This window comes from Paludibaculum fermentans, assembly GCF_051172195.1.
GTDB lineage: Bacteria > Acidobacteriota > Terriglobia > Bryobacterales > Bryobacteraceae > Paludibaculum > Paludibaculum fermentans_A.
In genome coordinates, this window is sequence record NZ_JBPJAQ010000001.1 from 4,195,767 (window position 1) to 4,426,452 (window position 230,686).

Annotated in this window: 165 protein-coding genes and 1 pseudogene (1 of these 166 running past the window's edge); 92 read left to right on the top strand and 74 right to left on the bottom strand. The window is 62.7% G+C overall.

Translation table 11 applies throughout. The features are described from left to right. Nucleotides 1-112 precede the first annotated feature (112 nt). Both ACR9Y2_RS16990 and ACR9Y2_RS16995 read left to right on the top strand, forming a co-directional pair. Nucleotides 113-676, top strand: a complete 564-nt coding sequence (locus ACR9Y2_RS16990) for a hypothetical protein (protein WP_435042649.1) — start codon at nt 113-115, stop codon at nt 674-676. Nucleotides 677-922: 246 nt separating this feature from the next. Beyond that, on the top strand, nt 923-2,428 hold the full coding sequence (locus ACR9Y2_RS16995; protein ID WP_435042650.1) for a hypothetical protein: 1,506 nt from the start codon (nt 923-925) through the stop codon (nt 2,426-2,428). Nucleotides 2,429-3,328: 900 nt separating this feature from the next. On the opposite strand, the gene ACR9Y2_RS17000 is transcribed toward ACR9Y2_RS16995, so the two are convergent. Beyond that, a complete protein-coding gene (locus ACR9Y2_RS17000) occupies nt 3,329-4,093 on the bottom strand; it encodes an RHS repeat-associated core domain-containing protein (protein WP_435042651.1) in 765 nt (254 codons plus the stop codon). 636 nt (nt 4,094-4,729) lie between these two features. Between ACR9Y2_RS17000 and ACR9Y2_RS17005 the strand changes: the two genes are divergently transcribed. The 4 genes from ACR9Y2_RS17005 to ACR9Y2_RS17020 all read left to right on the top strand — a co-directional run bounded on the left by ACR9Y2_RS17005 (nt 4,730) and on the right by ACR9Y2_RS17020 (nt 11,121). Continuing rightward, a complete protein-coding gene (locus tag ACR9Y2_RS17005; protein WP_435042652.1) occupies nt 4,730-5,365 on the top strand; it encodes a hypothetical protein in 636 nt (211 codons plus the stop codon). Nucleotides 5,366-5,438: 73 nt separating this feature from the next. Further along, complete coding sequence (locus ACR9Y2_RS17010) at nt 5,439-6,557, top strand: RNA ligase RtcB family protein (RefSeq protein ID WP_435042653.1); 1,119 nt, start codon at nt 5,439-5,441, stop codon at nt 6,555-6,557. Next, nucleotides 6,554-7,183 (top strand): peptide chain release factor H, encoded by a 630-nt coding sequence (gene prfH / locus ACR9Y2_RS17015; RefSeq protein ID WP_435042655.1) that lies wholly within the window; start codon nt 6,554-6,556, stop codon nt 7,181-7,183. The genes ACR9Y2_RS17010 and prfH overlap by 4 nt, the downstream gene beginning before the upstream one ends. Nucleotides 7,184-7,305: 122 nt before the next feature. Further along, nucleotides 7,306-11,121, top strand: coding sequence for a VWA domain-containing protein (locus tag ACR9Y2_RS17020; protein ID WP_435042656.1), 3,816 nt, complete (start codon nt 7,306-7,308; stop codon nt 11,119-11,121). Between the two features lie 54 nt (nt 11,122-11,175). Here ACR9Y2_RS17020 and ACR9Y2_RS17025 read toward each other — a convergent pair whose 3' ends face one another. After that, the gene (locus ACR9Y2_RS17025; RefSeq protein WP_435042657.1) at nt 11,176-11,676 is read right to left on the bottom strand and encodes a DUF1772 domain-containing protein; all 501 of its coding nucleotides are present in this window, start codon (nt 11,674-11,676) and stop codon (nt 11,176-11,178) included. Nucleotides 11,677-12,049: 373 nt separating this feature from the next. On the opposite strand from ACR9Y2_RS17025, the gene ACR9Y2_RS17030 reads away from it, so the two are divergent. Then, a complete protein-coding gene (locus ACR9Y2_RS17030; RefSeq protein WP_435042658.1) occupies nt 12,050-13,411 on the top strand; it encodes a histidine-type phosphatase in 1,362 nt (453 codons plus the stop codon). 80 nt (nt 13,412-13,491) lie between these two features. Here the strand turns inward: ACR9Y2_RS17030 and ACR9Y2_RS17035 are convergent, their stop codons facing one another. Continuing rightward, complete coding sequence (locus ACR9Y2_RS17035; RefSeq protein ID WP_435042660.1) at nt 13,492-14,463, bottom strand: sugar phosphate isomerase/epimerase family protein; 972 nt, start codon at nt 14,461-14,463, stop codon at nt 13,492-13,494. A 303-nt stretch (nt 14,464-14,766) separates the two neighbouring features. Between ACR9Y2_RS17035 and ACR9Y2_RS17040 the strand changes: the two genes are divergently transcribed. Further along, nucleotides 14,767-15,204 carry a hypothetical protein gene (locus ACR9Y2_RS17040; protein ID WP_435042661.1) on the top strand — a complete coding sequence of 146 codons (438 nt, stop codon included), beginning with the start codon at nt 14,767-14,769 and terminating at the stop codon, nt 15,202-15,204. Nucleotides 15,205-15,345: 141 nt separating this feature from the next. Here the strand turns inward: ACR9Y2_RS17040 and ACR9Y2_RS17045 are convergent, their stop codons facing one another. Next, nucleotides 15,346-15,900 carry a cytochrome P460 family protein gene (locus ACR9Y2_RS17045; RefSeq protein WP_435042662.1) on the bottom strand — a complete coding sequence of 185 codons (555 nt, stop codon included), beginning with the start codon at nt 15,898-15,900 and terminating at the stop codon, nt 15,346-15,348. Between the two features lie 251 nt (nt 15,901-16,151). On the opposite strand from ACR9Y2_RS17045, the gene ACR9Y2_RS17050 reads away from it, so the two are divergent. The 3 genes from ACR9Y2_RS17050 to ACR9Y2_RS17060 all read left to right on the top strand — a co-directional run bounded on the left by ACR9Y2_RS17050 (nt 16,152) and on the right by ACR9Y2_RS17060 (nt 18,697). Next, complete coding sequence (locus ACR9Y2_RS17050) at nt 16,152-17,705, top strand: alkaline phosphatase family protein (RefSeq protein WP_435042663.1); 1,554 nt, start codon at nt 16,152-16,154, stop codon at nt 17,703-17,705. 147 nt (nt 17,706-17,852) lie between these two features. After that, nucleotides 17,853-18,194: an ArsR/SmtB family transcription factor gene (locus tag ACR9Y2_RS17055; protein ID WP_435042665.1), complete on the top strand. Its 342-nt coding sequence runs from the start codon at nt 17,853-17,855 to the stop codon at nt 18,192-18,194. Next, nucleotides 18,152-18,697, top strand: a complete 546-nt coding sequence (locus tag ACR9Y2_RS17060; RefSeq protein WP_435044876.1) for an SRPBCC family protein — start codon at nt 18,152-18,154, stop codon at nt 18,695-18,697. Before ACR9Y2_RS17055 ends, ACR9Y2_RS17060 begins: the two co-directional genes overlap by 43 nt. 249 nt (nt 18,698-18,946) lie before the next feature. Here the strand turns inward: ACR9Y2_RS17060 and ACR9Y2_RS17065 are convergent, their stop codons facing one another. The 10 genes from ACR9Y2_RS17065 to ACR9Y2_RS17110 form a co-directional block, all read right to left on the bottom strand. Beyond that, the gene (locus tag ACR9Y2_RS17065; protein ID WP_435042667.1) at nt 18,947-21,319 is read right to left on the bottom strand and encodes a pyrroloquinoline quinone-dependent dehydrogenase; all 2,373 of its coding nucleotides are present in this window, start codon (nt 21,317-21,319) and stop codon (nt 18,947-18,949) included. A 127-nt stretch (nt 21,320-21,446) separates the two neighbouring features. Then, complete coding sequence (locus ACR9Y2_RS17070) at nt 21,447-23,594, bottom strand: sigma 54-interacting transcriptional regulator (RefSeq protein WP_435042668.1); 2,148 nt, start codon at nt 23,592-23,594, stop codon at nt 21,447-21,449. 855 nt (nt 23,595-24,449) lie between these two features. Continuing rightward, nucleotides 24,450-26,069, bottom strand: a complete 1,620-nt coding sequence (locus ACR9Y2_RS17075; RefSeq protein ID WP_435042669.1) for a methyl-accepting chemotaxis protein — start codon at nt 26,067-26,069, stop codon at nt 24,450-24,452. 42 nt (nt 26,070-26,111) lie between these two features. Further along, entirely contained in the window at nt 26,112-26,591 is a 480-nt protein-coding gene (locus ACR9Y2_RS17080; RefSeq protein ID WP_435042670.1) for a chemotaxis protein CheW, read from the bottom strand. 465 nt (nt 26,592-27,056) lie between these two features. Beyond that, a complete protein-coding gene (locus tag ACR9Y2_RS17085) occupies nt 27,057-29,690 on the bottom strand; it encodes an ADOP family duplicated permease (RefSeq protein WP_435042671.1) in 2,634 nt (877 codons plus the stop codon). Then, on the bottom strand, nt 29,687-30,058 hold the full coding sequence (locus ACR9Y2_RS17090; RefSeq protein WP_435042672.1) for a PadR family transcriptional regulator: 372 nt from the start codon (nt 30,056-30,058) through the stop codon (nt 29,687-29,689). Before ACR9Y2_RS17090 ends, ACR9Y2_RS17085 begins: the two co-directional genes overlap by 4 nt. A gap of 364 nt (nt 30,059-30,422) precedes the next feature. Beyond that, complete coding sequence (locus ACR9Y2_RS17095) at nt 30,423-31,013, bottom strand: hypothetical protein (RefSeq protein WP_435042674.1); 591 nt, start codon at nt 31,011-31,013, stop codon at nt 30,423-30,425. Between the two features lie 694 nt (nt 31,014-31,707). Next, nucleotides 31,708-32,322 carry a hypothetical protein gene (locus tag ACR9Y2_RS17100; protein ID WP_435042675.1) on the bottom strand — a complete coding sequence of 205 codons (615 nt, stop codon included), beginning with the start codon at nt 32,320-32,322 and terminating at the stop codon, nt 31,708-31,710. A 357-nt stretch (nt 32,323-32,679) separates the two neighbouring features. After that, a complete protein-coding gene (locus tag ACR9Y2_RS17105) occupies nt 32,680-33,846 on the bottom strand; it encodes an IS4 family transposase (protein ID WP_435042676.1) in 1,167 nt (388 codons plus the stop codon). A gap of 109 nt (nt 33,847-33,955) precedes the next feature. Next, nucleotides 33,956-36,652 carry an SIR2 family protein gene (locus tag ACR9Y2_RS17110; RefSeq protein WP_435042678.1) on the bottom strand — a complete coding sequence of 899 codons (2,697 nt, stop codon included), beginning with the start codon at nt 36,650-36,652 and terminating at the stop codon, nt 33,956-33,958. Nucleotides 36,653-37,380: 728 nt separating this feature from the next. Here ACR9Y2_RS17110 and ACR9Y2_RS17115 point away from each other — a divergent pair. After that, the gene (locus ACR9Y2_RS17115) at nt 37,381-37,542 is read left to right on the top strand and encodes a helix-turn-helix domain-containing protein (RefSeq protein WP_435044877.1); all 162 of its coding nucleotides are present in this window, start codon (nt 37,381-37,383) and stop codon (nt 37,540-37,542) included. Nucleotides 37,543-38,286: 744 nt separating this feature from the next. Here ACR9Y2_RS17115 and ACR9Y2_RS17120 read toward each other — a convergent pair. Continuing rightward, complete coding sequence (locus ACR9Y2_RS17120) at nt 38,287-39,780, bottom strand: nuclear transport factor 2 family protein (protein WP_435042679.1); 1,494 nt, start codon at nt 39,778-39,780, stop codon at nt 38,287-38,289. A 601-nt stretch (nt 39,781-40,381) separates the two neighbouring features. Here ACR9Y2_RS17120 and ACR9Y2_RS17125 point away from each other — a divergent pair. From ACR9Y2_RS17125 to ACR9Y2_RS17150, 6 genes are all read left to right on the top strand, one after another. Then, nucleotides 40,382-40,873, top strand: a complete 492-nt coding sequence (locus ACR9Y2_RS17125; protein WP_435042681.1) for a hypothetical protein — start codon at nt 40,382-40,384, stop codon at nt 40,871-40,873. Between the two features lie 19 nt (nt 40,874-40,892). After that, entirely contained in the window at nt 40,893-42,746 is a 1,854-nt protein-coding gene (locus ACR9Y2_RS17130; protein ID WP_435042682.1) for an IclR family transcriptional regulator domain-containing protein, read from the top strand. Nucleotides 42,747-42,786: 40 nt separating this feature from the next. Continuing rightward, nucleotides 42,787-43,782 (top strand): NAD-dependent epimerase/dehydratase family protein, encoded by a 996-nt coding sequence (locus ACR9Y2_RS17135; RefSeq protein WP_435042683.1) that lies wholly within the window; start codon nt 42,787-42,789, stop codon nt 43,780-43,782. Then, on the top strand, nt 43,782-44,807 hold the full coding sequence (locus tag ACR9Y2_RS17140) for a dihydrodipicolinate synthase family protein (protein WP_435042684.1): 1,026 nt from the start codon (nt 43,782-43,784) through the stop codon (nt 44,805-44,807). The genes ACR9Y2_RS17135 and ACR9Y2_RS17140 overlap by 1 nt, the downstream gene beginning before the upstream one ends. Before the next feature lie 121 nt (nt 44,808-44,928). Then, complete coding sequence (locus ACR9Y2_RS17145; protein WP_435042685.1) at nt 44,929-45,951, top strand: hypothetical protein; 1,023 nt, start codon at nt 44,929-44,931, stop codon at nt 45,949-45,951. A 13-nt stretch (nt 45,952-45,964) separates the two neighbouring features. Continuing rightward, nucleotides 45,965-47,356: an ROK family protein gene (locus tag ACR9Y2_RS17150; protein ID WP_435042686.1), complete on the top strand. Its 1,392-nt coding sequence runs from the start codon at nt 45,965-45,967 to the stop codon at nt 47,354-47,356. Between the two features lie 42 nt (nt 47,357-47,398). Here ACR9Y2_RS17150 and ACR9Y2_RS17155 read toward each other — a convergent pair whose 3' ends face one another. Together ACR9Y2_RS17155 and ACR9Y2_RS17160 are read right to left on the bottom strand one after the other, a co-directional pair. After that, a complete protein-coding gene (locus ACR9Y2_RS17155; RefSeq protein ID WP_435042688.1) occupies nt 47,399-48,085 on the bottom strand; it encodes a helix-turn-helix transcriptional regulator in 687 nt (228 codons plus the stop codon). A gap of 2 nt (nt 48,086-48,087) precedes the next feature. Further along, the gene (locus tag ACR9Y2_RS17160; protein WP_435042690.1) at nt 48,088-48,462 is read right to left on the bottom strand and encodes a VOC family protein; all 375 of its coding nucleotides are present in this window, start codon (nt 48,460-48,462) and stop codon (nt 48,088-48,090) included. Between the two features lie 97 nt (nt 48,463-48,559). Between ACR9Y2_RS17160 and ACR9Y2_RS17165 the strand changes: the two genes are divergently transcribed. After that, nucleotides 48,560-49,219, top strand: coding sequence for a class I SAM-dependent methyltransferase (locus tag ACR9Y2_RS17165; RefSeq protein WP_435042692.1), 660 nt, complete (start codon nt 48,560-48,562; stop codon nt 49,217-49,219). Nucleotides 49,220-49,225: 6 nt separating this feature from the next. On the opposite strand, the gene ACR9Y2_RS17170 is transcribed toward ACR9Y2_RS17165, so the two are convergent. The 7 genes from ACR9Y2_RS17170 to ACR9Y2_RS17200 all read right to left on the bottom strand — a co-directional run bounded on the left by ACR9Y2_RS17170 (nt 49,226) and on the right by ACR9Y2_RS17200 (nt 59,340). After that, nucleotides 49,226-49,669 carry a DUF5990 family protein gene (locus tag ACR9Y2_RS17170; protein ID WP_435042693.1) on the bottom strand — a complete coding sequence of 148 codons (444 nt, stop codon included), beginning with the start codon at nt 49,667-49,669 and terminating at the stop codon, nt 49,226-49,228. Between the two features lie 41 nt (nt 49,670-49,710). Then, entirely contained in the window at nt 49,711-55,659 is a 5,949-nt protein-coding gene (locus ACR9Y2_RS17175) for an Ig-like domain-containing protein (RefSeq protein WP_435042694.1), read from the bottom strand. 157 nt (nt 55,660-55,816) lie between these two features. Further along, a complete protein-coding gene (locus tag ACR9Y2_RS17180) occupies nt 55,817-56,638 on the bottom strand; it encodes an SRPBCC family protein (RefSeq protein WP_435042696.1) in 822 nt (273 codons plus the stop codon). A 64-nt stretch (nt 56,639-56,702) separates the two neighbouring features. Next, a complete protein-coding gene (locus ACR9Y2_RS17185; protein WP_435042698.1) occupies nt 56,703-57,305 on the bottom strand; it encodes an ArsR/SmtB family transcription factor in 603 nt (200 codons plus the stop codon). 24 nt (nt 57,306-57,329) lie between these two features. Continuing rightward, the gene (locus tag ACR9Y2_RS17190; protein ID WP_435042699.1) at nt 57,330-57,971 is read right to left on the bottom strand and encodes a hypothetical protein; all 642 of its coding nucleotides are present in this window, start codon (nt 57,969-57,971) and stop codon (nt 57,330-57,332) included. 50 nt (nt 57,972-58,021) lie between these two features. Further along, on the bottom strand, nt 58,022-58,624 hold the full coding sequence (locus ACR9Y2_RS17195) for an NADPH-dependent FMN reductase (RefSeq protein WP_435042701.1): 603 nt from the start codon (nt 58,622-58,624) through the stop codon (nt 58,022-58,024). Between the two features lie 5 nt (nt 58,625-58,629). Next, nucleotides 58,630-59,340, bottom strand: a complete 711-nt coding sequence (locus tag ACR9Y2_RS17200) for an antibiotic biosynthesis monooxygenase family protein (protein ID WP_435042702.1) — start codon at nt 59,338-59,340, stop codon at nt 58,630-58,632. 54 nt (nt 59,341-59,394) lie between these two features. Here ACR9Y2_RS17200 and soxR point away from each other — a divergent pair, with 54 nt between their 5' ends. Both soxR and ACR9Y2_RS17210 read left to right on the top strand, forming a co-directional pair. Continuing rightward, nucleotides 59,395-59,835, top strand: a complete 441-nt coding sequence (gene soxR / locus ACR9Y2_RS17205) for a redox-sensitive transcriptional activator SoxR (RefSeq protein WP_435042703.1) — start codon at nt 59,395-59,397, stop codon at nt 59,833-59,835. Between the two features lie 71 nt (nt 59,836-59,906). Continuing rightward, nucleotides 59,907-60,473, top strand: a complete 567-nt coding sequence (locus ACR9Y2_RS17210; protein WP_435042705.1) for a DnaJ domain-containing protein — start codon at nt 59,907-59,909, stop codon at nt 60,471-60,473. Nucleotides 60,474-60,477: 4 nt separating this feature from the next. Here ACR9Y2_RS17210 and ACR9Y2_RS17215 read toward each other — a convergent pair whose 3' ends face one another. After that, complete coding sequence (locus ACR9Y2_RS17215) at nt 60,478-61,362, bottom strand: formylglycine-generating enzyme family protein (protein ID WP_435042707.1); 885 nt, start codon at nt 61,360-61,362, stop codon at nt 60,478-60,480. 2 nt (nt 61,363-61,364) lie between these two features. Beyond that, entirely contained in the window at nt 61,365-62,201 is an 837-nt protein-coding gene (locus ACR9Y2_RS17220) for an alpha/beta hydrolase (RefSeq protein WP_435042709.1), read from the bottom strand. 187 nt (nt 62,202-62,388) lie between these two features. Between ACR9Y2_RS17220 and ACR9Y2_RS17225 the strand changes: the two genes are divergently transcribed. From ACR9Y2_RS17225 to ACR9Y2_RS17240, 4 genes are read left to right on the top strand one after another with little or no spacing between them, the layout of a single operon-like run. Further along, nucleotides 62,389-63,435, top strand: coding sequence for an HlyD family secretion protein (locus tag ACR9Y2_RS17225; RefSeq protein WP_435042711.1), 1,047 nt, complete (start codon nt 62,389-62,391; stop codon nt 63,433-63,435). After that, nucleotides 63,432-64,697, top strand: coding sequence for an efflux RND transporter periplasmic adaptor subunit (locus ACR9Y2_RS17230; protein WP_435042712.1), 1,266 nt, complete (start codon nt 63,432-63,434; stop codon nt 64,695-64,697). Before ACR9Y2_RS17225 ends, ACR9Y2_RS17230 begins: the two co-directional genes overlap by 4 nt. Beyond that, entirely contained in the window at nt 64,694-66,019 is a 1,326-nt protein-coding gene (locus ACR9Y2_RS17235; RefSeq protein ID WP_435042714.1) for an efflux RND transporter periplasmic adaptor subunit, read from the top strand. The genes ACR9Y2_RS17230 and ACR9Y2_RS17235 overlap by 4 nt, the downstream gene beginning before the upstream one ends. Beyond that, nucleotides 66,016-67,266 (top strand): ABC transporter permease, encoded by a 1,251-nt coding sequence (locus ACR9Y2_RS17240; protein ID WP_435042716.1) that lies wholly within the window; start codon nt 66,016-66,018, stop codon nt 67,264-67,266. The genes ACR9Y2_RS17235 and ACR9Y2_RS17240 overlap by 4 nt, the downstream gene beginning before the upstream one ends. 8 nt (nt 67,267-67,274) lie before the next feature. Here the strand turns inward: ACR9Y2_RS17240 and ACR9Y2_RS17245 are convergent, their stop codons facing one another. Both ACR9Y2_RS17245 and ACR9Y2_RS17250 read right to left on the bottom strand, forming a co-directional pair. Then, nucleotides 67,275-68,204, bottom strand: a complete 930-nt coding sequence (locus ACR9Y2_RS17245; RefSeq protein WP_435042717.1) for a hypothetical protein — start codon at nt 68,202-68,204, stop codon at nt 67,275-67,277. A gap of 66 nt (nt 68,205-68,270) precedes the next feature. Further along, a complete protein-coding gene (locus ACR9Y2_RS17250) occupies nt 68,271-69,293 on the bottom strand; it encodes an alpha/beta hydrolase (RefSeq protein WP_435042719.1) in 1,023 nt (340 codons plus the stop codon). Nucleotides 69,294-69,403: 110 nt separating this feature from the next. Here ACR9Y2_RS17250 and ACR9Y2_RS17255 point away from each other — a divergent pair, with 110 nt between their 5' ends. From ACR9Y2_RS17255 to ACR9Y2_RS17265, 3 genes are read left to right on the top strand one after another with little or no spacing between them, the layout of a single operon-like run. Beyond that, a complete protein-coding gene (locus ACR9Y2_RS17255) occupies nt 69,404-71,764 on the top strand; it encodes a DUF1592 domain-containing protein (protein ID WP_435042720.1) in 2,361 nt (786 codons plus the stop codon). Further along, the gene (locus ACR9Y2_RS17260; RefSeq protein WP_435042722.1) at nt 71,761-73,113 is read left to right on the top strand and encodes a DUF1552 domain-containing protein; all 1,353 of its coding nucleotides are present in this window, start codon (nt 71,761-71,763) and stop codon (nt 73,111-73,113) included. Before ACR9Y2_RS17255 ends, ACR9Y2_RS17260 begins: the two co-directional genes overlap by 4 nt. 7 nt (nt 73,114-73,120) lie before the next feature. Next, complete coding sequence (locus ACR9Y2_RS17265; protein WP_435042724.1) at nt 73,121-74,185, top strand: hypothetical protein; 1,065 nt, start codon at nt 73,121-73,123, stop codon at nt 74,183-74,185. A gap of 12 nt (nt 74,186-74,197) precedes the next feature. Here the strand turns inward: ACR9Y2_RS17265 and ACR9Y2_RS17270 are convergent, their stop codons facing one another. Both ACR9Y2_RS17270 and ACR9Y2_RS17275 read right to left on the bottom strand, forming a co-directional pair. Beyond that, a complete protein-coding gene (locus ACR9Y2_RS17270) occupies nt 74,198-77,293 on the bottom strand; it encodes a ligand-binding sensor domain-containing protein (protein WP_435042725.1) in 3,096 nt (1,031 codons plus the stop codon). Between the two features lie 5 nt (nt 77,294-77,298). Next, a complete protein-coding gene (locus ACR9Y2_RS17275) occupies nt 77,299-77,934 on the bottom strand; it encodes a response regulator transcription factor (RefSeq protein ID WP_435042726.1) in 636 nt (211 codons plus the stop codon). A gap of 555 nt (nt 77,935-78,489) precedes the next feature. Here ACR9Y2_RS17275 and ACR9Y2_RS17280 point away from each other — a divergent pair. Further along, on the top strand, nt 78,490-81,336 hold the full coding sequence (locus ACR9Y2_RS17280) for a vitamin B12-dependent ribonucleotide reductase (protein WP_435042728.1): 2,847 nt from the start codon (nt 78,490-78,492) through the stop codon (nt 81,334-81,336). 234 nt (nt 81,337-81,570) lie between these two features. After that, nucleotides 81,571-82,587, top strand: a complete 1,017-nt coding sequence (locus ACR9Y2_RS17285; RefSeq protein ID WP_435042729.1) for an alcohol dehydrogenase — start codon at nt 81,571-81,573, stop codon at nt 82,585-82,587. Between the two features lie 42 nt (nt 82,588-82,629). On the opposite strand, the gene ACR9Y2_RS17290 is transcribed toward ACR9Y2_RS17285, so the two are convergent. From ACR9Y2_RS17290 to ACR9Y2_RS17320, 7 genes are all read right to left on the bottom strand, one after another. Then, nucleotides 82,630-84,204 carry a glycoside hydrolase family 27 protein gene (locus ACR9Y2_RS17290; protein ID WP_435042730.1) on the bottom strand — a complete coding sequence of 525 codons (1,575 nt, stop codon included), beginning with the start codon at nt 84,202-84,204 and terminating at the stop codon, nt 82,630-82,632. A 13-nt stretch (nt 84,205-84,217) separates the two neighbouring features. Continuing rightward, nucleotides 84,218-84,562 carry a hypothetical protein gene (locus ACR9Y2_RS17295; protein ID WP_435042731.1) on the bottom strand — a complete coding sequence of 115 codons (345 nt, stop codon included), beginning with the start codon at nt 84,560-84,562 and terminating at the stop codon, nt 84,218-84,220. Nucleotides 84,563-84,706: 144 nt separating this feature from the next. Then, nucleotides 84,707-86,185 carry an efflux transporter outer membrane subunit gene (locus ACR9Y2_RS17300; RefSeq protein WP_435042732.1) on the bottom strand — a complete coding sequence of 493 codons (1,479 nt, stop codon included), beginning with the start codon at nt 86,183-86,185 and terminating at the stop codon, nt 84,707-84,709. Beyond that, on the bottom strand, nt 86,182-87,297 hold the full coding sequence (locus ACR9Y2_RS17305; protein ID WP_435042733.1) for an HlyD family secretion protein: 1,116 nt from the start codon (nt 87,295-87,297) through the stop codon (nt 86,182-86,184). Before ACR9Y2_RS17305 ends, ACR9Y2_RS17300 begins: the two co-directional genes overlap by 4 nt. Then, nucleotides 87,294-88,025 (bottom strand): ABC transporter ATP-binding protein, encoded by a 732-nt coding sequence (locus ACR9Y2_RS17310; protein WP_435042734.1) that lies wholly within the window; start codon nt 88,023-88,025, stop codon nt 87,294-87,296. The genes ACR9Y2_RS17305 and ACR9Y2_RS17310 overlap by 4 nt, the downstream gene beginning before the upstream one ends. A gap of 2 nt (nt 88,026-88,027) precedes the next feature. After that, nucleotides 88,028-89,179, bottom strand: a complete 1,152-nt coding sequence (locus tag ACR9Y2_RS17315; protein ID WP_435042735.1) for an ABC transporter permease — start codon at nt 89,177-89,179, stop codon at nt 88,028-88,030. 102 nt (nt 89,180-89,281) lie between these two features. Continuing rightward, the gene (locus ACR9Y2_RS17320) at nt 89,282-89,704 is read right to left on the bottom strand and encodes a MarR family winged helix-turn-helix transcriptional regulator (protein ID WP_435042737.1); all 423 of its coding nucleotides are present in this window, start codon (nt 89,702-89,704) and stop codon (nt 89,282-89,284) included. A gap of 366 nt (nt 89,705-90,070) precedes the next feature. On the opposite strand from ACR9Y2_RS17320, the gene ACR9Y2_RS17325 reads away from it, so the two are divergent. Then, the gene (locus ACR9Y2_RS17325; RefSeq protein WP_435042738.1) at nt 90,071-91,678 is read left to right on the top strand and encodes a tetratricopeptide repeat protein; all 1,608 of its coding nucleotides are present in this window, start codon (nt 90,071-90,073) and stop codon (nt 91,676-91,678) included. 123 nt (nt 91,679-91,801) lie between these two features. On the opposite strand, the gene ACR9Y2_RS17330 is transcribed toward ACR9Y2_RS17325, so the two are convergent. The 4 genes from ACR9Y2_RS17330 to ACR9Y2_RS17345 form a co-directional block, all read right to left on the bottom strand. Continuing rightward, nucleotides 91,802-92,626: a family 1 encapsulin nanocompartment shell protein gene (locus ACR9Y2_RS17330; protein WP_435042739.1), complete on the bottom strand. Its 825-nt coding sequence runs from the start codon at nt 92,624-92,626 to the stop codon at nt 91,802-91,804. Next, on the bottom strand, nt 92,619-93,707 hold the full coding sequence (locus ACR9Y2_RS17335; RefSeq protein ID WP_435044878.1) for a Dyp-type peroxidase: 1,089 nt from the start codon (nt 93,705-93,707) through the stop codon (nt 92,619-92,621). Before ACR9Y2_RS17335 ends, ACR9Y2_RS17330 begins: the two co-directional genes overlap by 8 nt. 99 nt (nt 93,708-93,806) lie before the next feature. Then, nucleotides 93,807-95,303 carry a carboxypeptidase regulatory-like domain-containing protein gene (locus tag ACR9Y2_RS17340; RefSeq protein WP_435042741.1) on the bottom strand — a complete coding sequence of 499 codons (1,497 nt, stop codon included), beginning with the start codon at nt 95,301-95,303 and terminating at the stop codon, nt 93,807-93,809. Between the two features lie 340 nt (nt 95,304-95,643). Next, complete coding sequence (locus tag ACR9Y2_RS17345) at nt 95,644-96,267, bottom strand: M15 family metallopeptidase (protein WP_435042743.1); 624 nt, start codon at nt 96,265-96,267, stop codon at nt 95,644-95,646. A gap of 87 nt (nt 96,268-96,354) precedes the next feature. Here ACR9Y2_RS17345 and ACR9Y2_RS17350 point away from each other — a divergent pair, with 87 nt between their 5' ends. The 3 genes from ACR9Y2_RS17350 (at nt 96,355) to ACR9Y2_RS17360 (ending at nt 98,731) form a co-directional block, all read left to right on the top strand. Continuing rightward, the gene (locus tag ACR9Y2_RS17350; RefSeq protein ID WP_435042744.1) at nt 96,355-97,050 is read left to right on the top strand and encodes a response regulator transcription factor; all 696 of its coding nucleotides are present in this window, start codon (nt 96,355-96,357) and stop codon (nt 97,048-97,050) included. Beyond that, a complete protein-coding gene (locus ACR9Y2_RS17355; protein WP_435042746.1) occupies nt 97,043-98,116 on the top strand; it encodes a sensor histidine kinase in 1,074 nt (357 codons plus the stop codon). The genes ACR9Y2_RS17350 and ACR9Y2_RS17355 overlap by 8 nt, the downstream gene beginning before the upstream one ends. A 138-nt stretch (nt 98,117-98,254) precedes the next feature. Beyond that, complete coding sequence (locus tag ACR9Y2_RS17360) at nt 98,255-98,731, top strand: DinB family protein (protein WP_435042747.1); 477 nt, start codon at nt 98,255-98,257, stop codon at nt 98,729-98,731. A gap of 132 nt (nt 98,732-98,863) precedes the next feature. Here the strand turns inward: ACR9Y2_RS17360 and ACR9Y2_RS17365 are convergent, their stop codons facing one another. The 3 genes from ACR9Y2_RS17365 to ACR9Y2_RS17375 form a co-directional block, all read right to left on the bottom strand. Then, complete coding sequence (locus tag ACR9Y2_RS17365; RefSeq protein WP_435042749.1) at nt 98,864-100,204, bottom strand: sigma-54-dependent transcriptional regulator; 1,341 nt, start codon at nt 100,202-100,204, stop codon at nt 98,864-98,866. After that, the gene (locus ACR9Y2_RS17370) at nt 100,201-101,271 is read right to left on the bottom strand and encodes a sensor histidine kinase (RefSeq protein ID WP_435042750.1); all 1,071 of its coding nucleotides are present in this window, start codon (nt 101,269-101,271) and stop codon (nt 100,201-100,203) included. The genes ACR9Y2_RS17365 and ACR9Y2_RS17370 overlap by 4 nt, the downstream gene beginning before the upstream one ends. Nucleotides 101,272-101,366: 95 nt before the next feature. Next, nucleotides 101,367-101,762, bottom strand: coding sequence for a hypothetical protein (locus ACR9Y2_RS17375; protein WP_435042752.1), 396 nt, complete (start codon nt 101,760-101,762; stop codon nt 101,367-101,369). 559 nt (nt 101,763-102,321) lie between these two features. Between ACR9Y2_RS17375 and ACR9Y2_RS17380 the strand changes: the two genes are divergently transcribed. From ACR9Y2_RS17380 to ACR9Y2_RS17425, 10 genes are all read left to right on the top strand, one after another. Then, nucleotides 102,322-103,062, top strand: a complete 741-nt coding sequence (locus ACR9Y2_RS17380; RefSeq protein ID WP_435042754.1) for a hypothetical protein — start codon at nt 102,322-102,324, stop codon at nt 103,060-103,062. A gap of 82 nt (nt 103,063-103,144) precedes the next feature. Next, complete coding sequence (locus ACR9Y2_RS17385; protein WP_435042755.1) at nt 103,145-103,759, top strand: RNA polymerase sigma factor; 615 nt, start codon at nt 103,145-103,147, stop codon at nt 103,757-103,759. Then, nucleotides 103,756-105,183 carry a hypothetical protein gene (locus tag ACR9Y2_RS17390; protein WP_435042756.1) on the top strand — a complete coding sequence of 476 codons (1,428 nt, stop codon included), beginning with the start codon at nt 103,756-103,758 and terminating at the stop codon, nt 105,181-105,183. The genes ACR9Y2_RS17385 and ACR9Y2_RS17390 overlap by 4 nt, the downstream gene beginning before the upstream one ends. 153 nt (nt 105,184-105,336) lie before the next feature. Then, a complete protein-coding gene (locus ACR9Y2_RS17395; protein ID WP_435042758.1) occupies nt 105,337-105,597 on the top strand; it encodes a hypothetical protein in 261 nt (86 codons plus the stop codon). Nucleotides 105,598-105,639: 42 nt separating this feature from the next. After that, complete coding sequence (locus ACR9Y2_RS17400; protein ID WP_435042760.1) at nt 105,640-107,052, top strand: 4Fe-4S binding protein; 1,413 nt, start codon at nt 105,640-105,642, stop codon at nt 107,050-107,052. 89 nt (nt 107,053-107,141) lie between these two features. Continuing rightward, on the top strand, nt 107,142-107,279 hold the full coding sequence (locus ACR9Y2_RS17405; protein WP_435042762.1) for a hypothetical protein: 138 nt from the start codon (nt 107,142-107,144) through the stop codon (nt 107,277-107,279). A 595-nt stretch (nt 107,280-107,874) separates the two neighbouring features. Beyond that, a complete protein-coding gene (gene rmuC / locus ACR9Y2_RS17410; protein WP_435042763.1) occupies nt 107,875-109,407 on the top strand; it encodes a DNA recombination protein RmuC in 1,533 nt (510 codons plus the stop codon). 162 nt (nt 109,408-109,569) lie between these two features. Further along, complete coding sequence (locus ACR9Y2_RS17415; RefSeq protein ID WP_435042764.1) at nt 109,570-110,094, top strand: type 1 glutamine amidotransferase domain-containing protein; 525 nt, start codon at nt 109,570-109,572, stop codon at nt 110,092-110,094. A 2-nt stretch (nt 110,095-110,096) separates the two neighbouring features. Then, a complete protein-coding gene (locus ACR9Y2_RS17420) occupies nt 110,097-111,026 on the top strand; it encodes an ATP-binding cassette domain-containing protein (RefSeq protein WP_435042765.1) in 930 nt (309 codons plus the stop codon). A gap of 10 nt (nt 111,027-111,036) precedes the next feature. Next, a complete protein-coding gene (locus ACR9Y2_RS17425) occupies nt 111,037-112,797 on the top strand; it encodes an ABC transporter permease (RefSeq protein WP_435042766.1) in 1,761 nt (586 codons plus the stop codon). 3 nt (nt 112,798-112,800) lie between these two features. Here ACR9Y2_RS17425 and ACR9Y2_RS17430 read toward each other — a convergent pair whose 3' ends face one another. Continuing rightward, a complete protein-coding gene (locus ACR9Y2_RS17430; protein ID WP_435042768.1) occupies nt 112,801-113,613 on the bottom strand; it encodes a M28 family metallopeptidase in 813 nt (270 codons plus the stop codon). A 181-nt stretch (nt 113,614-113,794) separates the two neighbouring features. Between ACR9Y2_RS17430 and ACR9Y2_RS17435 the strand changes: the two genes are divergently transcribed. The 4 genes from ACR9Y2_RS17435 to ACR9Y2_RS17450 all read left to right on the top strand — a co-directional run bounded on the left by ACR9Y2_RS17435 (nt 113,795) and on the right by ACR9Y2_RS17450 (nt 124,762). Further along, nucleotides 113,795-116,467, top strand: coding sequence for a C45 family autoproteolytic acyltransferase/hydolase (locus tag ACR9Y2_RS17435; RefSeq protein WP_435042770.1), 2,673 nt, complete (start codon nt 113,795-113,797; stop codon nt 116,465-116,467). Nucleotides 116,468-116,643: 176 nt separating this feature from the next. Then, the gene (locus ACR9Y2_RS17440) at nt 116,644-120,225 is read left to right on the top strand and encodes a carboxypeptidase regulatory-like domain-containing protein (protein WP_435042771.1); all 3,582 of its coding nucleotides are present in this window, start codon (nt 116,644-116,646) and stop codon (nt 120,223-120,225) included. A 141-nt stretch (nt 120,226-120,366) separates the two neighbouring features. Continuing rightward, nucleotides 120,367-123,627, top strand: coding sequence for a carboxypeptidase regulatory-like domain-containing protein (locus ACR9Y2_RS17445; RefSeq protein WP_435042773.1), 3,261 nt, complete (start codon nt 120,367-120,369; stop codon nt 123,625-123,627). A gap of 34 nt (nt 123,628-123,661) precedes the next feature. After that, nucleotides 123,662-124,762 carry a winged helix DNA-binding domain-containing protein gene (locus ACR9Y2_RS17450; protein ID WP_435042774.1) on the top strand — a complete coding sequence of 367 codons (1,101 nt, stop codon included), beginning with the start codon at nt 123,662-123,664 and terminating at the stop codon, nt 124,760-124,762. Nucleotides 124,763-124,766: 4 nt separating this feature from the next. Here ACR9Y2_RS17450 and ACR9Y2_RS17455 read toward each other — a convergent pair whose 3' ends face one another. From ACR9Y2_RS17455 to ACR9Y2_RS17480, 6 genes are all read right to left on the bottom strand, one after another. After that, nucleotides 124,767-125,900: an amidohydrolase family protein gene (locus tag ACR9Y2_RS17455; protein ID WP_435042775.1), complete on the bottom strand. Its 1,134-nt coding sequence runs from the start codon at nt 125,898-125,900 to the stop codon at nt 124,767-124,769. Continuing rightward, nucleotides 125,897-126,349: a secondary thiamine-phosphate synthase enzyme YjbQ gene (locus ACR9Y2_RS17460; protein ID WP_435042776.1), complete on the bottom strand. Its 453-nt coding sequence runs from the start codon at nt 126,347-126,349 to the stop codon at nt 125,897-125,899. The genes ACR9Y2_RS17455 and ACR9Y2_RS17460 overlap by 4 nt, the downstream gene beginning before the upstream one ends. After that, complete coding sequence (locus ACR9Y2_RS17465) at nt 126,346-127,254, bottom strand: amidohydrolase family protein (RefSeq protein WP_435042778.1); 909 nt, start codon at nt 127,252-127,254, stop codon at nt 126,346-126,348. The genes ACR9Y2_RS17460 and ACR9Y2_RS17465 overlap by 4 nt, the downstream gene beginning before the upstream one ends. After that, on the bottom strand, nt 127,235-128,158 hold the full coding sequence (locus ACR9Y2_RS17470) for a carbohydrate kinase family protein (RefSeq protein ID WP_435042779.1): 924 nt from the start codon (nt 128,156-128,158) through the stop codon (nt 127,235-127,237). The genes ACR9Y2_RS17465 and ACR9Y2_RS17470 overlap by 20 nt, the downstream gene beginning before the upstream one ends. Continuing rightward, complete coding sequence (locus ACR9Y2_RS17475; protein ID WP_435042781.1) at nt 128,152-129,291, bottom strand: SIS domain-containing protein; 1,140 nt, start codon at nt 129,289-129,291, stop codon at nt 128,152-128,154. The genes ACR9Y2_RS17470 and ACR9Y2_RS17475 overlap by 7 nt, the downstream gene beginning before the upstream one ends. Before the next feature lie 71 nt (nt 129,292-129,362). After that, a complete protein-coding gene (locus ACR9Y2_RS17480) occupies nt 129,363-130,865 on the bottom strand; it encodes a hypothetical protein (RefSeq protein ID WP_435042783.1) in 1,503 nt (500 codons plus the stop codon). Nucleotides 130,866-131,088: 223 nt separating this feature from the next. Between ACR9Y2_RS17480 and ACR9Y2_RS17485 the strand changes: the two genes are divergently transcribed. The 4 genes from ACR9Y2_RS17485 to ACR9Y2_RS17500 all read left to right on the top strand — a co-directional run bounded on the left by ACR9Y2_RS17485 (nt 131,089) and on the right by ACR9Y2_RS17500 (nt 134,994). Next, the gene (locus ACR9Y2_RS17485) at nt 131,089-131,949 is read left to right on the top strand and encodes an EamA family transporter (RefSeq protein ID WP_435042784.1); all 861 of its coding nucleotides are present in this window, start codon (nt 131,089-131,091) and stop codon (nt 131,947-131,949) included. A gap of 180 nt (nt 131,950-132,129) precedes the next feature. Further along, nucleotides 132,130-133,029: a DMT family transporter gene (locus ACR9Y2_RS17490; protein WP_435042785.1), complete on the top strand. Its 900-nt coding sequence runs from the start codon at nt 132,130-132,132 to the stop codon at nt 133,027-133,029. Nucleotides 133,030-133,139: 110 nt separating this feature from the next. Continuing rightward, nucleotides 133,140-134,153, top strand: a complete 1,014-nt coding sequence (locus tag ACR9Y2_RS17495; protein ID WP_435042786.1) for a diguanylate cyclase domain-containing protein — start codon at nt 133,140-133,142, stop codon at nt 134,151-134,153. Nucleotides 134,154-134,157: 4 nt separating this feature from the next. Continuing rightward, the gene (locus tag ACR9Y2_RS17500; protein ID WP_435042787.1) at nt 134,158-134,994 is read left to right on the top strand and encodes a PAS domain-containing protein; all 837 of its coding nucleotides are present in this window, start codon (nt 134,158-134,160) and stop codon (nt 134,992-134,994) included. Here the strand turns inward: ACR9Y2_RS17500 and ACR9Y2_RS17505 are convergent. Further along, nucleotides 134,991-137,075, bottom strand: coding sequence for a WD40/YVTN/BNR-like repeat-containing protein (locus tag ACR9Y2_RS17505; RefSeq protein ID WP_435042788.1), 2,085 nt, complete (start codon nt 137,073-137,075; stop codon nt 134,991-134,993). The genes ACR9Y2_RS17500 and ACR9Y2_RS17505 overlap by 4 nt on opposite strands. A 108-nt stretch (nt 137,076-137,183) precedes the next feature. Here ACR9Y2_RS17505 and ACR9Y2_RS17510 point away from each other — a divergent pair, with 108 nt between their 5' ends. From ACR9Y2_RS17510 to ACR9Y2_RS17520, 3 genes are all read left to right on the top strand, one after another. Next, nucleotides 137,184-140,363: a DUF5107 domain-containing protein gene (locus tag ACR9Y2_RS17510; protein WP_435042789.1), complete on the top strand. Its 3,180-nt coding sequence runs from the start codon at nt 137,184-137,186 to the stop codon at nt 140,361-140,363. A gap of 176 nt (nt 140,364-140,539) precedes the next feature. After that, a complete protein-coding gene (locus ACR9Y2_RS17515) occupies nt 140,540-141,355 on the top strand; it encodes a DeoR/GlpR family DNA-binding transcription regulator (RefSeq protein WP_435042790.1) in 816 nt (271 codons plus the stop codon). A 138-nt stretch (nt 141,356-141,493) separates the two neighbouring features. Continuing rightward, nucleotides 141,494-145,366 carry a response regulator gene (locus ACR9Y2_RS17520; RefSeq protein ID WP_435042791.1) on the top strand — a complete coding sequence of 1,291 codons (3,873 nt, stop codon included), beginning with the start codon at nt 141,494-141,496 and terminating at the stop codon, nt 145,364-145,366. Between the two features lie 70 nt (nt 145,367-145,436). Here the strand turns inward: ACR9Y2_RS17520 and ACR9Y2_RS17525 are convergent, their stop codons facing one another. After that, nucleotides 145,437-147,911, bottom strand: coding sequence for an ABC transporter permease (locus ACR9Y2_RS17525; protein ID WP_435042792.1), 2,475 nt, complete (start codon nt 147,909-147,911; stop codon nt 145,437-145,439). Nucleotides 147,912-148,290: 379 nt separating this feature from the next. Here ACR9Y2_RS17525 and ACR9Y2_RS17530 point away from each other — a divergent pair, with 379 nt between their 5' ends. Beyond that, complete coding sequence (locus tag ACR9Y2_RS17530) at nt 148,291-150,381, top strand: winged helix-turn-helix domain-containing protein (RefSeq protein WP_435042793.1); 2,091 nt, start codon at nt 148,291-148,293, stop codon at nt 150,379-150,381. Nucleotides 150,382-150,604: 223 nt separating this feature from the next. On the opposite strand, the gene ACR9Y2_RS17535 is transcribed toward ACR9Y2_RS17530, so the two are convergent. Both ACR9Y2_RS17535 and ACR9Y2_RS17540 read right to left on the bottom strand, forming a co-directional pair. Further along, entirely contained in the window at nt 150,605-150,940 is a 336-nt protein-coding gene (locus tag ACR9Y2_RS17535; protein ID WP_435042795.1) for a hypothetical protein, read from the bottom strand. Nucleotides 150,941-151,185: 245 nt separating this feature from the next. Further along, nucleotides 151,186-151,776, bottom strand: coding sequence for a class I SAM-dependent methyltransferase (locus ACR9Y2_RS17540; RefSeq protein ID WP_435042797.1), 591 nt, complete (start codon nt 151,774-151,776; stop codon nt 151,186-151,188). A 185-nt stretch (nt 151,777-151,961) separates the two neighbouring features. Here ACR9Y2_RS17540 and ACR9Y2_RS17545 point away from each other — a divergent pair, with 185 nt between their 5' ends. The 5 genes from ACR9Y2_RS17545 (at nt 151,962) to ACR9Y2_RS17565 (ending at nt 157,432) form a co-directional block, all read left to right on the top strand. After that, entirely contained in the window at nt 151,962-152,363 is a 402-nt protein-coding gene (locus tag ACR9Y2_RS17545) for a methyltransferase domain-containing protein (RefSeq protein ID WP_435042798.1), read from the top strand. A gap of 200 nt (nt 152,364-152,563) precedes the next feature. Beyond that, a complete protein-coding gene (locus tag ACR9Y2_RS17550; protein WP_435042799.1) occupies nt 152,564-154,102 on the top strand; it encodes an alpha-N-arabinofuranosidase in 1,539 nt (512 codons plus the stop codon). Nucleotides 154,103-154,292: 190 nt separating this feature from the next. Beyond that, on the top strand, nt 154,293-154,664 hold the full coding sequence (locus ACR9Y2_RS17555; protein WP_435042800.1) for a hypothetical protein: 372 nt from the start codon (nt 154,293-154,295) through the stop codon (nt 154,662-154,664). 87 nt (nt 154,665-154,751) lie between these two features. Next, on the top strand, nt 154,752-155,690 hold the full coding sequence (locus tag ACR9Y2_RS17560) for an NAD-dependent epimerase/dehydratase family protein (RefSeq protein ID WP_435042802.1): 939 nt from the start codon (nt 154,752-154,754) through the stop codon (nt 155,688-155,690). A gap of 140 nt (nt 155,691-155,830) precedes the next feature. Beyond that, nucleotides 155,831-157,432: a carboxylesterase/lipase family protein gene (locus ACR9Y2_RS17565; protein ID WP_435042803.1), complete on the top strand. Its 1,602-nt coding sequence runs from the start codon at nt 155,831-155,833 to the stop codon at nt 157,430-157,432. 100 nt (nt 157,433-157,532) lie between these two features. Here ACR9Y2_RS17565 and ACR9Y2_RS17570 read toward each other — a convergent pair whose 3' ends face one another. Together ACR9Y2_RS17570 and ACR9Y2_RS17575 are read right to left on the bottom strand one after the other, a co-directional pair. Then, nucleotides 157,533-158,672 (bottom strand): RtcB family protein, encoded by a 1,140-nt coding sequence (locus ACR9Y2_RS17570; RefSeq protein ID WP_435042804.1) that lies wholly within the window; start codon nt 158,670-158,672, stop codon nt 157,533-157,535. Next, nucleotides 158,665-159,075, bottom strand: a complete 411-nt coding sequence (locus tag ACR9Y2_RS17575) for a ribosome-binding factor A (protein ID WP_435042805.1) — start codon at nt 159,073-159,075, stop codon at nt 158,665-158,667. The genes ACR9Y2_RS17570 and ACR9Y2_RS17575 overlap by 8 nt, the downstream gene beginning before the upstream one ends. 419 nt (nt 159,076-159,494) lie before the next feature. Here ACR9Y2_RS17575 and ACR9Y2_RS17580 point away from each other — a divergent pair, with 419 nt between their 5' ends. From ACR9Y2_RS17580 to ACR9Y2_RS17590, 3 genes are all read left to right on the top strand, one after another. Continuing rightward, complete coding sequence (locus ACR9Y2_RS17580; protein ID WP_435042806.1) at nt 159,495-161,105, top strand: right-handed parallel beta-helix repeat-containing protein; 1,611 nt, start codon at nt 159,495-159,497, stop codon at nt 161,103-161,105. A 164-nt stretch (nt 161,106-161,269) separates the two neighbouring features. Continuing rightward, nucleotides 161,270-163,825 carry an AMP-binding protein gene (locus ACR9Y2_RS17585; RefSeq protein ID WP_435042807.1) on the top strand — a complete coding sequence of 852 codons (2,556 nt, stop codon included), beginning with the start codon at nt 161,270-161,272 and terminating at the stop codon, nt 163,823-163,825. A gap of 93 nt (nt 163,826-163,918) precedes the next feature. After that, on the top strand, nt 163,919-165,484 hold the full coding sequence (locus tag ACR9Y2_RS17590) for a tannase/feruloyl esterase family alpha/beta hydrolase (protein ID WP_435042808.1): 1,566 nt from the start codon (nt 163,919-163,921) through the stop codon (nt 165,482-165,484). A gap of 24 nt (nt 165,485-165,508) precedes the next feature. Here the strand turns inward: ACR9Y2_RS17590 and ACR9Y2_RS17595 are convergent, their stop codons facing one another. Further along, nucleotides 165,509-166,417: a 3-keto-disaccharide hydrolase gene (locus ACR9Y2_RS17595; RefSeq protein WP_435042810.1), complete on the bottom strand. Its 909-nt coding sequence runs from the start codon at nt 166,415-166,417 to the stop codon at nt 165,509-165,511. Between the two features lie 498 nt (nt 166,418-166,915). Between ACR9Y2_RS17595 and ACR9Y2_RS17600 the strand changes: the two genes are divergently transcribed. Together ACR9Y2_RS17600 and ACR9Y2_RS17605 are read left to right on the top strand one after the other, a co-directional pair. Beyond that, nucleotides 166,916-170,233 carry a carboxypeptidase regulatory-like domain-containing protein gene (locus ACR9Y2_RS17600; RefSeq protein WP_435042811.1) on the top strand — a complete coding sequence of 1,106 codons (3,318 nt, stop codon included), beginning with the start codon at nt 166,916-166,918 and terminating at the stop codon, nt 170,231-170,233. Between the two features lie 180 nt (nt 170,234-170,413). Then, nucleotides 170,414-172,069: a carboxylesterase/lipase family protein gene (locus tag ACR9Y2_RS17605; RefSeq protein WP_435042812.1), complete on the top strand. Its 1,656-nt coding sequence runs from the start codon at nt 170,414-170,416 to the stop codon at nt 172,067-172,069. Between the two features lie 83 nt (nt 172,070-172,152). Here the strand turns inward: ACR9Y2_RS17605 and ACR9Y2_RS17610 are convergent, their stop codons facing one another. Both ACR9Y2_RS17610 and ACR9Y2_RS17615 read right to left on the bottom strand, forming a co-directional pair. Continuing rightward, nucleotides 172,153-173,244 carry an alkene reductase gene (locus ACR9Y2_RS17610; RefSeq protein WP_435042814.1) on the bottom strand — a complete coding sequence of 364 codons (1,092 nt, stop codon included), beginning with the start codon at nt 173,242-173,244 and terminating at the stop codon, nt 172,153-172,155. A gap of 168 nt (nt 173,245-173,412) precedes the next feature. Then, nucleotides 173,413-174,681, bottom strand: a complete 1,269-nt coding sequence (locus tag ACR9Y2_RS17615) for a DUF1593 domain-containing protein (protein WP_435042816.1) — start codon at nt 174,679-174,681, stop codon at nt 173,413-173,415. Nucleotides 174,682-174,883: 202 nt separating this feature from the next. Between ACR9Y2_RS17615 and ACR9Y2_RS17620 the strand changes: the two genes are divergently transcribed. The 3 genes from ACR9Y2_RS17620 (at nt 174,884) to ACR9Y2_RS17630 (ending at nt 176,213) form a co-directional block, all read left to right on the top strand. Continuing rightward, entirely contained in the window at nt 174,884-175,369 is a 486-nt protein-coding gene (locus tag ACR9Y2_RS17620) for an RNA polymerase sigma factor (protein WP_435042818.1), read from the top strand. Beyond that, on the top strand, nt 175,366-175,959 hold the full coding sequence (locus tag ACR9Y2_RS17625; RefSeq protein ID WP_435042819.1) for a hypothetical protein: 594 nt from the start codon (nt 175,366-175,368) through the stop codon (nt 175,957-175,959). The genes ACR9Y2_RS17620 and ACR9Y2_RS17625 overlap by 4 nt, the downstream gene beginning before the upstream one ends. A 77-nt stretch (nt 175,960-176,036) precedes the next feature. Further along, nucleotides 176,037-176,213 carry a hypothetical protein gene (locus tag ACR9Y2_RS17630; protein WP_435042820.1) on the top strand — a complete coding sequence of 59 codons (177 nt, stop codon included), beginning with the start codon at nt 176,037-176,039 and terminating at the stop codon, nt 176,211-176,213. A gap of 68 nt (nt 176,214-176,281) precedes the next feature. Here ACR9Y2_RS17630 and ACR9Y2_RS17635 read toward each other — a convergent pair whose 3' ends face one another. Then, the gene (locus tag ACR9Y2_RS17635; protein WP_435042822.1) at nt 176,282-177,157 is read right to left on the bottom strand and encodes a DMT family transporter; all 876 of its coding nucleotides are present in this window, start codon (nt 177,155-177,157) and stop codon (nt 176,282-176,284) included. A 270-nt stretch (nt 177,158-177,427) separates the two neighbouring features. On the opposite strand from ACR9Y2_RS17635, the gene ACR9Y2_RS17640 reads away from it, so the two are divergent. Then, entirely contained in the window at nt 177,428-178,357 is a 930-nt protein-coding gene (locus ACR9Y2_RS17640; RefSeq protein ID WP_435044879.1) for an SMP-30/gluconolactonase/LRE family protein, read from the top strand. A gap of 43 nt (nt 178,358-178,400) precedes the next feature. Here the strand turns inward: ACR9Y2_RS17640 and ACR9Y2_RS17645 are convergent, their stop codons facing one another. Then, a complete protein-coding gene (locus tag ACR9Y2_RS17645; RefSeq protein WP_435042823.1) occupies nt 178,401-179,339 on the bottom strand; it encodes a DUF2971 domain-containing protein in 939 nt (312 codons plus the stop codon). 675 nt (nt 179,340-180,014) lie between these two features. Here ACR9Y2_RS17645 and ACR9Y2_RS17650 point away from each other — a divergent pair. The 4 genes from ACR9Y2_RS17650 (at nt 180,015) to ACR9Y2_RS17665 (ending at nt 183,848) form a co-directional block, all read left to right on the top strand. After that, entirely contained in the window at nt 180,015-181,358 is a 1,344-nt protein-coding gene (locus ACR9Y2_RS17650) for a sensor histidine kinase (protein ID WP_435042824.1), read from the top strand. Next, a complete protein-coding gene (locus ACR9Y2_RS17655; protein ID WP_435042825.1) occupies nt 181,355-181,969 on the top strand; it encodes a response regulator in 615 nt (204 codons plus the stop codon). Before ACR9Y2_RS17650 ends, ACR9Y2_RS17655 begins: the two co-directional genes overlap by 4 nt. Before the next feature lie 320 nt (nt 181,970-182,289). Beyond that, complete coding sequence (locus ACR9Y2_RS17660; RefSeq protein ID WP_435042826.1) at nt 182,290-183,336, top strand: sigma-54 interaction domain-containing protein; 1,047 nt, start codon at nt 182,290-182,292, stop codon at nt 183,334-183,336. A gap of 107 nt (nt 183,337-183,443) precedes the next feature. Beyond that, the gene (locus tag ACR9Y2_RS17665) at nt 183,444-183,848 is read left to right on the top strand and encodes a hypothetical protein (protein ID WP_435042828.1); all 405 of its coding nucleotides are present in this window, start codon (nt 183,444-183,446) and stop codon (nt 183,846-183,848) included. Between the two features lie 212 nt (nt 183,849-184,060). On the opposite strand, the gene ACR9Y2_RS17670 is transcribed toward ACR9Y2_RS17665, so the two are convergent. Beyond that, nucleotides 184,061-186,367, bottom strand: coding sequence for a GH92 family glycosyl hydrolase (locus tag ACR9Y2_RS17670; RefSeq protein WP_435042829.1), 2,307 nt, complete (start codon nt 186,365-186,367; stop codon nt 184,061-184,063). 1,450 nt (nt 186,368-187,817) lie between these two features. On the opposite strand from ACR9Y2_RS17670, the gene ACR9Y2_RS17675 reads away from it, so the two are divergent. The 3 genes from ACR9Y2_RS17675 (at nt 187,818) to ACR9Y2_RS17685 (ending at nt 192,195) form a co-directional block, all read left to right on the top strand. Further along, a complete protein-coding gene (locus ACR9Y2_RS17675) occupies nt 187,818-188,600 on the top strand; it encodes a hypothetical protein (protein ID WP_435042830.1) in 783 nt (260 codons plus the stop codon). A gap of 137 nt (nt 188,601-188,737) precedes the next feature. Beyond that, complete coding sequence (locus tag ACR9Y2_RS17680; protein ID WP_435042832.1) at nt 188,738-189,520, top strand: hypothetical protein; 783 nt, start codon at nt 188,738-188,740, stop codon at nt 189,518-189,520. A 50-nt stretch (nt 189,521-189,570) separates the two neighbouring features. Next, complete coding sequence (locus tag ACR9Y2_RS17685; RefSeq protein ID WP_435042833.1) at nt 189,571-192,195, top strand: COG1470 family protein; 2,625 nt, start codon at nt 189,571-189,573, stop codon at nt 192,193-192,195. A 289-nt stretch (nt 192,196-192,484) separates the two neighbouring features. Here ACR9Y2_RS17685 and ACR9Y2_RS17690 read toward each other — a convergent pair whose 3' ends face one another. Beyond that, nucleotides 192,485-193,033, bottom strand: a complete 549-nt coding sequence (locus tag ACR9Y2_RS17690) for a hypothetical protein (protein WP_435042835.1) — start codon at nt 193,031-193,033, stop codon at nt 192,485-192,487. A gap of 400 nt (nt 193,034-193,433) precedes the next feature. Here ACR9Y2_RS17690 and ACR9Y2_RS17695 point away from each other — a divergent pair, with 400 nt between their 5' ends. Continuing rightward, nucleotides 193,434-197,774, top strand: a complete 4,341-nt coding sequence (locus tag ACR9Y2_RS17695; protein WP_435042836.1) for a tetratricopeptide repeat protein — start codon at nt 193,434-193,436, stop codon at nt 197,772-197,774. A 411-nt stretch (nt 197,775-198,185) separates the two neighbouring features. Here the strand turns inward: ACR9Y2_RS17695 and ACR9Y2_RS17700 are convergent, their stop codons facing one another. After that, the gene (locus ACR9Y2_RS17700) at nt 198,186-199,289 is read right to left on the bottom strand and encodes a hypothetical protein (RefSeq protein ID WP_435042837.1); all 1,104 of its coding nucleotides are present in this window, start codon (nt 199,287-199,289) and stop codon (nt 198,186-198,188) included. Nucleotides 199,290-200,134: 845 nt separating this feature from the next. Between ACR9Y2_RS17700 and ACR9Y2_RS17705 the strand changes: the two genes are divergently transcribed. The 3 genes from ACR9Y2_RS17705 (at nt 200,135) to ACR9Y2_RS17715 (ending at nt 203,130) form a co-directional block, all read left to right on the top strand. Further along, on the top strand, nt 200,135-201,100 hold the full coding sequence (locus ACR9Y2_RS17705; protein ID WP_435042838.1) for an MBL fold metallo-hydrolase: 966 nt from the start codon (nt 200,135-200,137) through the stop codon (nt 201,098-201,100). A 282-nt stretch (nt 201,101-201,382) separates the two neighbouring features. Then, on the top strand, nt 201,383-202,141 hold the full coding sequence (locus ACR9Y2_RS17710; RefSeq protein WP_435042839.1) for an ABC transporter ATP-binding protein: 759 nt from the start codon (nt 201,383-201,385) through the stop codon (nt 202,139-202,141). Then, nucleotides 202,120-203,130: a hypothetical protein gene (locus ACR9Y2_RS17715; RefSeq protein WP_435042841.1), complete on the top strand. Its 1,011-nt coding sequence runs from the start codon at nt 202,120-202,122 to the stop codon at nt 203,128-203,130. The genes ACR9Y2_RS17710 and ACR9Y2_RS17715 overlap by 22 nt, the downstream gene beginning before the upstream one ends. Nucleotides 203,131-203,217: 87 nt before the next feature. Here the strand turns inward: ACR9Y2_RS17715 and ACR9Y2_RS17720 are convergent, their stop codons facing one another. From ACR9Y2_RS17720 to ACR9Y2_RS17735, 4 genes and pseudogenes are all read right to left on the bottom strand, one after another. Beyond that, nucleotides 203,218-203,586, bottom strand: a complete 369-nt coding sequence (locus ACR9Y2_RS17720; protein ID WP_435042842.1) for a VOC family protein — start codon at nt 203,584-203,586, stop codon at nt 203,218-203,220. Nucleotides 203,587-203,671: 85 nt separating this feature from the next. After that, nucleotides 203,672-205,204: an ArnT family glycosyltransferase gene (locus tag ACR9Y2_RS17725; protein WP_435042844.1), complete on the bottom strand. Its 1,533-nt coding sequence runs from the start codon at nt 205,202-205,204 to the stop codon at nt 203,672-203,674. A gap of 40 nt (nt 205,205-205,244) precedes the next feature. Further along, nucleotides 205,245-205,430: pseudogene (locus ACR9Y2_RS17730) on the bottom strand (glutamine cyclotransferase); the annotation flags it as partial. A gap of 132 nt (nt 205,431-205,562) precedes the next feature. Next, complete coding sequence (locus tag ACR9Y2_RS17735) at nt 205,563-206,645, bottom strand: SIR2 family protein (RefSeq protein WP_435042846.1); 1,083 nt, start codon at nt 206,643-206,645, stop codon at nt 205,563-205,565. 196 nt (nt 206,646-206,841) lie between these two features. Between ACR9Y2_RS17735 and ACR9Y2_RS17740 the strand changes: the two genes are divergently transcribed. Both ACR9Y2_RS17740 and ACR9Y2_RS17745 read left to right on the top strand, forming a co-directional pair. Beyond that, complete coding sequence (locus ACR9Y2_RS17740) at nt 206,842-207,309, top strand: MarR family winged helix-turn-helix transcriptional regulator (protein ID WP_435042847.1); 468 nt, start codon at nt 206,842-206,844, stop codon at nt 207,307-207,309. A gap of 57 nt (nt 207,310-207,366) precedes the next feature. Then, nucleotides 207,367-207,789, top strand: a complete 423-nt coding sequence (locus ACR9Y2_RS17745; RefSeq protein ID WP_435042848.1) for a DUF1398 domain-containing protein — start codon at nt 207,367-207,369, stop codon at nt 207,787-207,789. An 85-nt stretch (nt 207,790-207,874) separates the two neighbouring features. Here the strand turns inward: ACR9Y2_RS17745 and ACR9Y2_RS17750 are convergent, their stop codons facing one another. Both ACR9Y2_RS17750 and ACR9Y2_RS17755 read right to left on the bottom strand, forming a co-directional pair. Next, nucleotides 207,875-208,735, bottom strand: coding sequence for a dienelactone hydrolase family protein (locus ACR9Y2_RS17750; RefSeq protein WP_435042849.1), 861 nt, complete (start codon nt 208,733-208,735; stop codon nt 207,875-207,877). Between the two features lie 206 nt (nt 208,736-208,941). Further along, on the bottom strand, nt 208,942-209,316 hold the full coding sequence (locus ACR9Y2_RS17755) for a hypothetical protein (RefSeq protein WP_435042851.1): 375 nt from the start codon (nt 209,314-209,316) through the stop codon (nt 208,942-208,944). A gap of 289 nt (nt 209,317-209,605) precedes the next feature. Here ACR9Y2_RS17755 and ACR9Y2_RS17760 point away from each other — a divergent pair, with 289 nt between their 5' ends. After that, nucleotides 209,606-210,526, top strand: a complete 921-nt coding sequence (locus ACR9Y2_RS17760) for an AraC family transcriptional regulator (RefSeq protein ID WP_435042852.1) — start codon at nt 209,606-209,608, stop codon at nt 210,524-210,526. 757 nt (nt 210,527-211,283) lie between these two features. Then, on the top strand, nt 211,284-213,236 hold the full coding sequence (locus ACR9Y2_RS17765; RefSeq protein WP_435042854.1) for a glycoside hydrolase family 127 protein: 1,953 nt from the start codon (nt 211,284-211,286) through the stop codon (nt 213,234-213,236). A 16-nt stretch (nt 213,237-213,252) separates the two neighbouring features. Here ACR9Y2_RS17765 and ACR9Y2_RS17770 read toward each other — a convergent pair whose 3' ends face one another. After that, nucleotides 213,253-216,030 (bottom strand): kelch repeat-containing protein, encoded by a 2,778-nt coding sequence (locus ACR9Y2_RS17770; protein ID WP_435042855.1) that lies wholly within the window; start codon nt 216,028-216,030, stop codon nt 213,253-213,255. A gap of 1,139 nt (nt 216,031-217,169) precedes the next feature. On the opposite strand from ACR9Y2_RS17770, the gene ACR9Y2_RS17775 reads away from it, so the two are divergent. From ACR9Y2_RS17775 to ACR9Y2_RS17805, 7 genes are all read left to right on the top strand, one after another. Continuing rightward, nucleotides 217,170-219,545, top strand: a complete 2,376-nt coding sequence (locus ACR9Y2_RS17775) for a dynamin family protein (RefSeq protein WP_435042856.1) — start codon at nt 217,170-217,172, stop codon at nt 219,543-219,545. Nucleotides 219,546-219,548: 3 nt separating this feature from the next. Then, nucleotides 219,549-222,302, top strand: coding sequence for a helicase-related protein (locus ACR9Y2_RS17780; protein ID WP_435042857.1), 2,754 nt, complete (start codon nt 219,549-219,551; stop codon nt 222,300-222,302). 616 nt (nt 222,303-222,918) lie between these two features. Then, nucleotides 222,919-223,797 carry a hypothetical protein gene (locus tag ACR9Y2_RS17785; protein WP_435042858.1) on the top strand — a complete coding sequence of 293 codons (879 nt, stop codon included), beginning with the start codon at nt 222,919-222,921 and terminating at the stop codon, nt 223,795-223,797. A gap of 300 nt (nt 223,798-224,097) precedes the next feature. Beyond that, on the top strand, nt 224,098-225,810 hold the full coding sequence (locus tag ACR9Y2_RS17790) for a sodium:solute symporter family protein (RefSeq protein ID WP_435042859.1): 1,713 nt from the start codon (nt 224,098-224,100) through the stop codon (nt 225,808-225,810). Nucleotides 225,811-225,815: 5 nt separating this feature from the next. Further along, nucleotides 225,816-226,028: a hypothetical protein gene (locus ACR9Y2_RS17795; RefSeq protein ID WP_435042860.1), complete on the top strand. Its 213-nt coding sequence runs from the start codon at nt 225,816-225,818 to the stop codon at nt 226,026-226,028. A gap of 3 nt (nt 226,029-226,031) precedes the next feature. Continuing rightward, nucleotides 226,032-227,441 (top strand): L-fucose/L-arabinose isomerase family protein, encoded by a 1,410-nt coding sequence (locus tag ACR9Y2_RS17800; protein WP_435042861.1) that lies wholly within the window; start codon nt 226,032-226,034, stop codon nt 227,439-227,441. Nucleotides 227,442-227,524: 83 nt separating this feature from the next. Next, a complete protein-coding gene (locus tag ACR9Y2_RS17805) occupies nt 227,525-228,529 on the top strand; it encodes a VOC family protein (protein ID WP_435042862.1) in 1,005 nt (334 codons plus the stop codon). Here ACR9Y2_RS17805 and ACR9Y2_RS17810 read toward each other — a convergent pair. Together ACR9Y2_RS17810 and ACR9Y2_RS17815 are read right to left on the bottom strand one after the other, a co-directional pair. After that, entirely contained in the window at nt 228,496-229,488 is a 993-nt protein-coding gene (locus ACR9Y2_RS17810; RefSeq protein ID WP_435042863.1) for a hypothetical protein, read from the bottom strand. The two genes, ACR9Y2_RS17805 and ACR9Y2_RS17810, sit on opposite strands and share 34 nt — an antisense overlap. A gap of 15 nt (nt 229,489-229,503) precedes the next feature. Continuing rightward, nucleotides 229,504-230,686, bottom strand: partial view of a right-handed parallel beta-helix repeat-containing protein gene (locus ACR9Y2_RS17815; RefSeq protein ID WP_435042864.1) — the 3' portion only. It continues 68 nt past the right edge of the window; the window shows 1,183 of its 1,251 coding nt (coding positions 69-1,251); its start codon lies off the right edge, out of view; its stop codon occupies nt 229,504-229,506.

A 230,686-nucleotide genomic window follows, 5' to 3' on the forward strand; every position in this document is an offset into this window, starting at 1 on the left:
GGTTTCTCGCGTCGAGCAGGCTCTACGCGGCCGCTGCCCGGGGACGTCCGTCCCCAGGACGTTCCATACCCGTCCGTTAACATGCTTCAGGAGTGACCACCGCCGATCGTAGATGCCTTCACTATACTTGCTGGTTATGGCCTACTCCCCGCTTACTGTTTGGCAGCGTATTAGCGACGGGATCGAAGTAAGGGCACTCTGGGCGCAGTTCAGCCGCGAGGCCCGCGCCAGCTATACCTTCTATACAAAGGAAGCCGATTCGAAGCTGCCGGAAGGGCACTCCCGCCGGGCACGATTCCTGGAGGTTGTCCGCATTCTTTTCTGGGCCTTGATTTTGACACTCTCCCCGGCTCGCCGCGTTTTGCTTCTCCTGTCGCTCCTGGTCCTGGCGGTCCCGCTGTTCACATTCCGATATCAGGGTCTGACCTTCTGGGGCGGGGGCGGCTTGCTGATCCTCCTTGCGATGGAACTCGCTGACCGCGTGATGATGAAGCGCGATCTTGAGATCGCTCGCGAGATTCAGAATTGGATGATGCCGGCGGCACCGCCCGCGGTGCCAGGCGTGGACATCGCCTTTGAATATCGCGCCGCCAACATAGTCGGCGGCGATTACTACGACGTTGTTTTTCGTTCAGTGGATTCGGAAACGGGACAGCCTGGCGTGCACCTTTTGTAAGCCACAGTAACAGAAGGAGTTACTGTGGCAATCTACTCACCGAACGACGCCAGAACGCCCGAAGTCCAGTAGCCTCCAACCTCCTTCTTGTCGAGCAACTTACATCGATGTAATAACATACAGGAGCTCATCACGCTCTCCCTCCGCACGCGGCGTACTCCGAAGTACATATTCAATCCTTCCAAATTGCCGCTGGGACGGGTCGCGCTCTCATCGGCAGACGAGTTCAGAGAGCGGAAGTCGCACATGCCGGAACTGAACCCTCGGCGCGTCTCGACCAAGGTAGACGCCAAGAACCAAAAAGTCGAGAATGTCTATGACGTGTATGGACGCGTGACGATGGTGAAACGCTATCCGGCATCGCCTGGGGCCGAAGACGTGAACCAGCGGACGACGAACACTTACGACTACGATGGCTCGAACTCCTCTACCCGCAATTTGCGAGGGCGGCTAGCGGCGGTGACGGTGCCCAATTCGGTCGCCGAGCACTACAGCTACACCTCGGCCGGACTGTTGACCAGCAAGGTCTCCGACTTTGGCGGGGGCATTTACATGCTGCCCACCGTGGATTACTCCTACGACAACGAGGGCAAGCTGACGCAGATGGTGTACCCGCAATACGGGCACCTGGTGCCGCCGTCTTCCTACGCGATGTATTCGCAACGGCTGACCTTGAACTACAGCTATGACTCGCTGGGGCAGTTGCAGGGGATGACGGCAAGCAGCGGCTCGGGTACCAATCTGGTGACTTCGGCCACCTACAACGCCGCCGGCCAATTGCTTACGCTCAACCGGCCGAACTCCGTGACCGTGGACCCGGCGACGGAGTTGCCCTCGGGCAGCGGCGGACTCTCGGCGGAGACGTTCCAGTACAACGGTCGGAACCAGCTCACGAGGCAGACCTTCCTGTACTCGGACATCAATTACCGGTATTCGTCGACAGCGAACGACGGGCGGCTGACGCAGAAGAAGAACTGGATCAGCACCGAGGAAGAAAACTACACCTACGACTCGCTCGGCCGGTTGGCGACGGCCTACACGACGGGTCCGGAGTGGGGCTTGTCCTGGGTGTATGACGGATTCGGCAATAGGCTGCAGCAGAATGTGACGTGCCCATATTACGACGATCCTGAAGCGTGGCTAACTTGCTACTTTGTGGATCCGATCCCTGGAGGAGGACCCGGAGCGGAGCCTAGCCCTGCGCCTCCGCCAGAGTCTCCGGATCCTGTGCAGCCAGTCTATTCCGATGTTACGGGACTGCAAAGTGCGGGAGCTACCGCAGTAGAAGCACTCCAAAAAGAACCATGCAAGGCTCTCTTTTCCGGCGTGCACAACCCTGCTGACGTTTTGCAGGGCCTACTTGTTGGGAACAGTGCATTTGGGAAGATTGACTGGCGGGATCTCGATGGACCGAGCAATGGATCAGTGAGTGCGGCAGTCACGGTACCCATACTAGGCCGCTCAGAAAGCGGCACCAGCATATTCACCGGTGCTGTGATTTCTATCAATCAGAATCTTCAGGCTCTTTGGGCCAATGGGTATCCAGATCTGTTCGACATCGAGCATGGAGACAGCCCTTCAACCCAAAATATATACAGGGCGATTACGCTCATTCATGAGCTAGGGCATCTATTTAATTATACGTTTGGAGCCGGTTCGTCTCAGATAGTCATGGACGGCGTTGACCAGGACCCGACTTCCACCCTGAGCCGGAACAACACACGACTGGTCTACGAGACATGCTTCAAATGAAGTAGGAAACAACGGAGTTTCACATTATGCATCTTCTACTATGGCTCCTCATGCTTCCTTTTGGCGAGCCGCTAGAATCGCCAAAGGCGCTTAGCGTGTGCGAAGTGCTGGCAGACCTCCAGTCGTATCGAGGCAAGATAATATTGGTCCAGGGGCAACTGCTTCGTAGTGAAGAAGGCACGTACCTAACAGGTGACAAATGCGCCAAGCCGCTGGAGACAAACGGATACACCTGGAGAAATCCGATTCCGATTTCTCTTCTCCCAAGCAGCGCACAAATCATCATAAGTGCTCAGTCACGGGAGAGGTTGATTCAGGCGAGCACAGATACAGACGCGCCCGTCTGGGTTACCTATGTTGGCAGGCTAGAAACACGAAGATCCTTTGAGTTGGTTCATCTAGGCGGCGGAAAGATAGTACCGTATGGTTACGGACACCTGAGCGCATGCCCAGCGGAGCTAGTTTTTACGGAGATACGAGATGTAGTTTTCCCGATACCCACGATCAAAAATAAGAAATGAGGCTCGAAGGGCAAGGGCAATGTGGACGTCCACTTTGCCAGTCATCGAGCTCGGGATGCGGTATTGGGGGCGGCGTGAACTCACGATCACCAAGCCATTATGGCTTTTCATCGCTGGAGGACTTACCTCGGCCTTCACGACTCCCCCATTTCGCCACTGAATTGATCAGCACAACTAGAATCACCCAACCTTGCACCGACCCGAGCACTTGAAACACAAAAAAGGCACGACGGCTTATGGGATCTGGCGGCTCTGGGATCCCAGTCAGCAAGCTGATGACATTACATGCAATCATTGCGCCCAACATAATGAGCATGTGAATTCGTTTCAGCGGCCGTTTCCAAAGCATGATCAACTCCCCTTCGATTGTTATCGCCGGCTATTTTGGGCACTCTTTTCCGATCTTCTTGCTGGCTTCCACTTCGAGAGCCACATAGGCAGATGCTTTGGCGATTTCGCCCCATCCGCCGTACGGCGTAATGAAGCCAACCACTGCGCCGGCGGCACCACCCGCGACAGCACCCCAAAGCCCCCCACTCAAGCCACCTCCGAGACCACCGGCGACTCCCACCACAATGGCGAGCGTCTTTGAAAGTGAAAGCACGGCTTTGTCAATCACGACTTCATACTTTTCGAACGTTTCGGACTGTTCCTTCCGTATCCGCTTCTCACATTCCTCGTGGGTTTCCTCTTTGCTGCTGGGAGGTCCCTCCACTCCGACTGTGCTGCTTCCGCCGCCACCTCCCCACTCATGTTGGCCGCCACCGCCTCCTCCGACTCCTCCGCCGCCGTCGCCGTCTCCAAAGAACGAATAGGTGTCAAACTGATTGCAGGCAAGGGTATTGCTTATGCCGTACCAGGCACAAGCGGTCCAATGATACGTGATCATCCATCGCTGGAGCCCGACCGGATCATTGAAGTTCACCGGATCATTCTCCACATACGCATACCGGTTCCAGCTCTGCGGGTCCGCCGCCCCTCCACTAGCCCGGTACGGATCCGCCGTAGTAAACCTGCCCCAAGCCGACGCGTAGTACCGATTCTCAGCATAATCCAAACCCGTATAAACATTCCGCTTGTACGTCGTGAACGTCTCGTCTTGATCCACCGACGGCGCCGCGGAAACCTCACCGTACGGATACACCCGGCCATGCGTCCCATCCGGGCTCCCCAGTTGGTCCGCGATTTAGGCTCCTCACCCATAGAACGGCAGCCCCGCTCCCGTCATCCATCCCTCTCCGGACGATCTCGGGCCGCCGCGCCCGAATTGATCTCATCGGACGGCTCAGATCGCCCAATTCTTCGCCAAATCCCACACAAAATACAAAATAGTCGGCATTCAGCACGAACAAAATGCCACTGGGACGGTTGCGTGCGTCCCATCCTTGTCTAGGCGGACGCCCCCGTGCGCAGCCGACCCCCAGGTCGGCTCTTCTTCAATAACACCCAATCTCCAAGCAAATTCCATCAAATCCCTCGCAATCCCGCACCACCTCATTGACAGCACCACCGCCAAGTGGTACTCTGCTTCAGGAAAGGAGCCATCGTGCGACAATTCAACTCGAATTTATCCGCATACCCACGCCTTGGAACCGGCGCGGTGCCTGATGGCTCGTCTACTTTCCGTCTCGCCCGCGCCTGACCCGTCAACCCCACATACAAACTGATTGAGGAGCTTATGACGGTCACAGACTCTCTGTGTCGGCATTTCTCCCGTATGGGCGCACGGCTCAAACTGCAAGAGCCTCACGCGCGTCAGGGAGAGAAGATTCGCATCGACGTGGGCAGGGATCGCAGCGGCGAGTTCTTTGATATTCGCTGTCACGCCGGGATCACCCCGGAAGTCCTGGACGTCCGGCCCGGCATCCATCACCTCGTTTTGATGGTCCGGGACGGCCGCGCCAAGTACAAATTCCTGCTCGGCCGCGATGAACGTCACTGGTTCGCCGCCGCGGTGCCCGGTGATGGTGTTCGCGATGTACGTTCCGCTATAGCTAGCCTTCTGCCCACTGAGGTGGAAGGTCGCAGCTACACCCGGCAGGGTGAGTGGTTCTTTGTTCGGGTACGGGATGTCCCTCCAGATGCCCTGTACTTTCGCCATGAACCGCTCAGCCGTGGCGCCGGCAGCAAGCCTCACCTCTGCGAAGAGCTCATGAGGCGCGGCGGCACCACCGTGATGGTCTCCCCGGCTCATCCCAATGGGATCGATGCCGTCGAATACCAGACGCTGATCGCCTCCGACCCCGACGCCTGGCGCTTGAACTGGCGGCAGATGGTGCGGGATGCCCAGGTGTTCGCCCGCGGGGATGTCCGCCATCGCGACCACAGAACCATCCATCTCGATGGATGGCATCGCGTCTACATGAACCGGGAACGTTTCGCCGCCCACGCGCGGCAGATCGCGTTCCTGGACTAACCCGCGAGCGCGCTGTCCGCAGGGCCAGCGCGCTCGCCCTCCACTCACAACGGAATCTTACGGAAGGGATTGCTTGACTCACGAAACGTGTGAAGTCCGGCTCGTCGCCTCGCCATCCAATTGGATCGAAGGCGCAGCCGTACAACAGTTGGAAAAGACGGCCACGCTGCCGGGCATGCGGCTCGCAGTGGGCCTGCCGGATTTGCATCCAGGCAAGGGGAGCCCCATCGGGGCCGCCTTTTTCGCCGAGGGATGTCTCTACCCGGCTTTGGTAGGCAACGACATCGGGTGCGGCATCGGTCTCTGGCAGACCGCTCTCAGCGCCCGCAACCGAAAACTCGAAACCTGGGCGAACCGCCTGCGCGACCTCGACCGGCCCTGGGACGGCGGCATCCCGCAGTTCCTCGCCACCCGCGGCATCGCACCCGGCCCGCAGGATCACTCCCTCGGCACCATCGGCGGAGGCAACCACTTCGCCGAACTCCAGCAGCTCGAGAGCCTCGTCCATCCGGCCGCCTGCGAGGAGCTCGGGCTGCAACCGGGTGCGCTCTACCTGTGCGTGCACAGCGGCTCGCGCGGCCTGGGCGAAGCGATCCTGCGCGAGCACGTCGACCAGCACGGCTTCGCCGGGCTGCCCGAAGGCACCCCCGAGGCCGCGAACTACCTCGCTCGCCACGATCAGGCAAGGCATTGGGCCTCGGCCAACCGCGAGGTCATCGCCACGCGGATCCTGGAGTGCCTCCGCACCGAAGGAACCCGCCTGCTCGACCTCAGCCATAACTGGGTGCAGCGCGTGGATCTCGCCGGCACCTCCGGTTGGCTCCACCGCAAAGGCGCCGCGCCGTCCACGCAAGGCCCGGTCATCATCCCGGGCTCGCGCGGAGCGTTCACCTATCTCGTCCGGCCGCTCCATCCCAGCGCGGCGAGCGGCTACTCTTTGGCCCACGGAGCCGGCCGCAAATGGTCCCGCTCCGACAGCCGGGGCCGGCTCGAGAAACGCTTCACCGCCAAGGATCTCACCCGCACGGAACTCGGCAGTCAGGTGATCTGCGAAGACAAGGAGCTGCTCTACGAAGAAGCGCCTCAGGCGTATAAGAACATCAACGTGGTCATCCAGGATCTGGTCGACGCCGGGCTGGCCGAGGTGCTGGCCATCCTCCGTCCGGTGATCACCTACAAGGTGCGCCGATGACCCACAATCCATCTCACGTCTGGCTCCAGGTCAGCGCCGGCCAAGGACCGGCGGAATGTGCCTGGGCCGTTGTCAAAACCCTGGAAACCATGCAGGCCGAGGCACAAGCCGCCGGCCTCCAATGGAACCTCGTCGAACTGGAAGCGGGCCCCCAACCGGGGACCGCCTCCTCCGCCCTCGTCGCGCTCACCGGCGAGGGCATCGACGCCTTCACTTCCGCCTGGTGCGGCACCATTCAGTGGATCGCCAAAAGCCCCTTCCGCCCGGCCCACAAGCGCAGGAACTGGTTCGTGGCCATTGAAGCACTCCCCTCGGTCGAGGAGTCGACCCTGGATCCCAAAGACGTTCGCTGGGAAACCATGCGCGCGAGCGGCCCCGGTGGACAACACGTGAACCGGACGGAATCCGCCGTCCGCGTCACCCATCTTCCGACTGGCTTGCAGGCCGTCTCCGCCAACGAACGCTCTCAACACCGCAACCGCCAACTGGCCTTGGCCCGGCTCTCCGCGAAGCTCTCCGCCCTGCAAGCGGAGCGCCTCAGCCGTGCCACCCAACAACGCTGGCAGGCGCACCAGAACATCGAGCGGGGCAACCCAATCCGAGTCTTCCGGAGTCCCGCCGGCTGACCCCCAACCCGCCGGTCCGCCCCGTCCGCGGACCGGCATCATTCCCCCTCGTGGGCTGCCAATCTCACCCGCACCCCAACAGCAGGTCCACCCCCGTTGCGGTACGCTGTTGTACTAACAACGTGCCATCTCGAGTCCACAGCCTCCTCATCCCGGTTCTGGTAGGCCTCGCCTTCACCCTCCCGGCCATCGCTCAGCACGATGTCTTTTTGCGCGGCAAAGTGGTCATGGAGGATGGCTCTGTACCGGGATATATGGTGACGGTACAGCGCGTCTGCTATGGGATGCAGCAGCCTGTCCGCGAGGGCGTCACCTCCCGCAAAACGGGCGAATTCGTCTTGCGCCTGTTCGTAAACGAGATGGGCCAGGTCTATTCCGGCACGAGTGGCTATGCCGGCTTGCCCTGCAGCCTGGAAGCCTCCCACCCCGGCGTCATCTCCTCTCGCATCGACCTCACGGACCGCCGCATCACACTCAATCCGCGCCTCCCCGATCTCATCCTGACGCCGAAATCCCAGAGTGCGACCCTCGTCGTCAAAGCGAATCCCACCCTGCCGCGAGCCGCCTCCCGCAGTTGGGAACTGGCCGTCAAGCGCCTCACTTCCAATGATTGGGATGGCTCAGAAACCCCACTGCGTACCACCGTCCAGGCTGCGCCCAAGTTTGCGCCCGCCTGGGCCGCGCTCGGAGGAGTCTACTCCCGCCAGGGGAAACTCGACGAGGCCCGCCGCGCCCTCGATCAGGCCGTGGAGCTCGATCCAAAACCCATCGCTCCCTATCAAATGCTCGTCCAGGCCCAGGCCAGCCTCAAGGACTGGCCCGCTGTCGCCGCTACCTGCGACAAACTCTTTACAGTCGACACCAAACACGTCTTCGTCGAAGCCTACCTCTACAGCGCCACGGCCCACTACCAGCTCCGCAATTACGACCAGGCCCTCGCCCGAATCGGCGACGCCATCCGCCTCGATCGCCTGCATGAGTTCAAACGTTCCGATTACATCCGGGGCATCATCCTCGAGGCCAAAGGCGACTATGACGCCGCCGCCCAGAATCTCCGGCGCTACCTCGCCGAGAACCCCCGCGCCAAGGAAGCCGCCGCCGTCACCCAACGCATCGAGAACCTCGGCAAGGAACCCCCCGTCGACCTCTCCGAGGAACTCAGCAGCCTCGATCTGAACCTCGCCGCCACCGGCGAAGCCCTCGTGCCGGGCGGCATCAAAGCCTTCTCCACCATCGCCCAACTGCCTGGCACGCCCACCCCCCACGACTTCTTCCTCGACTACTGCCGCGCCATCACCATCAGCCCTCCTGATCTGCCCAACCGCACGCTGGAAGATCAGGCGACGATTGGCAGTTACATTTCGACGGTGGCCGCGCTCGAGAGCCTGGGCGAACGCAGCGAACACGGTAACCTCCTCCGCCTCTCCACCACCGGCGACGCCGAACTGCGCCGCACCCGTGCGATTCTGGGCGAACTCGGTTGGAAGTTGATCCCAGCCGAAGCAGGCTACTCCCTCGAAGACGGAGTCCACAATGACGGTGCGTTGCGTCAGCGCGCCCTGGCCGGCCTGGGCGTCGACGAGTTGGACCTGCGCAACGCGCTTCTCCACGGCCGCGACTTTACCTTCGAGATCCCCAGGGAGACCGCCCGGCTCGTAGGTGGCGCCGCCTGGAGCCTTCTTCTCAAGGGTGTCCCGCAGTTCAGCGGCGGGCCCGTCGAGATCTTCCTCCGCGATCGTCGCTTCGCCCGAGTCTACGCCGGACTCGGCAGCATGGACGGAGAGTCGGCCGCCGCCCTGGTGTCGTCGATCGGACTCGCGAACCTGATCGTAAAGTACTCCGCCATCACCGCCGCCTTCGCTGATTCGCTCGAGATCAGCGGCCATCGCGTCGTCGTGCCCGGCGGCGTCAAGGCCGATGCATTGTGGGCCAAGCTCGCCGGCGCAAAACCACAGGCCATCGCGCCGTTCCTGCGCGGCCTCTTCGAGAAAGACCAGGGCCGCCTGCTGGCCTTCTATCACGATCTCGCCCACTCCGACGAACGGCATCAGCAGTTCTTCACCCAGACGCCCGAGCGCGCCGAGGCCTTCTACAAGTGGTACCGCGATTCAGCCCCCGTACCCGGCTCCGTTCTGGCCACCGCAAGCTTTCACGAGAAAATCCTGCAATCGTTGCCGCTCGACGCCTCCGGTCGGATTCTGTTCCCCGGCGGGCGTGCCGCCTGGGGCAAGGACACTGAAACAGACGACGAGATTCTGCTCCTGCGCGCCCCGCTCCAGGCCCTCGCGGCCATATCGCTCCTCGACCAGAAGCGTGCTGTGCCCCTCAGCGGCCCCGCCGCCCAGTTGCTCGCCCGCAACTACGCCGAGTGGCGCCACCTCTTCGGCTACTTCGAAAAACTGCCCGCTTTGGACGAACCCGCCTTCCGCGCGTTGGAAGAGTTTGCGGCAGAGGCGGCCAAAGCGCCGGAGCCCGCTCGCAATCTGCTCCTCGGCGAGTGGCATTCTCTCATCCAACTCCTCGTCCTGGGCACCAAAGCCGGCTCACTCACCGCCAGCCAGGCGAGCCAGGCCTTCCAACAGCTCTGCGAAGCCCTGCGCCCGGCTAATCACTCAGCCGCCGCCCTGGCCGCCCTGCGCTCCCTGCTCGGTGGTGCCTCGGACCTCGACGAAGCCCTCACCGTCCGGTTCCTCCACCTGGCTGGCCGCCGCCGCGAAGCCTTCGAGGAAATCCGGACTCTTCAGGACGTGCCCCATTTCACTGCACTCTCGCCGGAACCCGGCTCCAGTGCCACCCTGCTTGCCTTGAGCGGCGCGGTCTACGCAACCATGCTCGACCCCGGCTACCTCCTCACAGCCGAAGACCAGCAACTCCTGCGCAAACACCGCTTCATCACCGGCGGCAACGCGCCGCGCCTGTTCCCGCCGTCGTCGCTCAATGTCTCCAGCGCACCCACTGGCAGTTACTTCCAGGGTGGGTTCGCCTCCTTCGAGGAAGCGGCTCAACCCCTGCGCGCCAGGGCGGCCGGCGCCCCTATCCTGGAAACTGCGATAACCCCCGCGGCTCCTCCCTCCGAATCCGGTCCACGCCAAGCAGTCTCAGCGAGCTCAGGCACGGCCCCCACGGCTGACGCCGAGCTGGTCTTTCAGGCGCGCGGACGCGTGGTCGAGGCGTACGCCACCGTCACCGACAGCCATGGCCGCTATGCCGACGATCTCAACTCCGGGCAGTTCACCATTCTGGAAGAGGGCGACGCCAAGCCCGTCTTCGCCTTCGAGAGCCGCATGGCCGGCGTGTCCGTGGCCCTCGTCTTCGATACCTCCGGCAGCATGATGTCTACCCTGCCCAAGCTCAAAAGCGCGGCCCTCCAACTCCTCGACGACCTGCGTCCCGTGGATTCGGCCGCCGTCTACACCTTCGACGACACGGTTACCGCGCAGGTGCCATTCTCTGAGGACAAGCAAGCCGCCAAGCGCGCCATCCTCAAACTGCATGCCTGCGGAATCACTGCGCTCTACGAAGCCCTCATCCGCGTCAATCACGATCTGGCGGCGCGCGCCGGCAAGAAGGCCATCATCGTTTTTTCCGACGGCGCCGACAACGCCAGCATGTTGTCCGCCCGGTTGGCCATCGAGAAAGCCAAACAGCGCGGCGTGCCCATTTTCACCATTGCCCAAGGCAACGCAATCTTCCACCCCGAACTGGTCAGCGAACTCAACAATATTGCCCAATCCACGGGCGGAGTGCCGTTCCTCATTCATAAACCGGCAGAAATCGCCGAGGTTTTCCAGAAGATTTCACAGGACCTCGCCCACGGCTACATGGTGGCCTTCCAACCCTCCTCCGGCGAACACCGCGGTTGGCGCAAAATCAATGTCGAAGTCAAAGGCGCAAAAGGCCTCCAGGTCCGAGCCCGCCAGGGCTACTACGCCGAATAGCCGCCACCACAAACGGAGCCGCGATCGTAAGAGAGCGGATAACCCAACGAAAGCTCAAACCTCCAGCCAGCGAGGCCGTGTCCCGGTCCCATTCGTGCCCGCTTCGGTAACCCGGCAATTCAAAAACAGCAGCGCGACAACCGCGATCAACTCCAGCACAGCGCTAGCCGCGTGAGAATACTCCCAACGCGCTCGCAATGCCTCCCAACCAGCCGGCTGCACGGTCCAGTTCTGGGTGGCCACGTTGACCGGAAACGTGAAGGCCCAGAAGATGACCTGTGTCCCGATCATCGCACCCAGCGCGAGGCCCGCCAACACGGCGTCCGGCCGCCTGTTCCTGACCGAAATCGCCAGGCCGGTGTCGAAGGCGATCGCCAGCAGGATCACCACACCCAGCCAGGCCCACCCCCGGTAGGACTGTTGGGCCGCCAGATATTCGCCGCCGCTGAAATTGATCTTGTTCGGCAGGGCCAGCAGATGCGCAAACCCCGTTGCCAAGGCCAGGACCGTGAAGAAAAGGCTCCAGAATCGGAGCGCGGAGAATTTGGTATTCACCACAGTTTCCCTGCAATTAAGGGACCGCGTTCTCACGAACTCGTCCCACGACGGCGAAAACTGCATCATTCGCGGGCCCGCCGAATAGCGTGCCAAACTCATAGGCCGAAACGGCGAAGACCGGCGCCACTCAATGAGCCGCCTAGCCCTTGAGCCTCCCTCCGCCGCGGCTCACCGCCAGCCTCCGGCGAGGAGTTCATTAACATTGCTTATTGATTGTTAAGGATAAACAGGTCTTCAAATCCAACAATGTGTCGATAGACAACGATGAGGTCTCGCACAAGAGACCAGGAAGGTTCCTTCTCCATCCCGTCACTCGCCCTGGACCATGCACCGGCGTGCCAGTGAACCAACTCGACCAGGAAAGCCCCCCATGCACAAGCTCACAAATCGCCCCATACATCGTTGCCCGCTTCCAGCCATCGGACTGATCCTCGCGCTGGCGTTCCCCTCCGGACTCGCCATGGCGCAGTCCCGCTCTCAGCCTGTCGACGATACCCAACTCAAGCAGGTGATCATCTTTGGCCGTCACGGTGTCCGGACACCCGTCCTGCCGAACACCATCCTCAACACCTACTCCTCACAGCCCTTCCCGGACTTCGCCGTACCCGGCCTCGCCGTTCTGACTCCCAACGGCAGCAGGAATGAAACGCTCCTGGGCGCCTATTTCCGCCTGCGACTCCTCCAGCAAGGCCTCCTGACTGGCCAGGATCAGGCCGACGCCCAATTCGTATATCTCCGCGCCAACGGAACACCGCTCATCCTGGGCACTGCCCAGGCCTTCGCGGCCGGCATGCTCCCGGCGGCCACCGTGAACATCAACTCCTACACCGCACCGGCCAACGATCCTCTCTTCAACCCCCTGAACGCGGGCGTCGCCACCCTCGATTACCGCAAGGCGGTCGCAGCCGTGAACGGACGTCTCGGAGACAATCCCCAAGCCTTGGCCACTGCCTATGCGCCCGAACTCGCTCTCACTCGCTCGCTCTTGTTCAACTACCCTGTCAACCAGGTGCCGGTCCCGCTGACGCCCGCGGGCAAGACGGACGTCACCGCCCTGCCCATCACCGTTGCGGCGGGCACCCCGGCTCTGCCGGTCGATCTGGGCGGGCTCACCGCTGTGAGCTACGCCATCGACCCTCTTCTCATGCAGTACGCCGATGGCTTGCCCGCTGCTCAGGTCGGCTGGGGCCGGATGTCCTCCGGAGACCTCCTCCAGGTCTTCCGTCTGTACAACCAGCTCCTCGATCTCGAATTCCGCACACCCTATCTGGCCAGGGTGCAGAGCTCCAACGTGGCATCGCATGTCGTGCGCTCGCTGCTGCAGGCGGCCACCGGCAGCACCATGCCCGGCGCTCTGGGGACGCCCTCCACGAAAGTGGTCGTCCTGGTGGCTTCGAATACCAACGTCACCGGACTCGCCGGCCTGCTGCACCTCGACTGGCTTGTGCCCGGTTACCAGCCCGACGTATGCGCGCCCGGCGGAGCCTTGGTCTTCGAGCTCCGCCAACTGCAACGCACCGGTGAATACATCGTTCGGGCGCTCTACATCACACAGACCATGGATCAACTGCGCAACCTCACAGTCCTGACGCTCGATACGCCGCCGGCCATCGCCCCAGTCTTTATCCCGGGCTGCAGCATTCGCAATGCCACCTTCGACTGCCCGCTTGAGAAGTACGTGGAGTTGTCAAAGCAAGTGATCGATCCACACTCAGTGGATCTGATCAATTGACACAACTGTGAAAAGGACGCACCGGGCGAACTGAGTCCTCGGCTTCGCCCGGTTGCTGCGAACCAACGCCTGCTCCCCGGCTAGAGTGCCGTATGCAGCGAAGAAGCCATCTTCGACCGCACAAACGCCAGGCAGCCAGGCACCTGCGCAACACTCAATCCGTGCAGCAGCAGCGGCCCTTTGTACTCATACTTGCGCAGCAGTGCCAGGTACCGGTCATAGTCGAGCACCCCCTGCCCCGCTGGCTTGTGACCCGCCTCCCCGTCACGGTCGAGATCCTTCGCGTGCGCCAGCACCATGTCCTTACCCAGCAGCGCAAATGCCTCGTCCAGGATCTCCTTCATCCGAGGCAGTTCCCCTGCGTGAAACAGGTTCGCCGGATCAATCGTCACCTTCAAATGTGGGGACCCAATCTCGTCCAGCAACCGCCGCGCCTTCCGCGCGGAATCGACCACGTTGCTCATCTCCGGCTCGAAGGCCAACACCACCTTCGCCTGCCGCGCAATCTCCGTGGCTTCACGCACACAAGCCGCCATATCCTGCCACGCTTCGGCCGACCCGTTGTCCGGATGAATCCGCCACATGCTCGCCGGATTCCGTGTGCCCGTGCACACATGAATAGCCGTCGTGCCCATCTCCGCGCACGCTTCCGCCAGGATCCGTAGCCTCCGCAACCCCACCCGCCGCTGTTCCGCATCCGGGTGACACATGTTGAAAGTTCCGGTCAAGCTCGCCACGCCCAGCCCGCGCGCCGACGCTGCCCGCCGGATCCGTCCTGGCAGTTCCGCCGGTATCTGATCGGGCATCTCCGTCAGGCCGGCACAGACCATGCTCATCTGCACACACGCCAGCCCGCTAGCCTTGGCCGCATCCAGGCGTTCTTCCAATGTGCCCGTCGTAAACGTGGTGGCGAGCAGGATGCCAATCGGTGGCGACACAGGCTCCGCCGCCTGCAACCCGCCCATCTCGCAAACAGCGCCCGCCGCCATCGTCCCGGCTGCAATCATGAAATCTCGCCGGCTGCCTCCGCCGCTGTGTCTGTTTCCTTGCATACTGCCCACATCCATCCGCGGTAGTGATCGTTCCCCCAGCCACACTATACTCCACGGCATCATCCCGCCCAACCCGGTAATCCTTACCAACCCTCTTTGCCCGACAGCACGATCATCCTTCTCCCGCTCTTCGGCGAAATCCTCAATCAGGCTCAATCCTGCGAGTCTAGACAGTCGCCGGCGCAGTTCGCTGCGCATCTGGATGTCAACTTGCTACGAACCCTGCAGGAACTCTGGCCCGGGTAGCATTTCCCCAAAACGCGGGACGATGTCCCGGCCGTTGGTAGGAAAGGTGGATTTCGAATGAGCAAGCTCGCAAGTTTCTTCCGGGACTCAGATACGGAATTCGGCGTCTTCAGCCCGCAATACCATCTGTTGGCGATCTTCCCGGGTATGGCCGATGCGACGGCCGCGAAAGCCGAACTCCATCTTGCCGGCTATGTCGAACAGGACGTGGTCGCCGCCTCCGGCGAGGAAGTCGTCCGATTCGCGAAGGAGCACCTGCAGAAGGATGGCCTGTGGGGCATGCTCATGACCGAACTCTCGCGCGCGTTCGGAACCGAAGCCGCCTATGCCGACAGGGATCTGGCGGCGGCCAAGCGCGGCCAGGCCTTCCTCGCCGTCTACTGCCCCAGCTCGGAAAGCAAATCCGGCGCCTGGAAGATTCTCGAACCAAGACACCCCTTGGTGGCGCGCTACTATTCCGCCGGCGGAATCGAACACCTGGCCGGCGAGGGTTGAACCAGCGTCCGGTAACGCCCGACAGCCGCGGATACGGTATACCCACGCCGGCGGACGTCCGATCAGGCATTCCTGTGTCGGCGGCCGCCGGACCTGTGCACAAATGCGCTCTACCTTCGATCCATCACTTCTCAGGCGGCTTCACCTCGCCCCGTATTCCGTGAATACATAGTCCTTCGCCTTGGCGCTCGTGTGGCAGGTGAATCCACACTTGGCGTCATTACCCTGCGGCGGCTTACCCGCCTTGGTGCCCGGCTTGAATGTCCCGGAGGCGGCGTCGTAATCGAACACCGCATAACCCCATCCGCCGCTGTCCGCGAACCGCTTGCTGTCCTTCACCATGAAATCCACGTTCACCAGCTGGCCCGGCACTGTCGCATCCGGGAAGAACTCGTTCTTCTTCGGAGCCCAATGGATCTTGGCCATCTTCGCCCCATCCGGCACGGCCTTCCCATTGGCCGGGAATCCCCCTTTGTAAGCGTCGATCATAGTCGAATTGCCAAGAATCACCGCCACCACCTTCTCGTTCCGGCTGATTGAGATCGCCGGCCATCCTTCATACCCCTTGAACTCCGCGAACGCGAGTCCCCCAGGCACTTTCACGTCATACTTGTCCTCGGCGGCCAGGCCGAGTGCTACGAGTAAAGTCAACAGTACCCCAAGGAAGAGGCTGAATCGAAGACGTTTGCGCTTCATGTCGGATCTCCTGTACCCTGCCGGTGCTCACTGCCGCCGCGACCTGCCGCAGCCGCAATCAGCAACCTGGATAGAAGTGTGCGATATCGCGAAAGGAAATCCATCCCGAGATGTTGTAGCTCGCGGCTACCCCTTCAGCGGGCCTCGCGCCTACCTCAGGAGGGTACCTCCCAGGCGTCTGCCCAGCCGCGCCGCCGCCTCTCTCACGGACGCCCCCTTTCTGGGAAAATGATGCTTCGAAGCCAACTGTCATGAAAACCGCAATCCTGGCTCTCCTGGGTAGCCTCTCCCTCCTGGCCGCCGAAAGGCAGCGTCCGGAGCTCGTCATCGTGCTGGTCATCGATGGGCTTCGGCCCGACTCCATCACCCCGGCCGTGATGCCCAATCTCGACCGTTTGAAGTCGGCCGGCGTCTGGTACACGCAGGCCCATTCGGTCTTCCCCACCGTCACCCGTGTGAACACCACCAGCATCTCCACCGGCATGCTGCCGGCCCGCCATGGCATCGCCAGCAACTCGCTGTACCTTCCGTCGATCGCCCCCACCGTCCTCAGCAATGGCGACTATCGCAATCTGCTCCACTGGGGCGAGGCCAATGGCGGCCGCGTCGTCGGGCCCAAGTCCCTGCATGAGTACTTGCAGGCCGCGTCGATGAACTATGTGGCCGTCAGCTCCGGGTCCACCGGCAACGCACTGCTCCTGAACCCCACTGCGCCCTACGGCAACGGACAGCTCATCAACGGCGGCTTCGAGGACGGCAGGCGCGTCGCGTTTCCAGATTCCCTGAACACGGCGCTCCTGGACAAATTTGGAGCCGTGAAGGGCGGCGAGGATGGCGACCAGGCACTGCTGTGGATCGAACGCGTCCTGCGGGAGTACGTGCTGGGAACGTTGCATCCACAGGTCATCGTGGATTGGATGGGGCGGTCCGACAGCGCGCAGCACAGCCACGGAGTAGGCTCTCCACAGGGCCTGGCGGCCTTGCGGCTCATCGACGGCCAAATCGGCTTACTCCTGCAACGCCTGCGCCAATTGAATCTGGAAGACAAAACGGACATCCTCGTCACCTGCGATCACGGCTTCGACTACGAGCCGCGGGCCGACCTGCTGGCGCCCCTTCGCGACTCAGGCTTCGCGGCCGACATCGTAACCGACAATGAGGGCGGCTCCACCCTGTTCTATGTGAAGAATCACGACGCGCAGAAGATCGCCAGTCTGGTCAAAAAGTTCCAGGCCACAGCCACCACGAATGCAATCTTCGTTCCGGCGAAACGTCCGGCTGGTGGCGCCTTTCGCTGCGCCCCCGGAGCGGTGAAAGGCTTCCTGCCGGGCACTTTTGCCTTGGACCTGGCCGCCCAGTGTAGCCCCGCGCGCGGGCCCGACGTCATCGTCACTCATCGCTGGAGCGCCGACCCGAACCCCTTCGGTGTCCCAGGCACACAGTGGATTCCGGGCAAGCCAGGACAGCCGCCGCATCACGGCCATGGCGGCCTGAATCCCTATGTCACCCACTCCACCCTGCTGGCCGTAGGTCCTGATTTCGCGCAAGGCAAGGTAGTGGAACTGCCAGCAGGCAATCAGGACATAGCACCGACGGTGCTAGCGCTCCAGGGCGTAGCGCAACCCCAACCCATGGACGGCCGCGTACTTTCTGAGGCATTCCGCAAATCAGCGAAGCCCCCGGCAAAGGCCGCGAAACGCCGCATCCAGGCATCCATAGGCGATTACTGCGCCGAGCTGGAAGTCTCCTACGCCGGCCACAGCAGCTACCTGACGCAGGCCCAGCGCTGCGCCCCCCGCAAATAGTCACGAGCAAATGGCCCCTCGGGGTCATGGCTGACACTCCATAGCCGTGGGAGGTGCGAACCGCCACGCCGGATACCTCCCACGCCCATCCCCCCTAACAACACTTAGGCATTGACCTAACCAATACCTTCAAGTATAGTTAGGCAAGTGCCTAACCAACAGGTCTCCCAACTCGACCGCGTCTTCCACGGTCTGGCCGACCCCACCCGGCGCGCCGTCCTCAAACGGCTCAGCACCGGGCCCGCGCCCGTCACTGAGTTGGCGAACCCGTTCAACATGTCGCTGCCCTCTTTCCTCCAGCATCTCGACGTCCTGGAAGAGTGCGGCCTCGTGAAATCCCGGAAGGCCGGCCGCGTCCGGACCTACCAGCTCACGCCACAGCCGCTGCAAGTGGCGGAAAACTGGCTCGAACAACAGCGCTCCCTCTGGAGCCGCCGTCTCGATCAATTGGATTCTTACCTTTCCGATCTCAAGGAGCAGAACTCGTGACCTCGATAGCCCCTCAAATAAACCCCAAACTGGACCTCGTCCTGGAACGCGTGGTCGATGTGCCCCGGGAACTCGTCTGGGCCGCCTGGACGAAACCGGAACACATCCTCAAGTGGTTCACCCCCGCGCCCTGGAGCACGGTCGATTGCGAGATCGACCTGCGCCCCGGCGGCATCTTCCGCACCGTCATGCGCTCGCCCGAAGGCCAGGAAACACCCCACACCGGCTGCTACCTGGAAATCGTGCCGAACGAAAAGCTCGTCTGGACCTCCGCGCTCGGGCCCGGCTTCCGGCCCGTCATCAAAACCTCCAGCGAGGGCTCGTGCGATGAGCTCTATTTCACCGCCATCATCACCCTCGAAGCCCAGGGCAGCCAGACGAAGTACAAAGTGGTCGCCGTCCATGGCGACGAAACTTCAGCCAGGCAGCACGAAGACATGGGCTTCCACCAGGGCTGGGGCGCGACCCTGGATCAACTCGTGGCCCTCATGAAAACGCTGTAAAAGCAGCGCACCGGGCAGTCATCGGGAAACCCGGCCATGCGTCAGGGTTTTCCGATGAGCCAGGGGATGGCGACCGGCATAGCCCATCGGCACTCGTCGCAGCTTCGCTCATCCAGGGAATTCGGTCCCCCCAGGCAGCCCCACTGGGGGCTTGGGATCGAACGCAATCCTCGGGCCCTGTCGGATTCTGCTGGTGCATCAGGGACACAAACCAGTCCAACCAGTCGGACTCTCTTCTGTCACGCGCAGCTACTCCAGCGCGAACGCCACAACTCCGTCCCCCGTCACCGGGTTATTGAAGAATCCTCCGCCGGTCGCGGCAATCACCACATACTGCCGCCCATCCCGGCCCTCATACGTCATCGGCGTAGCCTCGGCCGCGCCAGGCAGCTTCACCGTCCACAGTTCCTGCCCGGTCCTGGCATCGAACGCGCGAAACCGGGCATCGTCCGTAGCGCCCACAAACACCACGCCGCCCGCCGTCACAATCGTGCCCCCATTGCCCGGCCGGCCCGTCGCCCGCTGCCCTTCCGGCAGGCTGTCCGTCACGCCCAGCGGGACCTTCCAGGCAATCCGGCCCGTATTCACGTCCACCGCCGCCAGCTCGCCCCACGGCGGCTGCTGGCACGGCAACTGTTGCGAACCTGGACCCTTCACGCTGAAACGCCCTCCGCCCGGGAACCCTTCATACGGCCCATCCGGATCCACCCGGTTGCCCTGCCCGTTGGCCATCGCCGGACCACTCTTCCCATCGTGGTCGCGCAACCCGGACACTTGCCCCAGTTCGTTGAGGTTCGCAAACAGATAACCCAGCTCCGGACTAAACGAGACTCCACCCCAATTCACACCGCCGTGGTTCCCGGGGAACTGCACGCGCAGCCGGTTGTACGTTGCAGGCAGATAAGGGCCGCCTGACGCCATGCCTTCCAGCAACGCTCGGCACGCCGTCTCCAACTCCGGAGTCACCGTCGCCACCTCTTCCTTGCGGAAAGTCATCCGCACCAGTGGCGGCGGCTTCAGCGGAAAAGGCTGCGTCTTCGACACGCGCTCCAGCGGCACCTCACTCGGCGGCACAGGCCGCTCTTCCACTCCGTAAATTGGCTGGCCCGTGACGCGGTTCAGCAGAAAGACCATCCCGCTCTTGTTCATCGCCACCACCGCCGGAATGGACTTGCCGCCCTGCTTCACCTCGATCAGTGCCGGAGCGGCCGTCATATCCGCATCCCAGATATCGTGATGCACCACCTGGAAGTGCCACAGGTACTTCCCTGTGTTGGCGTCGGCCGCCACCAGGCTCGTGCCGAACAGGTTGTCGCCCGCCCGGTCGCCCCCATACTGGTCCACTGACGGAGCACCAAACGGCATATACACGATGCCGCGCTGCGTATCCACCGTCAGAAAACCCCAGACATTCACCCCCGACCGGTTCTTCCAGCTCTCGCCCGCCCAGGTGTCGTTGTACTTCTCCCCGGCCTGCGGGATCGAATGGAACGTCCACACCAGTTTGCCCGTGTGCAGATCCCAGGCGCGTACGTCGCCCGCCGGACCGCGCGGAGGATTCTCCTGCGTCGTCCCGCCCGTGATCACCAGGTTCTTGTAGACAATCGGCGGCGAAGTCAGCGCATTGCGCCCCGGCAGCCCGTGCATGATCTCCGCCGTGTTCAGGTTCACCACGCCGTTGTCGCCAAACGCCGCATTGGGCTTCCCCGTCTTCGCATCCACTGAGTACAGCTTCCCGTCGCTGGAACCAAATACGACCTGCGCGGGCGTCTGTCCCTCGCCCGGCCAATACTCCAGGCCGCGCGTCGACGGGTTGCCCGCCGGCAGCGCATACGACCACAACTCCTGGCCGTTCACCGGATCCACCGCGGCCACTCGTCCGTAAGGTGTGGCGACATACATAATGCCGCGGATCACCAGGGGCGTCACCTCGCTCGGTCGGAAGCCGGACCCGAACTGGACCCGGGCAGGCCGCCCACCGGGCTCCGGCTCGTCACCCACCGGGCCAGCCGGATTCCGGCGGGCGGGCGGCGTGGCGCTTCCTGTGAAACCCTCCGGCTTCATGTGATAAATCCACGCGATCTTCAGCCGGCTCGCATTCTCCGGCGTGATCTGCTTCAGGGGCGAGAACCGCATCGCGCCGGGATCATGGCCATACGTGCGCCACTCTTTCGCTGGATCCACGGCTGCGCCGTTCGTGGGCAGCCCACCCACTGCGCGCGCCTCACGCACCGCAGGCCGCGCAGCCGCCGTCCCACCCGCCGCGGCGTCACCAGTAGCTACTTCCGCAGCGGCCGCCGCCGGGGCACCGGCCGGGGCTCCATAGAACTTCACGACGTACCCGAGCACCGCTGTGAGTTCTTCGTCGCTGCCCTGCGCCCCCAGGTTGACCATCTTCGAGAGCGTCTCTCTCCACGCCGGCCGGCCCTGCCGCAGCGAAACCGCCTGCTCCAGCGAATGGCACTTCCCGCACAGCTTCACCGTCTCGGCCTTCCCCGGCCCCGCCGGCAATTCAGCCGCCGCGCCCAACCCCGCCAGCGCACACACCATCGGCATCACGCGGAGCGCCAGCCGCATCGGCGGAAGGCGAAAGGGGAAACGGAGCAGTGGGCGTCGCAGCATGGTTGTGGAGACACGATTCTATCGAGTCCCGCGAGAAACTTCACCGCCCGGTCAGGATGCCGTACCGCTTTCGCCGCCGGCCCCGGCCGCGCCTCCGCTGCCGGTCTCTACTGCTGGCGCGAGCGCGCTAAAGCCCCGTGCGGGAGACGCGTAGTCTCTTCATCAGCGCGTTGAGTGTGGTGCGGGGGACTTGCAGGCGGCGCGCGGCGACGCTAACCACGCCGCCGCTTTCCTGCAGGATGCGAACGATGTGGTCTCGTTCCACGTCTTCAAGAGAGGAGCCGGTTTGAGTGGGAGCCATGGCGCGAAGTTCGGCTAGGGGCGCGCGCAGGCTGGTGCCGCGAGATAGGATGACCGACTTCTCGATGAAGTTCTCGAGTTCGCGGATGTTGCCCGGCCAGGACCAATCGACCAGGGCGGCGAGGGTCGCCGAAGAGATGAGATCGATCCGTCGTCCCATGCGTTCCGAGTATTTCTTGGTGAAATGGCGGGCGAGGAGAGGTATATCTTCGGGCCTTTCGCGAAGCGCCGGCAGCGTGACCGGAAAGACCTTCAAGCGGTAATAGAGGTCGCTGCGGAAAAGCTTATCGCCTACCATCTGCGTAAGATTCTGGTTGGTGGCGGCGACAAGGCGAATATCAATGGGAGTGGTACGCGTGCTCCCCAGACGCTCAAAGCACTTTTCCTGCAATGCGCGCAGCAGCTTGGGCTGAAGTTCGAGGGGAATGTCCCCGACTTCGTCGAGAAACAGCGTGCCTCGGTGCGCCATTTCGAAGCGGCCGATCTTTTGCTGCAGCGCGCCGGTGAAGGCGCCCCTCTCATATCCGAACAGTTCGCTTTCCAGCAGGCCTGTGGGAATGGCGGCGCAGTTCACGCTGACGAAGGGGAAATTGCGGCGGGGGCTCAGCCGGTGCAGCGCGAGCGCAATGAGCTCCTTGCCCGTGCCGGTTTCCCCCAGCACCAGCACTGTGGCATCCGTCGGCGCGACCAGTTCAACCTGCGCCAGTACCCGGCTGAGCGCCCGGCTGGAACCCACGATCTCCGGAAAGAGGCGCCGCGGCTCATGGGCCAGCGAGGCCAGGGACACCTGCGCGTCGGGTTCCGACCGCAAATCAGTGACGAAGGTGATCCAGCGAAAGGGGGACAACTTCAGGACCGCCGTAGCCACCCTGACTCTCACGCGAGTGCCGTCCTTGCGGAAGAACTCCTTCTCAAAGGGACTGGAGGCGCCGAAGCGCAAAGCTTCTTCGTGGGCGAACTCGTCGGAGGCAGCGTACTCCTTGGGCGTGACGGCGGCCCAAACGATCTGACCCGCAAGGAGATCTGCACGAGTGTAGCCGAGGAGTTCGAGCAGCGGGTCATTCATCTCAACGATGCGTTCGAATTCGCCGGAGGCGACGCCGGCAATCTTGGACTGGTCGGTCTCTGCTTGCAGACCGGTGCGCCGGCTATCCAGCGCTTCATCTCGCTCATGGCGATCGGTGAAGTCGCGAACCACTCGGGCATACCCCTGAAGAACACCGGCTTCGTCATGGAGTGCCATGGTGACGGAGTTGGCCCAGAATTGCGATCCGTCCTTTCGGCATTGCCAGGCTTCACTGGCGGCGTGGCCTTCCCGGGCGGCGCGCAACAGCTTGCGCTCCATCCGGACAAGGAGCCTGTCGTCGGCGGGATAGAAGAACGCGAGGCCGGCTCCAAGGACCTCCTCGGATCTGTAGCCGTACATCCGTTCGGCGCCGCCGTGCCACGCGACGACGCGACCCTGGGCGTCGAGAAGACAAAGGGCATAGTCCTGTGCCCAGTGGGGCGTTTCATCGGCGGCGACCGAACCTTCCGATAACGGAGGCTTGTCTTTCAGCAGCAGCAAATGGAGGAAGGGGAGTACGCTCCCGCGGGCGCGGTACTCGACATCGTACGAAGTTCCGTCAGGCCGCAGGAGTTGGAAGGTGCCGGCCTGGTCGCCTTCTTTTAGGAATTGCTGCCAGCGTTCCTGGAAGAGGGCTGAAACCGAGGGCGCCAGGAAATCGTCGAGACGCCGCCCGATGATGCTGTCGCGCTGGAGACCAAGGAGCTTACCAGCGCCCACACTGGCGTCCTGATAGTTGCGCTCATCATCGGCAATCAGGATGGGAGAAGACGGATGGAAGACAACGGCACGGAAAAGCAACCGGAGTTCTCTCAGTCCATGTTCGACAAGCCAGGGAGAGAGCGCACCCGGTAACTCGGGCCGGGATTCCAGGGGTGCGGCAGGCACTAGATGTAGAGGGGGCTTCATTTGTTCCGTTTCACGCTGTACGGGGACTGATGCAATCAGCTAAGAACTGCAATTGCCGCGCCAAATCGCGGAAGGTGCGGTTGTGGGGATTCCCCGCGGAAATTGCGGCCACAGAGCCGGAGGTCCCGGTGAAGCCGCATATTCAGGTTGACCACCCGAGGTCAAGTCGGCCACTAATGGTCAGGCGCAGGAACGATACGCGCGGCGGAGGCCAGATACGACGGCTGGCTCAAAGCCCATAAATAGAGCCGGTCTGCCCTCACTCAATGAGGCGGCTCTTTTCGGAAGGGCTTCGAAAGCGCCTTAAGGTTCCATTCGGTTACCGGCGGCGGTGCGAACGTGGCTGCGCGACTTCTGCCAGAGGCTGTTAGCGCAGCAGTGGGTGCGAACAACCGGTCAATGGGTAAATCGGCCCACGCCGGGGACCAGTTCCCGTTTGACTGCTTCCTCGGCCATCAATCGCACCGTCCAGCACGCACGCCCTTCCGGCGGTTGACCGCAACCCGCGTCGATGATCAACTGTTTTTCCGAAGGTGTCAGTCGTTCCGCGTGACCCTCGCACTTTCGCTTGAAGAGTGTCCGCTCCAGGCCCGGCGATTTGTATCGCTTGCTGATCGTTCTGATCGCCTGCGCCGTGACTGGCGCCGTCCGGGCCACCTGGGCGCACTCAGTCCAGTATCAAGTTGCAGCAACGACAAGGCCCGCAAGACCACGCGCACTTGCTTTTAGAAATCTCCTGAGGCGGTCAGAGCCCTGGTCGCACCCGGACGGACAAACTGGCTCTCTGACACTAGCGGAAACCGGTACGGTGCTTATCCTGCTAGCCCGTACCGGTGATATTCCGGTTATGACGCCTTAAAACTCCTCTTCCAGGGAACTGGCGCCCTTTCGCGTTCCGTGGGCGACAAGCATCGGCGCTTCCGGTTCTCCCGCCGAATGGGAGCTCGCCTTGCGCAGCGCGCCTATTCCGGCCCCAGTGTGACGCTGATGCGGGGAAGCCGAGGCGGTCACTCTCTGGCGCTGAGTTTGACGGCCACCGCCGTTCGCCGATTCACCGCCACCCACCATGGCGGTCAACCGTTCCACGATTTCCTTCACCGCCTCCGACTGCGCGTTGAGTTCCTCGGCCGCCGCGGCACTCTCTTCCGCGTTGGCCGCGGTTGACTGCGTAACCGTTTGCATCTGAAGAACCGCCTTGGCCACTTGCTCGATGCCTCGCGTCTGCTCCTGGCTGCCTTGGTGGACTTCCTGCGCCAGGATCATCACCTTGCCGAACTCCTCCGTGATCTGGCGAATGGCGACCGCCACCTGATCCACCTTTACCTTGCCGTCGTTGGATTTGGAGATCGACTCCTCGATTAATGTCGCAGTGTCTTTGGCCGCCTGCGCGCTACGGTGCGCCAGGTTGCGAACCTCGTCGGCCACCACTGCAAACCCCATGCCCGCTTCGCCGGCGCGCGCCGCTTCCACCGCCGCATTGAGCGCCAGGATGTTCGTCTGGAAAGCGATTTCATCGATCACCTTGATGATCTTGGCGATCTTACCGCTCTGCGCACTGATCTCATCCATGGCGACCACAGTCTGCTCCAGCGACTGGTTGGTCTGAACGAACTTCTGTTGTGACCCTGCCATCAGGCCGGCAGCCGCGCGCGTGTTTTCGCTGTTCTTGCGAGCCATGGCGTTGATCTGCTCGCTGGACGCGGAAGTCTCTTCCAGCGAGGCCGCCTGCTCAGACGAGCCCTGGGCCAGCGATTGGCTGGAACTGGAAACTTGGCCTGCTGCGCTGGACACCTGCACCGCGCCCTCGCTCAACTCAGTGACAGCACGCCGCAGAGCGGCATTGACCTGCAGGACCACCCACACGGCAATGCCACCCACCATCAGTGATAGTACGACCAGGATGATGGTGATCCACGACGAGCGCGAGACCGAACTCTCCGTATCGGTGGCCACCTTGGCCAGCAGTGCGGTCTGCTGTTTCTGCAGATGTTCGCAGATCTTGTCCATTTGGAGCAGAACGGGCATGGCTTTATCTTTCAGGATGGCCGCCGCCACCTCGATCCTGTCGGAGCTCGCCTCGCGATACAGTTCCGCGTGAAGACCCGCGGCCTGCTCCAAGCCGCTCTTGATCTCCCCGATCATTTGGCGTGCTTCGGCCGTCTCGATGAGGGGTAGGAACTCAGCGATCTCTGTGTTGATCGCGGCTACGCTCTCGGCGTACTCCTGGTTATACCGCTCCATGGTGGCCTTGTCCTTCATGAAGGCGCGCGCGATGATGCCGCGTTCGGCTGCGATCATGTCCGCCTGCCTCGCGTTGATGTCGGCGGCCAGATAGACCTTTCTCGAATTTACTCTAACTACCTTTTCCAAATCGGCGCCGAGAGCGCTAAAGCCCTGGAGCGCGAGAGCGCTCACTGCCAAGGTCAACGCGAGCGCGACGCCAAAGCTCAAGAGGAGCTTCTTGCCGATTGTCATTTGCGATCTCATAGGTTGTTCCCTCCCATTTCCAAGAGCCCTTCACTGCACCAGCACGCGCAGCGCGTCCACATCAAGGCTCGTCAACATCCGGTCGATCTCCAACAGAATTTCGACTTCGCCTTTCACCCTGGCCATCCCGAGCAGGTAAGGCGTGGTCGTTCCATCGCCGAAGCCGGGCGTGTCCTCAATGTTGGTCCCTGCCAGGCTGAGCACCTCAGCCACTCCGTCCACCAAGCCGCCCATCAACATGGGTCGCGCCGCCAGCACCACTTGAACCACGATGATGCCGGTGCGCGGTGTCTGTTCCCGTTCGGACAGGCCGAACTTGCGGCGCAAATCAACCACCGGAATTACCTTCCCGCGAAGGTTGATCATGCCCTTGCCGTGGGCCGGGGGTTGCGGTACCGCAGGGATGTCCCGGATGCCCAGGATTGCCCGGACCGGCAGAACCCAAATCCCGGATTCCTCGCGGCCGAGCTCAAAATCCAGATATTTGCCGCTGCGGTCGTCGTTCTTCACCGCCGCGGGCGACGCTCTCTCTCCAATAACGTCGATTCCATAGTGCTCTTCGCGGAACTGGTCCGCCCGATGGCACTGACAGTTATATCGGACGAATCGGCAGGAAACGTCGCTTACTTCTTCGGTTCATGCGACCTATTTTGGGCGGGCCGGAGATCATCGGCCGAGTCGTCAGCCTATCGCCGATTCACGCTCATGCCTTCTCAACCATGGCCGATGAGAGAGGCGTAAGGCCTGCACGACCTCGCGCCACGTTGCAGGGCGTCTGTCCGCGCCGCGCTGTCCAGAAGCGGTTGCGCCGGTTACGGCGGTAGCGGAGTGCCTCTACCCCGATCGCCGCCACATACCCCGAATCCGGCTTGTCATCCCCCAGCCACGAAGGCGTGGCTGCAAATCAGGAGTGGCCCGGACCTCAGCCTGCGCTCCACTCTTCAGCGCCGCCGCACCTGCCCCCTCGACATCCCGTCACCCCTGGCGCAAGGCTACGATCGGGTCAATCTTCATAGCACGCCGCGCCGGCAGACCGCAGGCCGCAATGGCGACCACGATCAACACCAACGACACCGCCAGGAACGTCAATGGATCCGTGGCAGTCACTCCGAATAGCAGGCTGGAACCCGCTTGCCCCAGCCACAGTGCGCCCAGTAGCCCCAGCAGTAATCCGGTCAGGCTCAGCTTCAGTCCTTCCCCGAGGATCATCCGGAATATCCCTCCGGCCTGCGCGCCTATGGCCATGCGGATGCCAATCTCCTGGGTGCGCATGGCGACCGAGTACTGGATCAGCCCGTAAATCCCAACAGCCGCCATCAGTAGCGCCACCAGGGAGAAGCCGGCCAGCAGCGAGGTCTGAAATCGACGCTGCGCCAGGTAGGTGCCCAGCAGCCGCTCCAAAGTCGCCACTCCATACACAGGCGCATATTTCTCCACCCGGCCCACCGCCGCCCGCAGCGCTCCGGCCATCGCCAGCGGGTCGTCCGTCGAGGTTCGAACGAAAAGATCCACGTTCCGCGGAGATCCACTCTGCGCCACCGGCACGAACATCTGCGGGAATGCCTCACGCTCCAACCCCTGCCGCCGCATGTCGCCGACTACGCCCACCACTACGTACCACGGGCCGTCGGAATCTCGCGAGCCTAACTTGAACCTTCTGCCCACCGCATCCTGCCCCGGCCAGGAGCGCCGGGCCATCGCGTCATTGATGATCGCGACCGGCGGAGCATCCGGGCCATCCCCCGCCGAAAAGAATCGTCCTCGCAGCAGCCGTGTCCCGATCGCCTTGAAGAAATCGGCGCTCACCTCGTCGCTCACAAACCGCAGCCGCTCAGACTTCGTCCCGTCGTCCCGTTCCACCGCGAGGATCTGCTCCCTCGGGTTGGTAATGAACAGATCGCCAATCAGCCCGGCGCTCTCCACACCCGGGACCGCCTGAATCGCCTCCAGTGTTCGCTGGTAAAGGCCGCTTCGTTGCGCCGCGATGCCGTAGGCCGGTGGGGCCGAGATCTCCATCACCAGCACCCGCTCCGGCCTGAATCCTGGATCCATGCTGTTCACCTGCCACCAGCTTCGAATCAGCAGGCCCGCGCCCGCCAGCAGGACGATCGCCAGCGCAAAATCCGCCACCACCAGCGCACGGCGGATTCGACGAGTGGCCGTTCCGCCCGAAACACTTCTGCCCCCCTCTTGCCCGGCGGTCCGCAGGTCGCCGCGCATCGTCGCCATCGCCGGCGCCAGGCCCACCAGAATGCCCGCCAGTCCGGAAATCGCCAGGGCGCAACCGAGGACGCGGAGATCGAGGCTCATCTCGTTCAGCCGCGGCAGGTTGCCGGGGCCAAAGGCGCGGATCAGGCGAATCCCTCCTGTTGCCAGCAATGTGCCCATCAGTCCGGCTACGGCGGCCAGCAGAATACCTTCGATCAGCAGTTGACGCACAATCCGGCCCGCGCTCGCTCCCAGCGCGGCGCGAACGGCCATCTCGCGCCCACGGGCCACGCCGCGCGCCAGGGAGAGGCTGGTGACGTTGGCCGCTGCAATGAGGAAGACGCAAAACACGCTGCTGCCCAGCATCCACAAGGCCAATCGCGACTGGGGGCCGACCATCGCAAGACTCAACGGGACAACGCTGATGCCGCGGTTCTCTTCGGTCGCCGGCCGTTGATCGTTCAGGCGGCGGGCCACTGCGCTCATCTCCGCCTGCGCCTGTTCGAAGGTCACCCCCGGTCGAAGCCGTCCCACGACGAACCACGTTTCCGCGCCGCGCCCGCTTCGCTGGCTGGTGTGCGGCTCCCACACGTCCGCATCCAGCCGCGCGATCTGGAAATCGGCCGGGAGGATGCCGATCACCTGGCGGGGCAGGCCATTCAGCACAACAGTGGCGCCCAGCGCATTCCGCGCGCCTCCGAATCGCGCCTGCCAGAAGCGATGACTGATCAGGATCAGCGGCTGCCGTTGCTCCGCCTCCTCGGTCGAAAAGCTGCGCCCCAGCACCGGCCGGACCCCCAGCAGGGGTAGCAGGTTGGGCGAGGTGCTCGCGCCGGCAATCTGCTCCACCCCGTCGGCGCCCGTCAGCAGTGTGCCCACCGTGTCCAGCGTGGCCAGATCCTCGAAACTCTGACTCTGGCTCCGCCACTGCTCGACATCCCAAAGCGCCGACCTGCCTTCGCGATGGTTCTGGGTAGGGTCCTCCGTCCACAACATCGCCAAACGCTCCGGTGCATGATAGGGAAGCGGCCGCAGCAGCACCGCATTCAGGACGCTGAACATCGCCGTGTTCGCGCCAATCGCCAGCGCCAGCACGGCCACCGCGGTCAGCGTGAAGCCTGGACTCTGGCGGAGTGTCCGCGCCGCGTAGCGGAAATCCTGCGCCGTCGTTTCAATCAGCGCGATCGTCCTTCGTTCACGGTACGTTTCCTTCATTGGCTCCAGGCCTCCGAAACTGCGTAACGCCGCATACCGCGCCTCGGCCGGATCTAGCCCCGCTCTGAGGTTGTCCTCGATTTGCATCTCCAGATGAAATTGAACTTCCTCATCCAACTCGTGCTCCAGCCGGTTGTGTTCAAACAGGCCACGCAGCCGGGCGAGAACCACGGTCGCCCAACTCATCCGCGCTCCTCCGCGATGCGCCCCGGGTCAAAGCCAAGAAAACGTTCAATCGTTGTCGACATGCGTCTCCACTCTTCCGTTTCCTGGGCCAGCCGTCTCCTCCCGGAGGCGGTAATGGAGTAGAACTTCGCCTTGCGGTTCTTCTCGGAAGCGCCCCACTTCGAAGAAATCCACCCTTCCTGCTCCATGTTCAACAAGGCCGGATAGAGCGTGCCCTGGTTGAGCTGCAGCACATCCTTGCTGATCTGCTCAATCCGGCGCGCAAGGCCGTAACCGTGCAGCGGTCCCAGCGCCTCCAGTGTCCGCAGTACCAGCAGAATCAACGTGCCCTGCAGAACATCTGTCTTGTCCCTACGTGCGTCGTTCATTTGGCAACCTACAGGAAAAGAGTACACCCATCTTCCTGTAGGTTGTCAACAGGGAAATGCCGCCGCACCGCTCATAGAGCCCCAAAACACGCCGGCCCGGTCCGTGGGGTATGCGTCCACGCTGGCGGGCCGGCATTCGGGCCGGCCCTCTGCCCCCGAAACGACAACCCCAGTACACACAGAGCCCCGAACCCACACAGAGCCCCTCATCCGTGGGGTATGCCTCCAGGCTTGCGGGCCGGCATTCGTGCCGGCCTTCTGCCCCCCGTCGAATTCTGCAGCTGGATCAGGGCACAAACCGGACGAACGAAGCTCTACCGGCGGAAGCGCACGGCAAAGTCAGTTTTCCCGTGACAGCCATGGATCAGGGATGCACCCGTGCTCCTTGCTCTCGCAGGACAGCAGGAGGCGCCGCAGCCGCAGAAGGCGGAATATAGCGGAATGTCCACTGAGGGACACCCGAATAAATGAGCCTGGCCGGGAATTGATACATGTGGCAGTACCCATTGAGCCCGAACCCTCCGCCGCCGAGCGGTAAAGCCGAGTACGCTGCCCTTGCTTCGATTCTGCCCACAAAAGACGCAATCAACCGCACTTCTCCGCTCATGATGGCTGCCTCATAGAGCCTCACGGCGGAATAGAACAGCTCGCGCGAATGCTTCATTGGATCTTCAGCTCGGCCTGAAGCTCCCAAGCAGATCCGGGAAAGCCACTGGTGGCCGCCTGTTCTCAAGGCAGTGTCGCATTGATCGGCCGCCAGTGCGAATGAGTCCCGATCCCATTCGATTCGACCCGTCAGATGGACGAGTTTGCCTTGATAGGCAGAGGGATTAGAAACAACTTGGCAAACCGTGGCCTCCGCGGGTTGCTCCTGGTCATCCGCCTCATTCGCAAATGCGGCAAGCCGCGTCCCGCAGAGAACGATAAAGACCGAAGCGCGCATCAGTGGACGCATTCCGTGAGTATCTCCTTGTCAGATGGACGCCGCTCCGCTGCTTCGCGACAGTCCCGCACACAGGTCGTGACAAGGCACTGGGCGTCGGTCTTCGTCCAGATCGGGCCATCGCTTCTGGACGTGTAGGATGTTGTGACGGATTCGGTTCGGTCGCCTGCACCAGATTGCCAAAGGCATCCATCGGGTATCTATTCCAGATTGGCTTATTCGTATCCCGAACAGCAAACCCGGCAACTTCGCAGCGGCACGACGGTGCACGGTTCGGCGTTGGCGTGGGTCGGTTGAGCTTCAGAGTACGAGGCGTCCACAAACCCAGGCGTCTCGGTCAAGGGCGTCGAGGATCGATGGATGGTGGAGATCAGGTCGCGCAGACAGAACTCGCAGTCCACATTACATGCGACCTCGCAAATACGAGGCAGCGTGCTCCGGCAGCGACGCCCTCACAGTGAAGCCGTCACGAGGCGCACTCATAACCAAGGAGAAGTCCCCAGCCTACTCGTGTCCGCTCCGAGTCTGGCCAGGCAAGACAATTTGGTACAGCGCGCCACGAACAGGACGTCGGTGCAGCCTCGTTTCTGCATCCGAACAAGTCACGCCCCCACCCCGAGGACTTGGTGCGACCTCGCTGCACAACAAGAACCCGAGCGCCTTGCGCTGGCGCCCGAGGCATTACTCGCCGCGCAAATTAGCCCGACTACGTCGCAACATATCGGCGCGCATGGCGGCCTCCGGCCGATATCAACACGTGCCTAAGATTGTTGGACAAAGGAGGCTCTGCTTCATCAAGCAACGGCAGTAGGCGCTCAACCACAAATTGTTCAGTTGCAGCACTCCCAAGTAAATGCCCATGGAATCCGCTCGTCAATTCGGAGCAGGCGAGGTCGGACAGCAGGAATGCAATAGCTTCCTCGCTCAGCAAATCGGTGGTGATATTCGAGAAACGAGGCAATATCCACTCTGCGAGCAGACCACGAAACTGCGACTCCGGCCGATTGAATTCGGCAACAAATCTGTTCCGAGCATCAGGACTAAGGGCACGGCTAAACATTGAGCTGATCTCGTACGCGAACCACCAACCGTCTTTGCTTGTATGCAATTCACCGATCCATTCAAGCCACCACTCGATCGCTCCGATTTCGATCTCCCCAATGGCCTCCTGCCGGTGCACGATTTTCTGGAGCAATGCTCTTCCAAGACCGACGTCGCGAAGTTTCAATAACTTCACAAGCAGTGATTCCTTCCCTCTCCAGTCCACTTCGACCTGCTCCAGAAGATGAATCGGCTCCTTGCGGCGCTGATCGGCATCCATTCCAGCCATCCTTCCCAGCGCGTCGAAAATGCCTGCAGTATCGTCCGTGCAAGCACAATATCGCAGCACTCCGCGAAGCAGGCCGGATACTCTGTCCGCATCCTCAAGTACGATCGCGGCCAAGTCTGGCCGAGCCCTGCACATGAGCACTGCTGTGCAAATTAGCCTCCGCGGTCTTCCTCCCATATTGCAGCCATTGAAGATAGCGATGGCTTTGGCTTCCTGACGGAATCCTGGTTGCCGTGCCACTGCTGCGAGGTGTTACTGGGTTGGGCTCCTCCTGCTGTCCAAATTCGAGCCCATGTTTACGGGCATTCCCACGCACTCTCTGGTCTTCACCGCGTTGTGCTGTCCAATTTATAGGCCGAGGGGCAACTGCTCGGCCAGCACCAGAGACGGTGGGGCTTGGAATGGGTCATTCAGCCACGTCCAAAGGTCGCGGTGCACGAATAGCTGCTGCCGCAGCAAGGCGATCAGATTGGACAGGCTCCAACCGAAGGTGCTTTTCAACTGCAGGTACTTCAGAATCAGTATCGCGATCAGCGCCGTCCAGATCTGGATCTGTACGGCATTCTCGCTGGTGCCAACGAACGTTTTCACCTTCAGTCCCTGCTTCAGCGCCTTGAAAAACAGCTCAATTTTCCAGCGTTCCTTATAGACTCTCGCGATGGTTCGGGCAGACAATTTCAAGTTGTTGGTGACGAAGACCATGGTCTCCTGTTTCTCCTCCACCCAAACTTCGACGCGTCGCAGTCGAGCCTCAGGGCCGATCTCCTGCTGGCTGGTGAGAAGAACCACCTCATCCCGCACAATGTCGGACCCGGCCGGAATTGGGCGGCTTTCGACGACCCCATAGAGGGCACAGTCCTTCAGCCGTGTGACGAAGTCAACATGACTTCGGGTGAGCGCGAGCCACCAGTTGTAATCGGCGTAACCGCGGTCGAAGACGACCAGAGTGCCTGGGGCAAACTCCATCTGCCGGGCTTCGCTCACGTCGGCCCGCTTGCCTTCGGTGATGACGGCATAGCAAGGCAGGCAGCCGTCGTGGTCGAGTACCAGATGCAGTTTGAGCGCACCTTTGGTTCGCCCGTAGCGCGCCCAGTCGAAGGTCTCGGCGCACAACTCGATCATGCTGGCGTCGAGGCTCAGGAGCTTGTGCTTGAACCTGAACTTGCTCCGCGTGCGATGAGCGACTTCGGCCTGGCACCGGGAAAGCGTTTGATAGAAGATCGTCTCGTAAAGCTGCCACGGACGATGCGCGTTGGCATAAGAAAGAGTGGTGGCTTTCGGACAGTCCGTAACGCCCAGGTGGAGGAGTTTGCCTTCCAGTGCGGCCAGGCCGCCGCAGATTTCACGCAGGCTCTGCGCGTGGGCAAGTTGGCAGAAGAGCATGGCGACGAACTGCTGCCAGCAGGTGAAACCGCGAGCGTGGCGTTCTGCCTTGTGCTGGCGGACGAGGGCAACGAACTCAAGGCGAGGGAAGGCGTGCAAAATCTGACTGAAGATGCTGGATACTCGAATCATGGCGGAGGGCTCCTTTGCGGTCGGGTTCAGTCTCTTGCTGGAAACCTGAGCCAACCTATCAAAGCGAGTCCTTCGCCGTGCTGCTACACCTCACGCCAGTGGCTGCGGGCTAATTTGCACAGGAGTGGCACATGAGGCACAGAGCTTGAACATTCCAGCTCTTATCCGCAGGATTTGCAAGTGAGGAGACGAGGATTGTGATGTGCTCCTCCGAAATACCGGACCAATTAAGGAGATTCGAATCGGAGAACTGTGCGATAAAGTAGATTGTTGTCGCAACATCGTGTCCTCCACGAATCAGCAAATCCGCAGCTGCAGTAAGCGCTTTCGTTGACCGTTGCTCCATTAGGAAACGACTAAAGATTCGACCTCTTATTTCCGGAAGTGGCCCGGCCTCATAATTTTCGAAAAATACTTCCTTTACAATATTAGTATCTAGTTCCGAAAGTACCTTTGCTGAGCCACTTATAAACCCATGCCACACTTCATCATCCGCATTAGGAGGGAACTCCTGCTCATGCGCATCTGTCAAGGCTAATATCGCATGAATGTCGTCTGCAGCTGCAAAGGATGCGAGCGCCGATCCAATGCCATTTACGCAATAGTTAAAGTCATGTCGGAATTCCATCATGGACTGCAGTAGTTCATGCTTCATCGAAGCACCCACGAGTTCGACTAAGCGATGCACGGCTGCCCCGCCGATGCTGCCCCGCATCGCCATGATACCCCGAAGCTGCGGTTCGTGTACTTCGGATACTGCGACGTGGAACTGAAGAGCAGACTCAATTTCAAAATTGAGATGCTCACGCTGAGAAATGCGCGACGGCATTATCGAGAGGAGGCGCGTAACAACCTCATCGCGGCCGAATTCTATGTACTTGGTGGCCCTCAGGGCCAAGCCAAAATCAGCTTCAACAAGTGCATTCACAAACGCCGCACTCAGATCAGAGGGCAACAAAACCACAGCCAGAAGTAGTGCGTGGTCCCAACGTCTCAGGTGAAGCCTCTTCTTTAAGATACCCGGATCCAGTTGATACATTCGGGCAAGCTCGCATGCCGCCAAATACTCGGTCGCCGACTGATGGAAGAGTGCCACGCGCGCGCCTCGGTAGGGGACAAGGACGTCTCTGGAGACGAGCCAATTGGCAATATCAGAACCGGTCACGCCCGAGGCACCCACTGAATTCAGCTCGGTAGTCAATGTCGTCAGCAGGTTGGCCAGGGGTTGTGCTTCCTCGCCCTGCTCGATTGCATCGAAAGCAGCTCGAGCGAGAGCGCCCTTCATGTCGAATGACACCCCAAAACGCTCGAATAAAGCAGATCCAATGCTTTCAAAATAGACCTCGTAACAATCGTTTGGCCTAGCGCCGGGCGGCAGTTTAATGTCACCGCCCACAACTAAACGGAAATAGAAGGGCGTCTGCAGAAACCGCTTAATCTCCCATTCAAACCGACCTTCGATGGCAATTCCTCGCCTGGATAGTTCTGCCTCTACGAACTTCTGATCGATCTCGGTGATCTGATAGACCGGAGACGCGATCTTACTCAAACCGTCTCTGGTTCGGGAGCCTACAATGACAATGGCGCCAGGGAACTTGGCAATAAAACCAGAAACATCCGACTCGTACTCACCGCTATCCCAATACTGCCTCGGCATCTCATTAAAGGAATCCAAAAAGATCCTCAAGTCAAAATCGCTGCTGAGATCTTCCAGAGACAGTCCTCGTGGCAGGGTTTGACTCACAAGATCGTGGAGATCCCCGCGGTACAATTTGAGATCCGCGACCAATGGGATAGCCACATTCGTGTGATCAAACACTTCCAATAAGCATTCCTGATGAAGCGACTCTGCCATTAGAGCAGCAGCGCGTCGGATTGAGTATGACTTTCCTGCGCCAGGTGCACCTATCAGGATCGCATTTGATGGCACTTCTGTGAGGAAATGAAGTACGGAGGAATGGTCAAAACTGTCGGGCGAAGGCAGAAAGTCCCCTCTGCCTCTGCCTCCTCTATCCAGGTTGACCCGGAGCGGAAACTCCGGGTCAATCTGGGGAGCTCGCATTAGCCCAGCCGCATGGCGGGCCAAGGCGAGAATCGTGTTGGAAGAATGAGGCGCATATTCCCCGTGAGGAGATGTCAACTGCGTTGTCTTCGTCGCGGACGAGAGCTCCTTCAAAACCCGCAGAAGTTCAGAATGGTCATACGATCCATCCTGACGCCTCGTTGTGGTGTAGCCATGAAGGTGGATTCCATAATTGGCTCTCCAGTAGTCACGTTCGGCCTCGACAACGTCGGCCATTATGGCGAAGTGGTCGCGGATCCCTCCTCGGTATGTGTTAGAAAGGAGGTCCCGAAGGTAGATGAAATCCGGATCGCGCAGACCAAAGCCGACATAGACGATTGGCCGGCTCACAAGAAGCGTCTTGAGGGACTCCAATGCTGCACTCCGCTCACCGCCGGGCAGCAACTGGCGATATTGCTCTCGCGTCAGAACAATACTAGCCGCATCTGCTGCATCACCATGAGGCTTGAAAATGAAGTCACTGGCACGCGCGTGGGTGACCTCAGCAAGCTCGGTCAGATGCCTATTGTTCACAGTGCGAACGTGCCTATCCGGTTGCCAGCTGCGGAGACTTTCTTCCAAAAGATTGTCGTAATTCGTCGTTATAAAGCAACGGGGACCGAGCGTAACGAGGGCACGGTGGATCTCGTGTGGTCTCGCGACGCCGTAGCGACAAGCTTTTCGAATGAAGTCACCAATCTGGGGTTCAGTCAACATGTGAAAACCGTAGCTGGCGGCCTGCAAGAGATCCCCTCGCTGGGCTTCTCTCCGTACTAGGCCAGCATCACGATCGGCGCCTTCTAGTAACCTGGCCAAGTCCTCGATGAGTTGGGCCCATGACGGTAGGCCTGACCACATCGACATCCCGGATCCAACAAATAGAACTGTGTCTTCTTGCGCGAGGACGGATTTCAGATTGCCCATTTCTTTGCCGAGTTGTCATATTAACGCAGATATGCGAACTGTGCTTAGGATGGCCCATCCGGACCGAAACGGGGCGGCTACTGCGGATCGTCGCTTGGAAAAGGAGCACTCCTGAAAAGGGGACGTCCCCAGGAAAAGGAGAAAGGGACGTCCTGGTATTCACCTTTCTGCAAACCACAGAAAAATAAAGGCTTACCTTTTCAATCTCCTCACCATGCGGCACTTGCCCTCCAGGAGATCCGGACCCCGCCACACTTCTGTTCATCCGCCAACTTACTTGGATTCACAAACATACCAGGCCGAATCACGCCAGCCCTCCGCACAATAAAGTACTCCGGAGTACGCCTTCTATCCATCGAAACTGCCACAGGGACAGGTCGCCCTCCCCCAGGCCGGAGAGTCCGGAGAGAGCAAGCAGCAGATGCATGGATTGAACCCAGTTCTCCCTCCACGCCAATCCTCTGTCTGGCGTCAACTATTCCGCCCACCGCCTGCGGTTGACGCCGAAGACCTTGCGCGATATTGGCAAGCGTTATCTGGATGGCGGAATGGAGCGGGCATTGTATGAGCGTCCCCGGCATGGCGCCAAGCCCATACTGAGCCCAACGGAGCAACAGCGAATTATCGCAATGGCGTGCAGTGATGCACCCGATGGTCGAGCCCGATGGACGGTTCGCCTGATTGCGGAGCAAGCCATCAAGCGGAAGTAGTCCCGAAGGTTGGCCGCGAAACCATTCGGATCCTGCTCGAAAGCCACGACTTGAAGCCGTGGCGGGCAAAGAATGTGGTGCGTGGCCGAACTCAATGAGGAATTTGTTCGGAAGTTAGAAGACGTTCTGGAAATCTACGAAAGGCCCTATAATCAGGCCGAACCAGTAGTTTGCTGGACGGGAAACCCGTCACACTACATAAGGAAGTGCGATCGCCCGAGCCGGCGGCGCCGGGCCAGGTCGCCAAGCGCGACTCCCAATACGAGCGGTGCGGAACGGCCATGTATTCTGCGCGGTGGAACCTAAATCCGGCCACCACTACACCCGCCCGACCCCAGATCGCTGCGCCGCCGAATTCGCTCAAATCATGGCGGAGTTGGCTCTCAACCATCCAACTGTGCAGACCATACGCCTAGTCGTGGACAACCTGAACATCCACTGCCGGAAGTCACTTACCGATCATCATGGAGAGACTCCAGACACCGACCTCTGGAACCGATTCACGGTTCATTAGACGCCCAAGCATGGTAGCAGGCTGAACCAAGCAGAAATCGAAATCAGCCTGTTCTCCCGCCAATGTCTAGGAATACGAAGATTGCCGACCCTGGCTCGCCTCAAGGAGGAAGCGCGTGCCTGGAACGCCGCCGTGAACGAGGCTCGCACCAAAATCGATTGGCAGTTCAGTCGAAAGGACGCACGGCGAAAACTTGCCTACAGCAAGTACGTTTCTAAGCGGTCATAGCACTAGTCCCATCCAGTTCCGAAGCCGTAAGGCATCCGCGGCCCATAGAAGACCGCTTCGATCTCGGCGATCTTGCCTTGGCGAATTCGGAACAGCTCGAACAGCGGGCCGCTGGATGGTCTTACGGTTTGTTCGACCATGGCTGACATTTCCGGCGGGTTGGCCTTCTTCCAGGCCGCCAGCTGCGGCGAGTCCGTTCCGGGCATCGAGAAGTCGGCGACCAGGAAGACTAGGTTTCGCGTCTCGTCGACCGCCAACACCCGGCGCTTCGTGATGTTCGCGAGTGGCGCGATGTGCTCGATATTGTCGTAACAGCTCTCCGGGGGCTTCCCGCCGGAGATGGGAATCCCTGTCGTCTGCACGCCGTTCTCGATACGAACGCAAGCTGGGTGGAAGGGCGCGAGGTCGCCGTCACCTGCTTGCAGTGCGTCGAAATACTTCTCTGAGATCTGGACCAGATCACGCCTCGGCAGCCGGTCGGCAGCCGGTGTAAGTTCCGCGAAGGATGCGCGAGCCACGGCGCCCGGCTGATCCCGGAATGGCGATCCCCGGGAAACCACGGTCTCCGCATCGATGACTTTTCCGTCGACCAGGCGAAGCCGCACCGCTAGGAAGACCGGACGGCCACGCTCCTTTACCGAGCCGATGAACGCAATGGTGTCGGTCGCGGGGTCGGGTATGTAGATGCGATAGCCGACCGGACCTTGGGCGGTGGACCACAGTCCCTCGCCGAGGGGAATCGCTACGCCATTCTCGGTGAAGCGAAACCCGCTCGCCCGGGGAACCGCCGCCGGCTGATGCGCGGTCATCGCATCAAGGTAGACGTCCATTGCGGTGCGCAGGCACGCTTCGTCGCACCGGGGCGCGGGCGCTGCCATCGAAGGCTTACTGCCGGCGACTGGCGCCATGTCATAGGCAAAGACCTCACGGGTCTGGAATTTCCATCGGCCATTGTCCCGCTTGAGGACATCGCGGTAGTAGCCCGTGGCGCGCACTGAGGGCTTTAGGTCCTTACCAATCATGACCTCCATCCAATAGGACGTTGCCGTGGCGCGGTCTCCGTCCAGCTGTACATGAGGATTGGTGATGACGTGCTTGATTGAGGCCCTCACGCCAGGAGGGACCTCACCTGCAGGGAGCTCGGATGGAGGGATCAATGATCTTTGGATGGCAGCGTTTCCCTTGTACTCCCTCGGTGGAAACTGCTTGGCCAGTAGCCTGAACTCGGCGTCGGCCGTGAACAAGGCGCCAAAAGCGTTCCAATCTTCTGTATCGAGCGCCGTGCTGTAGTCGCTCGTGACCAGCTTCTCGATAGCGGCCCGATCTTCGACGGCCTGTAGGCGTGCGGCGATCGAGCCCTTTTCGGCCCAGGCCAAAGAGTTCCCGGCCAAAGCAAGAGCGAGCCCGGCGGCGACTAGGCTCAATGGTCGCCCCCTGCGCGGTAATTCCTGTTCCCCTTGCTTTTGCGGCATGACTTCCTGCCCAATTCTCTTCATGGACTGCTCTCCCACGAGTATTGTAGTCTCCGCACGGAGCAGAATCCGGATGGTTTCCCGTCCCACGCGTGGAACCAGTCGCCGCTTCACCTTTCTGCAAACCACAGAAGAAAGAAGGCCCTACCTTCCCAATCTCCTCACCCTCTGGCGCATGCTTTCCAGGAGGACCGGGGCCCGCCGCTCTTCTGCTCATCCACCAAATTTCTTGGATTCAACAACATACCGCGCCGAATCACGCCAGCCCTCCGCCCGCAACGTACTGCGGAGTACGCCTTCTATCCGTCGAAACGGCCACTGGGACATGTCGCCCTCCCCCAGGCAGGCGAGTCCGGGGTGATCGAGCAGCAGATGCGCGGATTGGACCCAGTTCTCCCTCCGAGCCGGTCATTCTCCAACCCGCCCAGCCACTAACCCTCACCGCCTCACCTCCCTTCGCCATCACCCCGGCCTCCCTCAGAACCACCCCGTTTTCACACATGAAGCTTTCTTGATGACAGGAGTTCCAGATATTTCTTCTCCACTGCAATCAACACATTGCAGACCTCCATCTCCTAAATCCTTGGTCCACCTCCCCCAAGAATGGTTATAGAGGACATTTCATATGATTACTTCCGAACCAGTCGATTGCGCCTTCCCGGACATCGACCTCCTCAGCCACCACGCCCAGGTCACCGAGGATGGCATCCTCACCGGCGCCAAAGCCGCCAGCGTCACCACCTTCGTCGAACGCAAGGATTACTACAAAAAGATTCGTGCCGCCGTCCACGAACAGTTCAAACCAGCCACCACCTATCAGCACATCCTGGCCGACCGGATGGCCGAATGCATCTGGCGCGCCGAACGTTACGCCTCCTTCGAAGCCAATGCCCTCACCCTCCAGATCCAACGCCAGTGGGACAACACCATTGAACTGGTCCCCAAAGCCAGCCCCGGAGTCCACGCCTGGCAGGCCTTCCACACCATGGACCCCACTCAACGCAAAGCCCTCCTCGAAGCCCTAAAGCTGGAGGAGCGCTACTGGCGCCGCCACCGCGCCCTCTCAGCCGAACTCCGCCTCGTCCAGCGCCTCTACCCCATTCAACAGGTGCAGTGAAGTGCAAGGAGCCCCACCCATGCCCTCCACTCAAATCTCCGAAAAGCGCCTCGCTGCCAACCGGGCCAATGCCCAAAAATCCACCGGCCCGCGCACCGCCGCCGGCAAAGCCAAAGTCTCCGCCAACGCCCGACGCACCGGAGCCTACAGCGAAGACCACCGCATGTCGCCTCGCCTCGAAGCTCACTTCCGAGCCATCGCCGACGCCCGCACCCAGCACCTGGCCGATCCAAACGTGCGTGCCCTCAGCTACGATTGGCACATACTCCAGGGCCACCTCGTCATCCACGAGAGCCGCGAACGAGCCCTCTTCAACGCCGGTCTCGAATACGGCCTCGGCAACGAAGACATCGCAAGCGACTGGGTGCTCCGCCAGCACGGCTACATCCACGCCCTCAATCGCTACGCCGGTTGGATCCAGATGCGCCTCCGCCGCACCGAAAGCGCCATCCTCTCCCAACCAGCCGGACTGGACCACCTAACCCGGCTCTTCGGTCCGGAGCCAGAACAACCTCACAGCCCACGCCTTGTCGGGCAGCATTCACGCTGCGAGGGGCCTCAGCCCCGCCCCGTAGGAACTCCGGAAACTGGGCCGTCATCGTCCTGCAAGCCCATAGCCGCCTGCGAACAACCCGGCCCTGCCGAGCCCTCAACCACCCAACCCGCCGGGGCTTTTGAGGGAACAAACCCACCTGCAGCGGAACCGCCGGTCATCCAGCCCGTCGCTCCGGAACCCACAATGCATTTTGAGGGAACAAACCCACCAGCCCCCGAACTCTGCAAACCGCCGGTCATCCAGCCCGTCACCCAAGCCCCCGGGGACGTTCATCCCTGGCCCAAAACGCCGGAAATCCGAAACGAAATCAAAACCCCCAGGTGGCCAGGGCGTGAACGTCCCCCATCTGAAGAACCCGCAGCGGCAGCCCACAACGCCCCAACCCCGCCTCAAAATGCGACTCCAGCCCCCAGGCCACCCGGCCCGCCATCGAGTCGCCGCTCTTTCTCCACACTTGTGCTAATCTGGCTAGCAGAATCAGTTCTACTCGAAGGAATTGCCATGGCCGCGCCACGACCCGCCGGAGCCGAATCCGACCCCCACTACATCGAACTGGTCGGCAAAGTCATTCAGGTGCTCGAAGCCCTCCGCGATGAGCCCACCGGCCTCCCCCTCCGCGACCTCGCCGAACGCACCGGGCAAATCAAAAGCTCCGTCCATCGCATCGTCAGCAGCCTCAAACACCATGGCTACGCGGAACAGGAGGTCGCCGGCGGCCCCTATCGCCTCGGCCTCCAGGCCGTCACCCTCGCTCGCGGCGCTGTCGACGGCATCAGTCTCCTCCGCGTCTCCAGGCCCATGCTTCGCGAATTGGCCGATCGCTTCAACGAGAGCGTCTACCTCGCCGTCGTCGACGGGCCCCGCGCCATCTTCGTCGATGTCCAGGAGTCCCGCCGCGACCTGCGCCTCGTCGGTCCCCTCGGCGCCGAAGTCCACTTCAATGCCACCGCCGCCGGCAAAGTCATCGCCGCTTTCTCCGCCCCCGAGGCGGCTCGCGACATCCTGCGCCGTCTTCAATTGAAACTGCTCACCGATAAGACCCTCACTGACCCTTTCGCCATCGAACGCGAGTGGTCCAAAGTCCGCCGTGCCGGCTACGCCCGCAACGACGAAGAGACCATCGTCGGCGCGATCTTCCTCGCCGCGCCCGTCTTCGATGCCGCCAACTCGGTCTGCGGCAGCATTAGCCTCGGCATACCCAAGGCCCGCTACCAACCCACCCTCGGCGAATCCATCGCCGCCGCCGTGAAGGCTGCCGCCGACCGGCTCTCCCGCGCCCTCGAGGCGGCTGGATACCACCATGGCCGCCGGCGCTGAGCCCCGCGATCCTCGGGCCGCAATTCGGATGACGCACACTATGCAAACTACGGAACACCTCGAAGACCTACTCAGCCGCCCCACCCCGGCCGACATCGACGCCCTGGCCACTTTGGACGGCGACATCCTCGTCTTGGGCGCCGGCGGCAAAATGGGCCCCACCCTCGTCCGGCGCGCCTGGCGGGCCGCCGAAGAGTGCGGACGCCCCCGCCAGGTCATCGCCGTCTCGCGCTCCGGCGAATTCCCGCCAGGCGTACGCCACATCCCCGCTGACCTGCTCGACCCCGCGGCCGTCCAACGCTTGCCCGACGTCCCCAACATCATCTACCTCGTCGGCCGCAAGTTCGGCTCTTCCGGCAACGAACCCCTCACCTGGGCCACCAACGCCGCCGTCCCCGTTCTGGTAGGCGCACGCTATCCTGGTGCACGCATCGTCGTCCTCTCCACCGGCAACGTCTACCCCTTCGTCCCCCACTCTTCCGGCGGAGCCACTGAGGCCACTCCGCCCGCCCCCGTCGGCGAATACGCCCAGTCCGCCCTGGCCCGCGAACGCATCTTCGAATACTACGCACAGGCTCACCACACGAAGGTGGCCATCCTGCGCCTCAACTATGCGGTCGAGCCGCGCTACGGTGTGCTCGTGGACATCGCAACCAAGATCCTCAATCGCACGCCCATCGACCTCACCATGGGCTATCTCAACTTCATCTGGCAGGGCGATGCGAACTCCATCTGCCTCCGCGCCCTCCACCATTGCGAATCGCCCGCCCGCGTCTTCAACCTCACCGGCCGCGAGACCCACTCCGTCCGCTCGCTCGCCCTGCAAATCGGCGGCCACCTCGGACTCGAGCCCGTCTTCACCGGCCAGGAAGCCGCCACCGCCCTCCTCAGCAATTCCACATCCTGCCATTCAGTCTTCGGACCGCCCGCCATGCCCGTCGATGAGTCCATCCAACTCACTCTCGACTGGCTGCACGCCGGCGGCGCGACCCTCGGCAAAGCCACACACTTCGAAACCCGGAGCGGGAGATTCTAATGTTCGATTGGCGCCAGGCACTCAACCGCGGGCTCGTCATCCCCGCCCATCCACTTGCCCTCACTGCGCAACGGAAGCTCGATGAACGCCGCCAGCGTGCCCTCTCCCGTTACTATCTCGACGCCGGCGCGGGCGGCCTCGCCGTCGGCGTGCACACCACCCAGTTCCAGATCAGGGATCCCCGCGTTGGGCTCTTCCGCGAGGTGCTGTCGTTGGCCGCCGGCGCCATGCAGGGGCTCAATGTAGTCCGGGTCGCCGGCATCTGTGGATCCACACCCCAGGCCGTCGCCGAGGCGCAAACCGCCCGCGACCTGGGCTACCACGCCGGGCTCCTCTCCCTGGCCGCCTTGGCTCAGGCGCCCGTGGCCGAACTCGTCGAACACGCCCGCGTCGTGGGTGAGGTCATCCCCCTGATCGGCTTCTACCTCCAGCCCGCCGTGGGCGGCCGCCGCCTCCCCCTGGAGTTCTGGCGCGAGTTCGCGGCCCTCGAGTCCGTCGTCGCCATCAAGATCGCGCCCTTCCACCGCTACCAGACCCTCGATGTCCTGCGCGGCGTGGCCGAATCCGGCCGTGCCTCCGAAATCGCCCTCTATACCGGCAACGACGACCACATCGTGCTCGACCTGCTCAGCCACTGGAACCTGGACGGGCAGCCCCTGCGCTTCGCCGGCGGCCTGCTGGGCCACTGGTCCGTCTGGACCCTGCGCGCCGTGGAAATGCTCGGTCGCGTCCACGCCCTGCGCGAGGCGGGCGGCTGTGCCGGCCCCGACTGGTTCGCGCTGGCCGAGCAAACCACGGAAGCCAATGCCGCCCTCTTCGATGCCTCCAATGCCTTCGCCGGCTGCATCGCCGGCCTCCACGAAGTCCTCCGCCGCCAGGGGCTCCTCGAAGGCATCTGGTGCCTCGACCCCGAAGAGGGCCTCTCCCCCGGACAAGCCGCGGAACTCGACCGCATCGCTCGTCTCTATCCGCACCTCGCCGACGACGAGTTCGTCGCCCGCAACCGCGATCGCTGGCTCACTTAGAGGATCGCCGGCGAATCCGGAATCGGGCCCGTGGAGCACACTGTGATTTCCGGTGATTGTGGTGTGCTCATGGCGGGGTGTATCGTGGATTTTGGGGTTACCCAAAGGGAGAAATGGACCTGTGAATGCTCGCTGCTACCCCGCGTCCCTGCAAGTGAACGGGGGGCCGATTTTCCAAGATGGTGTCTGGTCCGGATTTGTAGCTTTCGATACACCCGGCCTGACACTCGATCAAGTTAAGGCAGTCGCTGAATACTACTATGGTCTGGGCTACGGCTACGTCTGTCCCACGCTGGTGACCGCCAGCGCGGAGGCCTATCAGACCAATCTGCCGGTGCTGCGGCAGGCGCGCGACTTCGAGTGGGGGCAGGGGATCCTGCCGCCGCACCTCGAGGGGCCGTTCCTTGCGCCGGAGTGTATCGGAGCTCACAATCCGGCCCTGCGCCAGGACCCTACGGTGGGATTTGCCGCTAAGCTCCTGGAATGGTCCGGAGGCTTTATCGGCTGGCTCACCATGGCCTCTGAGCGCCCTGGCGCTCCCGAGGTCATCCGCTACCTGGCCGATCAGGGCGTCAGCGTGAGCCTCGGCCACCAGAACCCCCACGTCGAACAGATTCAGGCCGGGCTCGCCGCCGGTGCCACCGGCTTCACCCATGTGATGAACGCCGCCACCCGCGACCAGTTCGGCGCCAAGGACCTGCGCATGGTCGCACAGTTTACAGACCGGCGCGCCTGGTCCATGATCATCCCCGACGCCATACACGTCCCGGAATACGCGGTCCAGTTGATGAGCCAGGCCAAAGGCCCCGACAAGGTCATCTTCGTCGCCGACGAAAGCCCGCTCATCGGTGCGCCCGTGCCCACCACGGCTCAACTCTGGGGCCGCACCTTTGAAGTGCGCCTGGACGGAGCGGGCCGCGTCCGCTCTTACGATCTCAGTGGATCGTGCACCTCTCTGATCGAGTGCATGAACATCGCCCTGGGTTGGGGCATCCCGCGCGACACAGTCGAGCGTGCCGTCACCACCAACGCCATGGCGTTCCTCAGGCCGGCGCTCGACCGGCTCGGCATCCGTCTGGACGAAGCTCCAACGCATTGCCCCGGCGTGGTCTTTCAGGACAGCGCCTACATACCTGCCCAATAGTCTGGAGGAGTGAATGGAACTCATCGTTCCGGAAGTCAAGCCGGTTCTGGATGCGGAATTCCGCCCGGCCGCCCTGGCCTGGCGCGCCTTTGCCAACCGCATCGCCGGCCAGTCCGTGCCCATCCGCATTGCCGTCGAACAGGGCAACGGGTCCACCTATGTCTTTGAACGCGCCATCGACCGCGATACCAGCAGCGCTGCCACGGCGGTGAACCTGCGCTTCCTGGAGCGCGAACTGAAGTTCCTGCTTTGGGCCGTCGGCGGCTGCCGCATCCACATCGATGCGCCAGAGCTGCTGGTGGGCCTGCTGCGCGACTACATCTACCGCTACTCGCCCAACCGGCTGTTCGATGTCGACATCATGGGACCGCTGATCTACGGCCGGCCCTTCGAAATCCTGCATGCCTCCGGCAGCGCGTTCCCCCAGGCATCGCACGTCACCTTGCCTCTGGGCCGTCACACCGGCGGCTGCCGCGTGGCCATCGACAAAGGCGCTTCCGACATCAAGGCCTATGCCGAGATGGACGGCGAGAAGACCTTCGCCTCCGAGTTCAAGTGGGATCCGAAGCCGCAGGCCGATCCGGCTTACCACTACGAGCACATCCTCCACGCGCTGCGCGCTGCCGCGGCCACCCTGCCGCGTGTCGATGCCATCGGAGTCAGCTCAGCCGGCGTCTATGTGGACAACGAAGCCCGTGTCGCCTCACTGTTCCGCGGCGTGCCCCGCGACAAGTTCCAGAGCGACATCGTGCCCATGTACCACCGCATCCGCAAGGAGTTCGGAGGCATTCCCGTAGTCGTGGCAAACGACGGCTCCGTCTCGGCGCTCGCCGGTTCCATGTCGCTCAACCGCAATCGCGTGCTGGGCGTGGCGTTCGGCAGCAGCCTGGCCGCGGGCTATGTTGACGGCACCGGCAACATCACCACCTGGCTGGACGAACTGGCGTTCGTGCCGGTCGACATGAATCCGCTGGCGCCGGCCGATGAATGGTCCGGTGATCGCGGCTGCGGCGTGCAGTACCTCTCTCAACAGGCCGTGAACCGCCTGCTGGGGCCGGCTGGGATTGACGTCCCCGCGGACATGGGTGTGCCGGAGCGGTTGGAGCACGTCCAGGCCCTCATGAAGAAGGGCGACCCGCGCCCGCCGAAGATCTACCAGACCGTGGGCGCCTACTTCGGCTATGCGCTGGCGCACTACGCCAACTACTACGACATCGGCACCGTGCTCGTCATGGGCCGGGTCACCACGGGCGAGGGCGGCGACATCATCCTGCAGGTCGCGAACGAAGTGCTGGCCCGCGAGTTTCCGCATTTGAGCATCGACGTGCGGCTGCCCGACGAAGCCAGCCGGCGCGTGGGCCAGGCCGCCGCGGCTGCTTCGCTGCCGCAGATCGGCGCGGCCTAACAGATGGTATGCGGCCCCCGCGTGGGGGCCGCATCGCTTCCTTCATTCCGCCCGCACACACTTCAGGTAGTCCGCCAGGGTCTTCCCCTCTTCGTCCTCAAACGTAGCGCCCGTCGGCAGGCATGCCTGCATGCGGTCCAGCCGGAAGCTGCGGAAGTCGACCCTCATCTCGCACCACGCGGCCAGCGTCCAGGTGGAGCCCCAGAAATGCAGGGCCAGCGGCCGCACCGGTCGCAGGGTGGCGGAGCCGCTATTGTCCGTGTACCGCAGTTCGAGGATCGACCGGTGGTCCACGGCCATCCGGATGGTGTCGATCAGGCTGTCGATATTGCGGTGCGCATGGATGGCCGGGGCATAGATCTGCGGTTTGTCGATCTCGGCGCGGCGCCCCTTCGGCAGGGCAAGGGCCACCTTGTCGAGCGCCGGAATTACGGCGGCGCGCAGGCCTGGTCCGCCGAAAGCCCGCACCATCCGCAGGCCCACCACGACGGCTTCCAACTCATCAGGCGTGAACATGAGCGCGGTCAGCTCAAACGAAGGATCGATGCAGTAGCCCACCCCGGCCTCGCCCTTCACCGGAATCCCGGACAGGGAGAGGTCGCGGATATCGCGATAGACGGTGCGCTCCGAGACCTCCAGGAATTCGGCCAGGTGCGCGGCGGTGGTAAGCCGCCGCGCGCGTAGGTGTTGAACGATCTGGAAGAGCCGGTCGGCGCGCCGCACAGACACTATTATCCGCGTGCTGAGTGCAGGCCGACCCGGTTCCCTTCGGAATCAATGATGTGGGCGTAGGCTCCCATGCCGGGCGGCAGCGCGGTCTTGGGCAGCGCGATCTCGCCTCCGGCCGCCGGCACGCGGCTCAGCGCGGCGTCGAGCGAGTCACCGGCATTCACATACAGCACGGCGCCATCGCGGGACGGCGCATAGCCGGCGCCCTGCACCACGCAGCCGCCGGTCGCATGTTCGCGGTCGCACGGGAAGATGGCGAGCTTTGTCCCGTCCATGGTGTCCTCCTTGAACTGGATCCCCAGGACGTGTTCATAGAAGGCCTTGGCCCGCGAAAGGTCCAGCGCGGGAATCTCAAACCAGGTGATTGGTTGCGTCATGGGTCCAGCATGCGGCAGTGCTCCTGACAGCGTGGTGTCAGGAGTCTTCAGCCGCGGGCATAAAAACGTGCCGCCCGCTCCATGTCATCCTCGATTCATGACCGCAGAGTCGAGACCTTCCGGGGGCCGCCCCGTCACCAGCCTGCTCGAGCAGTTTGGGCAGATCGATATCTACCTGTTCGACCAGCTATTGCGCGGCCGCATCGTGCCGGGAGACGTGATCTTCGATGCGGGCTGCGGCGGCGGCCGCAACATCTACCACCTGCTGCGCGAAGGGTTTGACGTGTACGGGTTGGATGCCGATGCAGGGGCGGTGGACAGCGTGCGGCGGTTGGCGGCGCAGTTGGCTCCGCAGTTGCCGCCGGAAAACTTCCGTGCCGGCGACCTGGAGCGCATCACCTGGCCCGCGGCCTTCGCCGATGTAGTCATCAGCAGCGCGGTGCTGCACTTCGCCCGTGACGAGCCGCACTTCCACGCCATGCTCCTCGGCACGTGGCAGGCCCTGAAGCCGGGCGGACTGCTGTTCTGCCGGCTGGCGTCCTCCATTGGAATGGAGTCGGAAGTGCAGCCCCTGGGCCGAGGGCGGTTTCTCCTGCCCGACGGGTCGGAACGGTTCCTGGTGGACGAACCGATGCTGGTACGTTTGACGGCCGAGCTGGGTGGTCAACTGCTGGACCCGATCAAGACGACCGTGGTCCAGGGTCAGCGCTGCATGACGACCTGGGTGGTGCGGAAGAACGGCGCCCGCACGGCTTGAGCCACCCTATTTCAAGACCGGCACCCAGCCGCCAAACGTCTTCATCGAGCCGCACAGCGGGCCACCGTCGCGGGCGGTGCCGGGAATCCGGGTTTCGAGCACGGTGGCCGGATTGGCGGCACAGCGGTCGAGGGCGACCTTGGTGAAGCCGCGCAGCGGGACTTTCAGGCGGCGGCTCCAGCAGGAGTCCGGCTGGCCGGCATAGGTGCCGATGTCAATGTAGAGAAAGCGCGCGCCGGGCGGACCCTGGACGATTGGGCCATGGAAGTCCAACTCCCCCTCTGTCGATGCGGGCTTCACTCCCACCGTGAAATCGAAGACAAGGTCCCCGCCGATGGAACGCTGCTTTGAGATGGTCTCATACGTGCCGCCGCGGCCCTTCTGTATGCCGTAATCCACACCGCCCGGCGGGTTCAGCAGCACGATCCGCAAATTCAAAGTCTGGTCCATGTTAGGCCCACCGTAGCATGGCAAGCGCCTTCGCCGTCAGCCTACCTGGCTGGCCGGAAGGCGCCGCGCCCGGCGAGACCGCGCGTACGCTGAAACTCCAACCGCCGGCGGGGTGCCGATTCGATCGCCTCCAGTTCCAGGTCCAGGCTGCCTTCGCTGGAGGCAGGGATCAACCTCAAGCTCTGCCTGTCTGAACCGGTCCAGATGTGAAACGGGGCACTGGAACCATCAGGCCGCCGCAGGCGGATCCGCTGGCGGTCGAAGGTGACCGGGTTCACCGGTTGGTTGAACCGGACCACGATGCCGTCGTCGTCGCGGACCACGGACTCCGTGGCCAACCTACCGCCATCCATGCGTTCCTCAATGGTGACGGCTGCTGCCTGGTCCTGCCCGGCGTTGACCAGATACGTCTCGCCCGGGATCAGTGTCTGTTCCGGAATCAGGCGCAGCCAGTCGGGTCCGCCCTGTTCCACCCGGACCGGCACCGCCTGTTGACCATGGCGCAATGTGATCGCCGAAGAGCCCGCCGTCACCGGTTGGCTGAACTTCAGGTCCAGGGCCTCACTGGAGGCAAAGTAGGAGACCAGGGCCGCCGGCTGGTCGGGCGACTCCGTGTAGAAGACCGACGTGAACAGGGAAGCGTACCAGCCGTTCCGGTCGTGAGCCGTATCCTCGACGGCGACCTCGATTCGCGTGCCTGGCAGGAACGGCGAGTCGGGCGTGAATTGGAATTGGCGCGCCGCTTCGTCGTTCTCGACATGGCCCGCGAGCAGGGTGCCGGAATCGGCCACAAACAAGGCCTGCGCCACGGAGGCCGGATCCATGGCGTGGTTAAACTCCACCACCACAGGTGTAGACAAGGGCACATTCGGGGCCCAGTTGGCGGGCGTGACTTTCCTGACGGAGGGCCGGGCGGACTCGTCCGCGGTCATGGTGCGGAAGGTCACGGGTCCGCCTTTGACCGGATTCCCGGCGAGGTCTTTCAACTGCGAGCTCAACACCAAGGTGATCTGGCGGTCCCCGGGCAGATCGATGTCCGCGGCCAGTGTCCGTCCGTCTTCCGCCATGGAGAACGACCCGCTGATCGCGGTTGAGCCGGCGACTAGGCTGATGGGTGGGACGCCAGCGGGGGTGATGACAGGCCGGGTGAAGCGCACCACCACATGCGTGGTCAGCGCAGGGACCAGGCTGTCATTCGCAGGGAAGGCGGCCTCCAGTTCAGAGCCCGGCCCATTGGCGGCGTCACCGGTGGTGAAGAACAGGAAGTCGCTCAGCGCCATCCCGCTGGAGAATGAGCCCAAGGACTTGCCGACCATCACGCTGCTTTGGGGTGGGAAGCCGAAGGTTGGCTGGAAGGTTGCGGTGGCTCCTTCCACGCTCCACGAGCCAGGCACGCGGTAGCCGTTTGCCTCCACAATGCCGGCGTTGCTGACCCATGCCGGGTTCGCGGGGCTGGCGAAGTTCAGGATTACCTTGGAATCGACGGGGACGCCGGTGGCATTCGGGGCAGGCGTCGAGGACGTGATTCGAGGATAGACGGCATACGCTCCGCCCTGCTGGACTGTGAAGGTGGCGGTGTAATCCGGCAACACCCTCCCATCCATGCCTGTGATGCCCTTGAGTTCCATGGTGTAGACGGAACCCGGGCTCAAGGGGCGGGACGGTGTAAGGAGGAACATCTTGCCTGACTGATAGCCAATTTTGCCAGGAACCGGCTGATCGCCGAGCCGCAACCGGAAGTTGGCGTCGCCCAACGGAAGGTCGACCGGCCCATCGAAGTAGGCTTGTACGACCACATTCGCCGCAACAGAGGTGCTGCCATCCGGCGGATTCACAGCCCGGAGAACGGGCAGGGGCCCGCTCTCACCGATATAGAACGAGGTTGCGGAAAGCCCGGAACCGGAGACCCCGGCCGGTCCTCCCGCCAGGTCCGTCAACCCGAAAACCCCCAGACGGTAGGACTTCGCAGGCGCCAGGGGACTTTCGGGGCGAACGACTACAGTCCTGTCGTCATCCTCCAGGCTGAGGTTGGCCGCTATCGGGAAGCCTTCCGCGGTATTTAGCAAAACATGGTCGGGATCCACCAGGACCGGGTTGATTCTCTCGTTGAACCGGATCCGAAGCACTGTGTCCGCCGGCACCGTGGAGCCGTCCACGGGGAGGAACCGGTAGGTCGGGTTGCTGAGGTCGAGGTCGGCGCCCATGCGGAAAGACCAGGCGTAGTCCGCCGCAGGCGCCGTGCCGTCGGCCGAAGTGACGTTGGTGAGACGAACCTCGCACAGCGTGCCTGCCCGGGGCAGACGTTCCGGCACCAGGGTTACGGTCTGTCCATCGCGTTCAATCTGGAGCGATGTGCGCAGCGCGCCGCCATCCTCGGTCAGGGTGGAGGTGGCCTGGGCGAGCAGCACACGCCGGTCGAACTTCACCTGGATTCTGGCGTTGAGAGGTACCCCCTCCAGGCCACTGCGGGGCGTTGAGGACACCACAGCGGGCGCGCCGCCCGGCCGCGCATAGCCAAATCCCACACTTGGGCTGTAGGCACGGGCGGAAGCGTCGGAGATCGCATTCTCGGCGGTGTCCTGGAGGTTCGAGATATAGAGGTCGTAGCTGGTCCCCATAAAGTGGGGCTTGTTCGGCGTCAGGGTGAACGACCGGCGGTCCTCGCTGAAGCTGAGAATCCCGGGGAACAGGTAGGCCGTTCTGAGTGCTGTGTCGGCCGCGACCTGTTTGTTGAAGGCCAGGGAGATGAGGCTATCCGGGGCGCCGCCGCCCGTGGGCGGTTCCATTCGCACAATGTCGATGGGTGTCGTATCCACGGCCTGGCCCGTTGTGAACGTCCAGCTTTGAAGAGGTATTGTATGGCCGGCCTGGTCTTCCACGCCGCTCACCGAGACCGTGTATTCGTTGTCCGCTCTCAGGAATGTCAAGGGAGCCACCCGGATGCCCTGATCGCCCGCCCGAAAAGCCTGCACCGGTACATCCCTGCCGCCCTCGCTCAGCTTGACTCCATTCTCGATGGACAAGCTGTTGACGGGCGCCGAGAATACGACGCTCAGCGTCGCATTCAAGGGAACACCTTCCGGCTGGGCCACCGGCGTGCCGCCCAGGAGATGCGGATCAGGGGAGGAAGCCGCGGGCTGGGCCGTGACAAAGCTGCTCCAGTTGATCCCGCCGGCCGAGAAGATCACAACATAGAAGCCGGATGGCTTCATCGGGCTGCCAGGTCGAAGCCGGATGACGCCCGGCCGGATTCGCGACGCCGTACATGGGCTGGGGGTGGGCGCATTCCCTTCGCTCCAGGTGCACACAGCCGAGGCCAGCAGCGCATCGGGCACGTCCTGCGCCGGTTGCAGGTCCACCACTCCATCGGTAGGCAGGCTCGGGAATGAGCCGATCAGGCTCGAAGCCACCTCGCCGTTTGGGGGAGCCTGCCGCACGTATCTCTGGAACGAGGTGCCGCCCCACTCTGCGTATATCCTGGCGCCGGCAGGGTACGGAGTGTCGGCCAGAAAAGTGACGCCGCGCGAATCCGCGGTCCACTCGAACCGCCCGGTCACGAACTGGCCATTGGCGGTGATCAGCGCGCTGGCTTCCACCGAGGCGCGATCGGCCGGCGCATCAAACACCAGCCCCAGGCTGGTTGTGGTGCCCAAAGCACCTTCAGGGCTGTTGGGGCGGATCTGCACCACTTTGGCGGCTGCTCTGTGCCTGGGTCCCAACTGGATGGTGGTCCGGAAGGGCACCACCGGCTGATAGCCGAAGTCCAGGACGCCTTCCGTCACGAACAGCGTGACCATGGATCCGGGTTCGCCGTTCAGCACCACCATGGCCAGGGTTGGCGTGATCAGCTGTACGCTGACGACTCCGGCTCCCCGGCCGATCGCCACGATATTGCTAGTCGTGGCCGTCGATCTGATTACGGGGTTTGAGAATGTCAGGAGCACCACGGGCTGGACGGAATCGGCCATGCCTCCATCCTCAGGTGAAACCTGAATCACCCGGGTCCTGTCCGGAACGGTTGGCGAGGCCGGTGAAATGGTGAACGTGGAGGCGAGCCGGAGTGGGCGAGATCCTGAGAGGTCGGTCGCCAGGGAGCCATCCACGAAATACTCTCCGGGCGGCCACGGTGCGAGGGGCGTGAAGGTGATGTCCGGGCCCTGCACTTCCAGCTTGCCGGGGGGTGGTGTGAATTCGCCCACATTGCCGCGGGACACCAGGCTGAAAAATGGTCTCGCCGGTACGACGGGACTGGCAGCGCGGTTGAAGGTAATGCGGATCGGCGTGAGCGGGTCGGTCACTATTGCCTTGTTGGCTGGAGTGACGGTCAACATGCGGAACGAGTCGGACGGATTCGCCGCCCCGGTCGTGAACGTTGTGGAGACCGGAGGCACGGCGCGGCCCGTCAGGTCGGCCAGGCCGCTGATTTCGAGGTGAAAGGTGGTCGACGGAGAGAGCGCGTTCTTTGGCCGGAACTGCAGCCCGGCTTGTCCGTTGGCCTTGACGAACGACCAGTCGCCGGCGACGGGACCCGCGTCGCTGCTCAACCGGAGGCCCTCCAGGGCGGGGTTGACGTTGTCCAAATACTTGTCGAACCAGACCTCAATGAGGACGGTAGCCGGCACCTCGCTGGAACCATCCGGCGGGGACACGGCGAGCATCTGGGCGGGCGTCGAATCGACTGTCCCGGTGAGCGTGAAGTTGTATGAAAAGCCCAGCGGAATCTTCCCAAACCGCTCGTAGGGAATCCCGATTGAGATCGTGTAGTTACCCGGCAGGAACGGCTGCTCCGGGATCAGGAAAATCGAGCGGCGGTCTTCGGAGAGTCTGTACTGCACCGGCGCCGTCGAGGAGTTCCAATTCAGGCCCACGGTCCCCAGGGACAAGGTCACGGCATCCAACGGCTTGGTAAACGAGATCACGGGGGTCCCGTTCAAAGGCAGGACGTCCGCCTGGGTGCGGACGTTGAGCGTGGTGGAATCGGGCAGCAGTTGGGTTTGGAAATGGATGGCATGGTCTGCCTCCATTGCGCCGCCATAAATATCGGTGACCCCCGAAATGCCCAGGGTGTAGTCTTTGTTACTCGAGAGTAGGAGAGAAGGTTTCAGCGCAATAGCCCGATCCCCGACACGTTCCGCCTGCACCGGCAGAACCGTGGCGCCGGTTTTCAACTCGAAGAACTCCGTCGGGGACTTCCGGGCGAGGGGGCGATCGAACACCAGGATGATGGCGGAGTTCGTGGGGACGGCGGTCTCTCCGTCGAACGGAGCTGAGCCGGTGAGCACGGGGCCTCCCTTTGGCGGCTGGGCGAAGGTCGTAAATGTGATGGGCCCACGTTTTGGCAGCGCCTGGCCTGTCCAATCGAGGATGGGGCTCTCGGGCAGGTAGATGCGGTAGGCGCGCCCCAGGGTGAGCCCATACTGTGTGTTCAACTGAACGGTGGTGGCATCGTTCATCAGCGTGCCCGTGACATCCGTGCTGTAGCCGCTGGTGAGGTCCCATAGTTGGAATTTGGCATTCTGCAGGGAGGCGGGGTTCAGGAACTTACTGAAGTGCAGCCTGAGCGGGTGGGTTAGATGCGCCGCATCCTGACCGTCCGCGGGTTCAGACGATGCCAGTTGCGGTGAGATGAGATCCGGCCCCGCACCGGTTGTGAATTTCGCTGCAAAGGTCTGCCCTGTCAGGATATTGGCGAGCCGGATTTCGTAAGCGGTGTTCGCCTCCAATTGCGCGGCAGGCGTGTACACAGCCCACTGGTCGAAGTACTCAGTCTTCCCGGCCATTATGGCGCCATTCCGCAACAGCACCGCGTCCGTACGCATCCCGTTTGAGTAGTTGAGGGCGATGGTGATCCGCGCGTTGAGCGGGACCTTGGCGGAGCCGTCGGCGGGGAAGAATCCAGCCACCATGGGCGGCGTCTGGCCGAATACCGCTGCGGTCAGGAATATTAAGGCAAGATAAGCACGCGAAAGCCCGAAGCGCGAGGCGACCATGCACTTATCCTATTCCTTCCGTCGTGAAAAAGGGGAGATTCGACGATCGGAATCCCCCCTTTTCGCTGGCGACAAAGGCGTACGGATTATCCTGGCTTGACCGCGTGATTGCCGGCCATTGGAGGAAAAAGCACGGCGCGTGGAGCGCCAGCCGCGCTCAGCACATCGGGCTGCCGCTGGGCGGCGGAAAGAGCCCCGCCAGCCACTGTTGCCAGAGCGGTTCGTTGGCCGCGGCCAAAGCCGGTGAAGCTTCGCCGTAGAGGTACATGCTGAGGCAAACCACCACCATGCCGCCCATGGGCATGGTGAAGAGGTGGGCGATGCCCGGCGCGGGCTGGTCCAGGCGCAGCAGCACCTGGTGCGGGTGGCCTCCGCCCGCGGTCTCTTCCAGTACACCCGCCAGGGCTGGAGCTTCCGGGGGCGCGCTGCGACGGTCGCCGGGGGCCGCACCGGTCAGACCGAGACCGCCCGCCACCTTGGTCCACACCGCGTCGGCCGGCTCGCTGGCCATGCCCATGGCGCGGAACATGGTGCCCTGCTCACCGCGGAAGTGGGTCATGTACAGCTTCAGAATGCGGAAGAACGCCGGCCAGCCGGACTCGACGCTGTTGAGCTGGTTGTCCCAGTCGTCGCTGTCGGCAAACAGGCTATGGACGACCCGTACGATGCAGGTGCCACCGGCTTTGGCTTCGACTGACCATTCGGTGGCCAGCGAGGGTGCATTGGGGCCGAGGTCTCCGCTTTCGGCTGCGAAGCGATGCGGAGGGTCCCAGGCTGTGACCGTGGCCACGGAATCCATGCCGGGTCCGAAGTGGGCGGTGACGGTGCTGCCCACCTCACCTGAGCCTTCGCAGGGCACAAACCAGGACGATACTCCGGGCCCTGTGGCGATGGCGGCCCAGACTTCTTCTACTGAGCCCGGAACTTCTACTTCCGCCTGCACATAGCGGCGTCCGGAGGGGTCTTTCTTCACGCTCATGAGGTCTCCTATGGAGTGGGGATTCTACATCTGGAACTACTGAATCTCGTTGTGGGTGGGGGTGTCAGGACGGCTTCGACGCGGGTGGCTCGACGGGTAAGGGGTGGGCCAGGATCACCAACCGGTGGGGGCGTGCTCCCGGCGCGGTGGGAGCGTGATAGCGGGCGGCCAGGTCCGCGACGCAGGCGGTGAGTTCGCGGGTGAAGTTCGCGCGGTCGTTGGCGGAGGAGAAGTGGATCTCGGTGTCCACGGAGAGGCTGGGGAGCCGCTTGTCGACTTCCTGCGAGCGGCGCAGCAGGGCGCTGACCTCGCGGATGGCGCGGGCGGCGAGGGCAATGAGATAAGAAGCGGAGAGCCGGTCGGCCGAGCGGGCGGGATCGGCGGCCACCGGGCCCATGGCCGCTGGGGATACGACATAGCTGGAGGCCGTCGCTACCATGCGGCGTTCCGTCAGGCCGCCCCACTGCCGCTTGTCGGCGACCTCGATCAGGTTGTGGGCTTCCAGGGCGTGCAGGTGGTAGTTGATCTTCTGGCGGGCGATGCCCATGCGGTGGGCCAAGGTCGCGGCGGACGCCGGTTCGGCCAGTTCAGCCAGCAGGCGGCTGCGAACCGGGCCCAGGGCCACGGCGGCAGCGGCGGGATCGTCGATGACGGCCACGTCGAGCATGAGGCCATTGAAGCATTGACAATTTTATTTGTCAAGGGCTGGCGCAGCAGTCCACAACGCGGCATCAGACTGCAGTTTGCGCACGTAGCTGCGGGCCGACTCGCGGATTTGCGCGGCATCGCGCAGCAGCCACAACCGGGTGGCCAGGTACTCGATGCGGAGCTCACGGCCGGCTCCTGCGACACCTTGCGGGTTGCGCTCGAAGATATCCAGCATGAGGGCGTGCAGGATCTCGTGGACACAGGTGTTCATGGAGACCAGCGGAATCAGGTGGCCGTGCGCCCGGTAGAGGGAGATCATGCAGAGGTGTTGGCCCCGGTAGCGCAGGGTGACGCCGCTGAGGGAGCGGCCGCTGTCCCATTCCATGGGGATGGTGCCGGTGAGGACGATATTCAGGGTGGCGGGATCCAGGCCGGAGACGACCGGCTGGCGGCCCGGGGGCCTGAGCACTTCGCCAGTGACGTTCCGGCAGTTGAGTTGGACGCCGGCCGCCGAAAAGTCCTGTACCGCCTGCGGCCACAAGGTGGACCAGAAGTGTTGTTTTACCTCCGGGGTGAGTGTGGCCTTGCTGTCGAGGACCAGGGAGACCGGCACGATGACCGGTGCGGGCGCGGCCGCGGCCGTGAGAACGGCGGGAACCAGCGTGCAGAAGGACCTGCGAGTCATAGGTCCGCCTCGATAGGCTGGTTCAGTGTACTATTTAACTAATACATTGATCAAGTAGAATCCGACGAGATCGGAGCAGATGATGCGGCGTAAGGCCGCTTGGACTTTGCGTCCCGCAGGGCGTGGCCCCACCACACGAGCTGATTCAGCATTTTTGTGGCGTTGCGATTGGAGTGGCTGGGATTCGTAGGCTGGCCGTCCGAGCCGAATTGGGTCCAAACCCCGGCGAAACTGACGCTGTCGCGCACAGTCATGGCGTGAACCTCGACGAAGATCTGGCGGAGTTGCTCGACCGCGCGCAGGCCGCCGGAGACGCCGCCGTAGGAAACGAAGCCGATAGGCTTGGCATGCCATTCCTGGGAGTGCCAGTCGATGAGCGTTTTCAGCGGGGCAGGGAAGCTGTGGTTGTATTCCGGGGTAATCACGACGAATGCGTCGGCCCGCGAGAGCCGGGCGGAGACCGCCGCCACGGCTGGGGTCCGCTGATCGGAAAGGACTTCTGGCAACTGGGCCTCCACCAGGTCGATCACATCGATGGTCAGGCCGTCCCGCTGGGCGGCCTGGGTGGCGAACCATTGGGCGACGGTTGGGGCGAAGCGGCCCTGGCGGGTGCTGCCGACGATGATAGCGAGGTGAAGCGGGTTGTCCGGCATGGTCGTCATCCCCGGCCGGCTGCGAGGTTGAGGCCGAGCGAATAACGTTGAAAGCTCGAGGTTTTGAGGCCGGGGAAGGCGCGAACCGCCTGCCAACCCGGACCGGAACCGATCTTTCCGGGACCTGTTCCCTCGATCGCCTGGCGGTGGTCTTCGGCGCTCGCCCACTCAGCGTAATTCAGAACGCGCAAGCCGTCGGTGCTGACGTGGAAGTGGCCGCCCAGGGCGCCGGCGGGGTGTTCCGACATGGCGTCGACGGTCTGGAACACGGTGCGGACAAACTGCTTCTGCCTCTCCTGGTCGGGATTCTCGAATTCGAAGGTGACGAGGACGACGCAGCCGGGGTAGGCGGCGGTATCGCGAATGCGGCTGCGTTGGAGGTGATAGAACACCGGAGGGTTGCGGAGGATGCCGGGCACGGCGAGATCGACGAGGTCGAGACGGGGCCGGATGTGGCTCTCGATGGCGTCGAAATAGTGCTGTTCGGCGATCCACTGTCCATACGCGACGATGCCGCGGCCGTCGTTGTTCTTCAATAAGTTACAGGTGAGAAGTCCGGTCGGCGAAGGGCCGGCGCTCCACGCCTCGGCGAAGGCGCCGATGGCGGCGGCCTGGCGCTCTGGTGAACCGACGCTCCATTCGCTGACAACAACAACGCCGCACTCCGGCCGCATGAGGTTGGGGCGGAGGGGAGAAGGTGTGACTTGTGTAGGCATGTGAAGCCAGCGTAGAAGTTCAAGTACACTTGAAGTCAAGAGGAAAAGAAGCCAGTGCTGACGATTGGAGATTTGGCGAAGCGGAGCGGGGTGGCGGCCTCGGCCTTGCGGTATTACGAAGACCTGGGCCTGATCCAGGCGGAGCGCAACCCATCGGGCCACCGGCGGTATCTGCAGGCGACCTTGCGCCGGGTCGCTTTCATCGTATTTGCGCAGAAGGTGGGGCTGACGCTGGACGAGGTGGGCCGGGAGCTGGCGAAGCTGCCCAACAACCGCGTGCCGGAGCGTGCGGACTGGGCTGAGCTCTCCAGCACCTGGACGCAGCGTATCGACGAGCGCATTGCGGAGCTGCGGACCCTGCGCGAGGGAATGACGCGGTGTATCGGCTGCGGCTGCCTCTCGTTCGATCACTGCCGGTTTGCCAATCCGGGCGATCGTGCGGGGTTGCGGGGCGCTGGTCCGCGCTACTGGCTGGACGAGTCCAAGACCCCATAGGAGCGCTCGCGGGAGCGATTGCGCCACCGGCCCCATGTAGTCCTCGAGGAAAGCTTCCGATAGCTGTATTGATGAGCACTCAAACGCCCGTGAAATTCCAGGATCACTACATGGTGCTGGGGGTCCAGCGGAAGTCCACGGCGGAAGATGTTTTCCAGGCTTACAGCAAGCTGGCGGCGAAGTACCATCCTTCGAATCGAGAGACGCGGGACCAGGAGAAGTTCAATGCGGTGAACTCGGCGTACGAGGTGTTGTCCGATCCCGAACGCCGCAAGGCATTTGAAGCGAGCCTGCCGCAGGGGCAGGTGCTGGACAACCCTGAGTTCAACAGCGACGAGTTCTTCCACGCGATCCAGGGGGAGAATGCGCGGCGGATGGCGATCCTGTGCCTGCTATACGACCGGCGGCGCCTGCGGCCGGGTGTGCCTGGCGTCTCGGTGCGTGAAGTGGAGCGGACGGCGGCCATCACTACCGATGAAATGTTCTTCTGTATCTGGTATCTGAAGCAGCGCAACCTGATCATCTCAGACGACAAGAGCAACCTGCAGATCACGGTGGACGGGATGGATTACCTGGAGAAGCACACTCCGACGCCGGAGACGATCCTGCCGCTGCTGCATAAGCTGAAGAAGGCCTGATAGCTTAAGGCTCGCGTACGGCGCGGAAGCCGATCATGCGGTGGGCCTGGAATGACGGCCAGGCGGCGGACCGGGCATAGGAGTGCAGGTCCGGCGCTTCCACAAAAAACGAGCCGCCACGGACCACGCGGTAAGCTCCGCTTTCCGGTCCCTTGGGATTGCGGCGGGGCGATTCCGAATAGTAGGTGCGGCCATACCAGTCGCTGCACCATTCCATGACATTGCCGGCCATGTCCAAGGCTCCGTAAGGAGACGCGTTGCTTTGCGTCTTGAGGGCGCCGCGCAGGCTGCCGTCGAAGAAGCCGGCCGGCTGGACGGTATCGTACTTCTGGGCTCCGACGTAGTTGGCGCGGTCGCGGCTGATGTCGTTGCCCCAGGGGTAGCGGCTCTGACGGGTTCCACGGGCGGCCTTTTCCCATTCGGCTTCGGTGGGGAGCCGGTATTTGCGGCCTGTTTTCTCGCTGAGCCAGTGGCAGTAGGCCGTGGCGGAATCCCAATTCACTCCAATCACCGGGTAGCTGCCGCTGTCCGGAGTGCCGCCGCCGTGATTCTGGACCTGCGTCCAGAAGGGGACCTGATCCCTGGGAACAACCAGGCCGCCCGGCCAGTGTTTGGGGTCGTCATAGCCGGGATCGTTGCGGAAGCGGGTCCAATCGGCGTTGGTCACTTCCAGTTTGCCGATGTAGAAGGAATCCAGATAGACCACATGGACTGGGCGCTCTCGTGCTTCGCCGTCGCCGAAGTTGTCACCCATGGAGAAGTTGCCGGCCGGGACGAGGAGGAAGTCGTCGTAGCCGTCGTTGACAGTGGCGGGCGGTGTCGCCGAACTGGCGAGCAACACCAGTGCCGCGGCCAGGGCCAAGCCGCCGAGCAAGCGTAGCCTGCGCATGATCAGTGAACCTCCTGTTCGAAGCCGCCCTGTTTCAGGAAGTGGCGGAGCGAGTCCATCCAGAGCGAGAACTCGGGGCTGCGATAAGCGGCGCCAAAGCCATGGCGGCCTTTCTGATAGAGATGGAGTTCGGCCACGGCTCCGGCCTTGTTGAGGTCGATGAAGAGTTGGGCGGAGGCGTCGGCGGCCATGCGGTCGGCCGCCGCGGCGGTGAGATAAGTGGGCGGGAAGTCTTTCAGTTGTTCGCCGGGCGTGGCGCGGCCGGGTCCGTAGACGAGGACGAGGAAATCGGGGCGGCTGCCCTGGCGCGCGATGGGATCCGGGGAGTCCGGCTTGCCGGGACCGGCGGCGGCGGCCATGATGCGGCCCAGCATGGAGCCGGCGGAGAAGCCGGCGAAGCCGATGCGGCGGGGGTCGAGTTTCCACTCGGCGGCACGGGCTCGAATGAGTTGGACGGCGCGATGGGCGTCAGCGATGCGGGCCGCGTCGTTGTAGCGGGGTGAAAGGCGGTAAGTGAGGACGAACGCGGCGTAGCCCCACTCGTTGAAGCGTTCGGCGATCTCCAGCCCTTCGGCGCCGTACATGAGCATGATGTTTGCTCCACCCGGCGCGACGACGACGGCCGCGCCGTTGGCTTTCCCGGGCGGTGGCAGGAAGACGGTGAGGAGCGGTTTGTCGAGCGGGGCGGTGCCGAGGGCGAGCGGGACTTTGCCGTCTTCCCAGAGCGGGATGTTGAAGTTGGCGGCCCACTGGCCGGCGGGCGGTTTCGAGTCCGCGGCCGAGGCACAGAGGGCGACCAAGGCGGCGGCGAGGATGCGGACGGAACGGTGCAAGTTCATAGTGGGCGTCTCACAGAGATTGCGATTTGGCGTCCTGTCTGGATATGGGTATCATCTGGTCCTGCCGGCTGCAAGCCTCGCGCTTGTTTAGTAACCGCGGGCAACTGGCGAAGTAAATACAAATAATTCACGAAACCGGTCAACACTTTTATCCGTCACGGCGTCTAACGAGAGAGCACAGGTCCAGATGTTTCGAATTCTGACGGCACTAGCCGCCTCCCTATTTTTGGCCGCGTGCAGCAGGCAAACGGTAGCCCCGACCGTGGCCGCGGCGGCATCTTCCACCATTCCAACCGAAACAGCGAATGCGCCGGGTGAGATCCGCGCCACCGGTAAGGTCAAGGCGGTGCGTGAGTTCACGGTACAGGTGCCGCAGATTGCCGGGTTAACCGGACAGTCGAGCCGGCTGACGGTGACGAAGATCATTGCCAGCGGGAGTAAGGTCGAGGCCGGCGATGTACTGGCGGAGTTCGACCAGACACAGCAACTGGACAACGCGCGGGAGGCGCAGGCGAAGCTGGACGACCTGAATCACCAGATCGCGCAGAAGCAGGCGGAGAACCGCGCGAACGCCGAGACGCGTGCTTCGGAAAAGCAGCAGGCGTCGGCGGACCTGGCCAAGGCGCAGATCCAACTGCGCCGGAACGAGACATTGAGCAATATTGAGCGGGCCAAGAACGAGGAAAAGGCGGCGGCGGCGGTACTGAAGATCGAGTCGTTGAAGAAGTCGCATGAGTTCAAGGCCAAGGCGGATGTGGCGGCAGTGCGCATTTTGGAATTGAAGCGGGATCGCCAGGCTGTTTCGCTAAAACGCGCTGAAACAAATGTAAACAAATTAGCGATTAAGGCTCCGCATGCGGGGATGGTCGCACTGGAAGCGATCTGGCGAGGGGACTCCCGCGGACCGGCGCAGGAAGGCGACCAGGTGTATCCGGGACAGCCGCTGGTGCGGTTGTTCGATCCCACGGAGATGGAAGTCCACACGTCGGTGGGCGAGCCGGATGGGGCGGTGCTGGGCGCCGGGGCGCGGGCGTATGTGCGGCTGGACGCGTATCCCGACATGGTGTTCCCGGCGCGGTTCCTGACGGCGAGTCCCGTGGCGACAGCGGACTTGGGCAGTCCCATCAAGCGCTTCACCGCACGGTTTCTCATCGAGAAGAGCGACGCGCATTTGCTGCCGGATCTTTCGGCGGCGGTAGTGATTACGGGCCGCAAACCAGGAACGAATCCATGAAACTGAAGAGCGTCTTGAAGTGGGCCGGCGCGCTGCTGTTCAGTGCGGCTGCCGTGGTGGCGGTGCTGCGCCTGCGGGAAGTACGGGCGGCCACGGCGCTGCCAACCGCGCAGGTGCGCAAGGGCGAGTTCCTGGTGATTACGCGCTGCCGTGGGGAATTGCGGTCGCGCCGTTCGGTGTCGATCACGGCTCCGCAGAATGTGCCGGATCTGCGCATCGTGTGGCTGGCCGCGCAGAACTCGCTGGTGAAGGAAGGCGACGTCGTCATCCGCTTCGATCAGAGCAGCGCGAAGCAGCAATTGCAGGAGAAGGAAGCGGCGCAACGCCAGGCTCAGGCGACCCTGGACCAGGCTGTGGCCGAAGCGCGCATCACGGCCGAGGCGGACCGCCTGGCACTGTCGGCCGCGAAGTATGCGGTGGAGAAGGCGAAGCTGGAAGTGAGCCGGCAGGAGCTGTTGAGCGTCCTGGATGCCGAGACGGCCAAGGTGAATCTGGAATCCGCGCAGCAGCAGGAGAACGCGCAGAAGGCGACGGTGGGGCTGCACGAAGCTTCCGCCAAATCGAAGACTTCCTCGTTGACGCGCGTGCTGGAGCAGGCGCAGTACGAGGTCGACCTGACGAAGAGCCGGTTGTCGAAGATGGAAGTGCGGTCGCCGCTGAGCGGTGTGATCGTGTGCCAGCCGAACTACTCGCAGGGCTGGATGAACGCCAAGCCGTTCAAGGTGGGCGACCAGGCCTGGCCGGGGGCCACCATCGCGGTGATTCCCGATCTGGGAACGCTCGAGATGGAAGGCAAGGTGGAAGAGATCGACCGCGGCCGGATTGAGGCTGGCAACGACGTGAAGATCCGGCTGGACTCCCTGCCAGAGTTGACGCTGCCGGGCAAGCTGGCCGAGATGTCGACCATGGCGCAGGTGTCGTTTGAGTGGCCGCCGAGCTATAGCTTCCGGGCATACGCCAAGCTGGACAGCGCGGACACACGACTGCGGCCCGAAATGAACGGGTCGATGGATGTGATCGTCAACCGTTTGAAGGACGCGATCAGCGTGCCGGCCAAGGCGGTGTTCACGAAAGACGGCAAGCCGATTGTGTACCTGGCCTCGGCGGGAGGCTACCGGCCACACCAGGTGGAAGTGTTGGCGCGCAACCCGGATGAAGTCGCACTGAAGGGGCTGGCCGCCGGCTCAGAGGTCACGCTGGTGGAGCCGGAGGCGGACGAGACGAGCCCGGCCGCGGGCGGTAAGAAAGAGGCCAAGAAGTGAAGCGATCGGCGTGGTTGACCGGAGCTGTCATGACGGTGCCGGCCCTGGGTGTTCTGATTGCGGTGACGAGCGGCGCGGCGTCGAACTGGCCGGCATGGTCGAAGCCGGACTCCGCTGCTGCCTCCGCGGCGCCGCTGAACCTGCCCAGCACGAGTGTGAAGCGTGGCGAGGTCCAATTCACGGTCAGTGCGCGCGGTGAGTTGCAGGGCAGCAATTCCGAGATGATGGTGGCGCCGATGACCGGGGCGCGTGAGCTGATCATTACCTATTTGCGGGAGCCCGGGGAACTGGTGAAGAAGGGCGATACCGTCGTTGAGTTTGATACGACGGAGCAGGAGTTCGCCCTGGCCGAAGCGGAAGCAGACCTGGCGGAAGCCGAGCAGCAGGTGGCGCAGGCTGAAGCCGAAACCGCGGCCAAGGAAGAAGAGACGCGGGCCTTGCTGTTGCAGGCGAAGTCGGACCTGAAGGTAGCGGAGCTGGAGGCCAGGAAGAACCCGCTGCTGGCTTCGATCCTGGCGCGGCAGAATACGCTGGCCGTGGAGGCCGCGCGGGACAAGCTGAGGCAACTGGAGCAGGACATTGCGAATCGCGGCGCCTCTTCGCGTGCGGCGATCATGATCCAGGAAGCGGCGCGGAACAAGGCGCAGGTGAAGGCGCAGACGGCCCGGAAGAACATCGACTCGATGAAGCTGACGGCGAAGTCCAGCGGCTATGTGAACGTGCAGCAGAATACGAATGGCAACTTCATGTTCTGGGGGATGCAGTTGCCGGCGTTCAAGCTGGGCGATACGGCGCGCGCCGGGATGGCGGTGGCGCAGATCCCCGATCTCGCCTCCTGGGAGGTGCGGGCCCAGATCGCGGAGCTGGACCGGGGGCATCTGGCGGCCGGGCAGACCGCGGAGGTCAGCGTGGTGGCGCTGTCGAAGAAGAAGTTCAAGGCCCACATCAAGAGCATCGGCGGGACGAATGGGTCGCCGTGGGAGCGGCGGTTTGAGTGCGTATTCGCGCTGGACGATCCGGTGTCCGAGCTGCGGCCGGGCATGAGCGCGCGCATCACGGTGACCACGGACACCATCAAGGATGCGCTGTGGCTGCCGTCGCAGGCGCTGTTCGAGAGCGACGGGCGGACGTTTGTTTACCTGCAGTCGGGCCCGAGCTTTTCGCCGAAGGATGTGAAGCTGGTGCAGCGCAGCGAGAGCCGCGTGGTGATTACGGGACTGAGCGAAGGCCAGGTGGTGGCGATGGCCAGTCCGGAATCGATGCAGAAGAAGAAGGGCGAAGGCTCGGCCAGCGGGGCATTGAAAGCGTTGAAGGGCTCATGAGAATCCCTCGCATATTCTCCGATATCGCCGTCTCGTTCTCGAACCTGCGGGCACAGAAGACGCGCACGTTCCTGACGGCGCTGGGCATTGTGTTCGGGGTGGGCTCGGTGATCGGCATGCTGGCCATTGGGGAGGGCGCGAAAGAGGAGTCGCTGCGCTTCATCGAGCAACTGGGTGTGCGCAATATCCTCATCGAATCGCGGCCGGCCATGAGCGCGGAAGAGTTCCAGCAGCGGCGGCGCAACTCGCCGGGTTTGACGGAACGCGATGTGCGGATTGTGGAGACGAACCTGGAGTCGCTGGAGACCCTGTCGCCGAGGCGGACGCTGCATCCGCAGCGCGTGGTGCCCAAGCCTTCCGGCGACGTGCCCGAGCTGTACGGGGTGCGCGCGGCCTATGCGCCCATCCATAGCCTGAAACTGATGGAGGGCAAGTTCTTTTCCACCAACCACGACGAGCAGAGTGCGGCTGTGTGCGTCCTGGGCGAGAAGGCCAAGGTGAGCCTGCTGGGATATGGCAAGGCTGTGGGCCAGTTCGTCAAAGTGAATGACACGTGGCTGGAAGTGGTGGGCGTGATTGGAGAACGGGTGGCGGCGTCGCAGGCTGGCGGCGCGGGTGCACACGACGTCAACAACGTTGTCTACATCCCGCTGAACACGTTTCAATACCGCTATTGGGACCGCACCAGCAACATGCGCGACGACCTGGACGGCATCGACATCCGGCTGAAGCCGGGCGCGGACAGCATCGATTCGTCGAAGATTGTGAACGCGATTTTGAACTCGACGCACCACAATACGCAGGACTTCACAGTGACCATTCCAGCAGCGCTGCTGGCGCAACAGCAGCAGACGCAGCGGATCTTCACCTATGTAATGGTGGCGATCGCCGCGATCTCCCTGCTGGTGGGCGGCATCGGGATCATGAATATCGTGCTGGCGACCGTGCTGGAGCGCACGCGCGAGATCGGCATCCGGCGGGCCACCGGCGCGCGGCGAGTGGACATCGTGCGGCAGTTCCTGATGGAGTCGGTGCTGATTTCGGTAGGCGGTGGGCTGCTGGGGATCGCCTTCGGGTTCGGACTGTCGCATTCCATTGCGAAGTTCGCTGAGTGGAAGACCATCGTCACCAGCGCCTCGGTGATCATTGCGTTTGGTGTGTCGGTGGTGGTGGGTGTGGTCTTCGGAATCTATCCCGCCATGAAGGCGGCGCGGATCAATCCGATTGAAGCGCTGCGGTACGAGTAGGCCGCGTCTCAGCCGGCGGTGGTGCCTGGGTTGTCCCCTTTGCTGGCCAGAAGCGGTTTCAGGCTGCTGAGCGACTTCAGTATGTTGTACCAGAACGGCGCTCCGAGACTCAGGAGGGCGATGGTGAACAGCACGCCCAGCAGATGGCGGCGACCCTCATAGGTGGAGTACCACGGGTTGGGATAGGGAGACGGGATCAGGTTCAGCCGGGTCGCATCCAGGCTCGATTTGATCTCCCGGGCCTGTTGCGCCAGAGTCTCCAGCGCGGCCTTCTCGTCGGTCGCCTGCGCCGGTTGCTGTGCCTTGGCGCTGAGGGTGGACGAGGCGGCTACCAGCCCGGCCCGCAATTCCGCGTCGGAGGAGAGCTGCGTATAGAGTTGCAGGCTGTCGAGGTGCAGCGCCAGGCAGAGCGCCACCGCGAAGAGAATGGTCCAGACACGCATGTGCAGCCGGAAGCGCTGCGAGGTGCGGCCCATGGCAGTTTCAAACCAGAACTGGAATTCCTCGGCTACGCCTTGGACCGGAACCGGTGCGCTGCCCGCGGCCGGTTGGGCGTGCTGCACGATGTTGTGCATTGCGGTTTTGAGATCCCCGGCCTTGGTCTGGACGGTGATGCGCTCCAGGATCCGGACGAATTCGGCCACTGTGACGTGGTTGGCCAGTTGCCAGCGCTGCAGCAGCGGCACCTTGCGGCGGATGATGGACAGGGACGAGTCGGAGATCAGCGGGTGCCGCAGCACGGCCTCGGCGATGTCGTGAGCGTGCTGCTTCGAATCCGGGTAGATGTTCTCGATCAGCGCCTTGAGGCCCCACCTCAGGTTGGTGCCGCGCAAGCCGAGGAAGGCCGAGACCATCTGGGTGAAGGTCGTGATGAGCAGGCTGACGCCCAACATCACGGTGGCGAAGGCGATGAGCGTATCCAGGTGCTCCAGCGACATAGGCGTACTCCTCCGAGTACTTGATGACTACACCTTCCCGGCACCGAACACAATACGAAAGGCGGCTCAGTTCGCGGGCGTGGACGGCTTCTTCGGTTCGCGGACCGAGCGTTCCACTGAGTCGTGGACGTCCGTCGAGACCGGCTGGTCCCGCCACAACCAGCGCATCATCTCCGGCAGGATGGGGCCGCCCATCTTCTGCCCGTGCCGGTTGATGCCCCAGGTGTAGTTCACGTCATACCCCTTCGCGGTCAGGGCCTTCATCATGCGGACGTTCTGGTAGAACCAGTCGCGCTTCTCGTCGTAGGTGCCGTCCTGGCGCAGGCCGCGGTTGTCGTTCCGGCCGTCCTGCAGGAAGATGCGGATGGGCTTCTTGTCCGCCTTGAGGATCAGGTCCGGGTAGATGTGGCCGCCGCGCAGGTTGACGAAGCTGCCGACGACGCTGAGGACCTTGTGGAATTCGTTGGGGCGCTCCCAGGCGACGGTGAAGGCGGCGATGGCGCCGGAACTGGCTCCGCCGATGCCGCGCTGCTCGGGGTCCTTCGAGATGTTGTAGGTCTTGTTCAGCACGGGCAAGAGTTCGTCGACGATCACGCGCGCATATTTGTCATCCAGCGTGTTGTATTCCGTCGGACGGTTGGTGGTGCGATCGCCCCACTCCTTGGCGTTGGGCTCCGGTTGATCGGGACGGCGGCCCGGATTGATGAACACGCCGAGCATTACCGGTATTTCACGACGAAATATCAAATTGTCCATGACATTTTGTGCACGTGCATCCCCCTCAGCGTTCATGAACGCTTGTCCATCGTTGAACACCATCAAACTGGCCGGGACCGCCGGGTCGTATTGCGCCGGCACGTACACCCAGTAAGTATGCTGCGTGCCTGGATACGCTTCGCTGGGCAGGGTGAACGGGCCGCGGATTTCACCCTTGGGTACGCCGTCCTGGGGCAGGGAATCGGGGCCCAGATGGTAGTAGATATCGGGGTTCGGCGGCTGATTCGCAGCGGGCGTGTTGCCTTGCGCCCAGGCGGTTCCGGGAATCCCCGCTACGAGGAGGGAGAAAACAAAGACAGGTGTTCGGTGCATAGAGGCGGGTTGGCGATTGAATTTGAATTACTCGCGTGTCAAGATTATCATGCCCCGCAACCGTATCCGTAGTAACTTGTCAAGGATGTAATCCGCCTACCAGAGGGGGTATGCGTATCACCACTCGTCGTCTGGCTATTGCCGTCTCTGTCGCCGGCCTGCTCACTGCGCAGCAGATGCCCGTGCCTGCGAAAAAGTCCGTCGCACCGGCTGCCGCCACAGCGCCCAGCTTTGAGAAGACCGTTGCGCCGGTGCTGACGAAGACCTGCGCGCCCTGCCACAACAGCCAGATGGCCTCGGGCGGTTTCGATGCTGATCACTTCCTGAATCCCTCTACGGTCTCTACCCAGCGCGATGGCTGGGACCGCATCCTGATGAAGCTGCGCAACGGCGAGATGCCGCCCAAGGGGATGCCGAAATCCCAGGTGGCGATCGATTCGCTGGTGCACTACGTCCAGGGCGAGGTGGACCGGATCGACCGCAACGCCAAGCCGGATCCCGGCCGCGTGGTGGCGCACCGCCTGAACCGTACTGAATACTCGAACACGATCCGCGACCTGCTGGGCCTGGAGTTTCGGGCGCAGAAGGACTTCCCCACCGATGATTCCGGCGAGGGGTTCGACAATATCGGGGACATTCTGACCATCTCCCCTGTGCTGATGGAGAAGTACCTGGCCGCGGCGGAGCGCATTGCGTCCCGCGCGCTGGCGGCCGATCCGCTGCCCAAACCCATCCAGGTGGACTACGCGAATAAGGACAAGCGCATCCGGCGTGTGGATCCCAGCACCATCGAAGCTACGCACCGGGTGGAGTTCGACGGCGATTACACCGTGCGGTTTGCCCTGCCGGGCGAACGGCCGAAGGATGCCAAGCCGGTCCAACTCGCATTCTGGATGGACGGGAAGCTGCTGGCGACAAAGCTGATCGAAACGAAGCCGTCGGGCCTGGTCTACTTCGACCCTTACTCCGAAGAGGAGATGCGGCTGTTCCTGCCCGAGGGCGACCATGTCTTCCGCGCTGGGTTCCTCAACGACGATTTCGTGAAGGATCTCGGACCGAAGGAGATCTACAAGCGGAAGTCGAATAAGTACCTGGACGGGATGCTGTTCATTGGCCCGTTCAAGCCCGCCAATCCTCCGGCCAGCCGGGCGAAGGTGCTGATCTGCGACCCGAAATCGGGGCCTGCCTGTGTGGACAGGATCGTGACGAACCTGGCGCGCCGCGCCTACCGCCGGCCGGTCACCCGGGCCGAAGTGGCGTCGCTGCTGAAGTTCGTCGCCCTGGCGAAGGAGCACGGGCAGTCGACGGAGCAGGGCATTCAGCTGGTCCTGCAGGCCATCCTGGTGTCGCCGAACTTCCTGTTCCACATCGAGCGGGATCCCAACCCGACCGACCCCGGTGCGGTGCACCCGGTTTCGGGTGTCGAACTCGCTTCCCGGCTCAGTTACTTTCTGTGGAGTTCCATGCCGGATGACGAGCTGCTGGCATTGGGGGAATCCGGCAAGTTGAAAGCCCCGGGTGTGCTGGATGCGCAGGTGAAGCGCCTGCTGGCCGACCCGCGCTCCGCTGCATTGGCGGACAGTTTCGCGGCGCAGTGGCTGGAGATCCGGAACCTGGATGTCGTGAAGCCCGATCCGCAGAAGTTTCCGGACTGGAATCCCGAACTGCGCGATGCCATGCGCATGGAGACCAGCCTGTTCTTCGACCACGTGTTGCGGCAGAACCGTCCGATGGCCGACTTCCTGGACGCCAAATACACGTTCCTGAACGAACGGCTGGCGAAGCACTACGGGATTCAGGGTGTGACCGGGCCCGAGTTCCGCCGGGTGGAATTGACCAGCGACCAGCGCGGCGGCATCCTGAGCCAGGCGAGCGTCCTCACCGTTTCCAGCTACCCCACACGGACGTCCGTGGTGATCCGCGGCAAGTACGTTCTGCAGGAGATCCTCGGCGCTCCTCCGCCGCCGCCTCCGCCGGATGTTCCGCCGCTGGACGAAGCGGCTGTCGGCACGTCGCTGTCGTTGCGCCAGCAGATGGAGAAGCACCGCTCAAACGCAGTCTGCGCCTCGTGCCATTCCAAGATGGATCCGCTCGGCTTCGGCCTGGAGAACTACGACGGCATCGGCAAATGGCGGACGATGGACGGCAAGTTCCCCGTGGATTCCAGCGGGATCCTGCCGAACGGGCAGTCGTTCACCACTCCGGCTGAGATGCGTGCGGTTCTGAAATCGCAGTTGCCGCAATTCGCGCGCTGCGTCATCGAGAAGCTGATGATCTACGGGCTGGGGCGCGGCATGGCGACGCCGGACCGGCGGGTGATCGACGAGATCGGCAAGAAGCTGGCGGCGGACGGATATCCCTTCCAGACGGCGATCTTTGAAGTGGTGAAGAGCATGCCGTTCCAGATGCGGCGCGGTGAACTGGTGAGCAGCGACAAGCAGGCGAAACCCAAGGAGGTTGCCCAGAGATGAAGATCACGCGGAAAGCCCTTCCGAGAAGAACGATCCTGCGCGGCATGGGCGCCGCGGTGGGGCTGCCCTTCCTGGATGCCATGCTGCCGGCGATGGCTACTCCGGCGCAGGCCGCGGTCGCCAAGACTCCGCTGCGCCTGGCGTTTGCTTACGTGCCGAACGGCATCATCATGAACCACTGGAATCCTTCCTATGAGGGCCAGTTGGGCGAGCTGCCGCGGATTCTCAAGGCGATGGAGCCGCACCGCGACGACATCCTGATGCTGGGCAACCTGACGCACAACACTGGCCGCGCGCTGCTGGATGGCGCGGGCGACCACGGGCGCTGCTCTGGTTCCTACCTCACCGGTATCCAGGTGAAGAAGACGATGGTCGACATCAAGGCCGGCGTCTCGTGCGACCAGATCGTGGCCAAACACCTGGGCGAGCAGACACGGTTCCCGTCGCTGGAAGTGGGCATGGAAGACGCGCGCCAGGCCGGCGACTGCGACTCTGGTTACTCCTGCGCGTATACGAACAACCTGGCTTGGAAGAGCGAGACCCAGCCGCTGCCGCCGCTGCTCGATCCCCGCGCCATGTTTGAACGCCTGTTCGGGAACGGCGCCGTGCGTAGCCCCGAAGCCAAGGCGCGGCAGGCCGACTACCGCCGCAGCATCCTGGACTTCGTGAATTCCGAGACCGGCAAGCTCAAGTCCACCCTCGGCCCTTCGGACAACCGTAAGCTGGACGAGTATCTGACTTCCATCCGGGAAGTGGAACGGCAGATCGACCGGGCCGAGAAGAGCAATGCCCAGATCGATCCCAAGATGGAGAAACCCTACGGCGTGCCGGCCGACTTCTCTGAGCATTTCAAGCTGATGACCGACATGATCACCATCGCGTTCCAGGCCGACCTGACTCGCGTGGTGACGTTCCTCATGACGAGGGAAGGCACGTCGCGGCCCTATCGGGAGCTCGATATCGCGGACGGCCACCACCCCTGCACCCACCACATGAACAAGCCCGACCTCATCGAAAAGGTGGTGCGGATCAATACCTATCACGTGGCGCAGATGGCCGGCTGGGTGGAGAAGTTGAAGACGACGAAGGAGTCCACGGGCAGCCTGCTGGACAACATGATGCTGGTCTATGGCGCGGGCCTGTCGGATGGCAACCGGCACCTGCACGAGGATCTGCCGACGATCCTCATCGGCAAGGGCGGCAACACCATCAAGCCGGGCCGCCGCGTGGTCTTCCGCCGCGAAACGCCCATGTGCAACATGCACCTGGCCTTGATGGAGCGGATGGGCGTCCACATGGAGCACTTCGGCGACGCCACCGGGCAGTTGAGCCTGGCTGAACTCTCCTAGAGCCGTTATGCAGTTCTCTGGTCTAGCGAAGCCGCCCATCGGGGTCGTATTCGATTCCGCCCTGGGCGATGGTATTGACGATGTTCTGGCACTGGCGCTGCTCTACGCATTGGAAGGTAAGAGCGAGACACGCGTGGTCTCCACCAGCACTACGAAGTCGTCCTTGCGGTCAGCCATGTTTGCCGAAACGCTGACGAAATTCCTGATGGGCCCTCCTCCTCCGCGGCCCACTTCCGGAGTCTTTGCCGGGTTTCAGCGGCCGGTGCCCGCCATCGGCATGGCCGACAACGGCAAGCTTGGACAGGACACTCCTGTTCTGCGGGCAGTGCTGGACAAAAAGAACGAGCAGGGCGAACCCCTGTATCCGCGCGCCCTCGCCAAACTGAACGAGACAGCCGATCCGGCGGCGCTCATCCGCAACGCCCTCACGGCGCAGAACGATGAAAACTGCCTGGTGCTGCTGGCGGGCCCGGCTACGAATCTCGTGGCGATGATGGGTCTGCCGGGCTCGATGGAACTGATCCGGGCCAAGGTGAAGGTGCTGCTGCTGTCTTGGGGCGCGTTCCCCGAGGGGCCGGCCGATCCCAAGGTAAAGGCCGACCTGGCGGCCGCCCGGCAGTTGCTCGCCACCTGGCCTACGCCGATTGTTGCCGTAGGGGCCGAGGTCGGGACGGCACTTCCGTTTCCCGGCGAGAGTCTGGGCAGAGATTTCGCCTGGGCGCCCACCCATCCTATTGTTGACGCCTGCCTCGCTTACCACGCGCAGCCTTTCGACGCGCCCGCGCCGACTCTGGCGGCGGCACTGTACTCCATCCGTCCGGAAAGCGGCTTCACTCTTTCCGCACCCGGATCCCTCACCGTCCTCGACGACGGGCGGATCCGCTTTGCACCGGGCGCCGGCGGCAAACACAACTTCCTGGTGGCCGACGCGGCCCGAACGGCGGAGATCCAGCGCACCTATGTGGAACTGGTGAGCGCCAAGCCCGTAGCCCGTCCGATGCGCCGCCGCATCCAGGAGAAGAAGGAAGAGATTCCTCCGGCCGAGGTCAAACCGTCTGATCCGCCCAATTGAACGGCCGGGGCGTCAGGGACGGCCGGCGGGCGGCTTGCCGCGCCGCAAGAGATGGCTGAGCCGGGTGGTGAGGCGGCTGCGCGCGGGCCCCGGTTCCGTATACAGCAGTTGCCCCGGGACCACGAGTTGCACTTCCGCGCCTGCCCCTGGAGTGCTGAAGATGCGCAGCCTGCCGCCGATCCGTTCCGCGCGCTCCTGCATCGTCGCCAGCCCGAAGTGACCCTCCCGGCCGCGTTCCGAAATCTCTCGAGGGATCCCTTTGCCGTTGTCGCGCACTTTCAGCTCGAGGTTTGTTCCGTAGTTCAGTTCCACCTGCACTTTGCTGCCGCCCGAGTGCTTCACGGCATTGCGAATGGCCTCGCAGCCGATCCGGTAGAGTTCGTCGCGCAGGATCGGGTGCATCTGCTTCACCTCGCCTTCCACCGAGAGCACGACTTGCATCGACGCGGGCATTTGCGCCTCTTCGGCAGCCTGCCTGAGCCCATCGGCCAGATCATTGGTCTGCGTGGTGGAGACGCGCAGTTCGTTCAGCGTCGCGCGGCCTTCCCGCGTGGCCTGTGCCAACCAGCCGGAGAGTTTCTCCAGCGCGCGGCGCATGCGGGCCGTGTCTTCGGGGTCGCTCAAAGCGTCGTCGGCCACCATCCGGCTGCCCTGGATGGTCTGCAGTAGAGTATCGTGCAGTTCGCGGGCCAACCGCGTCCGTTCGGACAGCCGTTCTGCAAAGCGCGCGTTCAGGCCGGCGGCGATCTGCCGGATCCGGAACCGGTAGCCCAGCCACGCACTGCCCAGCAGCAGCAGAGCGATCGCCAGTTGGAAACCGTGCGTCTGGTAGTACGCCGGCCGGATCGAAAAGCTCAGGCTGTCGCCGGCCTCATTCCAGACACCCTCCGGATTGCTCGCCATCACGCGGAAACGGTACGTGCCGGGACCCAGGCGGCTGTAGAATGCCTGGCGGCGGGTGCCGGGCTCCTGCCATGCGGTATCCTGCCCCTCCAGCATGTAGCGAAACCGTACCTTTTGCGGCAGGGCGAGACAGACGGCCGTGTAGTCGATCTGCAATTCCCGGGTCAGCGCCGGCAGTTCCAGGCCCTGCCTGGGCGCGTAGGGGCGGCGGTCGGCGAAGGTCTGCTCAATGTGAACCGGGGGTGAAGGCGCCGGGGTATCCAGCGTAGCGGGATCCAGGACCTGTACGAATTTGTCTGAGACGAACCAGATCCGGCCGTCGGTCGAGCGTGTAATCGAGGGCGCAAAAGCCGCCGGCCCGGGGCGGGCGCCGTCCAGGGCGTCAAAAGTGCGCACCTGCAGAATGGCGTCAGGATGGGCCCACCACCGCTCCACCTCCTCCCGGGTCAACAGCAGCAGCCCGCACTCGGAGAGGATCCACAACCGGCCCTGGGGATCCCGTAAGTGACCGTTGACGCGGCTGCAGGGCAGCCCGTTGGCCGTCCCCATCCTTCTGGCGACTCCGTTCTTCCAGCGGATGAGTCCCTGGGGGTTGGAAATCCAGACGGATCCGTCAGTATCGGGTACTACCTCGCGCACGGGCAGAGGATCGCCCGTGGCCTGCGCCGGCAGCGCGAATCTCGCGAGCTGGCCCTCTTTCAGCCGTGCCAGTTCACCGGATTGCAGGCCCAGCCACAACGCTCCACCGCCGGCGCTGGCCAAGCCGCGCGCCGCAGGCACCCGCCCGGCCTCGAACTCCTCCACCGCCCGTTCGTTGCGGATGTGGACCAGGCGTCGCGCCGGAGCGATGACCTCGGCCCACACGTCGCCCTCGGAAGTGGCCGCCATCACCCATACCGTGCCGAATGCCGGACCGTGCAGCCCTGGAACATTCCGAAAGCGGCCTCCATCCAATATGAACAAACCGCCATCCACGCCCACCCACAAGCGGCCCGCCGGGTCCTCCAGCAGCGAGGTGACCCTGCGGCCGGGCAGGCCGTTCCGGGCCTGGATTGCGAGAATCCGGCCGTCCTGAATCGATTCCAGCGCGCCGCCGTTGCCAATCCAGACTTTTCCGTCCCGCGTGCCGAGGATGGAGCTCGCTTTCTCCGCCGTCAGGCCTTCCCGGATAGAGTAAGTCGTTATTTGCAGGTCTCTCAGGCGGTCGAGGCCATTGGAGGTCGCGATCCAGAGATTGCCCTCGCGATCCTCCAGGAAATCGTTCACGCTGGCACTGGAGAGCCCATCTTCCGGGCCGTAATGCTCGATTTGCCCGGCCTGCAGACGGTAGAGTCCGTGGGCGGTTGTCCCCACCCAGACTGCGCCATGGCTGTCTACCAGCAGTGCCATGACCTCCACCTGGCTGCCCGCCGCGGCGGGCAGGTGGACCCCGGTCCAAACCCCGTGCTCCCGCTTCAGGAGACTCGGCCCAGTCCCGGAATTCTCGATTCCGGCCCAGACCACTCCGCCCGGTTCCACGGCCACGCAGGAAACACCGGAAAGCCCGCCGCCCGCCGGCACCCGATCCCGCAGATGAACTTCGCCGAAGCCGGGCCGCCAGCGGAACACTCCCTCCGGGGCACCACCCCAGAAGTCGCCGTTGCGGTCGCGCTTCATCGGCACCACCAGGCTGAACGGGACCCCGTCAGCCCGGCCAAAACACCGGACCTTGTCCCCCTCGGTGCGGCAGATGGGGCCGCTTGGCTCCTGCGGACGCGAACGGGCAAACCACACGTTTCCATCCGCATCTTCCTCGATGGCGTTAATGTGGCCCCGGCCGGTTGTGTAGTTGGTCAGCCTGCCATTCCGCCAACGGGACAAGGCTGAGCCCGATCCGATCCAGAGGCTGCCGTCGCTGGCGCCGCGCAGCGAGAAGATACTGGAATTCAACAGGCGTTGCCCGGCCGGCGGCTCCCATTGGACAAACCGGTTACCGTCGAAGCGAACGAGTCCGGCGTCGGTCCCAATCCACAAGTAGCCGTCTTTTGTTTGCGCCAGGGTGTTCGGCGTTGCCCCGAAGGCGCCGTCCTCAATCCGCCAGGCTGTGTGTGCGTACTGCGTCAAGCGGCGAGCCGGGTTCAGGGCGAAGCACGGAGCGGTGGCCAGAATCAGCAGCAGTGCCAGCCAGGCGCCCAGCCGCCCACCCGGGGTGCTGGTAGCTTGCATGGGATTCAAGGCGAATCCATCAGCAATCCGCGCTTTAACGCAATGGCGACAGCGTGGGTCCGGTCATTTGCGCTCAGTTTCTCCACCACGTTTTTGATGTGGTAGTTCACCGTTGTTTCCGAAATGAACAGGGCTGCGGCAATCTCTTTGTTCCGGTTGCCGTCGCGGACGAGACGCAAAACGTCCAATTCCCGCTCAGTCAGATGCTCATCGCCCAGGAACTCCGCCAGCCGGGCGGCCACGTCGGGCGGCACGTGCCGCTGGCCGGAGTGTACCGTCCGGATGGCGTCCAGCAGGGTGTTCTTGTGAGCGCTCTTCAGCAGATAGGCGGCGGCTCCAGCGCGCAGAGCCCGCCCGATTTCACCGTCTCCCTCTGAGCTGCTCAGCATGATGACGCGGGCCTGCGGGCACTCCGAACGGATGGCGATCAGCGCGTCAATCCCCGTTTCCCCCGGCAGCCGCACGTCCATCAGCGTGATGTCCGGCTCGTGCAGCCGGAACATCTCAGCTGCCTCGCGCGCCGTGGACGCATTCGCGACCAGGGTCATGTCCGGCTGCGAGGCCAGGATGGTCGCCAGTCCTTCGCGAAAGATGGGGTGATCCTCCACGCTCAGGATGCGGATTGACTTCTCTGCTTCCATACTTCAGATGAACGGTTGGTTTTGGGGTGGTGGCGCGAACCCAGGGGACGAACCTGGGTTGAGGACTGTCGTGGATCGGGATCCTCACCCCGATGAAGAATAGTTTATCTTACCCAAGGGTGAAGTATGCCTCCAAGGCGCTAAAACGCCGAAGATCCGCGAATTTACTCCTCCCACAGGCAGGCGCGCCATACCCGGGCGGCCGTAGCACCGTCAAAGCCGGTTTGAGTTGAACACCTATCCGCCCACCCCGCATCCTTTACTTTAAGGATGGGCGGAATTCGAGGAGTGAACCGCCGTTGGGGCTATCGTCGGATGTGCAGATTTGCCCTAGGGTACGCTACGTTGAAAGCCCGACCAGCGCCGCCCCCGAATGTCACACTTTCATGAAATTCGATCACCAGCGCTATCAAGCACATGCACACGATCTATGGATTGCAGTATTGACCGCCCACAACATATTGGGGTATTGTTTCGAGTGCCCCCCAACGATTTCAGTGTCTTCTGAGCCACTTGCCGGGGAGTATTGTTCTCTATAAAAACAAGGAGCCACCGATGGGCCAGCTAAGTGTGGACTTGAGCGCTCACATCAAAACTTTTCGCCGCAATTTGCGGAAGGAGGAACGGACCGGTCTCAGTTTCCCCCGCTATTTCACTGCCAGGTTGGAGGCGGGTAGGACACCTTACGACGAAGTAAGGTGGGAACTGAGGACGGCTTCGATCGGTAACGACAAGGGAGCGATGATCTTCGAGCAGAAAGACCTCGAAGTTCCGGAGGCCTGGTCGCAGACCGCCACCAACATCGTTGCTTCCAAGTACTTCCATGGCAAGATGGGCACGCCGGAGCGGGAGCGCTCGGTCGCCCAGTTGATTCATCGCGTAGTCGACACCATTAGCGAGTGGGGCATCGAAGGCCGCTATTTCCGCTCCCTCGAGGACGCCGCCAACTTCCGGAACGAGCTGGCGCATCTGATGCTGACCCAGAAGGCCTGTTTCAATTCCCCGGTGTGGTTCAACGTCGGCGTGAAGGAAGAGAATCGCGGCTACGGCTGGTATTACGACGAGTCGACCGATTCGATCAACAAACTCGACAAAACAAACCACCGGCCGCAGTGCTCGGCCTGCTTCATCAATTCCGTTCAGGATTCGCTCGAGTCGATTCTCGATCTCGCGAAGACCGAAGGCATGCTGTTCAAGTGGGGTTCCGGCACCGGCACGAACCTGTCGACCCTGCGCGAAGAAAACGGACTGCTGTGGGGCGGCGGCCGCGCCTCCGGTCCCCTCAGCTTCATGAAGGGTTTCGACGCCTTTGCGGGCGTCATCAAGTCGGGCGGCAAGACGCGCCGCGCGGCCAAGATGGTGATTCTGAACGCGGAACACCCCGATGTGGAACAGTTCATCTGGTGCAAGGCGAAGGAAGAGCGCAAAGCCCACACGCTGATCGACGCAGGCTACGACCAGTCGCTCGACGGCGAGGCCTATGCCTCCATCTTCTTCCAGAATGCGAACAACAGCGTCCGCGCCACCGACAGCTTCATGCAGTCCGTGGTGGACGACACCGATTGGTGGACCAAATCCGTCGTCTCCGGCGAGAACGTCCGCAAGTTCCGCGGCCGCGACCTGATGCGCTCGATCTCTGAGGCCACCTGGCAGTGCGGCGACCCGGGCATGCAGTTCGACACCACCATCAACAAGTGGCATACGTCGAAGAACACGGCCCGCATCAATGCGTCGAACCCCTGTTCGGAATACATGTTCCTCGACGACTCGGCCTGCAATCTGGCGTCCTTGAACCTGATGCGGTTTGTGAGCGCCGGCGGCACCTTCGACGTGGAAGCCTTCCGGCATGCGGTCGACACGGTGATCCTGGCCCAGGAGATCCTGGTCGACAGTGCCAGCTATCCTACTGAAAAGATTGCACGCAATTCGCACGACTACCGCCCGCTGGGCCTCGGCTACGCCAATCTCGGCTCCCTGCTGATGTCCATGGGCGTGCCCTACGACAGTGACCAGGGCCGTGCCTGGGCGGGCGCCATCACCGCTGTGATGTGCGGCCAGTCCTATCTCACCAGCGCCCGCATCGCCGAAGTGGTCGGGCCGTGTCCCGGCTACCCCATCAACGAGGAGCCCTTCCTCGAAGTGATCAAGATGCACGGCGCGCAAGTCAGCGGCATCGATTCCAAACTGGTGCCCCAGCCGCTGTTCCAGGCGGCCAGCGAGACCTGGAAACAGGCCTACGACCTCGGCCAGAAGACCGGCTACCGCAATGCCCAGACCACGGTGATCGCCCCCACGGGCACCATCGGCTTCATGATGGATTGCGACACCACCGGCGTCGAGCCCGACCTCGCCCTGGTCAAGTACAAGAAGCTGGTCGGCGGCGGCGTCATCAAGATCGTCAACAACACTGTGCCGGCCGCGCTCATCCGCCTCGGCTACTCCCCTGAACAGGTGGAGAAGATCGTCGCCCACATCGACACCACGGGCTCGATCGAAGGTGCGCCGGAACTCAAGGCCGAGCACCTGCCGGTGTTCGACTGCTCGTTCAAGTCGCCCAAGGGCACGCGCTACATCCACCACATGGGTCATATCCGGATGATGGCCGCAGTCCAGCCGTTCATTTCGGGTGCCATCTCCAAGACCATCAACATGCCCGAGGAGTCCACGGTCGAGGACATCATGGGCGCCTACATCGAAAGCTGGAAGCTCGGCCTGAAAGCGGTGGCCATCTATCGCGATGGCTCGAAGCGCGTCCAGCCGCTCAGCTCCGGCAGCAGCAAGGGCGAGAAGAAGTCGATCGCCTCCCAGGTGGCGATGCCCGCTCCGGCTCCGGCCCGCATCGAGGAGCGCATCGTCTACCGTCCGCTGCGCAGGAAGCTGCCCGACGAACGGCAGTCGATTACCCATAAGTTCTCCATCGCCGGCCACGAAGGCTATATCACGGTGGGCATGTTCGAAGACGGGACGCCCGGCGAACTGTTCATCACGATGGCCAAGGAAGGCTCCACCATCTCGGGGCTCATGGACAGCTTCGCCACCACGGTGAGCTATGCCCTGCAGTACGGTGTGCCCGTCCAGTTCTTCGTGGATAAGTTCAGCCACGTCCGGTTCGAGCCCTCGGGCTACACCGGCAACCCGAACATCCCGTATGCCAAGTCCATCATGGACTACATCTTCCGCTGGCTCGCCCTGAAGTTCATCGGGCCGAACACGGTGGAGAACGAAGCGGGCCTCAGCACAAAGCTGCGCCCGACTGAGCCGGAACCGCAGCAGAAGCTGCAATTCTCTCCGGCCGACGGCATGCAGGACGCTCCGGCGTGTTCCGAGTGCGGGGGCCTGATGACCCGCAACGGCTCGTGCTACAAGTGCGAGAACTGCGGCGGCACGTCCGGCTGCTCTTAGTTCGAATCGAAATGGGGAGCTGGCCGATCCTGGCTGGCTCCCTGCTCCACCGCCCGCCATTCCCCTCCGCTCGACTTACCCCCAAGCCGCCTCGATCTTGATCTGCCTGGCGCACGCCCACGCCACCCCGCCCGGATTCCTGTCGCCAATCCCTCCGCCCACGCATCCAACCTCTCAGCGCAATCCGGAATGCTTGCCCGTCCGTGAAGCACTCCCAGGGAAGGAACCTTACAAATGGAAGCAAGATACGTAGAGGTGCAGAAAGCAGGCGGGCCCCTCACCATAGTCAACCGGACAGTGCCGGATCCGGCCGCCCGGGAAGTGAGGGTGCGCGTCCAGGCGTGTGGCGTCTGTCACAGTGATGCCATCACTGTCGGCGGCCTCCTGCCCTTCGTTCAATACCCGCGTGTGCCCGGACACGAAATCGTCGGAATTGTGGATTCGGTGGGCAGCGACGTGCCCCAATGGAGCATCGGTCAACGCGTCGGCATCGGCTGGTATGGCGGCCATTGCGGACGCTGTGAACCCTGCCGGCGCGGCGACCATGTCGCCTGCCAGAATGCCTCGATCCCGGGCCTCACCTACGACGGCGGCTATGCCGACTATGTCGTCGTGCCGGCCGAAGCCCTCGCCGCCATCCCCGATTCGCTCGCCAGTGCCGAGGCCGCCCCTCTCCTCTGCGCGGGCATCACCACCTTCAACTCGCTGCGCAACACAGGAGCGAGACCACCCGATACGGTCGCCGTTCTGGGCATGGGCGGCCTGGGCCACCTGGGTGTGCAGTTTGCCGCGAAGATGGGCTTCAACACCGTCGCCATTGCTCGCGGAGCGGATAAGGAGAAGTTCGCGCGAGAGCTGGGCGCTCGTCACTACATCGACAGCACCGCCACCGATGTCTCCGCGGCGCTCCAGAAACTCGGCGGAGCCCGCGTTATCCTGGCCACCGTCACCGACGCCGATGCCATGTCGGCCGCCATGGGCGGTCTCGGCTATAAGGGCGAATTCGTGATCCTCGGCGTGCCCGGCAAGCCCATCCAGTCCTCGGTGCTCGGGCTCGTCCTGCAACGCCAGTCGATTCGCGGATGGCCCAGCGGTACGTCGATTGACTCAGAAGACACCCTCAAGTTCAGTGAAATCAGCGGCGTGCTCCCCTTGATCGAGAAGTATCCCCTGGAGAAGGCGGCTGACGCCTACGAGCGCATGATGAGCGGCAAAGCCCGGTTCCGGGTGGTGCTGGAAACGGGGTCCTGATCCGGGCGGAGAGAGCCGAACACACGCGGTTCCGGCCGTCAATCAGGGCGTGATGCGAACCAGCACGGTTCCATGCGCAGGAACAGTGGCCGTGAATTGATCGACCATTCGACCCAGGTCCTCGTGTCTCCAAACGTCGCGCAAGTGGAAGGGCGTGTTCCGATCAAGGTCCTTCCATCGCACCGGGACTGCGGCGTCCGCCTGGCCTCGATTGAACAGGGCGATGGCATACGCTCCGCCCGCCAGTGGTCTCGACCAGACCTCTGTATCGCCCTCTTTGCGCAGTCTCCTGGCCGGCTGACCCAGGCTGTCCTGGTTGATCGCGATCACTTCGCGATTCAGCAGGATCTCCCTGGTCTCGGCCGGCATGTTTCGCACGTCATTCCCCGCGATGAGCGGCGCGGCGAGCATGGCCCACAGGCTGAAGTGTGTGCGGTACTCTGTCGTCGTCATATGCGCGTTGCCGACCTCCAGCATGTCGGGATCGTTCCAATGGCCCGGTCCGCCAAACTCGGCGAGTGCGCTCTGCGAGAAGCCAATGTCCGCCATGGATTGCCAGCGATCCTGGATGTCCATCGTAGTCCGCCACAGGTTGGCGCCCACGGATGGACCCCACTTCTGCACCTCCGCGAGCCCATACTGGCAGAGGCCGTACACCATCGGACGGCCTGTGGCGCGAATAGCCTCGCCCATCTTCTGGTATACAGCCCGCATATCTTCGTTCTTCCAGATTCGTGAGGCGCTGCACCAGTCGTACTTGAGGTAATCAATACCCCAAGCGGCCCATGTCCTGGCATCGAGTTCCTCGTGAGCATAGCTACCCTCGAAGCCGCCGCAAGTCCGAGGTCCCGGAGAGGAATAGATCCCTAACTTCAGCCCCTTCGCGTGTACGTAGTCGGCGAGCGCCTTCATGTCGGGGAATCCGGAGTTCGGCTGCAGAACGCCGTCCTCCCCCCGTTTTCCCTGCCAGCCATCGTCGATATTGACGTAGATGTAGCCGGCATCCTTCATCCCGTTAACCGCCATGGCGTCCGCCACCGAACGGATGGTCTTGTCGTCGATCTTCGCTCCGAACTTGTTCCAACTGCTCCAGCCCATGGGCGGTGTCGGAGCGAGGCCGTTCCGGGGCAGCTCTTTGATTGTGGGCAATGCAACCTTAGGGAGGGAGCTGTAATCGATACCAGGCGCCCGGTTGGAGGGCGTGGGCGTTCCCCGGCGCGCCGTCACCGTGGCGCTTCCGAACGGCGAACCCTGAGGACCGCCGCCCGGCCCGCCCTGGGCCATGCCCGGAGGCGGCGCCGGCATGGCCAGTTCCACCTCCAAGGCATCCCCTGCGATTTTGCCTTTCACCACTCGCTTCTGCACGTTTCCGAAGAATTCTGTTTCGACCGTCATCTCGAAGCGGTCGCCTTCCAGTTTTCCTCCGGTAATCGGGAAGTCGCCGAAGGGCATCCGCTGCGTTCCGGTGATCCTGCCCTTTTCGACCTTCAACTCATAGACGATTTCCATTTCGCCCATGGGGCTGTTCTGCTTGGCGACCCATGTTCCCGAGATGTCTTTGTTCTGTGCGCCAAGAGAGATCCAGGCCGTCAGCAATACGGCGATTCCTGTCCTCATGATGAGCCTCCAGTCAAGGTTTGACGCGCTTTGCCACCATTTCCATGCTGTTGTCGCCCACCTCCACCTTCAGCTTCATCTCATCGCCCGAAACGGTCCCCTTGTGCACGACCTTCATCTGCTCGGTTTCGATCGCGAAACTGATGCGATCGCCGTCGATTGTGCCGTCGGTGATCTTCATCTCGCCCATGTCTCCGGTGGCCTTCCCCGTGATCTTGTTCCCGTCCACCTTCAGGTCGAACGTGAGCTGCATCGACCCGTTGGGGCCTTCCATGGTTGCCTTCCATTTACCGGCGACATCGGCCGCAAAAGCCGAGAGCGCCATCGTGAGCATCAGAATGACCGCTTTGATTCGCATTGTTTTCTTCCTTTTCGATCGGTGTCACATAACAGGAAAACCGGCCTTCGTGGTGACTCCCGCGGTCACCGCGTTATCTTTCCGTGAGTTGCTTCAAATGCCCTGGCGGGCCCTCCGGGACTCGGCCCGGCGTATCTTGGATGGTTAGCGGCTGACGTCTTGTCTCCTTCCGCTCCGGTTGTCGGCCACTGGATCGTTCTGCTCCCAGCCGCCGCCAAGCGCTTTGTAGACTGACACGATATCAATATTCACCGCCGCCCGGCTCTGAACCACCGAATCCTCCGCGGTGTTCAACGAGCGTTGCGCGTCCAGCACATCGAGAAAGTTCGTGAGCCCGTGCGTATACCGGTTCATCGCCAGAGCCGCCGCCTTTTGCAGTTGACTCACCTGCTGCTCCAATGCGGCCAGCCGCTGCTGGTCTGCCCGATGCGAGGCAAGGGCATTCTCGACATCCTGGAACGCGGTCAACACTGTCTTTTGGTACGTCAGATACTGCTGATCGCGCCTGGCCTCGTACGTTCGGATGTTGGCTTTGGTCGCGGGATAGTTGAGCAGCCCCCACTTGATCTGGGGACCTAGCGTGTAGAACCGGGCCGCCGCATTCGCGAGATGCAGGGCGTCGCCCGTCTGGCCCCCATACTGCGCCGTCAGGCTGATGGACGGAAAGAGACTTGCCACCTGAACGCCCACCCGCGCCGTGGCCGCGGCAAGGCTCCGCTCTGCCTGCCGTATGTCGGGACGCCGTCGTAACAGGTCCGAGGGCAAGCCCACCGGGATCCCGCTCGGTGAGGCTGGAATACCACTTGCCTCGTTCAGTTCGGCTGCGAGGGCGGCCGGATTCTCGCCCAGCAGGACAGAAATTGCGTGGACCATCTGGGATGCGTTCGCCTCCAGCGTTGGAACGGAGGCCTGTGTCTGCGCCAGGCTGGCCGCCGCATTGGCCACGTCCAGATCAGTTACCAGGCCGGCTTTGTAGCGCACCTCCGTGATCCTGAGCGTGTCCTTGCGCGTGGCTTCCGTTCGCCGCGCCACCGCCAGTTGCTCCTGGTACTGGCGAAGCTGCAGATAATCCCTCGACACCTCGGCCACGGCGCTGACCAGCGTGTTGCGCAAGCTGTCCTCATACGACTGCGCGTCCGCGCTCGCTGCCTCTATCTGGTGCCTGACCCCGCCGAAGAGGTCCAGCTCATAGCTGGCGTCCAGATACGATTGGTAAGAACTGTACGTCGTGGGAATCAGCGTCCCTCCGCCGAATTTCGGAATCTGCGGGTTGTCGGAACTCGTCCGGCTGCGCGAGTAGTTGAAGTTCGCATTGCCGGCGGGCAGCCGCTTGCTGGCCTGCGTGTTCCTGAATGTTGCGCGCGCCTCCAGCAGACGCGCCTTCGCCACCTTCACATCCAGGTTGCTGCTGATTGCCCGTTCAACCAGCGACGAGAGCTTCTGGTCCTGAAACGTCCGCCACCAGTCAGCCAGGGCCGCCACGTCCGCCGCGGGCTTCTGCCCCTGCGCCTGCGAGAATGCTTCCGGGGTCTTCACGACAGGAGCTCGATACTTCGGTCCCACGGCGCAGCCCGCCAGTAGGCAGAGAGCCACCACCGCCGGAACCACACATCGCCGCGTCATGGCCTGCCTCCCATCGCCGGAGCCTGGCTCTGCGATGGCCGCGCACCGGGATCGGGCAGCGGATTCGCCTGGATATACACATCCATCTGCTGCCCTGCATACAGGCGGAAGGTCTCGGGTTGCCGCAGCGAATATACCACCTGCAACACCCGCGTATCCACGCGTTCAGTCGCCGCGCCGGTCAGCGATCTCTTCGGGACCACATAGGGCTCGACACGAACAAAAGTCAGCGGCACCTTGAAATCCGCGCGGCCGCGCGGAAAGGCCACCGCTGGCTGCCCGCGTTCCACCCGCCAGGCGTCCTGCTCATCCACATCCACGCGGACGTTGAGAACGTCGTTGTTGCCAACCAGCATCAACGCATCATCGGTCTGGCCGGCCGGTGCATACTCCCCGGCGTGGATCTTCACCTGCATCACTTCCCCATCCAGCGGCGAACGCACGGTGAGCCGCTCCAATTCCTCCTGCGTCTGCGTCACCTGCGCGCGGGCCTGCTCCACGGCCGCCTGCTGCACATGGATCTCAGGGGCCCATGTGCCTCTCTTCAGGCGATCCAATTCCGTCTGCTGGTAAGCAGATGCGGCCTCGCGTTGTCTTACCGCGTTCCGTGACTGGTTCACCTCATCCAGGCTGATGGCGCGGTTGTCATCTTTGTATGCGGACTCTCGCAGCGCTAGCTGGGCTCGCGCGTCGTCCAGTTGAGCCTTGCTCTGCGCCACCTGTTGTTCCTGCTTGGTGATCTCTTCCTGACGGTTGCCCGCGCGCAGCTTCTCGAGCGTCGCCGAGGCCGACTCCACCGCCGCCTGGTAGCGGGCCATCTCAGCTCGCTTCGGTCCATCGTCCAGTTGCCACAAGGGTTGTCCCTTGCGAACGGTGTCGCCAACCTTCACAAACACCCGCGTCACCAGGCCGCCGCTGGAGCTGCCGACCTTGACGTTCTCTGTCGATGCCTCGATGAGCCCGGCGCCCGACACGTAGGCCGGAAACGGCGCCTGGGACGGCTCGGCCACGGGCTGCGCCTTCATTGGCGGTTTGGAAGTCGCCCTCACCATGAACAGGCCCAGGGCCAGCCCCGCCACGGCCAAAACCGGAAGTGCATATTTACGAATCATTGAACCCTCTCCGACGCCAGAAACTCCTGATGTGAGTTGAAAACCCTCTGAACCCTGCCGTCGTCCATCTGCGCGATGCGATCGGCATACTGATAAATGCGGCTGTCGTGCGTCACTACGATCAGCGCACGCCCTTCGCCCGTTGCCACTGACCGCAGCAACTCCACCACATGCTGGCCGGTGACGTGATCCAGCGCGCTGGTCGGCTCATCGCAAACGATCAGGTTGGGGTCATGGACGATCGCCCGCGCGATGGCGACCCTCTGCTGCTGTCCGCCGGACAGACTCGCCGGCCGGGCGTCTGTGCGGTCGCTCAACTCCACTTTCTTCAGCGCTTCGTCCGCCTTGCGTAGAGCCTCCCCATATCCAGCTCCATTCAGCAGCAGGGGGATGGCCACGTTTTCACGCAGCGACAGGGATCCGATCAGGTTGAACTGCTGAAACACAAATCCGATGTGTTCGCCCCGGTAACGCGTGCGTTTGCGGTCACTCAGGGCGTTGAGATTACTCCCAAACACGAAGCACTCGCCTTCGCTCGGATCCAGGACGCCCGCCACCGTTGAGATCAAGGTCGTTTTGCCGCAGCCCGACGGACCCACCAGCATCATCACCTCACCCTGCCGCACCTCAAGGTCGATTCCGCGCAACGCATGCACTTCCGCGGCTCCGGTGCCGAATACCTTCTTCAGCCCGCGGCACACCACCGCGCTCTCGCCATTTGTTTTCATGACTAGCCCCTGAACACGATGCCCGGCTCCAGCCGGATCACCTTCCTCAAACTCACAGCCGCTGCAATCGTCACGATTCCGACAACCACCACGCCGGTTGCTACAAGCACGTACCATGGCAGCGTGAAACTCACCATGCTGTCCTGCATCGCCAGCCCCATCAGACACGCAAGCCCGGTGCCGGTCCCGTATCCGAGCGCGCCCACCAGCGCCGCCTGCAGCAGGATCATGGAGAGCAGCGTGCCGTTGCCCGCGCCCATCGCCTTCAACGCGCCAAAGTGGCGGAGATTGTCCATCGTGAAGTTATAGAAGGTCTGCCCCGCAATCAGCGTCCCGATCAGGAAGGCGATGAATGCCGACAGCCCGAAATTGATCACGATGCTGGTCTCAGTGAGGAAGTAGTTCAGAGTTTTGGCAACAAACTGTTCGGAGGTATAGGCGGCCAGTCCAGTCACGCGGCCAACCCGTGCCGCCACGGCCGCGGCCGACTGGCCCCTTTGAGGAGCAGCCAATATATAGGAGAGGTTCTTCCTCTGTGACGGCACGATGGACAATGCCCGGTTGTAGGTCGTGTAAACCACCGGCATGGATTGGAAACCGCGCGCCACCTCGCAGAAGCCGGCCACGATCACACGGTGATCGTTGAGTTCAAGCGTTTCGCCGGCTTTCAGCGGCGTCTTGGTGCCATCTTTGTTGACGTGCGCGAGCTTGTCCATCGCGCTCATCACATCGACCACCACCGCCTCGCTCTGCCGCAGGTCACTGAGCTTGCCTTCGACCATCCGCGCCGGACCGCCGATGAACGTCGTATCGTCGAGTCCGTACAGCGCCACCCCGATGTTCGTTCCGTCCTCCAGCTTCGCCTGTACGCTGCCTTTGTACAATTGGACTGCCCAGGCCACGCCTTCGACGCTGCGCACTCGCCCCAACTGACCATCCGTCATCGGTTGGGAATCGTCGATATACCGCACCTTCTGGTCCATCACCCAGATATCCGCGTTCACGGCGCTGATGCCCGAGTACATCTGCTGCATGATGCCGGCGAACATGGCCAGTTGTTGAACCAGCAGAAGAGATGCGAACATCACGCCGGCGACGATGCCGAAGTACTTTCCCGTGTCGCCCATCAACATATGCAGCGCGATTCTTCTCATTGCCTCTCCCGGTCCTCCTGATTCCGCAACTATTGCACTGTGCAACTAGTTGGATGCTCTCACCACTGGATCGTCACCAACTGTTGTTTCTCCGTTCCAGCTTCAGAGCTGGGTCGTAAGCTTGCCCAGCAGCTCGAGGAGGATCTCGCGCTCGCCATTGCTCAGTGGTTCGAGCATCCGTTCCGCTACCTGTAGCTGCGAGCTTAGGAAACGATCGTGCATCAGTCTGCCCTTGGGGGCCTGCTGAACGACCACGATGCGCCGGTCGTCTGTTGAACGGGCCCTTTGGACCAACTGCTTGCTTTCCAGACGGTCGATGATCCTGGTCACCGTGCTCAGCGGGGCCGGCAAGCCAGCCGCGAGATCGGTCATGATCATCTCGCCCCTGGCCCCGAGCAGAAACAGGACTCTGACTTCCCTGGGCGAGAGCTCGACATTCGGTAGTGGGTGGCCGTCCAGCATCTCGATCGGAGGCTCGAATAGCTTCGCCAGGCAGGCCTGCAATGTCCTCGCCTGATACCCCATTCTGGAATCAGCTTTACTCGTCTCAGGTCGTGGCACTGTTTGCATTGTGCAAGTATTGCGGCTCGGAGTCAAATGCCGTTCTGCAAGGAATTGTAAAGCCAACCCTGCCAGGGCAGGGAAACCTGCCGCGAACGTTCCGGGCACGCTGGCCGCCTCGGTCTGGAGCAATCCCTGCCAGAAACTGAAGGTGCGGAGATCTCAGCCGACGATGCGCAAGGGGAGCGCCGAAGCCGCAAATTGGGGTAGATTATTATGCCTGGAGGGCAGTTGGTCTATCGGAGGGAGCAACCGCGCCGCCCGTCGCCTTCACTGCCGCACGATGAATCCGCTTCCACGGTTGCTGCCGTATCCCAAGAGGAAATTCGCATGACCCGGTCATCTCTATTTCTCGCCATCCTGCTCGGCTCCGCCCTGCTCTCCGCCCAACACTCACACCCTGCCGCGCCTCCCGGCGAGAAACCCGTCGAACTCCTGGGGCACCTCGGTCCCTACTCGCACCGCATCGCCACCACCCACCCGGAGGCGCAGAAGTTCTTCGACCAGGGCCTCAACCTGATGTACGGCTTCAATCGCTACGAAGCGCTCCGCTCCTTCCGCAAGGCCGCCGAACTCGACCCCCGCGCCCCCATGCCTCTGTGGGGCATCGCCATGGCCCTCGGCCCCCACATCAATATGGACATGGACGCCGACACCAATCTGAAGGAGGGTTGCGCTGCCCTCTCCACAGCCTCCACCTTGCCTGCCTCTCCTTACGAGAAGGACTATCTTGCCGCGGCCGCGAGCCGCTGTCCCGAATATCAGCCAGACCCCGCGATCGATGCGTTCCGAAAACTGCACCAGCAGTACCCCGACGATCCCGACGCAGCCGCCCTCTACGCGGAGAGCGTCATGGTCAAATCCCGCTGGAAATGGTGGCGCGCCGATGGCACACCGGCTGATGGAATGGCCCAGGCCGTGGAAGTGCTGGAGCAGGTCATGCGCCGCAACCCGAATCATCCCGGAGCCAATCATTTCTACATCCACGCAGTCGAAATGTCCCCCTCGCCCGAGCGTGCCGTCCCGTCTGCCCAGCGCCTGATGGCCATCATGCCCGCCGCCGGCCATATGGTCCACATGCCAGGCCACATCTGGGTCATCCTCGGCGAATGGGAAACCGCCGCCGACGTCAACGAACGCGCGGCCCAGGTCGACCGGGAATATTTCGCCCGCACGGGAGTCCAGAGCGGCTACCTGGGCTACTACCTCCACAACGTGCACTTCATTGCCTACGCCCGGGGTATGCAGGGACGCTCCCAGCAGGCCATCAGCGCCGCGGACCTGATGCTGAAGGAATCGGCGCCCATGGTGGAATCCATGCCCGAGATGCTGGATGCATTTGCGCCCTATGCCATCTTCATGCGGCTCCGCTTCCAGCGCTGGGATGAACTGCTGGCGCTCCCCAAGCCGCATTCGAAACTGCTGGCGACCACCGCGCTCTGGCATTGGGCCCGGGCCTTGTCCTTCGCAGGCAAGGGCGACAAGCCGGCCGGCGCCCGCGAAGCCGCGCTGTTTCAGCAGGCGCGCGCCAAGGTCCCGCCGCAGTGGCCGTGGATGACCAGCAAGTCGGTCAACGTGCTCGCGATGGCAGATGCCATCCTCCAGGCCCGCTACGCTCCAGGCCCGGCTGCCGCTATCTCGCACTGGCGCAGCGCGGTCGAACTCCAGGATGCCTTGAACTATGACGAGCCGCCTCCCTGGTACATGCCGCTGCGGGAGTCGCTGGGCGCCGCCCTCCTGCTGTCCGGGGATGCGGCCGGAGCCGAAGCCGTGTTCCGCGAAGGAGCCCGCCGCTCAGTCCGCAATGGCCGCATGCTGTTCGGCCTGACGAAATCCCTGGAAGCCCAGCACAAGCAGGAAGCCGCCGAATTCGTCCGCCGCGAATATGAACGGGAATGGAAGGCGCCCGCGCCAGCCCTCCGCCTGGAAGACATGTAGACTCCAGGTCGACGAAGACGCAGACCCGCACCCGGGCCACTCGTATGGTCAGGTTTCTTCCGCTGCTTGGGCGGCGCGGAGGATCCTGCTCGCCGGCCTTGGCTCCTCCGCGTGGCCGCCTACTTACGAACCGCTCAGGACGGTTTTCTGCGAGGGCGATAGCGCAACGGCCGCTTCGGTGGTGAGCACCCGGAAAACGAAGGTTTCCTGAAGATACAGTTGGACGGCGGAATCGGTGTGGCTGAGGTAGCCGATGGAAATATCCTGGCCGATGCTCAACTGGAAGTCGCCGCCTCTTGTGGTGAGGACAAATGCGCCTTCAATCGCGGGCGCCCAGATCAGGTTGCCGTCCACGATGCGCTTCACATGCTCCAGCACCGGGTACCCGTGATCCCGGGTTTCAGCCAGCGCCGTATATTCTTCCGCTCCCAGCGCCACCGAGTAAGGCCCGTTGACGCCCATCAGCCGCAACTGGCTCAGTGCATGCGCCACGACATCCGGGTAATCCCGCACGTCGGCGGGCAGGGTTTCGATAGGGTTACTGGTGCACTCGCGGATACCCCGGATGCCGGCATCCGGATAACCGTCGAAGACCGCCCGGTCTTCCGCAAAGGCGAGCTTCTTGGCAGCGTCCTTGGCGGGCTGCCAGTCGGAGTCGTCGGAACCGCGCTCCACATCGTCGATCTCCTGGCGCGAGAGTTCGAAGGGCACCCGCAGTTCCACCAGCGGCTTCACCTCGCGCTGCCGGGCGAGGATTCCGTCCGCGGGAGCGGTGATCTGCTTCAAGTGCCCGGTACCAACTCCAGGCACCGCAATTCCTCCCGGGGCGGGCACATCTACGACGCGACGCGCCGCCAGATACCGCTTCAACGTTCTCGCCGTCTCTTCCTCAATCTGCGCCCAGGCCGCGTCGGAAATGGGCGCCAACTCCCGGTGGAGGTTATTCATCCTTCACTCCCTTCAGAGATCCTATTCCTAGTGATGAATCGCGCACCGCGGCAGGCTCAGATAAAGGCGCTGGGGAGGGCGGCGGGGCAGGGGACTGCGCTTCCGCACGTTCCTCCGATGCCGGCGCGGCATCCGTGACGTCGTCGAGAAATGAGGCCGTCGGCACGAAGAACAGGGTGCCCGTCGCGGGCTGGCTGAAATCGAGGATGCGGTCGTAGTTACCGGGCGGCCGGCCGATGAACATGTTCTCCAACATGATCTCGGTCGGCCGCGGTGACCGGCAATACCCGATGAAATACGTTCCGAATTCGCCGTGGCCAGGACGCCCGAAAGGCATGTTGTCCCGCAGGATCTGTAGCTGGCGCCCGTTCTCTTCAATATTGGTTAGCGCATTGTGAGCGTTACTGGGCTTCTCCGCATCGCTCAACTCGACATCGGAGAGCTTGCGGCGGCCGATAATCCGTTCCTGCACTTCGACCGGAAGTGCGTTCCAGGCCTTCAAGTCGTGAAGGTACTTCTGCACGATCACATAACTGCCGCCCGCGAAGGCCGGATCCTCGCCTCCGACAATGGCTGCCTCGCGCGCCGCATCGCCACGCGGATTCTCCGTGCCATCGACGAAGCCCATCACATCACGATCATCGAAATAGCGGAAACCGTGCACCTCATCGGCCACCGTGGCGACGCTCCCGATCTGATCCATGATCTGCATGGCCAATTCGAAGCACAGGTCCATGCGTTTGGCTCGAATGTGAAAGAGGATATCGCCTGGCGTGGAAATGGCGTGGCGGTTGCCGGAGCGGAACTCACGGAACGGATGAAGCTCGGCCGGACGAGGCGCTCCGAAGAGCTTGTCCCACGCATCCGAGCCGAATCCGGCGACGCAGGTGAGGCCGGCTTCGATGTCTCGAAACTCCACCGCGCGAATCAGCCCGGAAAGGCCCGCGCAAAAGGCGCGCATTTCCGCATAAGCGTCTTCGTCCTGGCGGATACACACCACCAGAAAAATCGCCGACCGCGTGAGTGGACCGACCACGGTTTGCGGAAGTACGACCTCGTTCAGTTCGCTGGGGGTGTCCATGTCTGCAATCCCGATGAGCCCTGTCTTTGTTCGCATTATCGCATTTTCACCAGGGGCGAAGCCCTGCGGAGGACCCAATCAGCGCTCACTCTCCTCACATTACGGAAGGGCTGGGTTGTCCACGTAACCAAGCGTGGCTGTCGCCGTGCCGTTGAGCTCCACGCGAATCGCCGGCGCCCCCGACAGCACACGGGCAGCATAGGCCGGATCGCTCATTTGTCCGTGGTTGAAGACGCCCCTGACAGCGAATCCGTAGTATTCACCGGGACGCACGTTCTCCACCTGGAAAACACTGCCGCTGAAGAAGGATACGGCGGTTCGCTCCGGAATCCGCTGCCGCTCGTCCCTGGGCACCAACACAATGATTCCACCGGCGCCGTCGCGGACCGTGCCGCTCACACGGCCGCCTCCGGTCTTGAAGATCACACGGAAAGCCAGGGGTTCCGGCGGTACGTCGAATTCCTCCAGCAGGAGATCGCGCTCACCCAGCTTGACCGAATCGAGGTACATCGAATGCGCGAAGCCGGTGCTGGCGGACACCTGCAGCCGATAGCGGCCCGGATATACGCCGTCGAAGCGAAGTCCTGACGCAAGGCCTGATGAAAGGCCTGATGGAAGAAACGACGCGCGAGCCAGCGAGCCGTCACCGTTCACCGGTTCCAACTCGGCCATGCCTTCGACTGCCGCCGGCTTTCCATCGAGCTCCACTGTCCCTGAGACGGCCACGGAGGGCGTGACCCGGACCCGTACTTCGTCAAGATCGCGCTGCCGGACTGTGATCGCCGTGAACCCGCGCAGCGCGACGCCGTCCCGGCTCCAGTCTGCCTGCACCATGGCATCGCCAGGCCGCACGCCTCTCCACCGGAACCGGCCGTTGCCGTCCGCCGTCGCTTTCGTCGTGGCGCCCGGCACTTGCAGCACCGCGCCCGCTGCTGGTTCACCACGTTCGTCCACCACCGTCCCTGCCACGGCGAACAGCGGCACCTGCCGCAGGACGATGTCGTAGCCGGAGAGTTCGTCCGCGGCCTTCAGCATCAGCTTGGCCGCCGCCGAGCGTTCGGTTCCATCCGGAAAGTAAGTGGGGGCCAGTCCGGTGGACTCGCTGGAGGGCGGCGCCGGGGGCGTGGCGAGCACGACGTATTCGCCCGGACGGAGATTGCGCTCAAATGCGAAAGAACCATCGGCGCCGGTCTGGACCGTCTTCCGGCCAGACGAAAGGCTGATGGCCTCCACCGTGCTGCCGGGCATCGGTCGGCGTTCCGCGTCAAGCACACGGCCCCGCAGCACCGGCCAGGGCAGCATCGTGAGTTTCAGGGGTGGCTCGTTCACCGCTGCCCGGAATAGCAGGTTGGACGGCCCCACCGCCGCGAACCCTTCCTTGTCGAACAGCACGCGGCAACAGTTCTCAAGCCCTTGTGCACGGAACACGCCCCTCGCATCAGTAGAGGTTTCCTGAATATCATTGGACCCGAAAACCCGAATAGTGACCCCGGCGATGGGCTCCTGTGTGGCCGCATTCGTGACCGTGCCGGTTACCGTGACGGCTTGCGCGTAAATCAGGGTTGGTGCGAAACAAAGCCAGGCCGCGAGCTTCACACCGGGATACTAACATGGGTGGCCATTTGAATCGAGCCGGTTGGACGCGAGTGCCGGTACTAAGTCGATCTGTCCGCCTCGGTGGACCGTGCCCGATGATCCTCTTCTACTTGCCGGAAGCGGCTTGCGGGTCTTCGGCCGGGCAGAAGCCACATAGAAAGGGGGCATGAGCCTGGCGGCCCCACCCCCCCAGTCCGGCCAACAACCCCGAACGCGGAATCCAGCTCGCAACTACCCGCCGAAGCCGGGCTCGTGTTTCTGGTAGGTCACCTTGGTGACGTTCCGGGCTCCGCCATCGCGGGCTGGGGCTGATGTTTCGATGACGAGATGGCCGCCCTCTCTACTCATGTCCTCTCCCCGTGTGTCGTAATTGCGGTCTCCGCTGCATCCTTGGATCGCGCGTAGCGTCGGCGTACCTCGGCGGGCAACCGTGATCGATGGCTCTGAGGCGCAGTTCGTAGTGCCACGGTTCGTTTCTGTAGATCTGGCACAACCCGTACTTTGCGCCGTGCTTGGACAGCCACTCCGCGGCTCCGGAGTTCCCAATGTCCACCGCGTCCCCCGACACGTGGGCAGAGGTTTTGGGGGTGGCCACCCATCGGGCGGCTTCCGCCTCTGTCCCGTACTTCGAGACCGCCTCCTTGAGCAGTCGCGCCTGGTACTTCGGAGAACGCCAGCCGCTCTTGACGAAGATCTCGATCCCGTTCTTCGCGGCATCCGTTGCAGCTTGGCGGAGGGCGCTTAGTAGATCACGATCGAGGTTGGCCACGGCTGGAGTCTTACTATCGAAAACCTTCACGCCACCCATAACGGCGCCCTCAGCTCGGCCAGGTGCACCACGGTGCGCTCTGCGAAGGATGTCGATGGGCGATAAGGCGATCGCCAGGAGGACGATGAGCGGGCCGGCCACAAGGATCCCGCGAGTCCCGCGGGTCGATGTTTGTGCTGGTTCGCGGAAAGTCACGCCTCCATCTTGTGGAATGTGGTGTTGCGGGCCCGTATGCGATTTTCGATACGCTGGCGATATCCTCCTGGTTGATAGATTGGAAGGATGCGTGTGTTGATCGTGGAGGATGAACCCTTTCTGGCGGAAGCCATTCGCGATGGCCTGCGCCTGAAAGCGATCGCCGCCGACATCGCCGGAGACGGGTTCACCGCTCTGGAACTGCTCCGCATCAACACCTACGACATCGCCGTCCTCGACCGCGACATCCCCGGTCCCTCCGGAGATGAAGTGGCGAAAAGTATCATCGCCTCCGGCAGCGGCATGCCCATCCTCATGCTTACCGCGGCCGACCGGCTCGACGACAAGGCCTCCGGGTTCGAACTCGGCGCCGACGACTACCTCACCAAGCCGTTCGCCCTGCAGGAACTAGTGCTCCGTCTCAGGGCCCTCGACCGCAGGCGCGCCCATAACAGGCCGCCTGTGCGGGAGATCGCGGGCCTCCGCCTGGATCCGTTCCGCCGCGAGGTCTATCGCGACGGCCGCTACGTCGCGCTCACCCGGAAACAGTTCGCCGTGCTGGAAGTTCTCGTCGCGGCCGAAGGCGGTGTGGTCAGCGCCGAAGTACTCCTGGAGCGAGCCTGGGATGAGAACGCAGACCCGTTCACCAATGCCGTGCGCATCACCGTCTCGGGACTGCGCAAACGGCTCGGCGAACCCTGGCTCATCGCCACCGTGGCCGGCGTTGGCTACCGCATCGACACGGGCCCCGGCACCGCTCGTGAGGGCGGCCACAGTGGCTAGAGCCCCTGGTTTGAGCGCTCGCCTCAAACTCACCCTCAGCTACACCGGCTTCCTCATGCTTGCAGGGTCCTTGACTGTGGCGGCGGCGTGGGCGTTCCTCGGGCGGCACAACGTATTCATCCACGTGCCGGGTGGCCGCGCCGACCTCCTACGGTCGGTCGTTCCCTGGACAGCCGCGGTGTTGGCGTTCCTGCTGGCATTCGGTCTCCTGGGCGGGTGGCTTCTCGCCGGCCGTATGCTCGCTCCCCTCACTCGCATCACAGACGCCACGCGTCTGGCCGCGACAGGATCGCTCGCCCACCGCATCCATCTGGAAGGACGCAAAGACGAGTTCCGTGAACTCGCCGACGCCTTCGACGCCATGCTCGCCCGGCTCCAGGCTCACGTCGCCGAACAGCAAAGATTCGCAGCCAACGCCTCCCACGAACTGCGCACCCCGCTGACGATCACGCAGACACTGCTCGACGTGGCCCGCCACGATCCCAACAGCAACACCAGCGAACTGGTCGAGCGACTCCACGCCGTCAACACCCGGGCGATCGACCTCACGGAAGCCCTGCTCCTGCTCAGCCGCGCCAACCAGCGATCCTTCGCCCGGGTGCCCGTCGACCTGTCCCTGATCGCGGAAGAAGCCACGGAAACACTCCTCCCCCTCGCGGAAAAGCACGGCATCACCATCGAAACCGCCGGAGACGTCACCCCCACCCTCGGCTCACACGCGCTCCTGCTGCAAATGACCACGAATCTCGTCGACAACGCGATCGTCCACAACTTCAATGGCGGCACAGTGTGGGTCAGGACCAGTTTCGGGGCCGGCAGCGTGATGCTCGCTGTCGAGAACACCGGCGAGACGCTCACTCCACGGCTGGTCTCGACACTCACTGAACCGTTCCAGCGCGGCACCGAACGCATCCTCACAGATCACGCAGGTGTCGGTCTCGGCCTGGCCATCGTCAAGAGCATCACTAAGGCCCACGACGGAACCCTCACCCTCACGCCCCGAGCCGCTGGCGGGCTCTGCGTCACGGTGCAACTGCCTGCCGCGCCACGGCGGGCTGGCATTTGACGGTCACGGCGAATCGCCGAACAGCTCCGGTGCACCGGCCCCACCCGTCGGCCTCTTCAACCAACCGCTACCCGCCAGCACCGGCCCGATCCAGGCCGCTCGCCCCCAATTACTCCCTCAAGTTGCGAAACTGGGGCTATGGGCAACCAGGACAATAGCTCCCTCCGCAAGCATCTCGACAACCTGCTGCAAATGGACGGCGCGCACCTCTCCTTCGACGCGGCCATAACCGACTTTCCCGCAGCCTTGCGCGGCGCGAAACCGGCAGGCGCACCGCATTCGGCCTGGGAACTTCTCGAACACCTGCGCCTCGCGCAGGAAGACATCCTCGACTTCAGCCGCAACCCCGCCTATGTCGAGAGGACTTTCCCGGATGACTACTGGCCGGCGAGCCCTCAACCACCCGGCGATGAGGCATGGCAGCAGTCCGTCCGTCAGTTTCAGCAGGATCTGGCAGCGATGCGGGCGCTCATCGCGGACACCGCCCTCGATCTCTTTGCCCCCTTCCCCTGGGGCGACGGCCAAACCCTGCTGCGGGAGGCTTTGGTGGTAGCGGACCACAACGCCTATCACCTCGGACAATTGGTCTATCTGCGCAAGCTCCTGGAAGCCTGACCACGCCGGCGGGCTCCAGCCGTCCGCGGCAACCACTCTCGCCCGGATCCCGCCTGCTCGCTCCACCGGTGCGGGGTACGGCTCGTAGTGCGCCACGAAGGGCGCTGTGTGCCCTCGTCACCGCCCCTCTTCTCAGCCCAGCCCGTACTCCTTCAAGCGATACTGCAGCGTTCGCAGGCTGATGCCGAGTTCGCGCGCGGCATGGGTCCGGTTTCCGTCGTGCCGCTGCAGGGCTTCGTCAATGGCGCGACGCTCCAGGTCCCGCATATTCAGCGGCCCGGCGCCCTGGGTCAGCGTGGTGCTTGCGCCTGCAAACGGGAGATGCTCCGGCATTACCGTCGCATCGGCCAGGATCGCGGCCCGCTCCATCGCGTTTTCCAACTCGCGGACATTGCCCGGCCAGGCGTGCGCCCGCAGCGCGTAACGGGCCTCATCGCTCAGCCGGAGGTCCGGCTTCTCAAATCGGCGCGCCGCCCGCCCCAGAAACAGCTCGGCCAGGGCATCAATGTCTGCCGGCCTCTGGCGCAGCGGCGGGATCTCGATGGGGAAGGTACTCAGCCGGAAGTAGAGGTCCGCACGGAAACGCCCTCCCTGCACGGCTCGCGAAAGATCCTGGTTCGTGGCCGCGACCACCCGCACATCCACTTCCACCGCCTTGCCGCCGCCCACGCGTTCAAACACACGCTCCTGCAGCACCCGCAGCAGCTTCGCCTGCAGCGCCGCGTCGAGCTCGCCGATCTCATCGAGAAAAAGTGTTCCGCCATCCGCTCGTTCAAAGACGCCGCTGTGGCGGTCGGTCGCTCCGGTGAAGGACCCCCGTTCGTGGCCAAACAGTTCGCTTTCGATCAGGGACGGAGCCAGCGCCGCGCAATTCACCGCGACAAACGGCTTTGCCGCACGCCGGCTGTTGGCATGCAGGCAGCGTGCAATCACCTCCTTGCCCACGCCGCTCTCACCCAGCAGCAGCACCGTGGCCGGAGTCGGAGCCACCTTCTGCAGCAACCCCAGGATGTGGAGCATATGCTGATCGCGCGCCACCATCGCACCGCACAGCCCCGCCGGCTCACCGGCCGCCGGTTCCACCTCCTCCAGCACAGACTCACTGCCCGCGTTCAGGGCCATCGCGCGGCGTACGATGCGTCGCAACTCGTCCGGGCTGCGCAGAGGTTTCTCCAGATAGTCCAACGCGCCCCGCTTCATGGCGTCCACCGCGGTGGAGACCGTGCCGAACCCGGTAATCAGCACGAATGGCGTCTTCGGGGCGTGCTCCGCAAACCACTTCTGCACATCCAATCCATCGCCATCCGGCAGCTTCAGGTCGGAGACCACCAGCGAATACGGTTTGGCTGCGCACATCCGCCGGGCCTCGGCCACCTTTGCCGCGGTCTCGACCGGATAACCTTCCCCCACCAGAATCGTCTCCAGCAATTTGCGGAATCCGGGATCGTCGTCCACTACCAGAATTGGGTTCATCTCTGCCTGCTCCATCGGATCTCCGCGCAAGTGCCGGTCGGCCGTGCATCGCTCAACGCGAGCTGCCCGTGCAGGGCCTGCACCAGGTTTCGGACAATCACCAACCCCAACCCGGTACCCTGCGCCTTGGTCGTCACAAACGGTTGAAACAACTTCCTCCGCACCTCCTGCGGCAGTCCCGGGCCGTTGTCAGTGACACGAATCCAGCCTGGCGTGGCTTCCACGCGTACCTCCGTACCGGCATCCATCGCGTTGCGCAGTAGATTCACTACCGCCTGCTCCAGCATCCCCGCATCTGTCGTCAGCCGGAAATCCGCTCCGCTGAATAGCGCCTCCGGGGCATGCGGTCGCAGCCTCTCTTCCATCTCCCGCCAGGCGATCTCGCGCCACTTCGGCTCTGGCACACGGGCATAGGACAACAGATCCTTCACCAGTTGTTCCAGCCGGCTGGTCTGCTCCAGCGAGGTGGCCAGCCACACCCGCGCATCGCCGCTCGACTGCTCCTGCGCCAGTTGCAGAAAGCCCTTCAGCGCACCCAGGGGGTTCCGGATCTCGTGCGCCAGAACGGCCGACATCTCTCCCAATTCCGCCAGCCGTGTCAGCCGCGCTTGCCTCTCCCGGGCCCACACGGTGTAGGCCGTCAGCAGACCCATCATCAGCGCCACGGCGATCGACAGATTCAGATTCTGACGCGGGCGGGCCGTCAGGAAATCGGCCGCCGCGGGATTCAGGTCCAGCCGCGCCAGCCTCGTCTCACCCGCCGCATGGTAGGGTACCCAGGCCCGAAAGCCAATGCGGGCGTCCTCTTCCAGACGGAACAGTTCGCGGCCATCGAAGAAAGGCCGGATGGAAGGTTCGGCCGCTGTGTCTCTCTCCCCATAGGTGCGCACATCGAGGACGGCCGGCTCCTCCTCCATCACCTGGCTGGCCGGCAGTTGCTCCAGGCGGGTCGCAACCTGCGCCGCCTTGTCTCGCAGAAACGCTCCGCGCGCCTGCTCCAATTCACGCAGCATCAGCAGGGCGTTGACGATCAGCACCATCGGCAGCACCAGAAGCAAACTGGCCACCACGCGCCAGACGACTCTAGCTTGGGACGGAGACATGCGACTGGCCTAAGGGATGCAAATCCTGCATGGTACGTGACTCGCCCCACGGGAAACAGTTAATCCGGGCCGCCTTCGCCACGGCGCCTGCCCCCCATCCACAGCGGCCAGCCATTCTCATCGCGCAGCTTCAATACCTTCTTACTGGCGGGCAGCTCGACACGGATCGCGACGACAGAGTCCGCCATCTTATAGCCCTTCGCCTCTAGCAGGTCCCCTGCCTTGGGTGTGAAGTTCTCCTGTACCAGGTAGCGCATCGAGCCGAGATACAACCGAACCGTGCCCTTGGCGGTCTTGACCTCCAGGTATGGCATGCCCTGTCCCATGGCGATCTGGACGCGCGTCACCGTGCCAGTCAACTCCACCACGGGTTGCTCAGCGATGGGCGGCCGCTGCTCGTCGCCGGCCCAAACCGGCGCTGCAAACAGCAGTATTCCAAACAGCCAGTTCTTCATCGCGACTCTCCCCACACAATCTACTTCTTCGATTGCGCCCGTGGGCAGGAATCTGCCTTCGGGCAGTTCCGGCATTGCTTGCGGTCGCACTGGCCGCTGCATTGCTCTCCCTTGCCTTTGCCTTGGCCTTGGCCTCGACCCTGGCAATTGCCCCGCGCGGCCGACAGCGGCGCTGCCAGCGCCACCGAGAACACCAACATTGCGATCAACGTCTTCATCGGTCTACCTCTGCAGGATCCTGTTGCAGTTTCGACACCATCCTGAAAACGCTGCAATCCTGCTTCATTTCCTATAGAAGGATCGGTCAGCCGCGCAAACGGCGCATGGCGGCCGCGCAAATCCTGCGCGCTCCGCCCGGTCCGTGCCGCCCAATTCGAATCCGAGATTCCCGTCCGGCCGTGCAGCCTCTGCGCCGTGCGCCGCCTTCACCCCGCAGATACTGCGTCGCTGCTGGTGCATCGGATAAAGAGATTCCTTAATTTGCAATTAGTTACGGAGTGGCCCGCCGGATGCACCAGGCTTTGTGTTCGCACAAATCCAAACCAACGGAGAACCCACAATGAACCGCAGACTCTTTTCCCTGCTGTCCGCTTCTGTCCTCATCGCGGCGGCTGCCCTTGCCCAGGGCCATAACGGACCCGGCACGCCCGGTACGAGCCAGCCGGGTGCGCCCGCCCCGAACCTCGGTCTGAATATGGCCGCCCAGAAGACCATCGACGGCGTCATCACCAGCGTCCAGCTCAGCTATGGTGTGCAGTATCCCTCCATCGTCGTCAATCAAACCCAGATCAAGGTTGCCCCGGTCTGGTTCCTCCTCGAGAACGACTTCGAGCTGGCCTCCGGCGACACTGTCTCAATTCTCGCCGCTCCCTCGAATAACGCCAGCGACACCTATCTATATGCGATCCGGATTACCAGGGGTGCTGCCGGCATCACCCTGCGCGACTCGCTGGGCATCCCGGTCTGGACCAGCCAGGCTGGCGGACGCGCCGGCCTGCCGCAAGGTCCGTCCATCTGCGGAGCCTGCCTCGATCCCGCCTCCGCCCAAACCGCCACCGGAGTGATCGATCGTGTCAACGCCGGGGTCGGCATCCAACAGCCCACACTCGTGCTCAAACTGGCCGACGCCTCGCTGCTCACCCTGAAGCTCGGCTCCGAACGCCTCATCCTCGGCAGCGACTTCGAACTCAATGCCGGTGCCACGCTTACCGTGAAGTACGCCACCTCCACCTGCACCGGCGAACTGGTCGCCCTCCAACTCACCGGCGCCAACGGCGAGACGCTCATCCTCCGCGACTGAAGCCCGCTCTCCCCTGGGGATGGGAGCGCGCTCAGGCTCCCATCCAGGTGTCCAGTGCGATAGGCTCTTGGCCAATGCTCCAATGACCAGCTTCTGTGATACGCCGTGCCTCACCGCGCAGAATGCCGCGCCGTGCCAGGTGCGGCGTTGTCTCATTCGTCACTCCGCCCGCGGCGACAGCGTCGCCATCGAGCTCCTGTTCGAGCGCGTCTACACGGCTGTTTACCGGCAGGCCGCGCATCTCTGCCAGGGCAGAGATGAGTCGCAGGATCTTGCGCAGGAGACCCTCGCGCTGGCGTTTCAAGGCCTCGGGAAGCTGAAGGAACCGCGTCATCTCATGCCCTGGCTGGCCGCCATTGCCAGGAACCGGCTTCGCGAACGCCACCGCAAAAGCAAATTCGCCCCGCCAGCCCTCGACGAATTCTCCGATGGCCTCCACCTCGCGATCCCCTGCTCGCCGGACTCGCCCATCGACCGGCTCATCGTTCGGGAGACCGCGGAGTCCCTGGCCCGCGCCGCCCGGGCGCTCCCCCCTCTACTCAACCAGGCGTTTCAACTGCGCGTGCTGGAACAACTCTCCACACGCGACTGCGCGGCCCGGCTGGGCATCACTGAAATGTGCGTCCGCACCCGTCTGAGCCGCGCCAGGCATCTGCTGCGCACCGCGCTCAACCCCCAATCGGAACCTTCCCCATGAGACCCTTCCTCTTTCTACTCGTCATCGGCAGACTCGTCGCCCAGGAGCCCGCCCGCTTCCTCCCCGCCGGCGACTGCGCGCTCTGTCATACCCGCATCCCGGATGCCGGCGGCTCGTGGACGGATCAGGCCGGATGGGTCGGCCCCTCGCACCTCTGGAAGAACTCGATGATGGCCCATGCCGCGCAGGATCCTTACTGGCGGGCCAAGGTCGCTTTCGAGACAGCTCTCGCGCCGCGCGAGTCCCGTGCGATTGAAGACAAGTGCCTGCGCTGCCACGCGCCCGTCGACCAATACCCCAAACGCGCCGCCAATGAGCAGTTGGCGCTCTCCGGCATGACCGCACTCGGACGCGAAGGAGTCACCTGCACCATCTGCCACCAGATCGAAGCACCGGGCCTGGGCCGGGCGGAATCGTTCACCGGCTCGTTCACCCTGGGCACTAAGGATCGCCTCTACGGACCCTTCGCCGATCCGTTTACGATGCCGATGCTCCATCACACGGGCTTCACGGCCACCGAGGCTGCGCACATCCGGCAGGCCGCGCTGTGCGGCACCTGCCACACCGTCATCACCCATCCACGAGGCGGCCAGGGCGAGTTCGTCGAACAGGCGCCGTTCCTCGAATGGCTGGCCAGCGAGTACCCGCGCAAGGGAACCACCTGCCAGGGCTGTCACATGCCGGCCCTGGCCTCCGCGCAGTACATCGCGCACAGGCCGCCCGGCGGCGCGTTCCCGCCCACTGCCCCCCGGTCGCCTTTCGCCAGGCATCTGTTTGCCGGCGGAAACGCGCTGGTGCCGGCGGTACTCGGTAATGGCGAGATGCAAAGCAGGGCCCGCCAGCAACTGGACCGCGCCCTCAAACTCGACCTGAAGCTGCGGCGCGAACAGGACGTCGCCATTGTCTCCGTGCTGGTCACGAATCTCACCGGCCACAAACTGCCCACTGCATTTCCCAGCCGGCGGCTGTGGCTCCACCTCGTGGCAAAGGACAGTGCCGGTAAAGTAGTCTTTGAAACCGGAGCCTGGGATCCAGCCGCCGGAGACATCGCTGACGGCCCGGATCCTGTGGTCTTTGAGGCCCAATACGCCGATGCCAACGGCCGCCCCACTGTCTCCTTACTGGCGGCCGCCCGCTACCGCAAGGATACGCGTATCCTGCCCGCCGGCTTCCGCGCCGGCCGCCTCGCCGAGGCTGGCTTGCACGGCTTCGAGCTCGGTCCGGTGGCTGTCCCTGCCAACCTCGAACTTCCACGTGGCTCTGCCATCGCCACTTTTCGAGTAGCCTCGCGTGGTCCGCTTACCTTCGAGGCCGAAGCCCTGTTTCAAACCATCCAAACCAGCCACCAACTGCCCGCCTTCCCCATCCCTGCCCAGCTTCGGGGCCCGGTCTCCCTGGCTCGGGTCGCGACCGCGCTGCAGTAGACGCCATCCCCCGCGCAACTTCTGCGCGGCGGGACGGCCGCTGCCGCGCAAGCTTTGCGGCGACCGGTCCCCTTTGGTTCGTAAGTGATTGATTCCAGGTCTCCAGCCCGCTTGGACCGCTGGGTGCATCTCTTCCGGGCAGGAGACAACACCATGCAACGCACACTTTCTCTTCTTCTCGCCGCGGCTTTCACCCTGGCCACCGCATCCGCACAGTTCGCCCCCAGCGCCAACAAGGGCTACGGGCCCAAGGACGGCACCGGCTATGGAGCCACTTCCGGTCGCGGCAATGGCCCCAGGGACGGCACGGGCTACGGAGCCAGGTCGGGCCGCGGCAACGGGTCCGGCACTTGCGACCAGACGGGTCCCAAGGGTGGTCGGGGCGGCGGCCAGGCTCGCGGCGGCCGACGCTAGCCATCATCCGGCACAGAAAGGGCAGGAAGAGGATCGACGCACATGCCACTCACGCAAATTCAACCACTCAAATCGAAACCAGCCTGGTATCGCTCCCCGGCCGTGATCCGCCACGGCGTGATGATCTTCTTCTTTCTCTTCCTGCTGCACGTCGCTTACGATCACCAGGTACGCGGCGGAGGGCCCAACGGCTCTCCGTCCATTGAAGCTTACTGCCCCTTTGGCGGCATCGAAACTCTCTACCAGTTCATCACCACGGGTGGCTTCATCCGCCACATTGAACCCTCGGCGCTCATCCTCATGGGCGCCGTCCTCCTGTTGACCCTGCTGCTCAGCCGCGGCTTCTGCGGCTGGATCTGCCCGTTCGGAAGTGTCCAGGAGTGGTTGGGGCTGCTCGGACGCAGGATCTTTGGCAAGGCGTACAATCCCACATCGCCCTGGGAGAAACGGCTGCGGGCCTCGAAGTACGTCGTCCTCGCCCTGATCATCTTCTTCACCTGGCGGCTGGGCACGCTGGTCTTTCGTCCCTATGACCCGTTTCTAGCCTTCTTCCATCTCGGGAGCGGGGTCCGCGAAATGCCCTATGCCTACGCGGCTCTCGCCGGAGTACTGTTAGGCTCTCTGAAGATCGACCACTTCTTCTGTAAATACGCCTGCCCGCTCGGAGCGGTCATCGGTCTCATCGGCAAGGCCGGGCTGACGCGCATCGTCCGCACGGACGATGGCTGCAAAGGCTGCAATCTCTGCCAGAAGAAATGCTTCGCGCACATCGATTTCCTGTCGACCCATACGATCAACGACGCCGAGTGCAACCACTGCCTGGAATGTGTCGCTCACTGCCCCAAGCCGAATGTCCTCACGCTGCGCGGGGCAGGCTGGAAGTTCTCCCCCGGCGCCTATGCCGCGCTGCTGCTGGCCGGCCTCTTCACCACCATTGGCCTCAGCCAGGTCTGGGGGAAATGGAAGACTCAACCCGCCGCCGTCGCTTTTACGAATGCGGCCGGCAAACTGGACCCGGGCCAGATCCGAGGTTGGATGACCCTGGCCGAGATCAGCGAAGGCTACCATCTGCCCCTGGACGCGCTGTACAGTCGTGCCAGGCTGCCCGGTTCCGTGGATCCGGCCACCAGGCTCAATCAGATCGCAGGCAGGTACCACGTCGACTTCGAGCCCGACGGGCTCCGCGAAGTGGTATCCGGCCTCCTCGCGGGCGCTCCCGCCCAAAAGGCCCCCCAGTCCCACCCGGGCGGCACTGAGGACGTCAAAGGGTTCATGACACTGAACGAAATCGCTGCAAAAACAGGCGTGCCGGCGGACTTCATCCTGCAGGCGATGCAGATTCATGAGCCCGTCAATGCTGCTCAGCCGCTGCGCGAATGGATGCACGCGAAAGGCAAGTCCATACAGGACGTGCGCGCCGCCGTCGCCTCTTACGCCGCCCGGGGAAACCGCTAAGCCCCGGGTGGTCCCATTTTAATGTGAACTCGATCTCTTGCCATTTCAGCGAGTTGCGCATCCGCCTCACGGAAGGTGCCAGGAACGCTGTGCTACTATCCGTCCGCGCCGGGTTGCGGGTCAACCCCGGCGGGTGCATGCTGGCCGGTGCAGCTTGCCACCCGCTCTCGATCTTTGACATCAAAACCGCCGAACGCGCCGTTCTCTATATCAGCCCTCCGGAGTAGCGAATCAGCCAATCTGAACGGACGAAGCCAATTCGCGAAACTCCGGACAGCGTCTGGATATCCGGTTTTTGAGTGAACAAACCCACCTCGTCCGCTGGATCTCCGCCGGGCGGCCCCGTCGCCGAATCACCCAGTCTGAACGGACGAAGCCAATACCCGGAACCCGGGACGGCGTTTGGATTTCCAGTTTTTGAGTGAACAAACCCATTTGAGCCTCCGGGTCGCCCCGGCCCACCCACCCGAGTACCTTTGACAAGTTCCACTACTCTGAGGTACTGATCGGGTAACATGCCCGTCGTATTCTACTTGGACGCGCCCCGTGCGAGGCGCCTCATCCACCCCTCATCGGTTGTCCCGTTTGGGTTGCAGAGCCCCATCTGCCCGCACACCTATCTAAAGTCTCCGCGTCGAGACGACTGGAAGGGCCCTATCGAAGCTCGCCGCCCGCTCGGCGCGCCTCGGATTTTTCCGGTGAGCCGGCTAGCGCGCCCTAGTAGCCGCCCACCACTCGGCCTGCGTGCCTCCCCTATACCTCTCTAGGTAGATTGTCGGATCTTTCACAAACCAGGAACCGCCGTTAGATCACTAGCAAGCCATGGAACCCATTTTTTTGTTAGGAATCCTGCTGACTGGGCTGGTCTTTGGAGGCATCCTCGCCAGTTTACTGGTGAAGGGTAGCCGGGGCCCCAATCTGGCCGCCAGCGAAGCAGAGCTGGCTGAGTTCAAAGCCCGCATCGAGGAACGGGACAACGCAATCAAGGACCTGCGCAAACAGGTGGAGGACGAACGCGCCGCCACAGCCAAGCTGCAGGATCATCTCCTGGAAGCGGTGGGCGCCCGGACCGCGGCGGAGGAACGAGCTTCGGCGATTCCTCGCATGGACGCGATGCTGACAGAGAAGGATCGCGCCATCTCGGCTTTGCTCGAGGAAGGCGGCAACCTGAAAGCCCGCCACGCCTCCCTCCTGACCCGCCTGGACGAGGCCGAGAAGTCGCAGGCCGACAAACTGCGCTCCCTCGAAGAAGCCCAAGCCAAGCTGGCTGAGACCTTTAAGGGCGTCGCCGCCGAGGCCCTGGCTTCCAACAACCAGAACTTCCTCACCCTCGCCGAGACCGCCTTCCAGAAGGCCCAGGAATCCAATAAGGGCGATCTCGATGTCCGCCAGAAGTCGATCGAGGAGACGCTCACGCCGCTGCGCGATGCCCTCACGCGCATCGAAAAGGATCGTACGTCCGCCTACGCCGGCCTCAGCGAGCAGATCAGCCTGCTCCACACCGCGCAGGCCAAGGTGGAGGCCGAGACCGGCAAACTGGTGAACGCGCTGCGTTCGCCCGGTGTTCGCGGCCGTTGGGGCGAAATGCAGCTCCGCCGGGTCGTCGAAATGGCCGGCATGGTCGAGTACTGCGACTTCGAAGAGCAGGTCTCGGTCGAGACCGACGGCGGTCGCCTGCGGCCCGACATGCTCATCCGCCTGCCAAACCAGCGCGTCATCGTCATCGACGCCAAGGTCTCGCTGGCCGCCTATCTGGATTCCCTGGAACTGGCCGACGACGGCGAGCGCGCCGCCAAACTGGCTGAACACGCCCAGCAGGTGCGCCAGCACGTGCAGCGGCTCTCCGCCAAAGCCTACTGGGACCAGTTCGACCATGCCCCCGACTTTGTCGTGGCCTTCCTGCCCGGCGAGACTTACTTCAGCGCCGCCCTGCAGAAGGACCCGGAGCTAATCGAGTTCGGCGTCGAGAACAAGGTCCTGCTGGCCACGCCCACCACCCTCATCGCCCTGCTCAAGGCCGTCGCGTACGGCTGGCGCCAGGAAAAGCTCACACAGAATGCCCAGGAGATCTCCGATCTGGGCAAGGAACTCTACGATCGCCTGCGCGTCTTTGCCGGCCATATGGACGGCGTGCGCGGCGGGCTGGACCGTTCGGTCGACGCCTACAACAAAGCGGTTGGCTCGCTCGAGGGCCGTGTTCTCGTCTCCGCCCGGCGCTTCAAGGAGCTCTCGGCCGGAACCGGCGAGGACATCCCCCCCGCTGAGATTGTGGAAAAGACCCCCCGTCCTCTTCAGACTCCGGAACTCGCAATGTTGGCAGCGGCCACCACGAACGGCGCGCTGGTCCTCGAGTAACGGCAGTCCCTGCTCGCAACAGCGGCGAGGCCCTCCTGGAACACCTCGCCGCTCTTTTTGTCTCCGCCCCTACATCCGCCGCCAGCTACCTTTCATCCTGTTTCCCCGCCGTTTGAACTTCCCTTGTCATCCGTTCGTACCTCATCACGTAAACTAATTCCTATGACCCTACAGGGAAAGAAAGTCGCCATTTTTGTCGACCAGCAGTACCAGGAGATGGAAGTCTGGTATCCCTACTACCGCCTGGTCGAGGAAGGCGCCGAGGTCCATGTGATCGCGGCCGAGGCTGGGAAGACCTACCCTTCCAAAACCGGCTACCCGTGCAAATCGGATAAGTCCTATGACGAGGTGAAGCCGTTCGACTACGACGGCGTCATCGCCCCCGGTGGTTTCGCCCCGGACTTCATCCGCCGCCATCCGGCGTCCAGCGCCTTCATCGCCCAGGTGGATGCGCAGGGCAAACTCGTGGCCGGCATCTGCCACGGACCGTGGTGCCTTTGCTCGGCCAACGTGCTGCGCGGACGCCACTGTACCTCGTTCTTCGCCATCAAGGATGACGTGGTGAACGCCGGAGGCGTCTGGGAAGATTCCGAGGTCGTGGTCGACAAAAACCTTGTCACTTCGCGTAAGCCCGCTGATCTGCCCGCGTTCATGCGGGCCTGCATTGACGTGCTGTCCAAACAGTAAATATGTCCACACAACCCGCCATCCGCGTCACCGGCCTGCATAAGTCCTATGGTGATTTCGAGGCCGTGCGCGGCATCGATTTCGAAGTCGCCCAGGGTGAAGTCTTTGGTCTGTTGGGACCCAATGGGGCCGGCAAGACCACCACGGTGGAGATCCTGGAAGGGCTGCGGTCCCGCACCTCCGGCGAGGTCTCCGTCCTGGGCTACGACCCGGCCAACGATACGATGGCGGTGAAAGACCGGATCGGTGTCAGCCTGCAGGCCACCAACCTGCCAGAGAAGATGAAGGTACAGGAGGCGGTGGAACTGTTCGCCGCCTTCTACACCCGCGCCACCGACATCACCGCCCTGCTGAAGCGGCTGCAGCTTTGGGAGAAGCGCGGAGCGTTCTACTCCACCCTCTCCGGCGGCCAGAAGCAAAGGCTCGCGCTGGCGCTGGCCATGATCAACGAGCCGCAGGTGGTCTTCCTGGACGAGCCCACCACCGGCCTGGATCCACAGGTAAGGCTCGAGATCCACTCCCTGATCGAGGAACTGCGGGACCAGAAGCGGACCATCCTGCTCACCACGCACTACATCGAAGAGGCCGAACGCCTGTGCCACCGCGTCGCCATTGTCGACGAAGGCAAGGTAATCGCCATCGGTACACCGCGTGAGCTGCAGCAGAGGATACTGGGCCATTCGCGCGTCGAGATCTGCACGCTGTCGCCCATGCCGCTCGACCTGCCCAGGGACTGGCCGGCGGAGTTCCCCATTCTGTTCACCGACGATCGCAAGAAGCTGACAGTGCCGGCGCCCAAGCCCGCGCGGGCCGTGGTCGACCTGGTGAAGTGGCTGGATGCGGCCGGCGCGGAACTGGACGACCTCCACATCAAACGCCCCACCCTGGAAGACGTCTTCATCGAACTGACCGGCAAGTCGCTGCGCGATTGAGAAAGCACCCATGAAAGCCTACCTCGCCTATATCAAGAGCACCCTGCTGCTCACCACCCGCGACCGGCTCGTGGTGTTCTTCAACTTCCTGTTTCCCCTCATCTTCTTTGTCGCCTTCGGGGAAGGTTTCGGCGCCAGGACGTCCACCGGCGCGATGTCGCAGGTGCTGACCATGGTCCTCGTGATCGGCGTCCTGGGCTCCGGTTTCTTCGGCGCCGGCATGCGCGCCACCGTCGAGCGGGAATCCGGCATCCTGCGCCGCTTCAAAGTGGCGCCCATCACTCCGGCGCCCATCGTAACCGCCGGCCTGGTCACCGGCTGGGTTCTGTTCCTGCCCACGGTCATCTTCTTCATCCTCATCGCCAGGCTGCGTTATGGGATGCCGTTTCCCGAGCACATCTTCTCCCTGCTGGTGATGGTCAGCGCCGGCGTCCTCGCCTTCCGCAGCCTGGGCGCGATCATCGCCTCAGTTGTGAATTCGATGGCCGAATCGCAGATCATCATCCAGTTGATGTACCTGCCCATGCTGATGCTGTCTGGCGCCACGGTGCCGCTGAACATCATGCCGGACTGGCTGCAGATCGTGGCCCAGTTCCTGCCCTCCACTCACCTCTACCTGGGCATGCAGGGCATTCTGGTGCGCAATGAAAGCCTGGCGCAGAACCTGACTTCGGTCGGTTCCCTGGTACTGACCGCGATCATCGGCTCAGTCCTCTCGGTGAAGCTGTTCCGCTGGGAGAAGGAAGATAAGTTCAAGCCCAGCGCCAAGTTCTGGGTGCTGGGCGTGCTCGCGCCATTCATCGTGATGGGTGTGTGGCAGTCGCAGAGCCGGTCGAACCTGAAGAAGACCGAGATTCTGGCGCGGCAGATGCGCCGCACACAGAACTGGCTCATTCGCGATGCGCGCATCTTCGTGGGCGACGGCCGGGTGTTGGAGTCCGGCTCGATCCTCATCCGCAATGGCCGGATCGAGGAGATTTTCGAAGGCAAGTCGCCCGACGCCAAGAGCCTGAATGCCGAAGCGATCGACGCCTCGGGCAAGACCGTCCTGCCGGGGCTGATCGATTCCGGTGTGCAGTTGATGCTGCCCGGCACAGGCGCTCCGGACATGCAGCAGGATCGCATGGTGAAAGCGATGGAGCGTGAACTGGCGGCCTATCTCTACTGCGGTGTTACCGCGGTTCGCAGCGCGCCCGATCCGCTCGGCCTGGCGCCCGGCATCCAGGCGCGGCTGGCCACGGGCGAACTGCTGGGCGCTGAACTCTCGCTCGGCAGTAATCCCGCTACGCCCTCGCTGGTGGCGGGCGAGATCGCCTCCGGACGCACCGACATCCTGAAGGACACCCTGCTGCAGCAGGTGGTGCGGCCCCAGACCATGGAGATTCTCCGCCGCATGGCGCAAGGCCGGACGCCGGCCGCCGACGCGAAACTGCCGGCCCCGTCGTTCCCGCTGCCCCCCGCCTCCCTTTCCGGCCTGCCGTTGCTGCCGCATGGTCCGGCCCTGCATCGCGAATTGAAGCTCTGGGTGGCCTCCGGAATCTCCACGAAAGAAGCGCTGCAGGCGGCGACCTTCACTGCCGCGAAGGCGATTGGAGCCTCCGGCCGGCTGGGCCTGGTCCAGCCTGGCTACGAAGCTACGCTGCTGATCGTCGAAGGCAATCCACTGGATGACATCAGCGCGACCGAGCGTGTGTGGTTCGTCCTCTTCAAGGGCGAGCACGTGCGCCGCGATGACCTGTTTGAGAACTACGACAAGGAGAAGTCGAAATAGCCGCTACTTCAGTAGTTCGTCCAGAAAGACCAGATAGATCGCCAGCACACGGTAGGTGAGGTAATAGTTCTCTTTATCGATGGCCGCGAAATCATCCTGCTTGCTGTGCAGAATCGGGAAGGTTTCGTTGGTCAGGGAGTGTACGCTCACCACCGGGATATTGACCTGCCGGAACGAGGAATGATCTGAGATGCCAACCTGGTTGGTATTCACGGCCCTGATGTCAGTTTTCTGCGAGATGGCGGCGCGGCGCAGAATGGTGGTCAGCTTCTCGTCACTTTCGTTGAGGCCCACATTCATCGGTCCGGTGCCGACGGAGTCGACATTGATCATGCCCAGGATCCGGGCCCGGTCCTCCGCCTTGAGCGCCGTCGCGTAGGCGCGGGAGCCCACCAGCCCTTTTTCCTCATCGACAAAGGCGACGAACCGGAAGGTGTGTTTTCTGGGCTGTTTGGCGATGCTTTGATACAGGCTGGGCAGCAGGGCCGCGCCGCTCCAATTGTCGACTACGCCCGTCACCTTGGGCACCGAGTCGAAATGGGCCCCGACGACCACTTCCTGGTCACTGGCGCCGGGTAGGACGCACATCAGGTTGGGCAGTTTGGCGTGCTTGACCTTGATCTCGGTCAGGTGACCGCCGCAGCCTGCGTCTTCGAACATTGTCTTCAAACGGGCGAAACGTTCCGCCTGGTCCGGCGTCGCCAGCGCCAACCGGTCGTTCACCACCGCCTCGGTCATCCTTTCGATTTGAATCGACTGGGAGAACGCGGCCAGCGCAAGTGGAAATAGCAGCGCCGAGACACGAATAGTTCGCAAATACACCCTCGTATTATGGCAAACATATTCAAATCAGGACGTCATCCGCGGCGGAAGGCGCAGGCCCCTGGCCGGGCCAAAGAGCGCCTCCCGGGGAGTGGGCAGAGCGGGTAGAATCAATTATCCACGTTGATTCGGCCTGTCCCTGTCGCGGTTACATTTCAGCCAAGGATTCCCGCATATGATGATGCTGCTCGCCGCCGCCCTGCTGTTTGCTCCCAACGATTGGAAACCGCTGCGCTCCACAGCCACGGTGGACCCACAAGTCATCCATGACGGCAAAGCGTCGGTCCGAATTGAGCCTGACGCCAATGGCGGCGACGCCCTGGTTCGCGGCCAGGCAACGCGGTTGACCATCGGGAAACGCTACGTCCTCAACGGCTGGCTGAAGACGCAGGGGTTGACGGTGACGGAAGGGAATCGCAGCAGCGTGCCCACCGGGCTCTCGCTGTCGATGGCATCCATGCCGTGGGACGTGCATTCCGAGTCGGTCGGTGGCAACCGCGACTGGACGCGGGTGCAGTTGAAGTTCACCGCTACACGCGGCAACGACGCCCCGGAGATCCGCATCGCGCCCGGCGCTTCGTTCCAGGGCAAATCGTGGGTGGCCGGCGTGTCGGTGGAAGAGATCAACGAAGCTCCGGCCTGGCCGTCGAAGATTGCCGTAAAGAGCTTCGGCCCGGCCTACCGCTATCCCAAGGCTGGCTGGATCTATCTGCACATCGAGGGGCAGCCGTACGAGCGCGGGTTCCAGCACGGCTACCTGATGCCCAAGGAGATTGAAGGCTATCTGGATCGCTCGGCCGCGGAGGTGAATTCGAAGGATCGGGCGCTGGGCTGGGAGCAGGCCCGCACCATCGCCAACTCCGTCTTCCTGCGCGGCTTTGACGAAGAGATACTGGCCGAGATGAAAGGCATCGCCGACGGTGCCGCGGCCTCCGGAGCGCGCTACCAGGGCCGCAAGGTGGACCTGATCGACATTGTGGCCGCCAACACCATCACCGAGATTGGCCTGCTGAATCCGGCGTCCTCCATCACACCCACCGGGCTGGAAGGGCTGGGGCTGACTCCGCCGGCTTATTACGATCCGCGCAAGGACGTCTCCATCACGGAGCGCTGCTCGGCCTTTGCCGCCACCGGCAAGGCGACGAAGGACGGGCGCATGGTGATCGGGCACATCACCTGGTGGCCGCTGACGCTGGCGGAACAGACGAACATCATGCTCGACGTGAAGCCGGAGAAAGGGCACCGCGTCCTGATGCAGTCCTATCCGGGCGGCATCCAGAGCGGCACCGACTGGTATCAGAATGATGCTGGGGTCATCCTCACCGAGACCACCATCCGCCAGTCGCCGTTCAACATCAACGGCACGCCGGTGGCCTACCGCGCACGCAAGGCGATCCAGTATGGCGACGACGTCGATGCCGTCGTGAAGCATCTGTCCGAGCGCAACAACGGCCTGTATACGAACGAATGGCTGATCGGCGACGCCAAGAACGACGAGATCGCCATGTTCGAGCTCGGCACCAATCGCACCAAGCTGTGGCGCAGTTCGAAGAACGAGTGGTTCAACGGCACCGAAGGCTTCTACTGGGGCTGCAACAACTCGAAGGATCTGAATGTCCGGCTGGAGTACGTCCCCGATCCCAAGGGCCGGCCGGTGCACCTGCCGTTCCAGCCCACGGCGCGCGACCTGAAGTGGCAGGAGATGTACGGGCAGTACAAGGGCACGATCGATGAGCAGTTCGCGTTCACTGCGTTCCGCACGGCTCCACTGGTGTCCGGCTCCGCGTTCGACTCGAAGGTGACCACCTCCGAGATGGCTCCGGAGATGATGGTGTGGGCGCTGCTCGGCAAGCCGAACGAGCGGGAATGGGTGCCCAGCAAGTGGCAGAAGGCAAGCTACGAGGGGAACGAAGGGATCCACTCTTCGGGCTATTCGTTGTTCCAGGCTCACGACAAGGCGCCCGAATCCGCGCTGCCGCCGGCTGCTCCGAAGGCGCCCGAGCCCGCCATCCAGAAGGTGGAGGAATTGAAGCTCTGGAAGGGCTGGGTGCTGCCCGCCTCCGAGGCCGACGAGTGGATCACGCTCGGCTCCACCTACTACCGCCAGGTGCTAGCGTCGGACAATCCCGCCGAAACGTTGGAGAGCTACCGGCTGAAGATGGACGACTCGCCGCTGGATCTGAGAGCGGCTCGTGCCGTCTTCGCGTTCGATGAGATCCGGAAGCAACTCGGTGATGAGGCCTTCCTCAAGATGATGGATGGCTTCTACACCTCGCACACTACCAAGACCGTTAGTTCCACTGATTTCCCGGTGAAGCGTCCGGATCTGAACATTCCGGCCGTCGGCCCGGATGCCCTGCTGAGCGGCCTCATCGGGAAGTTGGGGAACGCCGTGATCGTGTATGGCACCGACATGGAAGCCGGCGCCAACCGGTATGCCGCCGAGGTGCTCCAGAACCAGCTCAACGGATGGTATGAGACACGCGTCCCCATCCGCCGCGACTTCGAACTCAGCCCTGCGGAATGCGGATCGAAGACACTCATCTTCATTGGCCGCCCAGAAACGAACTCCGCGTTGCGCGCAGAGCCGCCCGGCAACTTGCCCCGATTCGAGGGCGCCACGTTTGTAGTGGACGGGAAAACCTACTCTGACCAGCGTGATGGCCTGGCATGGGCGGGCAGGACCCGATGCAAGAATCGCGAACTGGCGATTGTGCTGGCCGGCAATTCAGCAGTCGAAACGGTGCGCCTGGCCGAGTTCCAGCCGCGCCAGAAGGTGTGGGCCGTGACGCATCATGGCCAGGACGTAAGCCCCTCCGGTTCATCCCGGCGCCGGGCACGGAACTGATAGCGAGCACCTCAAACTGATCATCTGGTCTTTGCCGGCTGTTTGCGCCGTGTCCGGCGGTGCGTGTAAATATGCGTCCTGAGCCGCCACCCGCTTTAAGAATGTGAAGATTTCCCTTTATAACTGTAGATCTCGTTTGTTAACCTCTTGTTCATATGCTGAAAAGGGCTCTTCTGGTGACCTCGCTCGCGGCGTTGGCCGTAAGCGCGTTGTTCGCCCAAGGCACAACCTCCCGTCTCATCGGTACGGCGCAGGACCCCAGTGGGTCGCCTGTCGTCGGCGCCACGGTTAAGTTGATCAACGAGGGCACGAACGCAACCTTCGCCACCAAGACCGCCGATAATGGCGCGTATTTCTTTGAAGCCGTGCAGAGCGGACTCTACACGGTGACTGTCGAGGCCTCTGGCTTCAAGAAATTCAGCTCGCCCGGCAATCGTGTGGCGATCGGCCAACCCACGACTCTCAACATCAAGCTGGAGCTGGGCCAGATCACCGAAGTGGTCACGGTAGCGGACTCGGCGGAAGTCGTACAAACGTCCACTTCGGGTAACATCGGTAACCTGTTCAGCGAGAAAGTGATTCAGGATCTGCCCATCGTGGGTACGCGCGGACGCAATCCGCTCGACCTCGTCGCCCGCCAGCCCGGAGTTGTCAGCGGCGCCAATACCGGCGGCGGCGTGCACGTGAATGGCGCTCGCGACCGTGCCTGGAACTATACGGTCGATGGAATTGATGCGAATGAGACCAGTGCCGGCGGGTCCAATTTTGCCCCGATCCGCATGAACCCGGATGGCCTGGCGGAATTCAAGGTGCTCACCGGAAATTCGACCGCGGAGTATGGCCGCAACTCCGGAGGCCAGGTCGCGATGGTCACCAAGAGCGGCACGAATGAACTGCATGGCAGTCTGTTCTGGTTCTATCGCACGCCCAGCTTGAACGCGAACGAGTGGGAGAGCAACCTCAACAACGTGGGCAAGCGGCAGTATGTCCAGAACATGCCCGGCTTCTCGGTGGGCGGCCCCGCGCTGAAGAACAAGTTCTTCTACTATGCGAACCTGCAGATTCTGCGCACGCGCGAATCGGCTATCGTCAACAGCACCGTCTACACGCAATCCGCCCGTGATGGCCTCTGGCGGTATGTCAAAGGCGGACGCAATCAGCCCGCGGGTGTGACTGGAGCGTCGGTTGACGCCCAGGGCAATGTACTGGCCGGTGTGAACGTAGGCACCTACAACATCGGCACCAGCGATCCGGATCACGTGGGCCTGAATGCCACGACCAAGGCCATCGCGCAAGGTGCGCCGCTGCCCAACAACTTCGCGATCGGAGACGGCCTGAATACGGCTGCCTATACGTTCACCGCATTGCAATTCGAGAAGCAGTACGACCTCACGACCCGGTTGGACTACATTCTGAACAGCCGCAACACGCTGTTCGCCCGCATCAGCCTCGGCAACCAGAATTCCAATTGCGATCGCGGCAATGGCGGAGCTCCTGTGTTTCCCACCACGCCGTGCCTAGTCAACACCATGCGCGACCCGAAGAACTACGCGTTCAATTGGCGCTCCACGCCGAGCACCTCGACGACGAACGAGCTCGTCGTGGGCTTGAATCAATTCGCCTTCAATTTCGAGAATCCGCGCGCCGACATCAGCAAGATCAATCTCACAGGGCTCCCCGTAGCGAATCCCGACGATTGGTCCGTCGGCAATCAGCGTGCGCTCAAGACCTGGCAGTTTGTTGATAACTTCGCCTGGTTCAAAGGCGCGCACAGCCTGAAGTTCGGCACGAACATGCGCTTCGGCAGCCACACGGATACGCGCGGTTCGGTCGGGGGCTACAACGTCACGCAGGCCGTCGATTTCTCCCGCACGGTCAATACGGTGGATGCCGCGAAGTTCGGTTTGCCGGCCGACATCAACCAGGCGAACGATCGCAATCCGTTGGAGTCGAGTATCAACTTCCTGTTGGGCCGCGTCGGGAACACCAATCGTGGGTTCCCCTCCACCAGTGATGCTTACGTGGTGGATGAGTACAACTTCGAGACCCGCTTCAACGAATACGATTTCTTCGCGCAGGACACATGGAAAGCACGGCGCAATCTGACCATCGACCTCGGTCTGCGTCTCGAATTGAAGATGACGCCCTCCAACCCCGATGGCCGCGTCCGTCTGCCAAATCAGGCGGTGGTCGCCGGCGCCGCTCCCTCCAGCAGCCTCACCTGGGTGCCGGGCAGCCTCTACCGGAATGCGATCAACAACTGGGGCCCCTCCCTCGGCTTTGCCTGGGATCCCTTCAGCAGCGGCAAGACGTCCATTCGCGGCAACTATCGCATTGCGTATGACCGCATCAATACCTTTGTTTTCAGCTCCACCGTCTTCCAGAATCTGCCCGGCATCGCGGTCGGCGACCAGAACACCACCTTCGGCCAAAACGGTGGGCGCCTCACCAGCCTGCCGGTGCTGAACGCGCCTGCCGGAAAGCCCTCCGATCAGGCCCAGCCGGCGGCGTTCTCGACGCGCAACATTACGGTGGCTGACCCCAACTTCCAGGCCCCCACCACACAGCAGTGGAGCTTTGGCATCCAGCGCGAAGTGCTGCACAACACGGTGGTGGAGGTGAACTACCTGGGCCGCCGTGCGTACAATCTCTTCGGCGCGTATAACGCAAACCAGGCCGACATCCGCACCAACGGCTTCATGGACGCGGTAAAGGTGGTGAACGCCGGCGGCGAGAGCCCGCTGATCAATCAGATCATGAACGTGGATTCCCGCAAGAGCGCTTCGGAGACCGGGTCGGCCGCGATGCGCCGCATCTACTCGGTGGACCTGCGCAACAACAACGTCGCCTTCATCGGGCAGGACCTCTCCCGGCGTTCGGTTGGCGGCAAGGGACAAGTGGAAGCGGCCGGCCTCTCGCCGTTCTTCTTCCTCCCGTATCCGCAGTTTGCGAACGGCATGAACGTGGTGGACTCGAACGACTGGTCCACCTATCACGGCCTGCAGATGCAGGTGCAGCGGCACATGACCAACGGCTTGGAGGTTCAGTTCAGCTACACCTTCTCGAAGTCGCTGGACACGCGCTCGTTCGACCCGGCATTCACCACGGTGGGCACGGCGAACAGTTCCACGGCGGGCAGCACTCCGTTCGACATCAACAACCGCCGCCTGAACTACGGGCCCAGCGATTTCGACCGCCGGCACGTGGCGCAGACTTACTGGCTGTACGAACTGCCGTTCGGCAAGAACCGTAAGTTCGGCGGGAACGCTTCCGGCTGGACCCAGCGTCTCATCGGCGGCTGGCAGGTGGCGGGCGTCGGAACGTTCCAGAGCGGACGTCCCTTCTCGGTCTACTCCGGCTTCTACACATTCAATAACGTCGTCCAATCGTTTGCCAACTGCGACGGTTGCACGCCGACGATGGGCAATGTCCTCGATGGGCCGGGCGGCGTGAAATGGTATTTCACGGCCGACCAACTCGCCAAGTTCAAGCCCCTGGCGATGGGTGAGCTCGGCAACACCGGCCGGAACTTCTTCCGTTCGCCGGGCGGCTGGGGCCTGGATGGATCGTTCCTGAAGCGCACGCCGATCACGGAAAGAGTGAACTTCGAGTTCCGGGCGGATATGACCAATCTGACGAATACGCCGCAATTTGGCGCGCCGACTGCGACCGCGACTTCCTCTATCTTTGGTCGCATTCGCGATACGGTGTTGAGCAGTTCGCGCAAGATTCAACTGGGGGCAAAGATCAACTTCTAGTCTTTTCGGACAGTTCGAATTTCAGAGAGGCGTGGGTGAAAATCCACGCCTCATTCTTTTTGCCTAGTGCATTTCGATTATTGAATAACCAATATCGATACGGCTATTCTCACGTAGTGCCAAAGGGGGCATTGCCTGGGGATGAGGAACGCACTCAGTCTGTTCGTTCTATGTGTATCTGTGTGGGCGCAGGATACCGGCGCCGTTCTGGAAGGCCACGTGACCGACGCTTCGGGCGGGGTTGTCGTGGGGGCGATTGTGAGCGCAACTGAGCGCACGACCGGCCTGGCGCGATCTCAATCCACCACGAACGCGGGCGCCTATCATCTCGCGCTGCCCGTCGGCGAATACGATCTCTCCATCACTGCGCCCAACCTGGCCGAGTATCAACAGGCCGGCATTACTCTCAACGTCAGCCGCACGGTGCGGGTCGATGTGCAACTGCAGGTAGCCGGATCGAAGACGTCGGTGAACGTGAGCGCGGCGGGGACTCAGGTAGATACCAGTTCAAACACGATCGGCAATGTTGTTTCTGGCCGTGAGTTGGTGGATCTGCCGCTGAACGGCCGCAATTTCACCCAGTTGGGGTTGCTCCAGCCGGGTGTTGCGCCCATGACGGCGGGGCTTTCGGAGGCGGGCGGCTCCCTGCGTGCCGGTCAAGCCTACGCCGTCAATGGGCAGCGTCCTGAATCGAACAACTATCTGCTGGACGGTGTTTCCAATGTCAACCGGGTGGATGGCGGATTTGCGCTGAAGACGCCGGTGGATGCGATCCAGGAGTTCCGGATCCTGACGCAGACCGCCCCGCCGGAGTATGGCGGTACGGCCGGGGCCACCACCACGGTGGTCACGCGATCGGGCGGCAATGAGGTTCACGGCACCGTGTATGAGTTCCTGCGGAACGACAAGCTGGACGCGCGGAATTTCTTCGCGTCGAAGGTGGAGACGCTGAAGCAGAACCAGTTCGGAGCCACGCTGGGCGGGCCCATTCGGCGCAACCGCGATTTCCTGTTTGGCTACTACGAAGGGTTCCGCAACCGGCAGGGCGTCACACGCGGCGCCACGGTGCCCAGTGATGCGCAGCGCGCTGGCGACTTCTCGGGACTGCGGGATCCGCAGACCGGCCAGCCCGTGCCACTGATCAACTACTTCACGGGGCAGCCGTTCCCGAACAACCAGATCCCGACGCAGGCCATGAGCCCGGTGGCGTTGAAGATCATGGAGTTCTACCCGCACGCCAACGCCGGCCCAAACCTGTACATCACGACGCAGACGATGCAGAACCAGGCGGACCAGGGCGGTCTCCGGTTCGACCACCTGTTCAACGATCGCGACCAGTTTGCCGCGCACTTCACGCGCTCGGCCAACACCAATCTGAATCCGCTGTCCATCTCCGGCGCAAATGTACCCGGCTTCCCGGTGAATGAGGACATCACGACGACGCGCGCCGCCGTGTCGGAGACGCATCTCTTCAGCGGCGCCACGGTGAACAACCTCCGTGCCCAGTTCTTCCGCAACGTGTTCTTCACCGGCAGCCCGGAGAACCGGACGACCTCGCGCCAACTCGGCTTCAACTACGATACGACCCTGAGCGCCGCGGAAGGACCGCCCTTCTTCATCGTCAGCGGCTATGCCAGCACCGGCAATCCGATTACCGGGCCGCGCGACACGGCGCAGAACACCTACGAGATTAATGACTCGCTCTCGCACGTCCGCGGCGCGCACAGCTTCAAGTTTGGGGTCGACTTCCGCCGCAACCAGATCAATATGTCGCAGGGCATCGCCTCAAACGGGTTCTTTGTCTTCGCGCCGTTTCCGATCAGCGACTCATTTGCGAGCTTCCTGATTGGATTCCCGGTCGTCTTCTTCCAGGGCGGCGGAGACATGAACCGCGGCCTGCGCAATGTCGAGTTTGCCGCCTACGGGCAGGATGAGTGGCGTGTCACCTCGCGGCTGACGTTGAACTATGGCGCGCGGTGGGAGGTCAGCACTCCGTATGTCGACATCCGCAACCGCATGAACTCGTGGTCTCCGGGCAAGCAGTCGACCGTCTATCCGAACGCCCCGAAGGGCCTGCTGTTCCCAGGGGATCCTGGTGTGCCGGAGGGCATTGCGCCTGTCTATCGGAAGGGCCTGATGCCGCGAGTGGGGTTGGCCTGGGATCCCAATGGCAATGGGCGCACCTCGGTGCGGGCGGCTTACGGCATCTACTACGACTCGTTCACGAACGGCGTCGGGGGCCCTCTGCAGGCTCCCCTGAGCGCGCTGCCCTGGACACAGGCGCGGCAGCTCTCGGCGCCGATCAACTTCACGGATCCCTGGAACGGAGCGAATCCTTTTGTCGCGGGTGCGTTCCCGCAACCCACCACGGTGCTCACCATCGAGAACGGGATGCGTCCGCCTTACTCGCAGAACTGGAACTTCTCGGTGCAGCACGCGCTCGCCCAGGACCTGCTGTTTGAGCTGCGCTACATCGGCAACAAGGGGACGCGGCTGCCACGGATGATCGAAGCCAACCCGGCGGTCTATGGGCCTGGGGCGACGTCGAACAATGCCGACCAGCGCCGGCTTTATGCGGGGTGCCGGGGCGAATCGGGGCCATGCGATTTCGCCTCAGTGGGCCTGATCACCAACCAGACGAACTCGACGTACCATGCGGCGCAGTTCTCCGTGTCGCGCCGGTTCCGCGACGGTCTGTCGTTCCTGGGCTCGTACACCTACTCGAAGACGCTCGATTATGTGTCGAGCTTCAACGTGGCGGGTTCGGCTCCGCGGCTGGTGGGGGGCGAGAACGACCTGGCTCAGGATCCCTTCAACCTGAAGGCTGAGCACGGTCCTTCGCTCTTCGATGCCCGGCACCGCTTTGTCTTCAGCGGCAGCTATCAGATACCTGGACCTGCCAAGTCGGCGGCGCCGGCGGCCCGCGCGCTGCTGGGCGGATGGCAGTTGAACTCCATCATGAACTTCGCGTCGGGCACGCCGTTCACCGTTTACGACAGCGCCAACGTTGCGCTGCAGGGGAGTTCTCCCGAGATTACGGGCTTCTATTCCAGCCGGCCCGACGCGATTGCCGATCCCAACGACGGCGCGCATACTCCGGACCAGTGGGTGAGCCGTGCCGCCTTCCGGCGCCTGGATCCGCTTACGCAATCAGGACAGTTCGGCAGCGCGGGCCGCAATACGGTGCGCGGCCCCGGAATCGCCAATGTTGACCTGTCATTGCTGAAGTCCATCACCCTGACAGAGCGGACCCGCCTGCAGTTCCGGGCCGAGTGTTTCAACATCGCCAACCATGCCAATTTCGGCCTGCCGGAGAACGACATTTCCTCCACCAACTTCGGCCGCGTGTTGTCGGCGGGCTCACCACGGCTGGTGCAGTTTGGGCTGAAGCTACTGTTCTGAAAACGGGCCGCCGGGCAGTTACACTGGTGGACTCATGCCGCCGACCCGAACCCTGACGAAACGCGAACTCAACCGGGCCCTGCTGGAGCGCCAGAGTCTGTTACGGCGAGAGCGTACGCCGGCATTGGACATGATCCACCGCCTGATCGCGATGCAGGCGCAGCAGGCGAGGCCGCCCTTTGTTGGGCTGTGGAGCCGCATCGATGGTTTCGCCGCCTCTGAGCTGGCTACGTTGCTCAGAGACCGGCAGGTGGTGCGGGTTACGCATTTGCGCGGCACGCTGCACCTGCTCACCGCGGATGACTATCTGGCGCTGCGCGGTGCCATGCAGCCCGTGCTCACCCTAGGCATGCAGGCGATTCTGAAGCAGCGCGGAGCCGTCCTGGATATCGAGGCCGTTGTGAAGGCGGCCGAGGGCCATTTCGGCGCGCGTCCACGGACCTTTGAAGATCTCCGTACGACTCTGATGGAGCAATTTCCGGGGGTGGATGAACGCGCCATGGGCTACGCCGCACGGATGCAGCTGCCTCTGTGCATGGTGCCTGACGACACCCAGTTCGCTTATGGCGCGGACACGAATTTCGCCCTGGCCTCGCAATGGTTGGGCCGGGCTGTCCCCGATCTGTCGGGCACGGAGGAACTGCTGTTGCGCTACCTGGCCGCGTTCGGGCCCGCGTCGGTGAACGACGCCCAATGCTGGTCGGGCCTGGGCAAATTGAAACCGGTGTTTGAAGCGCTGCGCCCGAAGCTCGCTGTGTACAAGGATGAGAACGGCAAGGAGCTCTTCGACGTGCCCGGCGCGCTGCTGCCGCCCGCGGATACGACAGCGCCTGTCCGCTTCCTGCCCGGTTTCGACAACGTCATCCTGGCGCACCAGGATCGTTCACGAATCATTGCCGACGAGCACCGCTCCCTCGTGACCACGAAGAACCTGCAGGTGCTGCCCACCGTGCTGGTGGATGGCTTCGTCGCCGGGACCTGGGATGCGACCGTGCGGAAGACGGCCGTCACCGTGGCCGTGAAGGCGTTCAGCCCGCTGCCGGCCAAGGTCAAAAAGTCGATCGAAGCCGAAGCGGCCGGCCTGGTGAAGTTCCTGGCCGGCGAGGCTCCGCGCTGTGAGGTGGCGTTCTCCTGAACTGCTAAGCGCGCAGCCCCAGCAGCCGTTCCGCGTTGCCGTAGTAGACCTTGCGCAGGACCTGTTCCGGCAGTCCGATGCCGTAGATCCGCCAGCGGCCCTGCGGCGGCACAGGCGCTGGAGCGTAGTCGAAGTACTCGTCTTCCGTCTCCAGGAACCGCGCGTAGATCTGGTAGAGCTCCTCGCAGAAGTACTGCTGCGGGTACTCTTTCCCCTTGGGTGTGGCGTCGGTGCCGAACAGGATGCGGTCCTGATAACGGTCGAAGAACTTTCTGGCTGTGCGGGGCTGGCGGCCCAGTTCCCCGACGCGCGCGCCGATGTCGACGAACATGTTGGGGTATTTGTCGAGCCGCGCCGACACATGGGCCAGGTTTTCGGCGAAGTTGCCGACGTGGAGCACGATGAACTGCGTCTTTGGGTGCCGGGCAATGACGCGGTCGCGCGCGTCCAGCAGTTCGGCATTGCTGGGGAAGTCCTTGCCCCGGAACGACCAGTCGGGATGATTGCCGAGTTCTTCGATGCGCTCGTTGAAGCGGTCGATGGGTTCGAAGAAGGCCAGGGGATCGGAGACGTGGATGGTGACCGGCATCTTGAGGTCGCCGCACGCGGCCCACATGGGGTCGAAGCGCGCGTCGTCCACTTTGACGAGGTGGCCATCCTTGTCGCGGACCGTCAGCCCGAGCATCTTGAGGATCTTCAAGCCGTGCGCGCCATCGGCCTTGGCCTTGGCGATTTCATCGCCCTGGAACTTGGCGTAGCCGGGTTCGTTCACCTTGCTCCACCAGGGTTCAGTGAACGTCAGGAACCGCTTGGGGTGTTTCCTGTCGTATCCGGCCACGGCTTCGCGCAGGCCATCGCCGCGGCCGCCGGTGAGGTTCACCATCATGCGGATGTTGCAGCGGTCCATGACGGCCAGCAGTTCTTCGGGCGTCGCCTGGAACTGCATCTTTTCCCCGCGCGAGAACGAGATGTGGGTGTGGATGTCGATGAGCGGGAAGCGCGGCTTCTGGATGCGCGTTTCGGGCACCGAGAGCATGCTCTTGGGCTGATAGCTGGGCAGCGGCAACTGCGCGTTCTGCTGCGCATGGGCGGCCAGGCAACTGCCGGCCAGGGCGGGGAAGAGGTCCCTGCGTCTCACGCGCCCTCTCCCAACACCTGGATCGCCACCGTACGCGCCAGCGGACCATCGTATTCGACGAAATACACTCTCTGCCGCCCTCCTCTCATCGTCCTGCCGTTTTCGATCGGGAAGAAACACTGCGTGCCACCCAGGATACTCTTCAGATGGTCGCCGGCGTTGAAACCCAAACGTCCATCGTAATCCAGGTAGCGGTTGTGCCAGTAGCTATACTCTCCCGGCGGCGGATCCTTGGGAGCCAGCCGCTCCAGATGCGCCAGTACGTCCCGCTCCAGGCACTCCACGCCTTCCGTCACCAGCAGGCCCGACGAGGTATGCGTCGTCATGGCCATCACCACGCCGTCGCGCACGCCGCTGGCCGTCACCACGCGATCCACCTCGCTGGTGATGTCGATCATCTCCAGGTCGCGCCGCGACTGCACTTCAATGCGTTCCAGTTTAATGATCATGCGCCCACCACTCCCGTGATCGCTTCACGCTCGATGGACAGTCCGTTGCGTTTTCGCCTGGACAGCAGGCGCTCGGCATTGGCGCGGAAGATCAAGTCCAGGCAATCTTCCGAGAAGCCCAGAGACCGCACGGCCCGCGCCATGTTCTTGATTTCCACGCGGGGATAGTTGGAGCCGAAGAGGATCTGCTTGCGCAGGCTGTGTTCGAAGACGCCCAGGGGGATCTGTCTCGACATCACGAAGCTGAGGAAATCCCTGGGATTTTCGAAGTAGAGCGCCGATGTGTCCAGGTGGACGTTGGGGTACTTCAAGGCCAGCGCGACGGCCTCGGTGGTCCAGGGCCAAGCCAAGTGCGCCAGGACGATGTCGAGCCGCGGGAACTCGGCAGCTACGACTTCGAACCGGCCCGGCCGGCCATATTCCAGGCGGCTGCCCGGCTCCCAGCTCATGCCGGCGTGGAACAGGATGGGGATCTCCAACTCCTGGGCCAATTCATAGACAGGGAAGGCTCGCTCATCATCGGGAAAAAACTCCTGCATGGCGGGATTGAGCTTCAGACCGCGCAGGCCGAGGTCCTCGATGGCCGACCGCAATCGCGGCAGGGCATCGCCGCAGCCTGGGTCGACGCTGGCGAAGCCGATGAGCCTGTCGCTCATGGCGCACAGTTCGGCGATCTGCTCGTTCGAATAGACCGTGCCTTTGCCGCTGGACCGCGCATCCATGGCCAGCACGACTGCCTTGCCGAGGCCGGAGGCGTCGAGTTCCAGGTGCAGCGTCTCCAACGGCTGGTAGGTGTTGCCGATGTAGAACCGTTCGCGCGCCGCCGTGTCGAGTTCCGGGTGGCGCCGCACCATCTCGCGCACCAGCACGGGGTGCGTATGGAAATCAATGCCAGGCGAGTTCACGCAGTTTTTCCTCCGCCTCTTCCGCCGATGCCTGGCAGCCGGTGCCGCCGTTGCCCTGGGTGGAGACGCCTCCGCAGACCACCGCGAACCGCAGCGCCTGCACCAGCGTCCGGCCGCCCAGCCAGGCGTGCAGGAAGCCTGCGTCGAAGGAATCGCCGGCGCCGGTGGTGTCGATGGGACGCACTCGCAAGGCGGGCATCTGGATCACCCGCCGGCCTTCCAGCGTCATGCAGCCCCGTTCGCCCAGTTTGGCCACGGTGAGCGTCCGTCCATTCTGCAGGCGCCGCAGGGCCCTTTCCGGATCATCTACTCCGGAGATGCCTGCCAGTTCGACTTCGTTGGGCAGGAAGATGTCGACCTGTTCCAGCGTATCGAGAATGTCCGAACCCCAATCGCCTGACGGATCGCAGCCCGGGTCGAGGGACGTCGTCCACCCTCGCCGGTGGGCTTCCGTGAACAGGCCCAGGCAGCCGGCGCGCAGGCCGCGCTGCAGGAAATAGGACGAGATATGCAGGTGGGTGAAGCCATGCGGCAGGACGATTTCCGAAGCCTTCAGGTTCTCGATGGCGCCGAGATAGGTGATCAGCGCCCGATCCTTGCCCGAACTGATGGAGACGGTGAGGCCGGTGCGCACGGCCGGATCGTGGATCACGGTGGAAATGTCCACTCCGGCGCGGCGCAGGAAATCGCAGCAGAAATCGCCCCAGCCGTCGCAGCCCACCTTGCCTAGAATCGAGACGTCGTCGCCGAGGCGCGCCAAGCCTACCGCGCAGATGGCGGAAGCACTGCCCAGGGTGAGGCACATGTCCTCCACCACGACTTCATGGCCCATCCTGGGGAACTTATTGAAGTCGCGCAGTATCAGGTCCGGATTGAGCTCACCGGCAATGAGGATTCTCACCATTCGCCGTCCTCGACCTTAGTGTGCAGACGGAAGTTCTCCACTACGCGATTGATGACTCCGTCCTTCGACGGAGCGTCCGGCCACAACCCCTCTTCCAGGCACCGGAAGTAGCCCAGCAGTTGGCCCACGAGTGCATCCAATACCGGCGCGTCGTTGTCGTTCACAGCCCCGGCCTCACCAGTCTCAAAAACGGCATCTCCTTCGGCGGCCAAGCCGGCGGGTACCCTTGTTCCTACCAGTAGCTTACGCCCAAGGTGCTTCCGGTTGAGCTCCTGAATCAGGTCACATTCGTAGGCTCGTGCGGTGGCGTCGTTGGAAAGGAAGCACACGACGAGGGTGCGCTCGTCGATGGCGCACATCGGCCCGTGGCGCAAGCCCAGAAATGTATCCGCCGCTGTCATCACGCGTCCGTTGGTCATCTCCAGCGTCTTCAACGCCGCCTCGCGCGCGGCCCCGAACCGGCAGTGGGACCCCAGGAAGACGGCCCGCCGCGACCGCCAGGCGGCCACGAGCTTCAATTGTTCGGCGTTCTCCAGTATGGACGATCCGGCCCTGCTCAAGGCTGCTGCCATGGCGTGGAATCCGGCGGGGTCGGCCAGCCAGCCCAAGGCGCGGGCCGCCAGGACCAGGTTGGTGAAGCTGCTGGTCATCACCAGGCTTCTGTCGTTGGTGCGTTTGTCCAGCACCACCACGCCGGCGCGCGGCTCCTGTCGCAGAAGACGCGCCAGGCGGCCTTCGCGGTTGCAGGTGAGGATCAGGTGCCGCACGTGCTGCTCTTCGCGCAGCAGCAGTTCCACCGCGCCCGCGCTTTCCGGACTGTCACCGGAGCGGGCCAGGGAAACCAGCAGCAAGGGCCGCAGGGGCGGCAGGGCCAGCGCCCCGTGGGTGAGCAGCGCTCCGCCGCCCACCGTGCGCACCGGGTGTCCCAGTTGCTCTTCCAAGGCCGCGTCGACGCACTCGCCGGCGAACTGCGAACTGCCGGAGCCGGTCAGGACCACCGCGCCGCAGCCGTCGAGAAGTTCCTTGAGCCGGCCGGAAGAGGCCATGACGCGCTCCGCCGTATTCCGCCAGATGGAGGGCTGTTGCCAGATCTCCCGTTGTGTGTCGGAGCCCGACCTTGTCGCAAGGTTCATAGGATCTTCCTGCTAATCATGCTAACGAAAGCAAATGAAACTTGCAATTGTTTCGTTTAACTTATTCGAAGTTAGATGTTCTTGCGCCAACGTGCATCGGACCAGCGCATCAGTTGCGCTTCCACCGGCTGACCCAGGGGTTCGGAGGCCCACTTCACCGGCCGCCGGACGCCCGGCCTGAGTTCGAGCTCGGCTTCGAGGCGCACGATTTGTCCTTCCAGTTCCCGAGGGATGGAAAAGGCGCACTGGCGCAGCTTGCCGGCGTAAGGCTGGCCCGGATCGAGTGATCCTTCGGCCTGGAATTTGCCATCCGGCGTGGAGGCTTTCACGCGCAAGACACCCGGGACGCCGGCGACGCCTTCATTGACGATGGCGGTCACCAACTCATAGGCGCCGCGCCGCTTGCGCTGCCACAGCCAGCCGGGGCGGAGGCGGTAGCCCATCCGGCTGCGCAAGCTTTCGAAACCTCGGGGAAAGGCCTTGTGGAATGCGTCCAGGTTGGCGGCCTCGGTCCAGAGGGACCAGTAGTTGCCGCCGACGTTCAGCACATGCCGCATGGCCCGTTCGAGCCGCGGTTGCATCGTGAGTTTGTACTGCCGGTCGTAGCCGTCCTCCATGATGACGGCCTGCCACGGCGGCCGGTTGGCCAGCATGTCGATCTGGATGGGTTCCTCCACCAGGATGCTGTCCGACCGCAGCCACGCGCCGGCGCTGGTGCACATTTCAATCACGCGGCGATTGCCCACGAAGCTGATGTCGGGCTCGGTGTTGACCGCCAGGGGTGTCCGTTTCCAGGCATCCAACTGCTGCCGGGTGAAGTCGACGAAGGTTCGCTCGGCCGTCGGGTAGTCGGGAAAAGGGTTGTGGAGATTCGCCGTGTGGCCTTCGCCCCAATAGCCGTACTGCATGAGGTCGACGAACTCGATGTCGGGGTGGCCGTCGAACCGGGCGGCCAGCAATTCGTTCAATTCCTTGAAGGCTTTACGGAACTCGGGGTGGTCGTAACGGGGCTCGAAGGAATCCTTGGCCTGGCCGTTCGCGCGGTCGCGCCCGATGTTCACGAGGGGGACTTTCTGCCGCACGAACGACGGCATGGCGATGGGCTCGTCCGGAGCGCTGGGATTCGAAAGCTGCACACGGAATGCCACGCGCTGGCCCTTGGCCTTGGCGGCATCGAGGGTGAGTTGCCAGATGGGGTGCAGATCCAGGCGGCCCGCCTGTTTCTGGACGTGCCGCCAGTCGCAGCGGAGGTAGAGGACGTCGACGAAAGGCAGGCTGGAGAGGCGCTCGACGTGTTGTTCCAACGTCTCTTTGCCGCTGCGCGCCGCCAGGGAAGGGCCGCCCTCCTCCCAGGTGTAGCCCATGAGGCCAAGCCCTGGATTCCGGAGCGGGCCTTCATAGGCCGTGGTCGTGGTCAGGGTCATCCAGCCGTCGTCCTGCTCGGCTTCGAAGGGACCCTGATCGAGCCGATCCGCGGCGGCTGGACCAGTCCAGGCGGGCGGCTGCGGGGCCGCGAGCGCGGCTGCGGCGGACGCATTGGTCTGCAGAAACATCCGGCGGGACAATGAGCTCACGTTGATACCTCACGGGCGAGTACGTCCGGGCGGCTATCAGGCTGCCGGACGGGAGTTTCTTTACCTTGTACAAGTTCGGATGCGCCTGTCAATGACAAGTAAACGAAAATGAGAGGGTAGCTTGACAAGGGCTCGGCGGGCATTCGGACAATGAAGGGCCGTCCAGCCCCCGCCCGTCAGCGCTTGACCAGTAACGGCCGGCCCGGCGGCGGCGTACGCACGAATGAAGACCAAACCCTGGCTGCTGTTTGCCCTGATCACCACCCTGTGCTGGGGCGTCTGGGGCGCACTCATCGAGACTCCGGGAAAGGCCGGGTTTCCGGCGACGCTTGGCTATATTGTGTGGGCGTTTACCACCGTGCCCTGCGCGGCCATCGCGCTGCATTTATCCGGTTGGCGGCTGGACCGCCACCGGCGGGCGCTCCTGTTCGGTTCGGCTGTAGGGTTGCTGGGCTCGGGCGGCCAGATCGCGCTGTTCCTGACGCTGAGGACGGCGCCGGCCTATCTTGTCTTCCCGATCGTGTCGCTGTATCCGGTGGTGACCATCCTGCTTTCGCTGCTCGTATTGAAGGAACGGGCCTCGCGCCGCGCCTGGTGCGGCATCGCACTGGCCCTGGCCGCGATCCCGCTGCTGGCCCGGCAGCAGCCAGCCTCGGGTCAGTCCACCGGTTGGTCATGGGTCGCCGGCCCAATCGCCGTCTTTTTGGCCTGGGGGGTGCAAGGGTATTTCATGAAATCGGCCACGGGGTTCATGAGCGTAGAGAGCATCTACTTCTACATGTCGGCCGCGGGGCTATGCCTGATGCCCGCCGCCTGGCTGCTGGCGGATTTCTCGCATCCGGTGAATTGGGGCTGGCGCGGCCCGGGGCTTGCGGCCTGCATCCAGATCCTGAATGCCATTGGCTCGCTCATGCTGGTGTTTGCCATGCGGTATGGCAAGGCGATTATCGTGGTCCCGGTGACTTCGCTGGCTCCGGTGCTCACGATCCTGCTTTCGCTGCTGCTCTATGGCGTGGTGCCGTCGCCGGTCCTGATCACGGGCATGGTGATGGCGGCGGCGGCGATCCTGTTGATGGCGGAGTGACGAGCGCCTGGAACCAACGCTGAAACTGGCGGCTGCATGCTAGACTGATTCCACTCGACCGAGTGGTGACTAGGGTTCCTGCCTGTCCGTGAGGATTGGCGCACGGTCCGAGCGTCACAGAGAGCCGCGCGTGCGGCCTGCACCCGAGGGACAAAATCCCAGAGGCGGACAAGTCGGGCCATGCACCTGTGCCCTGGAGGGATCGCCCCCATGCCCGTCACCGCTCTCTTACTCGTTCTGCTCTCCGGCCTCCTGCACGCCACCTGGAACCTGGCGGCCAAGCGCGCTGCCGCCGGGGCCGACTTTGTCATCCTCTATTCCAGCCTGACCTGCCTCGTCTATGCTCCGGCCGCTGTCTGGTTCTGGCCTGCACTGCCTGCTCATATCGGATGGCAGGGCTGGGGCCTGGTGGCGTTGAGTGGCATGCTGCATGTCGTGTATGGGCTGGTGCTACAGCGGGGCTACCAGGTTGCGGACCTCAGCGTGGTGTATCCCGTCGCGCGGGGCACGGGTCCGCTGCTGTCCAGCCTGGCCGCGGTCGTCCTGTTGGGCGAACGGGTCACGCTGGCGTCGGGCGCCGGGCTGGTGCTGGTGGTGCTCGGGATTCTCGGGCTCTCGCGGCGGGACGCACGCGTCACCTCCGAGCCTGCTGCGCGCCGGCGCGGCCTCCTCTATGGCCTGGCGACCGGTGTGTGCATTGCTCTCTATACCGTGGTGGACGCGACTTCGGTGCGGGTGGTGCGAATGCCTCCGCTGCTGCTCGACTACCTTTCGAATGCCACCCGGACGTTGATTTTGCTACCGATTGTCGTGCATCGCGGGCGGAAGCTGGTCGAGGCCGCGCGCAGCCACGGGCGTGCGGCGCTGGTGGTCGCCGTGCTCGCGCCGATGGCATACATCCTGGTCTTACAGGCGATGCAGACTGCGCCGGTGACGCGCGTCGCGCCGGCCCGGGAGGTCTCGATGCTGTTTGCGGTGCTGCTGGGCGCGGCGGTGCTCGGGGAGCGCCAGGGCCTTTCTCGACTCGTCAGCGCTGCCTGTATTGCCGCGGGCGTCATTACGCTCTCGCTGGGGCGATAGCCGGGTGGTGGCGGCGGCCCGGGCTGGAGCGGGCCTTGGAGTAATCCGAACAGAAGAGTTTCTGGAATTCCTCGCGTCCAGGCCGATGAGGCTTTTGTCATGGCGGACTCATGCCCCTGATCACGCTGAAACGGTACCTCACCAATTCGGAGGACGAAATCGGACTGCGCCGGATCGTCGCCATGCTGGTGCATGGCATGGCCGATCATGCCGTGTGTGCGGATCCGCAGGAGCATGAGGTCTTCCGGCAGGACATGCAGGGTATTCACGAGGCAGCGCAACAGGATTGCAGTCATGACCAGCTGCTGGTCATTGCCGGCGCCGCCATTCACGCCCTCGATAGTTACTCGCTGAGGACCACGCGGGCTATCCGGCGCCAGGATGCGCTGCTGCAGAACATGATCGACATGCTGGCGCAGACGGTGATTGCCATCAGCGGAGGCAGCGAACGGGCTGCCGAGTCCCTGACCGCGATTCGCAGCGACCTGGAGCAGGCCGCGTCTCTGGAGACTGTCCAGAGCCTGAAATCCAGGCTGGGGGAGTGTCTCGTCAAGGTTCGCGATGAAGCGACTCGCCAGAGGCAGGAGAGGGAAGCGGCGATTTCGGAACTCCGGGGGCACCTGCAGCGGGTGCAGTCGCCGGTATTGCAGTTGAAGAATGCCCATTTGGACGCCATCACGAATCTTCCCGACCAGGCGGCCGCCGTGGCTGCATTCGAGGAGGGCCTGAAGACTCCGGGCCGCAAGTACATCCTGACTCTAGTGGTGGGCCGGATGCAGCCCATCAACGCCCGGTTCGGACAGGCGGCCGGTGACGAGATGCTGCGACTGCTGAAGAAGCACGTGCAAACCCAGGTGATGCAGGATGGCGAGCATCTGTTTCGCTGGACCGGTCCGACGCTGGTGGCGTTGCTGCCTCGACAGGAAACGATCGACCAGATCCGGTCGAAGCTGAAGCGCGTGCTGGACGTGCCGCTGCAGAACGAAGTCGACATCGGTGGCCGCACGGTGCTGCTGCCGCTCTCCATTGCGTGGTCCGTGATTGCCCTGATTCCGCCTATCACGAATACCTCGCTGTTCATCAGCAAATTCATCGCATCCCAAACTCCGCTGGACTACTGCTAACGCCATGACGACACAGGAACCGATTGCCCTGCACAACCCCGCGCACCAGCTCCTACTGGAACGCGTGTCCGAACTGGAAGAGCAGGTGGGCAACCTCCTGCGGTTGGAAGACGCGGTGCGCCGCAACTCACTGCTTTTCGAGTCGCTGCTGGCCGGCAGCCGTGACGGCATCACCCTGACAACGGCCGATGCCACGGTGATCCGGGTGGTGAAGTCGATCCTTGGCTACGCGCCGCTGGCGCTTGCCGGGACCTCGATGCTGAACATCACCCACCCTGAGGACCAGCCCGCCATGCTGGCCAGCTACCGGCAGCTCATCGAGCAGCGGGCGGGCGTAGTCCAGCATGAACTGCGGCTGATGAAGCCGGACGGATCGCATGTCTGGGTGGGCGGCACGGTGACCGATATGCTCGACAATCCGAATGTTCTGGCCATCGTCCACAACTACCGGGACATCTCACACCTGAGGCGCCTTGATGCGGTGGCCATGGAGGCGGCGGTGCTGATTGAATCGGTACCGTATACGGTTTTTTCCCAACGCCTGGACGGAGTCATCCAGACCTGGAACCACCGCGCCCAGGAGCTTTTCGCCTATTCCAGCCAGGAGGTTCTTGGACAGCACGTATGGTTGCTGCTGCCGGAGGATCAGCAGGCGCGGGCAGAGGCTGACTGCCGCGCCGTCATCGAAACAATCAGCCCCTCGCAGAAGCTGCGTACGGTTCATATTCATAAAGACGGCTGCCGGATTCCGGTAGACGTGGTGTTGAGGCCCCTGCTGAAGCACGGAGCAGTGCATGCCATTGCGCGCCTCTGCTACCCGGTGACGGATGGGTCCGGCTAACGCGCCGGGCCGTGCCAGACGCCGCCGCCAAAGGTAGAGACGTAGATCATGTCTTTCGCATGCGGGTCGACCGTCACGCGCTGGCCCCATTTAAAGTCGTAGCCGGGGATCCCTTTCCAGGATGCTCCGCGGTCGGCCGATCGCCAGGCGGAGGATTCATACCCGGTCGCATATAGAATCTCGGGCCGAGCCGGGTCCTGGGTGACATCGTAGACGTGCTGGTCCGCGTTGTGAACGTTCTTCCAGGTGGCGCCTGCATCGGTCGAGAGGAAGATGCCTCCGTTTTTGGCCCCTTTGCGGGCCCAGGCCGCCAGATACAGACGGCGCGGATCGCTTTTGTCCACGACAATGCCGTTGGGGCCGTTTACCCCTTCCGGGAGCGCTACGCGCTGCCAGTTTTCACCGCGATCGACTGAGCGGAAGAGCGCTCCATCCCGGTCGTTGCTGATGCTGCCGTCCTCACTGCGCCGGGCTACCACCAGGTATAGGACGCCCTTCTGGTCCTGGGCCAGGCGCCAGGCGAAGGGTTCTTTCTCCGGCAGTCCGGAGCTCATCTTCTGCCACGATGCACCACCATCGTCGGAACGGAACACTCCACGGCCAAAGCCGGCGATATAGAGGCGCTCGTGGTTGTCGCGGTCGATCAGGATGTGTGTCGCCGAAGTCTCGGGTAGCCCGGTCTTCAGGGCATGCCAGGTTTTCCCTCCGTCGTCACTGCGAACCACCCCGCCCTGGAACTTGGAGGGAGAGCGGAAGCGCCACATTTTGGGCCGCGGCAGGTCGTGGGTGTCTCCGGTGACGGCATAGATGCGGTCTTTCACCTGGGGATCGAACTCAAGCCAGTAAGTGGTATTCCACCATTCCTTGGGTATCCCGTGTTCAGTGGCGCTGCGCCAACTTTTGCCCCCGTTCTCACTGGCCATCATGCCGATGTCAGTGACGCTGAGGAACAGGTGATTCGGCCGGAAGGGGTCGAAATGGACTCCATAGTTGGTCGTGACATCCAGCCCGGTGGAGACATACGAGCCGTCGGGCAGCAGTTTGGTGTAGGTGTTCTTCCAGGTTGCCCCGCCATCGGTTGTGCGCAGCGTCCGGCCCAGGTCCGTGCCGTAGGCGAGTTCCGGTTGAGTGGGCGACGCGCCGAGCGTCAGCGGGTGTTCACCCCACCCGGGGCCGAAGCGGTCGCTGACCCAGCCATCGTCGACATTGGGTGCCTTCTGCCGGGACTCGCGCCAGCCCAGGGTCCAGGTGTCGCCGCCATCCGACGTTCGCGCTACGCCATAGCTCTCTCCGTCCTGGTATGAGGCATAAGCCGTGCGCCCATGGCGTTCCGACGCCGCCACGGCCCGCACGGAGCCGCGCATGCTGCTCTTGCGCCAGGACTGTCCGTCCGAAGAGAGAAACAGGCCTTCCTTGGAGGCCCCGTAGAGGTAGACTTGACCGTTTTCGCTGCCGGCTGAGGCGTCGACAAACGCAGGGTGCGGCCAGGTGCCGGAGGCGCCGCCTTCGACGAAGGAAACGCTGTTCGCTGCAATGACATAGACACGATTGCCGGCGCCGTAAACCCGCTTGCCCCGCTCAGGTAAGGGGGCCGCCTGTTCCCAAGTCCTGCCACCGTCTTTCGATGACTTCAGCGCCGTACCCATTGCGGCCCACAGCTTGCCTTGGTGGATGGCCAAGGCGTCGATGGCCGGCTCGGTCCCGGCTACGCGCTCATCGGCGTGGTCGCCATCCGCTTCGATGACCGCATTGGCCGGGTAGACCATGTTCCAGGTATGCCCGCTGTCCGCGCTCCGCCACAGGCCGATCGATTGGGCGTAGGCCACTTTGGGGTCTGAGGGATCGAACAGGAAGAACCTGGCGGGTCCGCGCAAGTTGAACATCTTCCAGCTCTTGCCACCGTCTTCGGTTAAATAGCTGCCGGTCATGTCGCACCCCACCAGCACGCGATTGGGGTCGTGCGGGCTGATGGTGGGATGGAACATGGCGCCGCCGCCACCGGGTCCGACGACGCTCCAGCCAGTGTGCGAGGTGGACACGGGGAGGAGCGCTGCGATCATGAGAAAACGGAAGAAAAGCATATTGTGGGATTTTCGTATTGCTAGCTTTGCTTTTTGTTTCTTACCATGTAGGAGAGGGAGTGTCAAGGAAGCCCGCCAGCGCCTACACTCGGAGTTACGGAGGATCCTGTGAAGCTGTTTCCGTGGGTAGCCGGTTTGATTCTGGGTGGCGTTTCGTTTGCCCAGGTCCAGGTGTCGGAGCAATCGTTGACGCTGCCATCGTCCGTGGAGGGCAGGCCCGACCCCAACCCGCCGTTCGATCAGTTCGCCGGCACTAAGTTCAACTATCCCTACACGCTACGTGACGAAATCACGCAGCGGACCGTGCCTGTGAAGTACCGCTCGGTTGTCCTGGAGAATGAATACCTGCGCTGTACGGTGCTGCCCGACCTGGGCGGCCATCTCTATGGTTGTACGGACAAAACGAACGGGGCCGAGATGTTCTATGCAAACCGGAGCATCAAGAAGGCCAAGGTGAGCTACCGTGGCGCGTGGGCGGCCTTTGGCATCGAGTTCAATTTTCCTGTCTCTCACAACTGGGTCTCGATCTCGCCGGTGCCCTATGCGATTCAACGGCATGCCGATGGCTCGGCCTCGGTATGGGTGTCGAATGTCGACCGGGTGTATGGCATGCAGTGGCGCGTGGAGCTGAAGCTGCGGCCCGGTTCCACTGTGCTGGAACAACACAACTTTCTCTATAATCGCAGCGCGACGCGGCATCGATTTTACTGGTGGACCAACGCTGCTGTGCAGGTCTGGGATGATTCGCGGATCCTGTATCCCCAGCGTTATACGGCGTCGCACGGTTTCAAGGAGATCGACACCTGGCCGGTGAACCACGCCGGCCTCGATCTCAGTGTGATCGGCAATCACACGGCGGGTCCGGTTTCCCAATTCGTGCACGAATCCAGAGAACCCTTTGCCGGTGTATATCATCCGAAGACGCAGGCGGGCGTAATCCACTACTCGCTGCCTTCGCAGGCGCCATACCGCAAGATCTGGGCGTGGGGCGTTGATCCCGATGGGCGGGACTGGCGCAAGGCTCTCTCCGACGATGAATCGGCCTACGTTGAGGTCCAAGGCGGGGTATTCCGGAACCAGGAAACCTATGCGTTCCTGGAACCGCAGCAGACGCTGGAATTCACGGAGTACTGGATGCCGGTGCGGCAGACCGGCGGTTTCCTCCGTGCAAATCTGGACGCCATTATAAATATTGACCGTTCTGGCGGGCAGCCGAAGCTCCTGTGCAACGTGACCCATCCTGCGCCGGGCGCCCGGGTCTCCGTTCGTCAGGGGGCGAAGGTGCTGGCCGACAAGATGGCCGACCTGACGCCGGACCGCGTTTTCACCGTCGAATGGCCGGCGGTTGACGGTAAACTCACGGTCGTTTTGACCGGCCGCGACGGCCGGGTGCTGCTGACGCATACCGAGGACGAGTACGACATGGCACCGGCGGGATCGATACCAATTGGTCCGGTCAAGCCCGCGCCTGAGTCGAAATCGGCCGAGGTCCAGATTCTGGCGGAGGGCCGCGACCGTGAATTGAACGGCGATCGGCTGCGGGCCTGGAGCCTGTATCAGAACGGGCTGGCGCGATTTCCCGAGAACCGTGAGATGAACCTGGCGGCAGGGCGGCTGGCGCTGGATCTGTTCCGGTATAAGGAAGCTGGTGTGTATCTCAAAGCCGCGCAGGCGCTGTTGAGCAACGACCCGGAAACGCACTATCTATTAGGGTTAGCCCTCGCCGAGCTAGGCGACGAACGCGCAGCGAGGACTCAATGGGAGCACGCCATGCTGTTCCCGGAATATAGGCCTGCAGCGGGGATCCAGTTGGGACTGCTCGAGGCCCGGCAGGGCCATCTGCCGGAAGCCCTGGCTTCGATGCGGAAGGCGGGGACGGAGTCGGTCCGGGCCGCGACCCTGGAAGCAGCTCTGCTGAAGAGGCTGGGACGGACGGAGGAGGCGGCCGCAGTGGTCCGCCAGGGGCTGGTTCAGGATCCGGCCAATCCCGGTCTGCGCCTTTTCCAGACAGCGAATGACGAGGCTTGGAAAAGGCTGGCCGCCGATCCGGAGCGCGTGCTGGAAGTTGTTGAAGACTATATGGATCTGGGTTTCTGGCCGGAAGCGCTGGAACTGTTGAGCCGCCAGTATCCCGAGGTGGACGAGACTTGGCGGGAACCGGGCAGCGTCCTGCCGCAGCGGCATGCAATGGTCGCCTACTACCGTGCCTATTGCCTGGAAAAGACGGGGGCAGCGGCCGAACAGGCGTACCGGGACGCAGCGCGTTTGCCGCTCGACTATATCTTCCCGAACCGGCGTTACTCGTTGCCTGCCCTGAAGCGAGCGATTGCTGTAAATCCTTCCGATGCAGGGGCTCAGCTGCTATTGGGTGACCTTCTGATGGCGGCCGGCCAGGTGGACGAAGCGATCGGAGCCTGGCAACTGGCTCGTCAAGGGGCCTCGAAGCCGGCCACGCTGCATCGGAATCTCGGGCTGGCGCTGCTGCGGCTCAAGAACCAGCCGGCCGAAGCCGCCCAAGTGTTGGAAGAGGGCCAGATAGCCGATCCGCGCAATCCGGCCGTCTATGAGGTGCTGGATCAGGCCCTGAGCATCCAGGCGCGCCCGCCGGCGGAGCGGGCTGCCGCTCTGCGGAAATTCCCTGATTTGGCGGGCATGCCCCAGAACCTGGTGATCCGGCTGGCTTTGGCGCTGGCGGCCAGCGGACAAACCGAGGCGGCGGCCAAGCTGTTCGAGGGACGATTCTTTGCACGGGAGGAACTGGGGACGAACGTCCGCCAGGTCTACCTGGAAGTAGAGCTACAACGGGCTCTCGTGTTAGCCCGCGCCGGCAAGACGGACGAGGCGGTTGCGGCGGGCCGCCGGTTCGGGCAGCCGGTGGCCGGTTTGGAGTTTACGAAGGACGGCATGGCCGTGTTTGTAGACAATGCCCGTATCCAATACATTCTAGGTGAGTTGGAGGCGCAGGCCGGACATATGGACGAAGCCCGGGCGTGCTGGCGGAAAGCCGTAGGCCGGGCAGCGAAAGGCTTGGATTATGAGTTCTCCTACGCAGCCCGCGCGGCCGTGAAACTGGGTACGCCGCTGGATCCGCAGTTGCTGGAGAAGCGCCTGGCGCGCAGTCCGGCCGCCACGAATGGCCTGATGGCTTACGGCCACGGGGAGCTGTTGAGGAGCGCGGGCAGGGAAGCTGAGGCAGTTGGGGCGTTCAGGCGGGCGCTGATGTTGGACGACCGCGGGCTGGCGCATCATCTGAGCAGCCTGGCGCTGCGCCCCACGCCGACGGAGTAAGCATAGATAAGTAGAAACTGGCGAAACGAAAGTCCCTTGGCGCAGGCCGATCGCTCTAAGTTAAAGAAGCTTCAGCATTTCTCCGTCGGCGAGCCGGGCTGCGTTTGAGCGGGTGATTGTGCTCCCATTGTTTTGCTTTCGATTTGCCCTGAATTGCGCTACTCTCGAAGCAGTTCATGCCAAAGTCGATTCAGAATGAAGAGGTCGTATCCCGCGGTCCCCGTCTGTTGACCGAAGAGCGGCGCAGGAAGATCCTGGAAATTCTGGAGGCTGAAGAACGAGTGACCGTGGAGGACCTGGTCCAGCGGTTTGGCGTTTCTTCCGTGACAGTGCGGGGCGATCTCGATTCGCTGGCCAAGTCGGGTTCACTGATTCGCTCTCATGGCGGCGCCATCAAGCGGATTGACCCGCGCACCGACTATCCCATTGCGTTCAAGGAAACGCTGCATAGCGCGGAGAAGGCGCGCATTGGGGCGGCGGCGGCGGAACTGATCCGGCCGGGGCAGATCATCATCCTGGATTCCGGGACGACCACCGCCGAAATTGCAAGACGTTTGAAACACCTTAAGGTCAGACCGGTAACCGTAATTACGAATGCCTTGAATTCCGCCATGGAACTCAGCAGCAGCCCCGATCTGTCGGTGGTGATGCTGGGTGGAATTCTGCGTCCGATGTCGTTCTCCCTGGTTGGGCCGCAGGCTGAACAGACGTTGCGCGACCTGAATGCCGATCAGCTCTTCCTGGGTGTGGATGCGCTCGATCACGAGTTGGGGTTGAGCACTCCGGACATCCTGGAGGCGCAGCTTAACGCGTTGATGATTAAGGTCGCCCGCGAAGTTACAGTTGTTGCCGATTCGAGCAAATTGCGGCGGCGCAGCCTGTCGGTGATCTGCAAGGTCAACCTGATCCACCGGTTGATCACGGATACTGGCGCCGATGAGCAGGTGGTGGAATCACTGCGCGAGCAGGGGTTGCAGGTCCTCACGGTTTAGTCCCCGTCACAGCAACAAATCTCTGGGCATTTCACCCTAATCAGCGTACCCTCCCGTGCCGATCAGTAGAGAGACGGCCCTCACTGCACCCAGGCGTGGGGTGAGGCCGATGTGATACCCGGCCAAACTTTACGGACGATGAGGGATTCCAGCAATCTGCGGCGGCTGATCTGCGCGGCTACGTGTCTCGCGCTGGCAGTATTGCCTGCGCATTCGGCCCCGGGCATTGATGCGGCGGAGTGGCGCTCGTGGGACAGCGCTGATGGGATGAACGAGTCGTTTGCCTATTCGGTTACGCTCGATCCGCGAGGGCGGCTGTGGGCGATTCACGGGGCAGTGCCCAACCTCTCGATCCTGGACGGCTACCGCACCGAGCATCTGCCGTCGCCTGGCAGAAACTCAAAGATCGCCGTGGGGGCGGCTGGCGAACCGTGGGCCCTGAACCCACACGGACTCTTCCGGCTGCAGGGTCGAACATGGGTCCACCAATCGGTGCCGGGTTTCGATGAGGAACAGGTTTGGGGCCGAGGCCGGATTGCGCTGGACGATACGGGGGGCGTACTGCTGGCCGGAGTTGGAACCGTCTACCGGGTCGACGGAGCCACCCACAAGGTGGCGGAGTTGTGGAAGACCCGCGCTGACCTGGGGCCGCTGAATGCGGTTGCGAGCGACGCCGCTGGAACCTGGCTGGTTCTGGAGAATGGAATTGTCTTCCGGCCCCGCGGTGCTTCGCGATGGGTAGAATACCCGGCAACCGGGGCGGGGTTGATGGGCCTGAAGCAGCCGTGGGCGGATGGCAGCGGCACCCTTATGGTGGGCGCCGTCGAGCGTGGATCGCAGCGCGCGGTGATGGCCGAGTTCAGCCACGGGCAATGGAATGTCGTATACCGCGGGGGAAAGTCGTTGGTCTGGGGTTGGCGCAGCGGTGGAGCGCTCTGGCGGCAGGAGGGCAACTGGCTGTATGTAAAAGTGGCTGGAGGCTGGAACCGGGTGGAGAAGCGGGGCGCGATGGGCGGGCTGATCTATGACGCTATTCCTGCCGGCCGGGCTTCCTTCTGGGTGGCCACCTCGCAGGGGGTAGCGCGGCACTTTGAGCCGTTGTGGACTACGCCGGCCGGCGCCGAATCGGACCAGATTGTCTCCTCGATGCTGGAGGATGCGCAGAACCGCCTGTGGTTCCTGCATGATTCGATCCTATTGTCGAATGACCACGGCCACTGGTCGAGAATTGAACTGCCCGACAGCATGAAGCCGAAGACGCTGCACACGAGCAGCATGGTGGCGCTTCGCGGCAAGGTGTTTTTCCTGTGCGAGAACGGCAAGCTGGCGTATTTCGAGCCGCAAACGAACCGTTTTGGTTGGAAGGCCCACCCGGCGGGCAGGATGATCCGCACAGCCGCTTCGCGGCTGGATGGAATGATGCTGGCCGTCACGAAAGACCCGGCTGGGAACAGGGACTACATCGAATCGTTTGACGGTGAGAACTTCTCCACGGTGGCGGATCTGGGAGCAGGCATGCTGGATGAAGATGTCCGATCCCTGGCGCAAACCGGTGATGGCACGATCTGGGTCTGCGGTGCGCTGGAGTTGACGGGCTGGAAGCAGGGGCAGCGCGTACCGGGTGCCCATGTCGAAGGATCGATGGCGGCGGGCGGATTCAGCCTGGCGGAGATCGGACAGGGCCGCGTCCTGCTGGGCGGGCGCAGTTTTGTTTCGGAATGGGATGGCCGTCACTGGAAGGTGCTGAACGGAGGGTTTGAACGAGCACGCCACGTGATGCGCGCCAGTGATGGGACCGTGTGGGTGGCGGCCGCCAATGGGGTTCACCGACTCAAGGACGGAGTGCTGATTACGAATGACACCGAGGAGGGCCTGCCTACCGGCGTGTCGTACACAGTATTCGAGGACAGCCGGCACCGAATCTGGGCGGGTACGGCGCAAGGCATCGGGCTGTACAATCCCATGGCGGATCAAGGTGCACCCACGGCCTACGCGAAGGAAGGCGTCAACCGCACCGAGGTGTCGCCGCAGGGTGACGTCTCGGTTACCTTCGCCGCCATTGACCGGTGGAAGAAGACCGACGTCTCCAGAATGCTGTTCTCTTTCCGTTTGGACGACGGTCCCTGGTCGAAGTTCGAGGCGGTGCCGCTGGCCAGTTTCCGGCGCTTATCAGGGGGTACGCACCGCATCACCGCCCGGGCTTCGGACCGCAATGGAAACATCGATGCGAAGGGCGCGGCCTTCCAGTTCCATGTTCTACTGCCGTGGTACCGGCACCCGGTGTTCCATGCCATCGCCTTTGCCGCGCTGATGGTCATTGCTTCACTGATGATGGTGGTGACGCGCAGTTTCCATGCCTTGCGGCGGGCGAAACTGGCGGCCGAGAGTGCGAGCCGTTCCAAGAGCGAGTTCCTGGCCAACATGAGCCATGAAATCCGGACACCCATGAACGGAATTATCGGGATGACGGAACTGGCGCTACGGACGCCCCTGAATCCGGAACAGGCCGAGTATCTGAATACGGTGAAGGAGTCGGCGGATGCGTTGATGACGATTCTCAACGACATCCTGGATTTCTCGAAGATCGAAGCCGGCAAATTCGAGTTGACCTCGGGCGATTTCAGCCTCCGCAACAGCGTGGGTGATTGCCTGCGGCTGCTGGCTGTGCGAGCCCACGAGAAAGGGCTGGAACTGGCGATGGACATCCGGCCGGATGTGCCCGATGTACTCTCGGGTGATGCGGGCCGGCTGCGGCAGGTGCTGATGAATCTGGTAGGCAACGCTGTCAAGTTCACAGAGCAGGGCGCTGTGCTGGTGCGCGTGAAGCTGGAGCGCATGGAGCCTGGCGGTCCGGTGCTTGATTTCCAGGTTGCCGATACAGGAATTGGTGTGCCTGCTGACAAGCGGGTCCGGATCTTCGCGCCGTTCGAGCAGGCCGACGGCTCTACGGTACGCCGGTTCGGGGGCAGCGGCCTGGGCCTGGCGATCTCCTCGAAGCTGGTCAAGCTGATGGATGGCGTGATCTGGGTGGAGAGTCCGTGGGTCGCCGCAGACCGGGTGGAAGGTGGTCCCGGCAGCGTATTCCATTTCCAGGCCAAGTTCGGGCACGGGCAGCCGCTGGCGACGCCGGCTCAAGTCGATATCCCGGCTTTCGCCGGTTTGCGGGTCTTGATCGTGGACGATCATCCGATCAATCGCGGCATTCTCAACGAGACCTGTTCCGGGTGGGGCATGAAGACGCGAACGGCGCGAGATGGCGCCTCGGCGCTGCTGATGATGGATGAAGGTTCGGCCGCGGGCGAGCCGGACGATCTTGTCATCCTCGACTTCAACATGCCGACGATGGACGGCTTCGAGGTGGCGAGCCGCATGCGGCGGCGCAGGGACGGACGGAAGCTTCGGATGCTGATGCTCACATCGGCAGGGGAACCGGGGGATGTCGAGCAGTGCAGGAAAGTGGGTATCGATGCCTACCTTCTGAAACCGGTGAAACAGGCGGAGTTGGCTGTCGCGATCGATTCGCTGTTCCGGGCCCCTGCCAGCGGCCAAACCTCGGAAGTGGAGCATCCTAAAGAAATAGTGCCGGAAGCCGGAATGAGGAGGCTGCGTGTATTGCTGGCCGAGGACAATGCGGTGAACCAGCGCCTGGCCATGCGGATGATCGAGAAGAGCGGGCACGCGACCGTATTGGCCGGCAATGGGCGCGAAGCTGTGGAGATGTTCGAGCAGGAGAGATTCGACCTGGTGTTGATGGACGTCCAAATGCCCGAGGTGGACGGCCTGGAAGCGACAGCATCCATCCGGAAGCTGGAGCAGGAGCGCGGCAGCCATACCCCGATCTATGCCATGACTGCATATGCCATGCGCGGCGATGAAGAGATCTGTCTCAATTCCGGCATGGACGGCTACCTTTCGAAGCCCATCCAGATCCAGCAGTTGATAGGCCTGCTGAAGGCGGTCTCCAGTGCGAGTGCGGTGGGCGAATCCAATGCGGCCGAGGATCGGCCGTAGCCTCAGATCCTCGAGACTCGACGGCGTCGGGCTGCCGGACTCTGATCGGTTGCCGCGTGAATACGGATGCTCACTCCTCGTGCAGTGCGGATAGCGGGTGAATGCGCGCTGCCCGGCGCGCCGGCCAATATCCAGCGAGAATGGCGATCAGCATCAGGATTCCGGCCGCAATGCCAAAGGTCACTGGATCGTTGGGCGCCAGGCCATAGACCAGCCCGGCAATGAACTTCGTGAGGCCCATGGTGACGGCGATGCCCGCGCACAACCCCACGCAGGCCGTGATGAATACTTCGCGCAGCACCATGCGCAGGATTCGCTCCTGCTGTGCTCCCAGGGCCATGCGGATCCCGATCTCGCCGGTACGGCGGGCGACGGCGTAAGACACGACACCGTAAAGGCCGATGGCGGCCAGGGTCAGCGCCAGGGCTCCAAAGCAGCCTGAGAGGATGGCCATCAACCGCTCCTTTGAGAGCGACTCCTCGATTCTGCCAGCCAATGTGGTGAATTCAATCGACACGGAGGGATTTACCTCGGCGATGGCAGATTGCACGGCGCTCGTCAACGAGCCGGGGGCAGCGCCAGCCGAGCGCAGTTCGAAGTTCGTCATTGGATAGGGCGTCGGATCCTGATTCCAGGCCAGGTAGACGATGGGCTGGATGGAGTCGCGCATCGATCCGTAGCGCACATCGCCAGCGACGCCAATGATCTCGACCGGATCGCTCATTCGATTGCCCTGGCGCACGCGGAAGCGGCTGCCCAGGGGACTGGTCGAGCCGAAGTAAAGCTTGGCCATAGCCTGGTTGACGATGGCGACCGCAGGCGCCTCGGGCGTGTCGTGTTCGTCGAAGTCCCTGCCGGCGACCAGGGCAGTGCCGAGCGCGTCGAAGAAACCGTCGCCAACGAAGTTGGTATCCACCGCGATGACCGGGGCGGTCCGGCCCGGAGACTGTTCCAGCGCCAGTTCGCGCGTGGCGGCGCAACCGCAGATTGGGGTGAGGTTGGAAACAGCGGCGGAGCGCACCGCGGGGATCGCTCGCAGTTTCGCCAGCATCCGCAGGTACGCCTGCCGGCGGAGAGCAGGATCATAGCGGCCATTGCGCAGGTCGATATTGGCAATCAGCACCTGGTCCTTCGCGAATCCGCTTTCCCTACTCATGAGTTTCCACAGGGTGGTCAGCATCAAACCCGCGCCCACAACTAGCGGCAGCGACAGGGCGAGCTGCAGGGCAACCAGCGCCCGCGCGGTGCCGAACCTGGTTCCCTGGATAACATCGCGCGAGTTCGATTTCATCGCCGCGTAGGGGGAGACGCGCGTACCGCGCCAGGCAGGAGCCAGACCGAAGAGGACACACGTCAGGAGGGCAACCGACGCCGTAAAGGCGAGGACACGCCAGTCTGGGGCGGCATCCAGCGGCACATCGAGTATGGCCAGCAATCCGGCGGTGGCCCAGCGGGCGAAGATGATGCCGAGCAGGCCGCCCAGACCCGCCAGCAGCAGGCTCTCAGTGAGCAGTTGCCTGACGAGGCGGCCCCGGCCGGCGCCGAGGGCCATCCGGATGGCGAATTCCCGACGGCGCGCGACACACCGCGCGAACAGCAGGTTGGCCACATTCGCGCAAGCGATCAGCAGGACGACGGCGACGATGCCCATCAGCACCATGAGCGCGTCGTGATACTGCTCGCGCAGGTAGGAAAGTCCGGTGGCGAAGGGGTTGGTGATGAGTGTTCGCTGCAGGTACTGCTGCTGCTCGGGCAGCCGCCAGTGCGCCGGCAGGGTGGCTTGGAAGATCGCCGGGGCGAGCGCTTTCATTTGCGCCGTGGCCATAGAGGCACTGATGCCGGGTTTGGGCCTGCCTACGATGCGCAGCCAGGCATAGAGGGTGTTGTAGTTGCCAGGCGCCGCGTTGATGTCCAGGTTGCTGGTCTCTCCATGCAGGACTTTCTCGGCGCACAGCGGCACCATCACGTCGAAGGTGGAGCCCACATCGACTCCTGTGAATCCGGGTCCGGTAACGCCGGCGATGGGCAGCGGGTGGCCGTCCAATGAGATGGTCTGGCCGAGGATGCCGGGCCGGCCGCCGTATTCCTTCTGCCAGAAGCCGTGGCTGAGGACTGCTACCCCCGGGCAGCCCCGCCAGTCGTCGACGGGGGCCAGCACCCGGCCCAGCGCCGGACGGACGCCCAGCGTGTCGAAGTACTGACCCGAAGCAAATACGCCATTGGCGTAGCGAGCCTCGCCGCCGGAGGCGAGATTGAACCGCCAACGGCCGTAGGCGAAGAGGGTCGAGAAAACCTGCTGGTGATCGCGGATCTGCTCCCACAGTGGGTTGCTAAAGAATTGGGGCGAAGCCATGGTGACCTGCCGGAGCTCTTCGGGGTGGCTGACGGGCAGAGTACGGAGCATGAGGGCATTGATCAGGCTAAAGATTGCCGTGTTGGCTCCGATGCCGAGAGCCAGGGAGAGGATGGCCATGCAGGTGATGGCGGGTGCGCTGCGGAGGGAGCGAATGGCCTGGCGGAGGTTGTGAACGCAGTGGTCGAGCAAGCGTAGTCTCCTATTCACTGACTGAGCGCCAGGCTGGATGGGTGCTGCCAGCCAGCTTAGCGGAGAGGTGAGCGTGCGCGCTTGGCTGGTGCCGTATACGTCGGCTGACTGGCATGGTGGAGGAGTGGCAGGCGTCGGACGTGGCGTGGTGGTTCGGACTTCGTGCAGCGAGGAATCGCGCGGCGTGGTGGGCGCCAACAACATGCAAACGCCGTACTTTGACCGGGGAATCTACTTTACTCCCTCTCGTGTATTCGTGGGAATGACCGGTCATTTGATTGGTACAACGCTCCTCGTGTTACATCAACTCCCCCGGGAAGTTTATGATTACAAGCCACATCCTGTAACCTCCTGGGGGTTTTGGGCGTCGAAACAATAGATGCTGCCTGGTACAAAGAGGTCGTGGGAGCCTGTGGGCGACCGCGACTCGGTCATCAAGTTCGGTGTGTTTGTAGCGGATGTTCGGACCGGTGAACTGAGTAAAAACGGAATTCGAATCCGGTTGGCTGATCAGCCATTTCGGATTCTGGTTGCGCTGCTGCGCAGCCCGGGCGAGCTGGTGACTCGTGAGGAACTGCGCCAGATCCTGTGGGGCGATGACATCGCCGGCGATTTCGAGCAGGGCCTGAATCGATCGGTGAACAAAGTACGTGAAGCGCTCTGCGATACCGCTGTTAACCCGAGGTATGTCGAGACATTACCGGGCCGGGGGTATCGATTCATCGGGCCGAGGAAGGCGGAGGCACCGCCGGTTATCGATAAACCGCCCAGCCATCATCTCCGCTGGAAGTTGATTCTCGGGGTAATCGGAATCAGCTTGGCCGCCGGAGCTTATCTGGCTGTGCGATGGACCAAGCCTACGGTCCCACCTTTGCACTGGCGCAAGCTGACTACGGACAACTACAGCAAGATTCCGCCGGTACTCACAGACGGCAGCCGGCTCTACTTCCTGGCGGGCTACAGGAGCGAACCATTTATCGCCCAGCTTTCGGCGAGCGGGGGCCTGCCGATGAAATTGCCGATTACCCTGCCGGGGCCGGATTGCACTCTCCACGACCTGTCGCCCGATGGCGATGAACTGCTGCTGACGGCGACGTCAACTCCCGGCCGCACGCGGCTGTGGCCGCTGTGGAGCCTGCGCATAGGAGATGGAACCGCGCGCCGGGTGGGGAATATCCTAGCCACCTCGGCGGCGTATTCGCCGGACGGCGCGCAGATCGTCTTCTCCACGGAAAGCGAATTGTACGTGACAGCTCGAGGCGGGGCGCCCACGCGCCGGGTGATTGAGCTGAAAGACAGTTTTGTCGATTCGGTTGGCTGGTCGCGCAGCGGTGACTGGCTGAGATTCTCGCGCCGGGATCCGCTCTCCGGGCAAGCAGCTGCATGGGAAGTTCGTACGGATGGGTCCCGGCTCCACCGGTTGGCTCCAGCATGGGATGCGCCCAGCTTTGTGCCAGCCGGCTGGGCTTTGGAGGGCAAGTTGGGACTCTTCTCGGCCGGGGGTAATTTCTGGGCCGCGCCAGAGCCCGGCCTGCTGCGGACAGGGGCCAGGCAGCCAACGAAACTGACCTCAGACGAGCCGGAATTCTCAAGCTATGTGCGATCGCAAGCGGATTTGAAGTTCCACGCGATCGGCATCGACCGGTTGGGTGAACTTCAGAACTTCGACGCGAGGTCGAAATCCTGGGTGCCGGTGCTGGATGGGATCTCGGCTGAGCAGGCGGAGTATGCGCGCGACGGCCGCCGTATCGCCTATGTTAGCTATCCCCAGCGTTCACTTTGGGTTAGGCAGTCGGATGGGACTCGGCCAATCCAGTTTACGAGTCCGCCGATGGTGCCTCTGCTGCCCCGATGGTCGCCCGACGGACAGAGTATTGCTTTCTCGGCGCAGGATGCTCCTGACAGGCCGATGCGGACGTACATTGTGGATACGGAATCGGGTGCCATGCGGCTGGCAGTACCCTCCGACACGGGCTCACAGAGCGATCCCACCTGGTCGCCGGACGGGAAACAACTGCTTTTCGGTGTCAGCGCCAGCAGTGCTCGGGAAAACGTCTATCTCCGGTTGGCCGACCTGCGAACGGGTAAGGTATCGAAACTGGAAGGGTCGGATGGGTTATTCAGTCCGCGCTGGTCGCCGGATGGCACGATGGTGACAGCACTTCGCCTGATTGGCACGCGCACCCTGATGCTGTATCGCTTTCGGGACCATCAGTGGGTGCAATTGTCCGGCCTGCAGTGCCGCTGGCCGGTCTGGTCTCCAGATGGCAAGTCGATCTTCTTTCTAGCCCGTAACCACCTGATGCGTTACAACATAGCGGGCAATACGGCTGAGATCGTCTCAGAATTGCCGGTAGGCGAGTTGGGCGGTTTCCTGCACGGCATCGGGATGTCCAGCAACGGATCGCCGCTGAGAACCCTGGATCACAACAGCCCACAGGTGTACGAACTCGAATTTGCGCAGAGGTAAGGGCCTGCCGGGACGGGGCGCGGACCAATCTCCCTGTGTGAATTGTGCCAGGAGCCTGAGGCCGGCAGCCTGGCAGACGGCGTCAGCGCGGATTCTGAGGATCACGCTGTCTCGGGCGTCTGCCGGCGGTGGGGGCTGCCGTCTTGCACTGGGCGGCAGGCTCCTGGATCGGTCTTGAAGCAGGTCGACGGCGTTTAAGCCGTGACCGTGCGCCTCGCCTGGACTAGTTGCTGAACTCCACCTTCATCTTGGACCCGCCCAAATCGATCGAAGTGAGTTCGACCGCGGAACCACCCTGCTTTGTGTTCACAGCGGTGGTCTTGAACTTCGTGGTACCTTCCGCGACTTTCATGGGCACTTCGATGGTCTTGTTGTTCTTGGCAAGGATCAGGGTGGCACTGGTTCCGTCCACCTTCACGGTATAGCGGCCGGGTTCCAGCTTCACAGTTCCGGCGTTCACAGGAGCCGAAAGTGAAAAGTCATACGACTTGGCATAGATAGGAGTGAGGCTGGCGATCGCAAGAGCCGAGGCGAAAAAAAGTGTCTTGAGCTTATTCATAGAGGTTTCCCTGTTCACCAGTTCAACCCATATGAGCGCTCATCACCATCTCTTCGGGATGGAAGACGCATGGAATCGAGATCCCTGCCCAAAGCATTGAAAAAAGTAAACATCCTGGTACTCATGAGCGCCGTAAGGCAGGCACTTTTCAGGTTGCAACGTGCTGAGACTCACCAAGGGGTGGTGTTGCGGAGCCATAGGGCGCCTGCTGGACAAACCCCCGTCTCGGTTTTTCGGGGCAGCGTTCACATCGCATGCCGGATCTCTGCAAACCACATCAGCGGGCCACCGTCCTGGTTCCTCTCTGGAAACTCGGCCACGAAGGCCGGGTTCATCTCGCCGCGCACGAGCCGGAGCGACTCGATGATCCAACCGTCGGCGAAGGCCGCTTCCAGTTCCTGCCTGGACATTCCTTCGGGGCGTCCGGGTCTCGCTGGTTCCTGATCGCTGAAGCCGAACAGGAAGAGGCGGCCGCCGGGTTTGAGGACATGCGCCAGTCCCTCGACATACTGGTCGCGCTGCTGGCCGTGATAGATGTGGAACAATCCGCTATCGATCACACTGGCGAAGCATTGGTCCCATACCCCCAGGGTCATGGCGTCTTTGATTTCGAACCGGACATCGAGGCCACGCTCGACGGCTTTGGCTCGGGCCCGGCGGATGGCTTCCTCCACAAAATCGATCCCGGTAACCTGGCGCCCCAGGGCAGCGAAGTAGAGGGACGCGTTGCCCGTTCCGCAACCTGCATCGAGGATGGGGCTGACAATCCGGTCGGCGGCCTCAATGAAAGGCGCCGGTGCCGGCCGGAAGTTTGCGCGAAGCTGTAAGGGTGACAACCGAGGATTCAAAGCTTCGCGACAGCGTTCGGTCAGCTTATTCCGACGCGGCGTCGAGTCCGGGATCGCGGCATCCGTTTCCGGTTGGAGCGGAGTTTGCGCGTTCTGTCGGCTACCCCGGAGCGGTTCTCGAGTCGATCCCTGCCGATTCAGTTGATTGCTTCGCTGGTGTTGCGAGCGTATCCGTGGCGGCATCCCTTGCCGGCTCGAGTACAGTTGTCGATCTTGGTTGCGGCTCCGGTTTGGATTCTCTGATTGCGGCGCGCCAGGTTGGGGCGGCCGGGCAGGTGATCGGCATCGACTTCAGCGCGGCGATGCTGGCGCGGGCCAACTGCTCCAGGGCGAAACTTGGGCTGAGCAATGTCCAATTTGTGCAGGCGTCGGCTGAAAACCTCCCCCTGCAGGATGCTTCAGCGGATCATGTCTTGATCAACGGGATCTTCAATCTGAATCCCTTCCGGGACCTGATCTTTCAGGATCTGGCCCGGGTGCTGAAGGCGGGCGGCACGCTATTTGGAGCAGAACTGATCCTGCGATCGCCGTTAGAGAGCGATGCGCGCGGCAGGAGTGAGAACTGGTTCTCGTGAGTGGCTGGAGCGAAGGAAGCGGTCGCTTTCTGTAACGAATTCCTGCGGGCGGGATTCCGCAGCGCGTCAATCGTGCGTACAAGCCGCAATGCGAGGACAAAGAATCCAGCTGTGCTGGCCGCGGAATTCATTGCAGTCCGCTGACGGATCCGCGCGCCGCCGCGACCTTCTATAGAATGTAAGCACTCAAGAAGAGCAATATGTCCCTCAGAATCCTTTTCGCCCTCCTCGCCGCGGCCCTGACCGCCTCTGCCCAGCAACCTCTCACCGCCAGCCTCACGATCCGCGCAGGCCAGCCGGGTCCCCAAGTGAATCGCCAGATCTTCGGCCAGTTCGCTGAGCACCTCGGCGCCGGCATCTATGGCGGTATCTGGGTAGGTGAAAACTCGAAGATTCCCAATACACGCGGCTACCGCAACGACGTGCTGCAGGCGCTGCGCGACCTGAAGGTGCCGGTCATCCGCTGGCCGGGCGGCTGCTTCGCCGACGAGTATAACTGGCGGGAAGGCGTTGGACCGCGCGCCAAGCGCCCGGTGAAGATCAACACGCATTGGGGCGGGGTGACTGAACCCAACACCTTCGGTACGCACGAGTTCCTCGATTTCGCGGAGCTCGTCGGAGCCGAGCCGTACATCAGCGGCAATGTCGGGTCCGCGCCGCCGCGGGAACTGGCCGAGTGGGTGGAGTACGTCACCTCGCCCGCCGGTGCGCTCGCCTCCGAACGCGCGGCCAATGGACGCAAGGATCCGTGGAAACTGCCCTATATCGGGCTCGGCAATGAACTCTGGGGTTGCGGCGGCAACATGCGCGCGGAGTATGCCGCTGATGTCACGCGGCGCTACTCCACCTTCATCAAAGTGCCGGCGGGTGTAAAGATCCTGAAGGCCGCGTCAGGCCCTTCCGATGAGGACTACCACTGGATGGAAGTCATGATGCGGGATGCCGGCCGCCACTTCGACGCGATCGGGCTGCACTACTACACGATCACCAAGAACTGGCGCGTGAAGGGTTCCTCGACGGTGTTCGACGAAGCTGAGTACGCGACGACCCTTCAGGCCACATTGCGCATGGATGGCTTCATTTCGCGCCATGCCGCCATCATGGACAAGTATGATCCTCAGAAGCGCGTATGGCTCGCTGTCGACGAATGGGGCACCTGGTTTGATACGGAGCCCGGCACCAACCCCGGCTTCCTGTATCAGCAGAACACCCTCCGCGACGCGCTGGTGGCTGCCCTGAATATCAACATCTTCACCAGGCACGCGGACCGCATCAAGATGGCCAACATCGCGCAGATGATCAACGTCCTGCAGGCCATGATTCTCACGAAGGACGACAAGATGGTGCTCACCCCCACCTATCACGTCTTCGAGATGTTCAAGTCTTATCAGGACGCCACCTCGCTGCCGATTGAGGTTCAGTCGCCCTGGTACAACAAGGACTCTTCCACGATGCCGGCGGTGAGCGCCACCGCGGTGCGCGGCAAGGACGGACTGCTGCATATCGGCCTGGTGAACGTCGACCCCACTCATGCGGTCACGGTCAATGCGGAACTGGCTGGAGTTACCGCCACTTCCGTCACCGGACGCGTCCTGACCGCCGCGGCGATCAATACACACAACACGTTCGACCAGCCCGCCGCCGTCAAGCCCGCTGCATTTTCAGGAGCGAGCATCGAATCCGGCAAGCTGAAAGCCGTCCTGCCGGCCAAGTCCATCGTCATGCTGGACGTGCAATAAGGCCTGGCGGGTGAGTCGTGTCAATCGGGACCGGGCCGCGCCGAGCGGCCCCGGCACCGACGCCTGCATCTCAACGTCGAGCAGTTCACAAAGAAGCGTTAGTGTCAGTGTATGTTGACCGTGGCACAAAGTGCCAATATACTGTCCATATGGCCCAAGTGCCAAACGCGTCCCTCGAAAGGCCACGACAATGCGACTTTTGCTCCTCCATCTCCTGCTCGCCGCCACCGCCGTGATGGCTACTGCGCAGGATAAGGTTTCACTCAGCGGGAAATGGCAGGTTCACCTGAGCGTGGCCAGCAACGAGAGCGACCAGACCTGCACGTTGACACAGGAAGGCAACGACCTGACCGGCACTTGCGGATCCGATCAGGCGACCGGCAAGCTCACGGGCAAGGTAGAGGACAAGACGGTTACCTGGACCTACAAGTCCGAGTACAACGGCGCGCCTCTGACGATTAAGTACAAGGGTACGCTGGAGGGTTCGAGCAAGATTACGGGCAGCGTGCTGGTGGAAGAGTACAGCGTCGAGGGCGAGTTCACGGCGACCTTGGCCAAGTGAGCCGGCGTGGTGGTTCCCGGGACTGCCCGGGAAGCTTTCGTGGAGGGCACGCCCGGTGAGTTGTTAAGCTGGGAGCACTTCTCCCTCATGCGCATCGCTGTCATTGGTGGTTCCGGCCACATTGGAACCTTTCTCACTCCACAGCTTGTCGAAGCAGGCCACGACGTACTGTGTGTCAGCCGCGGCCTGCGCGAGCCATATCAACCACACGACGCATGGGCTGCCGTGCGGAATGTCGTGCTGGACCGGACCGCCGAGGAAGCCGCTGGTTCCTTCGGGTCGCGCATTTTGGAACTGAAGGCCGAGGTGGTCATCGACCTCACGTGCTACACGCTGGATAGCGCTCGGCAACTGGTAGGGGCACTCATCGGCCATGTCGGCCATTATCTTCACTGCGGGACCATCTGGATCCACGGCCACAGTGTGGAAGTTCCAACGACAGAAGACCAGCCGCGGAAACCGATCAGCGAATACGGACGGCAGAAGGCTGCGATCGAGGAATACCTGCAGGGCGCGCACCGGGACTACGGATTTCCCGCGACCCTGCTGCATCCCGGTCACCTGGTGGGTTGCGGGTGGCTGCCTTTGAATCCGGCTGCTAACTTCAACTTCGAAGTATTCGAGAAGCTGTCGCAGGGCAGGGAACTGGCACTCCCGAATTTCGGGTTGGAGACGGTCCACCACGTGCATGCCGGCGATGTAGCACAGGCCTTCGCGAACGCTGTGGAACGGAGGGCGGCCTCCACCGGGGAATCCTTCCATGTAGTCTCCCCCGCCGCGATGACATTGCGAGGCTATGCCGAACGCGTGGCCGGCTGGTTCGGCCAGGAGGCGAAGCTCACCTTCCTGCCGTGGAGCGAGTGGCGTCACACGGTTGCCCAGAAAGACGCGGAGATGACCTGGGATCACATAGCACGGTCGCCAAACTGCAGCATTGCGAAGGCCGAGCGTCTACTCGACTACCGGCCGCGCTACCGCTCCGACGCAGCCGTGCGGGAATCGCTGCTGTGGTGGCTGGCTCGCTAGGTTCACAAACTGCGCCCCGCTGGCGGTAGAGCCTCGAGTGGGGATGGGTCGCGAGGGGCACGGCACGGTTGGACCGTCCTCCCGCGTGACGGCCGCCTGGTTCTTCCAGCGGTGATATTATCCCCGTGAGTCCAAAACATATGAAGCCTTCCCAGTTGGTGCTCCTCCCCGTGCTCGCAATCTGCGCCGGTGCGGTCCAGACATCGTTGGCCGCGGACCGTGTCAAGACAGCCAATGGCGTGCTGGAATCGACGGCCGCTCCCAAGGAGGGCGTCCGCAGTTTCAAAGGCATTCCCTTCGGCCAACCTCCGGTCGGCGACCTGCGCTGGCGCGAACCCCAGCCCGTCAAGAACTGGAAGGGCGTCCGCAAGGCAGACGAGTTCGGGCCGCGCTGCATGCAGCGCAGTGGGCCGGGCGGTGACTACTGGTTCCGCAGCAACGGCATGAGCGAAGACTGCCTCTATCTGAACGTCTGGACCTCCGCCAAATCGTCCAAGGAAAAGCTACCGGTGTTGTTCTATGTATTCGGCGGCGGCTTCCAGAATGGGGATGGGTCGGAGCCGCGTTATGACGGCGGAAACATGGCGAGCAAGGGGATGGTCGCGGTTTCGATCAACTACCGCACCAACATCTTCGGCTTCTTCGCCCATCCGGAGCTCACCAGGGAATCGACGCACCATGCGGCAGGCAACTATGGGCTGCTCGATCAGGTTGCCGCCCTGCAATGGGTTAAGAAGAACATTGCTGCGTTTGGAGGCGATCCCGAGCGCATCACGATCGCCGGCGAATCGGCCGGTTCGATTTCTGTCAGCGCCCTGATGGCCTCTCCTCTTTCCAAGGACCTGATGGCCGGCGCCATCGGCGAAAGCGGCGCCATGATCTCCAGCCTGCCGCCCCAGCCTCTCGCCGCGGCGGAACAGAACGGCGCCAAGTTTGGCGCGGCCGTGGGCGCCGGCACCTTGGCTGCCTTGCGTGCGATGACGGCCGAGCAGGTGCAGGAGTCGTTGACCAAGACGCAGGGCTTCCGCTTTGGCGCCACACTGGATGGCTATTTCCTGCCCAAGCCACTGGTAGCCATCTTTGAGGCCGGCGAGCAGGCGAAGATTCCGCTGCTTGCGGGGTCGAACACACAGGAGCAATCGGCGCGGTTCGTGCTGGGCCGGGGTGAGGCAACTCCGGAAACCCTGGCCAATGCGATCACAAAACTCTACGGTGACCGGGCTGATGCGGTGCTCAAAGCCTACGCCGCCAAGACGACTGATGAGGTGTACGAGGCTGCGCGGCATCTCGCCAGTGCGCGTTTCATTTCGCACGGAACCTGGAAGTGGACCGAACTGCAGATGAAGACCGGCACCAAGCCTGTTTATCGTTACCTGTATGCACGCCCGAGACCCGCCTATCTGGGCATGCCCGGGCAACCGCCACCCGCCGCGCCGGCCGGCTTGCCTGGTGGACCCCAGGGCGCGGTCCACTCCGCTGAGATCCAGTACGCGATGGGCAACCTCGATCTGGACAAGCGCTACTCGTGGGAGCCGGCTGACTACGAAGTCTCCAAGCAGATGCAGGCGTATTTTGTGAACTTCATCAAGACGGCCAATCCGAATGGCGCGGGCTTGCCGAACTGGCCGGCCTACAACTCCAACGACAACTTCCAGATTCTGAAGATCGACGTAGAGTCGCGTGTCGAACCCGAGGCGCACCGCGCCCGCTATCTGGCCATCGACGCGGCCCTCGCCAAGTAGATGACCTTGGGCATTGCGTGGCTGCGGGTGGATGGCCCGCCCGCAACTGCGCAGTTTACGACGGCCTAGATCCTCCTTCGTAAGCGATTCATAGCCACGTTCACACCCCCTTGTAGCTGAGGATCGGCCGGAGCGTCCGCGTCACCTTGACCAGCTCTTTCTGCGCCCTCAATACGGCGCGCACGTCTTTGTATGCTGATGGCGCTTCGTCCAGGAGCCGCCCCGCCATGCGGGCGTCATACCAGACTCCTTCCATCTGCCGGCGCAACGCCCGTTCGCTCACATGCGCGCGAGCCTCGGTCCGGCTCAGGGCGCGCCCCGCACCGTGGGCACTCGAACAGAGCGCCGCTTCGTGGCCGCGCCCTTCGACATGGAAACTGGGACTGCCCATCGATCCCGGCAGGACACCTCTCTCGCCCGCATGCGCCGGCATCGCTCCTTTGCGATGAATCCACAGTTCACGGCCGCGGAGACATTCCGGCGACACGTGATTGTGGTCGGTCGTAATCTCCGTCTCCCAGCAGACCTCGGCGCCTAGCGTGCTGCGCAAGACGCGGCCGGCCTCCCGTGCAAGGGCTCTTCTCGAAGCGTCGGCATAGCGCCGGGCCCAGGCGGCATCGTGAAGATACCCGGAGCCTTCCACTGAGTTTGCCTCGAGCGCGCGCAGCCGGTGATCGACTGGCTGGGCGCGAGCCAGGTGGTGATCGCGAATGGCTGGCCCGAGAGCTCGCGATCCGCTGTGCACCATCAGCCAAAGCCGGGCTTCCTCGTCTGCCTGGATCTCGAGGAAGTGGTTCCCGCTGCCTAGGGTGGCGAACTCGAGCGCACCCTCCCCCCGGCGGGCGGCTTCGAGGCTTGGGTGGCTCAACGAACAGCCGGCGAGGTCTCCCGGCTGCTCGATGATGGTCACACGGTTTCGACGGCGGGCCGGGATGGCCCGGCCGAGCTCCGCCAGGGTCTTGCCCGCGGCCCTGGGGGATTCCAACGCGGCGGCTTCGATGTCGAGAGCGACAGCCAGCATGCCGCAACCAATGTCGCCTCCAACCGCTTGCGGATAGATCAGGTACGAAGTCGCGAGGGCGACTCCGATGCAGACGTCCGCGGAGAGGTGCACGTCGGGCATGACGGCAACCTGCTGCACGTCGGGAGCCCGCCGGAGGCGCTCCAGCACCGCCGACACGTCATGCCCCATTGGTGCCGTGAGCCAGGTTTGGATAGGAGCCAGCGAAGTTTCATTCATCCTCGCCGGCCTCCCCACCCGCGGGAACGAAGCACAGCTCCGGCGCCCGCTTACGAGTGATGGCGGCGGCGACCTCCGCCCGTAACCTCGGCGCCTCACGGTGTAGCGCGGTCATCGCCTCATTCACGGCGATACCGCGGCGGATCAGGACATGCACCAGGAGGCGCCCGCAATCGGGTGCCGCGGAAACCTCCTCGACGAACAAACCATCCATGCCCTCACAGGCGCCATGGTCCTCCAACGCAACATTCAACGCGCGTTGGACCTGCCGGCAGAATTGCCGGGTCTTTCGTTTTTCCTGCCGGCGCGCCGATGCCCGGCCGGATTCGTTTTCGTCCAGCGCTTCCACGAAGTCTGGATCGACAAAATGCGGTTCCCTGGAACCGCGTCTCTGCTTTTTCAAGAAAATTCCCCTGTTTGCACACGAATACCCGAGCTCCGCGCACACGGGTGCGCAGTTCTCTCAGCATTGGTTTAGGTGGATGTGCGCGATGGGCGTGAGCCCTGCCGGCAGGCTTAGATTAGGCCAGGGCGAGCGGGCTCGACGGCATCGGGCGGTGTGCAATAGGGGACATACTGGCCTCCGCTTCCTTAGGTCGAGATCTGCGGAACGCGCGAATCCGCGTGTTCCCTCCAGTATTGTGGCGTGTCCTGGCGGAGCGATGCAAGCTCGTACTCATCTGGCACTCGCGGCCTTTCGTGTTTCCGCACGTTTCCACGCGCTCCTGGGACGGTCTCAGGGTGGCGGCAGCGAAGATCCTGTATCTTGGCTGTGAACAGCTCAAGAAGAGATTCAGGTCTGAATGCGAAAAGGAGTGCGCGGTGGGCATCCTGGAAAACCTCACGGGTACGACGAATAGACGTTCTTTTCTCGCCGGGGGGACCGCAGCCGTAGTTGCTTCTGCTCTTGCGGTTCCGACGGCCAACGCCGCCACCGCGGTCCGGAGATTTCACATTGCCTCGGACGGTGACGATTCGGCGAGCGGTTTGACTCCGAAGAAGGCGTGGAAAAGCCTCGATCGCGTCAACCGCGAGACGTTCCAGCCCGGGGATGCGATTCTTCTCCGTTCGGGCGACGTTTGGAAAGGCCGGCTCCGTTTGTCGGGCTCCGGAGCCGAAAAGAAGCCTATTGTGCTGGGCCGCTACGGTGAGGGACCGCTGCCGGTGATCGACATGGGCGCTGCCGAAGGAGCAGCTGTACTGCTGGAGAATCTGAGTTGGTGGCGGATCACTGAGATCGAGGTGACCAGCGGGGCGCCGGCAGACCCGAAGATCGGGCGGCAGGGGATTGTCGCGCTGGTGACGGGCGAAGGAACCTGCACGAATATCGAAATCCGCGGCTGCTTTGTCCACGACGTGTGGGGCACCCTGGGCGGGGGCGGTCCGCTCGACATGTACAACAGTTCCGCCATCTTTGTCGGCCGGCGGCAGACCGACCGGCACCGTACGGGATCGGTGGAGAACGTCATCATAGAGGGCAACCGGATCGAGCGCGTCGATCGTTGCGGCATCATCGTGTGGCGCGGCGGCAAAGGTGTGGTGATCCGCCAGAATCGCATGGAGAACATCGGGGGCGACGGCATCTTCCCCGAAGGCTGCGATGGCGTGCTAGTAGAGCGGAATATCGTGACGCGGTCATGCCTCCGCACCGGAGACCCTGATCTGACACTCGCCGATAAACGCTATAATCCCCACTCTGCCGCCATCTGGCTGCAGAATTGCACCGGGGGCATCATGCAGTTCAACGAGGTGTACGATACCGGCCGCTGCAAAGGCAATGGTGACGGCGAAGCCTACGACTTCGACTTCGGCTGCCACGACTGTATTCTGCAGTACAACTACAGCCGCAACAATTACGGCCTGCTGCTGATCATGCAGCGCACGTCAGGCAATATCGCACGGTACAACATCAGCGAGAACGATCAGACGCACCTGCTCGCTCTGCGATCCAACCTCGACGACGGGAACCTCATCCACAACAATGTCTTTTATGTGGATCACGGCACCGCCGAGATCGAAATGATGGATAACCCGCAGATCAAAGATAAGACCAAAGCCGGAGTGCCGCTGCGTAACAATATCTTCTACGCCACCGGGCAGGGGCGGTTCCGAGTGCTTTATCTGACGCCGACACTGCCTGATCCCAGCCCGGGCGCGAACCGCCTGTTCCTCGATAACTGTTACTTCGGTCCCTGGCTGGGCGATGGGCCGAACGATGCCAATCTGCCCGGCAAGACGTTCGACCCACTATTCATCGCGCCCGGACGCGGCGGTACGGGGTTTGACACGCTGAAGGGGTACCAACTCAAGCCCGAGTCACCCTGCCTCGGACGCGGTTCCGTCATACCAAAGAATGGAGGACGCGACTTCTGGGGCAATCCTCTGCCGTCGGGCGCTCTCGACGTGGGCGCATTTCAGCATCGGGCCAAGTAGCCCGGTGCCTCTGGCCAACTGGGCGGCTCCCAGCTTCTCCGCGGCCGGATAACAGGACTTTTGTGCATGGAACCAAGCCGATACAGTGTGTGCTTGGTGCCGCAGTGCAGGGATCCAGGTTGCTGCCGCGGCTTCGTTGAACGAAAGGGCCGGATACCGGGCGAATGGACATCCTGAACCAATTGACGCGCTGGGCGCAGATATCTCCGGCGATGGCTGCCTTGCTATCCCCCGGGCTCGACTCTGTCAGCCGCGCCGAGTTCTCGGCTCGCATGGAAATGATCAGAAGGGCGCTCGCTGCCACCGGTGTGAGTCGGGGCGATGTCGTGGCCGTCGTCCTTCCTGACGGCATTGATCTGATCCTTGCTGTAGCCGGCATCATCTCCGCTGCCATATGTGCGCCGCTGAATCCGGCCTCTTCCCGGGCGGAGTTCGAGTTCACCCTGGGCGAGCTCAGGCCGCGCGCGCTGGTCGTCGACCGGCGGGACTGTGCCGCTGTAGCCGTGGCCGCCGTGATGGGTATCCGAGTGATTGAGTATCCCGAATTGCTGCGCGAGTGTCCTAACGCACCTGAGGGTGTGCGCCCGGTGAGCGGGGATGTGGCGCTGGTGGTCTTCACCTCTGCCACCACTGATAGGGCCAAGGGCGTTCCGCTCACCCACGGCAACCTGGATGCTATGACCGCCAGTACGCACCGCGCTCTGGGGTTGCGCGAGGACGACCGCTTCCTGAGCATGATGCCGCTGTTCCACCTGCAGGGCTTGATCAGCACCCTGGCGCAATTGATGGCGGGCGGCAGTGTTGTGTTCCTGGGTGGATTTGAGCCGGGCCGGTTCGGTTCCTGCATGAAGACTTATCTACCCACCTGGTATACGGCGGGACCGACACTGCACGGGGCCATTCTGGCCGCCGGTCCGGTGGAACGAGGGGCGCTCCGGTTTGTCCGCTCAATTGGCGCGCGCATGGCGCCGCGGTTGATGTCGGACCTGGAAGACGCACTGGGCGTGCCCGTGCTGGAAGGGTATGGGCTGACCGAGACAGGGCTGGTGACGAGCAACGGAGATGGCCCTGGACAGTGCAAGCCGGGCTCTGTCGGGAGGTGTTGCGGTCCGGAGGTCGCGGTGCTTGATGCCCATGGTGTGAACCTGGGTGCGCTCCACGATGGTGAGATCGCCGTTCGCGGCCCTTCGGTGATTAGTGGCTACCGCGAAGACGAGGCCGCGACAACCCGGTCGTTCGATCACGGTTGGTTCCTCACCGGCGACGTGGGTCACCTGGACGAGGACGGGTTTCTCTGGATCACTGGGCGTATTAAGGAAATGATCAACCGGGGCGGAGAGAAAGTTCTGCCGGGCGAGGTCGAAGATGTGCTGATGGCCCATCCCGCCGTGAAGAAGGCTGCCGTCTTTGGCCGGCCGCATCCAACGCTTGGAGAGGATGTCGCCGCGGCCGTGATCCTGCATTCCGGAGCTGTGATCAGTGAGTGGGACCTGCGCAATCATGCCGCTGGGCAGCTGACCGCCCACAAGGTGCCGCGGCGCATCTTTTTTGTGGACACGATTCCCGTCGGTGCGACTGGTAAGGTCCGGCGTGCCGACCTGGCCCGGGAGATGGCCAGTCGCATCGCTCCACACGAGGCGCCCCGCAATCGCATCGAGACGTCGATCGCAGACATCTGGCGAAGGATATTGAGCATCGAGAGCGTCGGCGTGCGCGACGACTTCTATGACCTTGGTGGCGATTCCTTCGCCATCACGCTCATGATGGCCGAGTTGGAGGCTGAGTTTGGTGCGGTAGCCGGCGCGCTGGATGCCTCGGTCTTCTTTGAAACTCCGGATATTGTTACCCTGGCAGGCCTTCTGGATGGAGAGGTAGGCAAACACCGCGAGACGCAGACTATTCAAAGGCGCCCGCTTGTGGCGTTGCAGAGGCAGGGCAGCCGCGTGCCGTTCTACTGCATCCCCGGTGCGGATGAAAACCCCTACTACTTCCGCGAACTGGCGCAAGAGCTCGGTGAAGACCAGCCATTCTACATCGTCAGGGATCCGAGGCCGATGGAAGTGCGGCCTTCCTACACGGTGGAGGAGGTTGCGGCCCGCTTCGTCGAGCAGATCCGCGACGTTCAGCCGCAGGGCCCCTATCTGCTGGGCGGGCACTGTTTTGGCGGCATCGTGGCATACGAGATGGCGCGGCAACTGGTTGCCCAGGGCCAGGATGTCGGACGCCTCGTCATGTTCGAGACACCGGCGCCGGGCTATCCGAAAGTGCTGCGGCATTGGAGAAGTTATGGCCGGCAGGCGCTGGCTGTCATGAAGGGCGAACGCAAGGTTGGGTTGCGGGAACTGCGGTCCCACGCCGGCCTTGTGCTGGGGCTGTGCCGGAAGCGTGTCACGGCCTTCGGCCAGCGCGTGCCCGTCCTGACAGGATTGACGCCTGCGCCGCAAAAGTTCGCGCATCCCAATCATCGGGCCGGCCGCGACTACGCATTGAAGCCACTGCATTGCGATGTCCTGCAGTTCGTCGCCTCGGAGGAACGGCACAGCACCACCGTACTCGACGATCCTCTCACGGCTTGGCGGGAGTTTGTGAAAGGCGACTTTGATGTGGTGAAGACCGCGGGCAAGGCGGACCGCATCTTCCGGCAGCCGCATGTGCGTGTGCTGGCCCGGCATATGCGGGCGGTGCTCGACCGTGATCACATGCAGGCAGCGTTGTCCTGATCCACCGGCTCGGATCCAGTTCACCCGGCCATCCTGGTCTGGAGTCGATGGCAGCTTAGGATAGACTCGGAAGTTCCCATAACGCGAATAACCATGTCGAACCTCAGATTGCTGCTCCCCCTGCTCTGCTCGGCCGCGGTGTCCGCGCAGGTGGTACCTCTACGCGACTGGCCGGTGCCCGCCACAACCGGCAAGCCTGTCGTTGCCTGTTCCGAATTGCGCAGTCTGACGAACTATGAATACTCGGTGGTCAGCGCAATCGTCATAGCTGGCACCGATGCCGCACCGGAGCACTGCCGGGTCAGAATCTTCATTCAGCCCGCGCTCAACATCGAGGTCAAACTACCTTCGGCGTGGAACGGACGCCTCTACATGTTCGGCAATGGCGGCTGGGCGGGCGAGTCCTTTGAAACTCAAGGCCGCATGCTGACGTCCGCTCGTGGCCTGAAGGCGGGCTTCGTCACTGCCTCGACCGATACCGGTCACTCGGCCGCCGCCGAGCCTGGGGCGAGCTTCGCGCTCAACCGGCAGGAACTCCTCGACTACGGCTTCCGGTCGCTGCATCTTACGGCGGAAACCGCGAAGCTGCTGGCGAAGGCATACTACGGCGAAGGGCCGCGAAAGTCCTACTACGAAGGCTGTTCGCAGGGCGGACGTCAGGGACTCACCCTCGCCCAGCGCTTCCCCAACGATTTCGATGGCATCATCGCCGGCGCGCCGGCCCTGTTCCAGACAGGCACGCACCTCTCCCGGGCCTACTGGATGAAGGGCATGAATGCCAATCCGTTCCCGGCCACGAAACTGGGCCTGCTGGCCCAGGCCGTCTATGACAAGTGTGATGCGAAGGATGGCTTGAAGGACGGACTCATAGACGATCCGCGCCGTTGCGATTTCAGGCCGGCCAGGGACCTGCCTCGCTGCCCGGAGGGCGCCGATGGCTCGGATTGCGTGACGCCTGCTCAGGTCAGATCACTGGAGCGCATCTACGCGGACGTCATGAGTCAGGGGAAACGCTACTTTCCGGGCTGGCCGGCCGGACCCGAAGTGGCCGGGCCGAACGGGCAGAGCGGCTGGATCGGGCAGGAGATCCCCGGCTCGAACGGGCCTGGCGCCTGGACTTCTTATGGCTACAACTTCCTTCGCTTCGTCGCGCCGGCTGTCCTGGACGGCAAGGTCGACGACAATCCCATGGAGGCCTTCCGCCTGTTCGATATCGAGAGTGCGCCCTCAAAGGTGGAGGAACTGCGCCAGATCATTGATGCCAATGACCCCGACCTGACAGCGTTCCGCAAGCATGGCGGCAAGTTGCTGATGTACTTCGGCTGGGCGGACCCGCAGCTGAATCCCATGATGGGCGTCGAGTATTACGAGCGTGTGCTCTCGACCATGGGCGATTCAGCCACCGATTTCTTCCGGCTCTTCATGGTGCCCGGCATGTTTCACTGCGGTGGCGGCGTGGGTACCAGCCAGTTTGATGCCACCACTCCGCTGCTCAACTGGGTGGAGCAGGGCAAGGCGCCGGCGCGCATCGAGGCCGCGCGCGTGCTGGATGGGAAAGTGGTGCGGACTCGTCCCCTGTGCGTCTATCCCGAGGTGGCCCGCTACAAAGGCAGCGGCAGCATCGACGACACGGCGAACTTCAGTTGCGTCAAGCCGTAAGCCCGCAGGGGCGGGGAATCGCCCCTAATCGAACTTCCTGAGCCAGATGTTCCGCACCGAAATTTTGCACGGCTGGCTTTCGATCTCGAAGCCGATCAGGCCGGCCTGGTTATTCACTGAATCCTTGTTGTCGTCAATGAAGACAGCCATGAGCTGGCCGTTCATGATGTGCATCATCACGCCACCGCGCGCGATGATCTCATAGTCGTTCCATTCGTTCACCTTCACATAACCGCCCAAGGCCTGCCTGTCGCCGATGTTGGCGACCAGTCGGTTGGTTTGGCCCGGCAGCGCCTGGGTGACCTGGCCGCGATACGCCAGAATCCCCTGCATTGTGTTCTCCGAGTACCATTGGCCGGTGTATTCCGATGTCCGCGCTGTCACCGGGAACCAGAAGTCCGCCTGTGGGCCCGTCAACATGAATTTGAGATCATAGGGCGGCTGGCCGTTCGGTTGCGGCCGCGTCCAGGGCACGCCAGTGACGCTGCGGTACTGAATCCCTCCGCCGCCTCCCTTTTCGATCTTCATCTGAAGCTTCAGATCGAAGTCTCGAGGCTTGTCGCCCTTGTAGACGATGTAGTTGTTCCCTTTCGGTTTGCCTTCGAGAGTCTCGCCGATCATCACGCCGTTCTCGACGCGCCAGATGGTGGGATCCGCATCCCAGCCGCTGAAAGTGCTGCCGTCGAAAATCTGCTGGTAGCCCGTGTGCTCATTAATGTCGTATGGGGCCGGCTCGTGGAACTTCGGCATCCCGATGTACTTCTCCCCATTGGGGCCGGTCTGCGGCGGGCGCACGGCCGGTGATTCGAGGGCCGGCGGCACGGTTTGGCCGAAGAGCCCTGCCGGCAGCACTGCGCTGTGGACGGCAAAAGACACACCCAGTAGGAAGAGTGAATGGATGGAGCGGAAGCTACGGCCGCGCGAGGACGACATGGGATTTCACGCCTTTCAATGGAGGAGATTCCAGATCACTAGGAGTCTATCCCAGAAACGAGCGGGGCCGGTTCTCCCACGAGTCGCGCGTTCCGTGGTGCCTATCGATGGACTTCACCAATTGAGAGGTAGCATGGCCGAATCACCCTCCGGAAGACAGCCATATTGCTGATCTCTTTGTCTCCTGCTTGTAAGCGCTTAAGACTATTAATTCCGCAATGCGGAATAGCTCCATGAGTCGTTTCGCTTCGCCATGCCCAACATCCCACAAATTGGCTCCATGCCATCAGTGAGTTACGGCGAGTCTCAGAAGGGCTCCGCAGGCTCAGAGTTATCACACTGGCATGACAGCGATGGGTAGGTGCATACTGAGCCAGTTTTGCTGCAAAGGGTCTCATCCCGATCTTTGCGCAGTTACGAATAGAAATGCAGGTCAGAATGGAAACTCGCTGCCCTCGACGGAACGAGACGCTTCCAACCTGCCGGAAGGGTTCTACCATGTCGTCACCATGCCTTCGCCTTGTGCGCAATGTTGCGCCACTCTTTCTCCTGTCGCTTATCGGCCTCGCCGCCTACGGTCAGGGATTTGGCACTATCGTCGGTACAGTTACTGACCCTACGGGTGCGGTTGTCCCTTCAGCCAAGATCCGTGTCACCGATGAAGCGACGGCGAACTCCCGTGAAACCACCACCAACGACCAGGGCTATTTCGTAGTGCCAGCCCTTCGGCCCGCCCTCTACACGCTTACTGTTGAATCCTCCGGTTTTGCCTTGCTCACCCGCAAGGCGATCCAACTCCAGGCTGACCAGAACCTCACCGTCAACCTCCCGCTCTCCGTGCAGCAATCCGTGGAAAGCGTCAACGTCAGCGCCGAATCCATTCAGGTCGATACCACCAGCGCCACCGCCAACGCTGTAGTCGATCAGCGCCGCGTCGTCGATCTTCCTCTCAACGGCCGCAATGCAGCCTCCCTCCTCCTCGTCGTGCCGGGCGCTATCCCGGCGCCCGCCAATGACGTGGACCAAGGCAATACCAAGACGTTCCCCTCGGTTGTGACGGTCTCCACAAACGGCAGCCGTCAGAACCAGATCTCGTTCCGCCTCGACGGCTCGTATAACAACGACATCTATACCAACGTCAACCAGCCCTTCCCCTTCCCGGACGCCCTGCAGGAGTTCTCGGTCCAGACATCCAACTATGCTGCGAAGTTCGGCGGCAACGCCGGCGGTGTAGTGAATGTCGTGACTAAGTCCGGTACGAATGAATACCATGGCAGCGGCTTTGAGTTTGTGCGCAACGCCGAATTCAACGCCCGCAATTTCTTTGCTGCCAAGCGCGACCTGCTCAAGCGCAACCAGTTCGGCGGCACCGTCGGCGGGCCCATCTCCATCCCCGGCGTTTATGACGGCAAGAACAGGGACTTCTTCTTCTTCGGCTACCAGGGCACGCTCATCCGCAATGTGGGCAACACTTCCAGCGCCTATGTCCCCCTCACGCAGAACACCACCGGAGACTTCTCCAACGTCCTGAGCGCGACGGACCCCACCAACCCCTTCTCGAAGGCGACCTCTGTCCTCGACCCCACAACAGGCACTCCGTTCGCCGGCAACATTATCCCCAGCAGCCGGCTCGATCCCGCGGCCGTGAAGTTCATGAAGTACATCCCGGTGCAGGGTTCCGGTAACGGCCGCATCTTCTACTCCACTCCGCTGGCGCAGAATTTCAATGAGTTCCTCACCCGCGGTGACCATACGTTCAGCGAGAAAGACCGCCTGAGCGCCCGCTACTTCTACGACAAGTTCAGCAACAGGAGCTTCCTCGAGCAGGCGAACTATCTGGCCAACTCGAACTATTCGACCATCATCAGCCAGAACGCGCTGGTCAGCGAGACTCACATGTTCTCGCCGTCGGTCATCAACGAGTTCCGCGCCTCCTTCTCCCGCGAGACCTCAGTCCGTGGTCCTTCCCTCGACACCATCAATCTGGCCGACCTCGGCGTGAATATCTGGCAGCCCACCATCAAGGCGCTCAACGGCATTTCGGTTTCCGGCTTCTTCAGCCAGGGCCAGACCGATCCCGCCTCCTTCATCCGCAACCAATACAACCTCAGCAACGATGTCAGCTGGATCCGCGGCAAGCACAACATCGCCTTCGGCGGTGCAGCCATCCGTGGACAGGTCCTGCTGCGCAATCTCTTCCGCACTTCCGGTTCATTTAGCTTCACCGCGGATAACACCAATGACGCCCTGGCCAGCTTTATGCTCGGCTATGTCCGCACGTTTGCTCAAGGTTATGGCGAGTACAAGGACAACCAACTGTATTCCTACAGCCTCTATGTCCAGGACGACTACCACGCCAGCCAGCGGCTCACCGTCAATATGGGCCTGCGTTGGGAACCCTTCTTCCCCTGGCATGAAATGCAGAACCGCATGGAGCAGTTCTCACCTGCTGACTACATCGCCAACAAGCATTCTTCGGTCTATACCAATGCGCCCGCCGGCCTCCTGTTCCCGGGCGATTCAGGCATGCCCTTCTGGGGCCAGAAGTCTAACCTGAGTTACTTCTCCCCCCGCGCTGGCTTCGCCTACGCGCTCACCTCCGACAACAAGACGAGCCTCCGCGGCGGCATCGGCATGTTCTACGACGCCCTTCAGCCCGGCGTGTACAACAACCGCTTCGTCGACGTCACGCCCTTCAGCCCCCAGATCAGCCTGACCCAGCCCCAGGGCAGCTTCTCCAATCCTTACAAAGGCATCACCAACCCGTACCCCGCGGTCTGGCCGCCGCCGAAGGACGTTGCCTTCCCCGGCCCGGTGCTGGTGATCTCCTATGACCCCGCCAATGGCGGCAAAGCCATTGCGCCCGTCATCTACAACTGGAACCTCATCGTCGAACGCCAACTCGCCGATGCGTGGGTCGGCCGCGTCGCTTACGTCGGATCTCACGGCTCGCATCTCGGCGAGGCCATCGAAATGAACCCGGCTGTCTACACCGCCGGCAGCAAACTTTCCGCCGATGCCCGCCGTTTGTTCCAACCGTACGGTTCCATCAGCCAGGCTTCGTTCGACGAGAACTCCAGCTTCAACTCCTTCCAGACCACGCTCCAGAAGCACTACTCCAAGGGCTTTACGACGATGGTCAACTACACCTGGTCGAAATCGATCGACGACACGCCCGCCAACATGGGCATCACCGGTGTGGCGCAAGGCAGCAACTCGCCTGTACCGTGGTACCTGACCGGCCGGCACCAGTTCGATCGCGGCCTTTCTGAGTTCGACCATCGCCACCGCATGGTCGCCTCTTATGTCTATGACGTGCCCAAGCTCGCGGGCTCCAATTACTTCGTCCGCACCGCCCTGGGCGGCTGGCAGGTTTCCGGTATCTTCACCTATCAGACGGGCGGGCCGCTGACCCTTCTGGCCGGCAAGGACCAGTCACAGACCGGCATCGGCAGCGACCGCGCCAACTACCTCGGCGGGGACGCCTACGGCACCAACGCCTGCACCGGCACCAGCACCTGCGTCTCTTACCTCAACCCCTCCGCCTTCGGCCTCCCCGCCACTGGGAACTGGGGCAACATGGGCAAGGGCGCGCTCCACGGCCCCAAGCTTGTCAATTGGGATGCCGGCATCTTCAAGGACTTCCCCCTCGGAACGGAACGCTTCCACCTTCAGTTCCGCGCGGAGTTCTTCAATGTGTTCAACCACGCCAACTTCAACAACCCGAACGTCACCCAGAGCGCCGGCGGCTTTGGCTCCATCACCAGCGCGCAGGATCCCCGCATCGGTCAGTTGGCTCTGAAGATCCTCTTCTAGCCCCGTTTCGAGATCACTGAACCAGGCCGGCCACGCTCCAGTCGAGCGTGGCCGGCCCTTTCAATTTGTGGAGCTAAATTCTCCTGCCCCGGTCAGGTAACTCTGCCGGTATGCTTGTCTTTCATCCACCGCACTCCGGACGGCTTCCTCCGGTCTGCAGGTGCGAAAGGAACAAGCCCCTTGACCAGACCAATCGCGGCAACCACAACCGGCATCTTCTTTGCCAGCCTGCTGGCCTTCTCAGTTCCGCCAGCGCCGGCCGCCGGCGAAGCGCCTGTTGCCAGTGTGACCGGAGGCTCGATCCGCGGCGTCCTGGATTCGTCGTTGCCCGGCGGAGGCGTATTCAAAGGCATACCCTTCGCGCAGCCTCCGGTAAGGAATCTGCGCTGGCGTGAGCCTCAGCCCGTTCAGCCCTGGAAGGGCATCCGCGACGCAGGCAGGGTGTCCGCCTCCTGTATCCAGCCCGCGCTCGGCACGGGCCGCTTTCTCACCCCGCTCGCTGAACGGTACGGCACCCGCTACAATCACACGCCCATCGAGATCTCCGAGGATTGCTTGTACCTCAACGTCTGGGCGCCCCAGTGGCCAGCAAAAACCGCCCTGCCCGTAATGGTCTGGATCCACGGCGGGTCGAACGTAATCGGCAGCGGTGGCGAGAACGGCTACGATGGCGCCGCCCTGGCGCGCAAAGGCATCGTCGTCGTCACACTCAACTACCGTCTCGGCGTGCTCGGCTTCTTTGCGCATCCGGAACTCACCCGCGAATCACCGCATCATGCCTCCGGGAACTACGGCCTTCTCGATCAACTCGCGGCGCTGCAATGGGTCCAGCAGAATATCACGCAGTTCGGCGGCGATCCGAAGCGCGTCACCGTCTTTGGCGAATCGGCCGGGTCCATCAACACCGGACTGCTGCTCTGCTCCCCTCTATCGGTGGGGCTGTTCCAGCGCGCCATCCTGGAAAGTGGGCCGGTACTCAGCCTGGCCCATCACCCGGCCGCGCTGGAGAAGGGTGAACGCTTCGGTGAGAGCGTAGCCCGCTCGCTCGGGGCCCCCGCTAATCTTCTCAAGCTGCGCGACTCGTCTCCGGAAACCGTGGTGAAAGCGGCTCGCGAAGCCTCAACCAGCGGTGCCGATCCAGGGTTCGTGTTGGACGGGTGGTGCCTGCGTGAACCTCCAGCGAAGATTTTCGCGGAGGGCCGGCAACTGCCTGTGGATCTGATGATCGGCAACAACGGCCGCGAGATCAGCGTGTTTCGGGGGCCCTCCAGTTCGGAGAGTGCGAATCGCGGCCTGGCCGGCGACTCGATCAAGGAGACCATCCGCATCTTCTACGGGGGCTCGGCGTCCCTGGTGACGGGACTCTTTGTGATCAACAACGCGCTGGGCCGGACGGAGTCCGCCGATGGCTGGATCAACGACGTCGTTTGCGCCTGTCCTGCCATGGCAATGTCCCTGCTTCATGGCGGCACCGGTCACCCCGCTTATGTCTATCAGTTCCTGCGCTCCATTCCCGGCAAAGGGCAACCTACCCTGGGTTCCTTCCATAGTCTTGAATTGCCGTACGTCTTCGGCACATTCCGCAAGCCTGCCTGGAACTGGCTTCCGTTTGAGCCGCTCGACTATACCCTGGGCGAGTCCATCATGGGCTACTGGACGAACTTCGCCAAGACCGGAAATCCGAATGGCCCCAAACTCCCCAACTGGCCGGCTTTCGAGATTGCCAGCCAGGCTTCGATGGAGTTCACCCAGCAGGGGCAGGCGCAGGCGCGCGCCAAGAGCCGGCCTGCCTTCTGCGATCTCGATGTGGAGGCCCTCAAAGTCCGGCTCAAATAGGCAGCACCGGGAAGCCCTCGATCTGCTTCTTGCATGAGGGCATATCGACTACCTCGGCGGGCGTGCCGGTGCTTGTATCTCGTCTATTCTGCGTTCATCACCGGGTAGTCCGTGTACCCGTGATCGTCACCGCCATAGAATGTCCTGACGTCCCACGGGCTCAAGGGAGCGTCCACCCGGAATCGCTCGACAAGGTCGGGATTGGAAATGAATGGCCGGCCATAGACGATGGCATCGGCCCGCCCGGCCGCAAGGGAAGCTTCACCCGACGCCTTGGTAAATCCGCCCGCGGCCAGCACTTGTCCGGTGTAGACAGTGCGGATCAGATCGACGGGATTGAATGCCGGCGAGGTGCCCCGCGAATACCCGCTGTCGTAACCCACATGAACATACGCGAGCCCGAACGACTGCAGGTGCTGGGCAAGATAGGTATATGTCTCGATGGGGTCTTCATCGTAAGTGTCATTCACGGTGAAGCCCGGTGCGATCTTGATGCCTACCCGGCCCGCACCCCTCACGCTGCACAGCGCTTCCATCAGTTCCAGGGTGAAGCGCGTTCTCCCTTCCAAGGAGCACCCGTAGCGATCGGTGCGCTGGTTCGACCCCGTGACTTGGAACTGGTTCGGAAGGTACCCAGTTGCCGCATGCAGTTCTACCCCATCGAATCCCGCCGCGATGGACAGTTCCGCTGCCCGCCGGTACTCCTCAACCACCAGCGGAACCTCTTCCGTCTCCAGCGCGCGCGGCGTCTCAAATGGGAACTTCCCGTCGAATGTGTGAATCTCCCCGTATATCGGGATCGCCGAGGGCGCCACCGGCAGCGCCCCGCCCGGCAGCAGGGAAGAGTGTGACACCCGTCCGGCGTGCATCAGTTGAACCACGATGCGTCCTCCACCGTTATGGACGGCGTCCGTCACTTTCCGCCAGCCGGCTGCCTGCGCCTCAGTGTGCAGCCCGGGAGGATGCGTGTATCCGCGGCCCATGGGGCTGGGATGTGTCCCTTCGGTGATGATCAACCCAGCCGAGGCCCGCTGCGAGTAGTAGCGGACCATCCGCTCACCAGGGACGCAGTCCTCCTCAGCCCGGATGCGCGTCATAGGCGACATGATGATTCGATTCGGCAACTCCAACTCACCGATCTTCACCGCTGAAAACAACCCTGGTTGCTCTGGCAACACCTATCCTTTCCGCGGGGCGGCATGACCGTGGTCTGGTTCTGAAGGATGAGGACACGATCAGTCCTGGCCCAGCCCTGCTCCTACCATCCTGTCACGGGCGGGCCCTCCTGCCGAAACGTCCTGCCGCCCGTGCGTCCTGTGAGGCCTGTGCAACGTCCGGTACCGTCACTGCACCTCGGCCCGGGCATACCTGGTCAATGCAGGCGTGCCTGCATCGCGAACCGCCACCACCACATGCACTGGACCCACACCCGGCTCAGCGACGATATGCGCCTTTGCCCCCTTCGCTTCAATCCGGGCCTTGCGCTCACTCCTGGGATAGATCATCCAGCTAAAGGTCAGCTTGTCGCCATCCGGGTCGCTGGAGCCGCGGGCATCCAACTTACGCCCGGCCACTTTCAGCCTCACGATGGGTGGGTGGTTCGCCTTCGCCGGCTCACGCACACACCAGTCAAGACGCGCTTGAAACTCGGCCTGCCAGGCTTCCCTCCAGCGGTAAACCGAGATCATCGATGGATTTGGATCGTCCGGCGCCGCATCGCTCTCCACCGCATCCCGGGCGTCCAGAACTCGTCCACCCCATCCACCCAATTCCAACCTGCCGGGGTCATTTAAACCGTTCTCAATCAACGCCAGGAATGTTGGCGTGTCGCCCTCTTTCACTCCGCGCACCGCGCCCAGCCGGCTTGACCAGGCGTCACCGCCTTTGTAGTTCGGATACAAGGCGCCCAGCGGACCGTGGTTCACCCTCACATTCGTCTCCACCCAGTCCGGTGAAACCAGGCTGGTATCACCGCCGCGGTAAGTCCCCCTGACTGCATCGCCGCGCAGGATGTAGAACACATCCGGGAAAGTCCTTCGGATCCATGGGCCGGTGGAGTCCTGGTCATGCACCGCGTGCACCCGCAGCTTCCTGCGGAGCTCGGCGTTGTCTCTCGTCCTCCATAACGCCTGCGCCAGATCGGCTGACCCACCCCAGATCAGGATCCAGAGTGGGCGAGGATCCGGCCTGCCCGCGGCTTTGATAATCCAGTTCGAACCCTCGGTGTCCTTCCCTTCGCCGACGCTTGCTTCCACGGGCACTTTGGGTCCCGCGACAGGTTGCCCTGCTTTGACAAGCTCGCGAAGAAGCACGGGGTCCGGATAATTGGAAACATGCCGCCGCAAATTCGGCCAGACCGCGGCGTAAGCGTCAATCCCTTCGCGGATCAGTTCCGGCCGCACCACCTGGCCGTGACCCAGGTTCGACGTGGCAACAATGCCCTCGACATCGAACTCATTCGAGAACAATAGGAACCGGACGAGCGATTGCCCGTCATCCGGTTCCCTCACCCCCGTCGTCAAACTCGAAATGTCGGTCAACACCAACACGCGGGGCTTCTCAGCGGAGTACGCGAAGGCGGTGAAAGCCATCGCCAGGAGAACTCGATTCAACACCGTATCAATCTATCAAGTTGCGAAATCCTGGCAGTAGGCGAAGCGGGGCATTCGCCTGGCGCTTTGAATAGCTGATTCAGCGATGACCCGATCGATCCCGCGATTCACCCTGCCGGCGATGGGCAGGTTTGTAAGATCCCAGCTTCGTCAGCGACTATGATTCAGACGAAGGTCGGAACGGAAGCGGGCTTCGGGTGGTATGGCCGAGTTTCAGGAAATTATCGACGCCCATGCCGGCATGGTGCGGCGCATCACAACTGTCTATGAGAGAGATCCCGGCAGGATCGAGGATCTCACGCAGGACATCTGGTTCGCCGTATGGAGAGCCCTGCCTCAGTTGAGGGACCAGGCCACGTTGAAAGGCTTCATTGCCCGCATCGCCCAGAACGTATGTGTCACCCATGTCCGCCGTGCAGTTGCACGCCCATCGCAGCACCTGGCCGGGACCTTCCCCGATCCGGCCCCCCACGTTCACGAAACGATGACCCAGGCCGCGCGTGTGAATCTCCTCATCGAGGCTGTTCGCAGCCTGCCGGATAGCCTCAAGGCCGTCGCAACCCTCTATCTTGAGGAGGTGCCCATCAAGGACATCGCCCAGGCCCTGGGGATTAGTGAAAGCAATGCCTCGGTTCGACTCCACCGTGCCAAATCCGCCATCAGGCTCAGCGTCGGAGATCATCCATGATTCCTCAACATCAACGGGATCCAATCATTGCCCTCTGGCAAAGCGCGCCAGCGCCCGACGCCCACCAGTTGCTGAAAGATCTGGAACGCCAGAAGCAACTGCATCAGCGGCTCAGGCGGACTATTCTCGCGATTCTCAGTGGCATCGGTGTCCTGCTCATCTTCGAAGAAGCAACGGGCCGTATCGCTTCTTATGGCGTACTGAGCACGCTCTGGAATCTTGGGCTGGCTATCGGCCTGGTCTATCGCCGGCGCGCGGCCTGCGGCCGGACAGATGGGTTGACCCTGGACCTGGTGAGCCTTCTCAAGCGGATGCTGGCTCAAGCGCGGCGCGATCTGTTCCTCGCCCGATGCCTGTATGCGGGTGTCCCCCTGGGGGCTCTGGCTGGTTACGTGGTGGTAAATCTGGTTGGAGTCAGCACAGTCCCGCCGGCGCCTGGCTCCGGCCGCTACCTTCATGCGGTGCAAACGGGAGGCGGCATCGCTGCTTTGCTCGCGATGATGTTGGCTGGAGTCCTGCTGGAGCGCTCCAGGCGTATTCAGGTTCAGGATCTCAGCCACAAGCTGAGATCGATTACAGACGATATGTAAGATTCGTCTGGCGGGTGCGACTGGAGTACTGACGCCTGGCCACCGAGGCAGGGCGATCCGGCTCTTCCGGGGGGATCATGACCAAACGATTCAACTCAAACATTCTGATAGCGCTCTGCACCGCCTGCGCGATGCTCGCGTTCGCCCGCTACCACGCTTATGTCGCGGTGTCCGCGACAACGTTCTATGTCGCCGCGGCGGGTATTTGCCTGCTGCCGGTGCTCTACGGCCTGGTCAGGCGGAAAGCCTGTTGAGCTAAGTCGTCCAGCCCTTCCCGGCCCTGGAATGCCTCAGCCGGCCGCGGTCACGCCGCTCACCCTATCTAGCGCCGGGGCTTGTCCGCGTGAAGCTTCCCCAGTAGCGCCAGGGCCACTCCACCCAGGATCGCCATCGAAGCCACCACCAGCCGCGCTGTCAATTGCTCGCCCAGCAGCAGCACTCCGGCCCCCGCTGTCAGCACCGGGACGGTCAATTGCACGATCGCCGCAACACTCGTTCTCATGCCCCTCAGGGCTGAATACCAGATCGCGTAGCCCAAACCGGAGGTGATTGCGCCGGAGACCGCCGCCGTGCCCGCTCCCAGCCAGTTTGCATGTGGACGTCCGAATACCCAAATCACCAGCAACGCACCAGCAGCCATGGGCACAGCCCTGGCGAAGTTCCCGGCAGTCGCCGCGACCGGAGATTGAATGCCGCGCGCCGCGATCGAGTAGAATCCCCAGGCTGCTCCAGCTCCGGCCATCAGCATCACCCCCAGCGGGGAAGGCGCTGCTAATCCTGGCAGCACCAGGTAAATCAAGCCCCCGAACGCCAGGGCCAGGCCGCCCCACTCGGTGGCCCTCGGGTGCTCACCGCGCGCGATTCCGCTGCCCAGCATCGTCATCTGCACCGCGGCAAACAGCACCAGGGCCCCCGTGCCGGCATTCAACATCAGGTAGGCGTAAGAGAAAGCGATCGCATAGCAGAACAGGGCGATGCCCGCTCGCAGCGATCCAGGCCGGCCATTGGATCCGCGTGCCCCGCCGCGAATGCCGACAATCAACGCCAGCGCCGCGGCGCCCGCTCCTATCCGGATCGCCGTGAAACTGCCCGCATCAATGGCACCAGACCGCAGCGCAAATCGCGCCAGCAAAGAGTTGGCGGCAAAGAACAGCATGGTCACCACTGTCAGCGCAACAGTCCTGGCAGCGGGGCCCATCGGGCTAGGTTTGGTTTCTGCGGCGGTCACATTACTTAGGTGGCGAGAGAATCCCGGAGCCGGTGAAGAAGGTTACACCCGTCATGCCCTGCCAGCCTCCTCCAGCATCGCAGGAACCGGCACGGCGGTTCAGCCCAATGCCCTCCGGTAGAACCGCCGCGCAAATCGGGTGGCGAAACTCCGGCTTCAACCAGCGGATGGTGGACCCGCTCGCCAACAAACACCTCAAGGCGACGACCGCCGCTGTCAATGCCGTGGAATACTGTGAAGATGCTCCGCGCCGTGCCCCTCTTCATTCTGGCGCTCGCCGCAATGTCGACCGTTCGCCCGCAGGACGCCAGGCCCGCCCCGGAGATCGATGGCCGGGGAGCCGCCGCGATTCTCGCTCCAGGTAGCACCTGGACGCTGCTCGGCGAGGGCTACCAGTTGACTGCGGATACCGCCGTAGATAACAGCGGAACTGTCTTCTTCACGGATGCGCATCGCAACCGGATCATGAAGATCGATTCGGCTGGCACGATCGCCCTGTGGAAAGAGGGCAGCAACGATGCGCACGGCATCGCTTTCGGCCCCGACGGGCGTTTGTATGCCGGTCAGCACGACCGCAAACGCATCGTCGCCCTCTCGCCCGATGGTACGGAATCGGTGATCACAGAAGGCGTCCAAACCCATCACCTGACGGTCACTGTTCGAAATGACGTCTACTACACGCAAGCGCCGGCGCACCTCGTCTGGCTGTTGAAGCCAGATGGCTCAAAACGCATCGTGCACCAGGGCTTGAAGTGGCCGCGCGGCGTGCGGGCCTCCACTACACAGCCCCTGCTCGTCGTGGGCGATTCGCAAACACCTTGGATCTGGTCCTTCCAGATCGGCGCCGGCGGATCCCTTCTCAACGCAAAGCAGTTCTGTCGTCTCGAAGGCGGCAGCCAGCCAGACGAGATCGACGCCGGAGGGATGTCCTTCGACTCCGAAGGCTTTTTATACGTGGCGACGAAGCAGGGCATTCAGGTGTGTGATCCGCGGGGCCGCGTGACCGCTGTCCTCCGCCCTCCAGCAGCAGGCGACCTGACCAACGTCTTCTTCGGCGGTCCCGGGCTTCAGTGGCTCTATGTAACGGAAATGGACAAAATCTACCGCCGCCCGGCCACGCGTCGGGGTGTCCCATTGCCGGTCGTGCCGAACAGGCAACTGCAGCGCTGACCGGTTCGTCCAATCTCGATCCTGCCGCCAGCATTCCATTCGCTCACCCGCGGAACGAGGTCATCGACGCATCAACAGGGACTTGCGTATAACCGTATTGGTCCAGCAGCATCTTAACGCTGACGACATTCAGCGCTTTGTCCGCGCTCGGGCCGACCGTCACATGACAGATGGGTAGTCGCGGCGGCACCGCTGGTTTCTTCTTCAGCGGCTGCACGACCAGGTCGCGCAGCCGGTAATAAGGCACCAACATGCTCCCGCGCGCTCGGAACTGCGGAACCACCTTGCACTGCGGATTGGGCGTGAAGATGAAGCGCCATTCTGACTCTTCCTCAAAATCTGCATTCTTGAATGTCGGGATGAAGAACTGAATCGCATCGGCCGCCCTTTGCGCGCCTTTGGCGGGCGGCAGCGCAGGATTCCACGAGAACTTGATCGCACTGTCGATGATTCTTCGCTGCCGTTCGGCGTTGTATAACACCTTCCAGAAACGCATCAGCCCGTACGGGCAGTCGGCCCCCGTCCAATCGCCGAACTTGCTGGAATCGAACTGGATGCTGACTCCAGCGCCCATCGCGCCATAGCCCCTCCATTGGCTCAGCAAATTATCCTTCTGGCAGAAACAGCAGATGTACACCCCCTCCAATGACGGCTTGGCGATCAGGGCCTGCAGTTTCGTCAGGTACTCCTTTTTGGATGCGGCAAGTTTGCTTTCCTTCAGCGCCGAATCCACTGCTTCCATGGCCACTCGCTGGCCGCGCGCCATCTCCTCTTCATCATTGGAGTAGCGGGAATGCGTCAACCACAAGTCGCCATTCTGGATGATGCCCAGCAGCCCGTTCAAATCGGCATAGTGAAACAGGTTCTTGCCCGGATTCAGGATGAGGTCAGGACCCACGGCGGAGCCAACCATGCCCAGAAAGCCCCGCAAGGCGTTCATATCGATCGACCCTCGCACCTCGATGCTTGGTTCCGCGGCCATAGCGCAAATGATACTGGATCTTCGCGCAGGCGCTCTGCTTTTAATGCGTGCCATTCGCCCTGCCGCCAGTGGGAGAGCAGCCCGCCCCGTCAGTGGATTCCTACGCGTACTTCCACCCCCTCCCTTTTCACCGCGTTCCCAGCAGTTCAACCTCCTTCGCAAGTGTCGAAACGAATCCGCTGACAGGCAAATTTGGGGCCGCGGCTCGAGCGCCGCCCGCCGCAGCCGCCGTGACGCCGTCCCGGTCCCAATCTGCATTCCGCCGCAACGCGGGCTAGCCCTTCAGGCTCAGTGAGTTGGCGGTCCAGGTGAGTGCCGCCTGGCCGCCTGGCCGCTTCTCCCCCAATCTGTGTCGAATACTCGACACAACCAACCGCCACCCGACACGCCCGGGCACGAGCGGAACTCTCGGTAACCCCCCCCGATCAGGCGGAAACACTCGGATATTCCCATCTGCAGCCTCACACCTCGTTTGGCTCTGCCCGTGCATCTGTCCCTGTCGTGACCCCACAGGCGGAACTGGTACCCCTGATCTCCGCCCTGACAGCCATGCTCGCCAGACAGTGGTTCCATCAGCTCCGAGTTCGGTTCGGCGGCCACGCCGCAGCCGGCAGTGCTTCACCTCTAGTCCAGCCCCGCCGCGGGAGGCTGCTGCCGCCCTGGAGCCACTGTCCCTTGTTGCTGCTCCTCTGCCTCGCGCTATCAGCCTCCGCCGCCCACCGCACCCTCCGCCAGTTCGTCCACAAGTCCTGGACCGAAAGGGACGGCGCGCCCGCTAGGATCTTCTCCATCCGTCAATCGCGGGATGGATACCTGTGGCTCGCCAGCAATCAGGGGCTCTACCGCTTCGATGGAGTCAAATTCGAACACTATCAGCCTGACTCCGGTCCACCTCTTCCACCCCAGGGCGCCTCTGCCCTCCTCGTCGCTGCCAACGGAGACCTTTGGGTGGGTCATCGCGACGCCGGCGTCAGCCTGATCCGCAACGGAATCAATCTCAACTACTCCACCAGCGATAACCTGCCGGCCGGCACCGGCCGGTCCCTGGTCCAGGATCGCCAGGGGGCCATCTGGGTCGGCACCGCCCGCGGCCTGTATCGCTTCACGAAAGGTCCAGTTGTGCCCGTGCCCATCCCCGGTACATCCGGCCCGTCCACCATCGCCAACAACGACGGAGCCTGGAATGAAGCCGGCAGCATCGTCAACTTCCATATAGAGCCCACTGCCTATCAGACACTCTGGTTCCAGACCCTCTGTGGCTCCGCCGCACTGGCCCTGCTGTGGTTCATCTACCGTCTTCAGCTCCGTCAGGCCACAGCCCAACTCCACGGCCGCCTGGAAGGCCAGATGGCCGAGCGTGAGCGCATCGCCCGCGAACTGCATGACACCCTCCTGCAGAGTTTTCAGGGGCTCATGCTCCGGCTCCAGGTGGTGGAAGATATGCTCCCGCCGGGAGAAGCCAGGGAGCAACTCGAAGCCGGCCTCGAACGCGCTGATCTGGCCATCATCGAGGGCCGCAGCGCCGTCCAGAACCTCCGCTGCGGTCTGTCCTGCCGCGATCTCATCCTCGCCTTGCGAGCCCATGCCGCTGACCTCCTGGGCGACGCAGGGCCGGCTTTCCGCCTCAACGAAGAAGGCGCCCCCCGCGACCTCCACCCCGTCCTGCGCGATGAACTCTTTCGCATCGCCGGCGAAGCCCTGCGCAACGCCTTTCGCCATGCTCAGGCGGAACACATCGAGATCGACATCACCTATGGCGGCCGCACCCTTTGCGTGCGAATTCGCGACGACGGAACCGGCATCGATCTACACATACTGGACGCCGGCCGCTCCGGTCACTTCGGCCTCAGAGGCATGCGGGAACGGGCCCAACAGTTAGGTGGCAATTTGAAGATCTTCAGCCGTGCCGGAGCCGGTACGGAAATCGAAATCACCGTCCCCGCCGCATTCGCTTATCTCAAACCCCAGCCCGTGGTGACCTTCTGGCCGTTCCGCGGCAAGGACCATTCCACCTCATGATTCGAGTGCTCGCGGTAGACGACCATCCAGTTCTCCGAGAAGGAATCTCCGCCCTCATCGCGCAACAGCCGGACATGGTCGTGGCGGCCGAGGCTGCCAATGGGCGCGAAGCCGTGGAGTTGTTCCGTGAACACCGCCCCGATGTCACCCTGATGGACCTGCAGATGCCGGAAATGACGGGCATCGACGCCATCAGCGCAATTCGCGGTGAATTCCCCGACGCCCACATCATCGTGCTCACCACCTACGCCGGCGATGTCCACGCGCTGCGCGCTCTGCGGGCAGGCGCACGCGCCTACCTGCTCAAAGGCATCCTTCGCAAGGATTTGATCGACACCATCCGCGCCGTGCACGCCGGACACAAGCGCCTCACTCCGCAGGTGGCGGCCGACTTGGCCGCGCACTCCACCGAAGCAGCTCTCACCGAGAGGGAAGTCGAAGTCCTGCGCCTCGTTGCCGCCGGTCAGGCCAACAAGGTAGTCGCTGCGGAACTCCGCATCTCCGAGGAAACCGCCAAAAGTCACGTCCGGAGCATCCTCTCCAAACTCGGAGCCTCTGACCGCACTCACGCCGTCACGATTGCCATCAGGCGCGGCATCATCCCTCTTTAACGCCTGGCCGGCGCATCCTCTGTTACAGTCCTCCGTTGCCGCCCTCGTGCCCAACCACCCCCGGTGTGGGCCCGGCAACAGTTCGTGACGGCGAAATCCCAACCCCGAGGCCAGCAGTTCCCGCCGGGTTCTGGCTGCAAAGAATCGGCGAAGGCTCCGTACTCGCTACCACAAACGAGGTATCGGAGCCCTGGCTAATCGAGTGGCCTGGTATGACCCGATGCGGGGTAGTAGCAAACTCATTTCTCCCTCACAATTCAACCTGGGGCGCAAGAAGGCCGCTTCGCGGTAAGCGCTTCCCGGTAGAGAGAGGTGGACCTATGTACAACAACCCAGATCCGGTCGTTCCGTTGCAGGAAGATATCGTGGGCATCAGCGCCGCCTGGCAGTACGTCATGCATCAGGTTCGCATCATTGCGAAAGCCGGCTCCGTGACCTTGATTCAGGGCGAAACCGGCTCGGGCAAAGAAGTCGTAGCTCGTGCCATCCACAACAATAGCCCCCGGCACAATGGACCCTTCGTTTCGTTGAATTGCGCCGCCATCCCCGGGCCTCTGCTGGAGAGCGAACTCTTCGGCCACGAACGCGGCGCATTCACCGGCGCCGTGACCCAAACCCGCGGCCGCTTCCAACACGCCGACCAGGGCACTCTCTTTCTCGACGAAATCGGCGATATGCCGCTCGAACTCCAGCCCAAGCTCCTGCGAGCCCTGCAGGAACAGGAGTTCGAGCGCCTCGGCGGCGGCAGGACCATTCAGGTGAATGTGCGTGTAGTGGCGGCTACGAATCAGAATCTCGCGCAACTCGTCGACGAAAAACGCTTTCGGGCCGACCTCTACTACCGGCTCAATGTGATCCCCATCGAACTCCCGCCCCTCCGCGACCGCAAAGAAGACATCCCCCTGCTGGTCGAGCACTTCGTCCGGAAATTCTCAGCCCGCTTCGACAAACCGGCCGAGGCTGTGCCCGAGACGGTCATGAGTTTGTTGAAAGCGCACGATTGGCCGGGGAATATCCGCGAACTCCAGAACTTCGTCGAGCGTGCCGTTGTCCTGTCCTATGAATCGGCCCTGCGTCCGGCCATGCTGCAATTGACTCAACGTGCCAGCCAGGCCCCGTCGCCCCTCACCCGCACCCTCGCCGAGGCCGAGCGCGACCACATCAACGAAGTCCTGAGGGAGACGCAGGGTACCATCGGGGGCCGCGATGGCGCCGCTGCCCGTCTGGGCGTCCCGCGGACCACGCTCATCTACCGCATGCGCAAGCTCGGCATCGAACCCCACCGCACCACGCGCAACCTCCATGTCCTGGACCACCGGCCACATGCCCGTTCCCTGCCGGACCACTTCATCGAAGCTGCCGGCTAATCGGACCCATTGCTCCCGCAGCCGCGGCGACGTATACTCCGCCAGGATCATGCCCCAATCGGGAGAACACGGTCTGGTTAGGACGGTACGCCATGCTGAAGTCCGCCATGGGAACTCTTCTTCTCATCGCCTTCGCCTTGCCCGCCTACGGCAAGACGCACAAAGCCACCTTCACCAGTGCCTGCGGCGAGGTTTGGGCAGCGGTCAAGGACACCATCGGCAACACGGAAAACTACACAATCAAGGTCGCCGACGAAACCCGGATGATGGCGACTTACAACGTCAAGCACTCCACCCACGTCTCCATCACGGGAGCGCTCCGCCAGCGCCCCAACACCGTCTCCCTGGCGCCCCAGGGCAACGGCTGCGAGGTGTCCGTGCAGTCAAGCTATAGCGGCTACGAGCACGACGATGCAGGCGACTTCAACAAGCGCCTCAACGAAGCCCTGGTCAAGCGCCGCGACGCGAAAACGGAGCCGCAACAGTCAAACGGAGCCGCGACACGTAAGTGAGCGGATAGCTAACCGCACTGCTCCAATCAACTCAGCCGCGGGCCGCGTCCGCGCTAACATCCGACCCTAAGCTCCAACACAACCGAAAGTCCAGCAAACCGCAGCCGGCTCCAGAGGCCATCTTCTGTGGGGTAAGCCGCCAGGCGTACGGGCCGGCAGTCCTGCCGTCCTTCTTCCCGAGATCCGCAATCCGAAACCCCTCCGCCCGTCCCTCACCGCCCACCGCTAGACATCGAGAACGGTCGCTCCCCCGTCCCCCAGCTCTTATTCGGCTGCGCACTCATCACAAACTTCAACTCACCCCCAGCCAGAATCTCCTCATGCCGCACAAACGCCCGGGCCAGTGGCTTCCCATTCAACAGCACCTGCCCGGCATACCGGTTGCCCTCATTCAGCCCCTCCGCCGTCACCCGGAACTGCTTCCCATTCGGCAGCCGCAACGTCGCCTGCTCTACAAAAGGCCGACCGAGAATATACTCATTCGATCCGGGAGCCACCGGATAAAACCCCAGCGAAGTAAACACCAGCCAGGCCGACATCTGCCCCAGGTCGTCATTCCCCACCAGACCCTCCGGAGACGGCTTATACTGGCTCTCCACAATCTGTTTCAACCGCTCCTGCGTGCGCCAGGGCTGTCCGGCATAGTTATACAGGTACGCCAGGTGGTGGCTCGGCTCATTCCCGTGAATGTACTGCCCGATCATCCCCGAAATGTCTTCGACATGCGCGTACTGCTTCGGATCCACCTTCGCATCGAACATCGCATCCAGCTTGGCCACCAGCTTGTCATCGCCGCCCAGCAGCCGGATCAGGCCCGCCTCATCCTGCGGCTGATACCACGAATACTGCCAGGCGTTGCCTTCCGTAAACCCGCTATCCTTGCCCGCCAGCGCCGGATCGAACGGCTCCGCGAACGTCCCATCGGCCTTCCTGGGCCGGACAAACCCCAGCCTGTTGTCGAAGATATTCCGCCAGTTGTTGGCCCTCTTCTCGAACTGCGCGGCCACATCCGCCCGCCCCATCGCTTTTGCCATGCGGGCCAGCGTCCAGTCGTCAAACGCATACTCCATCGTCTGCGACGCGCCTTCCGCATCCCGATCCGTCGGCACATACCCGAGCTTCATATAATCCGCCAGATGCCCGAACGGCCCATACGTAGCGCTCGCCACCATCGCCTGCAACGCCGCATCGGCATCATAGCCCCGGATCCCCTTCATATAGGCATCGGCGATCACAGGCAGCGCGTGATACCCGATCATGCACCACGTCTCAATCCCCTGGAACTGCCAGATCGGCAGGATCCCATACGGGCTCCGCTGCTGCGACGCCACCAGCGACCGCACCACGTCATTGGTCCGCTTGTCCGGCTGGATCAGCGTCATCAGCGGCTGCTCCGCCCGGTATGTATCCCACAACGAGAACGTCGAAACGAACGTGAACCCGCTCGCCTTGTGCATCTGGTTGTCCGGACCGCGATAGCTGCCATCCACATCCATCGCGACGCTGGGCGCCATCAGCGTGTGATACAGCGCCGTGTAGAAGTTCTTCAGCGTGTCCGCCGGAGCCTTCACCTCCACCGCGCCCAACGCCGCCGACCACGTCGCCTCCGCCGCTGACCGCACCGCGTCAAAATCAAACCCCGGCACTTCCGCATTCAGGTTCGCGATCGCCCCGTCCTCGCTCACCGTCGACAGTGCGACCTTCACCACCAGCGGACCGCTCAACTCGCCGAAATCGAACACGCCCACCAGCCCGCGCCCTTCCATCGCCGCCGTATCCTCCGGCCCCGTACCCGGCGTCTTGAACCCGCGATACTCCACCGCCGGCTCCCGGTTCATCAGCTCATGCTGAACGGGGGCTTTGGAGAACCGCATCGCAAAATACAACTGCCGTCCCGGAGCCCACCCGCGCGTCTCGCGCATGCCCGTCACCGTGCCGTCGGCGCGAGTCCGGATCCGCGACCACAGCACCTTGCCCGTGTAGTTATAGATGGACGACCGCAGGTCCATCAGGATCCGTGCCGGAGCCCCAGCCGGAAATGTATACCGGTGCACGCCCACGCGCGTCGAGGCGGTGAGCTCCGCGCGGATCCGCGAGTCCTCGAGGGTGACAGCGTAGTACCCGGGCTGCGCGATCTCCGACGAGTGGCTGAACCGCGACCCATACCCCAACCCCGGCTTATCGGCCGTCTGCGGCTCGAGTTGGACTCGGCCCGAAATCGGCACCACCAGGAAATCGCCCAGGTCGGAGTGGCCCGCCCCGGAGAAATGGGTATGCGAGAACCCCAGCAGCGTAGTGTCTTCGTGCCGGTATCCGGCCGCCCACTTGTAGCTCTGTTTGAAGTGGCGGATCTGGGTATCGGGACTCAGTTGGACCATGCCAAACGGCACGGTAGCCCCGGGAAAAGTATGGCCGTCCTCGCCCGTTCCAATGAAAGGATCAACGGACCGGTAAGCAACGCTAGGTTCGGCAGCGGCCGCGGTAGCAGCCAGGATGAGGGATAGAGTAAGGAGTTTCAACGCGATTCCCTCTCAAGGTAGCGCATTTCAGACCCCCAACTCGCGTATCGAGCCCCCCTCCGCTGTGCTCAGTGTCAAGACGAGGAGCATCTTCATGCAGCCCGCCTCACTGCGCGAGAAAGGTGGGGCAAGCCACCAGGCTTGCGGGCCGGCTCTCGAGCCGGCCATCTTTCTCCACATCTCAACTACCCAAGCGTCTTCAGCCGAGTCCCCCATGGCCCAGCGGGCCGCCAAAGCGAAGGGAGCCGCTGCGAACCCCGACCGTCAGGGAGGGGTCCCCGCCACGCTACGAACCGCGCACGGCAGGGTTTGTGAAAAAATCCCACTTCGCGAAAACGGGCAAAAATGCTCGCGAGAATGGCCTCGCCAGAGGCCCTAGGAGCGATCGCAGCTGGTCGCCCAATCGTTTGCGTACCCCCCCCCGCGGGGGGCTTGATTGCGCGTTCTTGATTTTTTCGCAGTCCCGGCAGTAAGAGGGCACCCGGCACAGGCGTGTCTTCAACGAAGTCCCGCATGGCCCTGCGGGCTGCCAAATGTGAGGAAGCCGCAAACGGAGCCGCAAACGTAAGTGAGCGGATACCCATCGAAAGTCTCCACTCACTTCAGCACCGCGACCCATTGTGTGAGCGTCTTCAATGTAGCAATCCCCAACGCGCCATAAATCCGCACGAAGCCCAACAGCGCCGCCCCCGCAAAGCGCACTTCGCCACCCAGAAGCCCCAATCCGGATTAAATAGCTCTGGAATTACGCAAAAACCACGGTCCAGAAAGCGCCGCAGCCGCTCATCGGAGGTGCCCCAAGCGCCGAGCCCGACAGTACTCAATCAGGAGCCAGCGGTTCAAGCCGCGAACAAAGCAATCGCCAACAAATCAAAGTCAAATTCACGGATGACCCGCGCGCTGCGCCGCAGGCCCATGATCAATGCGGAATAACCAACAGTACTAGGTGCAATTCAGGCGATTTCTGGCTACCAAGCGGGAATAAATAGGCGTATAGTGTGATCAGTGTGAAGATCGAAACTCCTGAGTAATAGGCAGTACTTCACCAGCGATATCGTTGCTTGGCCGGCGGTCGATGCTCGATACCTGTTGGACAACACGCAAGAGCGCGCTGGCGGCGTATCATCGGCGGCACCCTCGCGCGGTCCTCGATCAGCATGACCAGCCACCTGGAAGTCCCCATTCCCATTCAACAGCGGTCCTCCGGAAGGCTCGCCACCCGTCCGGCGCTTCTCCGAGCCAACGCAAAAACAACGTCACATCCTGGACCGTGTGGGGCGGCATTCATGCTGCGCGGGGCTTCAGGCCCGCCTCCTCGAAACGCGAGAAACCGGGTCCTCTTTGTTGCGCGAGCCTCTTGCATTCGAAACCACAATGCCGTCAGTATCAGGGCCGTCGACTCTGCCTTCTCTCATCTGCTCACCACAAGGCGGCCACGGGCACCAAGAATATGACCCATCGAATCGTGGCACGCGCCCTGCTTCTCCTGCTCGCCGGAGTTGCCTCCGCCAGGGAACCGAAACTCTACAAGCTCAAATTCCGCGAAGGCGCTGCGAACTGCGCCGTCGTGCCAATCCCCGAGGACTGGCAGTACAGCCCCGAGCAATGGCCCCGACCGCTGTCGCCCGGCCGATGGGAGCTGCGCAAGGATGCAACCGCGCCCGAGCCGGGCTATCTTCTCCGCTGGAATGGGGAGGATGGTTCCGTACCAGCCAACTACAGCCAAAGCGTGTTCCGGTTGGAGTGGACAGGAGACAAGCCCGCATTTCTCCCAGTGGCAAGGCAACGCTGGGCAGGGGCGTCTAGAATGTCGGCAACATGGTGGGGGAACACGCGAGCCCCCTCGTTCAGTGGCGACGACCCCAAGGTAGTCATCGAAGGCAGATCCTTTGAGCGGACCGGAAAGCATTGGATAGGGACGCCTGGCGATGCGATCCTGGCGCCCGATAAGCGATGGCTCGTTCTCCAGAGCAGTGATGGCGGGATTGTCCGTCGAACGCTTTTCGGGGAGGGTCCGGACCGTCCATTGGCCGGTCGGGTTCACATCGATGTCTATCACGTCCCGACCGGCCGTAGAACGATTCAACTCGAGATAGACCAGACCGGAGGGCAGGGCCTGATTACGTTTCTGGCCGATACCTCCATCTACGAAGGCCGGTACCTGTTCCTCCGCGTCGACCCCCGGCCACAGCAAGTCCACTACCTCGTCTGCAAACTTCCACCCGAGCCATAGTCGTTGAATCTATGTCTGAACTTTCGAAGCGCATTCTTCAAATGCTTATACACAGCCCCAGCGCCGCGAACAGCAAGGCCGGTCGCCCCCATCGGCTCTCAGCGGCTCGCCGTGTCCCAGCAGTTCGAGCCAAAGCGATGATCCACCGGACCAACGCGCTCACACTGCTTCTCCTGCTTGCCGGCGTTGCCTCCGCCAAAGAGCCGAAACTCTACAAGTTGAAGTTCCGCGAAGGCGCTGAGATCTGCGCCGTCGTGCGCATCCCGGAGCCCTGGCAGTACAGCCCCGAACGCATTCCCAAAGAGCCCGTCACCGGCCGCTGGGAATTGCGTAAAGACCCAACCGCGCCCGAGCCTGGCTACCTCCTCCGCTGGAACGAGGAGTTTGGATCCGTACCGGCCAACTACAGCCTGAATGTCTTCCGGCTGGAATGGACGGGAGGCAAACCAGAATTTACTCCAGTGGAACGGCGGCGCTGGGCGACGGGGTCGAAACCAGCAATGGCGTGGGATGGGAACACTCGTGCCCACTCCTCCGGTGATCCCGACCCACGCGTAGTAGTAGATGGTAGGTCCTTCCTGAGGACCGGCAAGCACTGGATCGGGAGTTCTAGCGACGCGATACTCGGTGCCGATAAGCAATGGCTTGTTCTGCAAAGTAGTGATGGCAGGATCGTAAATCGAACGCTATGGGGCGAAGGCCCCGGCCACCCCTTGGCCGGACGAATTCACGTCGACGTCTATCACGTGCCAACCGGCCGAAGATCGATTCAGTTGGAAATCGATCAGGCAGGCAATCAAGACCTGACTTTGTTTGTGAATAACACCTTCTTCTACGAAGGTCGGTATCTCTTTCTCCGTGTCGACCCGCGGTCCATGCCGATTCATTATCTGATCTGCAAATTACCGCTTGAGCCATAACCAGTGAACTTACTGAACACCGTGTCTATCCGCGCCGTCGCAAGGATGTGATGATGCCCTCCTCCTCGAAATGCATCGCGTACGCCTTCATGCTGATGCTCCTCTCCTCCTTCCAGGTCAAAGCGCAAGCCCTTCCGGCCGCCCCGCTCAGGAACGCGCAAATCCGGAAGACCATTCCGGCGGGGACGGTTCATACCATTCCTCTGAATCTTCAGCCGTGGGCAATTCACGGCGGATCCATTCTTGTGATCTACACGGATCCGGCCCTGGCGATGAGCCTGATTCTGCCTGACGGCACCGGGTTGACCCCGGTCAATGCCAGTTCGCTGGGGTTTCGCTGGGAACACCCGTCACGCACCCGTCCGGATAGAGACCTTTCTCTCCCGGTGGCCGTCCAGGGAGAACATATCCTGATCAGCCTACCGACGGATGCGGTCCCAGGTACCTACACCGTCCGCGTGGACGCCAGCGCCGCAAGTTCGAACGCATCGGTTCTCGTCCAGGCCATAGGGAACTCGGGCCTCGCCGCATCACTGGTCGCCACCCGGGAATGGTACCTGCCGGAGGAGCCGGTACTCTTCACGGGCATGGCGACGGAAGGAACAGGAATCCTGAAGAGCCCAACTATGGCGCTGGCAGTGGAGCGAACAGCGCCGGTCGGTGCCGGCCTCTCCATGACCAATGTCCGATTCGTGCGATGCGAGGCACTCGCTGGGGGAGTGTACCGTCATTACTTCACGGGCGACCTCGTCAGCCGGGACGTCACCGCGAAGCTCGTTTCCGCACAGGCGGAAGGCATAGCCGGCACTGTTCACTTCTCGCAGGATCGGCTCTCGTTTTCATCCGTGCAGGCGGGCTCGACGTCCACAACTCCAGCCACCCTCTCCGTCGACACGGACAGCACGGATGTGCCTGGCTCCGCCGATTGGGCATGGTCGTTCGAGTCAACCGGGTATCCTGTCATCGTGCCCATGCGGAATTCCGGCACGGGCGGCGCGGCGGCGGGCGACGGTCTCTTCACCGGCGTATTCTCAACCGTCAAAACTGGACGCTATTCCGCCTACCTCACCGTCTCAGGGGTGACACCTTCGGGATCGCAGTATACTGCCAGCGCATCGACCAGCTTCCGGGTGGAAGCCGAAGAGGGAAGCATCTTGTCCTGCTCCGATCAGCCGCTAGACGATGACGGAAATGGCTCCTACGACAGGTTGGAGACAACCATGCTGGTCTATGTCAGTCAGGCGGCGCGGTACCGCGTTCATTTGGAGCTGCGAGACCCTTCGGGCAAATCAGTGTCGGCGGAAACACTCGCGAATCTCACTCCGGGTGACCAGGCGGTGCGTCTCCGGCATTCCGCGCTTCAGTTGCGGAGAGAACTGGCCTCCAATGGGCCCTACCAGCGAACCATCACGCAACTCTGGCTGGCCGACAGGGGCCACAATGAACTGCTCTCCTCAACAGCCTGTGGAACCACTCGCGCCTATCGTCTCACCGATTTTTCGCCCGACCGCGTTCGTCTCGCCAATGCCGGTACGCTGACCCCCGTTGATGAGAACGGAATCGCCGGCTTCGAGAGCCTGAACTACACCCAGCCAGTGATTGCCCCAGCCGGAAAGTGCCACTGGTCCGCAACCCTCCAGTCCGCCGATGGCACGCGCCTCGATGCTCGCCACGGCAGTAGCATTTGGCCCGGCGGCATCGCTACCCTGGCCGCGACCTTCAGCGGAGCGAAAATCCACCTGAGCGGGAAGCCCGGTCCGTACAAGGTCGGATCGCTCCGTGTCACTTGCGCCGACGGCGAACTACTTCAGATCGCCGCAGCAGCCGCTGGCCCGTACTCCGCGGCTGACTTTGAGGCAACCCCAGCCGATTTCGCGATCTCGGCTCGCGGTATCGCGGCACAGCCTGGTGTGCAGGCCACCTCCACCGTGTTCACCACGGCGTTGAGAGACTTTGACGCCACCATCGCCCTCTCCGTCACCGGGGTGCCTCCCCAGTGGTCCGCGACCCTAAAGGTGCCCAGCGTGAGCGCCGGCGCAGCGGCCAATCTCGATATCATGCCCGCAAACGGAGCGGCGGAAGGCATATACCCGCTAACTGTCACCGGCGTGAGCGGCAGCTTGACTCACTCCACCCAGATAATGGTGGTAATCCCCGCGAATCCTGTCACGGTCTCCATTCAGCCGGGCTACACGGTCCTGCACCCGGGACAGAAGCAACTCTTTTCCGCCCAGGTGCCCAATGAGCCAGATACGCCATTCGAATGGAAGGCGCCCACAATTGGCACCCTCACGTCCGGTCAGTATCAGGCGCCCTCGATCATCTCCGACCGGCGCAGGATCCATGTCACCGCCGCAAGCATGAGCAATTCGACCAAATCGGCTCGAGCCTACATCGAGCTCTACCCGCCGGCCCTGGTGACCGTCTCCCCAACCGCCGCCACACTCTCCGCGGGGCAAACTCAGAAACTGGTAGCGGAAGTTCAAAGCGTGCAGGAGCCCTCGGTCCAATGGACCATAACCCCGCAGCTAGGCACGTTGACCCCAACCTCCGTCACCCGAGCGGTCTACACCGCCCCCTCCACCATCACGACGCCGCAGACGATCACCATCACAGCAACCAGCGTCGAGGATCCCAGCCAGTCGACCAGCATGACGATTGCCCTGCAACCGTAGGCATCAAAGCCACTGAGGCGAGGAGAGCGAACACCCCTCGCCTTGCGCGAATCGAGCCAGGCCGTCCCGTCCAATCCCGGATTGCCTCACAGGGTAACCGCCGCAGGCCGGGCGAGACTTTCAACGCTGATCTGCTGCCATTGGGCGAGACCGAAATGGGCTCAGTCTTGCCCGTCCGGGCTATCGCGTTCATCGCTCATTCGGCGAATGAGCAGTTGAGAAGCGGTGCCGATTCGCACACGCATGAGCCCGATTTCCGGTACCGGCTCCAACAACCAAACGAAATGAACTATCCCTGCTTTGCGGCATCGAACTGCTTGGCAATAACAAAAGAATCATGGCCGAATAACAGCGCGAAGCTCACGTCCGTAGTCTCCGATTCATCCGGGCCCAGGTGATACAACTCGACCCCATGGCTCTTGAGAATCGGCGCCAACAGGCGAATGGCTGGAACCGGCAGCAAGCCCAGGCTGCCGCAACCTGTCGAGAGCAGGTCCGCCAGAAAGTCTGGCCTGAACCGGAACACCTCGGATGTTCTCGGAGTCACGCTCAACAAATCGCACACGGCTCGATGCGGGTTGCTCGGTTTCCCTGCAAAGTAGGTCATGTAGGTGGCGAACTGCGTCAGCCACAGCACCGGATCGTCTTCCGAGACGCTAAATCCGTCTGTGACCCGATCCTGGATCCGCCAGCTTGATGCTCCTGCGCAAGTGATGATCCATCGTGATTTATCGCTCAAGAGGGTCAGTCTGATTCGCAGACTCGACCCAACCCAGGTGAAGCTATTAATCTTGATGGTCTCTTCTTCATCGAGCAAAACGGAAGGAATCACGCCCAATTATCATCCTGCGCGCGCCGCCATCACAACCGAACTTTGGACAATAGCCTCTCGCATGACTCTCAGTCTCCCCGATCCGCCGCTACGCGGTAAGTCCCAGTTTCCGATGAAGGGCAGATACTATTGCGGTGCTCACCCGCCGGCGCGTAGGCCGCGTGCGCAGGTTGCTCGTCGACGGCGCAAGAGCCCGGCTGCATCCGGACCTGCAGACCCACGTGGCGGCCGCCGAGGCCAAATTCTGAGAGGCGCCGGCTTCGCCTACACCGCCAAGCCGTCGCGCACTCTACCGCCAGCTGCAACACGCGCAGCAACGCAAAGTTTCTACCCTCTCCGGAGCCCTGTTGATCCCTGTTTTGCCCCCAGCGGCCAGAAGCCCACTCCTGTAGACTTGGGGGCAATCATGACAGTGCGACGGCTCGTCTCCCTCGCCCTCCTCCTGTGCCTGGCCTCCATGGCGCAGACTTCTCAACCCGCCATCGAACAAATCCAATCGCTCATCGACAACGGCGAGTATCGCCAGGCCCTCGACGCCGCCAGCCGCCTGGTCGCCCAGTCGCCGCGCGCGTCCGAAGCCTTCCGGCTCCGCGCCAATGCCCGCCGCAACCTCAACGACCTGGCCGGCGCACTCCAGGATGCCGACAAGGCGGTCGAACTCGATCCCCTCAATCCCCGAGCGCTCGGCGGCCGCGCCATCGTCAAGCGGCTGCTCAAGGACACACTCGGCGCACTTGCCGATGTCGGGCGGGCGGTGACGGTGCAACCCGCCTACCACCAAGGGTATGACTCTCGCGCCCTCATGCGGCAGGAGACCGGAGACCTCGCCGGAGCGCTCGGCGATGCGAATCGCGCCATCGAACTTAGTCCGCGGACGCCTGCGTATCTCGTCCGCCGCGCCAATATCCGCAGGGCCATGAAGAATGCTGCCGGCGCATCCGCGGACTACTCACGCGCCATCGAGATCAACCCTGACGAGCAGACCGCATTGTCCCAGCGCGCCTCCCTGCGCTCAGAAACGGGTGACCTCGCCGGAGCGCTGGACGACCTCAACCGGACAGTTCAACTCAGCCCGGCCAACGGCAGCTACCTTCTCCGCCGGGGAGAACTCCTGCGCCGCCTGAAAGACCCGGCTGGTGCGGAGCGTGACCTGACGAAAGCCATTGAAATCGACCCCAATCTCCCCCAGCCCTACTTCCAGCGGGCCCTGGTCCGCCTCGAACAGAAACGCTGGAATGATTCAATTTCTGACAATACAAGAGCAATCGACCTGAAACTACCAAATAATGCGGCTGCGTATAATAACCGTGGTCTCGGTTACAAGAACAGCGGTCTGCTCGCGGAAGCCCGCCGCGATTTCGAGCAGGCCCTCCAGCTCCAGCCCGGCGACAAGGCGGCGGCCGCCAACATCGCCCGCCTCGGCGCCTTGCCCGCCGTCGCGCCGCCAGAGCTCGCCCCGGCCGCCGAGCCTCCCGACGCTCCTCCCTCGCCACCGCAGGTCGCCGCCGCCCGGCGCACTCCCGCCGCCCCCATAACTCCACTGCCCAAGGTCGCTCCGCCTGCCAGAATCGAATTTGCCAACCTGCCCGACAGCCAGTACGAAAGCGCCGTCTCCGCCGGTATGGAGGGTATGAAGCTGGTCTTGACTCCCACTTCGGAGGAGGAGAACGCGCAAATTGAACGGCTCTGGGCTCCGGCCTTCCAATTCCCCTGTGCCGAAGTCGTCGACTATCTGAACCGCCTCAATCCGCTGCTGGCTGGGTTCCTGGCCTACCGTTCCCTGGCCTCCTACGCCCAAGCCGAATTCTCGCGCGCCAACACCGATGCTCTCGAAATGGCCGCCCTCGGCGACGATGCTGCCGTGGAATCCGCCATGGCTGAAGCCCAGGCTCAGGCGCAACGCCTGTCCGAACTCGCGGCGGCACTGGATAAGGCCGGTTCCGCCATCCGCGCCCTCGGCGATCCTCCCGATGCCGAAGCCCTCATGGGACGTGCCCGTCGTCGAGCTGTGCAGGCCTACCAGTACGGACGCGCAGCGCCCGAGGGGGATCTCGAATACCTGCACCGCACCAACTTCTTCCGGTTCACCTGCAACGGTTCCGTCCGCTTCGTCGACACCAAGGGCAACGTCGAATTCGTCGACGTCCCCATTCCGCAGCGCGCTCTTTTTGGCTTCCCGGTCCAGTGGGATGGCGATGAGTTTTTCTATTCCGGTCCCACCTTCCTCTTCGATCAGAAAAACCGCTCCGACTCCAATCTGTCTGCCGGCGCCCACCTCCTGGTGGGCAAAGTCTCCCCGGACGGCGACCGGGTCCTGTCGCTCCGGTTCGTGAGCCGCTCCGACGATGGACGCGAATTCGCCATCGAGATGCGTGATATCGACTTGCGCAATCGCCAGCAGAGCTTCAATCCATATACCTCGTTCCTCAGCAACTACAGCCTGACTTCGCAATACGCTACAGCGGCCCAGATCTTCAAGACCACGGTCAGGATGCTCGATCGCGACCCCAAAACGATTCAAATTCTGGAGTACCGCCCGTTTGGATTCTCCATTTCTCTCTTCAAAGACCCTGATGTGCCCTCCAGCTTCGGATCAAAGGAGACCTTGGCCGCAGTCCGCAAGCGCCTGGATGGCTTCTGGGCACGGCCCGCCGGCTGGGCGAAGGTAACCGCCTTGTCCGAAGAGAAACTCAACGCGCTGTTCCACCGCGGTTCCGCGGTGCCCACCGCGACTGCGCCCCCAAAACCTGTGGTCAAAACCAAGGCTCAGGAGGATGAGGAAGATAAGAAGGCGCGCATGGAGGCCCTGCAGAAGGATATTGAGTACATCCAGGCCGACCTCGCGCACTTGCGGAACCTGAAGGCGGGAGATCCGCAGTACATTCAGTTTTTGCTGGACGCCAAAGAGTCAGAGGTCCTCAGCAAGCGCGACCTGATCGCATCCCTGCAGACCGGAGAGTACGTCCACACCCGCACGCCCTTCGACGACCGCACCCGCGAACAAATGATCGCCCACTGCGAAAAGGAGGTCTATCAGATGGCCTCCATGGATCACGAGCGCCGCACCGCGGAAGCCCTCAAGGCCAAACTGGAGCCCGCCCAGCGTGAGGCCATCTACAAGCAGCAGCGGGCCCTGCTCCAATCGGGCTCCGCCGCGGACCCCGCTAAGTGGCGTGAGATCACCATCAACGCTTACACCAAGTATCAGAACCGCCTCGCCGGTGCCAAGGAGGCCGCTGAGAACGAAGTGGCTGTGTGGGACAACCGCATCTTCTATGCCGAAATGGTAAAGACAGGTGCCGATACCGCGTTCAGCCTCCTGGCCGGAGGCGGTGGCTACAAGGTAACCGAGTTCGTCTACTTCCTCGGCGCCGGCGGCTTGGAAAGCGGCCTCGGCAAATACTACCAGACCGGTTCCAAAGCTGCGGCTCTCAAGCGCGGCCTCTGGGATGGCGGAATATCCGCTGTCACCAGAATCAACGATACGGTCCACTACGCGTACACTGCCGGGGAGGCCTTTCTAGCCAACGATAAGGCCACGCCCAGTGAGCGCATGAGCAGCGTCGCCGCCTCCCTGGCCACCAAGTACGGCGCCGCCAAGATCATGGGCCTCGCCACGAAAGGGGCCGTCTCCTTCCTCGGACAGCTGAAAGGCCGTCCACCCTGGAAGCCCGGCAGCGCCGAGGCCATCGCCGCCATGAAATACCGCCAGCAGATGGAGATGGACCAGGCCCTCGTGAAAGACTTCGTCGCCACAGACCGTCTGTACCGCCGCGCTCTGGCCACTCGCGCGGCAGCTCCCGAACTGGCCAAGCTCCGCCTCGAAGTCGAACGAAAGGTCTTTTCGGTCAATTCCAGCTACGGCGCCAAGCTCATCATGAAGCACCAGACCCTCCCTGCCGACCAACGGAACTACGTCAACATTCTGCGGGAAGTCCACGACGAGCTGACGCCCCAACTGGTGAAGAACCTGCGCGCTGGGCGCATCTCCGGCGGGAAGACCGTGGGCCGCTATGATGGCGACATTCGCTTCGAACCCATTCGCAACGCCTCCAGTGGAAATAGTCCCGGCGTGGACTACGACCTTGCCCTTATCGAGCCGGGCAGAATGCGCATCGGCGCTGGCGGCAAGCCTGTGCCCAATGTCTGGGTCACCTGTGATGGCGTCCCCACTTCTGCCAATGCCCTGCGCACGGATGCCCAGCAGATCTTCAACCGCCTCTACCGCCAGCGGACCGGCCACTCGGCTACGGTCTCCCTGGGCAACGTCACCAATTCCACCCATCCGGAAGCCTACGCCGACCGCGCCTGGCTGGGCGTCCGTGACGGCCGTTTCGCCACCCAGCCCAATCCCGCCTGGGCCCAGCAGGCCGCCGATGTCACACGCTATAAGGCCAGCGAAATGCAGCATGACAGGAAACTCCTGCTCGGCTACTACGACGGCATGAGAGAAGCCTGCCGCGGAACAGGCAAAGACATCCAAACGAAATTGCAGACCGTGCTGAAAACAGTCGAAGGCCAGCAAGGCTCGAAATGGACCGCCGATCAGAAACGCAAGCACGCCGAGGTGACCGGGTTTTGGTCCGAGGTCGAAACCGTCTTGCGCGGCTTCGGCCAGGGCAAAATCGACCCGCTCGAAGCCGAACGCCGAATCCACCTTCTGTCGGGAGGCCGCGGCCTGAAGGATTTGGTGGACCGGGCAGGCGCAACCATGGAGGGCTACGCCAAAGCCTTACCACGCCCGTAAGCCGAACAATCTGCGCATGATGCGTGGCCCCGCATCGCGTCGGCGCCAGCAAGTACCTGGAACCCCCGCTTTGCGCGCCGTTTCCAGTTCATCGGGCGGCAGCCTCACGTTTCTGCCCGAGATACTCGCGGAACGAACACTCAGCCGCTTCCGCGTTTTAAGCAGCTCGAACTGACGCGTGACACCCTTGGTCGCGGGCGGATCCTCGTCCAGCAATTGAACCGGGATCGGTATCCGATAACCCGGCTCGCCTCTGTCTCGCATGACGCGAACGCTCGCTTGAACCAACTCCACCCGGCCGTTCGGCCACTGCTCCTCATCCACTTCCAGTCGGCGCCTCAACGCCCGCACCGCACCGCCCGCCAGCCGCAATCAGCTGCCAATCCAGGCACCAACTGCCCTATTTCCCACTCAGAAACCCGTCCATTGGGGCTCGACCAGTCTCTTTGCGCTAGGAAACAGGTTGGCCACTTTCCCGGGCGGCACCTGCTGGATCTGACCCTTGGGGCCACTCCCAATCCGGGTAATCTCCAGCTTCATGCCCACCAGGGAAACCCCATCCTTGCCCACCACCGGCGTGATCGTACCCTCCAGATAGTTCGGAAAGGCGTTCTGGCTGATCGCACGGTTCAGCCGCAATTGAGCCCCTTCCCTGGTGATGTCAATCGTGATCGGGATCGGCCGGGTCCCGTAACCATCGATGTATCCATTGAAATAGGGGACATTGCCGTCGAAGTTCAACTTGACAGTCCTTGCCGATGCTCCGGTCCCGATCCTCACCGAAATGGCCCTGGTATCCTTCAGGCCGCCGCAGAGCGGAGTCGGACTCTCGCCGTCGAGCGTGGGTGTCTGGGCCACCAGCCCCGGAGAGCCGTCCGGTACAACGCAATCGGGCTTGGCCAAATGCACCTTCGTATTCTGAACCGCCTGGGCGCAGATCTCGCGTACTTCCGAATCAGGACGGGACTCATTGTTCAAGGTGGCCTCCTCGATGCAGTCCTTCATCATGTCCTCTGTCGGCGTAGCGGACGTGTAAGGCGCATGCGGTTTCAGGTTCTTCCGCTGAGGGTCATACTTCGGCGGCTTATACGGATAGCCGCCTCCACCGGGACGCCCGTTGCCCTGCGGATTTGATCCGAATTCATCTGAACCGGAGCGTGGCATCTGGGCTTGTGCCTGCTGCTGCAATCGGCCCGCGGTCGCCGTCAGTCCCTCTTCATTCAGTTTGGCGATGCAATCGTCGGCTTGGCGTACCAGCGCTTTGGCCCGTTTCACGCCGGCGTTCACCTGCGCGGCGTAGTTCTTGCCGCTCATCAGGGGGCCCACCTGCTTCAGTTCTCGAAAGGCCTCCAGCAATGGATCGACGCAGGGCTGGAATGCGGCTGCATCCGCCGGATACTTGCCTCGGAGGGCATTCCATTTCGGCAGGCTGGACGGATACTCGGCGCCCGCCGCCAATTGGGGTGCACCCGTGCCATTCGCCGCATCCTGGCGCAGGCTGCGAACTGCCCCCATGAGTGAGCCGGAAGGGCTACCGCTGGCGAAAACATCTCCAGCCCCGACGCCCTGCGCCATTATGGTGGAGGGGCAGTGCAAAACCAGACCCAGATTGCAAAGAAAGGTAACCGCACGCCACGCTCTTAGCGACATTGCTCCCCCAAAGTTAGGACGGGTATTTCGAATCGACAGCCCCAGCGCCGTCTATCTCAGGCAGGAGAACCATCCCTCCAGGATGAAACACCCTGAACGAGGCCACTCCTTTGTCGAAGCCGGCACCGCTTCAACTGCCGAGTCCACGACATTCTCGTGAGTTGATCTTACCAGGGTATTTAGCTTGTCCGTCCAAGCTCATCGGGCTGCTCAGCCAGCCGGGTTGAAGCGAGGCGCCCCCACGTTTGCTGCTCCACGCGGGGAAGCCCTGATGTGCACCTGGGCAATTGTGGCTGCATCGCAGGTGGCCCCTCCAGGGCAGCGGAAGGCCGCCAATCAATGAGCCCACCGGCGTCCGTCAGCATGAATGGCCGCGCTGGCGAGCAGTCTGTAGCGGACACCGCATACCCGCGAGGCAAGAGATGTCCTGAAACGATCCCTTCCCCCCGCGCCATTTCGTGAGCCTCCACTCCTCCCATCGAATCCTTCACGAAATATCGTCTCATTGCTCTTTCGCCCTCCCCCCCTGGCCCGGCCCCGCCACTCCGGCGAACCTTCCACCCTCGCCTCCCCCAACCACCGCGGAACAAATGCCTTCGCCACTCAACCGTCCTATCCACCCGCCGCCAACAGGGCGAAACGCGCGTCGTCCCAGCAACAGATCGAACTTGGCGCCCCAGTTGCTTACAAGCCGGATAGGAGGTTCATTCATGAACAACGAAACGTTGGTTGCTGATTCTGGTCAGCAGCAGCAGACAAACGGGCACCTGGACAACACTTCGCAGCCCGCCAGGTTGGGGACCAGCGAGTTAGTCCCCTCTCGCTACGCGCTCAAGATCGGCGACATCGACGTGCTGGTGCTCAGCGACGGCGTGCTCATGCTGCCGACTGAGACCTTGGCCACCAACGCCGACCCGGCTGCACGGGCGGCCTGGCTGGACCAGATGTGCCTGCCGCGAGACGCCTTCGATTGGCCGTTGAACGTCATCGTCGTCCGCAGCGGCGGACGCACCATACTCATCGACGCCGGCTTGGGGCTGGAGTTCCCCGACTTTCCGAAGGCCGGACAGACCGTCCAGCGGTTGCAGGCCGCCGGCATCGATCTCGCCTCCATCACCGACGTCGTGCTCACCCACATGCACATGGACCACGTCGGCGGACTCCTCGTCGACGGCGTCAAAGCCCAATTGCGGCCGGACCTCCAGATCCACGTAGCAGCCGCCGAAGCGAAGTTCTGGGAATCGCCCGACTTCGCCCACACCGACATGCCGTCCCCGGTGCCGGATGTTCTCCGCTCGGTCGCCAAGCGATTCCTGGACGAGTACCGCACCTACCTGCGTCCGTTCGATGAGCAGCACGAAGTCGCCCCGGGTGTCATCGCCTATCGCACCGGCGGTCATACCCCCGGTCACTGCGTCGTGCGCCTGGCATCCCACGGCGACCGGCTCACCTTCGCCGGAGACGCCGTCTTCCAGGTCGGATTCGAACGCCCCGACTGGCACAACGGCTTCGAACACGACCCCGACGAAGCCGCTCGCGTCCGCATCAAACTCCTCCGCGAGTTGGCGGCCACCGGCGAACAATTGGTAGCCACCCACCTGCCATTCCCCTCCGTCGGCCGTGTCACCCTCGACGGCGAAGTCTTTCGTTGGGTCCCGGCCATCTGGGACTACTGATCACTACCTGAGTGGGGGTCGAATGAACAGTCGCACCACGCCGGGGCCACCATCCCGGCCCCGGCGTGGTGAGCTGTAGCATTCGATCTCAGCGCCGGCCGCAACAGGTATAGCTCAGCCCTCCTGCCTCCGTCGGCTTCGCTTTCATCTCGACGCAGCGGTTCCCCCCCCTCCAACGCCACCGCGGTCAAAACTAACGTCCGCCTGAACGCCTGATTCCCCCACGCGCCCGGTCCCCTGAAGTTACACGCCCGCCCCAGCCCGCAATGCTAGATTGCGATTGTGACCTCTCCCATCCATTGCCGGCAGGTCTCTCGCCGCTTCGGAGCCCTCATCGCCGTCAACGACGTCTCCCTCGACGTGCCCGCCGGCGAAATCTGCTCCATCCTCGGTCCCAATGGCGCCGGCAAATCCACCCTTCTCCGCCTCCTCTGCGGCCTGTCCCGGCCCGACACCGGAACCATCTCCGTAGCCGGCTTCGACCCCGCCAATCCCGCCACCCAGCTCGATTTCCGCCGCCGCATCGGAGTCGTTCCCGAAAATCTCGCCCTCCTCCCGGAACTCACCATCGATGAGCACCTCCGCCTCACTGGACCCATCTACGGCCTGGACTCCGCCACCTCGCGCACCCGCTCCGAGGAACTCCTCCACGCCCTCGCCCTCTCTCCCAAGCGCCACACCTACGCCCGCGAATGCTCGCACGGCATGCGCAAGAAAACGGCCCTCGCCATCGCCCTGCTCCACAACCCGTCTGTCCTCATGCTCGACGAGCCCTTCGAAGGTGTCGATCCCGTCTCCGTCGAGGTCATCCGCCGCCTCCTCGAAGCCGCTGCCCGCCGTGGCGTCACCATCCTCCTCACCTCCCACATCCTCTCTTTGGTCGATCGCATCTCCAGCCGCATCGTCCTCCTGCGCGACGGCTGCATCCTCCACAACGCGCCCGCCAATGCAATGACCCACGCCACTGTCGAGGAGCTCTACTTCGAACTCGTGGAACAACCCTCCGCTCCGGATCTCCCATGGCTGGGCTCGCGGCACTGATCGCCGCGCTCGGCCGCAGTGCCCAGCGCAGCTTCGGCCGGTTCGGCTCCGTCACTCACAACAACCTCTTTGCCGTCATCCTGCTGTTGATGGCCGAAGAGCCAATGGATCGGCCCAGCAGCACCGCAGTCTTCTACCTGGTCATCGGAGCGCTCGCCGCCTTGCCCCTCGCTGGCGACATGGCCCGCCGCATTCCTGAGGCCCGCATGGCCCTCTGGCCCCTCACCACCTGGCAGCGCGCAGTGGTCTTCGCCTTAAACCTTCTGCTCAACCCCATGCTGCCCCTGGCCGTGCTGTTCGCCCTGCTCAGCCGCCATCCCGTGGTCGGCGCCGGGCTCTTCGCCCTCGGCGTCTGCGCCCCCGTCCTCCTCGGCGTCTTCCGCATCTGGAAAAACCCGCCTCGTCTCCTGCGGCTCGTCCCCAGTCTGCCCGGCCGCCTCGGCGGACTCGTCCAGAACCGCCTCCGCGAACTCCTGCAAACCCTCGACCTCTGGTTCGCTGCCCTCCTCAGCCTCGGCGGCTGCCTCTACCTCCTCTTCTACCCGCAGCCTGACCCCATGGCCAAAGTCGTCATCGGAGGTCTCATCGTCATCCTCCTCAGCACCGCCGGCCAGGCCAGCTCCTCCTTCGATGCGGAATCCGCCATTGCCCGCCGCCTCCTGCTGCCCCTGTCCGGCCGTGATGTCCTGCTCGCCCGCGACCTCGCCTGGCTCATCGTCCTCCTGCTCCTCACCGGCCCCTATGGCTGGCATCGCACTCTCTCCGCCGGCTTCCTGGCCCTGGCCGCGGGACACAGAACCGCCCTCACCCCACCCACGGAACAAACCCGCTGGCAATTCGCCGCCGGCCAGTTGATCCCCACCGGACTCTTTCAGATCTTCGCCGTCATGCTGGCCATCTCCACCACCCACCAGTACGGCCCGCTGGTGACACTCGCCGCCGCCGGCATCTGGTACGCCTCCCTCCAGTGGTTCGGCCGCAAAACCTAACAAACGGAGCCGTGAGTGTAAGCGAGCGGATACCCCCGCATACTGCCCCAATCGCCAGGAAATACCCTGACGCCATCTCACGCCCACCTACAAACTCGCCCCGAAAGCCAGCAACCGTCCATCGCAATCCTTCACCACAAACTCGCGCGACTGCCACGGCATATCTTCCACCCCGCGCGTAAACTCCACGCCCTTGGCGGCATACTCGGCGTACAGAGCATCGGCATCTTCGATGAACAGATACGCATCCAGCAGCTCCTCCCGGTATTTGTCCGGATTCGCCGTCGCCGGCGCGGCGCAGCGAAAATGAATGGCGCGCCCGTCGCGCGCCACAATCGCATAAACCGGAGGGTCCTGCCACGTTCCCAGGCATTCGAAACCCAGCTTTTCGCTGTAATAGGCCAGCGTGGTGGGTATGTCCAGAGTGAAGAACAGAGGCGCAATCTGACGGATCATCTGCCAAGTCTACTGCAGGTTTCCGCCCTCAACCCAGTCCCGGAACGTAAGTGACGGGCTACCCGTCCGCCCACTCCCACCCGCTCTACTGGTAATGCTTCACCCTCGGCCAGATCTCACCCAGCGGTATGCGGATGTCGCGGCACACCGTAATCGGCAGGTTGTTCTCGTCCGGCTGCACCCACGGGGCCGTAAATGTAGCAGCACGCTCGCACCGCGCGAACAGGTGCAGCCGCGCGCCGCAATCGCCGCCTACGCAGATCGTCACGTCGCCGCGATAGCCGTGCGTGCCCCATAGGAAATATTGATTGTGCCCGCTGATCACCGGCGGCAAACCGTACGGCCGGCCCAGGAAATCGATGGCGGACGCCTCACCATAGTTCTCGGCCGCAATCACCGCCCGCTGCCGGTCTGCCTCCGGCAGCGACTGATACACGCGCGCCACCGTCGACGCCAGTTCCGGCCAGCCGTGCATCCCGGCCCAATCACTGGACAGCTCGCCTTCCGGCCGGATCTCCGTGGCCAGCGTCTTTGGCTCCAGGCCCAGCCGGGCCAGCAGCCACCTCGTGTAGGAGACCATCTGCGGCTCAGGCAACACCGGCATCACCACGGGAGTCAGCAGCAGGCCCGTCACCACCACCCCCACCGTCAGCGCCGCGCGCACAAACCGGCGACCGCGAGTCCACCCTTCCAACGCCACGGCCCCGGCCGCGAACAGATACGGATAAACGTCGCCCGGATAGTAATGCTTCGCGTGCAGCCCAATCATCAGGGCCATCAGCACCACGAAGCCGTAGGCCAGAAAGCGCAGGCCCGGCCGCGAGAACAGCCACGCCAGCCCGGCCATCCAGATCAGCGCCAGCGCCATGCCCGTCAGCACCACCTGCTGCAGTAGGAATGTAAGGGGGCCAACAATGGCGTTCTTCCCCCGCTCCGCATTGCGCAGCATCTCCAGTTGCGGAAAGCCGTAATGCGCCTGCCACAGGAAGCTCGGCAGCGCGATCACACCACACGCCAGGCACCCCAGGACAAACCACCGCGTGAAGAGCACTCTCCGTGTACGTGTCAGTACCAGACCGGCCAGCAGTGAAATCAGGAAGAAGACCGCCGTATACTTGCCATGCAGCGCCACCCCCGCCGCCACGCCCACCGCCAGCCATCCCCTCGGGTCGCCACCTTGGACTACCCGCACCAGGTACAACACCGCCAGCGGCCACAACCACAGGCCCACCATGTCTGGCGAGACTTTCATCCCAAAGGACATCAGCACCGGCGCGAAGAAGACCGACAGCGCCGCCAGTGCTTGCGCGAACGCCGCCCCGCCGAACTCCTCCGCTAGACGTACAGCCACATAGACACCCCCCGCGGCGAAGCACGCCGGCACCGCCCGCAGCAGCACCAGCGAGGGACCAAAGATCTGGGAAGCGGCGGCCAGCAGCGGCGACAGAGCCGGCTGGTCCACATAGCCCCATTGCGGGTGCTGCCCGCACACGATCAGGTACAACTCATCGCGGAAGAACCCGTAGTGCGGGTTGCCCGCCAGGTGCAGCACGAAGGCTGCGAACGCGGCCACCGCCGCAAGACGGTTCGCCGGAAAACCACCTGTCCCCCATCGCAAGCCCGGCCTTGTGTCAGACGATACCCTGTTGAGCACACTCTCAAGGTACTCGATGTCCGCGCCTTGGCAGGCGCACCGCTCGCACCTTTCCGGTTCCGCCACCGCCGCGGAAAAACCGGCCGCCCCCCTCGGACTCCAGCCCCGAGACGCTCACGCCCGCCGGCATCGTCACCCGCTCCAGCACTTCACCCGTCTCCGCGTTGACGCGCCTTGGAACGCTATTCTCTACGGCCCTCTCGTGCTGGTGGAGGACATCCGCTTCAATCTCGGCCTGCAAATGCCCCCCGAGCATCAAACGCCTGCCCAGGTCGATCACTCCGGCCGCTTCTCTCAAGATGACGGGCGGTGCGCGGGTGGCTTACGGCTTGCCTCGCTGGGCCCGCGGCCCGGCCGCCTTCCCCGTAGACGGGATCTGCTGCAACACCTTCGGGATCTCGTCATATTCGTCCACCCAGATCGTCGCTACGCCCATCTCTTCCAGCAGCGTCGTGTCGATCTCCGTAGCCGCCTTCAGCATCCGGTCGATGGCGAACTCCAACTGCGGGGCATCGTTCATCATCCTGTTGCGTTCGTCAGGTTGCAATCCAGTCATTGCCCTTTCGTGGATGCGCCGGGCCGCCTCCTGCTGTTGCTGATAGTTGAGGCTGAAGCGCTTGCGAATCACGAAATGCCGGCTCTTCCTGCCGTCCGCGGTGGCATCGAGCAAGCGGCGCAGGTTCGCATCGGACATCGAGAGCCCGATGAAGAGCCCTGTGCCGTTGCGCAACAGGCTCAACAGTTCCACCTGAGCCCAATGGATCGACTGCAGCGCGAAGCGATGATAGTCGTCCTCCGTGAAGATGAGGTCGCTCGCCGGAGCGCGCGCGCCCCGCGGCAGGTAGCCATGTGCGTGAATGATACCCAGGCGCGACGCATGCCTCCTGCGCTTTCCAAAGACTGGCTCGCACGCGATGTGACGGGCCTTGAGCTCCGTTTCCAGTAGGTCGTCAAAGTTAAGCGAAACTACGGCAGGAATGGCCCGTCCGCCCGGCGCTCCTTCGCTGGCCGCAATCAGGTCGGCCACCGCGGTCAGGGTCGTTGGGCCGGCCGGTAAAGTGGCCGGCATCTTCTTATAGAGCTGCTCGTCCACATAGTCGTTAAAGTGCCGGCGCTGCCGTTTTCCGGTATTGACCACGAACTTTGATTTGGCGAAGCGCGACAGCGACTCCAGGCCGAAGTCGAAGTTCTCAGTCATCCACACGGCCAGCGGCGTCTGATAGTTCTTCCAGAATTCGCCAAACGTCTCCCAGGATTCGTCGATCAGGATCCTCATCACCAGATCGGTCCACTGCGGCAAACCATAAGGGGCGGAGACGCCCGCGCCTAGATACGGCACCAGTCGGCGCTCACTCCAGGCCTTGCGCAGCTCGCGCCGGTACGAATCGGGAAAGTAGATCGCCATCCATTCACCGTCCCAGCCAGGTTCTGCCTTGATGCCTCGAACGTTCTGGGCACGCACCCCAATGCCCCTTAGCTCGAAACAACAATCATACCCGCGGCGCGGGACTCCTGCAGGGCTCGTGCGTGTTGCCCGCTCGCAGGGTTTCCTGCTGGGCAGTTTCCTTGACAATAGTTGAATAGGAAACTAATATGGAACTGTGAAGACGAAAGCCCCCCCGGTCGTGAGCAGCCTGGAAAGCCATATCGGCTTCTGGCTCCGGTTCGTGTCCAATCACGTGTCCCACGGCTTCGCCCGCAAGCTGGAGAGCACCGGAGTGACCGTCGCCGAATGGGTGATCCTTCGGGAACTCTTTGACGCCGGCGAGACGTCACCCAGCCGGCTGGCTGCCTCCAGCGGCTTGACCCGCGGAGCGGTGTCGAAACTCATCGACAGGCTCCTGGCAAAGGGCCTCGTGAGCCGCAAGGAGGCTGGCGCCGACCGCCGCTTTCAGGATGTGAACCTAACCGCCAGCGGACGTGCGGCCGTACCCAAACTGGCTGCGCTCGCTGACAGGAACGACGAGGAATTCTTCGCCCACCTGCCCGCGAAGGAGAGGGAGCTGCTTGTGTCGATCCTCCGCAAGCTCGTCGCCGCCAACCAGTTGAAGAAGATCCCAACCGCCTGAGGAGAACACCCCAACGGAGATGTCCATGTCAGAGACTTTCAACAGGAGCGAGACAGCATGAGTGCCGCGATCGAAAAACTCCAGGCCGCGCTGCAGCGGGCAATGGCGGGCCGCCCCAAGGTAGGCGGCTTCCCTTATCTGGCCGAGACGCTTCGCAGGGCCGGGGTGAGAAGCAATCGCTGGGTCCTGCCTGCTTGCCAGAGCCTCTATCTGACCCAGCTTGGACCGGTGGTGATCCAGGGCACGCCCCTGGTCAGCGGACCCGTCGATGTGCCGCCGTTCAATCGCGAAGCACTCGTCACGGCCCTGCGCACGGACCAGGCCGGCAGGAGCACGTTTCCGGAGTTTCTGGCGTCAACCTGGCAGGCTGGGGTTGTCCGCTATGACGTCGACTTCGACCTGAGGGCCGTCACCTACTATGGCGCTGACGGCGAAGAGTATGTCGAGGCTTATCCGGCTGTGACTGTCGCGGAAGAATAGCAGCGCCGGCTTCTTCCTGGCCGGCCTTTGCAACACCCCGAGGGCGATCTGCGAAGGCCGGCCCAAGGACCAAAAACTTGGCCAGCTAGGCGAGAGCCTTGCCGTACAGCGCCAGCAGCCGGCTCCATGCCTTTTCGGCCAACTCCTGGTTGTACACCTTTGAATCCGGCGGGCACCAGCCGTGCGCGGCGCCATAGACTTCGATCTCCGCCGGCAAGCCGGCCTTCTCAAAGGTCTCTTTCAGCACCGTCTTGTCGTTCGGCAGCCGCTTGTCGTCGTTCTCCGCAATCGCAATCAGGAATTGCGCCTTGGTCTTCGACGCCTGCAGGTGCGGGCTGTTCGGAGCGTCCGTCACCAGGCCGCCGCCATGGAACGACGCCACCGCGCCCACCCGGCCCGGCACCGCCGCCGAGGTCCGGAACGCAATCGGACCGCCCATGCAATAGCCCTGCGTGCCTACCTTCTTCTTCTTGTCGACGGACTTCTGCTCGTCCAGCCATCCAATGAACGCCTTCGCGTCCGTCATGTGGGTCGTCTCGTTCAGCGCCCGCGCCAGAGGCATCACGTCCTGGATGTTCGTCGCCCCGCCGCCTTCCGACGTCGGCGCCTTCTTCATCCGGTAGAAGGGGTTCACCACCAGAACCGAATAGCCCGACTCCGCCAGCCGCTTGCCCATCTGCTTGAACGCCGGCCGTAATCCAAAAATGTCGGGCCAAATCAGGACAGCTGCGGCCGACCCGCTCGCCGGGTGCACAAAGTAACAATCGGCCGCCCCGTCTGGCGTCGTAATCGTCACATCGCTCTCGGTCACCGTGACGGCATTGGCCACCTGCGGCAGCATCAGCGTAACCCCTGCACCCAGCATGGCGCCGAATTGTTTACGGGTGACCAGGCCCCGCGCTTCATATTCCAGGCGGTCCTCTTCAAAATGGTCCTGATCGCACATAGTCCCTCCTCATCCAAGCCCAGCCGCGCGAAGCTTCGCGCGCATCGCGTCATTATACCCTCCAGCGCGCCATTTCAGAGTCGACGGCCTGGTGGACCACGGGAACGTAGCCCACGGATCCCTCGGTCGCCGGCAGTCCGCCGCATTCCGCACTCCCCCTGAGCCACGCAGGCCGCTTGCCTATAGATGATTCGTCGGAGTCCGACTTACGAGCCCTGCGCCTCCAGCGTGGACGGTGCGAACGTCACGATCTGTCCCAACTTGCCTTCCGGCGTAACACGGATCGCATCGTGGCCCCGCACGCCCGGCGTCCCATCTGGAAGGATCATTTGCCACTCCATCAGTGCGACGTCGTGGTGCTCAGAGACGCTGTGCAGGGCAAACCGCCCTCCGGGGACCTTCGCCTGAAATTCGTTGATGTCGTCGATCACGATCTGATGGCCTGTTCCTTCCATCCTGGGAATGCGGTAGCTGATCTCTGTCTCCAGGACGGAGTCCAGGATATGGCGACGCTCCTGATCTGAGATCGCGGACCAGGCTGTAGCGTACTGTTTGTAAAGCTCTACTGCTTTCGATGGCATGCCCTTGGTCTCCTGTCTGATGTTCTAATCGAGGGGTCCCGCCGGCTCGCCAAAGCGAAGGAAACCGCTACGAACCACGACCGTCAGGGAGTGGTCCCCACCACGCTACGAACCGCGCACGGCAGTAAGCGGGCACCCCGCACAGTCTCGTCTTCAACCGGGCCGTTCCCAGCCTCGCGAGCCAGGCACAGCTTCGTACCGGCTTTCCCCTCTGCCTCAGAATATCGACTCCAACTCACACCGTCGATAAGCTCTGCACCGAATTCGTTTATCGTGCGTCCAATTCTGAATGGACCCCTTCGCCGATCTGATCGGTTTGTTAAGACCGCGGGTCACGCTGTGGGGACGCATCCAGGGCACCGGCAGATGGGCTGTTTCCTTTCGCAAGCGCGATGACCTTCTGTTCTGCTGGCTGGAAGCTGGGGAATGTCAGCTGATGCGCTCCGAGAACGATTCGGTCCTTCTGGGAACCGGAGACTTCGCTTTCATTCGGACCTCGTCGCCGTTCTCCCTGACCACCGATCCAGGGCTTCAGCCGCAGGACAGCGAGGCCATCGTCGCAGCGACAGGAAGTACCGAGCTTGTGCTTGGCCAGACAACCGGGAGCCGTGCCATGCTCCGCTGCGGTCGTTTCGTCTTCGGCACGACAAACGAAGCTCTGCTGTGGAGCTTCCTGCCCTCTCTCATCCATATCAAGGCTGATCAGCAGATCTCCTGGCGCCTGCGTTCCTTGCTCACCATGAACGATGCCGAAGGCCAGCATCCAGGCCCTGGCAGCGATCTCGTCGTCGGCCGCCTGATGGAACTCACCCTCCTGGAACTGCTGCGTAGCGAGCTGGTGTGGCTGAAACCGGGAACAAAGGGTCTGCTCTCCGGCCTTGCCGATCCAGTCATAGCGAAATCGCTCTCAGCGATGCATCACGAAGTCGCTCGCACATGGACGGTGGCGGAACTCGCCCGCATCTCCGGCGTCTCGCGATCCACCTTCGCGACTCGGTTTCGGGCGGTAATGGGGCTCAGTCCTATTGAATACCTGGCGAACTGGAGAATCGCCTTGGCAAAAGACGAACTCTCCTGCGGAACAAAGACAATCGGAGAGATCGCGCTATCCGTGGGTTTTCACTCTTCCAGCGCCTTCAGTACCGCGTTCACCCGAGCCGTAGGCTGTTCTCCAAAACGGTTTGCAATCCGCAGACCGCAAGTCACATAGCCCCCTCTTCCGTGGGGCATGCCCCCAGGCTTGCGGGCCGGCAATCGTGCCGGCCATCTGCTCCCGAAACCACAACCCCAGCACCCCAAAAACCCTCAAACACCCGCAGAGCTCCTCTTCCGTGGGGCATGCCCCCAGGCTTGCGGGCCGGCAATCGTGCCGGCCATCTGCCCCCGAAACCACAACCCCAGCACCCCCAAAACCCTCAAACACCCGCAGAGCTCCTCTTCCGTGGGGCATGCCCCCAGGCTTGCGGGCCGGCAATCGTGCCGGCCATCTGCCCCCGAAACCACAACCCCAGCACCGCCAAAGCCCTCAAACACCCTCAGAGCTCCTCTTCCGTGGGGCATGCCCCCAGGCTTGCGGGCCGGCAATCGTGCCGGCCTTCTGCCCCCGAAACCACAACCCCAGCACCGCCAAAGCCCTCAAACACCCGCAGAGCTCCTCTTCCGTGGGGCATGCCCCCAGGCTTGCGGGCCGGCAATCGTGCCGGCCTTCTGCCCCCGAAACCTCAACCCCGGTACACACCAACACGGTTGACAGCCAGGGAACCGGGACCGCCTGGCATACACCATTCCACTTTCAACAACAATTGCCCGGCCTTCGCCGCGATACCCACGCCCGGCCAGCGCCCTTCTGCCGCCATTCCGGGCCAATCCCTCCCTCCACACTCCAATTCCGTATGATGTGGGGTGACATGACCCACAAAGACCCCGCACAGGGCCAAGGAGCAAGCCCTAGCCGGAGAGCTTTCGCCGTGGCGGTGGCTGGTGTGCCGGCGGCCCTCGCTCAACAGACGCCTCAGCCGCCGCCGGCTTCCGCCTCGGAAACCGCGGTGCAGAATCCGGTTCCGCCCGGAGTGCGTCCTCCCACCGGAGAGGCGCCGTTGTTCTCCGAGCCTTTAGTCTTCACCCGTAAGGAAGCACCGCGACGGGCCCTGCCGTTTTCCCTGACTCAGGTTCGCCTGCTGCCCGGTCCCTGCCTGGAGGCGTCGGAGGCCAACCGCGCCTACATGCTGCGCCTGGGGGCCGATCGCCTCCTCCATACCTTCCGCCTCAACGCCGGCTTGCCGACGTCCGCGAGCCCGCTGGGCGGGTGGGAGGATCCGAAGTCTGAACTGCGCGGCCATTTCACCGGACACTACCTCTCAGCGTGCGCTCTGCGCTTCGCTTCCGCGGGCGATCTGGAACTCAAGGCTCGCGGCGACGAGATCGTGGCCGGCCTGGCGAAGTGCCAGGAAGCGTTGTCCGCCGGCGGCTATCTGAGTGCATTCCCCATTGAGCTATTCAATCGCCTGGAGCAAGGGAAACGCGTGTGGGCGCCCTTCTACACAATCCACAAGATCATGGCCGGCCTGCTCGACATGTACCTCCATGCGGGCAACCGGCAGGCCCTCGAGGTCGCCTCCAGGATGGCGGACTGGGCGGATCGCTGGAGCGATGCCAAGGGGCTGCGCCCCATGCAGCAGATCCTCAAGGAAGAGTTCGGCGGCATGAATGAGGTGCTGTACAACCTGGCCGCCGCCGCACACGAGGATCGCTGGGCCACCGCCGGCGACCGCTTCAACAAACTGGCCTTTGTCACACCGCTGGCCGAACGCCGCGACGAACTTCGCAACCTGCACACCAACACCCACATCCCCCAGGTGATCGGGGCCGCACGCCGCTTCGAACTGACCAGCGACGTGCGCTTCCGGGATGCGGCCGAGTTCTTCTGGTACACCGTCGTCTCGGCGCGCACGTATGCCACCGGCGGCAGCAGCAATGCCGAGGCCTGGCTCACCAATCCAGGCCGCCTCTCGCTCGAATGGAAAGCCGGGGCGCACCACCAGGAGTGCTGCTGCGCTTACAACATGATGAAGCTCACCCGGCAGTTGTACTCCTGGAGCGGCGATCCTCGCTATTTCGATTACTACGAGCGCAACCTGTTCAACCACCGCCTGGGCACCATCGAGCGCTCCACCGGCCACTCCGCCTACTTCCTGTCGTTGGCGCCGGGCGCCTGGAAAACGCTCAATACGGACGATCAGTCGTTTTGGTGCTGCACCGGATCCGCACTGGAAGAGTACGCCAAGCTGAACGACAGCATCTACTACCACGGGCCGGATGGCATCACCGTGAACCTGTTTGTGGCTTCAGAACTGAATGCCACCCAGCAGGGCGTTCGGCTGCGCCAGGAAACCAGGTTTCCGGATGAGCCTATCACCGGGATTGTCATCCAGGCGACACCGGCAGCGGCCTGGACCCTGCGGCTGCGAATCCCCGCCTGGACCACTTCCGCCCGCGTCAAGGTCAACGGCAAGGTCATCGAAGCAACGCCCCAGGCCGGCAGCTACCTGAGTCTTACGCGAGCTTGGAAGAAAGGGGACCGCATCGAGCTGGAAATGCCGATGCGATTGACCGTCGAATCGCTTCCTGACGATCCCGGCCTGCAGGCGTTCCTCTACGGGCCCATCGTCCTCGCCGGCGATCTCGGCACGGCAGGCCTCACCGAGGACCTCATCCGGAATAAGCAGGGCCCGCAGGTTTCGAAGGCTCCGATCGAAGTCCCGGCGCTGCGCGCTTCTGGTCAGGCCCCCGAGGCTTGGATCAAGCCCGACGGGTCATCTCCGCTCTCCTTTCGCATGGCCGGGTCCAACCCGCCCATCGCGCTAAAGCCGCTCCATCGGTTGTGGGGGCGATTTGCCGTCTACTGGAGGGTCTCCGGATAACCGCAGTCGGTCACCGTTACTGCACGCGTACCGTAACTTGCGCCTCCGACGCCTGGAACAATCCACTTCCGGGGAACCGGATCGTGAGCGCGTGCTGCCCCAGCGGCAGAATCAGGTTGGTGATCGACCCGTTCACCAGAATGCTGGTCGGCAGGATCGTATTGCTGCTCCCGTCGACGATCGTACCGGCGGCGCCGGTCGGAATGGTGGGTACAGGCAACTGCTGCACCAGCGCGCCATTCTCCCGCAGCTCTATGCCGCTCCCCAACGAAGTTCCGCCGGGAATCGTCACCCCCTGATTGTTGACGGTCAACGTGTATCCAATCGAGAACGGGTTGCTGACGGTCGCCGCCACCCGCGTCGTCATCGCCGTGGAGACAGGAGACATCGCGACGGCAACGGACGCCTGGGACGACAGGAGATCCCCACTCTGGTCATAGGTGAACGCCAGGTTGCGCGTATTGAACGGGAGAAGAACGTTGGCCGTGCCTTGCGCAACCCCCAACCCAGTCGGATCGGGCGTGAGCAGGATGGTGCCCGCGGCCCGTCCGTCTGCCAGCACGTTCACGTTTCGATTGACGATGCCCACGGAGTTCGGCCACGTCAGCCGCACGGTCAACGCACTCGGCGTTCCCACGACGAAAGTGCCCGGCGGGGAGACGGCCTGCAGGCCCGTAGGAGCGCCGCTCACCTGGGCGCACGGCAGGACAGCGAGTCCAGCGACGCGGCGGTACCGGGCGTCTCCGGAATAGGCGGCATCAAAACAGACAAATCCGCTGCGCCGGTCGGCGATGGTGGGGGTATAGCTGAACGCCGCCACCGACAGGGGGTACAATGGCACGGCGCTAAACACGGGAGCGCCGGGGCCCTGCAAAGCGGCCGAGGAACTGGTGCCGTTGGCCGCTTTCACCGTGCCCTCTCCGGTGGGCCGCAACGCAGGGTCGATGGTTAGGTTCAGGCCGGTGAGATCGGGCCCGGCGGGCGCAACGTTCAGCGTGAGGGAGGACGGCGTGGCCAGCCGCATTGCCCCAAAGGTGAGCGACATCGACGGGATAGCGCTCACGACCACCTGCGAGGCCGAGGCGGAGGCAGGCTCCAGGAAAAGATTGCCACCGTACGTGGCATTCAGCGAGGCGATGCCGGAGGCTCCCGTATCCTTGCCCGCAAGAGGACAACAGATCGTGTTCTCGGTCGAGAAGGAGGCGGCAGTGGCGGAAATGCTCTTTGACAGGGTGACACCGCCGGTTGTGAGGTTGAGCGTCCCCGAGAAGGCCACGTTGCCCCCATCGGCAGTCAGCGTGGTGCGGACGGCAATCGGTTGCCCCGCGACCACCGCGCCGGTCAGCCCGGTCACCACCAGCGTGGGGCGCAACTTGACGTTGAAGCGCACCTGGACGCTGATGATCTGGCTCGGGGAAACAGTCGCCCGCATGGTCAGGACAAACGTGCTGCCGATGTCGGAACACCCCAGGTCCACAACGGGTGTGCTGGGGAGATTGCCGTTCACCAGCGTCCCGAACGTCGAGATCAGGCGCCCGTTGGAAGCGATCGATTTCCCGCCCGCGTCGATCTGGGTCAGGTCGAAGCTGATGCGGCCGTTGAGAGCGGACACACCAGTCGATCCGCTGACGAGGGCGCGTTCCAGCGGGTGATAGGTGCCTTGCGATGGCCGGAACGAGGGATTGGGCAGCACGCCGCAGGCGCTGCTCGGTCCGTTGTCGTCGCGGCCCCCCAGGGCAAGAATCGACCCGTCCGCCAGCACGACCCCTGCCAGGTCCGTGCGGGCGACGGTGAGGGAACCGGCCGGCTGGACTGAATCCGAGGAAGGGTCAAACAACTCCGAGGAGCCCAGCGGCTGGGAGGCCGCCGACCCGCTGGTAATCAGAACGAAGCCGTTTGCCTCCGACAACAGCGCCGTATGATTCCGGCGCGCCACGCTGAGCGTCGCCCCCAGCAGTTGGAAGGTGTTCGTCTCGGGGCTCCAGACATCGAGAGTGTTCAAGTCCGACGCTCCATCGGTTCCGCCCGCCAGCAGGACGCGGCCATCGAACAAGGCCGTCGCGGAATGCTCCGCGCGGGGCATGGACAGCGTCAGGGCTGTCACTGCCCCGGTATCTGCGTCAAGAATCTCGGCCGTATTCAACGTGCCATCCTCTCCGGTGCCTCCGGCAATCAGCAGGCGGCCGTCCCTGAGAAGAGTGACGGAACTCCGTTGCCGCAACGCCAACGCGGTGGGCAGAATGCTGATCGTGGACGTGTCCGGATCGAACACTTCCACCTCGCTGGCTCTGCCGCCCAGGATCAGCACCCGGCCATCGGAGAGCGGGGTCACGGTGGTGCCTTCTGCGCGCAGCACCGTGGAATCGAACGAGGTCCAGGTGTCGAGGGAAGGCTCGTAGAGTTCGATGCCGGCCGCCCCGCCGCCGGCGACCAGGACCCGGCCGTCCTTGACGAGTGCGCAACCGTGGCTCGACCGCGCTGCATTCATCGGCGCGGCCTCCGCGAAGCGCTCCTCCGGCACGAACTGATAGATCTCAACCGACGAGAGTGCGGCCTCGGCGGTGCCTCCGGTGACCAGAACCCGCTCATCGGCCATGCGCACCGCACAGGCTCCGGAACGCGCCTGCTTCAGCAGCGCAGTGGCCCGCCAGTTCCAGTTGTCAGCGGCTGCTGGCGGGATGAGCGCGCCGGCGAACATGAAAACCAGGAGGGCGCGCCGGCGGACCCGGGCGAGCGCCTGGGGAAACGGAGCACAACTCAAAAGATGAGAGAGGGATGGTCTGCGTACTGGCAAGATGGCGCATTCCTTTCACTGAATCCCGGCGCATCGATGGCAGGTGAGAGGTACAGCGGCGTGATTCGTACAAACTTCGTAAGATTCTAACCGGGATTCTGTTCGCATCGTCCCCAATTCGGAGAGGGGGCGAACGGTCATTCGATAGGTAATCCAGGGCGACTGCCCATTCCGCAGACTCCGGAGCTGTCCACGCGCACGCTGGTGCCAGACAGCCAGCGGGCGCAGTGTGATCGCCGGAGGACGATGGGCCAGTTTGAATTGAAGCGGGTCAGCGAGGCAATCGTCGCCGCGACAGGAAGTACCGAGCTTGTGCCTGGCGGCAGGGCCCCTCTTCCGTGGGGTATGCCTCCAGGCTTGCGGGCCGGCAATCGTGCCGGCCTTCTGCTGCGCTTTCTGTTTCCGCCCCCGGCCACAAAGCCTCCTGCCGAATGGCTGCTCAGTTGAGCATTGAGGTGCAGAGTACCGCAGCATGACGGTCGAGGGCTTGAAGATCGTTGGTGCGTGGGGCCTCGACAGGATACAGGAATCGGCCATGCTGAATCCCTCTGAGCTGAATGCGATCCTGACAGAGCAGGACGTCCAGACTTCGCGCCCACTGCCAGAACAACCTGACGGAGTCAGAACGGCTTATCGCGGAGCTGGAATCGATTTGGGCTGGAGTCTTTCCGGCCGCTCCGGTCTTCTCGTCTCTTCCGGGTTTTCGCCGCTGGGAGACATTGGTGGAAAGACGAGAAAGGGACAAGGCATTTACAAAGAGAATGAATGCGCAACGATCCGCTGTCTGGGCGGAGGTGGCGGGCGAACTGGCTCGGCCAAGGGGCGTGGAGGTGCCCAGAGTCAGCTCGCGAATTGTGTGAATACCCATGGAGTGGGTGTGGCCGCGCACGGTAGAATACCGAAGTGAGTTGACTACGAAAAGATGGAGATATTGCGAGAGTGACAAGTCTCCTTATAGAGTGAATTGGACTGCAGAGGCAGTTTGACTGTTCGCTTCAGGAGAGAACGAAGATGCTGTATCGTGCCAGGAGGGCAACTTTGAGTCGCTTTCCGCCGGTTTGGGCAGCCGGGCATTTGACCAATTCGTCGACAGGCGCGAATCATAAGTGCAACGCCGTGCGGTATTTAGGAACTACCTGATGCAAGATCAGATTCAACAGGTCATAGCATGGTACACGGTCCAAGCCCGCCCCTTCCTTGAGCGGAACCTTGTCGATCGGCTCGGGGATTTCGACAGGGACTGCGCTCGCCTGACTCAGTCAGCTGCCGCGCTTGAGCAGGAATTGCCTGTCTGTTTTCTCGGCAACTCCGGTGTCGGCAAAAGCACCCTGATCAATGCGCTCGTGGCAGACGGGCACACCGTTGTCCCGTCTGGCGGCGTTGGACCGCTCACGGCGCAGGCGCTTTCAGTGCGCCACGGCTCCCAGCCGCGGATCGAGGTTGATTACTACGGTCCAGGGCGACTCTGGCAACTAGTGTTTGGCCTAGAAATGTCCTGGAAATCCGAACTGGGAACACCGGCGGCTCAGGACGACACGCCACAGGAGGCGCTGCTCGACGAAGAGACCGAGGCTACGGAGACGTCAGTTGAGGAGGCGTTGCCGTCCGAGGCGAGGCAGCAGAGTCGGCTGGAGACTCGAAAGGTTGCGGAGCTCCTGGTAACGGGCGGGCAGAGCCAGGACACGCCGGTGGCTTACTTGATCGACAGCCTACGGGAGACTCTAGGGTTTGTTCGCAAGTGGGGAACCGAGGCGCGCACGGAAGATGCAGCCCGGCTCGGGTCCATTGCTAAGGCGCTAAAACTCGCCAAGTCAGGTGCGATATTAACTCGGGAGGGTACTGCCGAGGAGTTGAAGCAAGACCTGAAGGACCATGCCTCTGGATTTCTGGCGCCTCTGATCAAGACCCTAGATGTTTGGTGGTCATCGCCGCTGCTCAGCCAGGGTGTAACCCTTATCGACCTTCCAGGCGTGGGAGTAATTGGAGACCCCCGCCCAGAAGTTACTCGCACATACATTCGCGAGAAGGCCCGGGCCGTCGTCCTTGTAGTTGATAACCGTGGCATCACCGAGCCGGTTGCTCGGTTACTTCGGGACAGTGAGTTCCTAGCGAAACTGCTGCACACCACGGACGACCCTGCTGGTAACCCCGTACTGGTTGTCGCTGTGACCCGGGTCGATGATGTAGCGGAGAGCGAGTACTCCGATGACGGAGACCGCGACTTCGCAGACTACTTCAAGGATGTCTGTGAGCGAACAATACCAATGGTTCGGTCGCAGCTGCGAGGAGAAGTTGAACGGATTTGGCAAGATGATGGCGATTTCAGCGAGGGCAAGCGAGCGGTGGTAGAGAACCTGCTTGCCACCCTGCAGATTTATCCGCTGTCTGCCGTGCAATATCGACGGCTCCATTCCAAAAAGAGTAGCGACCTCTACAGCCTGGAACAAACCAACGTCCCGGCGATGATTTCGGGCCTGACCAAATTGCGCATCGCGCTGGAAGCTGAGCGACGGACCAAGGTTTCGGAGCACTACACCACTCTGCTTGAAGGGGTCGGCTCCTCCATTCGGCTGGTGGAGGCTCAGTGGCGGGACGAAACTCGCCGTTTGGAGGAGATCGAGCAGCTCCGGGAGGAGTTGGAGGCTTTTATCGGGCCCCTGCGACGGCAGTTCGACACGATGCAGGGGCAGTACCGCGAGTTCCTCAGGGAGACGGTCCCGAGCCGCATCCGAGACTTGGTAAGGGCGGCCAAGGAAAAGGCCAGGAACCAGATCCAACGATCTCTCAACCGCTTGGGGCAGGCACATTGGTGTACCCTGCGCGCTTCAGTAAGGCGTGGTGGACGTTTCTCTGGCGCAACCGAGATCGATATACAGCGAGAATTCGCTCTAAAATTCGAGGAGCCGATCGCTGAGACCTGGGGTACAGAAATCCTGAAGGACATCCGCAAGCGCACGAACCACTATGCGAACGGCTGTCTATCGCTCGTCGATCAAACTGTAGAGTGGGCGCACGGCCAAGGCGCACGAGTACAGCAGAGAGTAGTAGAGGCGCAACGGGATGCAATTCGGGCGGATGCTGATCGGCTGAAGACGGTCGGGCGAGAGATGATCAAGGAGGTTCGGGACAAGAACCAGACGTTGCTCATCGATACGATCGACGGGCCGATCCGGAAGCGATGCAAAGGCTTCGTAGATGCCAACAGCGATGTCGGTTCCGGCGTGAAGAGCCGAATGCTGAAACTGTATGAAGACCTGGCCGATGAGGTGGTGGACGCTGCGGAGAAGCCCGCCGTAAAAATCCTTAATGGCCTATTTAAAGAGGTTGAAGCGGAGATACTGGGAGCGTTTGAAGACCATCGGGATCCCCTGCAGTCGATCTCGGACGCTATCGTGGCTTCTCAACAAAAATACCTTGAACGAAGCGATGCCCAAAAACGGAAGCGGATTCTCGACGAAGCCTCGACAGTCCTCGACAGCATGCCAATGCAGAGCATTGCAGACGCGGAGGCTTAGTCCATGCCTGTCGGCTATGTCATTCATAAGGGGGACAGTAAGCTCCCATACGCGCTACTAAGGCAGTACTCCGATTGGGGTCTCGAGGCGGTCGATATTGCCGCTCCACCGCGACGGTTCTGGGCGGATGCCGAGACTGCAGAAGTACCGGTCGAGGTTGGCCTCGAGAAGAGTACTGTCAGTTCAATACCTTCTCCCGCCGAACTCCTGCAATCGTTGTCGGCCGGTGACAACTGGCAATCACTTGGCCGGCGGAGCATCGCTCGCCTGCACGCCTATTTTTTGATTGCCGAGGATCCTCAACGCAGGATGGATGCACGTGAAGTCGATACTTTGTCTCACCAGGTGAGCCTCGTGCGGCACATCCTACAGAGCGAGAATCTTAAGCGAGTATTGATTGCGGACGAGGTCGGGCTAGGTAAGACAGTCGAAGTGGCCTTAGTCTTGCGCGAGATCCTGCAACAGAGACCTGAGGCGCGCATCCTGTACTTGGCGCCGGCGCGACTTGTTAGCAACGTCCGGGCCGAATTCGATCGTTTGAAGCTCCCATTCCGGCAGTGGTCGGCACAGGATGGAGACGCTAGGCTCACCGATCCGAAGATCATCGCCAGCATCCACAGGGCGGTTCATGGTGAGAACTTCGATCGAGTCGTTACGACTACACCTTGGGACGTGATTATCGTGGACGAGTGCCATCACCTCTCGGCATGGGAGGAAGATGGTGGTAAGCCCAGCGAAGCGTACCGCCTCGTCAAAGAATTAATCGACAGGCAGGGCGCGGAAGCCCGCGTCATTTTGATGAGCGGCACCCCGCATCAAGGCCATGAGACCAGATTCGAAAACCTCCTGAATCTCTTGCGCGCACCAGAGGAGCAGAAAGCAAACCTGGCCGGCCGAGTAATTTACCGGACCAAGGACGACATCCGGGACTGGGATGACAATCCGGTATTTCCGAACCGCATCGTCAACGAGCCGCTACGCATCGACCTCGGGCCAGCGCACCGGGATTGGATGAAGAACATCCATGATTTTTACCGCCCGCCATTCGATTGGAAGACGGGCCAAGCGCGTCGCCGCGCCGCTGGGTGGCGCTGTGCCCAGGCGATGCAATGGGCAGCATCGAGTCCCAATGCCGGCTTGGGCTACCTGACACGGCAGGCAATCCGCTCCAATTGGCAGCTGACAAGCGGCGTCTTACGTGAGGCGCTGGCATGCCTTCGGCCTTACCGTTTGGGTGCGGCCAATGAGGACGTAGATTCGCTCTATAGAAGAATCACACTCGAAATCACCAGGCAGCAGCGCGATGCCGACGTCGATGATATCGAGGACTATATTCCGGGTGACCCGAGAGACGTGGAGTCTCAGCAGGGGCTAGAACAACTGATCGCCCAGGGAATCGATCTGGTACGCAACGCCGGTGACGACAAATGGCAGATCGTGAAAGACAAACTCCTCGATGCTGCCGGTGATGAGAAGATCGTTCTCTTTGCACAGCCGATTGAAACGGTTTCTTCACTTGCGCGCTTTCTTGAGCGGCAGCACGGAATCCGCCCCTCGATCATCATCGGCGGGCAGGACGACAGTAAGCGGGTACAGGAAGTTGAAGCTTTTCGACGATTGAATGGCCCCCAGTACCTGGTGTCGTCCCGCGCCGGTGGCGAAGGCATCAACCTGCAAGTTGCGCGACGCCTCATCCACATTGACGTCCCGTGGAATCCTATGGACATGGAGCAGCGGGTAGGGCGAATCCACCGATTCGGATCCCGCGAGACAATAATCGTCGATACGGTCGTAGTGCAGGACAGCCGTGAAGCGGATGCGTATCGTATTGCTCGGGAGAAGCTGAAGCTGATCACAAGGACGCTTGTTGAGCCAGAACGCTTCGAAAACGTCTTCGGCCGTGTCATGGGCCTGCTTGGACAGGATGAATTGCAGGAAGTGCTTCTTAACGACCCAACTGCCCCTTTCAGCGCCGGCGACCAAACTCGTCTCACCGATTTGGTTCAGGACGGCTTCTGGCGATGGAAACGGTTCCATGATCAGTATGGAGAGCAGCAGAACTCGATCCGACGGCAGGATGCAGGAGCAGCGGCGTGGAGCGACACAAAGAAGTTCATGCAGGAATACGCAGGAGCCGTTCCACGCAACGGACACAAGCTCGCGCGATTTCGTCGTGAGGGTGATACCGTTCGTCGGGTTGAGGAAGATGCGGAAGTAATCACTCTGTCCAACGGCAGCTCTTACGTGTGTGGCGACTACGCGGAGTCATTGGTTTACGATCCCGATGGACGCCTAACTCCAAAGCTCGGGCTAAACTTGGCTGTGGTCTGCGAAGCCCTTCGCAAGGTGGCGTTTCCGGTGCAACCAGCTGGGGCTGCCTGGTTGCGCTGGCCGAGCAACACCGCGAAGCCCGGGTTCGCACAGAATCTTCCGGTAGCTTTGCTTGGCCTCGTGCGCCTCACCTTCAAGCGAGATGTAAACGGGCAATGGTCTGAAATCGGCCCCTCGCTTCGGATGTACTACCTTCGGGACGGTCAGCAGGTTGAGGTTACCGCAAATGAGAAGGCACAGCTCATCAGAGCACTCCTCGATAGCACGATTCGCAAAAGCGCGGAGGTCGATTCACCCCTGCCGGCAATCCTGTCAACTGCGGAACGCGAGATAATCGAGTTGTTACGGAAGCCGAGTGATCAAGAACTCCCGGCCGGCATTCGGCATGCCGTATTTCCGATCTTCGCCGGCGTGGTGACTGATTAGTCCGACCCCTAAACGGGGACAGAAACGGGGGGCAGAAACCGGGACATCCTGCCTTTCAACCCTCCCACAACCCAGAGAAAAAGACATGCTTACTCCCCTAGCCTCCTCGCCGTCCGACGTTGGACCTCCAGCAACCCGCCGGCCCGCCACCTTCCTCGCCATCCCACAACCCATTCCAATGCAATAACATAGCCGATCGCAACAGGTACACCTTCCGCCCGCAGCCCACCCCGAACACATTCAATCCATCGCAATGGCCGCCGGGACGGGTCGGAATCCTCCAAGAAGAAGCGCCGCGCAGAGCAGAAGCGGGAAATGCCGGAACCGAGGCCGGTCTACCGTCAGCGGCAGCCCCACTCACCGCCCCCGCCCAACAACCTGAACTCGGAACTCCACCAGAATCACCCGGCACTTCCGCCGATCCCCACACAATCCCCCCATTTCCCGACATGAAGCATCATTGATCCCTGCTCCTCCAACTATTTCTTTCTATCTATTATCAATCACTTGCGCGAAAAACCCACCAAATCGCTTGTTCCGCCATGCTCCAATCCCGCACGTGAGCCGGCCCCATCTCCGAGATGGCGGCCCCACCTCACCGAAAGGAAGAATGGTAATGGAGAAACTATCGAGGGCCGAACAGGCCCGGGCCAACGGACGCAAATCCCGCGGGCCCGTATCGCAGGCCGGCAAAGCCCGGTCCGCCCAGAACGCGGTCAGCCATGGAATGACCGCCCGGTCGCCCGTCCTGCTCGGCGGCGACGACCGCGCCGTATTCTACGAGCACCGCCAGGCGTACCTCCTGCGGTTCCAACCCGCCGACATCGTCGAAGCCAACTTTGTCAACGACATCGCCGACGCCCATTGGAACCTCTCGCGCTACTGCGGCTATGAGTCCGCCCTCGAGATGATGCAGTTGGCCGTCTCCCGCGAGGACATGTTGAAACATTTCCCGAACCTGCCGCCCGCCTTCCAGCAGGCCCGTGCTTTCGATCACTTTGCCAACTCCTCCAAGTCCGGCCATCTGGCGCTGCGCTACATGGCCCATTGGCAGCGTGTCCTCAATAACGCCCTGCGCAACCTCAGGGAATTGCAGGCCAGCCGCCCGCCCGCGCCTGGGTCCGAGCCCGACTCAGCTCCTGAGCCCGAAGAGTCAGGCTACGAAACGAACCAACCCCTCGAAGAAAATAAAGAGCTTACGAAGGGGGATCCCAGCCCGGCCGAACCCGGCGAACCCGAACCCGGCGTGCTCGGCACATCGACTTTCATGCCCGCCTCGGCCTCAACCGGCGATCCCGCGCAAACCCATGCCGAAGATTTTGAGGGAACAAACCCACTTTTGCCGCCTGCCGCCACAATCGCAACCGCCCCCGGCCCTGCAAACGAAGCCACACCGGCCCGTCATGATCCGCAGCCACCCGCCGCGCCCGATCCCGGGCCCGCTGATTCGTCCAGCCAACTGCCCTCCATCGCCTCGAACCCACACCAGGAATGAATCGGTTCGCCCCCAGGGCGGTCCGCCTGGTAGCCAGCTCCTCCTCCGATCTTTGACAATCTCACCTTTGTTATGAACCTGGGTCATGCCCAGCCGCTCGGAACCAGCCCGCGCGACCGGACTCCCCTGCACATGAGTCCGGTCTGCCCGATGAATCCAATCACGCCGCATTTCCCGCCGAAAATCGTCTCGAAACCTGCTCTCATCCAACGTCCGCCGTGATAGTGTTGAATCTTCTTGAGCCAGGGCATATAATTGCCCTTTGCAAACGCTTGCAGATTTCCGGGAGCGCCTTTCCGAATGAACCCAGCTCTGTTGCTCTTGCAGTCCGCTCCGTCGCGACTGATCTCCCTGGGTAGCGTTGATATCTCCATCATCGCTATCTACTTCGTCGTCGTCCTCCTCATCGGCTTCTACCTCAAGGGGCAGTCCGAAACAGGCGAAGACTTCTTCATGGCCGGCCGTGAGATGACCGCCTGGATCGCCGGGCTCAGCTTCCTCTCCGCCAACCTGGGCTCGCTCGAATTGATGGGTTGGGCGGCCGCCGCCTACCAGTACGGCATCCTCGCCACCCACTGGTATTGGATCGGCGCCATCCCCGCCATGCTGTTCCTCGGCATCGTCATGATGCCGTTCTACTACATCTCGAAAACCCACTCTGTCCCGGGCTATCTGCAACTGCGTTTCGGTGAACCCTCCCGCGCCCTCTCCGCCGTCTCCTTCGGCTTCATGACCGTCCTCATGAGCGGCATCAACATGTACTCCATGGCCCTCGTCATGAAGGTCGTGCTGGGCTGGGACATCAACTTCAGCATCTGGGTCTCGTCCATCACCGTCGCCATCTATGTGGCTCTCGGCGGCCTGCGCTCCGCCATCTTTAATGAGGTCCTGCAGTTCATCCTCATCTGGGTCGGTGCTCTCGTCATCCCGGTGGTCGGCCTCGTCGAAGCCGGCGGCTGGGATGGCATGGTCAAAAAGATCCACGCCAACTGGCAGGGACAGGACTACACCCACCTCTGGAGCACCATGGGCTCGTTCACCGACAACCCCATGGGCATCCACTGGACCGGCATTGTCCTCGGCCTCGGCTGGGTGATCTCGTTCGGCTATTGGACCACTGATTTTCTGGTCGTCCAGCGCGTCCTCGCCGCCAAGGATCTGCGGGCCGCCAAAATGGCCCCCATCATCGGCGCCGGCTTCAAGATGATGGTCCCCTTCATCGTCATCCTGCCCGGTTTGCTCGCCCTCGCCGTCCTGCCCTTCAAGCTCACCGGAGAAAGCGCCGCCCTGGCCGCCGGCGGCCACAGCTACAACGAGGTGCTGCCCATCATGCTCGCCCGCTACTGCGGGCCGGGCCTCCTCGGGCTCGGCATCACCGCCCTCATCGCCGGCTTCATGAGCGGCATGGCCGGCAACGTCAGCGCCTTCGCCACCGTCTGGACCTACGACATCTACCGCGCCTTCGTGAATAAACAGGCCACCGACGCCCACTACGTCAGCATGGGCCGCTGGTGCACGGTTCTCGGGGTCCTCATCTCCATCGGCACCGCTTACCTCGTCATGGAGTTCAAGAGCATCATGGACTACGTCCAGGCGCTCTTCAGCTTCTTCATCGCCCCGCTGTTCGGCACCGTCATCCTCGGCATGCTGTGGAAACGGGCCACACCGCAGGGTGGCTTCTGGGGCCTGCTCACCGGCACCGGAGCCTCCATCGCCATGTGGGCCTGGGTCAAAGCCGATCCTTCCGCCCTCCGCTATATCGCCTTCTCGTCCAACGCCAAGGACATGGCCGAAAACATGTATCGCGCCCTCTGGTCCTGGCTGGTGTGTTTTGTCGTTACCATCGTGGTCAGCCTGTTGACCAAACCCAAACCGGACAAGGAACTCGTCGGCCTCGTCTACGGCTGCACCGAAATCCCCGGTGAAGGCCAGGTGCCGTTGTACGAACGGCCGGCTTTCTGGGCTATCCTCATTGCCATCGTCTTCCTGATCCTGCAGATCATCTTCTGGTAAGCGTCATGCCAAAACACATCTCTATCTGGTTCTTCACAGGCGTCCTGCTGCTGGTCTACGGCGTCATCATCTTTGGAGCCGGCATCTACGCCCTCTCCAATCCGCCGGAGCATCCCGTAGTGCTGGAAAGCCTTCATATCGACATCTGGTGGGGCGTGGCGCTCACCGTTATCGGCGCGATCTACTGCTGGAAGTTCGTGCCCTCGGGAAAGGAATAATCTATGCAACGCAAAATGACTTTCGGCGTTATCGTCGGCAACCGCGGCTTCTTCCCTGACCATCTGGCCAAGACCGGCCGCGAGGACATCATCCGCGTACTCGAAGCCGCCGGCTACGGAGTCGTCGTACTCTCTCCGGAAGAGAGCAAGTATGGCGCCGTCGAGACCCGCGCCGAATCCCGCAAGTGCGCCAGCCTCTTCAAGCTGCATCGCGAAGAGATCGACGGCATCATCGTCACCCTGCCGAACTTCGGCGAGGAACGCGGCCTTGTCGAGGCGCTCAACCTCGCTGACCTGCGCGTGCCGGTGCTCATCCAGGCCACGCCCGATCGTGCCGACAATATGACCATCGCCGTGCGGCGCGATAGCTTCTGCGGCAAGATGAGCGCCTGCAACAACCTTCAGCAGTACAAGATCCCCTACTCGCTCACCACGCTCCACACGGAGTCGCTCGATTCGCCCGAGTTCGCCCAGGACCTCACTGACTTCGCAGCCGTCTGCCGCGTCGTCAAAGGCCTGCGCCGCTGCCGCGTCGGCGCCATCGGCGCCCGCCCCACCGCCTTCAACACCGTCCGCTACAGCGAGAAGCTCTTCGAAGGCTCCGGCATCGATATCGACCCCATCGATCTCTCCGAGATCTTCGGCCGCATCAACCGGCTCAAGGACGAGGATCCGGCCGTCGTCGCTAAACTGGCCCAGATCCACGAATACGTCTCCACTGCCGGCATCTCCGCCGACGCGCTGGTCAAGATGGCCAAACTCGGCGCCGTCATCGACGGCTGGATGACGGACAATGAGATCACCGTCACCGCCATCCAGTGCTGGACCTCGATGGAAGAGTACTTCGGCGTCGTGCCCTGCACCATCATGAGCATGATGAGCAACAACCTCTTCCCCAGCGCCTGCGAAGTGGACGTGCCCGGCGTCGTCGGCATGTATGCTCTCGCGCTGGCGTCGGAAACACCCAGCGCCCTGCTCGACTGGAACAACAACTACGGCACCGATCCCAATAAGGCCGTCTGCTTCCACTGCTCCAACCTGCCCAAGCACTTCTTCGAGTCCGCCCGCATGGACTACCAGGAGATCATCGCCGGCACGGTAGGTAAACTCAACACGTTCGGCACGATCGTGGGCAAGGTGAAGGCCAGTCCCATGACTTACCTGCGCGTCTCCACCACCGACAGCAAGGGCAAGATCAGCGGCTACATCGGCGAGGGCAACTTCACCGACGATCCGCTGGAGACCTTTGGCGGCGCCGGCGTGGTCGAAATCCCCAATCTGCAGACCCTGCTGCGCTACATCTGCGAGAACGGCTTCGAACACCATGTGGCTGCCAACATGGCGCGAGTCGCCCCGGCGGTGCACGAAGCCCTCACCAAGTACATGGGCTGGGACATTCACTGGCACCGCTAGTTAGACACCCTGCAGGCACTGGCGGCGGAACGCGCAATTGTGAGCCGCCGCCGGTGCATCGTACAATAAGGCCGGTTCGCTAAATGCGCCGCCCCCCCCTCCTCCTGCTTCTGGCGTCCCTCCTGCCCCTGTTCGGGCAAGCTCCCGATTTCTACAAACAGACCCCGCGGCTCATGTGGGTCGTGCGGGATGCCAAGGCTACGGCCGATGCCTGGGAGAAGGCCGGCGTGCCCAATGAAGGGGATACTGAGCCTTATCAGTCTGTGAAGGTCGAACTCCATGGCAAGCCAGGCGGCCACAAGTTCTCCATGCTCAGCGGCTACTTCGGCAACCTGCGGGCCGATTGGATCCAGCCCGTCAAGGGCGATTCGGCCTGGAAGGAGTTCCTGGACAAACGCGGCCCCGGCGTCTTCGGCTTCATGTTCCGCGTCCCCTCGATGGGCGATCTTGTGATGGAAGCCGCCCGCCTGCAGTCCCTCGGCGTGTCGCGGCTGGAAGAGGGCGTCTTCGAGTTCGACGAAGGCTGGAAGGTCCCGTACGTCATGCTCGATACCGCGGGCGAGGGCAAATTCACCCTGTGCCTCTACTATGATGCCGAGCCGGATCCGGTGCCCGAAAGCAAAGGTCCGCAAGTCGCTCAACTGGCCCTGATTGCGAAGGATCTGGCCCGCGTGACCGCCTTTTGGACCAAGCTCGGCTTTGCCCCCATCGCCGAATCGCACTCCGAGATCCGCGACAAGCTATACAAGGGGGAGGCCGGCCGCTTCGAGATGAAGCTCGGTTTCCAGCGCCAGTTCCCCATCGTCATGGAGTGGATCCAGCCGCTGTCCGGCCCCTCCATCTATGAAGACCAATTGGCCAAACAGGGTGAAGGGTTCCATCACCTGGCCTTCGATGCCAAGAATCTGGAGACAGAATCGGCGCACTGGCGCGAGTTGGGCTTTCCGGAAACGATGTCCGGAGCTTGGGGCGAGAAGGGCGCGACGGGCTCCGGCCGCTTTGCGTACCACGATTTGCACGCGGCCGGAGGGGTTGACGTCGAGTTGTTGTGGACCTACCAGGCCTCCACGGCGCGGGCCGGCAAATAACTGGACTGGACTAGGGCGGGCGCCTCTAAAGGCGCATAAGCGCCCATCGGCAGAATCGCCAGTTCGCCCGCGCGGCGCAGTTCATCGGCGGTCTCCAGCACCTGCCGCAGGCCGGCCAGCATGGCTTCGGGCCTCACTGCGAGATCCGTGGGATGGAACCACAGGTGGAAGACTTTACCTTGCTTCACCGCCTCGCGCAGGCCGCGGCGCGCGCGCAGTACGCGCAGCCAGACCGGCACGAACCGGCGCAGCCCAAAGGCCGGAGTGAACAGCATCGAGGCCGGCAGGTTTATCAGCCCGTCGACTGACGGCGTCGCCTCCACGGCGGGTGGTGTCCGCGCGCTGAAGATATCGGCCAGGTGCCCGAGCTTCCTCAGCAGGCGCGGCGTCTCCGGCTGGTCGAACCAGCGCGGCGAGGGTCCACGGTAAACAGCGAATCCATGACGCGCCAGCACCGGCAGGTGGCCCACCCGGTTGCGCGGAAACACAAACGAACGGAGCTTCAGCCCGCGTTCCTCGGCGAGTTGGACGCATTTCGCGGTTTCCCGTTCCGCGATCGCTTCCGTACACTTCGGATCGCCATACATCACATGGCTGAACGTGTGGCAGCCGATCTCCTGCGGAGTCGGGCACGCCACCAGGCGGTCGAGCAGATCCTTGCCGTAATAAAGCGGCGCGGTCTGTTCGTTCGAACAAGGGTCGAGAGGAAAGCAAGGGCCATCGTGCGAATGGTGACTAGACGCGGGACTGCTGGTCTGCCGCCGGCATTGATCCAGGAACAGATGTCCAACAGTGCACCAGGTCGCGCTTACATCAAATTCGGTGAATAAAGAAAGCAGGCCGTCAAAAACAACCCGGCGTTCCGTCTCACACACCGTCTCGAAGCGCTGCCATCCCGGCTTGTCGAGCTTCCCCAAAATGAGCTCAAAGTCCAGAGAAATGGTCAGTATTCCGGCCATGAAGAGTCCTTTTCGTCACTGCGGCGCTACGCTGTGCTGGTCGAATCCGAATTTCTGCCAGGCCCTGAAGTCAATGGCCTGGTCATTCGATCGCTTCCAGCGTCTCGGGCCCGCGGAGTAAAACAGATTGTAGTCCGAAACCAGATGCTGATCCTGGTCGGAGTCGTTGATGCGAATGAAGCCCCGCCATGCATCGTCAGTGGCGGTGGTGTACCGTAACACGTTATTGGTGATCGTCCAGGTGCCCAGTCCTCCGATCTCAATCCCCATCGCCGTGATGTCCGGCGTGTCAACCAGAATTGTATTGTATCGGGCGGTCGCCCAACCCTCGGTTGTTCCACCGAACTGCCTAAGGGCATTGTTGTAGAAATAGTTGCGCTCGATCGTGAGGTTCAGGTGTAAGCCGTAGTCGCCCAGATAGATACCGGCCGAAGCATTCGAGGCAACCGAATTGCCCAGCACCGTCACATCGCCGTGGATGCTGGCCGTAATGCCGCGGCCCGCCTGATTCTGGTCAGGATTGCCGTTGCTGTAAATCTGGTTGCTCTCGATCAGCACCTGCTCCAGCGTGGGAATCTCGCTGCCCGTGTTGCCTAAGGCGATTCCATTGCCCGATGCCCAGTCCGCGCCGCCCAGATTGTGGTGGATTTTACAGTTCTGGATGGTGAACCCCTTCCACGTGCCGCCCGCCGCGTCGATCCGGATTCCAGCAAAGGAGTCCCAGGGCGCCTGGCTGTTCGAGAAGATCTCGCTCTGCTCAATGACCACCTGGCTGGAATCGAACACCAGGACACCATTGCCGATGTTGTTGTTGATGGACATGTCGCAGAGCCGGATGCCCGACGAAGAATAGATGTGGGCGCCGCTGCGCGCCGAGGCGCGGACCTCCAGGCCGCAGACCGTCACGTTCAGGTGGCCTTCGATGGCCAGCAGTCCGTACGCATCCTCGGCCAGGGCCACGTTTGTGCCGTCCAGCATCGGGCGGTTGCCCGTGCCGTAGGCGCCGATATACAGCGGCAGGTCCAGGCTGCCGGAAGAGGACACGGTGAGCCGCTCGCTCCACCGCTGGCCGCGCCGCAACAGGATGCGGTCGCCGGGCTGGAACTTCGAATTCGAGACCTTTGCCAGGCTGCTCCAGGCGCTGTTGGAGGACAGACCGTTGGCGTCGTCCGAGCCGTTCACGCGATCGACGTAGTAG

Excerpts from the sequence above, each read along its gene's own strand:
- ACR9Y2_RS17380 (WP_435042754.1), top strand. The coding sequence starts at position 102,322 with ATGAACCGCAGACTCTTTTCCCTGCTGTCCGCTTCTGTCCTCATCGCG.
- ACR9Y2_RS17415 (WP_435042764.1), top strand. The coding sequence starts at position 109,570 with ATGACCCTACAGGGAAAGAAAGTCGCCATTTTTGTCGACCAGCAGTAC.
- ACR9Y2_RS17520 (WP_435042791.1), top strand. The coding sequence starts at position 141,494 with ATGAGGGATTCCAGCAATCTGCGGCGGCTGATCTGCGCGGCTACGTGT.
- ACR9Y2_RS17530 (WP_435042793.1), top strand. The coding sequence starts at position 148,291 with ATGCTGCCTGGTACAAAGAGGTCGTGGGAGCCTGTGGGCGACCGCGAC.
- ACR9Y2_RS17705 (WP_435042838.1), top strand. The coding sequence starts at position 200,135 with ATGAACAACGAAACGTTGGTTGCTGATTCTGGTCAGCAGCAGCAGACA.
- ACR9Y2_RS17140 (WP_435042684.1), top strand. The coding sequence starts at position 43,782 with ATGTTCGATTGGCGCCAGGCACTCAACCGCGGGCTCGTCATCCCCGCC.
- ACR9Y2_RS17570 (WP_435042804.1), bottom strand. The coding sequence starts at position 158,672 with ATGAATGAAACTTCGCTGGCTCCTATCCAAACCTGGCTCACGGCACCA.
- ACR9Y2_RS17095 (WP_435042674.1), bottom strand. The coding sequence starts at position 31,013 with ATGCGTCCACTGATGCGCGCTTCGGTCTTTATCGTTCTCTGCGGGACG.
- ACR9Y2_RS17065 (WP_435042667.1), bottom strand. The coding sequence starts at position 21,319 with ATGCTGCGACGCCCACTGCTCCGTTTCCCCTTTCGCCTTCCGCCGATG.
- ACR9Y2_RS17625 (WP_435042819.1), top strand. The coding sequence starts at position 175,366 with ATGATTCCTCAACATCAACGGGATCCAATCATTGCCCTCTGGCAAAGC.
- ACR9Y2_RS17680 (WP_435042832.1), top strand. The coding sequence starts at position 188,738 with ATGATCCACCGGACCAACGCGCTCACACTGCTTCTCCTGCTTGCCGGC.
- ACR9Y2_RS17450 (WP_435042774.1), top strand. The coding sequence starts at position 123,662 with ATGCCGCCGACCCGAACCCTGACGAAACGCGAACTCAACCGGGCCCTG.
- ACR9Y2_RS17360 (WP_435042747.1), top strand. The coding sequence starts at position 98,255 with ATGGGCAACCAGGACAATAGCTCCCTCCGCAAGCATCTCGACAACCTG.
- ACR9Y2_RS17150 (WP_435042686.1), top strand. The coding sequence starts at position 45,965 with ATGGAACTCATCGTTCCGGAAGTCAAGCCGGTTCTGGATGCGGAATTC.
- ACR9Y2_RS17810 (WP_435042863.1), bottom strand. The coding sequence starts at position 229,488 with ATGGCCGGAATACTGACCATTTCTCTGGACTTTGAGCTCATTTTGGGG.
- ACR9Y2_RS17270 (WP_435042725.1), bottom strand. The coding sequence starts at position 77,293 with ATGCAAGCTACCAGCACCCCGGGTGGGCGGCTGGGCGCCTGGCTGGCA.
- ACR9Y2_RS17685 (WP_435042833.1), top strand. The coding sequence starts at position 189,571 with ATGATGCCCTCCTCCTCGAAATGCATCGCGTACGCCTTCATGCTGATG.
- ACR9Y2_RS17785 (WP_435042858.1), top strand. The coding sequence starts at position 222,919 with ATGGAGAAACTATCGAGGGCCGAACAGGCCCGGGCCAACGGACGCAAA.
- ACR9Y2_RS17385 (WP_435042755.1), top strand. The coding sequence starts at position 103,145 with ATGACCAGCTTCTGTGATACGCCGTGCCTCACCGCGCAGAATGCCGCG.
- ACR9Y2_RS17290 (WP_435042730.1), bottom strand. The coding sequence starts at position 84,204 with ATGAGGACAGGAATCGCCGTATTGCTGACGGCCTGGATCTCTCTTGGC.
- ACR9Y2_RS17470 (WP_435042779.1), bottom strand. The coding sequence starts at position 128,158 with ATGGTGAGAATCCTCATTGCCGGTGAGCTCAATCCGGACCTGATACTG.
- ACR9Y2_RS17775 (WP_435042856.1), top strand. The coding sequence starts at position 217,170 with ATGCAAGATCAGATTCAACAGGTCATAGCATGGTACACGGTCCAAGCC.
- ACR9Y2_RS17755 (WP_435042851.1), bottom strand. The coding sequence starts at position 209,316 with ATGCCATCGAAAGCAGTAGAGCTTTACAAACAGTACGCTACAGCCTGG.
- ACR9Y2_RS17070 (WP_435042668.1), bottom strand. The coding sequence starts at position 23,594 with ATGAAGCCCCCTCTACATCTAGTGCCTGCCGCACCCCTGGAATCCCGG.
- ACR9Y2_RS17220 (WP_435042709.1), bottom strand. The coding sequence starts at position 62,201 with ATGAACTTGCACCGTTCCGTCCGCATCCTCGCCGCCGCCTTGGTCGCC.
- ACR9Y2_RS17720 (WP_435042842.1), bottom strand. The coding sequence starts at position 203,586 with ATGATCCGTCAGATTGCGCCTCTGTTCTTCACTCTGGACATACCCACC.
- ACR9Y2_RS17600 (WP_435042811.1), top strand. The coding sequence starts at position 166,916 with ATGTCGTCACCATGCCTTCGCCTTGTGCGCAATGTTGCGCCACTCTTT.
- ACR9Y2_RS17780 (WP_435042857.1), top strand. The coding sequence starts at position 219,549 with ATGCCTGTCGGCTATGTCATTCATAAGGGGGACAGTAAGCTCCCATAC.
- ACR9Y2_RS17490 (WP_435042785.1), top strand. The coding sequence starts at position 132,130 with ATGCACCTGTGCCCTGGAGGGATCGCCCCCATGCCCGTCACCGCTCTC.
- ACR9Y2_RS17630 (WP_435042820.1), top strand. The coding sequence starts at position 176,037 with ATGACCAAACGATTCAACTCAAACATTCTGATAGCGCTCTGCACCGCC.
- ACR9Y2_RS17180 (WP_435042696.1), bottom strand. The coding sequence starts at position 56,638 with ATGAGCGTGAAGAAAGACCCCTCCGGACGCCGCTATGTGCAGGCGGAA.
- ACR9Y2_RS17330 (WP_435042739.1), bottom strand. The coding sequence starts at position 92,626 with ATGAATAACCTCCACCGGGAGTTGGCGCCCATTTCCGACGCGGCCTGG.
- ACR9Y2_RS17390 (WP_435042756.1), top strand. The coding sequence starts at position 103,756 with ATGAGACCCTTCCTCTTTCTACTCGTCATCGGCAGACTCGTCGCCCAG.
- ACR9Y2_RS17640 (WP_435044879.1), top strand. The coding sequence starts at position 177,428 with ATGCTCCGCGCCGTGCCCCTCTTCATTCTGGCGCTCGCCGCAATGTCG.
- ACR9Y2_RS17050 (WP_435042663.1), top strand. The coding sequence starts at position 16,152 with ATGAAAACCGCAATCCTGGCTCTCCTGGGTAGCCTCTCCCTCCTGGCC.
- ACR9Y2_RS17075 (WP_435042669.1), bottom strand. The coding sequence starts at position 26,069 with ATGACAATCGGCAAGAAGCTCCTCTTGAGCTTTGGCGTCGCGCTCGCG.
- ACR9Y2_RS17715 (WP_435042841.1), top strand. The coding sequence starts at position 202,120 with ATGGCTGGGCTCGCGGCACTGATCGCCGCGCTCGGCCGCAGTGCCCAG.
- ACR9Y2_RS17425 (WP_435042766.1), top strand. The coding sequence starts at position 111,037 with ATGAAAGCCTACCTCGCCTATATCAAGAGCACCCTGCTGCTCACCACC.
- ACR9Y2_RS17535 (WP_435042795.1), bottom strand. The coding sequence starts at position 150,940 with ATGAATAAGCTCAAGACACTTTTTTTCGCCTCGGCTCTTGCGATCGCC.
- ACR9Y2_RS17325 (WP_435042738.1), top strand. The coding sequence starts at position 90,071 with ATGACCCGGTCATCTCTATTTCTCGCCATCCTGCTCGGCTCCGCCCTG.
- ACR9Y2_RS17265 (WP_435042724.1), top strand. The coding sequence starts at position 73,121 with ATGCAGTTCTCTGGTCTAGCGAAGCCGCCCATCGGGGTCGTATTCGAT.
- ACR9Y2_RS17375 (WP_435042752.1), bottom strand. The coding sequence starts at position 101,762 with ATGAAGAACTGGCTGTTTGGAATACTGCTGTTTGCAGCGCCGGTTTGG.
- ACR9Y2_RS17805 (WP_435042862.1), top strand. The coding sequence starts at position 227,525 with ATGCGCCGCCCCCCCCTCCTCCTGCTTCTGGCGTCCCTCCTGCCCCTG.
- ACR9Y2_RS17395 (WP_435042758.1), top strand. The coding sequence starts at position 105,337 with ATGCAACGCACACTTTCTCTTCTTCTCGCCGCGGCTTTCACCCTGGCC.
- ACR9Y2_RS17350 (WP_435042744.1), top strand. The coding sequence starts at position 96,355 with ATGCGTGTGTTGATCGTGGAGGATGAACCCTTTCTGGCGGAAGCCATT.
- ACR9Y2_RS17280 (WP_435042728.1), top strand. The coding sequence starts at position 78,490 with ATGGGCCAGCTAAGTGTGGACTTGAGCGCTCACATCAAAACTTTTCGC.
- ACR9Y2_RS17555 (WP_435042800.1), top strand. The coding sequence starts at position 154,293 with ATGCGACTTTTGCTCCTCCATCTCCTGCTCGCCGCCACCGCCGTGATG.
- ACR9Y2_RS17160 (WP_435042690.1), bottom strand. The coding sequence starts at position 48,462 with ATGACGCAACCAATCACCTGGTTTGAGATTCCCGCGCTGGACCTTTCG.
- ACR9Y2_RS17315 (WP_435042735.1), bottom strand. The coding sequence starts at position 89,179 with ATGAGAAGAATCGCGCTGCATATGTTGATGGGCGACACGGGAAAGTAC.
- ACR9Y2_RS17695 (WP_435042836.1), top strand. The coding sequence starts at position 193,434 with ATGACAGTGCGACGGCTCGTCTCCCTCGCCCTCCTCCTGTGCCTGGCC.
- ACR9Y2_RS17795 (WP_435042860.1), top strand. The coding sequence starts at position 225,816 with ATGCCAAAACACATCTCTATCTGGTTCTTCACAGGCGTCCTGCTGCTG.
- ACR9Y2_RS17485 (WP_435042784.1), top strand. The coding sequence starts at position 131,089 with ATGAAGACCAAACCCTGGCTGCTGTTTGCCCTGATCACCACCCTGTGC.
- ACR9Y2_RS17635 (WP_435042822.1), bottom strand. The coding sequence starts at position 177,157 with ATGGGCCCCGCTGCCAGGACTGTTGCGCTGACAGTGGTGACCATGCTG.
- ACR9Y2_RS17420 (WP_435042765.1), top strand. The coding sequence starts at position 110,097 with ATGTCCACACAACCCGCCATCCGCGTCACCGGCCTGCATAAGTCCTAT.
- ACR9Y2_RS17445 (WP_435042773.1), top strand. The coding sequence starts at position 120,367 with ATGAGGAACGCACTCAGTCTGTTCGTTCTATGTGTATCTGTGTGGGCG.
- ACR9Y2_RS17590 (WP_435042808.1), top strand. The coding sequence starts at position 163,919 with ATGTCGAACCTCAGATTGCTGCTCCCCCTGCTCTGCTCGGCCGCGGTG.
- ACR9Y2_RS17285 (WP_435042729.1), top strand. The coding sequence starts at position 81,571 with ATGGAAGCAAGATACGTAGAGGTGCAGAAAGCAGGCGGGCCCCTCACC.
- ACR9Y2_RS17255 (WP_435042720.1), top strand. The coding sequence starts at position 69,404 with ATGCGTATCACCACTCGTCGTCTGGCTATTGCCGTCTCTGTCGCCGGC.
- ACR9Y2_RS17035 (WP_435042660.1), bottom strand. The coding sequence starts at position 14,463 with ATGCAAGGAAACAGACACAGCGGCGGAGGCAGCCGGCGAGATTTCATG.
- ACR9Y2_RS17750 (WP_435042849.1), bottom strand. The coding sequence starts at position 208,735 with ATGTGCGATCAGGACCATTTTGAAGAGGACCGCCTGGAATATGAAGCG.
- ACR9Y2_RS17165 (WP_435042692.1), top strand. The coding sequence starts at position 48,560 with ATGACCGCAGAGTCGAGACCTTCCGGGGGCCGCCCCGTCACCAGCCTG.
- ACR9Y2_RS17735 (WP_435042846.1), bottom strand. The coding sequence starts at position 206,645 with ATGGCGATCTACTTTCCCGATTCGTACCGGCGCGAGCTGCGCAAGGCC.
- ACR9Y2_RS17175 (WP_435042694.1), bottom strand. The coding sequence starts at position 55,659 with ATGGTCGCCTCGCGCTTCGGGCTTTCGCGTGCTTATCTTGCCTTAATA.
- ACR9Y2_RS17275 (WP_435042726.1), bottom strand. The coding sequence starts at position 77,934 with ATGGAAGCAGAGAAGTCAATCCGCATCCTGAGCGTGGAGGATCACCCC.
- ACR9Y2_RS17085 (WP_435042671.1), bottom strand. The coding sequence starts at position 29,690 with ATGAGTTGGGCGACCGTGGTTCTCGCCCGGCTGCGTGGCCTGTTTGAA.
- ACR9Y2_RS17500 (WP_435042787.1), top strand. The coding sequence starts at position 134,158 with ATGACGACACAGGAACCGATTGCCCTGCACAACCCCGCGCACCAGCTC.
- ACR9Y2_RS17045 (WP_435042662.1), bottom strand. The coding sequence starts at position 15,900 with ATGAAGCGCAAACGTCTTCGATTCAGCCTCTTCCTTGGGGTACTGTTG.
- ACR9Y2_RS17090 (WP_435042672.1), bottom strand. The coding sequence starts at position 30,058 with ATGAACGACGCACGTAGGGACAAGACAGATGTTCTGCAGGGCACGTTG.
- ACR9Y2_RS17565 (WP_435042803.1), top strand. The coding sequence starts at position 155,831 with ATGAAGCCTTCCCAGTTGGTGCTCCTCCCCGTGCTCGCAATCTGCGCC.
- ACR9Y2_RS17305 (WP_435042733.1), bottom strand. The coding sequence starts at position 87,297 with ATGATTCGTAAATATGCACTTCCGGTTTTGGCCGTGGCGGGGCTGGCC.
- ACR9Y2_RS17400 (WP_435042760.1), top strand. The coding sequence starts at position 105,640 with ATGCCACTCACGCAAATTCAACCACTCAAATCGAAACCAGCCTGGTAT.
- ACR9Y2_RS17200 (WP_435042702.1), bottom strand. The coding sequence starts at position 59,340 with ATGCCTACACAAGTCACACCTTCTCCCCTCCGCCCCAACCTCATGCGG.
- ACR9Y2_RS16995 (WP_435042650.1), top strand. The coding sequence starts at position 923 with ATGCCGGAACTGAACCCTCGGCGCGTCTCGACCAAGGTAGACGCCAAG.
- ACR9Y2_RS17790 (WP_435042859.1), top strand. The coding sequence starts at position 224,098 with ATGAACCCAGCTCTGTTGCTCTTGCAGTCCGCTCCGTCGCGACTGATC.
- ACR9Y2_RS17550 (WP_435042799.1), top strand. The coding sequence starts at position 152,564 with ATGTCCCTCAGAATCCTTTTCGCCCTCCTCGCCGCGGCCCTGACCGCC.
- ACR9Y2_RS17560 (WP_435042802.1), top strand. The coding sequence starts at position 154,752 with ATGCGCATCGCTGTCATTGGTGGTTCCGGCCACATTGGAACCTTTCTC.
- ACR9Y2_RS17320 (WP_435042737.1), bottom strand. The coding sequence starts at position 89,704 with ATGGGGTATCAGGCGAGGACATTGCAGGCCTGCCTGGCGAAGCTATTC.
- ACR9Y2_RS17460 (WP_435042776.1), bottom strand. The coding sequence starts at position 126,349 with ATGATCATTAAACTGGAACGCATTGAAGTGCAGTCGCGGCGCGACCTG.
- ACR9Y2_RS17215 (WP_435042707.1), bottom strand. The coding sequence starts at position 61,362 with ATGCGCAGGCTACGCTTGCTCGGCGGCTTGGCCCTGGCCGCGGCACTG.
- ACR9Y2_RS17195 (WP_435042701.1), bottom strand. The coding sequence starts at position 58,624 with ATGCCGGACAACCCGCTTCACCTCGCTATCATCGTCGGCAGCACCCGC.
- ACR9Y2_RS17585 (WP_435042807.1), top strand. The coding sequence starts at position 161,270 with ATGGACATCCTGAACCAATTGACGCGCTGGGCGCAGATATCTCCGGCG.
- ACR9Y2_RS17675 (WP_435042830.1), top strand. The coding sequence starts at position 187,818 with ATGACCCATCGAATCGTGGCACGCGCCCTGCTTCTCCTGCTCGCCGGA.
- ACR9Y2_RS17620 (WP_435042818.1), top strand. The coding sequence starts at position 174,884 with ATGGCCGAGTTTCAGGAAATTATCGACGCCCATGCCGGCATGGTGCGG.
- ACR9Y2_RS17210 (WP_435042705.1), top strand. The coding sequence starts at position 59,907 with ATGAGCACTCAAACGCCCGTGAAATTCCAGGATCACTACATGGTGCTG.
- ACR9Y2_RS17105 (WP_435042676.1), bottom strand. The coding sequence starts at position 33,846 with ATGATTCGAGTATCCAGCATCTTCAGTCAGATTTTGCACGCCTTCCCT.
- ACR9Y2_RS17295 (WP_435042731.1), bottom strand. The coding sequence starts at position 84,562 with ATGCGAATCAAAGCGGTCATTCTGATGCTCACGATGGCGCTCTCGGCT.
- ACR9Y2_RS17335 (WP_435044878.1), bottom strand. The coding sequence starts at position 93,707 with ATGGACACCCCCAGCGAACTGAACGAGGTCGTACTTCCGCAAACCGTG.
- ACR9Y2_RS17745 (WP_435042848.1), top strand. The coding sequence starts at position 207,367 with ATGAGTGCCGCGATCGAAAAACTCCAGGCCGCGCTGCAGCGGGCAATG.
- ACR9Y2_RS17260 (WP_435042722.1), top strand. The coding sequence starts at position 71,761 with ATGAAGATCACGCGGAAAGCCCTTCCGAGAAGAACGATCCTGCGCGGC.
- ACR9Y2_RS17475 (WP_435042781.1), bottom strand. The coding sequence starts at position 129,291 with ATGAACCTTGCGACAAGGTCGGGCTCCGACACACAACGGGAGATCTGG.
- ACR9Y2_RS17435 (WP_435042770.1), top strand. The coding sequence starts at position 113,795 with ATGATGATGCTGCTCGCCGCCGCCCTGCTGTTTGCTCCCAACGATTGG.
- ACR9Y2_RS17250 (WP_435042719.1), bottom strand. The coding sequence starts at position 69,293 with ATGCACCGAACACCTGTCTTTGTTTTCTCCCTCCTCGTAGCGGGGATT.
- rmuC (WP_435042763.1), top strand. The coding sequence starts at position 107,875 with ATGGAACCCATTTTTTTGTTAGGAATCCTGCTGACTGGGCTGGTCTTT.
- ACR9Y2_RS17135 (WP_435042683.1), top strand. The coding sequence starts at position 42,787 with ATGCAAACTACGGAACACCTCGAAGACCTACTCAGCCGCCCCACCCCG.
- ACR9Y2_RS17170 (WP_435042693.1), bottom strand. The coding sequence starts at position 49,669 with ATGGACCAGACTTTGAATTTGCGGATCGTGCTGCTGAACCCGCCGGGC.
- ACR9Y2_RS17515 (WP_435042790.1), top strand. The coding sequence starts at position 140,540 with ATGCCAAAGTCGATTCAGAATGAAGAGGTCGTATCCCGCGGTCCCCGT.
- ACR9Y2_RS17310 (WP_435042734.1), bottom strand. The coding sequence starts at position 88,025 with ATGAAAACAAATGGCGAGAGCGCGGTGGTGTGCCGCGGGCTGAAGAAG.
- ACR9Y2_RS17130 (WP_435042682.1), top strand. The coding sequence starts at position 40,893 with ATGCCCTCCACTCAAATCTCCGAAAAGCGCCTCGCTGCCAACCGGGCC.
- ACR9Y2_RS17230 (WP_435042712.1), top strand. The coding sequence starts at position 63,432 with ATGAAACTGAAGAGCGTCTTGAAGTGGGCCGGCGCGCTGCTGTTCAGT.
- ACR9Y2_RS17100 (WP_435042675.1), bottom strand. The coding sequence starts at position 32,322 with ATGGATGCCGATCAGCGCCGCAAGGAGCCGATTCATCTTCTGGAGCAG.
- ACR9Y2_RS17800 (WP_435042861.1), top strand. The coding sequence starts at position 226,032 with ATGCAACGCAAAATGACTTTCGGCGTTATCGTCGGCAACCGCGGCTTC.
- ACR9Y2_RS17190 (WP_435042699.1), bottom strand. The coding sequence starts at position 57,971 with ATGACTCGCAGGTCCTTCTGCACGCTGGTTCCCGCCGTTCTCACGGCC.
- ACR9Y2_RS17225 (WP_435042711.1), top strand. The coding sequence starts at position 62,389 with ATGTTTCGAATTCTGACGGCACTAGCCGCCTCCCTATTTTTGGCCGCG.
- ACR9Y2_RS17660 (WP_435042826.1), top strand. The coding sequence starts at position 182,290 with ATGTACAACAACCCAGATCCGGTCGTTCCGTTGCAGGAAGATATCGTG.
- ACR9Y2_RS17655 (WP_435042825.1), top strand. The coding sequence starts at position 181,355 with ATGATTCGAGTGCTCGCGGTAGACGACCATCCAGTTCTCCGAGAAGGA.
- ACR9Y2_RS17665 (WP_435042828.1), top strand. The coding sequence starts at position 183,444 with ATGGGAACTCTTCTTCTCATCGCCTTCGCCTTGCCCGCCTACGGCAAG.
- ACR9Y2_RS17505 (WP_435042788.1), bottom strand. The coding sequence starts at position 137,075 with ATGCTTTTCTTCCGTTTTCTCATGATCGCAGCGCTCCTCCCCGTGTCC.
- ACR9Y2_RS17595 (WP_435042810.1), bottom strand. The coding sequence starts at position 166,417 with ATGTCGTCCTCGCGCGGCCGTAGCTTCCGCTCCATCCATTCACTCTTC.
- ACR9Y2_RS17120 (WP_435042679.1), bottom strand. The coding sequence starts at position 39,780 with ATGAAGAGAATTGGGCAGGAAGTCATGCCGCAAAAGCAAGGGGAACAG.
- ACR9Y2_RS16990 (WP_435042649.1), top strand. The coding sequence starts at position 113 with ATGCCTTCACTATACTTGCTGGTTATGGCCTACTCCCCGCTTACTGTT.
- ACR9Y2_RS17115 (WP_435044877.1), top strand. The coding sequence starts at position 37,381 with ATGGAGCGGGCATTGTATGAGCGTCCCCGGCATGGCGCCAAGCCCATA.
- ACR9Y2_RS17245 (WP_435042717.1), bottom strand. The coding sequence starts at position 68,204 with ATGTCGCTGGAGCACCTGGATACGCTCATCGCCTTCGCCACCGTGATG.
- prfH (WP_435042655.1), top strand. The coding sequence starts at position 6,554 with ATGACCCACAATCCATCTCACGTCTGGCTCCAGGTCAGCGCCGGCCAA.
- ACR9Y2_RS17240 (WP_435042716.1), top strand. The coding sequence starts at position 66,016 with ATGAGAATCCCTCGCATATTCTCCGATATCGCCGTCTCGTTCTCGAAC.
- ACR9Y2_RS17125 (WP_435042681.1), top strand. The coding sequence starts at position 40,382 with ATGATTACTTCCGAACCAGTCGATTGCGCCTTCCCGGACATCGACCTC.
- ACR9Y2_RS17365 (WP_435042749.1), bottom strand. The coding sequence starts at position 100,204 with ATGAACCCAATTCTGGTAGTGGACGACGATCCCGGATTCCGCAAATTG.
- ACR9Y2_RS17645 (WP_435042823.1), bottom strand. The coding sequence starts at position 179,339 with ATGGCCGCGGAACCAAGCATCGAGGTGCGAGGGTCGATCGATATGAAC.
- ACR9Y2_RS17185 (WP_435042698.1), bottom strand. The coding sequence starts at position 57,305 with ATGCTCGACGTGGCCGTCATCGACGATCCCGCCGCTGCCGCCGTGGCC.
- ACR9Y2_RS17300 (WP_435042732.1), bottom strand. The coding sequence starts at position 86,185 with ATGACGCGGCGATGTGTGGTTCCGGCGGTGGTGGCTCTCTGCCTACTG.
- ACR9Y2_RS17030 (WP_435042658.1), top strand. The coding sequence starts at position 12,050 with ATGCACAAGCTCACAAATCGCCCCATACATCGTTGCCCGCTTCCAGCC.
- ACR9Y2_RS17040 (WP_435042661.1), top strand. The coding sequence starts at position 14,767 with ATGAGCAAGCTCGCAAGTTTCTTCCGGGACTCAGATACGGAATTCGGC.
- ACR9Y2_RS17495 (WP_435042786.1), top strand. The coding sequence starts at position 133,140 with ATGCCCCTGATCACGCTGAAACGGTACCTCACCAATTCGGAGGACGAA.
- ACR9Y2_RS17760 (WP_435042852.1), top strand. The coding sequence starts at position 209,606 with ATGGACCCCTTCGCCGATCTGATCGGTTTGTTAAGACCGCGGGTCACG.
- ACR9Y2_RS17700 (WP_435042837.1), bottom strand. The coding sequence starts at position 199,289 with ATGGGGGCAGTTCGCAGCCTGCGCCAGGATGCGGCGAATGGCACGGGT.